The sequence below is a fragment of the Arthrobacter sp. TJ-265 genome, from assembly GCF_058269135.1.
In genome coordinates this window covers 228255-457954 of sequence record NZ_JBZCND010000002.1, presented here as the reverse complement: position 1 = coordinate 457954, position 229700 = coordinate 228255, and the positions used below count along the sequence as shown (strand labels likewise).

Annotated in this window: 207 protein-coding genes, 1 tRNA gene and 2 pseudogenes (2 of these 210 cut by a window edge); 105 read left to right on the top strand and 105 right to left on the bottom strand. The window is 68.8% G+C overall.

Annotated features, from left to right (window positions below; translation table 11 throughout):
* The 7 genes in view from AC4D2E_RS10655 to AC4D2E_RS10625 are tightly spaced (at most 35 nt apart) and all read left to right on the top strand, a layout consistent with a single transcriptional unit that may run on beyond the window.
* On the top strand, positions 1-797 hold the 3' portion of the coding sequence (locus AC4D2E_RS10655) for an ABC transporter permease (RefSeq protein WP_490952594.1). It extends 241 nt beyond the left edge of the window; 797 of the gene's 1038 nt are visible here — the last part of the coding sequence; the start codon falls outside the window, past its left edge; its stop codon occupies positions 795-797.
* Positions 794-1705: an ABC transporter permease gene (locus AC4D2E_RS10650; protein ID WP_490952593.1), complete on the top strand. Its 912-nt coding sequence runs from the start codon at positions 794-796 to the stop codon at positions 1703-1705. The genes AC4D2E_RS10655 and AC4D2E_RS10650 overlap by 4 nt, the downstream gene beginning before the upstream one ends.
* Positions 1705-3465, top strand: coding sequence for a dipeptide ABC transporter ATP-binding protein (locus AC4D2E_RS10645; protein WP_490952592.1), 1761 nt, complete (start codon positions 1705-1707; stop codon positions 3463-3465). Before AC4D2E_RS10650 ends, AC4D2E_RS10645 begins: the two co-directional genes overlap by 1 nt.
* Positions 3462-4379, top strand: a complete 918-nt coding sequence (locus AC4D2E_RS10640) for a S66 peptidase family protein (RefSeq protein WP_490952591.1) — start codon at positions 3462-3464, stop codon at positions 4377-4379. Before AC4D2E_RS10645 ends, AC4D2E_RS10640 begins: the two co-directional genes overlap by 4 nt.
* Positions 4366-5529 (top strand): serine hydrolase domain-containing protein, encoded by a 1164-nt coding sequence (locus tag AC4D2E_RS10635; protein ID WP_490952590.1) that lies wholly within the window; start codon positions 4366-4368, stop codon positions 5527-5529. Before AC4D2E_RS10640 ends, AC4D2E_RS10635 begins: the two co-directional genes overlap by 14 nt.
* 2 nt (positions 5530-5531) lie before the next feature.
* Positions 5532-6398: a serine hydrolase gene (locus tag AC4D2E_RS10630; RefSeq protein WP_490952589.1), complete on the top strand. Its 867-nt coding sequence runs from the start codon at positions 5532-5534 to the stop codon at positions 6396-6398.
* Between the two features lie 35 nt (positions 6399-6433).
* The gene (locus tag AC4D2E_RS10625; RefSeq protein WP_490952588.1) at positions 6434-7243 is read left to right on the top strand and encodes an HAD family hydrolase; all 810 of its coding nucleotides are present in this window, start codon (positions 6434-6436) and stop codon (positions 7241-7243) included.
* Here AC4D2E_RS10625 and AC4D2E_RS10620 read toward each other — a convergent pair.
* From AC4D2E_RS10620 to AC4D2E_RS10590, 7 genes are all read right to left on the bottom strand, one after another.
* Complete coding sequence (locus AC4D2E_RS10620; protein ID WP_490952587.1) at positions 7212-8321, bottom strand: dipeptide epimerase; 1110 nt, start codon at positions 8319-8321, stop codon at positions 7212-7214. The genes AC4D2E_RS10625 and AC4D2E_RS10620 overlap by 32 nt on opposite strands.
* Positions 8318-9349 (bottom strand): N-acetylmuramic acid 6-phosphate etherase, encoded by a 1032-nt coding sequence (gene murQ / locus AC4D2E_RS10615; protein ID WP_490952586.1) that lies wholly within the window; start codon positions 9347-9349, stop codon positions 8318-8320. The genes AC4D2E_RS10620 and murQ overlap by 4 nt, the downstream gene beginning before the upstream one ends.
* A 122-nt stretch (positions 9350-9471) precedes the next feature.
* Positions 9472-10998, bottom strand: a complete 1527-nt coding sequence (locus AC4D2E_RS10610) for a glycoside hydrolase family 3 protein (RefSeq protein WP_490952585.1) — start codon at positions 10996-10998, stop codon at positions 9472-9474.
* An 86-nt stretch (positions 10999-11084) separates the two neighbouring features.
* Complete coding sequence (locus AC4D2E_RS10605; protein WP_490952584.1) at positions 11085-11978, bottom strand: GntR family transcriptional regulator; 894 nt, start codon at positions 11976-11978, stop codon at positions 11085-11087.
* 42 nt (positions 11979-12020) lie between these two features.
* A complete protein-coding gene (pdxA, locus tag AC4D2E_RS10600; protein WP_490952583.1) occupies positions 12021-13046 on the bottom strand; it encodes a 4-hydroxythreonine-4-phosphate dehydrogenase PdxA in 1026 nt (341 codons plus the stop codon).
* Complete coding sequence (locus AC4D2E_RS10595; RefSeq protein WP_490952582.1) at positions 13043-14338, bottom strand: four-carbon acid sugar kinase family protein; 1296 nt, start codon at positions 14336-14338, stop codon at positions 13043-13045. The genes pdxA and AC4D2E_RS10595 overlap by 4 nt, the downstream gene beginning before the upstream one ends.
* Positions 14335-15420 carry a 2-keto-3-deoxygluconate permease gene (locus tag AC4D2E_RS10590; protein WP_490952581.1) on the bottom strand — a complete coding sequence of 362 codons (1086 nt, stop codon included), beginning with the start codon at positions 15418-15420 and terminating at the stop codon, positions 14335-14337. Before AC4D2E_RS10590 ends, AC4D2E_RS10595 begins: the two co-directional genes overlap by 4 nt.
* 159 nt (positions 15421-15579) lie before the next feature.
* On the opposite strand from AC4D2E_RS10590, the pseudogene AC4D2E_RS10585 reads away from it, so the two are divergent.
* The 5 genes and pseudogenes from AC4D2E_RS10585 (at position 15580) to AC4D2E_RS10565 (ending at position 21974) form a co-directional block, all read left to right on the top strand.
* Positions 15580-15982: pseudogene (locus tag AC4D2E_RS10585) on the top strand (D-arabinono-1,4-lactone oxidase).
* A gap of 83 nt (positions 15983-16065) precedes the next feature.
* A complete protein-coding gene (locus tag AC4D2E_RS10580) occupies positions 16066-16908 on the top strand; it encodes a glycosyltransferase family 8 protein (protein WP_490952580.1) in 843 nt (280 codons plus the stop codon).
* Positions 16909-18410: 1502 nt separating this feature from the next.
* The gene (locus AC4D2E_RS10575) at positions 18411-19493 is read left to right on the top strand and encodes a DNA cytosine methyltransferase (RefSeq protein WP_490952579.1); all 1083 of its coding nucleotides are present in this window, start codon (positions 18411-18413) and stop codon (positions 19491-19493) included.
* Entirely contained in the window at positions 19465-21486 is a 2022-nt protein-coding gene (locus tag AC4D2E_RS10570; protein WP_490952578.1) for a BbrUII/HgiDII family restriction enzyme, read from the top strand. The genes AC4D2E_RS10575 and AC4D2E_RS10570 overlap by 29 nt, the downstream gene beginning before the upstream one ends.
* A gap of 284 nt (positions 21487-21770) precedes the next feature.
* Positions 21771-21974, top strand: a complete 204-nt coding sequence (locus AC4D2E_RS10565) for a hypothetical protein (protein ID WP_490952715.1) — start codon at positions 21771-21773, stop codon at positions 21972-21974.
* Between the two features lie 686 nt (positions 21975-22660).
* On the opposite strand, the gene AC4D2E_RS10560 is transcribed toward AC4D2E_RS10565, so the two are convergent.
* The gene (locus tag AC4D2E_RS10560; RefSeq protein ID WP_490952714.1) at positions 22661-24382 is read right to left on the bottom strand and encodes a DUF262 domain-containing protein; all 1722 of its coding nucleotides are present in this window, start codon (positions 24380-24382) and stop codon (positions 22661-22663) included.
* A gap of 1296 nt (positions 24383-25678) precedes the next feature.
* On the opposite strand from AC4D2E_RS10560, the gene AC4D2E_RS10555 reads away from it, so the two are divergent.
* From AC4D2E_RS10555 to AC4D2E_RS10535, 5 genes are all read left to right on the top strand, one after another.
* The gene (locus tag AC4D2E_RS10555; RefSeq protein ID WP_490952577.1) at positions 25679-27547 is read left to right on the top strand and encodes a hypothetical protein; all 1869 of its coding nucleotides are present in this window, start codon (positions 25679-25681) and stop codon (positions 27545-27547) included.
* Positions 27544-28500, top strand: coding sequence for a hypothetical protein (locus AC4D2E_RS10550; RefSeq protein WP_490952576.1), 957 nt, complete (start codon positions 27544-27546; stop codon positions 28498-28500). The genes AC4D2E_RS10555 and AC4D2E_RS10550 overlap by 4 nt, the downstream gene beginning before the upstream one ends.
* A 65-nt stretch (positions 28501-28565) precedes the next feature.
* A complete protein-coding gene (locus AC4D2E_RS10545) occupies positions 28566-29264 on the top strand; it encodes a DUF6339 family protein (protein WP_490952575.1) in 699 nt (232 codons plus the stop codon).
* Positions 29265-29273: 9 nt separating this feature from the next.
* Complete coding sequence (locus tag AC4D2E_RS10540; RefSeq protein ID WP_490952574.1) at positions 29274-30623, top strand: DNA cytosine methyltransferase; 1350 nt, start codon at positions 29274-29276, stop codon at positions 30621-30623.
* Between the two features lie 377 nt (positions 30624-31000).
* Complete coding sequence (locus AC4D2E_RS10535) at positions 31001-31426, top strand: very short patch repair endonuclease (RefSeq protein WP_490952573.1); 426 nt, start codon at positions 31001-31003, stop codon at positions 31424-31426.
* A gap of 32 nt (positions 31427-31458) precedes the next feature.
* On the opposite strand, the gene AC4D2E_RS10530 is transcribed toward AC4D2E_RS10535, so the two are convergent.
* From AC4D2E_RS10530 to AC4D2E_RS10520, 3 genes and pseudogenes are all read right to left on the bottom strand, one after another.
* Complete coding sequence (locus AC4D2E_RS10530; RefSeq protein ID WP_490952572.1) at positions 31459-31671, bottom strand: hypothetical protein; 213 nt, start codon at positions 31669-31671, stop codon at positions 31459-31461.
* A 265-nt stretch (positions 31672-31936) separates the two neighbouring features.
* On the bottom strand, positions 31937-32020 hold the full coding sequence (locus tag AC4D2E_RS10525) for a hypothetical protein (protein WP_490952713.1): 84 nt from the start codon (positions 32018-32020) through the stop codon (positions 31937-31939).
* A gap of 158 nt (positions 32021-32178) precedes the next feature.
* Positions 32179-32283: pseudogene (locus AC4D2E_RS10520) on the bottom strand (hypothetical protein); the annotation flags it as partial.
* 941 nt (positions 32284-33224) lie between these two features.
* Between AC4D2E_RS10520 and AC4D2E_RS10515 the strand changes: the two are divergent.
* Positions 33225-34484, top strand: coding sequence for a restriction endonuclease (locus tag AC4D2E_RS10515; RefSeq protein ID WP_490952571.1), 1260 nt, complete (start codon positions 33225-33227; stop codon positions 34482-34484).
* Positions 34485-34654: 170 nt separating this feature from the next.
* On the top strand, positions 34655-36508 hold the full coding sequence (locus AC4D2E_RS10510) for a hybrid sensor histidine kinase/response regulator transcription factor (RefSeq protein ID WP_490952570.1): 1854 nt from the start codon (positions 34655-34657) through the stop codon (positions 36506-36508).
* 47 nt (positions 36509-36555) lie between these two features.
* On the opposite strand, the gene AC4D2E_RS10505 is transcribed toward AC4D2E_RS10510, so the two are convergent.
* Positions 36556-37347, bottom strand: coding sequence for an alpha/beta fold hydrolase (locus AC4D2E_RS10505; RefSeq protein ID WP_490952569.1), 792 nt, complete (start codon positions 37345-37347; stop codon positions 36556-36558).
* Positions 37348-37432: 85 nt separating this feature from the next.
* Between AC4D2E_RS10505 and AC4D2E_RS10500 the strand changes: the two genes are divergently transcribed.
* Positions 37433-37939, top strand: a complete 507-nt coding sequence (locus AC4D2E_RS10500) for an SRPBCC family protein (RefSeq protein ID WP_490952568.1) — start codon at positions 37433-37435, stop codon at positions 37937-37939.
* 336 nt (positions 37940-38275) lie between these two features.
* Positions 38276-40423, top strand: coding sequence for an RNA-binding domain-containing protein (locus AC4D2E_RS10495; RefSeq protein WP_490952567.1), 2148 nt, complete (start codon positions 38276-38278; stop codon positions 40421-40423).
* A 236-nt stretch (positions 40424-40659) separates the two neighbouring features.
* On the opposite strand, the gene AC4D2E_RS10490 is transcribed toward AC4D2E_RS10495, so the two are convergent.
* On the bottom strand, positions 40660-41097 hold the full coding sequence (locus AC4D2E_RS10490; protein WP_490952566.1) for a GlcG/HbpS family heme-binding protein: 438 nt from the start codon (positions 41095-41097) through the stop codon (positions 40660-40662).
* Positions 41098-41287: 190 nt separating this feature from the next.
* On the opposite strand from AC4D2E_RS10490, the gene AC4D2E_RS10485 reads away from it, so the two are divergent.
* The 5 genes from AC4D2E_RS10485 (at position 41288) to AC4D2E_RS10465 (ending at position 45417) form a co-directional block, all read left to right on the top strand.
* Entirely contained in the window at positions 41288-42151 is an 864-nt protein-coding gene (locus AC4D2E_RS10485) for a class II fructose-bisphosphate aldolase (protein WP_490952565.1), read from the top strand.
* A 2-nt stretch (positions 42152-42153) separates the two neighbouring features.
* A complete protein-coding gene (locus tag AC4D2E_RS10480) occupies positions 42154-42969 on the top strand; it encodes an HAD-IA family hydrolase (RefSeq protein ID WP_490952564.1) in 816 nt (271 codons plus the stop codon).
* On the top strand, positions 42966-43598 hold the full coding sequence (dhaL, locus tag AC4D2E_RS10475) for a dihydroxyacetone kinase subunit DhaL (RefSeq protein ID WP_490952563.1): 633 nt from the start codon (positions 42966-42968) through the stop codon (positions 43596-43598). The genes AC4D2E_RS10480 and dhaL overlap by 4 nt, the downstream gene beginning before the upstream one ends.
* A 47-nt stretch (positions 43599-43645) precedes the next feature.
* Positions 43646-44641, top strand: a complete 996-nt coding sequence (dhaK, locus tag AC4D2E_RS10470) for a dihydroxyacetone kinase subunit DhaK (protein WP_490952562.1) — start codon at positions 43646-43648, stop codon at positions 44639-44641.
* Between the two features lie 194 nt (positions 44642-44835).
* On the top strand, positions 44836-45417 hold the full coding sequence (locus tag AC4D2E_RS10465) for a hypothetical protein (RefSeq protein ID WP_490952561.1): 582 nt from the start codon (positions 44836-44838) through the stop codon (positions 45415-45417).
* A gap of 36 nt (positions 45418-45453) precedes the next feature.
* Here the strand turns inward: AC4D2E_RS10465 and AC4D2E_RS10460 are convergent, their stop codons facing one another.
* The 4 genes from AC4D2E_RS10460 to AC4D2E_RS10445 form a co-directional block, all read right to left on the bottom strand.
* The gene (locus AC4D2E_RS10460) at positions 45454-46200 is read right to left on the bottom strand and encodes a glucose 1-dehydrogenase (protein ID WP_490952560.1); all 747 of its coding nucleotides are present in this window, start codon (positions 46198-46200) and stop codon (positions 45454-45456) included.
* Positions 46176-46952: a phosphoribosyltransferase gene (locus AC4D2E_RS10455; RefSeq protein WP_490952559.1), complete on the bottom strand. Its 777-nt coding sequence runs from the start codon at positions 46950-46952 to the stop codon at positions 46176-46178. The genes AC4D2E_RS10460 and AC4D2E_RS10455 overlap by 25 nt, the downstream gene beginning before the upstream one ends.
* Before the next feature lie 183 nt (positions 46953-47135).
* Positions 47136-47861: a hemerythrin domain-containing protein gene (locus tag AC4D2E_RS10450; protein WP_490952558.1), complete on the bottom strand. Its 726-nt coding sequence runs from the start codon at positions 47859-47861 to the stop codon at positions 47136-47138.
* Positions 47862-48402: 541 nt separating this feature from the next.
* A complete protein-coding gene (locus tag AC4D2E_RS10445; RefSeq protein ID WP_490952557.1) occupies positions 48403-49116 on the bottom strand; it encodes a substrate-binding domain-containing protein in 714 nt (237 codons plus the stop codon).
* A 150-nt stretch (positions 49117-49266) separates the two neighbouring features.
* On the opposite strand from AC4D2E_RS10445, the gene lhgO reads away from it, so the two are divergent.
* Both lhgO and AC4D2E_RS10435 read left to right on the top strand, forming a co-directional pair.
* On the top strand, positions 49267-50457 hold the full coding sequence (gene lhgO, locus AC4D2E_RS10440; protein ID WP_490952556.1) for an L-2-hydroxyglutarate oxidase: 1191 nt from the start codon (positions 49267-49269) through the stop codon (positions 50455-50457).
* Complete coding sequence (locus AC4D2E_RS10435) at positions 50454-51530, top strand: Ldh family oxidoreductase (RefSeq protein ID WP_490952555.1); 1077 nt, start codon at positions 50454-50456, stop codon at positions 51528-51530. Before lhgO ends, AC4D2E_RS10435 begins: the two co-directional genes overlap by 4 nt.
* Positions 51531-51567: 37 nt before the next feature.
* Here the strand turns inward: AC4D2E_RS10435 and AC4D2E_RS10430 are convergent, their stop codons facing one another.
* Both AC4D2E_RS10430 and AC4D2E_RS10425 read right to left on the bottom strand, forming a co-directional pair.
* A complete protein-coding gene (locus AC4D2E_RS10430; protein WP_490952554.1) occupies positions 51568-52260 on the bottom strand; it encodes a GntR family transcriptional regulator in 693 nt (230 codons plus the stop codon).
* Positions 52257-52970, bottom strand: coding sequence for a fumarylacetoacetate hydrolase family protein (locus AC4D2E_RS10425; RefSeq protein ID WP_490952553.1), 714 nt, complete (start codon positions 52968-52970; stop codon positions 52257-52259). Before AC4D2E_RS10425 ends, AC4D2E_RS10430 begins: the two co-directional genes overlap by 4 nt.
* A 58-nt stretch (positions 52971-53028) precedes the next feature.
* On the opposite strand from AC4D2E_RS10425, the gene AC4D2E_RS10420 reads away from it, so the two are divergent.
* Positions 53029-55884, top strand: a complete 2856-nt coding sequence (locus AC4D2E_RS10420) for an FAD-binding and (Fe-S)-binding domain-containing protein (RefSeq protein ID WP_490952552.1) — start codon at positions 53029-53031, stop codon at positions 55882-55884.
* Between the two features lie 10 nt (positions 55885-55894).
* Here AC4D2E_RS10420 and AC4D2E_RS10415 read toward each other — a convergent pair whose 3' ends face one another.
* The 13 genes from AC4D2E_RS10415 to AC4D2E_RS10355 form a co-directional block, all read right to left on the bottom strand.
* Entirely contained in the window at positions 55895-57679 is a 1785-nt protein-coding gene (locus AC4D2E_RS10415; RefSeq protein ID WP_490952551.1) for an IlvD/Edd family dehydratase, read from the bottom strand.
* Between the two features lie 7 nt (positions 57680-57686).
* A complete protein-coding gene (locus tag AC4D2E_RS10410) occupies positions 57687-58847 on the bottom strand; it encodes an acyl-CoA dehydrogenase family protein (RefSeq protein ID WP_490910920.1) in 1161 nt (386 codons plus the stop codon).
* Positions 58848-58852: 5 nt separating this feature from the next.
* The gene (locus tag AC4D2E_RS10405; protein WP_181033688.1) at positions 58853-60070 is read right to left on the bottom strand and encodes a CaiB/BaiF CoA transferase family protein; all 1218 of its coding nucleotides are present in this window, start codon (positions 60068-60070) and stop codon (positions 58853-58855) included.
* A 35-nt stretch (positions 60071-60105) separates the two neighbouring features.
* Positions 60106-61005, bottom strand: coding sequence for a fumarylacetoacetate hydrolase family protein (locus AC4D2E_RS10400; RefSeq protein WP_490952550.1), 900 nt, complete (start codon positions 61003-61005; stop codon positions 60106-60108).
* 32 nt (positions 61006-61037) lie between these two features.
* On the bottom strand, positions 61038-61811 hold the full coding sequence (locus AC4D2E_RS10395) for an SDR family oxidoreductase (RefSeq protein ID WP_104168574.1): 774 nt from the start codon (positions 61809-61811) through the stop codon (positions 61038-61040).
* Positions 61811-62716, bottom strand: coding sequence for a dihydrodipicolinate synthase family protein (locus AC4D2E_RS10390; RefSeq protein WP_490952549.1), 906 nt, complete (start codon positions 62714-62716; stop codon positions 61811-61813). Before AC4D2E_RS10390 ends, AC4D2E_RS10395 begins: the two co-directional genes overlap by 1 nt.
* Complete coding sequence (locus AC4D2E_RS10385; RefSeq protein WP_490952548.1) at positions 62713-63963, bottom strand: MFS transporter; 1251 nt, start codon at positions 63961-63963, stop codon at positions 62713-62715. Before AC4D2E_RS10385 ends, AC4D2E_RS10390 begins: the two co-directional genes overlap by 4 nt.
* On the bottom strand, positions 63960-66158 hold the full coding sequence (locus AC4D2E_RS10380; protein ID WP_490952547.1) for a TRAP transporter permease: 2199 nt from the start codon (positions 66156-66158) through the stop codon (positions 63960-63962). Before AC4D2E_RS10380 ends, AC4D2E_RS10385 begins: the two co-directional genes overlap by 4 nt.
* Positions 66155-66658, bottom strand: coding sequence for a hypothetical protein (locus AC4D2E_RS10375; RefSeq protein WP_104168570.1), 504 nt, complete (start codon positions 66656-66658; stop codon positions 66155-66157). The genes AC4D2E_RS10380 and AC4D2E_RS10375 overlap by 4 nt, the downstream gene beginning before the upstream one ends.
* Positions 66659-66661: 3 nt before the next feature.
* Positions 66662-67669, bottom strand: a complete 1008-nt coding sequence (locus tag AC4D2E_RS10370) for a TAXI family TRAP transporter solute-binding subunit (protein ID WP_104168569.1) — start codon at positions 67667-67669, stop codon at positions 66662-66664.
* 62 nt (positions 67670-67731) lie between these two features.
* Positions 67732-68337 (bottom strand): carboxymuconolactone decarboxylase family protein, encoded by a 606-nt coding sequence (locus tag AC4D2E_RS10365; protein ID WP_490952546.1) that lies wholly within the window; start codon positions 68335-68337, stop codon positions 67732-67734.
* Positions 68330-69076, bottom strand: a complete 747-nt coding sequence (locus tag AC4D2E_RS10360) for an SDR family NAD(P)-dependent oxidoreductase (protein WP_490952545.1) — start codon at positions 69074-69076, stop codon at positions 68330-68332. The genes AC4D2E_RS10365 and AC4D2E_RS10360 overlap by 8 nt, the downstream gene beginning before the upstream one ends.
* 136 nt (positions 69077-69212) lie before the next feature.
* The gene (locus AC4D2E_RS10355) at positions 69213-69902 is read right to left on the bottom strand and encodes a GntR family transcriptional regulator (protein WP_490952544.1); all 690 of its coding nucleotides are present in this window, start codon (positions 69900-69902) and stop codon (positions 69213-69215) included.
* Positions 69903-69985: 83 nt separating this feature from the next.
* Here AC4D2E_RS10355 and AC4D2E_RS10350 point away from each other — a divergent pair, with 83 nt between their 5' ends.
* The gene (locus tag AC4D2E_RS10350) at positions 69986-70468 is read left to right on the top strand and encodes a hypothetical protein (RefSeq protein WP_490952543.1); all 483 of its coding nucleotides are present in this window, start codon (positions 69986-69988) and stop codon (positions 70466-70468) included.
* Here AC4D2E_RS10350 and AC4D2E_RS10345 read toward each other — a convergent pair.
* Positions 70453-71673 (bottom strand): thermonuclease family protein, encoded by a 1221-nt coding sequence (locus AC4D2E_RS10345; protein WP_490952542.1) that lies wholly within the window; start codon positions 71671-71673, stop codon positions 70453-70455. The genes AC4D2E_RS10350 and AC4D2E_RS10345 overlap by 16 nt on opposite strands.
* A gap of 408 nt (positions 71674-72081) precedes the next feature.
* Between AC4D2E_RS10345 and AC4D2E_RS10340 the strand changes: the two genes are divergently transcribed.
* The 3 genes from AC4D2E_RS10340 to AC4D2E_RS10330 all read left to right on the top strand — a co-directional run bounded on the left by AC4D2E_RS10340 (position 72082) and on the right by AC4D2E_RS10330 (position 75145).
* Entirely contained in the window at positions 72082-73410 is a 1329-nt protein-coding gene (locus tag AC4D2E_RS10340) for a GmrSD restriction endonuclease domain-containing protein (RefSeq protein ID WP_490952541.1), read from the top strand.
* Positions 73411-73655: 245 nt separating this feature from the next.
* The gene (locus tag AC4D2E_RS10335; RefSeq protein ID WP_490952540.1) at positions 73656-74807 is read left to right on the top strand and encodes an ATP/GTP-binding protein; all 1152 of its coding nucleotides are present in this window, start codon (positions 73656-73658) and stop codon (positions 74805-74807) included.
* On the top strand, positions 74804-75145 hold the full coding sequence (locus tag AC4D2E_RS10330; protein WP_490952539.1) for a hypothetical protein: 342 nt from the start codon (positions 74804-74806) through the stop codon (positions 75143-75145). The genes AC4D2E_RS10335 and AC4D2E_RS10330 overlap by 4 nt, the downstream gene beginning before the upstream one ends.
* Before the next feature lie 108 nt (positions 75146-75253).
* Here the strand turns inward: AC4D2E_RS10330 and AC4D2E_RS10325 are convergent, their stop codons facing one another.
* Positions 75254-76156: an aldo/keto reductase gene (locus AC4D2E_RS10325; RefSeq protein ID WP_490952538.1), complete on the bottom strand. Its 903-nt coding sequence runs from the start codon at positions 76154-76156 to the stop codon at positions 75254-75256.
* A gap of 162 nt (positions 76157-76318) precedes the next feature.
* The gene (locus AC4D2E_RS10320) at positions 76319-77347 is read right to left on the bottom strand and encodes a LacI family DNA-binding transcriptional regulator (RefSeq protein ID WP_490952537.1); all 1029 of its coding nucleotides are present in this window, start codon (positions 77345-77347) and stop codon (positions 76319-76321) included.
* 205 nt (positions 77348-77552) lie between these two features.
* On the opposite strand from AC4D2E_RS10320, the gene AC4D2E_RS10315 reads away from it, so the two are divergent.
* The 5 genes from AC4D2E_RS10315 to AC4D2E_RS10295 are packed head-to-tail and all read left to right on the top strand — an operon-like array spanning position 77553 to position 83095.
* Positions 77553-78818 carry a M20 family metallo-hydrolase gene (locus AC4D2E_RS10315; RefSeq protein WP_490952536.1) on the top strand — a complete coding sequence of 422 codons (1266 nt, stop codon included), beginning with the start codon at positions 77553-77555 and terminating at the stop codon, positions 78816-78818.
* 42 nt (positions 78819-78860) lie between these two features.
* Positions 78861-79616, top strand: coding sequence for a DUF5058 family protein (locus tag AC4D2E_RS10310; RefSeq protein WP_490952535.1), 756 nt, complete (start codon positions 78861-78863; stop codon positions 79614-79616).
* Positions 79617-79643: 27 nt separating this feature from the next.
* On the top strand, positions 79644-80372 hold the full coding sequence (locus tag AC4D2E_RS10305) for a hypothetical protein (protein ID WP_490910900.1): 729 nt from the start codon (positions 79644-79646) through the stop codon (positions 80370-80372).
* 30 nt (positions 80373-80402) lie between these two features.
* Positions 80403-81650: an amidohydrolase gene (locus tag AC4D2E_RS10300; protein ID WP_490952534.1), complete on the top strand. Its 1248-nt coding sequence runs from the start codon at positions 80403-80405 to the stop codon at positions 81648-81650.
* On the top strand, positions 81647-83095 hold the full coding sequence (locus AC4D2E_RS10295) for an amidase (RefSeq protein WP_490952533.1): 1449 nt from the start codon (positions 81647-81649) through the stop codon (positions 83093-83095). The genes AC4D2E_RS10300 and AC4D2E_RS10295 overlap by 4 nt, the downstream gene beginning before the upstream one ends.
* Here the strand turns inward: AC4D2E_RS10295 and AC4D2E_RS10290 are convergent.
* The 3 genes from AC4D2E_RS10290 to AC4D2E_RS10280 all read right to left on the bottom strand — a co-directional run bounded on the left by AC4D2E_RS10290 (position 83052) and on the right by AC4D2E_RS10280 (position 86172).
* Positions 83052-83918, bottom strand: coding sequence for a pentapeptide repeat-containing protein (locus AC4D2E_RS10290; RefSeq protein ID WP_490952532.1), 867 nt, complete (start codon positions 83916-83918; stop codon positions 83052-83054). The two genes, AC4D2E_RS10295 and AC4D2E_RS10290, sit on opposite strands and share 44 nt — an antisense overlap.
* Positions 83919-84106: 188 nt before the next feature.
* A complete protein-coding gene (locus tag AC4D2E_RS10285) occupies positions 84107-85318 on the bottom strand; it encodes a hypothetical protein (RefSeq protein WP_490952531.1) in 1212 nt (403 codons plus the stop codon).
* A 26-nt stretch (positions 85319-85344) separates the two neighbouring features.
* The gene (locus tag AC4D2E_RS10280; RefSeq protein ID WP_490952530.1) at positions 85345-86172 is read right to left on the bottom strand and encodes a nuclease-related domain-containing protein; all 828 of its coding nucleotides are present in this window, start codon (positions 86170-86172) and stop codon (positions 85345-85347) included.
* Positions 86173-86436: 264 nt separating this feature from the next.
* Between AC4D2E_RS10280 and AC4D2E_RS10275 the strand changes: the two genes are divergently transcribed.
* A complete protein-coding gene (locus AC4D2E_RS10275) occupies positions 86437-87027 on the top strand; it encodes a 3'-5' exonuclease (protein ID WP_490952529.1) in 591 nt (196 codons plus the stop codon).
* Between the two features lie 6 nt (positions 87028-87033).
* On the opposite strand, the gene AC4D2E_RS10270 is transcribed toward AC4D2E_RS10275, so the two are convergent.
* From AC4D2E_RS10270 to AC4D2E_RS10235, 8 genes are all read right to left on the bottom strand, one after another.
* Positions 87034-89568, bottom strand: coding sequence for an AMP-binding protein (locus AC4D2E_RS10270; protein ID WP_490952528.1), 2535 nt, complete (start codon positions 89566-89568; stop codon positions 87034-87036).
* Positions 89565-90710: an ABC transporter ATP-binding protein gene (locus tag AC4D2E_RS10265; RefSeq protein ID WP_258069977.1), complete on the bottom strand. Its 1146-nt coding sequence runs from the start codon at positions 90708-90710 to the stop codon at positions 89565-89567. Before AC4D2E_RS10265 ends, AC4D2E_RS10270 begins: the two co-directional genes overlap by 4 nt.
* Positions 90707-92410 carry an ABC transporter permease gene (locus AC4D2E_RS10260; protein ID WP_490952527.1) on the bottom strand — a complete coding sequence of 568 codons (1704 nt, stop codon included), beginning with the start codon at positions 92408-92410 and terminating at the stop codon, positions 90707-90709. Before AC4D2E_RS10260 ends, AC4D2E_RS10265 begins: the two co-directional genes overlap by 4 nt.
* Positions 92407-93429, bottom strand: a complete 1023-nt coding sequence (locus AC4D2E_RS10255) for an extracellular solute-binding protein (RefSeq protein WP_104168549.1) — start codon at positions 93427-93429, stop codon at positions 92407-92409. The genes AC4D2E_RS10260 and AC4D2E_RS10255 overlap by 4 nt, the downstream gene beginning before the upstream one ends.
* A gap of 101 nt (positions 93430-93530) precedes the next feature.
* The gene (locus tag AC4D2E_RS10250) at positions 93531-94445 is read right to left on the bottom strand and encodes an ABC transporter permease (RefSeq protein ID WP_490952526.1); all 915 of its coding nucleotides are present in this window, start codon (positions 94443-94445) and stop codon (positions 93531-93533) included.
* Positions 94354-95301 (bottom strand): ABC transporter ATP-binding protein, encoded by a 948-nt coding sequence (locus tag AC4D2E_RS10245; RefSeq protein ID WP_490952525.1) that lies wholly within the window; start codon positions 95299-95301, stop codon positions 94354-94356. Before AC4D2E_RS10245 ends, AC4D2E_RS10250 begins: the two co-directional genes overlap by 92 nt.
* A 46-nt stretch (positions 95302-95347) precedes the next feature.
* The gene (locus tag AC4D2E_RS10240) at positions 95348-96541 is read right to left on the bottom strand and encodes a LolA family protein (protein ID WP_490952524.1); all 1194 of its coding nucleotides are present in this window, start codon (positions 96539-96541) and stop codon (positions 95348-95350) included.
* Positions 96542-96707: 166 nt separating this feature from the next.
* On the bottom strand, positions 96708-96968 hold the full coding sequence (locus tag AC4D2E_RS10235) for a GlsB/YeaQ/YmgE family stress response membrane protein (RefSeq protein WP_104168545.1): 261 nt from the start codon (positions 96966-96968) through the stop codon (positions 96708-96710).
* Positions 96969-97235: 267 nt separating this feature from the next.
* Here AC4D2E_RS10235 and AC4D2E_RS10230 point away from each other — a divergent pair, with 267 nt between their 5' ends.
* The 4 genes from AC4D2E_RS10230 (at position 97236) to AC4D2E_RS10215 (ending at position 99451) form a co-directional block, all read left to right on the top strand.
* On the top strand, positions 97236-97694 hold the full coding sequence (locus AC4D2E_RS10230) for a PGPGW domain-containing protein (protein WP_490952712.1): 459 nt from the start codon (positions 97236-97238) through the stop codon (positions 97692-97694).
* A gap of 63 nt (positions 97695-97757) precedes the next feature.
* Complete coding sequence (locus AC4D2E_RS10225) at positions 97758-98165, top strand: four-helix bundle copper-binding protein (protein WP_490952523.1); 408 nt, start codon at positions 97758-97760, stop codon at positions 98163-98165.
* Between the two features lie 9 nt (positions 98166-98174).
* A complete protein-coding gene (locus tag AC4D2E_RS10220) occupies positions 98175-98699 on the top strand; it encodes a DUF421 domain-containing protein (RefSeq protein ID WP_490952522.1) in 525 nt (174 codons plus the stop codon).
* Positions 98696-99451, top strand: coding sequence for a hypothetical protein (locus AC4D2E_RS10215; protein ID WP_490952521.1), 756 nt, complete (start codon positions 98696-98698; stop codon positions 99449-99451). The genes AC4D2E_RS10220 and AC4D2E_RS10215 overlap by 4 nt, the downstream gene beginning before the upstream one ends.
* Before the next feature lie 64 nt (positions 99452-99515).
* On the opposite strand, the gene AC4D2E_RS10210 is transcribed toward AC4D2E_RS10215, so the two are convergent.
* From AC4D2E_RS10210 to AC4D2E_RS10170, 9 genes are all read right to left on the bottom strand, one after another.
* Positions 99516-100694: a ScyD/ScyE family protein gene (locus tag AC4D2E_RS10210; RefSeq protein WP_490952520.1), complete on the bottom strand. Its 1179-nt coding sequence runs from the start codon at positions 100692-100694 to the stop codon at positions 99516-99518.
* A 185-nt stretch (positions 100695-100879) separates the two neighbouring features.
* Positions 100880-102106, bottom strand: a complete 1227-nt coding sequence (locus AC4D2E_RS10205; protein WP_490910880.1) for a helix-turn-helix domain-containing protein — start codon at positions 102104-102106, stop codon at positions 100880-100882.
* 117 nt (positions 102107-102223) lie between these two features.
* Positions 102224-102910 carry a glycosyltransferase gene (locus tag AC4D2E_RS10200; protein WP_490910879.1) on the bottom strand — a complete coding sequence of 229 codons (687 nt, stop codon included), beginning with the start codon at positions 102908-102910 and terminating at the stop codon, positions 102224-102226.
* The gene (locus AC4D2E_RS10195; RefSeq protein ID WP_490910878.1) at positions 102907-104277 is read right to left on the bottom strand and encodes a PIG-L family deacetylase; all 1371 of its coding nucleotides are present in this window, start codon (positions 104275-104277) and stop codon (positions 102907-102909) included. Before AC4D2E_RS10195 ends, AC4D2E_RS10200 begins: the two co-directional genes overlap by 4 nt.
* On the bottom strand, positions 104271-105371 hold the full coding sequence (locus tag AC4D2E_RS10190; RefSeq protein ID WP_490952519.1) for an acyl-CoA dehydrogenase: 1101 nt from the start codon (positions 105369-105371) through the stop codon (positions 104271-104273). The genes AC4D2E_RS10195 and AC4D2E_RS10190 overlap by 7 nt, the downstream gene beginning before the upstream one ends.
* 53 nt (positions 105372-105424) lie before the next feature.
* On the bottom strand, positions 105425-105874 hold the full coding sequence (locus AC4D2E_RS10185) for a hypothetical protein (RefSeq protein ID WP_490910876.1): 450 nt from the start codon (positions 105872-105874) through the stop codon (positions 105425-105427).
* A 61-nt stretch (positions 105875-105935) separates the two neighbouring features.
* Positions 105936-106781: an NAD(P)-dependent oxidoreductase gene (locus AC4D2E_RS10180; RefSeq protein WP_490910875.1), complete on the bottom strand. Its 846-nt coding sequence runs from the start codon at positions 106779-106781 to the stop codon at positions 105936-105938.
* A gap of 43 nt (positions 106782-106824) precedes the next feature.
* On the bottom strand, positions 106825-107490 hold the full coding sequence (locus AC4D2E_RS10175; RefSeq protein ID WP_104168535.1) for an SDR family NAD(P)-dependent oxidoreductase: 666 nt from the start codon (positions 107488-107490) through the stop codon (positions 106825-106827).
* A gap of 54 nt (positions 107491-107544) precedes the next feature.
* Positions 107545-108702 (bottom strand): ROK family protein, encoded by a 1158-nt coding sequence (locus tag AC4D2E_RS10170; protein ID WP_490952518.1) that lies wholly within the window; start codon positions 108700-108702, stop codon positions 107545-107547.
* A gap of 203 nt (positions 108703-108905) precedes the next feature.
* Here AC4D2E_RS10170 and AC4D2E_RS10165 point away from each other — a divergent pair, with 203 nt between their 5' ends.
* Positions 108906-110540, top strand: coding sequence for a glycoside hydrolase family 13 protein (locus AC4D2E_RS10165; protein ID WP_490952711.1), 1635 nt, complete (start codon positions 108906-108908; stop codon positions 110538-110540).
* Positions 110541-110775: 235 nt separating this feature from the next.
* Positions 110776-111309, top strand: coding sequence for a DnaJ family domain-containing protein (locus AC4D2E_RS10160; protein WP_104168532.1), 534 nt, complete (start codon positions 110776-110778; stop codon positions 111307-111309).
* Here the strand turns inward: AC4D2E_RS10160 and AC4D2E_RS10155 are convergent.
* The 4 genes from AC4D2E_RS10155 to AC4D2E_RS10140 form a co-directional block, all read right to left on the bottom strand.
* Positions 111306-113348, bottom strand: a complete 2043-nt coding sequence (locus AC4D2E_RS10155) for a glycosyltransferase (protein ID WP_490952517.1) — start codon at positions 113346-113348, stop codon at positions 111306-111308. The genes AC4D2E_RS10160 and AC4D2E_RS10155 overlap by 4 nt on opposite strands.
* 184 nt (positions 113349-113532) lie before the next feature.
* The gene (locus AC4D2E_RS10150; RefSeq protein ID WP_490952516.1) at positions 113533-114216 is read right to left on the bottom strand and encodes an NADPH-dependent F420 reductase; all 684 of its coding nucleotides are present in this window, start codon (positions 114214-114216) and stop codon (positions 113533-113535) included.
* A gap of 27 nt (positions 114217-114243) precedes the next feature.
* Complete coding sequence (locus tag AC4D2E_RS10145) at positions 114244-115023, bottom strand: response regulator (protein WP_490910871.1); 780 nt, start codon at positions 115021-115023, stop codon at positions 114244-114246.
* Positions 115020-116615: an ATP-binding protein gene (locus AC4D2E_RS10140; protein ID WP_490910870.1), complete on the bottom strand. Its 1596-nt coding sequence runs from the start codon at positions 116613-116615 to the stop codon at positions 115020-115022. Before AC4D2E_RS10140 ends, AC4D2E_RS10145 begins: the two co-directional genes overlap by 4 nt.
* 208 nt (positions 116616-116823) lie before the next feature.
* Between AC4D2E_RS10140 and AC4D2E_RS10135 the strand changes: the two genes are divergently transcribed.
* The 4 genes from AC4D2E_RS10135 to AC4D2E_RS10120 are packed head-to-tail and all read left to right on the top strand — an operon-like array spanning position 116824 to position 120390.
* Complete coding sequence (locus tag AC4D2E_RS10135; protein WP_490952515.1) at positions 116824-117831, top strand: Bug family tripartite tricarboxylate transporter substrate binding protein; 1008 nt, start codon at positions 116824-116826, stop codon at positions 117829-117831.
* Between the two features lie 3 nt (positions 117832-117834).
* Entirely contained in the window at positions 117835-118374 is a 540-nt protein-coding gene (locus AC4D2E_RS10130) for a tripartite tricarboxylate transporter TctB family protein (protein ID WP_104168527.1), read from the top strand.
* Positions 118367-119998: a tripartite tricarboxylate transporter permease gene (locus AC4D2E_RS10125; protein ID WP_104168526.1), complete on the top strand. Its 1632-nt coding sequence runs from the start codon at positions 118367-118369 to the stop codon at positions 119996-119998. Before AC4D2E_RS10130 ends, AC4D2E_RS10125 begins: the two co-directional genes overlap by 8 nt.
* Positions 119995-120390, top strand: coding sequence for a universal stress protein (locus tag AC4D2E_RS10120; protein WP_104168525.1), 396 nt, complete (start codon positions 119995-119997; stop codon positions 120388-120390). The genes AC4D2E_RS10125 and AC4D2E_RS10120 overlap by 4 nt, the downstream gene beginning before the upstream one ends.
* A gap of 51 nt (positions 120391-120441) precedes the next feature.
* Here AC4D2E_RS10120 and AC4D2E_RS10115 read toward each other — a convergent pair whose 3' ends face one another.
* Complete coding sequence (locus tag AC4D2E_RS10115) at positions 120442-121020, bottom strand: DUF2231 domain-containing protein (protein WP_490952514.1); 579 nt, start codon at positions 121018-121020, stop codon at positions 120442-120444.
* 79 nt (positions 121021-121099) lie between these two features.
* Positions 121100-122833 (bottom strand): HNH endonuclease, encoded by a 1734-nt coding sequence (locus AC4D2E_RS10110; RefSeq protein WP_490952513.1) that lies wholly within the window; start codon positions 122831-122833, stop codon positions 121100-121102.
* Between the two features lie 361 nt (positions 122834-123194).
* On the opposite strand from AC4D2E_RS10110, the gene AC4D2E_RS10105 reads away from it, so the two are divergent.
* On the top strand, positions 123195-123728 hold the full coding sequence (locus AC4D2E_RS10105; protein ID WP_490910866.1) for a GAF domain-containing protein: 534 nt from the start codon (positions 123195-123197) through the stop codon (positions 123726-123728).
* Between the two features lie 116 nt (positions 123729-123844).
* On the opposite strand, the gene AC4D2E_RS10100 is transcribed toward AC4D2E_RS10105, so the two are convergent.
* Positions 123845-123973 carry a hypothetical protein gene (locus AC4D2E_RS10100; protein WP_490952512.1) on the bottom strand — a complete coding sequence of 43 codons (129 nt, stop codon included), beginning with the start codon at positions 123971-123973 and terminating at the stop codon, positions 123845-123847.
* Positions 123974-124010: 37 nt separating this feature from the next.
* Entirely contained in the window at positions 124011-124178 is a 168-nt protein-coding gene (locus AC4D2E_RS10095; RefSeq protein WP_490910864.1) for a VOC family protein, read from the bottom strand.
* A gap of 564 nt (positions 124179-124742) precedes the next feature.
* Here AC4D2E_RS10095 and AC4D2E_RS10090 point away from each other — a divergent pair.
* The 9 genes from AC4D2E_RS10090 (at position 124743) to AC4D2E_RS10050 (ending at position 135509) form a co-directional block, all read left to right on the top strand.
* Positions 124743-125909 carry a glycosyltransferase family 2 protein gene (locus AC4D2E_RS10090; protein ID WP_490910863.1) on the top strand — a complete coding sequence of 389 codons (1167 nt, stop codon included), beginning with the start codon at positions 124743-124745 and terminating at the stop codon, positions 125907-125909.
* A gap of 15 nt (positions 125910-125924) precedes the next feature.
* Positions 125925-126080: a hypothetical protein gene (locus AC4D2E_RS10085; RefSeq protein WP_490910862.1), complete on the top strand. Its 156-nt coding sequence runs from the start codon at positions 125925-125927 to the stop codon at positions 126078-126080.
* A 5-nt stretch (positions 126081-126085) separates the two neighbouring features.
* The gene (locus AC4D2E_RS10080) at positions 126086-126862 is read left to right on the top strand and encodes a polysaccharide deacetylase family protein (RefSeq protein WP_490910861.1); all 777 of its coding nucleotides are present in this window, start codon (positions 126086-126088) and stop codon (positions 126860-126862) included.
* Entirely contained in the window at positions 126859-128325 is a 1467-nt protein-coding gene (locus AC4D2E_RS10075) for an ArnT family glycosyltransferase (protein WP_490952511.1), read from the top strand. Before AC4D2E_RS10080 ends, AC4D2E_RS10075 begins: the two co-directional genes overlap by 4 nt.
* Before the next feature lie 27 nt (positions 128326-128352).
* Positions 128353-131088 (top strand): galactose oxidase early set domain-containing protein, encoded by a 2736-nt coding sequence (locus AC4D2E_RS10070; RefSeq protein WP_490952510.1) that lies wholly within the window; start codon positions 128353-128355, stop codon positions 131086-131088.
* A complete protein-coding gene (locus AC4D2E_RS10065; RefSeq protein ID WP_490910858.1) occupies positions 131085-131621 on the top strand; it encodes a hypothetical protein in 537 nt (178 codons plus the stop codon). Before AC4D2E_RS10070 ends, AC4D2E_RS10065 begins: the two co-directional genes overlap by 4 nt.
* Before the next feature lie 214 nt (positions 131622-131835).
* Complete coding sequence (locus tag AC4D2E_RS10060) at positions 131836-133476, top strand: hypothetical protein (RefSeq protein WP_490952509.1); 1641 nt, start codon at positions 131836-131838, stop codon at positions 133474-133476.
* Between the two features lie 68 nt (positions 133477-133544).
* On the top strand, positions 133545-134564 hold the full coding sequence (locus AC4D2E_RS10055) for an LLM class flavin-dependent oxidoreductase (RefSeq protein WP_490952508.1): 1020 nt from the start codon (positions 133545-133547) through the stop codon (positions 134562-134564).
* 105 nt (positions 134565-134669) lie between these two features.
* A complete protein-coding gene (locus AC4D2E_RS10050) occupies positions 134670-135509 on the top strand; it encodes a GAF domain-containing protein (protein WP_490952507.1) in 840 nt (279 codons plus the stop codon).
* A 26-nt stretch (positions 135510-135535) separates the two neighbouring features.
* Here the strand turns inward: AC4D2E_RS10050 and AC4D2E_RS10045 are convergent, their stop codons facing one another.
* Complete coding sequence (locus AC4D2E_RS10045) at positions 135536-136423, bottom strand: hypothetical protein (RefSeq protein ID WP_490952506.1); 888 nt, start codon at positions 136421-136423, stop codon at positions 135536-135538.
* Positions 136424-136435: 12 nt separating this feature from the next.
* Entirely contained in the window at positions 136436-137206 is a 771-nt protein-coding gene (locus AC4D2E_RS10040; protein ID WP_490952505.1) for a DUF429 domain-containing protein, read from the bottom strand.
* A gap of 158 nt (positions 137207-137364) precedes the next feature.
* On the opposite strand from AC4D2E_RS10040, the gene AC4D2E_RS10035 reads away from it, so the two are divergent.
* The gene (locus AC4D2E_RS10035; protein WP_181033684.1) at positions 137365-137520 is read left to right on the top strand and encodes a hypothetical protein; all 156 of its coding nucleotides are present in this window, start codon (positions 137365-137367) and stop codon (positions 137518-137520) included.
* A gap of 10 nt (positions 137521-137530) precedes the next feature.
* Here AC4D2E_RS10035 and AC4D2E_RS10030 read toward each other — a convergent pair whose 3' ends face one another.
* Together AC4D2E_RS10030 and AC4D2E_RS10025 are read right to left on the bottom strand one after the other, a co-directional pair.
* Positions 137531-137758 carry a hypothetical protein gene (locus tag AC4D2E_RS10030; RefSeq protein WP_490910852.1) on the bottom strand — a complete coding sequence of 76 codons (228 nt, stop codon included), beginning with the start codon at positions 137756-137758 and terminating at the stop codon, positions 137531-137533.
* Positions 137759-137862: 104 nt separating this feature from the next.
* Entirely contained in the window at positions 137863-138306 is a 444-nt protein-coding gene (locus AC4D2E_RS10025) for a hypothetical protein (RefSeq protein WP_490952504.1), read from the bottom strand.
* 70 nt (positions 138307-138376) lie between these two features.
* Between AC4D2E_RS10025 and AC4D2E_RS10020 the strand changes: the two genes are divergently transcribed.
* Positions 138377-139189 carry an SDR family oxidoreductase gene (locus AC4D2E_RS10020; protein WP_490910850.1) on the top strand — a complete coding sequence of 271 codons (813 nt, stop codon included), beginning with the start codon at positions 138377-138379 and terminating at the stop codon, positions 139187-139189.
* A 3-nt stretch (positions 139190-139192) separates the two neighbouring features.
* On the opposite strand, the gene AC4D2E_RS10015 is transcribed toward AC4D2E_RS10020, so the two are convergent.
* The 3 genes from AC4D2E_RS10015 to AC4D2E_RS10005 all read right to left on the bottom strand — a co-directional run bounded on the left by AC4D2E_RS10015 (position 139193) and on the right by AC4D2E_RS10005 (position 142738).
* Complete coding sequence (locus AC4D2E_RS10015) at positions 139193-140863, bottom strand: amidohydrolase (RefSeq protein WP_490952503.1); 1671 nt, start codon at positions 140861-140863, stop codon at positions 139193-139195.
* Positions 140864-140894: 31 nt separating this feature from the next.
* The gene (locus AC4D2E_RS10010) at positions 140895-141869 is read right to left on the bottom strand and encodes an aldo/keto reductase (protein ID WP_490952502.1); all 975 of its coding nucleotides are present in this window, start codon (positions 141867-141869) and stop codon (positions 140895-140897) included.
* Positions 141870-142075: 206 nt separating this feature from the next.
* A complete protein-coding gene (locus tag AC4D2E_RS10005) occupies positions 142076-142738 on the bottom strand; it encodes a ScbR family autoregulator-binding transcription factor (RefSeq protein WP_490952501.1) in 663 nt (220 codons plus the stop codon).
* A gap of 45 nt (positions 142739-142783) precedes the next feature.
* Here AC4D2E_RS10005 and AC4D2E_RS10000 point away from each other — a divergent pair, with 45 nt between their 5' ends.
* Both AC4D2E_RS10000 and AC4D2E_RS09995 read left to right on the top strand, forming a co-directional pair.
* On the top strand, positions 142784-144064 hold the full coding sequence (locus AC4D2E_RS10000) for an AI-2E family transporter (protein WP_490952500.1): 1281 nt from the start codon (positions 142784-142786) through the stop codon (positions 144062-144064).
* Positions 144065-144071: 7 nt separating this feature from the next.
* Positions 144072-145043 carry a D-2-hydroxyacid dehydrogenase gene (locus AC4D2E_RS09995; protein ID WP_490952499.1) on the top strand — a complete coding sequence of 324 codons (972 nt, stop codon included), beginning with the start codon at positions 144072-144074 and terminating at the stop codon, positions 145041-145043.
* Positions 145044-145049: 6 nt separating this feature from the next.
* Here AC4D2E_RS09995 and AC4D2E_RS09990 read toward each other — a convergent pair whose 3' ends face one another.
* Positions 145050-145466 carry a VOC family protein gene (locus AC4D2E_RS09990; RefSeq protein ID WP_490952498.1) on the bottom strand — a complete coding sequence of 139 codons (417 nt, stop codon included), beginning with the start codon at positions 145464-145466 and terminating at the stop codon, positions 145050-145052.
* 109 nt (positions 145467-145575) lie between these two features.
* On the opposite strand from AC4D2E_RS09990, the gene AC4D2E_RS09985 reads away from it, so the two are divergent.
* Complete coding sequence (locus AC4D2E_RS09985; protein WP_490952497.1) at positions 145576-146835, top strand: glycosyltransferase 87 family protein; 1260 nt, start codon at positions 145576-145578, stop codon at positions 146833-146835.
* Here AC4D2E_RS09985 and AC4D2E_RS09980 read toward each other — a convergent pair.
* The 4 genes from AC4D2E_RS09980 to AC4D2E_RS09965 form a co-directional block, all read right to left on the bottom strand.
* The gene (locus AC4D2E_RS09980; RefSeq protein WP_490952496.1) at positions 146822-147667 is read right to left on the bottom strand and encodes an SDR family oxidoreductase; all 846 of its coding nucleotides are present in this window, start codon (positions 147665-147667) and stop codon (positions 146822-146824) included. The genes AC4D2E_RS09985 and AC4D2E_RS09980 overlap by 14 nt on opposite strands.
* Before the next feature lie 9 nt (positions 147668-147676).
* Positions 147677-149491, bottom strand: a complete 1815-nt coding sequence (gene glsA / locus AC4D2E_RS09975; protein ID WP_490952495.1) for a glutaminase A — start codon at positions 149489-149491, stop codon at positions 147677-147679.
* 91 nt (positions 149492-149582) lie between these two features.
* Positions 149583-150050 carry a hypothetical protein gene (locus AC4D2E_RS09970; RefSeq protein ID WP_490952494.1) on the bottom strand — a complete coding sequence of 156 codons (468 nt, stop codon included), beginning with the start codon at positions 150048-150050 and terminating at the stop codon, positions 149583-149585.
* Positions 150051-150120: 70 nt separating this feature from the next.
* Positions 150121-151605: an APC family permease gene (locus AC4D2E_RS09965; protein WP_490952493.1), complete on the bottom strand. Its 1485-nt coding sequence runs from the start codon at positions 151603-151605 to the stop codon at positions 150121-150123.
* A gap of 130 nt (positions 151606-151735) precedes the next feature.
* Here AC4D2E_RS09965 and AC4D2E_RS09960 point away from each other — a divergent pair, with 130 nt between their 5' ends.
* Complete coding sequence (locus tag AC4D2E_RS09960) at positions 151736-152407, top strand: pentapeptide repeat-containing protein (RefSeq protein ID WP_490952492.1); 672 nt, start codon at positions 151736-151738, stop codon at positions 152405-152407.
* A gap of 25 nt (positions 152408-152432) precedes the next feature.
* Here AC4D2E_RS09960 and AC4D2E_RS09955 read toward each other — a convergent pair whose 3' ends face one another.
* From AC4D2E_RS09955 to AC4D2E_RS09945, 3 genes are read right to left on the bottom strand one after another with little or no spacing between them, the layout of a single operon-like run.
* Complete coding sequence (locus AC4D2E_RS09955) at positions 152433-153296, bottom strand: NmrA family NAD(P)-binding protein (protein ID WP_490952491.1); 864 nt, start codon at positions 153294-153296, stop codon at positions 152433-152435.
* A 14-nt stretch (positions 153297-153310) separates the two neighbouring features.
* Complete coding sequence (locus AC4D2E_RS09950; RefSeq protein WP_490952490.1) at positions 153311-154306, bottom strand: CPBP family intramembrane glutamic endopeptidase; 996 nt, start codon at positions 154304-154306, stop codon at positions 153311-153313.
* Positions 154307-154310: 4 nt separating this feature from the next.
* Positions 154311-155033 carry a YoaK family protein gene (locus AC4D2E_RS09945; RefSeq protein ID WP_490952489.1) on the bottom strand — a complete coding sequence of 241 codons (723 nt, stop codon included), beginning with the start codon at positions 155031-155033 and terminating at the stop codon, positions 154311-154313.
* Positions 155034-155164: 131 nt separating this feature from the next.
* Between AC4D2E_RS09945 and AC4D2E_RS09940 the strand changes: the two genes are divergently transcribed.
* Positions 155165-156973 carry a gamma-glutamyltransferase family protein gene (locus AC4D2E_RS09940; RefSeq protein ID WP_490952488.1) on the top strand — a complete coding sequence of 603 codons (1809 nt, stop codon included), beginning with the start codon at positions 155165-155167 and terminating at the stop codon, positions 156971-156973.
* A 35-nt stretch (positions 156974-157008) separates the two neighbouring features.
* Complete coding sequence (locus tag AC4D2E_RS09935) at positions 157009-157749, top strand: GntR family transcriptional regulator (protein WP_490952487.1); 741 nt, start codon at positions 157009-157011, stop codon at positions 157747-157749.
* Here the strand turns inward: AC4D2E_RS09935 and AC4D2E_RS09930 are convergent.
* Genes AC4D2E_RS09930 through AC4D2E_RS09915 form a run of 4 tightly spaced genes read right to left on the bottom strand, consistent with a single transcriptional unit; the run spans position 157718 to position 160979 of the window.
* Positions 157718-158974 carry a phospholipase D-like domain-containing protein gene (locus AC4D2E_RS09930; protein ID WP_490952486.1) on the bottom strand — a complete coding sequence of 419 codons (1257 nt, stop codon included), beginning with the start codon at positions 158972-158974 and terminating at the stop codon, positions 157718-157720. The two genes, AC4D2E_RS09935 and AC4D2E_RS09930, sit on opposite strands and share 32 nt — an antisense overlap.
* A 51-nt stretch (positions 158975-159025) precedes the next feature.
* Positions 159026-159769 carry an MBL fold metallo-hydrolase gene (locus tag AC4D2E_RS09925; RefSeq protein ID WP_490952485.1) on the bottom strand — a complete coding sequence of 248 codons (744 nt, stop codon included), beginning with the start codon at positions 159767-159769 and terminating at the stop codon, positions 159026-159028.
* 32 nt (positions 159770-159801) lie between these two features.
* Entirely contained in the window at positions 159802-160536 is a 735-nt protein-coding gene (locus tag AC4D2E_RS09920) for an SOS response-associated peptidase (RefSeq protein WP_104168500.1), read from the bottom strand.
* Between the two features lie 32 nt (positions 160537-160568).
* Positions 160569-160979 (bottom strand): hypothetical protein, encoded by a 411-nt coding sequence (locus AC4D2E_RS09915; RefSeq protein ID WP_104168820.1) that lies wholly within the window; start codon positions 160977-160979, stop codon positions 160569-160571.
* Positions 160980-161259: 280 nt separating this feature from the next.
* On the opposite strand from AC4D2E_RS09915, the gene AC4D2E_RS09910 reads away from it, so the two are divergent.
* On the top strand, positions 161260-162129 hold the full coding sequence (locus AC4D2E_RS09910; RefSeq protein WP_490910831.1) for a phosphodiesterase: 870 nt from the start codon (positions 161260-161262) through the stop codon (positions 162127-162129).
* 28 nt (positions 162130-162157) lie between these two features.
* On the opposite strand, the gene AC4D2E_RS09905 is transcribed toward AC4D2E_RS09910, so the two are convergent.
* The 5 genes from AC4D2E_RS09905 to AC4D2E_RS09885 form a co-directional block, all read right to left on the bottom strand.
* Positions 162158-162973 (bottom strand): MSMEG_6728 family protein, encoded by an 816-nt coding sequence (locus AC4D2E_RS09905; protein ID WP_490952484.1) that lies wholly within the window; start codon positions 162971-162973, stop codon positions 162158-162160.
* Between the two features lie 42 nt (positions 162974-163015).
* The gene (locus AC4D2E_RS09900; protein WP_104168819.1) at positions 163016-164665 is read right to left on the bottom strand and encodes a stealth family protein; all 1650 of its coding nucleotides are present in this window, start codon (positions 164663-164665) and stop codon (positions 163016-163018) included.
* A gap of 63 nt (positions 164666-164728) precedes the next feature.
* The gene (locus AC4D2E_RS09895) at positions 164729-165913 is read right to left on the bottom strand and encodes a glycosyltransferase family 4 protein (protein ID WP_490952483.1); all 1185 of its coding nucleotides are present in this window, start codon (positions 165911-165913) and stop codon (positions 164729-164731) included.
* Between the two features lie 88 nt (positions 165914-166001).
* The gene (locus tag AC4D2E_RS09890; RefSeq protein ID WP_490952482.1) at positions 166002-166778 is read right to left on the bottom strand and encodes a potassium channel family protein; all 777 of its coding nucleotides are present in this window, start codon (positions 166776-166778) and stop codon (positions 166002-166004) included.
* Between the two features lie 95 nt (positions 166779-166873).
* The gene (locus tag AC4D2E_RS09885; RefSeq protein ID WP_490952481.1) at positions 166874-167509 is read right to left on the bottom strand and encodes a DUF1684 domain-containing protein; all 636 of its coding nucleotides are present in this window, start codon (positions 167507-167509) and stop codon (positions 166874-166876) included.
* Positions 167510-167554: 45 nt separating this feature from the next.
* On the opposite strand from AC4D2E_RS09885, the gene AC4D2E_RS09880 reads away from it, so the two are divergent.
* Both AC4D2E_RS09880 and AC4D2E_RS09875 read left to right on the top strand, forming a co-directional pair.
* Positions 167555-168334: a sulfite exporter TauE/SafE family protein gene (locus tag AC4D2E_RS09880; protein ID WP_490952480.1), complete on the top strand. Its 780-nt coding sequence runs from the start codon at positions 167555-167557 to the stop codon at positions 168332-168334.
* An 80-nt stretch (positions 168335-168414) separates the two neighbouring features.
* Positions 168415-169695, top strand: coding sequence for a cell division protein PerM (locus AC4D2E_RS09875; RefSeq protein WP_490952479.1), 1281 nt, complete (start codon positions 168415-168417; stop codon positions 169693-169695).
* Positions 169696-169716: 21 nt separating this feature from the next.
* On the opposite strand, the gene AC4D2E_RS09870 is transcribed toward AC4D2E_RS09875, so the two are convergent.
* Positions 169717-170178 carry a hypothetical protein gene (locus AC4D2E_RS09870; RefSeq protein WP_490910826.1) on the bottom strand — a complete coding sequence of 154 codons (462 nt, stop codon included), beginning with the start codon at positions 170176-170178 and terminating at the stop codon, positions 169717-169719.
* Between the two features lie 39 nt (positions 170179-170217).
* On the opposite strand from AC4D2E_RS09870, the gene purN reads away from it, so the two are divergent.
* Positions 170218-170808, top strand: coding sequence for a phosphoribosylglycinamide formyltransferase (purN, locus tag AC4D2E_RS09865; RefSeq protein WP_490910825.1), 591 nt, complete (start codon positions 170218-170220; stop codon positions 170806-170808).
* A 1-nt stretch (position 170809) separates the two neighbouring features.
* Positions 170810-171826 (top strand): magnesium and cobalt transport protein CorA, encoded by a 1017-nt coding sequence (locus AC4D2E_RS09860; protein ID WP_104168491.1) that lies wholly within the window; start codon positions 170810-170812, stop codon positions 171824-171826.
* Between the two features lie 61 nt (positions 171827-171887).
* Here AC4D2E_RS09860 and AC4D2E_RS09855 read toward each other — a convergent pair whose 3' ends face one another.
* A complete protein-coding gene (locus tag AC4D2E_RS09855) occupies positions 171888-174605 on the bottom strand; it encodes an alpha-amylase family glycosyl hydrolase (protein ID WP_490952478.1) in 2718 nt (905 codons plus the stop codon).
* Positions 174606-174748: 143 nt separating this feature from the next.
* On the bottom strand, positions 174749-176101 hold the full coding sequence (locus AC4D2E_RS09850; RefSeq protein ID WP_104168490.1) for an MFS transporter: 1353 nt from the start codon (positions 176099-176101) through the stop codon (positions 174749-174751).
* 150 nt (positions 176102-176251) lie between these two features.
* Between AC4D2E_RS09850 and purH the strand changes: the two genes are divergently transcribed.
* The 4 genes from purH (at position 176252) to AC4D2E_RS09830 (ending at position 183492) form a co-directional block, all read left to right on the top strand.
* Positions 176252-177853, top strand: coding sequence for a bifunctional phosphoribosylaminoimidazolecarboxamide formyltransferase/IMP cyclohydrolase (gene purH / locus AC4D2E_RS09845; RefSeq protein ID WP_490952477.1), 1602 nt, complete (start codon positions 176252-176254; stop codon positions 177851-177853).
* A 112-nt stretch (positions 177854-177965) separates the two neighbouring features.
* Complete coding sequence (locus AC4D2E_RS09840; protein WP_490952476.1) at positions 177966-180188, top strand: NADP-dependent isocitrate dehydrogenase; 2223 nt, start codon at positions 177966-177968, stop codon at positions 180186-180188.
* Between the two features lie 133 nt (positions 180189-180321).
* The gene (locus AC4D2E_RS09835) at positions 180322-181425 is read left to right on the top strand and encodes a hypothetical protein (protein ID WP_490952475.1); all 1104 of its coding nucleotides are present in this window, start codon (positions 180322-180324) and stop codon (positions 181423-181425) included.
* A 228-nt stretch (positions 181426-181653) separates the two neighbouring features.
* Positions 181654-183492 carry a hypothetical protein gene (locus tag AC4D2E_RS09830; protein ID WP_490952474.1) on the top strand — a complete coding sequence of 613 codons (1839 nt, stop codon included), beginning with the start codon at positions 181654-181656 and terminating at the stop codon, positions 183490-183492.
* A 71-nt stretch (positions 183493-183563) separates the two neighbouring features.
* Here AC4D2E_RS09830 and AC4D2E_RS09825 read toward each other — a convergent pair whose 3' ends face one another.
* The 8 genes from AC4D2E_RS09825 to AC4D2E_RS09790 form a co-directional block, all read right to left on the bottom strand.
* A complete protein-coding gene (locus AC4D2E_RS09825) occupies positions 183564-184643 on the bottom strand; it encodes a Gfo/Idh/MocA family protein (RefSeq protein WP_490910819.1) in 1080 nt (359 codons plus the stop codon).
* Positions 184644-184759: 116 nt separating this feature from the next.
* A complete protein-coding gene (locus AC4D2E_RS09820; RefSeq protein ID WP_490952473.1) occupies positions 184760-185854 on the bottom strand; it encodes a substrate-binding domain-containing protein in 1095 nt (364 codons plus the stop codon).
* Between the two features lie 69 nt (positions 185855-185923).
* Positions 185924-187225: a multiple monosaccharide ABC transporter permease gene (gene mmsB / locus AC4D2E_RS09815; RefSeq protein WP_490910817.1), complete on the bottom strand. Its 1302-nt coding sequence runs from the start codon at positions 187223-187225 to the stop codon at positions 185924-185926.
* Between the two features lie 24 nt (positions 187226-187249).
* A complete protein-coding gene (gene mmsA / locus AC4D2E_RS09810; RefSeq protein ID WP_490910816.1) occupies positions 187250-188788 on the bottom strand; it encodes a multiple monosaccharide ABC transporter ATP-binding protein in 1539 nt (512 codons plus the stop codon).
* A 126-nt stretch (positions 188789-188914) separates the two neighbouring features.
* Positions 188915-190138: an ROK family transcriptional regulator gene (locus AC4D2E_RS09805; protein ID WP_490952472.1), complete on the bottom strand. Its 1224-nt coding sequence runs from the start codon at positions 190136-190138 to the stop codon at positions 188915-188917.
* 31 nt (positions 190139-190169) lie between these two features.
* The gene (locus AC4D2E_RS09800; RefSeq protein WP_104168482.1) at positions 190170-190691 is read right to left on the bottom strand and encodes a gamma carbonic anhydrase family protein; all 522 of its coding nucleotides are present in this window, start codon (positions 190689-190691) and stop codon (positions 190170-190172) included.
* Between the two features lie 41 nt (positions 190692-190732).
* Positions 190733-191593, bottom strand: coding sequence for a formyltetrahydrofolate deformylase (gene purU, locus AC4D2E_RS09795; protein ID WP_104168481.1), 861 nt, complete (start codon positions 191591-191593; stop codon positions 190733-190735).
* Complete coding sequence (locus AC4D2E_RS09790; RefSeq protein ID WP_490910814.1) at positions 191594-192715, bottom strand: FAD-dependent oxidoreductase; 1122 nt, start codon at positions 192713-192715, stop codon at positions 191594-191596.
* 301 nt (positions 192716-193016) lie between these two features.
* Here AC4D2E_RS09790 and glyA point away from each other — a divergent pair, with 301 nt between their 5' ends.
* Genes glyA through AC4D2E_RS09760 form a run of 6 tightly spaced genes read left to right on the top strand, consistent with a single transcriptional unit; the run spans position 193017 to position 198059 of the window.
* Positions 193017-194318 (top strand): serine hydroxymethyltransferase, encoded by a 1302-nt coding sequence (gene glyA / locus AC4D2E_RS09785; protein WP_104168479.1) that lies wholly within the window; start codon positions 193017-193019, stop codon positions 194316-194318.
* Positions 194312-194497 (top strand): hypothetical protein, encoded by a 186-nt coding sequence (locus AC4D2E_RS09780; RefSeq protein ID WP_104168478.1) that lies wholly within the window; start codon positions 194312-194314, stop codon positions 194495-194497. Before glyA ends, AC4D2E_RS09780 begins: the two co-directional genes overlap by 7 nt.
* On the top strand, positions 194472-195365 hold the full coding sequence (locus tag AC4D2E_RS09775; protein ID WP_490910813.1) for a bifunctional methylenetetrahydrofolate dehydrogenase/methenyltetrahydrofolate cyclohydrolase: 894 nt from the start codon (positions 194472-194474) through the stop codon (positions 195363-195365). The genes AC4D2E_RS09780 and AC4D2E_RS09775 overlap by 26 nt, the downstream gene beginning before the upstream one ends.
* 57 nt (positions 195366-195422) lie before the next feature.
* Positions 195423-196364: an ABC transporter ATP-binding protein gene (locus AC4D2E_RS09770; RefSeq protein ID WP_104168476.1), complete on the top strand. Its 942-nt coding sequence runs from the start codon at positions 195423-195425 to the stop codon at positions 196362-196364.
* Positions 196357-197229 carry an ABC transporter permease gene (locus AC4D2E_RS09765; protein WP_490952471.1) on the top strand — a complete coding sequence of 291 codons (873 nt, stop codon included), beginning with the start codon at positions 196357-196359 and terminating at the stop codon, positions 197227-197229. Before AC4D2E_RS09770 ends, AC4D2E_RS09765 begins: the two co-directional genes overlap by 8 nt.
* On the top strand, positions 197226-198059 hold the full coding sequence (locus AC4D2E_RS09760; RefSeq protein WP_490952470.1) for an ABC transporter permease: 834 nt from the start codon (positions 197226-197228) through the stop codon (positions 198057-198059). Before AC4D2E_RS09765 ends, AC4D2E_RS09760 begins: the two co-directional genes overlap by 4 nt.
* Before the next feature lie 3 nt (positions 198060-198062).
* On the opposite strand, the gene AC4D2E_RS09755 is transcribed toward AC4D2E_RS09760, so the two are convergent.
* Together AC4D2E_RS09755 and AC4D2E_RS09750 are read right to left on the bottom strand one after the other, a co-directional pair.
* Positions 198063-198761, bottom strand: coding sequence for a sortase domain-containing protein (locus AC4D2E_RS09755; RefSeq protein WP_181033680.1), 699 nt, complete (start codon positions 198759-198761; stop codon positions 198063-198065).
* 12 nt (positions 198762-198773) lie between these two features.
* The gene (locus tag AC4D2E_RS09750; protein ID WP_104168474.1) at positions 198774-199553 is read right to left on the bottom strand and encodes a CHRD domain-containing protein; all 780 of its coding nucleotides are present in this window, start codon (positions 199551-199553) and stop codon (positions 198774-198776) included.
* A 170-nt stretch (positions 199554-199723) separates the two neighbouring features.
* Between AC4D2E_RS09750 and AC4D2E_RS09745 the strand changes: the two genes are divergently transcribed.
* The 5 genes from AC4D2E_RS09745 to AC4D2E_RS09725 are packed head-to-tail and all read left to right on the top strand — an operon-like array spanning position 199724 to position 203800.
* Positions 199724-200212 (top strand): hypothetical protein, encoded by a 489-nt coding sequence (locus tag AC4D2E_RS09745; RefSeq protein WP_490952469.1) that lies wholly within the window; start codon positions 199724-199726, stop codon positions 200210-200212.
* 43 nt (positions 200213-200255) lie between these two features.
* Positions 200256-201089: an exodeoxyribonuclease III gene (locus AC4D2E_RS09740; RefSeq protein ID WP_490952468.1), complete on the top strand. Its 834-nt coding sequence runs from the start codon at positions 200256-200258 to the stop codon at positions 201087-201089.
* Positions 201090-201105: 16 nt separating this feature from the next.
* The gene (gene trpS / locus AC4D2E_RS09735; protein WP_104168471.1) at positions 201106-202149 is read left to right on the top strand and encodes a tryptophan--tRNA ligase; all 1044 of its coding nucleotides are present in this window, start codon (positions 201106-201108) and stop codon (positions 202147-202149) included.
* A 60-nt stretch (positions 202150-202209) separates the two neighbouring features.
* Entirely contained in the window at positions 202210-202752 is a 543-nt protein-coding gene (locus AC4D2E_RS09730; RefSeq protein WP_490952467.1) for a 2'-5' RNA ligase family protein, read from the top strand.
* Positions 202712-203800: a YihY/virulence factor BrkB family protein gene (locus tag AC4D2E_RS09725; protein ID WP_490952466.1), complete on the top strand. Its 1089-nt coding sequence runs from the start codon at positions 202712-202714 to the stop codon at positions 203798-203800. The genes AC4D2E_RS09730 and AC4D2E_RS09725 overlap by 41 nt, the downstream gene beginning before the upstream one ends.
* Positions 203801-203908: 108 nt before the next feature.
* Here AC4D2E_RS09725 and AC4D2E_RS09720 read toward each other — a convergent pair whose 3' ends face one another.
* From AC4D2E_RS09720 to sdhC, 4 genes are all read right to left on the bottom strand, one after another.
* Positions 203909-204697, bottom strand: coding sequence for a succinate dehydrogenase iron-sulfur subunit (locus AC4D2E_RS09720; protein WP_104168468.1), 789 nt, complete (start codon positions 204695-204697; stop codon positions 203909-203911).
* Positions 204697-206475 carry a succinate dehydrogenase flavoprotein subunit gene (gene sdhA, locus AC4D2E_RS09715; protein ID WP_490952465.1) on the bottom strand — a complete coding sequence of 593 codons (1779 nt, stop codon included), beginning with the start codon at positions 206473-206475 and terminating at the stop codon, positions 204697-204699. The genes AC4D2E_RS09720 and sdhA overlap by 1 nt, the downstream gene beginning before the upstream one ends.
* Positions 206476-206565: 90 nt before the next feature.
* Positions 206566-207033, bottom strand: coding sequence for a succinate dehydrogenase hydrophobic membrane anchor subunit (locus AC4D2E_RS09710; RefSeq protein WP_490910804.1), 468 nt, complete (start codon positions 207031-207033; stop codon positions 206566-206568).
* A 6-nt stretch (positions 207034-207039) separates the two neighbouring features.
* Positions 207040-207423 carry a succinate dehydrogenase, cytochrome b556 subunit gene (sdhC, locus tag AC4D2E_RS09705; RefSeq protein WP_052274151.1) on the bottom strand — a complete coding sequence of 128 codons (384 nt, stop codon included), beginning with the start codon at positions 207421-207423 and terminating at the stop codon, positions 207040-207042.
* A gap of 261 nt (positions 207424-207684) precedes the next feature.
* Between sdhC and AC4D2E_RS09700 the strand changes: the two genes are divergently transcribed.
* The 18 genes from AC4D2E_RS09700 to AC4D2E_RS09615 all read left to right on the top strand — a co-directional run bounded on the left by AC4D2E_RS09700 (position 207685) and on the right by AC4D2E_RS09615 (position 229432).
* The gene (locus AC4D2E_RS09700; RefSeq protein WP_104168465.1) at positions 207685-208839 is read left to right on the top strand and encodes a mannose-1-phosphate guanylyltransferase; all 1155 of its coding nucleotides are present in this window, start codon (positions 207685-207687) and stop codon (positions 208837-208839) included.
* Between the two features lie 78 nt (positions 208840-208917).
* On the top strand, positions 208918-210123 hold the full coding sequence (locus tag AC4D2E_RS09695) for an amidohydrolase (protein WP_490910803.1): 1206 nt from the start codon (positions 208918-208920) through the stop codon (positions 210121-210123).
* Positions 210124-210372: 249 nt separating this feature from the next.
* Positions 210373-211482: a BMP family lipoprotein gene (locus tag AC4D2E_RS09690; protein WP_104168463.1), complete on the top strand. Its 1110-nt coding sequence runs from the start codon at positions 210373-210375 to the stop codon at positions 211480-211482.
* A gap of 172 nt (positions 211483-211654) precedes the next feature.
* Positions 211655-213199, top strand: a complete 1545-nt coding sequence (locus AC4D2E_RS09685) for an ABC transporter ATP-binding protein (RefSeq protein WP_490952464.1) — start codon at positions 211655-211657, stop codon at positions 213197-213199.
* Positions 213196-214593, top strand: coding sequence for an ABC transporter permease (locus AC4D2E_RS09680; RefSeq protein ID WP_490952463.1), 1398 nt, complete (start codon positions 213196-213198; stop codon positions 214591-214593). The genes AC4D2E_RS09685 and AC4D2E_RS09680 overlap by 4 nt, the downstream gene beginning before the upstream one ends.
* Entirely contained in the window at positions 214590-215885 is a 1296-nt protein-coding gene (locus tag AC4D2E_RS09675) for an ABC transporter permease (RefSeq protein ID WP_490952462.1), read from the top strand. Before AC4D2E_RS09680 ends, AC4D2E_RS09675 begins: the two co-directional genes overlap by 4 nt.
* 11 nt (positions 215886-215896) lie before the next feature.
* Positions 215897-216304, top strand: coding sequence for a cytidine deaminase (locus AC4D2E_RS09670; protein WP_490952461.1), 408 nt, complete (start codon positions 215897-215899; stop codon positions 216302-216304).
* A 96-nt stretch (positions 216305-216400) separates the two neighbouring features.
* Positions 216401-217687 carry a thymidine phosphorylase gene (locus AC4D2E_RS09665; RefSeq protein WP_490952460.1) on the top strand — a complete coding sequence of 429 codons (1287 nt, stop codon included), beginning with the start codon at positions 216401-216403 and terminating at the stop codon, positions 217685-217687.
* Positions 217688-217895: 208 nt separating this feature from the next.
* Positions 217896-218594 (top strand): DedA family protein, encoded by a 699-nt coding sequence (locus tag AC4D2E_RS09660; RefSeq protein WP_490952710.1) that lies wholly within the window; start codon positions 217896-217898, stop codon positions 218592-218594.
* Positions 218595-218617: 23 nt separating this feature from the next.
* On the top strand, positions 218618-219775 hold the full coding sequence (locus tag AC4D2E_RS09655) for an adenosine deaminase (protein WP_490910797.1): 1158 nt from the start codon (positions 218618-218620) through the stop codon (positions 219773-219775).
* A gap of 5 nt (positions 219776-219780) precedes the next feature.
* Positions 219781-220512: a MazG nucleotide pyrophosphohydrolase domain-containing protein gene (locus tag AC4D2E_RS09650; RefSeq protein WP_490952459.1), complete on the top strand. Its 732-nt coding sequence runs from the start codon at positions 219781-219783 to the stop codon at positions 220510-220512.
* A gap of 155 nt (positions 220513-220667) precedes the next feature.
* Positions 220668-221948 carry a phosphopyruvate hydratase gene (eno, locus tag AC4D2E_RS09645; RefSeq protein ID WP_490952458.1) on the top strand — a complete coding sequence of 427 codons (1281 nt, stop codon included), beginning with the start codon at positions 220668-220670 and terminating at the stop codon, positions 221946-221948.
* A gap of 96 nt (positions 221949-222044) precedes the next feature.
* A complete protein-coding gene (locus AC4D2E_RS09640) occupies positions 222045-222899 on the top strand; it encodes an FtsB family cell division protein (protein ID WP_490952457.1) in 855 nt (284 codons plus the stop codon).
* Positions 222900-222987: 88 nt separating this feature from the next.
* Complete coding sequence (locus tag AC4D2E_RS09635; RefSeq protein WP_490952456.1) at positions 222988-224646, top strand: DUF501 domain-containing protein; 1659 nt, start codon at positions 222988-222990, stop codon at positions 224644-224646.
* A gap of 4 nt (positions 224647-224650) precedes the next feature.
* Positions 224651-226093: a S8 family serine peptidase gene (locus AC4D2E_RS09630; protein ID WP_490952455.1), complete on the top strand. Its 1443-nt coding sequence runs from the start codon at positions 224651-224653 to the stop codon at positions 226091-226093.
* A 34-nt stretch (positions 226094-226127) separates the two neighbouring features.
* Positions 226128-227567: an NAD(P)/FAD-dependent oxidoreductase gene (locus tag AC4D2E_RS09625; RefSeq protein WP_490910792.1), complete on the top strand. Its 1440-nt coding sequence runs from the start codon at positions 226128-226130 to the stop codon at positions 227565-227567.
* A gap of 132 nt (positions 227568-227699) precedes the next feature.
* Positions 227700-227772, top strand: a tRNA-Leu gene (locus AC4D2E_RS09620).
* A 253-nt stretch (positions 227773-228025) separates the two neighbouring features.
* Complete coding sequence (locus tag AC4D2E_RS09615) at positions 228026-229432, top strand: ABC transporter substrate-binding protein (protein WP_490952454.1); 1407 nt, start codon at positions 228026-228028, stop codon at positions 229430-229432.
* Positions 229433-229559: 127 nt separating this feature from the next.
* On the opposite strand, the gene AC4D2E_RS09610 is transcribed toward AC4D2E_RS09615, so the two are convergent.
* Positions 229560-229700: the final stretch of a hypothetical protein gene (locus AC4D2E_RS09610; RefSeq protein WP_490952453.1), read on the bottom strand. The gene runs 570 nt beyond the window's last position; only the last 141 of its 711 coding nucleotides appear in the window; its start codon lies off the right edge, out of view — the gene reads right to left on this strand; the stop codon is at positions 229560-229562.

Genomic DNA, 229700 nt, shown 5'->3' with positions numbered 1-229700 from the left:
GCTTCAACGACCCCCTGATCGTCCAGTTCTGGGGGTACCTGACAGGTCTCCTCCGCGGCGATCTCGGGTACTCGTACACCTACAACGAGCCGGTGCTGAGCCTCATCGGTTCCCGGATCGGGCCCACCCTGCTGCTGACCGGGACGGCCGCCCTGCTGTCCGTGATCCTCGGGCTCTGGCTGGGGCAGAAGGCTGCCTGGCGGCGCGGCAGCCTGTTCGACAAGGCGCAGACCGGGCTGGCACTGGTGTTCTGGTCGGTGCCGACCTTCTGGCTCGGGCTGATCCTGCTGCTGACCTTCGCCGGCGGCCTGCAGTGGTTCCCGACCGGCGGCTTCGTCACCGCCGGGACCACCGCGACGGGCTTCCCGCTCCTGTGGGATGTCGCGCGGCACATGGTGCTCCCGGTCGTCACGATGGTCGCCGTGGTCTACGCGCAGTACCTCATGGTGATGCGCGCCTCGCTGCTGGAGGAGATGACGTCGGACTACCTCCTGACAGCGCGCGCGAAGGGGCTGACGGAGGACGAGGTCCGGCGCCGCCACGCGGTCCCCAACGCCCTGCTCCCGACCGTGACCCTGATCTTCCTCACCCTCGGCGGCCTGGTGGGCGGGGCAGTGACCGTGGAGACCGTCTTCTCCTGGCCGGGCCTCGGCTATCTCACGTTCCAGGCGCTGTCGGCCCCCGACTTCCCGCTGCTGCAGGGAACGTTCGTCGTCTTCTCCTCGATTGTGATCCTCATGAACTTCTTCGCCGACCTGATCTACCGTGTCCTCGATCCCCGGCTGAGGTCGGCATGAGCGCCGTCGCCGGGCCCCGGCTGCCGCGGACCAACGTCGCCGCCGCACGACGGCGCCAGGCCTTCGCGGAGGGCTGGAAGGAGTTCCGGCGCAACCGGGCCGGCGTCGTGGGGCTCGTCATCCTGCTGTGCGTCATCGCCCTCGCCCTCGTGATCCCGCTCTTCGCCCCGCCGAGCGTGCTCGACGTGACGCAGGTGACGTCCGGACGGAACGAGCCACCGAGCCTCGCCAATCCGCTCGGCACGGACCCCGCCGGGCGGTCGGTCCTCGCCCTGCTGATCTGGGGGTCGCGGATCTCCCTGGTCGTGGGATTCGCCGCCACGCTCGTGTCGATGGTCATCGGGACCGTCATGGGAATGGCCGCCGGGCATTTCACCGGGGCCACCCAGGCCGTCCTGATGCGCGTCATCGATTTCTTCCTCGTGGTCCCCGGACTCGTGCTCGCCATCGTCCTCTCCAGCGTGATCGGCCCGGGCGTGGCCACGATCGTCATCGCGATCGGCGTGACCTCGTGGGCCGGCACGGCCCGGCTGGTCCGCTCCCAGACCCTCTCCGTGGAGTCCCGCCCGTACATCGAACGGGCCTGGGCGCTCGGTGCCGGCGACGGCCACATCATCGGGCGCCACGTCCTGCCGGCCGTGATGCCCCTCGTCCTCGCCAACACCACGCTGACCGTCGGGTCGGCGATCATCGCCGAATCCACACTGTCCTTCCTCGGCCTCGGCGACCCCGGCAGCATCTCCTGGGGCGCCATGCTGAAGTCCGCGCTGGACACCGGGGCGGCGACCGGCGGGTACTGGTGGTACGTCATGCCGCCCGGCCTCGCGATCGTCGTCGTCGTCCTTTGCTTCACGCTCGTGGGCCGCGCCCTCGAATCCGTCATCAACCCCACGCTGCGAGGACGTTAATGGCACGGCTCGAATTCAAGGACCTCCGCATCACCTACACCACCCAGAACGACGGCGGGCGGGGCACCGTCACCGCGGTGGACGGCGTCGACCTCGTGGTCGAGCCCGGCGCCACCGTCGGCATCGCCGGGGAATCCGGCTGCGGGAAGTCGACCCTCGCCGTCTCCGTGCTCCGGTTGCTGCCGGCGAACGCTACGATCGAGGGCCGGATCCTCCTCGGCGAGGAGGACATCTCCACCCTCAGCTGGGGCCGGCTCCGCTCGGTGCGCTGGACCGAGGCGGCCATCGTCTTCCAGGGCGCCATGCACTCGCTCAACCCGGTCCGCAAGGTCCGGGAACAGATCTCCGAGGCGCTGCGCATCCACGCGAAGGGATCCGACGCGAAGTACCGGAGCGAGTCCGCCCGGAACGCGCGGGTCGACGAACTGCTGGAGCAGGTGGGGCTGGCCGCGGCCAAGGGTCAGTCCTACCCGCACGAACTGTCGGGCGGCCAGAAGCAGCGCATCATGATGGCGATGGCCCTGGCCTGCGAGCCGGACCTCCTCATCGCCGACGAGCCCACCACGGCCCTCGACGTCGTGGTCCAGGCCCAGGTCCTGGACCTGCTCACCTCCCTCGTCCGGGACCGCGGCCTGTCGCTGATCATGATCAGCCACGACCTCTCGGTGCTCGCCTCCACCTGCGAGCGGATCGTCGTGATGCAGCACGGGCGGATCGTCGAGCAGGGTCCGTCCCGGGAGGTCATGCACAACCCGCAGCACCCGCACACGGCCGCCCTCGCCTCGGCCTTCCCCACCATCGGCGACCCGGACTCGCGCCTGAGCCTGCCCACGTACACCGCGCCGCATGCGCCGTCGGCGATCGGGGGAGTGCCCGCCCCCTCCGTGCCCGGAGCGGTCCTCGAGGCCCGCAACGTGTCGGTGAACTTCTCCGGCCGGGACGGCGCCACGCGGGCGGTCGACGGCGTCGACCTGACCTGCAACGCGGGCGAGATTGTCGCCCTCGTGGGCCAGTCGGGCTCCGGCAAGACGACGCTCGCCCGGACCCTGCTCGGGCTGCAGAAGCCCACCTCCGGTGAGGTCCTCTTCCGCGGGAAGCCGCTCGAGCATCGCCGGAAGGCCCTCAAGGCGTACCGTCGGGCCGTGCAGTTCGTGCTGCAGGACCCCACCGCGGCCCTGAACCCCAAGCACTCCGTGTACGAGGCCGTCGCCGAAGGGCCCCGCCTGCACCGCATGCCCGGCGACGAACGCGAGCTCGTCGCGGCGGCCCTGGCCAAGGCCGAGCTGAACCCGCCCGGCAAGTACTTCACGGCCATCCCGCAGGAGCTCTCCGGCGGCCAGCGCCAGCGGGTGGTCATCGCCGGCGCCCTCGCGCTCGACCCTGAATTCCTCGTCGCCGACGAACCCGTCGCGAGCCTCGACGCGTCGGTCCGGGCGGGCGTGCTGGCCCTGCTCCTCCGGCTCCGGTGCGAATTCGGCTTGGGCGCTCTCGTCATCACCCACGACCTCGGGCTGGCCTGGAACATTGCCGACCGCGTGGTCGTCATGTACCAGGGCAGGATCGTCGAGGAGGGCCCGGTGGAGGAGGTCCTGCTGAACCCGCAGCACGCGTACACGCGCACGCTCCTGAGCGTCGTCCCCACCCGCGACGGCGGCGTCCTCCGCCGTGTCCCGGGGAACGGGGACCTCCTGGACGGGGAGCCCCTGCCGGATCCGGGGCTGCTGCAGTCGGGACCGGCGACGACGGGCCCGGCGTCGTGACGGTCCGTCCGGGGCCGGGTCTCCTGACGCGGGGCGACCGCGTGGGACTGGTCTCGCCCTCCGGCACACCGACCGAGGAGAACGTGCACCGGGCGGTGCGGCTGCTCGTCGACTGGGGCCTCGAACCCGTGCTCGGTGCCCACGTGCTGGACCGGCATCCCCGGGCCCCCTACCTCGCTGGGACTGACGCGGACCGGGCCGCGGACCTCCAGGATCTGTGGTGCGACGATTCCATCGCCGCCGTCTTCTGCATCCGCGGCGGCTACGGTGCGGTGCGGCTGCTGGACCTGCTCGACGTCGGGAAACTGCGTGCCGCAAGCCCGAAACCCCTCATCGGGTCCTCCGATGTGACGGCACTGCACGAGTACTGGGCGGAGCACCTCGGGCTGGCCACCCTGTTCGCGCCGATGGTCGCCACGGACGCCCTGCTCGACGACGACGCCGCCCGCCGGCACCTCCACGAGGCCCTGTTCTCCCCGCCGGCAGGCCGCGACTACACCAACCCGACGGCCGAGGTGCTCGTTCCGGGTCGGGCCACCGGCATGCTCACCGGGGGCACCCTGAGCCTGATCTCGATGACCCTCGGGGCGCGCGGCAGGCCCCCCGTCAGTGACACTGGCAGGATCGGGCTCCTCGAGGACGTCACCGAGGATGTCTACCGCCTGGACGCGCTGCTGATGTCCCTGCTGCGCGCCGGCTGGTTCGAGGGGATGACGGGGCTGGCGCTCGGGTCGTGGAGCAAGTGCGGGGAACTGCACGAGGTGAAGGCCCTGGTCGAGGAGCTCCTGTGCCCGCTGGGGATACCTCTGGTCTGGGAACTCGGATTCGGCCACGGCCCGGCAGCGCACAGCATCCCGCTCGGGGTCGAAGCCACGCTGATCGCCGAGGGGACACCGCGGCTTGTCCTCGCCTGATCCGCTTGCTGCCCCGGACCCCTCCCGCTTCGAGAGCTCCCTCCAGAACCTGCTCGACGGAGCGGTGGCGGCTGGCGTCGCGCCGTCGGCCGTCGCGGCCGTCGACATCGGCGGGCGGTCGTTCGGGCCGGTCGCCAGCGGATCCGCCGTCGCTTTCGGTCCCGACGGAGCTCCGCTCAGTGCGGAAGACCGGGTGCCCGCGCACGCGGAGACGGTGTACGACCTCGCCTCCGTGACGAAGGTGGCCAGCACCCTCACACTCCTGTCCCTTGCAGGAGAAGGGGTCCTCGACCTCGATGAGCCGGTCGGCGCGCACCTGGCGTCCTTCCGTGCCGGACCACGCGGCAGCATCACCCTGCGTCACTTGCTGACCCACACCTCCGGGCTGCCCGGTACCTGGGATGGCTGGCGGAAGATGCCGGCACGCCCCGGACGCGACGCCCTGCTGGCGGACATTCTCTCGCTTCCCCTAGAGACGCCCCCGGGCACGGCCTTCGCCTACTCCTGTGTGGGCTTCACCGTGGCCATGGCGCTCGCCGAAGCGGCCACAGAGGAGCCCTGGGCCTGGCTGGTATCCGACAGGGTGCTCGAACCCCTGACGGCGCTGGATCCTCGGGCGGCGTCGCTCACCTTCACCCCCGAGCCCTCCGCTTGTGCCGCGACGGAACTGCAGGTAGTCCCGGTGTGCGGGTCGGTGCGCGGCATGGTGCGCGGCGAGGTCCACGACGAGACCGCCTGGGCGCTGGGCGGCGGGGTCGCGAACGCCGGCCTGTTCGGGACGGCGTCGGCGGTCCTGGCGGTCGGCACGGTACTGCGCGACCGCGCGGAGGCCCTCGTGCCCGGGGCGCTCGCCGTCGAGCTCTGGCAGGACCAGCTCCCGCGCATGCTCGGGTCGCACCCCGGGCCGGGGTTCGGCCACGGACTCGGCCTGCGCATCGGGCAGCGGGAGTGGATGGGCGCGCACGGCCACAGCGCTCGTGGACACAACGGCTTCGCCGGGACCTCGCTGCTCATGGACCGCGACCGCGGCGTCGTCGTGGTGCTACTGACCAACCGTGTCCATCCGTCTCGCGAGCACAACGCCATGGCAGGTTTCCGTTCAGCTCTTGCCGACGCGGTCTTCGCCGCGGCACCCGACGAAAGGGCGTGACCATGGGTCTGGAGTCCGACTACAGCGACGGCGTCCCCCATATCTCTTACTGCCTGACCGCGCTCGACGGCACCGTGCTCGCCGAGGACGGCGCCGACTCCGCGGTCTACGCGGCCAGCACGATCAAGCTCGCCGTGCTCGTCGCCGTCCTGCGCGCCGTCGATGCCGGACGGCTCATCCTCGACCAGGAGCTCGTCTCGACCCTTCGTTTCCGGTCGGCGGCTGCGTCCGGGGAGATCTTCGAGTTCGAGCCCGGCGAGATCGACGACGGCATGCCGGCTGCCGGCCGGCCCGTGCCGCTGCGGGATGTCCTCGAGCGGATGATCACCGTCTCCTCGAACGAGGCCACCAACATGGCGGTCGAGCTCGTGGGGCTGCCGGCCGTCGCCGAGGCGGTGGCGCTGTGTGGCGCTCGGTCGTCCTTCATGCAGCGGCTCTTCGGTGACCTCGACGGACTCCGTGAGGGACTCACCCAGCAGACGACGGCGCGCGACCTCTGCGCGATCCTGCGCAGCATCGTCACGGGTTCCGTACTGGCGCCGGCGAGTACGGCGCTGGCGGTCTCCTTCCTGGAGGCGCAGCAGTACGGGATCATCGGTCCGGCGCTGCCGGGAGCCGCCACTTGGGGTTCGAAGTCCGGCTGGGTCACCGCCATCCGCCACGACGTGGCCCTGGTGCAGCCCGCGGCGGCGCAACCCTTCGTCCTCGCCGTCTGCACGCGTGCCTACGGGGAGGACGAGGCGACCGCCGTCATCGCGGCCGTCACGCGGCTCGCCTGGCAGATCGCCGGGGCGATCGCGGGTGCTCCTCCGGCAGCTGAACCGACCGACGGGGCGGAGCTCCTGCAGGCGGACCCGGTACCGGGTTGATGACTGCTGGCCATCCGCACCGAGGAGCGTTCACCGTGAGCTTCGACCTCGACGGGACACTGGTCATCAGCCCCTTCGCGAGTGTCCTGCGCTCCGTTGCAGCCGAGGTCGCCGCCGCAGCCGGCGACCGCCGATTGGTCAGCGCCGCGGAAGTGACGGCCGGGATCCTTGCGGAGCACGAGCGCCGGCTCCTCACCGATCCCTACGCCGCGTACGACTGGGCATCCATCATGGCGACGACGGCCGTCCGCTTCGGCCGCCGGTGGACGGGGTCGCTGGTACCCCGGCTGGAGGACGCACTCGCCGATCCCGGCGTCCGCATCCTCCACGTGAACACCCGGCCGAACCTGGAAGCACTCAGGGCCGCCGGATGCCGCCTGGTCCTCCTGACGAACGGACGTCGTGAGTTCCAGCTCCCGGTCCTGCGCGCGGCCGGCCTCCAGGACGTCTTCGATGCCGTCATCACCTCCGACGCGGTCGGCACGGCGAAACCGGATCCGGAGATGTTTGAGCGTGCGCTCGGCGACCGGGTTCGGCTCGTCCATGTGGGCGACCGGCTGGATCACGACATCGCCGGCGCCAACGGGGTCGGCGCGATGAGCATCCTTCTGCGGCCGGATGCACCGGGGGACGGGATGGTGGCGACCAGCAGCGCGGGCATCCGCCTGACGGACGGCAGCGGAGCAACTGGGCCCGACATCTCCGCCTACCTGCTGGCGCGGCACCGAATCGAGGCACATTCTCCGGGTGAAGCACTGCCGCCCGCCTCGGTGCCCTACGGCGTCGCGCGGAGCCTCGGGGCCACCGTCGCACTTATCCTCGAGATGCAGTCCGCAGCCCCGTGATGCCGAGTCCGGGCCGGTCCGCGATGGCGATGGTGGAGCGGTCGTAGCGGACCCCGCCGTCCACCGCGGGGTCGCGGGGCCAGAGCCCCCCGTCGAGGTCCTGCGCAGGATCGACGGGGACGTCGTCGGCCGGGACGTGCTGGGGACGGACTCCGAGTGCGGATGCAAAGGCCGCCGCAGCACCGATGCCCACGGTGCTCTCCATCATGCACCCCACGATGATCCGCAGGCCAGCCTCGCGGGCAGCGGCGGCGAGGCCGAGGGCGGGGAGCAACCCGCCGGTCTTCGCGAGTTTGATGTTCACCATCGGCGCGGCCTCATGGCGGAGGAGTTGGTGGAGGTCGGCAAGGTTCCAGAGCGACTCGTCGGCCATCACCGGCGTCGCGACGTGTTGGGTGACGTGCGCAAGAGCAACCCAGTCGTGTGCCCGGACGGGTTGCTCCACGAACTCGACGTCCAGGTGCCTGTCCTCCAGGTCCCGGATGAAGCGGACGGCGTCGTCCGCGGAGAAGGCCTGATTGGCATCGACCCGAAGGGTGAGGGCGGGGCCGACGGCCGCCCGGACGGCGGCAATCCCGGCCACCGGATCCCCTGACCCGTCCACCTTCACCTTCAGGCACCCGAACCCGGCCTTGACGTGGTCCCGGGCGGCCACCGACAGGTCAGCAGGGGAGCCGACCGAGAGCGTCATGTCCGTCGTCACGGACAGGGAGGTTCCGCCGAGGTAGCGGACGAGGGACAGCCCGGCCTGCTGCGCCGCGAGGTCGTGGAGGGCACAGTCCACGGCCATCCTCGCGGCGGTGTTGTCGGAGGAGGCGGCGACCCGGCGCACGGCGTCCGTCGGGTTCGAGGAGCGGACGAGGTCCTGCAGGGGCCCATTGACGGATGCGCAGACGCCGTCGCTGGTCGCCCTTGTGACCCGGCTGATCGGAGCTTCCCCCCAGCCGGACCGGCCGTCGTCGTCGCGCGCCTCCACGAGCACCGACTCCAGAACGGTGGCGCTGCGGACGGCCGTGACGAAGGGACGGACCAAGGGCAGGGTGACCCGGTGGGCCGTGAGCGTGACGCCCGGGGTCATGACGGGAGGGCCGTGCCGATGCCGTCGAGGGGTGCGTCGGGTCCTGCAGTTCCGGCAGCCGCGGTTGCCACCGTGAGTGCCGCCCGCAGGTTGCCGTGGTGGCGTGCGAGCCGGTCATCGGCTTCCACCTTCGTCGCGGACGTGAGGAGCATGAGGACCGCGGTCTTGACCGAGCCCCCGCTGCCGGCGAGAGCGCCGACGGCCTCCTCCGCACTGCATCCGGTCACGCGCATGACGGTCCGCTGGGACCTCGCCCGCAGCTTCTCGTTCGTGGCGACGAGGTCGATCATGATGTTGCCGTAGGTCTTGCCGAGCCTGACCATGCTGAGGGTGCTCAGCATGTTGAGCACCAGTTTCTGCGCGGTCCCGGCCTTCAGCCGGGTGGATCCCGCGACGAGTTCCGGCCCCGTCAACACCTCGATCGCGATCTCCGCAGCCGTGGCGAGCGGTGAGCCGGGGTTCGAGGTGATGGCGATGGTCAGCGCTCCCGCTGCGTGGGCAGCATCCACTGCCCCGCACGCGTAGGGAGTGCGTCCGGACGCCGAGATCCCGACGACGACGTCGAGGTGGTCTACACCGTGGGCCGCGAGGTCCGTTGCGCCCTGGGTGCCGTCGTCCTCGACGTTCTCGATGGCCGTGGTCACGGCGGCCGACCCGCCCGCGATGATGCCGAGGACGAGCGAGGGGTCGGTGCCGAAGGTCGGGGGGCACTCGCTGGCGTCGAGGATGCCGAGCCGGCCCGCGGTCCCCGCTCCGATGTAGAGGAGGCGGCCGCCGCGGGCCAGGCGGTCGGCGATGCCGTCCACGGCCGTCGTGATCGCCGGTGCCGCGAGGGCGACGGCCGCGGCGACCCCGGCGTTCTCGGCGTTCATCGCCGCCACGAGGTCGGAGGTGGACCGCAGGTCGAGGTCCGCGTAGCCGGTCGAGACATGCTCCGTCGGAAGGCTGTCCAGCTGCAGCCTGAGGGAGCCGAGGTCCTCCGGCGGGGTGGTCGGCAGGGGACCGGCGTCACGGGAAGCTTGAAGCACGGGTGTGCCTTTCGTTCGACCAATGGAAGGCCCCGGAGAGGTCAGGGCAGCAGAAGGCGCACGTGATCCTCCTCGATGTAAGCACCTTACGACACAATCAACTTGTATGTAAGCGACTTCCGTCAGGGGTTCAGGAGGAGTGCCGCAAGCGCTGCGGCAGCGGGCGCCGAGGCGCCGAAGGTGTGGATGACGCCGAAGGCCGGTGGGTCCACCGGCACCATCCCGGTGTTCACCACGATGACTCCGCCGTCCGCCGCGGCGATGCGGTGGGCAAGGTCCTGCTGGCCCGGTCCGGTCAGGTCGTCACACAGCAGGACGACGACGTCGGCACCTCCGGTCCGCAGGTCGCCGAGCGCGGCCAGAGCCTGCGATGAGTCGGCAGCAGTCCGCCGCTCCGTCCGGATGGACGCGGCGAGGGCGCGCGTGAAGACGTCGGTCCGGGGACCGGTGGCGAGGCTGCCGGCGTGACGCGCATCGATGACGCCGACGCCGGTCGCGGCGCCGGTCCTCGATCCACTTGCTGCCTCCGGGGTGTCCGTCGCCTGGGTGCCGGTAAACCGGAAGGCACGGCGCGCTGCGTCCGTCCAGACGGCATGGTCCGGCGTCGTAGGCGAGGGGGCGTCCGACGGTGACCCGATCCACTCCGTGAAGGCCGAGCGGCGTTCGAGCGATTCCTCGAGGCGCGCAGGGATGAGGGTGCCGTCGTCGAGCGCTGCCAGCAGGGCGGTCTGGACCTCAAGGAACACGTCCTCATCGGAGCGCTGGGCCTGCCCAGGTCCGTGCTGAGCCGGATTGCCTGTGCAGAGCAGGTCGGCGCCGGCGAAAACCGCCTGAACAGCTCCGGCGCCCATGCCGATCGTCGACCGAATGGCCGCCATGTCGAGGGCGTCGGTCACGGCGAGCCCGTCAAAGCCCAGGCTGCGGAGCAGGGACCAGGCTGCCGGGTTGAGGGTGGCCGGCCGGGGACCGAATCCGGGGGCCACCAGGTGGGCGCTCATGACGGCGCGTACGCCGGCGTCCACCGCAGCCTGGAACGGCGGCAGGTGCAGGGACTCGAGCTCGTGGCGCGACAGGTCGAGGACGGGCAGTGAGAGGTGGGAATCCTGCGAGGTATCGCCGTGGCCGGGGAAATGCTTGGCGCACGCTCCCACACCCTGTTCCTGGATGCCCTCGACCATCGCGGCGACGTGTCGTGACACGAGGTCGGTGGAGGCCCCGAAGGACCGCACTCCGATGACGGGATTGCGCGGATTGCTGTTCACATCGGCGACCGGCGCCAGCAGCAGGTCGATGCCGGCGGCCCGGACCATCGCTCCGAGGGCGCGTCCCGCGTCCCGGGTGACGGCCTCGTCGTCGATGCTGCCCAGTGCCGCCGCATCGGGCAACGGTGATCCCGTGGTCGCGTGCAGGCGGGTGACACTGCCGCCCTCCTCGTCGATGCCGATGATCGCCGACCCGTTCCGCTCCCGGAGGGTAGCCGACAGCCGGCCCGGCTGCTGCGGGTCGTCGGGGTCGAGGTTCGAGGCGAAGTACACAGCACCCGCAAGCCCGTCGCGCAGCTCACGGTCCAGCCATGCTGGGACCGTTCGTCCGGTGAACCCCGGCCAGATCAAGCCGTTGACGAGGCGGAGCAGGGACGGATCAGGCATGGGGCGATTCGGAACTGGGTGCAGTCATGCCGCAAGCCTAGGGGCGGCGGGGCTCCTACCCGGTGTCCCCGGATCAGGCCGTGTCTCTACTCGGCGTCCCTCGAAACCTCGCCGGCGAAGCGGAGCAGTTCAGCGCCCAGCCGCCGGGCCCGTTCGGCGACGTCGACCGGCGAGTCGGCCGTTTCTGCGGGGCCGGACAACGGCGTCGGACCACTCGGCGCGGTCGGCGCCGAGGCGTCCCCGTGGATGTCGATGTCGAAGACGACGTGGTCCGGGTGGTGCCAGGTCGAGAAGACCTCCACGGGCCGCCCGTCCTGGTCGAAGCTCGTGCCCTCCAGCAGGAGCACGGGCGACGACGGCTCCAGCTCGAGCAGCCGCAACAGGTCCGTATCACCGGGAACTGCCCGGATCTGCCGCTTCCCGGAGGCAATTTGCACACCGAACTTCTCCCCGAGCACGGCATGGAGGGACGCGTCGTGGAGATCCTCCGCGGTCAGCGTGGAGAATGCCGGGACCGGGAGCCAGGTGTGGATGACGGCGATCGGGACGCCGTCGGCCGTGCGCAACCGCTCGAGCGCGAAAACCTGCTCGGTCCCGAGGATCGCGGTCGACGCATCGGCGTCCCGCACGGTCAGCGAGAGCACCTCCGTGCCGACGCTCGCGCCGGTGCTCCCGAGCTGCGCCGAGAGTCCCGATGTGCGGTGCACGAGCCGGTGGTGCTCCCGCCGGGGGGCCACGGTGCTGCCGCGTCCGCGACCCCGCTCGATCAGCCCTTCATCAGCCAACGCGCCGAGGGCCTGCCGGACGACGGACCGGGAGACGCCGTACCGCACCTGTAGCTGTGCCTCGCTGGGCAGGGAGGTACCCGGCGGCAGGGAGTGGTTCATGATCTGTGCGCGCAGGTGCCCGCGGACCTGGAGGTGCAGCGGTTCGCCGCTGTCGGCGTCGAGCGGGCGTCCCGGGGCCTCAGGCGTCTTCATTCCAGTCATTATGGCCTGTTCCGCCCCGGGTCCCGTCCGTTCCTACTTCTTCTGCGCGGTCTGCCAGACGTGGTCCCAGCCCGGCGCCAGTGCAGCTGCGCGGCGCATGGACAGCACGAGGCTCGTCTCGCGGGCGATGCCCTGGCCGGCGATGTCGAACGCCGTGCCGTGGTCCACCGAGACGCGGACCACGGGCAGACCGACGGTGATGTTCACGCCGTCGTCACCGTAGACCGCCTTGAAGGGTGCGTGGCCCTGGTCGTGATAGCAGGCGATGACCATGTTCCACTTGCCCTTCACCGCAGCGGGGATGAGCGCGTCCGCAGGGATGGGCCCGTGCACGTTGATGCCCTTCTCACGGGCGGCGGCGACGGCGGGCGCGAGGATGTCCTCGTCCTCGTCGCCGAACAGGCGGTTCTCGCCCGCGTGCGGGTTCAGGCCGGCGAGGCCGATCGGCTCGTCCGGGTTACCAAGCGCCTTCGTGAACGCGCTGACGAGCTCGATCACGTTGGTGGTCCGCTGCGGCGTGACGTCCTCGATGGCCCGGCGCAGCGAGACGTGGGTGGTGAGGTGGAAGAAGTAGAGGTCGCCCGCGGAGAGGACGAGGCTGAAGTTCTCCACCCCGAACTCGTGCGCGAGCAGCTCCGTGTGGCCGGGCCACTTGTGCCCACCGGCGTGCATCGCGGCCTTGTTGAGCGGTGCGGTGACGATGCCCTGGACTGCACCCTCGCGGGCGAGGCGGCAGGCCTCGACGACGAAGCGGTAGGAGCCGTCGCCCGCCGCGGGGCTCAGCTCGCCGAGCTTCACGTCCGCCAGGGACGGCCCGGTCTGCAGGAGCTCAATGATGCCGGGCTCGTTCGTGGCGTCCTCGATCGAGTCCAGGACGCGGACCTTGTCCGGATCGCCGCCGACGTTCCTGACGCCCTGGCGCATGGCGGCCTCGTCGCCGATGACTACGGGCACGCACTCCTGCCGGACGTCGTCGTGCCCGAGGAGGGACTTCGCGGTGATCTCCGGCCCGATGCCGGCGACGTCGCCGATGGTGACGGCGAGGGTGGGGATGCTCATGAGTATGCCTCCGTGGGTTGGGCGAGGGTGGTGGTGAGTTCGGTGATGGTGTCGAGCAGGGCATGGACCGGCCCGAAGCCGCCGGCCTTCGTCACGACGATCTTGCCGGCCGCGGTGCCGCCTTCCACGACGCCGACCGGGATGCCTTCCTGGATGGCGCCGGTGATGCGGAGTGCCTGGGCCCGGGACGCGTCGAGGACGGCGCGGGCCCCGTCGCCGCCGACCAGCACGAGGGCGCCGATGTCGGTGGCATTGAGCGTCTGCTGGACCACCGCGGCGAGGCTGCGGGCGATTTCCGCTCCGCTCAGCGTCAGTCCGGCGTCACCGACGGGCTCGGGGGACAGGATGACGACGACGCGCGGCAGCGTGTCGGGTGCCGCCAGTTCCCCGGCGGTCCACTGCGCGAGCCGGTCCGGCTGGCCGAGGAGGGCGGCGTCGGGCTGCAGGACGCGGAGGTCGGCGGGATCCAGCTGCTTACGCAGGTGGTCGGTCTGGGCGCGGGCGGCGTCGTGCAGGGAACTGACGACGACGACGATCCGCTGCCCTTGGGCGGCGGGGGCGGATTCCGAGCGAGCCCGCACAGGTCCGGCAGTCGCCCAGGCTGCAGCCATTGCGGCCGCGAGTCCGGCGGACCCGGTGGGGACCGCCGTGGAGCCGGCGGCGACGAGCGCCGCCGCGAGGGAGCGGAGGTCGTCGTCGGACGTGGCATTCACCACGACCACCCGGCCGTTCGCGGCCTCCCGGAGGTCCAGCGCGTCCTGCTCCGGCGATCCGCTGAGGCTGATGGTCTTGGTCCCGGGGAGGAGCTGCGAGAACTCGCTCGTCGGAACCGGGGTGACCGGGTCGTGGCCAGCGGGGGAGTCCTCGACCGGTCCGCCGTGCACGCGGAGCAGGCCACCGTCGACGGTCCGTCCCATGGCCGGATAGGCGGGACATATGACCGCGAAGCAGTCGGGGTGCCGCTCCTGCCACGCGTCGAGCGCCCCGGCCACCTGCGCCGGGACGCTGCCGCGCATGGTCGAGTCGATCTTCAGGTAGAGGCGGTTCGCTCCGGCGGTGACGAGGTCGGCCACCGCGCCGGCTGTCGCCGTCCGGGCGCTCGCCGTGTCCATCGCCCGGGCATCGGAGTTCATGGCCAGGGCGCTGCCCGGGACTGCCGACGTCGGGATCAGTTCGCCGAGCAGCAGCCGGGAGGACCAGCCTGCCCGGGAGAACTGGACCACGGAGTCGGTGGCGCCGGTGACGTCGTCGGCGGCGATGCCGACGATCGGAGCGTGCTGCGCTGCGGTCACGCTTCGCCGTCCTGTTCGAGTCGACGGGGACGGGTGACGGGAGCGGAGGGATCGCCGGCGGGAGGGAGTTCCGAAGCGGACGTGGGGAGGACATGCGCTGCGTCGTCCGTGTCCAGACCGCCCTGACGCTTGAGCACCCAGGTGGCGAGGAGCGGCGCGAGGACCGCGGTGACCAGGACGGCCGAGGCGACCTGCGCGGTTGCGACCTCCACGAAGGGGGAGAAGGTCGGGTCGGCAGCGGCGACGATGGCCGGCGTGGCGATGGAGTTGCCCGCCGTCGTCGCGGAGGCGATGCCGATGCCGGACTTGATCCCGCGCCGGAGGATGAACCGGTAGCCGAAGTAGACGAGGGTGCCGGTGATCAGGGTGGCGGCGATGCCGACGAAGATGCCGCTGAGGCCGCCGGTGATGACGTTGCGGAGGTCGATGCCGGTGCCGAGGGCGAAGGCGAAGAACGGGATGACGATGTTCGGCACGGGGCGCATGACCTCGGTCCACTTCGCGTCGAGGTTGCCGACGATGAAGCCGAGGGCCAGCGGAATGACGGCGGCGAGGAGGGTGAGGAACGGGATGTTGCCGAGGCCCGAGATGCCGAGGAAGAGGAGCGTGAAGAAGGGGCCGTCGTTGATAGCGGAGGCCATGTAGGCGCCGCGGTCGCGGTAGTCGCCGTAGCGGCCGGTGAAGGCGAGCCAGAGGCCGCCGTTGCTGTTGTCGAAGCTGGCCAGGAGGGCGAGGATCGAGATCCCGAGGATGCCGTCGATGCCGACGACGAGGCCGAGGCCCGCGACGAGGGCGGCGGGGATGATCGTCTTGAACAGCAGGACGACGCCGGTGGTCGCGAGCACGGGGCCTGACGCCTTCGCGGTGATCTGCATACCGGTGGCGAAGATCAGGACGGCGATGAGGGGAAGGGCCGACTCGGCGAACAGGGCGGTGGTGAAGCTGCCCAGTTCGAGGAAGCCGGGGGTGAACGTCCCGACGATCGAGCCGAGGATCAGGGGGATCAGCATGAGGCCGCCGGGAATGCGGTTCATGCCGTCGAAGAGGGGGACGCGGGACTTCGGAAGCGATTCGGCGGACATTGGCGAATCTTCTCTCTGTGCGGGAGGGGTCTGCTGACGGAGGGGTGCGTACAACTAGTACGGACACGATGTACCTACCTTAGGCCGCGTGGGGCACATCACACAAGAAGTGACTGCGGGAAGACCTCATTGTGCGGGCCAGGGCAGAAGACCCGGCGGGTGACATCTACCAGGTGTTCTGCCGGGGGATCGCGCCCCCAGATCAACGTCGAGATCGGCATCCCGCTCGCCCAGGCCGGAGCGGTGATCAGGAAGATCAAGGACTGGCACTTAGAGACGCGCCCCCGGATGCACTACCCGGTGATCCTGCGCTGCACCGGCCCGTCGGACGGATGGCTGAGCCCGTCCCACGGCCAGGACCTGCTACTTCGGCTTCGTGGTCTATTACGCGGCCGACGGTTCGTTGTCCGAGGAGGGAAACAGCTTCCTTCGGGCAGTTGAACGGGCCCTGGCCGAGGAGGGCGGCAGGCCCCACTGGGGCAAGTACTTCGACGAGTCCCTCTACGACTGGCTGACGCTCTACCCCAGTGGGAAGCCTTCCGTCGCATGCGCGAGGCGCTGAACCCCGAGCACCGCTTCGCAAATGCATTCACCGATGCGCTACTCGACTGACCCGATCCCGCCACTAGGACAGGAGCACCACCGATGAACGCCTGGGTGACCTTGCTGACCCAACCCGACTACGTGATCGGGGTCCGGACCCTGCGGGCCTCGCTGGCAGCCTCCGGCAGCACCATCCCCCTCGTGGTCATGGTGACCGAAGGGATCGACGAGCAGGCCCGGCGCCTCCTGCAGGACGACGGCTGCCTCCTGCGCGACGTCGCACCGTTGCGTCCGGCCGGCGGGTCGGCCGACAGCTACGCCAACGCCCGGTTCGCGGAGGTGTGGACCAAGCTGGCCGTGTGGGGTCTCACGGAGTTCGAGCGCGTCGCCTTCCTGGACGCCGACATGCTCGTCACCCGCAACATGGACGAGCTGTTCGCGCTGGACCTGCCCGACGGCGCCATCGCCGCCTGCCACGCATGCCGGTGCAACCCCAACCGGATCGCGAGCTATCCGCCGAGCTGGACACCCGAGACCTGCTTCTACAAGCACTGCCGGGGTGGGGACCACGTCACCGAACCGGGCGCGACGGACAACTACCTGAACGGCGGCTTCCTCGCGCTGTCACCGGACGAGGCCGTCCTCGCCGACATGGTGGCCCGACTGGCCGGCGTGGACGATCTGTCGCACTACCCGTTCGCCGAGCAGGACTTCCTCAACGAGTTCTACCGCGACCGCTGGCGTCCGCTGCCCTACGTGTACAACGCGCTGAAGACCCTGCAGCACCAGCACCCGTCGGTCTGGGATCCGGCGTCGGTGAAGAACATCCACTACATCATCGACAAGCCGTGGGCGAAGCCGCTCGACCTCACCGACCGGTACGTCGAGGTGAACCGGCTCTGGTGGGAAATGGCAGACACCCTGGGCGCACCCGTGGGCTCCTGACCCCGCAGTCGAAGGTGCTCGGTCCCGACCCCGCTTCCGCGTGGCGGGGTTCGCACCTGCCGCGTTCCGCGCCGCCAGCATGTGCGTTCGCATGGCGGTATCCGGGCCTCTTCGTATTGGCGCCGATAGCAGCGCATATGACACGTTTCTACCCTCGGAAGTGCATCAGCTCCTGGAAGCGATCCTGGTTCGAGGATGAATCCGCGATTAGTGTTAGGCGCAGTGGGTCGGCGTAGCTGTAGTAGGCAGCAGGTCATGCGGTGGTTCATCCGCAGGTGGACGGCTGTGAGCTGAATTGCAAAGCTTCACCGCTTATAGATGGATGACCCCTGACCCGGGATCTGTCCTGTGTCGGGGCGGATCTGCGGCGCAAGCTGAGGTTGCCACAGCCGCCTTCAGGTTCCTCAGCGCTGTCTATAGGAGTGATCAAATCCAAGCCTGGGGGCACATGCACCCGATCCTTCGTTTGTGCTGGGCCCAGGCGTGGGTTGAAGCAGTCCGTGAAGACCTGAGCTCTGGCGGGCACAATCCTGAGAGCACAGCTCATGCTCTGGCTTTGAGCACTGCTGGCAGCCACGGACTATGGGACCGTTTCGCTGGTGTGATGCTGCTCGAGATGCTTAAAGCGTTTCCCCTTGATCCTGACCTAGCTGGCATCGGAGCCGATTAGAGGGCCGTAGCGTTGGACACCGAGCTTCTCTACGTCTATCCCGCCACCAATGAGCGGGGTGTGGGAACGCGTCGTGTTCGCCGAAGCCCATCCTCTCGTAATGAAGCTAAAGGAGGGCCGATGGACTGTTCTGAACTGGGGATACGACGCCATCGCGATTCCCGGGTACCTCCGATTCTCGACGGAGCCTCCCTCAGCAACGACTGAGAAGCCACCAAAATGTCACCTCTCCGTGCAGCAGACCCTCCAGACTGGTTCGATGCTTGTCTTGTACTGCGCGATTAGCCCGCCAGGAGCCCAGGGCGGAGGTTCCACCGGTGGGTTATGAGCGGATGTAGTGGAACCGTCACGTTTACCTCGCCGCATACGTGCGCGAGCACGACGGCGCGATGCCGGGACAGTTCAGCATTAGGAGGCAGCGTGGCCTGTACTCGTAGCTGTTGCGCCAGCAGCACCTCCACGACGTAGGCGCCCTGCAAGAAGACCGGCCCGCAGCTCCTAGCTGAATAGAAGAGTGGGAAGGTGGGCGGAACGGGGATCCCGAGGAGCTGTGGGCGCGAAGGCTCGAGGAGCTACAGCAGTTTGGAGCCGACCAGGGTCAATATTCCGTGTACGACTCAGGGAAGGGGCCCGAGGAAGGAGTGATGCCGGTGGGGTTGGCGCGTCAACGCACATTGCAGCGTAAGCGCGCCTTCAGGGCCAGCGACGTCAGCGACTCGATGAGACGTTGCTGGGATGGTTTCCCGGTGATGCGTCGCGATTTGTCGGGGAAGACACGACGCAGGTTGCTCCCGAGGTCGACCTCAAGGATGTTAGTCGGTAGATTTCTCTCATGAACAAATCCTCTCCCAAGATCTCGGCGGTAGACCTGTTCTGTGGGGCCGGTGGACTCTCGCAGGGCTTGAAAGATGCCGGCATCTCCGTCGAGGCGGGCATAGATTTCGATCCGAACTGTGAGTACGCGTACTCGACGAACATCGGAGCTGAATTTCTCCAGAGAGATGTCGCCGATGTCACAGCTGCCGAGTTGAACGAGTTGTGGGACCAGAGTGCGCTTCGGCTTCTAGCAGGGTGTGCCCCGTGTCAGCCGTTTTCAACGCACCGCCGCGGTGCAGATCCGTCCGAAGACGCTCGGTGGTCCCTGCTCGACCACTTTGCTCGATTGATCAGGGAAACCAAGCCGCATTTCGTCACCATGGAGAACGTCCCTGGTCTTGCCCGCACGAAGGTATTCGTGGATTTTGTGAGGGCGTTGACGGAACTCGGTTACGAGGTGGACTACCGGGTGGTTTACTGTCCCGATTACGGCTTGGCGCAGAACCGACGACGACTGGTCCTGATTGCTTCTCTCGTGGGGAGGGTCGTCTTGCCGGAGAGGACGCATCTTCCACGGGATTATAAGTCGGTGAAGGACGTCATAGGAGATTTGCCAGAGGTCGAGCACGGCTCCGCTCATCCTGAGGATCCGCTCCACAAGAGTAGGACCCTGTCCGACTTGAACCTCCGCCGTGTCCGAGCGTCGGTTCCAGGAGGGACGTGGAAGGATTGGCCCGACGACCTCCACTTGGAATGTCACAAGAAGGAGTCTGGAGCGTCGTTCCGGAGTGTGTACGCACGTATGGAGTGGGATAAGCCCTCGCCAACGATCACTACGCAGTCCTACAACTACGGGACGGGGCGGTTCGGGCACCCCTCGCAGGACCGAACACTGACGCTCCGGGAAGCAGCGATGCTGCAGGGCTTCCCACGTTCCTACCGATTTGTACCTGATGGCGCCGAGATATACTTCTCTATCGTCGGTCGTCTCATCGGCAACGCCGTCCCCCCGATTATCGGGCGGATAGTTGGTGCTGCTCTGAACGCGCAACCTAGGACATTGGGGGAGTATGACAACGCTGGATCCGCAAACTTATAAGCTCAAGTTAAATATGTCGGTCCTCGATGCGCTGGGCATCAGGCTTTACAGCAATGCAACAGCGGTGCTGTCCGAAGTCGTTGCGAACGCCTGGGATGCCGACTCGAACCGAGTCGATATCACCTGGGACCACAAGGCTGCTTCAGTCCTAGTTCAGGACGACGGATCCGGCATGACCATCGATGAACTGAACGACCGCTACTTGAATGTCGGCTACCCAAAACGGCAGACCGAAGGCCTCTCATCAACACGCTTCGGTCGACCCTTTATGGGACGTAAGGGCATAGGCAAGTTGTCTATCTTCTCGATCGCTGACGAAGTGAAGCTGTTGTCCCGGAAAGACGGCGAGACAAACGGCTTTATCATCCAGGTTGCAGAGCTTCGTAAAAGGATCGCGGAGAATGCCATCTATCATCCGGTACCGGTCGTAGGAGAGGATCTCGAAGCGGACGGTACCAGGATCGAGCTAAGCAAACTTCGTGTTACGCGGACCAAGCTCACGGCTGCCGCTCTCCGGAAGCGCCTTGCTCGCCGCTTTGATGTGCTGACGCAGTGTGATCCCGAAGACGGGGACTTTGCAATCTGCATCAATGGAGCCCGTCTTACCTATGAGGATCGGGAAGAGTTGAAGCTTCTCGAGTATATTTGGGAGATTGGAGATACTTCCATCCCGGATTCAAATCTTCCGACTGGAATCAAGAGGTTCCGCATTGACGACAACGTCGTGGCAGGAAATGAGGAGTGGCGAGTCAGCGGATGGTTTGGAACGGCTCACAAGCCCAACGACCTCGTCGCGGACGAAGACGCGGGTTCGTTGAAGAACATCATTGTTCTGGCCAGGAATCGTCCGATTCAGGAAGGTATCCTTGAAAAGCTCAACTTTAATCGGTTATTCGTGAGCTATGTGACAGGGCAGATCAGCGCGGACTTTCTCGATCTGGACGGAGAATTCGACGATATTGCAACCAGTGACCGGCAACGGTTGATGGAGGACGATCCCCGCGTCCTTGGTCTCCAAAAGTATTTGCGGGAAAGGTTCCTTCCGGCGTCCGAGCAGTGGGCAGATGCCAGGCCCAAGAAGAAGGCCGTTGAGGTCAAAGCAAAGCTACCCGAGATCAAGAACTGGATCGATGGCCTCGAACCTTGGCAGCGGAACGCCGCCGAAGCGATGATCGGTACCATTGCGTCGTTGGATTTCGACACGGACTCTGGAGGCAGTCAGAAGGCGGATCTGTACCGCTCCGGAATCCTAGCGTTCGAGAGAATCGGCTTGAGAAGAACTGCGACGGATCTCGACGCGCTCAGTGGCCTTGATGCCGCGTCATTGTTGCCGGTTCTCGAAAGGCAGGACACCTATGAGTCCGCCCTGTATGCAGACATCCTCAAGTCGCGCGTGGAAGCAATTAAGACGTTCCAATCGATCACGAGGGCGGACGAGAAGGAGAAAGTCCTCCAGGAGCACCTTTTTACGCACCTTTGGCTTCTGGATTCCTCGTGGGAGCGAGCAGCGGGTAGTGACGAGATGGAGCAGGATCTGCGCAGAATTGATCCAGAGGCCTTCAAGAGCAATCCGGAAGTCGTTGACGAGAACGGCCGCATCGACATTCGCTACAAGAACACGGCCGGCAAGCATGTCATCGTCGAGCTCAAGCGATATGAACGAAAGGTCGATACCGAGGAGCTGTATCTTCAGGGGCGTAAGTACGCGGTGGCGCTCCAGAGCATTCTCAGCCAGCGGCAGGAACCGAATCCGGTTGTCGAAGTGGTCTTCGTCATCGGTGACCACCCCACAGCTAAACTAGTGGGAATCAATGAGTCAGTGGAGCAGCATACAGAGAAACGCTTGTCACAAATCAACGGACGTTACGTAACCTACGATAATCTGATTGATCGAGCGTTGAAGCAATACGCCAAATACCTAGAAGCGAGTAAGAAGGTTACGGAACTCAATACCGTGCTTGAGCGCATCGAGCAGATGCGTCCTCAAACCTGACCGTGCCGGTGCCTTTAAGCGGTTCGGTCGGCGCGAGAATTTCCCGCCAGCGCCGTCGGGATACGGCACCTGAATTGGCGGTGAGGCGCGCACTGCACTGACGCGGGTTGCGTTGCAGGGTTCAGTTGCCGGTGGAGGGCCTACCTCGACAAAGTGTGGATATCGTCTTTACGAAGGTGCGGCTCGCGGTGTTCGTCGACGGATTTTTCTGGCAGGGTTGCCTCGACCACGGATTGTTACCGAGGTCGAATTCTTCCTAGTGGCAGACAAAGCTCAGCAGGAACATCGAGCGAGATGCTGAGACGACGACTTACTTCGAGGGCCGGGGTTGGAACGTCCTCAGGGTTTGGGAGCACGAGCTGCCGGAGGAAGCAGCGGAGCCGTTAGAACTGATAGTGCACGAACTGCGACGCCTACTAAATGTCGACGAAGGTCGCCACCTCGACAAGAATAAACTCTTGCCTGGCTCGGCTGAACGCTCCGGATGACAACCAAAGCGAGCGTTAGTACGGTGACGCCGGGTATGTGAACGACAGCGGAGTCAGGATACGCGTCTCGAGAACGATCCTTTGACTGGATGAGCGGCAGAGCTCGGGCGGGGAGGGCGCGCGCTCCAGTAACTGCGAGGCAGTCGACGTCCGCGTTCCGTCTCAGCAATGTGTCTCACGTCGAGTGTTCTCAGCAAATTAGAATAACGCCTTTGATGAGCGCAATGAGAATTGGGTTGGGAAGTGTCGGATACGCCAGGGTCGGCACTTCGGAGCAGAACGCAAATCTGCAGCATGCAGCGCTCACCGCTGCCCACGGCATGGTCAAGCGAATCTGGGACTTTGAGGCCTAGTGGCTAACAGGTGCCGACCCTGCGAAAATCATCGGAGCCAGCCGCGCCACCGTCTACCGCTACTTGAGCATCGGCAACAGTTGGCCCGCCTAACGAGGGCCAGCGTCAGTGATCACTACACGCTTTGCACGCCAAGCGTCGAACTCAGCCGCCCCCATCTTGGTGAGCGGGCCTCGCCTTAGTTACTAGGCGCCGGTCAGGAGCGATGTGCTCAGAGAGCGGATTAAGTGCCAGCTGTTGGTTGCGGTCGCCTAGGTGAGCAGCGGCATGAGATAGAGCGGGGCTTATGGCCCCGCTCTATAGAGTTCCCGCTGTACTTAAGTAGATCAGCGGCTATCCCTTCTTAAGGTAGTCCTCAAAGGACGGCCAACGATCAATTGCCCAAGAAGCAATGGCTGCGGACCTCGCTTGTATAGTTTCAGCGTTCCAGTCCTCCTGGGTCGCATAGACCTGCTTGGTAGAGGAAAATACGGTCTCCGTTGCCAGCAGTTTACGAGCTTCAGTCCAACTCTTCGCGTTCTTAGCCGAGTTTGCTGGCCCAGATAATGGAACGAGGTTCCCCCAAGTATCTACCAAACTTTCGAACTCACTGTCCCCCATTACCTCTACCCACTCTCCCTTGCGGGATTGAGGCATAAGATGGTCGATGGTGATGTCGGGCAAGGACTTCATTACGTCTACAACCGAAACTTCCCGCTCATATTCTGCCATTGCGTAAGGCAGCACCTTGCGGGAGTACATAGGCCATTCCGTGATGGCTTCCCAAATCTGATCGTCGTTCGGATACACGACAGTTTTAGACACTATCGCCCTGCGCACGGCTGCAGGGTCGGCACCTGCCACGTCCCACATCCCCTTGAAGATGGCATGCAAGCCCGTGGGTTCAATTCCGCGGAATGCTCGTCGCACTAAGAACGATTCGATGATCCTCAAACATTCCTTGACCTGAGGCGCCTCCACCTTCCCCAGGGAATGATTTGTAAGTAATTGCATGATGTACGGGTAAACGGAACTTGGCCGGTTCATTTCATATAGCTTTTGAACATACTCGACAACGTCTTCGTCCAATTGATCTGTTTCTCCACGCGCTATGGCGTTATAGGAGACGACATGACTCTTGAGGCCGTCCATTATTTTTTTTAGCTGTTGCTCAGGAGTTAATCCTGAATCTCTGAACTGAGCGTTCCACTGCTTCGAAAGCATGGCGAAAACTTTTGCTTTCGTGATTTTACTGTCAACCGTAAGCGCGTAGGGGTAGAAGTAGCCATCCAATCCGGCGCTCGAATCACCAAACGCTTTTTCAAAAGGCAGCCACTCCTGGGAATGAAGCTGCAGTGCCTGTTTGGGGTCGTCGCTTAGTCTTTTCAGCACTTCATTACGGACAAGATCAACTATACCGAGACGAACGCCCTCTTTATTCAGGCGATCAAAAACTTCATTAGGATCGTGCTCTTCACCGAGAAGAATCTCCACAAACTCCAATCGGTCGAGAACCGTATCCATAAGACGCAGGATACTCTCACGGACAGAGGCTTCCTTGTCCGTCGCTTCCGGGTCGGCCAGAGTACGGTCTAGGATCTTCTTCCGCAGCAATCCGTAGGACCTCGTCATGGTGCCCTCAAGTGGGCCGACTTCCTTAGATTCATTTATATCTAGTGTAAATAGACTGCCGAAAGTCTGACGCAGAATCTCGTTAAATTGACCCGTATCGATGAGCGTTGGTGCCAACTTCGGCTGATTCTTGGTGTTCGATTTACGACTTACAATGTATTGCTCGAAAAGATCTCGTGCTAGCTCTAGCCCTTCGTCCCCTTGTTCCGCCGCTCGCTCCGCAAGCGCAATTACAGACAGAACGAGCGTAGTCATTCGTTGCTGCCCATCAATAACTAGGTACTTGCCAGCACTTGTTGACGAGGAGTTCTCCTGGTCAGCGAATACTAGTGCACCAAGAAATCGGCGTTCCGCAGTTCCGTCGAGGACTGAGTCTATGTCGTCCCAGAGTTGGTCAATCTCCCTCACTGTCCACACATACTTCCTTTGAAACAACGGGCACATGAGTTGGACGTCGTCTTTGAGACGCTCCTGCAACGTCACTGGATCCGCGGAAAGATTTCGTTCTTTCGCCAAGGTCACCTTCTAGGTTGAACAAACACAGAGCAGCGAAATTTATCGTTGCCTTCGAACTAGATGCCACTTTAGTGCCACTGATCGGTTCCAGTCACCGGTTCCTGAGTAAAGCGGCGGGTGCTGTGTGGAGGAGGTGCCGCATGCACCTTCGCGGAAGGCGGGCGGATTCGAACTATGGAGTCCCTTTCCTCGCTCGTCGCTCCCGGTGGCAAGGCCCCGGTCGTGGGCCTGTCGCCCGAGGACAGCCCGTTGTGCATTGACGCGTTGCTCCTCGCAGAGAGCGAGGAGTCGGCCATCGGATCGAACTACAGGTCCGCCGTTCCCGTCGGGACTTTCCGCGTCGCATGGTGCGGCTCCTTGCGGGATACTAATCGTTATTTGGTTAATTTCCTTTCGCATCGGGCTTGGCGACCTCAACGAGGCCTTCGCCGCCGCGCGGCGTAGGGCGTGGGCGCGCAGCGTCATCGCGTTTCAACCAAACCTCCAGCGCTGCCAGCATCGGAACGGGCTAGAGCGGCGCGGCCGCAGGTATGAGAGGGAAGTGTGGGGCGACCACGAAAGGCAGTTCTGTCGCCGGGCGAAATCCACCGGACGGCACTGGTTGACGAAATCGGGGACTTTACGTTGTCAGGGCTCGCGAACAAGCTGTCGGTCAGTCCGTCGTCCAGCTATCACCAGGTGCGAGGACGGGTCGATATTCTCAACGGCCCCCGGTCCGTCATCGGCTCCGATGCCCTAGCCCCGTGAAACTTCCTGACCGTCAGATCGGTCTGACAGAACAGGGCTAGCATGGGCGCAAAGCTACCGCACGGCGCTGCGCAGGCGATCCGCTGCTGGTCGGCAAGGTCCTGACGAATCACGCCACGCTCGAGATCTACGAGCACGTGGCCGCAGTGTTCGTGAACGCTGCGACCGTTGTCGACTTCTTCATGCTGGGCTCGGCGCTCGACATGGCCGACGGCCGGCCGGAAGGCGGATGCGGATGCTCAGCCCGCGCTACACGGAGCGTTCGCCAGCGCCACGTTGCTGGCGCAGCGGTCCGATTTCGGTTTCGAAGTGGGCGTGGCGGCGATCAGCGCTCGTCTAGAAGGATTACGTGAGCCCAGGTCGGGTGACGCTTCAGAAGGGCGCGCGAGGACTTCAAGCTCAGGTCCTAATAATTCCAACCTTGGTCTGAGAAGGTGTTACTGGCAATGCAATGCGCGGATAGGGAGAGTTAACGACGTGGCAAAGACCGTGAAGTGGCATTGGCCAATGGCGGATCCGAGCGGAGGCGCTGATGGCAGTGCGATGAGCAAGTTGTTCCGAGGCGGCTCGCTGTCCGACACTGCACTTCTAGCGCGAGAGGCCGTGCAGAACTCAAGCGACGCAGCGCAGCGGTTCAAGGAGAAGCACCCGAATGTGCAGTTCCGGGTCAAGTTCCGGTTCGTCTCCCTGCTCGGGGACGAGAAAGCTGCAATGGTGAGCGCACTGGACTTGGAGGGCATGAGGGCCCGTCGGGAGGTGTACAAGAAGATCAGCAAGGATCCCCTTCAGTCCGGCACAGTGCTGGACGTACTGGGCGACCCTAATCAGCCCCTGCGGTTGTTGTACGTTGAGGACTACGGCACGCACGGGTTGTACGGCGACCCGGGAATCTTTAAGCAGAGCCACCTCTTCATGGCTATGTATTACATTGGCGCGTCGAATAAGGCGGCTGACGCAGGCGGGTCCTACGGATTCGGCAAGAGCGCCCTAGAGCGAGCCAGCCGCATTCACTCAGTCATCGCGCACACAATGTTCGAGCAGTTCGAAGACGACCCAACCCGCGCCCGTTTGGTAGGGTTCACCTGGTGGCCTAACTTGCAGGACGGCAAGAAGATGTTCAATGGTCGCGCTGCTTTCTCTGATCACCACGCTGAGGGCGCTGCTCAGCAAAACGTTGCCATCCCGTTCAGTGATGACGATGCTAACCGGGTGGCGGCCAAGCTAGGGTTCCAGCCCCGCAAACCTGACGAGCTTGAGGCGCACGGGTCTTCGTTCCTTGTTGTCGATCCCGCAATTCAGCCTGATGACCTGCTCCGTGAACTGGAGAAGTGGTGGTGGCCGGCGTTGGAAGAGCACAGACTCGACGTGGAGGTGATTCTGCCCTCCGGTGAAGTGAAGGTGCCGAAGCCAGCCAACAATCCATTCGTCGCGCAGTTCCTCCGCGCATTTCGTATCGCCACAAAGCTGGACGAACCCGGAGACGCGAACAACGAGCGCATGGCATCTAAATCTTGGCGGAACAGTTCGGGCGTAGGCGGGCAAGATCTAGGTAACCTGGCGCTGGTAGTGCCTGAGACGCCTGTAGATGAAGAGGGTGAAGAGGCACAGGGCACGCCCCTTGTAGCACTTATGCGTGCGCCTCGCATGATCATCGGCTACCAGTCATATGCCCGCCGACGCGTTCCCCTCCGAGGTGTTTTCGTTTCAAGCGACAAGGTCAACAGCCTACTGAGAGATACAGAACCCTCAAGCCACGACCGTTGGACGCAAAATTCTTCAGGTGATGTGGCAACGGAGGCCACAGAGACGGCACATGCCGTGATGACCAAGATTGCCCGGTCGGTGTCGGACATGGCCAAGGACATCGCGCCGCCGCCGCCGAGGCGAAATCAGTCATTGAGCCACTTCTCCAAGCTGATGACCGGGTTTATGGGAACTAAGCGCGGGCCCGGGACGCCGCCTCCTGCTGGCGGTGAACGCATTGAGCTTCAGTTCCCCGACGGTCGGCCCAGCCCGGAGGTGTTAGACGACGACAATGTGCGGGTTAAGACCAAGTTCACTGTTCGGGTTGCGGACAATGCCACGGGCGTGGGCTGCGAGGCTCGGGTGTCCTGCCAGCTTTTCATCCACGAGGACGAGAACCAGAGTCAGTCGCGGTGGCCAGTTAATGTCCGCCCGAAGGGCAGTGATCACAGCTTCGCCCTGGACGAGGATGGCTCCTGGGTTGGCTTTATCTCTAAGGCGGAGCGGGTCACCTTCGTGGCTGAATCGGATCCGTACCCGAACCTTTGGACGGTCTCTATGCAGCCTGCCGTCACCCGTACCAGCGACTGGAGCAACCAATGACATTGAGCACGCGTTCCGAGAGCGCGCTCATCCGACCCTTTGCCGGGATTGATGCGGCAGACGTCCCTCTTGGCGCCGTTCGGCTGAACATTGGTGACACGGCTTACGAGCCCGGCGCGGTAGTACTGCTACCTGAAGACCTCGCCTCTGCAAAAATGACGATCACGCTTCCGGATTCCAGCGCCCTAAGGACCGCTGTGACGCAGACCGCGGTGCCGGAGGTGGACTGCGGGTTAGTGGTGTTCGCAAGAGGCCGCACGCACCGCACCAGTTACATGCTGTTGCAGTCCTATTTACATAAGCAGGCATACGACACGGAGCTTGTGGTCGATCGGGCAGAGGCGGACATGATCTTCAACGATCGCGCGGGTTTTGTGCTGACCATCGCTGTGGTCTTGCTGCACGACCTGACAGCCGCGCCTCTCCGGCCTCACATGGCTGGAACGTGGCTGGCACGACGCGATTTTCGTATTGGGCCCGAGGAGGACGAAACCAGCTTCAGCCCGGAGCCCATGACTGATGAAATTCGCGACTTCTACGGCCTGCCTCCCGGAACGCTTCGGTATGTCAACGTGGAAGGGGTACTGGATGCGGAGGATCTCTCTGATGCGGTGAACGTCTACGTGGACCCTGAGGTGCTGAACCTCCTGCTGGCGAACGCGACTGATTCTTCCGCCATGCAGATGCAAATCGAGTTGGCCATTCAAGCCACGGAAACCGTGGCGCAAGCTATCAGCAGCGAGCTGGGCACTGGTGGCGACACCAAACTGACTCCGGAGGCGCTTGAGGCGTATCCGGCGCCGTTGCGCTTCTTCCAGAACTTGGCAAAGACCCTCAATACGGACGTGGCACACGCCCTTCTACTTGCCGCACAACCGAATCGGCTCCGAGCATTCCTGGAAGCGGCGTTCAACATGCGCGTAGCATCCGCCACAGCATTGAGGGAGAAGTAATGACGTACCCAGTGGTCCTCCGGTCCGACGTGACGGCGTACATCAACGGGCGAGGTGGCGGACACATGTCCAACCTGGACCTGAAAGTTTCATACCGTAATACCCCAGGTGACGACTGGGTGGAACACGTAAACGAGACGCTTGAATCAGTCATGTCGGACTGGCGAAACGAGGATCTGACCAAATACGTAAGTGACCAGAAGCGCGACGAGCTAGAAGGCCGCTTGTCTGTCAATTTATATAGTGGGCTGGCCGATATGCCCGGCCCAATCCTGACCGATAGGGATTTCTGGCGCTACGCCGCGTGCTACCTGTACGACTTCGTACTGTGGCGTCAGACCACAAAGAAAGTGACTGCCCAGTTGCCCTACTTTGGTGCAGCCTCCAATGGGTTGGGCCGGGAGTGCGTTCCCCACCGCATGTTCAACCGGGCCCACATTGCGCAGGTGGGTGGAACGGCTGCCAATGCGACGGACCCCTTCGAAATGGCTAGGTTCGGTGCTGCGGATGTATGGAAGAGCCACATTCTGCGCGTTGCGAACGGCAACGCGCCGATCGTCGTGCACGAACTGTTGGTAGACGTGAAGGACGGCAAGCTCAAGACCGAACTGGTGCGACCCTTCGTAAAGAACCTCCGCCGAGTCAGATCCAACGTTCTGTTCGAAATTCTCGATCAGCCGCAGGCACGTGACCTCATTGACCGCGAGCGGACCCGCACCGCGGCCAACCTGGCCGCGCTCGACGAGGACAACTCCGCCGACTAGAGTTGGAGCATGACTCTTACACTGGATCGTCTCGACCTGGATCTGGCCGGCGGGGTCTCGATCGACTATGCAACGGGCCCGGCGGGCACAAGCCGGACCGTCACAGTCGGGGAACAGACCACCACACATGAGCGATCAGTGGCGTCGGAACTGACGAACGCGGACCCGTACGCGGCTTGGTGGGGGTCGTTCTTACGCGAACCGCGGCCGAAGCCGGTGCGAGACCTTCCGCGCCTACGATTCCTTGACTTGTTCTCATCCGTGGGTGGACTGTCCATCGGCGCGATGGAGGCAATGGCCGCACTCGGGATGAACGGCCTTCCGCTACTCGCGGCCGATGTCGACAAGCGGGCTCTCCAGGTCTATAAAAACAACATCCGCCCGCGACAGGTCGTGCAGGAGTCGGTGCGCGGAATGGTGGACTTCCGGGTCGCCGGCAACGGTCCCGGTGCCAAGTTCGCGTATGCACCCACCGTCGTGGACGAGCGTCTTGCGGGACTCGTCGGTAACGTCGACGTGATTTTGGCCGGACCCCCGTGCCAAGGGCACTCGTCGTTGAACAACCATTCACGCCACGATGATCCGAAGAACCTGCTCTACCTGACGGTCCCCGCGGTAGCTGCTGCCGTGGGAGCTCGCCACGTCATCATCGAGAACGTTCCGAATGTAGTGGCAGACAAGCAGGGTGTGGTGCAGACCGCAATGGCGCTGCTGCGCAACAGCGGCTACAAAATTTCGTCCGGAGTGCTTGCTGCCGACAAGTTCGGTTGGCCGCAGACACGGAAAAGGTTCTTCCTGGTTGCGTCGCGTGACAGTCAGCCCCTGCAGTTCGGCGTGATCTCCGAGCTGATGACACGTGAGCCCTTACCTGTCTCTTGGTTGCTCCAAGACCTTGAGGCCAAGCCCTTGGACAGTGCAGACGTCATGCAGTCCGTGCCGCAGCTCAGTGCCGAGAACGCGATGAGAATCGGGTATCTGTTCGACAACGATGCGTACGACCTTCCCAACGTGATCCGGCCTGACTGCCATAAGGACGGGACCACATACCAGGCCACCTACGGTCGGATGCATGGAAGTCGTCCGGCGCCGACGATCACAGGCGGGTTCCTCACTCCTGGTCGCGGGCGGTTCATCCACCCGACGCAACGCCGCGTCCTGACACCGCGGGAGGCTGCCCGCGTGCAGGGATTTCCTGACTGGTTCAGCTTCAACGCCAGCGCAGTGGAGCCGCCGTCCCGTTCCGAGATCAGTCGATGGATCGGAAATGCGGTGCCGTCTCTACTGGGATTCGCCGCAACACTTTCCGCGCTGGGAGGCGAGATACAGCAGCGCCAGCGGGCCACCAGCGAAGTGGGGTAACACGATCTCGCAGCTGCGCCTCGCCGGCGTACTCCGCGGTTTTGGGCGAAGTTTCAGCACCCACGCCCAGGCCTTCCCAGGGACACCGGGCCTCGTACTTGATGACTGTCGGATCGTGGTGTTGGTGTACAGCCGTTACTGGCAGAGGCATTACGGCTGTGAGTACGCGCGGATGCCGCGTACGGACATGTTGCTTCGTCTCCGTCGCCTAGCAAACTGTTTTTACTTCGACCAGCAGCTCATGCGCGATGTGGGGGTGTTCGGGTGGCGGGGGTATGTTGCTTGGAAGTGCGAGATGCTCACTGGTAACGACTGCTTGTCCGCTGAGATCATGGGTGTTTTCTCGCCCCGCAGCCTCCTTTCGTCGGGCTGACCCGATGACACGCGAGGGCGAATCGTGGGCATCTAGTGATGCCACCCGGAAATCGATGCGCGGGAACAGGAGACGCGACACCAAGCCCGAGGTGCGGTTGCGGCAAGCGCTGCACGCTCTCGGCTATCGGTTCCGGGTCGACTTTCGAGTGTTGCCGGACCTGAATCGACGAGCCGACATCGCCTTCACCCGGCGACGGGTCGCGGTTATGGTGCACGGGTGCTACTGGCATGGTTGCCCTGAGCACTATTCCCCGCCGCGCGCCAACGCGGAGTACTGGCAGTCGAAGATCGTTCGCAACATCGAACGCGACGCCGACACGGTTGCACGGTTGTCAGCCGCGGGGTGGGTAGTGATCACCATCTGGGAACATCAGCCAGTTGGGGAGGCAGTGGGCATCGTGTCCCAGGTACTCGAAGCACGCGCCTAAGCAGCAACTCGGGTTAGTTTGAGGCCCTTGAGCTAGGTCCGGCCGGTGAAGTCGTACACGGGAAAGCAGTCCGCGTTGCGGCCATTCATCGGGAACGCGTCGGCCGGATTCTCGTCGTCCGAGCGGCTAACGACCAACCGGTTGCCCATCTCAGTTGCATAGCCCCCGATGCCGTGCGGATCGTCGGTGCGCCATGTATTGAGCCAGCGGCCGACTGCGTCGGCGGCCGCCGACGGTGCAGCCAATCATTCGAGGGAGGGGTCGGCACCCGACGCGGCATGCAGGGTGAGCGCGAAAAATTGGTTCTCCGGCGGGCCCTCGAAGGCATCAGCATGCGCCGACCTTAGTGCGAAGTGGCGTGAGGTCAGAGCGGGAGTCGATGATCTTCAGACTTCTACATCGCCACGCGGCTCGCCATCTCGGTGAAGACGGTCGAGAAGCACGTGCGCGCGATGCTCCGGAAGACGGGGCCCGCAATCGCACCATGCTGGTGGGGTTGCAGCGCCAGGGTCAGGCTACGGCGAACTCAAGGTAGGCGGCGTCGGCGGGGGCGACTTCCTGGTCCTGCTCGATGGTGCCGGTGGAGACGCCGATCGCGCCGACGATGCTGTCATCGCGGACCAGCGGGATGCCGCAGGAACATCACGAGGCGTCCACCGTGTGCATCGTTCAGTCCGTACATGGGCCGTCCTGCTGGGTGACGCCTGCAGGTCGCCGGTCTCGCGCTGGAAGGCAATGGCCGTGTAGGCCTTGTTAATCGCGACGATGGTGCTGCCGATGTTCGCGCCGTCCATGCGCAGGTGCGCCTTCAGGTTCCCGCAAGCGTTGACCACGGCTAACCCGAGATAAGGTGCCATTGCTCGGTCTTGCGCAGCGCCCGGTCCAGCGGCCGCCGCGATCTCCGCGTCGTTCCCAACAACCGCCAGCAGGCTGTGCACCCTGGACAGTCCTACATACAGCTGTACTGCGGTCTTGTTCATGTTGCGGAATCCGTTGACGCAGAGGATGATGACCGGGCGCTCAAGCCCCTTAAAATTCAGGACGTACCCGTAGAACTCGGCCTCGTCGCGATGGAACTCGCGCCAGTAGTCGGCGACGATGCCGTTCTCGAAGTGCTCCAGATGAATGGTGTGGCGACGGTGGGTGGTGAGCAGCGCCATCTGGTTGCGGACCAAGCCGTCCTCGATGAACGCGTGGACGCAGTCTCCAGCGACATCTAGCGCGTCTTCTGTTGAACAATGAACGCGCCTGGCGGGCAGGCCCGTCATCCCCGAGGTCCAAAGTAAGCGCCGGCGAAGTCCTTGAAGGCTTCCGCGATCCAGCGGGTGTTGCGGAAGTTGTCGTCGACGTAGATCGGTACGAGGTTGACAAGCGGCGCAGTACCCTCCTCCAGCGTGTGCCTTCCAGGGTCGGTAAACGTCCTGCCGGTCGCCCAAGAAGGCAAGGCTTGGGGCAAAAGAGATCTTCCGCCAGTCGTATCGCGAGCATTTTTAGGAGGTAAGTGAGAGCGCGCCGAAGGTCGAGGCCTATTCGATCAGGCCCGAAGTCCAATGCCAGGCGTACCCGCTGCTAGGCAACCCGCCCTGAGCGGACGGAGGAACATAAGTCAAGATCACGCTAGCGCTGACTGCTCGAAACACGCCCTTCCTGCAACAGGACCAGTCTCTGAAGAATGTAGGGGGGATCGAGGTAGCGGCTGCTTACAAATTCGCCAAAACATCATCCTTGTCGTCTGGAGGGATTGCCGCTGACCAGTCCAAGTACCCATCGCAACGACTACTAGATATATGGTTGGGGGATGGTTGTAAAGTTCGAGATGCTAAACGAGGCAGATCTTGTGGTTGATGAGCAGTACCTGGGTGGGCTGAAGGGGAACGCCGGGGACGATCCGATTAGTAGACTGCTCGCAGTGGGGAACCAAGGCGGATTCCGCTTCAGGGGTCCAAGATCGTCGCGCAATTACGTATGCTTAGTGACAAATTCCAAGGATCCTGACTGGCCGGATGGGTTAGACCCAGAAACAGGAGTATTCACCTACTTTGGGGATAATAAACGCGCAGGACACGAATTGCATTCTAAAAAGGGAAACCTGTTTCTAGCTGATGTATTCAACGAGAATCTAGAGCGAAAGTCGGGGCGGCTGCGAGTGCCGCCAACATTCCTGTTCGAATATACAGGCGAGGGGCGGGCGGTTCGTTTTCTCGGAGTTGCTGTACCTGGCTTGATTGGGCAGCTTCCGCAGGACGCTCTGGCGGCGATATGGAGAACGCGCGATAACCATCGATTTCAAAACTATCGAGCGAAATTCACTGTGCTCGATTGTCGATCAGTGGACCGCCGGTGGATCACCGACTTGACCAATCAAGACCAATCCGTCGACTTCGCCCCCGACGCTTGGAAGCACTGGGTTGCAACCGGTGTCATATCTCCTCTTGTTGCTCCTAAAACTATGAGACATCGCTCAAAAAATGCACAGCTCCCAGCAACCGCTGCCGGTGAGAGGATATTGAAGCGAGTTCATGAATATTTTTCAATCGATCCGTATGCTTTTGAATATTTCGCGGCGCACATTGTGCAGATGAGTTTGCGCACCGTAGTTGATCTTGACGTTACCCGACGGCATCGAGACGGCGGGCGGGATGCTACCGCAAAACTTCGTGTCGGGCATGGTGCTAGTTCTATCTTTGTCGATTTTGCCATCGAAGCAAAATGCTATGGGCCGAGTAACGGTGTCGGGGTTCGTGAGATCGCTCGACTGGTTTCCCGTCTTCGGCATCGACAGTTCGGTGTCATTGTCACGACATCTTATGTGGCTAGTCAGGCTTATCAGGAGTTCCTTGAAGATGGCCATCCGATAGTCGTCATCTCCGGCCGGGACTTGTTAGGAGTTCTTCAAGAAGGCGGACTTGGCACTGAGCCCGCAGTCGTTGCATGGATGCTGCAGGAGTTCCCCCATGCAAAGCAATCGGGTGTGCCCTCAGCGCCGGCAATAAAGGAGTCGGAGCGCGCTGAGGGGCCAGCTCCAACGAATGGTTTTGTCGATATCGCAAATCTCTAAGGTCAATCTCCAGAAGTAAGTGCCGTTCAGCATCAGATGTTGAACTCCTTTGCTGGCTCTTTACCAAACAAGAGGAACCGTCGGTTTCCGTCTGGTTCTCTTCTAGCGGCCCGCTATCCTGAAACCCCGAGCGCAGTGCCGCGCGCGGTCGCAGGAGACAGGTGCCGTCCATGCAGCAGCTTCCCAAGCCCAGCACCACCGAGAACACGCCCAGCATCACCCAGAACCAGCAAAGCCACACCCCGCCGTCCCAGCTCGACCGCATCACCGAACTGGCCGGCGACCTCGCCGGCCAGTTCGAACTCGTCCCGCTGCTCGAACGCGTCCTCGGCCATGCCGCCGCCCTCCTCGGCTGCGAGAGCGGGTCCATCTCGATCGTCCACGAAGCCGAGGGCTACTACCGCAAGGAAGTGGACCAGGGCGTCGGCTGCCGCGAGGGCCAGATCTTCCCCCTGACCGAAGGCCTCACCGGGCAGATCGTGAAGACGCGCGGCACCGTGATCCTCGACCGCTACGCGTCCGTGCCGATGGGCCACATCGACCCGGACGATTCGCGGTGGGGGAGCGCCGTCATCGGCGTCCCCATCACCTGGGCCGGGACCATCATCGGCACGTTCGCGATCTTCAGCGACGGTCCCGGCCGCGTCTTCAGCCCCGCCGACGCGTCCCTCGTCGAACTCTTCGCCAACCACGCGGCCATCGCCATCATGAACTCCCGGCTCCACCAGGCCGCCGCCGCGAAGGAACGCGAGGCCGCCGTCGCCGGAGAACGGGAACGCGCGGTGCAGGAGGTCCACGAAACCATCGGCCGGTCTCTCGGCTCGCTGCTTCTGCACCTCGACCGCGCGGACAAGGCGACGCCCGGCGGCTCACCCTCCATCCAGCACATCGACGCCGCCCGCGTGCTCGCCCATGAAGCGCTCTTCGAGACCCGCCGCACCGTGCTGGGTTTCGGTCCCTCCAGCCTGGCCGGCCGCACGCTCGAGGAAGCGGTCCGTCAGGAAGTCGACCGGATCAACGCGAGCTACCCGATCGACGTGACGTTCCTGGTCACCGGCGAGCCCCACGACCTGGCGCCGGCGGTGGCTCACCAGCTCTTCATGATCATCCAGGAAGCGATCGCCAACGGCGTGGTGCACGCGGACGCGAGAACGTGCCGGGTGGGCATCTTCTACGACACCACCGGTATCGCCGCCGTCATCGAGGACAACGGCCGCGGGTTCGAGGACCCGGAGACGACGAGCCTGAAGGGCAGCCGGCTCGGGCTGCACGGCATGGCCGCCCGCGCCCACTTCCTGCGCGGCGAGCTCCATGTGGACTCGACGCCGGGCTGGGGCACAAGCGTCCGCGCCGAGGTGCCCTACTCCTCGAACGGCGACGCATCACGGGAACGGTGGAAGGTCCTCGTGGCCTGCGCGCAGCCCCTGCTGCGGGCCGGCCTGGTCCGGCTCCTCGAGACGTCCGAACCGTCCGTGCAGGTGCTGGGGGAGGTGGGGACGCTGGAGGACCTCACGGAATCGGTCTCCCTTCTGCAGCCGGACATGCTCGTCCTCGACGAGCACCTGCTCGCCGAGTACGCCCACATCCGGACGCAGGAGAGCGACACCGTGGAGCGGCCGGTGGTCGCCGTCGTCGACCGCCCCACCGACGAGCAGCTGGCGGCTGCGGCGTCGTCAGGCGTGCGCGGTTTTCTCTCCCTCTCCTCCGCACCGGCGGAGGTGGCGCGCGTCGTCGTCGCCGCAGCCCGCGGCGACGCCCTGCTGGACGGGGCGATGTTCACGCGACTCACGGAGACCCGTGCGACGGACACCGGGGAGTCGATCCAACTGACTGCCCGTGAACTCGAGGTCCGGGACCTCCTGGCCGAAGGCCTGGCGGACAAGCAGATCGCCACGCGGCTGGCCATCTCGGTCAAGACCGTCGAGAAGCACGTGAGTGCGATGCTCCGGAAGACCGGGGCCCGCAACCGCACCATGCTGGTGGGGCTGCAGCGCCAGGGTCAGGCGATCGCGAACTCAAGGTAGGCGTCGCGCCGCCGGCACGCTTGCCAGGTGTCCGGCTCAGCGGACAGTTACGAGGACCCAGCGGCGGTGGCGTCGAGGATGAACCGGGCTGTCTCCTGTGGCTGGTCCCAGTGCGGGAAGTGCCCGCAGTCCTCGAAGACGTGCAGGGTGGCGTCCGGATAGAGGGACACGGCAACGGCGGCCTCGCTGAGCGGGGTGACCCTGTCCGCCCGGCCCCAGCCGAACGCCAGCGTGCCTTTGATCGTCCCCTTCGGCGCGCCGGCCTGGCGCGGTCCCTGCGCGAGCGACTTCCGCGCATCATCGAGACTGGGCGAGGTGGCGAATCCGCGGAGCTCAGTGAGCACGAGGTCCGGGTCGAGCTTCCAGGGGGCCGCTGAGAACTGGGCGAGCAGCGCCGTCCGGCCCGCAGCCTGCTGGACGAGTGACGGCAGGACGGACTGGAGGCGCCGTACCAGGGCAATGGACGCGGTGATGCTGCCGTTGAAGATGCGCACCTGGGTGTCGCTCCAGAATCCTCCGGGATCGAGGGCGACGACGCTGCCGGCGTGGCCCCGCCGCGCCAGCTCGACCACAATACGCCCGCCCATCGAGCTTCCGACGAGATCCGCATCGCGCAGGTTCTCCTGCTCGAGGAACTGCGCGACGGCGTCCGTGAGGGTCGCGATGGTCACCTCGCCCGCGAGCGGCTTGCTGCTGCCGAACCCGGGGAGGTCGATGGCGATGACCTCGCGCTGTTCCCGCAGCAGGGAGAGGATGGGGTCCCAGGTGCGGACGCTCGAGCCGAGCCCGTGCACGAGGACGAGTGGCCTCCCGGCGCCGGTTCGTTCGGTGTTCAACATGGAGGGGCCTTTCGTAGCCGGCGCGAGGCCCCAGTCTATGCAGGCACAGAGTGGTCCCCGCCGATCCCCGCGCCGGCGGGGGACCATGCAGGAGCTCTGTGAGAATAGGCGCAAGAGCCAGACCGAGATCCGCCACCACCAGGAGTCCATCACCATCCAGGCGTCAGCCGAGACTGTCTACGAGCTCGTCTCCGACATCACCCGCACCGGCGAGTGGAGTCCGGTCTGCACCCGGTGCTGGTGGGACGACAACGCCGCTGCAGGCCAGGTGGGTTCCTGGTTCACCGGGCACAACGAGCTTCCGCACCGCACCTGGGAGACCCGGTCGCAGGTCGTGGCCGCAGAACGCGGCCGTGAGTTCGCGTGGGTGGTCGGCGGCGACCGGGTTCGCTGGGGCTACACGCTGACGTCGACCGGCACCGGGACCACCGTGACCGAATCCTGGGATTTCCTGCCGGGCGGCATCGCCCTGTTCGAGGAGAAGTTCGGCGATGATGTGCCCGCGCAGATCACCGACCGGACCCAGCAGGCGCTCGACGGCATCCCGAAAACGCTCGCCGCCATCAAGCGGATCGCCGAATCCGGCACGTAGCCGCCCGTCGTCTGCTCTCACAGTAGGCATCTCGGTAGGCGGCGACGCCCGCGCCGGCAATTTACTGCTCCTGCTCGACGGTGCCCGTGGAGACGCCAATGGGCGCCCATTGCGGTGCGGTTCCTTACCGGATCGGGCGTTCTTCGACAAAGCTTTCGTCCTTCACCGCCAACCCCTACTACCCAAGTCCGCTGCCCGAGTCAGGGGCTTTCAGGTTCCGAGAACACGTCTATCTCGTAGGCCTCCAATCAGCCATCTGGAGGTGCTTCCGCCTACTTCGCCATCTAACAGTTACAGGTCGTAAGCTCGACATAACTTCTAAAGAAGAGGACATCCATGTCGCTAAGCAGCATTCGCGAGAGATTTTTCACCCGATTTCCGGCTGCAAGAATGCTGGACAAGGCACTGCAGACGGCAAGTAACCCCAATCCATCGTTCTTCCTGGCGCCAGTGGGTCAGGACGCTGATCTGAAGAGTTCTGGCCTTGTCCTCCTGCGTCTTGGTGACGACCTCGAGCGACGATTCGGGATTAATGGGGAGGTTGCTGCTTACTTCGTCCCATTCAGAGACTTCCAACGCAGATCTTTCAACGCAATCACGCTTCGGACGGGAGATATCGTGCGCTCTCTGCAGCAAGAGGCCGTGCGTTCAGAACGATTTACACCCTCTCGACGGGTGGCATTTCTGATATCCGAAGACCCCCAGATCCACTCTAAGGTTGATGAATGGCAGAACGACTCTTATAGCGAACTTACTATCGTTCCTGTCAGTATAGCGGAGCAAAATGCAACGGACCTACTGGAAGCTCTTGTTATGAACTTGCAGTTGCGATTGGGTGAACGAGATCTTTATCAAACACAAAACCCTGTGAGTGGTATCGATTTTTTTGGGCGAGCAGGACTGCTGCGCAGCTTGACTGCCGCAATAGAAGGAGACCAGAATGTCGCGATTCTGGGACTTCGTCGATCTGGAAAGACGTCGGTGCTCCGAGAGCTGAAGCGAGTACTTTTACCGCGACGAATAATAATGCCGATCGCTGACTTTCAGATGCTGGAAGCACATTCAGCTGAAGAGTTGGCAAGCTCTATTGCTTCGAGCCTAAATGAAGAGTTGAAAGTTGCAAAATCAAAAGGAATCGATGTCTGGGTCGGAAACGAAGCGGACCAGGCTGTAGACGGGTTGAGTCCTGCAACTCTTTCCGACAGAATCAAACGGGTTGCATCGAGAAACCCTAACGTCCGAATTGTCATTGCAGTAGACGAAGTGGAAAGCGCAGCGGCTATTGCCCAAACAAATCCAATGTCGATCAAAGTACTACTAGGTTCTTTACGGTCGGCTGCTCAGGCGCGCGAGAACGTTTCGTTGGTATTCAGTGGCGTGGCGAATCGAATGTTTAGGAGTAGTTCTCTTGGCCCAGATGGAACTATCGATAATCCGATGTTCAATCAAGTGGAGAGCGTCTACCTCACGTCATTCAGTCTCGAAGAAACTGCTGGATTGCTTCGGGAGTTGGGCCGCCCGATGCTTCTCGATTGGAAAGACGATGCAGTAGTGGAGGTGCACCGGCTCACCGGCGGTTTCCCGTATTTCGTTCGTGATCTTGCCTCCACGGTGAGGCGTGCCGTCCGCGATCGCGATCGAGATGGTTCCCTTGCAGTGCTCGAAATTCGAGGCGACGACGTCCTAGTGAAATCGCAGGAGTGGTCCGATCGCGCCGCAGAAGCTTGGGCGGGCATAATAGCAGCTCTCGGAATACATTATCCTTCTGCAGCGGCCCTACTAGACAGCACTATCTCTCCGGATGAGTTGAACGATTGGGTGCTTGGTGATTTGGACGCGCGAGATGCTGCAGATGATCTAATACTGCTAAACCTGCTTAGGCGGGATAGTGATGGAGTGCGCTATAGTTCCACCCTCGCGGCGTTGCAATCATTGAGCGAATCGCTCCGAGCTGGGGCATCTCCGGTAGTTTCTTCGCGAACGGGCGAATCCGATGACCTCGCCGCACTCGTGCGGAAGGGTGAATCTCAAGTAATTGAGTTTAAGGAGACAAGCAGAATAAATCTGTATACCAAGGCCAAGGATTCAAGGATGGAGGATGCAGTAGTGAAGACCGTCGCTGCATTCCTGAACTCTGAGGGCGGCAGCTTACTGGTTGGAATATCTGACGAGGGGATAGCAAAGGGTATTGAGCCCGATCTCAACCTTTTCAAAGGCAGTCTCGACCGGTATGAGCGATGGGTGCGAGGTGATCTCTTGGCGGAACGGATTGATCGTCAGTTAGTCACCGATAATGTACGCACTGATTTTCACGATTTTCGCGGGAAGAGAATCCTGGTCATTACGGTTATGCAGAGTAAAAGTCCTGCGTGGGTGGATGATAAGATCATCTACCGTCGACTTGGAAATCAAACTATTGCACTAGAAAGTGGCAGGGACGTGCAGCAGTTTATCGCGCAGCGATCGTCCGACCTGTCAGGGTGAGCTAGCTTGTCGAAGCGAAGAGTTGCGCGCTGGAAACGTGTGAGCCAAGCTCGCTGACGGCTCGCGAACTTGACACAGGCGATTCTTCGGCCGAGGTCTAGCGGTCGATAGCACTAACGCGCGGTCGTCACCACGACGGAGACGATCGAGAAGTGTGTGAGCGGCACAGTGCGGGTGAATACTGCGGAAGGCCCGACAATCTGACCGCACGATACTGGTGGCTCGCAGCACGAGGGTCAGGCGAGCGCGAACTCCAGGTAGGCGGCGGCGCCGGCGGAGGCCACTTCCTGGTCCTGCTCGATGGTGCCGGTGGAGACACCGATCGCGCCGATGATGCTGCCGTCGCGCACCAGCGGGATGCCGCCGGGGAACACCACGAGGCGTCCGCCATGCGCATCATTCAGTCCGTAGATGGGACCGTCCGGGCGGGTGACGCCCTGCAGGTCTCCGGTCTCGCACTGGAAGGCGATGGCCGTGTAGGCCTTGTTGATCGCGATGGTGATGCTGCCGATGTTCGCGCCGTCCATGCGCACGTGCGCCTTCAGGTTCCCGCCGGCGTCGACCACGGCGATGTCCATGGGCTGGCCGATCTCCGTTGCCTTCGCTGCCGCAGCGTCGATGACGATGCGGGCTTCTTCCGACGTGATGGTCTCGAGTACTGATCCTGGTGTCATGGGTGTCCTTCGTCGTTGAAGCGGGAGGCCGAACGGCCGCGGCCCACTCAACCACCCGCGTCCGCTGCTGGCGAGGTGGTGATTACCCGGGGTGGTGATTCCCCCCAGGCCGGGGGAGGGAGAACCCCCATACCCATGGGAGGGGCGCCCACCTAGCGTGGGGGGAAGCCTGACCAGGAGGAAACATATTGTGGCTGTAGTACCACTGAAGGACATCGTCGACCCGGCATTCCAGGCACGCTACGGCGTGCCCGCCATCAACATCTTCAACGACCTCACCATGGAGGGCGTACTCGCCGGCGCGGTGGAGGCCAACTCCCCGGTAATCCTGCAGACCTCGGTGAAGACCGTGCGTACCATCGGCTCCCGTGTGCTCTTCGACATGTGGCGGTCCATGACGCGCGGCATCGAGGTGCCCGTCACCCTGCACCTGGATCACTGCCCGGACCGCGAGGTCATCACGGACTGCCTGCGGGTCGGCTGGAACTCGGTGCTCTTCGACGCGTCCGAGCTCCCCGTGGAGGAGAACCAGCGCCAGACCATTGAGGTGGTCGCCGAGGCCCGCCGCCACAACGCACAGGTGGAGGGCGAGATCGAGGCGATCACCGGCGTCGAGGACGATCACGGATCCGACGACGTGTCCCGCCAGCAGACCCTCGAGGTGGCCCTCGCGTTCATCGACGCCACCGGGATCGACGTCTTCGCCCCCTCCATCGGCAACGCCCACGGCAGCTACAAGGCCGCCCCGGTGCTCGACGCCGACCGCGTCACGCAGCTCGTCGAGGCCCGCAGCGTCCCGATCGCCCTGCACGGCGGCAGCGGCCTGAGCGCCGAACAGTTCGCAGACCTCATCGCCCGAGGCTGCGCGAAGGTCAACATCTCCACGGCGCTCAAGGAGACGTACATGCAGTCCAGCCTGGCGTTCCTGAAGGAGGCCGAGCAGAAGAACAAGTGGGACCCGCCGTCGCTGTTCAAGCACACGCGGGCCGACGTTATCGCCCTCGTCGCGGACCTGTGCACGCAGTTCGGCAGCGCCGGCAAGGGCGGCCGCTGAGCATGCCCGCCCTCATCTTCGACTGCGACGGCGTGCTCGCCGACACCGAGCAGTACGGCCACCTGCCCGCCTTCAACCGGACCTTCGCCGAGTTCGGCGTGCCCGTGCAGTGGAGCGTCGACGAGTACGCCGAGCGGGTGAAGATCGGCGGCGGCAAGGAGCGGATGCGCAGCATCCTCACCCCCGCGCTGGTCGCCGAGCTCAGCCTGGACGACGACGCCTCCACCGACGCCGCGATCCTCGCCTGGCACAAGCGGAAGACCGAGATCTACAAAGGGCTCGTCGAGAGTGGCGTCATGCCGGCCCGGCCGGGCATCGCCCGCATCGTGAAGGAGGCGCACGACGCCGGGTGGACGCTCGCCGTCGCCTCCACCTCTGCGGAACCCGCGGTCCGCGCCGTCCTGACGCACGCCGTCGGGAAGGACCTCGCCGCGCACTTCGCGGTGTTCGCCGGCGACGTCGTGCCCGCGAAGAAACCCGCGCCCGACATCTACCTGCTGGCGCTGAGGGAGCTCGGGGTCCCGGCCGACGACGCGATCGTCGTCGAGGACAGCGGCAACGGGCTGCGCGCCGCCGTCGACGCCGGCCTGGCCACCGTGGTGACCGTCAGCGGGTTCACCCGCGGGGAGGACTTCACGGGGGCGGCGCTCGTCGTCAGCTCTCTCGGCGACCCGGACGGCGAGCGGGCCGAGGTGCTCGAGGACCCGCACGGCGTCGGCGTCGATGGCGTCGTCACCCTCGCTACCCTGCAGGCCCTGCTTGCCACCTCGTCGACTGCGACTTCCCCTGCACCGTCCACCGGAACGGAGACACCATGAGTACCACCAAGATCGACGACGTCGAGTACGTCGTCCGCTCCCTGGCGCAGACCACCGTCGAGAAGGAGAAGGAGTTCGGCGACCTCGACGCCGTGGTGGGCGACGGCGACCTCGGCTACTCCCTCGCCCGCGGCTTCGAGAAGGTCCTGGCGGACTGGGATTCGCTCAAGCGCGACGACGCCGCCACCTTCCTGCAGCAGATCGCGCTCGCCATCTCCAGCAGGATCGGCGGCACCTCAGGGCCGCTGTGGGGCACGGCGTTCCTCCGGGCGTCCGCCGCCGCGAAGACCACCGACACGATCGACGGGGCCGCCGTCGTCGCCATGCTCCGCGGTGCCACCGACGGCATCAAGAAGCGCGGCAACTCGGACCTCGGCGACAAGACCCTGCTCGATGCCCTCATCCCCGCCACCGACGAGCTGGAACGCCAGCTCGCCGCGGGCGCCTCCCCGGAGGAGTGCCGGGCGGCGTTCGCCGCGAAGGTCCGCGAGTGCGCGGATGCGACGTCGACCATGGAGGCCAGGCGCGGCCGCGCCAGCTACAGCGGGGAGCGCAGCATCGGTTCGCCCGATGCCGGCGCGGTAGCCGTGGCCGTCATCGTCGAGCGCATCGTGGCCGACTGGCCCTGACTCTTCCTTCCCCACCCGTCCAACCCTCACAACGATGTGGAGTCCCCATGAAGAAGTTCGTCAATGATCCGCAGCAGTTCGTCCCCGAGATGCTCGAGGGCCTGGCGCTCGCCAACCCGGACACCCTGAAGTACGTGCCCGAGTACAACCTGATCATGCGCGCCGACGGCCCCGACGAGAGCAAGGTGTCGATCGTGCAGGGCTCCGGCTCCGGGCACGAGCCCGCCCACGTGATGATCGTGGGCAAGGGCATGCTCGACGCCGCGTGCCCCGGCGACGTGTTCGCGGCCCCGCCGTTCGACTACGTGTACGAGACCACCAAGCTCATGGCGTCCCCCAAGGGCGTGCTCCTGCTGGTGAACAACTACACGGGCGACAAGATGGTGTTCGAGATGGCCGAGGAGATGTCCTCGGCGGACGGCATCGAGGTGAAGACGCTGTTCATCAACGACGACGTCTCCGTGGAGGACTCCACCTACACGATCGGGCGCCGCGGGGTGGCGGGCAACTTCTTCGTCATCAAGGCCGTCGCAGCCGCCTCCGAGCGGGGCGCGGACCTCGGCGAGATCGTCCGGATCGGCGAGAAGGTGAACTCGGTGACGCGGACCATGGGCGTCGCGCTCACCGCGTGCACGCCGCCGGCCAAGGGCAGCCCGCTGTTCGAACTCGGCGACGACGAGATCGAGATCGGCGTGGGCATCCACGGCGAGCCGGGCCGCCGTCGGGGGAAGATGATGCCGGCCAATGAGATTGTCGAGGAGATGCTCGCCCCCATCGTGAAGGACCTGCCCTTCAAGGAGGGCGACCGCGTGGCGCTCATGATCAACGGCCTCGGGGGCACCCCGATCAGCGAGCTGTACCTGCTGTACGGGCGGGCGCACAAGCGCCTCGCCGAGCAGGGCATCAGTGTGGGCCGCAGCTATGTGGGGGAGTACTGCACGTCCCTGGACATGGCGGGTGCGTCCATCACGCTGGTCCGGCTCGACGACGAGATCGAGGGGCTGCTCATGGACCCGGCGGAGATCCCCATCCGCGTCTTCTAGATTCCTGCGACCAACGGCGGGCCGCTCACCTTTTGGTGGGCGGCCCGCCGTCGTATGGGGGCGTCACCCTCGGTGTCGCTGCCCGCCACGACCGAGGAGGAGATGTAGCCTGACGGCGAGGTCTCAGAGCTGAAGAGCCGAGGCACGCATCGACTTCATCTCTATGGGGGCATTCCTTGGATCTACTGGGCGGCGTGAGCCTAGACGCACTTCGCATCTTCACGTGGGTTGTCCCCGCCGTCGTCGCGCTGGTGGCCGGCTTCCTGTTGCCACGCATTCTTCATTGGATTGCGCTGGGTGCCGTTCTCCTGTTCGCCGCACTCAACGCGGCCGCTGGGGTCTACGTCCTAAACCACTTCAGTGATCCGCGGTGGTCCCCTGAGGGGATGGCGTCGCTGAGCGCTCCATCGCTCTCCGAGACGCCCCTGGTGGGGGATTACCTGGAACCCCTGGACACCGCGCTGGAAGGAGTCGTGGGCGGGGTCAACGACTTCCGTGCATTCCAGCAGGCCCTCCCCGTCACGCTGGACCTCCTCGCTACGTCCGGGTGGGCTCTGCTGGTGTCGGTCCCGGTGGCCATCGTCGCCGCGTTTGTCAGCTTCAACAATGCTCGACGCCGGAAGGCTGAGTTCAGGAAGTACCTTGCCACTGTCGATTCGCTCAAGGACGAGCTCGAGCAGATCAAGCGTCAGATCGCCGCCCCGTATCCCATAACGGCACCGTCCGGGGCACATGCGGTCGCCGGTGTTGGACCGCGGCTGACACCTGAGGGCTGATCCAGGCGGTAGTCCCCTTCATCCGCCGCAGGCGTTCTAGGTCTCCTCGCGACGGGTCACCGTGCCCGCCGTTTCGCCGCCGTCGATGACGAAGTCGGCTCCGGTAACGAACGACGACTCGTCCGACGCCAGGTACAGGACGAGGTTCGCGACTTCCCCCGGATGGCCTTCGCGGCCGAGTGCCACGTGGCTCATGTCAGCCTGGATGTCGGCCGTCATCGGGGTGGAGATGACTCCGGGATGGACCGAATTGACCCTGATGCGATGGGGTCCCAGGTCCAGGGCAGCGCTCTTGGTGAGTCCCCGCACGCCGAACTTTGACGCCGAGTATCCCGAGATCTGTTCATAGCCGCGCATGCCGGCGATCGAGGAGATGTTGATGATCGACCCGCCTCTTGACTGTTTGAGTGCCGGTATTGCGGCCTTGATCCCGTTGAACGTGCCGGTCAGGTTCACGGCGATGACAGCGTTCCACTGTTCGAGGGTGTAATCCTCGAGGGAGGCGAAGTTCACGATGCCGGCATTGTTCACCAGGATGTTCAGGCCCCCGAACGTCTCGACGGCGGCGTCCACTGCCGTCTGCCAGTCCTGCGGATCGGTCACATCGAGGTGGACGTAGAGAGCGCCGGAGCCCATACGCTCCGCAGTTTCCCGTCCGGCTTCGTCCAGGATGTCGCCGATGATTACCTTTGCCCCTTCGCCATGCAGCCGCAATGCCACAGCAGCGCCGATGCCGCGTGCACCCCCGGTGATCAGCGCTACCTTGTCGATGACTCGTTCCATGTGATGCTCCTTCGGTGTTGTCGGTTCCGCCGGTGGAGTCCCAGGACCCAGGAGCCGCGAGCTGGCCCCTGCTTTCCGGGCGGCTCAGAAGCCCGTCGGTTCGGCTGCGAGCCCAGATCGAGCAGCCTCACCACTTCGTCGTCCTCGGTGGGCGAGAAGTCGTCGTAGTAACAGCCCACCGCCTCGAAGTTCCGCGGCGAAACCAGGCACACGATCCCGTCCGCTTCCGTGAACGAGGCCACCGTGCCGGCCGGCGCGACGGGCACCGCCAGGATCACCCTTGCGGCGCCGAGCTGCCTGGCGACCTGGCACGCCACCCGTGCAGTGGAGCCGGTGGCAATGCCGTCATCCACCACGACGACGGCGCGCGCGTGGACATCTGCCCGGGTCCTTCCCTGCCGGTACCGGGTCAGTCGCCTTTCCAGGAGTTGGCGTTCCGCCCTCTCGACCGTTCTCAGGTCCTCCTCCGTGATACGGGCCCGCGAGAGGACGCGTGGTTCGAGAACCCGGGCGCCGCCCTCGCCGATGGCGCCCATGGCAACTTCCGGCCGGAACGGAACGCCCAGTTTCCGCACCACGATCACGTCCAGCGGCGCATCGAGGGCTTTCGCCACCTCGAAGGCCACCGGGACACCGCCCCGGGGCAGACCCAGCACCACCACGTCCTGACCCCGCAACCCGGCGAGCCGCTGCCCCAACTGCCGGCCGGCGTCGGTCCTGTCCAGGAAGATCTTGGACTGGTTCCTCGGCACGCTCCACTCCTCGGGGTGCTTGGCGGTGCTATCCAGCGACCTGGATGGATAGCGGCGCCATCGCTCTGCGTGACGACGGCACCATCGCGCCTGCGTAGGAGTCGATCTTCAGCCCGGTCCATGCCGCGTGGTCAGAGTCTTTCGTCCCCGTCTCGCCAGTACCGCAGTCCCCTTCGAAGCGGCTCAGAGCGTGTCGGGAATGGCTCGTCCCGGGAAGAGGGTGGCGTACTGCTTCCGGTACAGCCTGCGCCCGAAGAGCCGGTACGCGATCCGGACCGGCAGGGGGATCTCCTTGAAGAGTTCCTCCCTGTCGCCGGGCGGATTCGTTGCGAGCACCATCCCGAGATAGCCGACCAGGAACTTCTTGTCGAACGTGTCGATACCGTGCTCCGCGACCTCGCCTATCTCCTTCTCGGTCAGCACCCTGTCGACAACGGGCATCACCTCCGTGACCTCTCGGCGCAGGTGCACCTGGAGGACTGTCGACAGGTCTTCGTACCGTTCAGCGAGGTCCTTTCCCGTGTCTGCGTCCGCCGTCTCCATCCAGCGCCGGCGAACCGGCTCGATGCTGTCGAGTCGCTGCGTGACCTGCCGATGCTGCTCCAGCATCTGCTCCACATGCAGCGCGCACACGGGTGCTCTGTCCGCCAGGCGCGGGTACATGAGGAGATCCTCGCCTTCGTGATGGACATGGAGCACGTTGTCGAAGTTGCCCAGCACTTCGCCCACATAGGAGGCGCGGGCGGTGTCGCCCGGCTCGACGGACTGCACGAGGCCGGGCGCCTCGCCGTACGCCCACAGGAAGAAGCGGTGGATGCGCCGCATGCCCGCCGACCCGGTGCAGAGGATGGGCCCTGCGGGCACGGGCGGCGCGGCTTCGCCGGGTTTCATGGTGAAGAAGTCGGTCATGGGATGGCCCCCGATGCAGTTGGTCGAGACCAGAATCCGCCCCCGGCAGGGAAATCATAGGTAGCGCCATCACTCCGCACAACGGCCGGAGGGCCCGCCGACACCGAAGGCCTTGAGGAATCCCGATGATGGTGGTCAGCCCTCTCTTGACTGCTACACCCCGCGGAGGATCATCGGAGTTCAAGCATCGGCCAAAAGGACGGAGGACGACATGGCAGCCGACGATGGCGGCAGGAGCGTACCAATCCGAATCGAGTTGGTGGCGGGCTCCTCCGCGGAGGATCCCGCCTCACGGATTCCTGGTGCGATCGCAGCCGCCGCACTGACGCCAGGCGCCGTGGCTACGATGTTTGCGGCCGACGACGGCGAAAGGTCGGTCTACAACGACCCTGCCGTTCTGCGTGCCGGCGACTCAGGGCAGACCTATACAGGCACATCCGGACCCACACCGGAGATCACTTTCTCGGGATCATTGGATGCCGGCGGTGCAGTCGGAGACGGTGAATAGAGCGTTCCCTGAGGTCCCCTGAACACCGTCGAATCAGGGGCTGATGTTCTGCAGTCCGGTCGCCATGTAGGCGTCCCGTGCCGGCCCGCCCGTCAGGTGGTCGACGAGACGTTGTGCTGCGGCCTTGCCCTGTGCGCCGGGGCCCAGGGCAACGGAGAAGTCGGTGTGCTGCTGACATTCTTCCGGCAGGGGAACCACGGTCTCGATGCCATCGATGAACAGCAGTTCGCTGACCTGTTGCAGGGCGAGGTCGGCGCGCCCGTCCATCAGGGCGGTGCCCGTGAAGCCCGATTCGAGGGCAGTCGCCCGTGCGAGCACCTGCTCCGCGATGCCGAGTCGGACGAGGAGCTCCTGGAAGAAGACCCCGCTCTGCCCGGCGCGAGAGAACGCGACGGACCGGGCGCCGAGCAGCGCGTCGACGAGGTCGCTTTCGGTGGCGATCGAAGGAGACTCGGCACCCGGGGCCACGCCGAGGCCGATCGCGGACCTCACGAGGGGCACCGCACGTCCGCCGGCGAGAACGCCCGAGGCCTCGAGGTCCTGCAGCGCTTTCCGGGTCCCGATCAGCACCTCCGGTGCGGCGCCGGCGTCGAGCTTCTCGAGGAGGAGGGTGGTCGGAAGATACTCGGTCCGGACCGAGAGACCGGACGCTCGCCGGAAGGCCGGAAGGACGACGCCGTCCAGGGCCTTGCGGACGACGAGGGAGCTCAGCAGGTCGAGGTCCTGGCGCTTCGGGGGAGTTGGCACGGCACGTCCTTCCGTCGGGTCCTGCGAAGCAAGCCTCCTGACACGGCGACCTTGCCTGGCTCGCAACTCTATATTGTTCAGGCACACCATATAGAGTTGTGGGAGGTTCGCGGTGATCTACGACAACGATGTCAGACGAGGTACACGAGAATGAAGAACTCCGTAGTAGTTGTAGGTGCTGGAATCGTCGGGTTGGCCACCGCCTATGAGCTGGGGCTGCGCGGTTACAGGGTGACCGTCGTCGACAAGGAACCCCGGCTGGCAGACCACCAGACCGGGAACAACTCGGGCGTCATCCACTCCGGGCTGTACTACGCGCCGGGGAGCCTGAAGGCGACCCTTGGTACTGCGGGCGCGCAATCGATGCGACGGTTCGCGGAGGACCACGGGGTGGCAGTGGACATCTGCGGGAAGCTGGTGGTCGCCACCCGGCAGGATCAGGTTCCGGCGCTCGAGGAGCTCCACCGCCGTGGCCTCGCGAACGGGGTGCCCTGCCGGATGATCTCCCCCGAAGATGCCCGCGAGCATGAACCGCATGTTGCCTGCGTGGCAGCACTCCGGGTCGATTCGACGGGAATCGTCGATTACAGGGGGATCTGCGACGTGCTCGGACGGCTGATCATCGAGGCCGGGGGTGAGATCCGGCTGGGAACGGAGGTCGTCGGAATCTCCGCCGACGACCGGTCCGTGACCGTCTCGACCTCCAGCGGGGAGATCTCCGCCGATGAGCTCATCAACTGCGCCGGCCTGCACAGTGACCGCATCGCGCGGCTGGCCGGCCTCACCCCGGAGGTGCGGATCATCCCGTTCCGCGGCGAGTACTTCGAACTCACCCCGGACCAGTCCCATCTGGTGCGCGGCCTGATCTACCCCGTACCGGACCCGAGTCTCCCCTTCCTCGGCGTCCACCTGACGAAGATGATCGGCGGCGGGGTCCATGCAGGGCCCAATGCGGTCTTCGCCCTGGCGCGTGAAGGGTACACCTGGCTCACGATCAATCCGCGGGACGTCCTCGAGAGCGCTGCCTGGCCCGGACTGTGGAAGCTCGGCGCGAAATACTGGAAAGTGGGGCTGTCCGAGGTCTCCCGCTCCCTGTCCCGGAAGAAGTTCCTGGCAAGCCTCCGGGAGCTCGTCCCGGACCTCGGTGACGACAGCCTCGTGCCGACCCACGCGGGGGTCCGCGCGCAGGCGATGCGCAGGAACGGCGACCTCGTCGACGACTTCTACTTCGAGCGGGCGCCCCGCCAGATCCACGTGCTCAATGCGCCATCGCCGGCCGCGACCGCCGCGCTGGAGATCGGCCGGCGCATCGCCGACGAGATGGAGGAGCGGAACCGGTGAGCCAGGAAGAGACGCGCCGCTTCGACGCCGCACAGGTGCACGAGCAGATCGTCGCTATTCTTCGCGCCTGGGGGATGCCGGGTGAATCGGCGGCCGCTACGGCGACGGTGTTGGTGGACACCGATCTCTCAGGCATCGACTCCCATGGCGTCTCGATGCTGATGCTGTACGAGAAGCTCCGGTCCGAGAACCGCGTCAGGCTCGACGCCGTCCCCCGCGTGGTGCGGGACGCTCCGGCCTTCGCCGTCGTCGACGCCGGTGCCGGCCTGGGACACCCGGCGGGTCTCCACGCGTTGGAGCTGGCCATTCGGAAAGCCACTGTCTGCGGGATCGGGGCGGTGGCGGTGGGTAACTCGCACCACCTGGGAGCGCTCGGCTACTACGTCCGGAGCGCCGCACAGCGCGGCCTGGTTGCCCTCATGATGACGACGACGCGGACACCCGTGGTGGCGGCACTGGGAGGCACGACGCCGATTCTCGGGACGAACCCGATTGCCTTCGCCGCACCCCGCGCGGGCGGAGGGGAGCTCGTGGTCGACATGTCCACGAGCGTCGTGGCGATGAACAAGGTGAAGGCCTACGCCCTGAATGGACGGGACCTGCCCTCCGGCTGGGTCAACGATGGACAGGGCAATCCCGTGACCGATGCTGCCCTCGCATACTCCCTGCTGACCACGGGGGAGGGAACGCTCAGTCCGCTCGGGGGCTCCAGCTCGGAGACCGGCGGACACAAGGGCTTCGGCCTCAGCCTGATGGTCACTGTGCTCAGCGCAGCGTTCTCGGGGGCCGCGCTTCCGTTGGAGGACGCCGACAGCGACAATCTCGGACACTTCGTCCTGGTGATCGATCCGGCGAGCGTGGCGGAGGGTGGGGAGACCGCGCGCTACGTCGACGACCTCCTGCGCCTCATGATGCGGGACGAGCCCGGTGTCATCCTTCCCGGCGACCCCGAAACCGCCGCACGCGCGAGCCGCGGCCACAACGGCATCCCGATCCCCGAGAGCCTCCTCGAGCATCTTCGCGGGATCTGTGGCAGGGCCGGAACCGGGATGATTCTTACACCGCTCGGATAAGAAGCCGGCCCGGCAGGGTTCCGTGCAGCTCCCGTCCTCAATCCTCCGAGGCGACCACCTGGCGGTCCTGCAGGGCGCGAACCTTCGCGTTCTCGATATGCGCCCGGATGGCGGAGGAGGCACCCTCCGCATCGCGCCGGGTGAACGCGTCGAGGATTGCACGGTGCTCGGCCGCGGTGGTGGCCGGTGCCGTCGAGTGGGTTCTGGCATACAACCGGAAGCGCTGAGCCTGCCCACCGAAGGACTTCCAGGCGTCCTCGAGGAACGCATTGTCGGCCTGGCGGGCGATCGCCGCGTGGAACTGCTCGTCCGCCCGGAGGAAGCTCGTGACCGGAGGGCTGTCGGGGACGTGCGCGCCGGTCTCGAGGTTGCTGATGGTCTCGGCCAGGCGCTCGAGGAATTCCGGGGTCACCCGCAGGGCTGCCTCATAGGCGAGGGCCGGCTCGAGGACCAGGCGGGCGTCCATGATCTTCCGCAGATCCTCCATGCTGAACAGCGGTGCCACCCGGTACCCCTTGTGGGCCTCGCGAAGCACCAGACCCGTGTGTTCGAGTCTGGCGAGTGCTTCCCGCAGCGGAGTCTGACTGACCCCGAACTCCCTGGCGAGGTACACGAGGTTGAGGACCTCGTCCGGTTTCCGCCGGCCATCGAGGAGCTGCCCGAGCAGTGCGCTGTGGACCTGGTCGGCGAGGGGCTGCCGGGCGGCCGGACGTGGCGGTGTCCGGCTCACTCGACGGTGAAGGAGAGCTCGGCGACGCCGTCGATGCCGGCCGTCACCGTGCTTCCGCGGGTCAGTGCCCCCACACCCGCCGGAGTGCCGGTGAAGATGAGATCGCCGGGACGCAGGGTGACGGACCGGGAGAGGTGCGCGATGATCTCGGGCACGGTCCAGATCTGGTCGCCGAGATCTCCCACCTGCCTGATCGAGCCGTCCACGCTGAGCCAGATCCGGCCCTGCGCGGGATGCTTGACCTCGCTGACCGGTCGAAGCGGTGAACACGGGCCGGAGAAATCGAAGCCCTTCGCGAGATCCCACGGACGCCGGAGGTTCTTCGCCTCGGCCTGCAGATCGCGTCGGGTCAGGTCCACTCCGACGCCGTAGCCCCACACGAGATCGAGGGCGTCCGCCGAATCGAGATCCGTGCCGCCCTGACCGAGCGCGACGACGAGTTCGACCTCGTGGTGGAGATCTGCCGTCTGCGGCGGGTAGGGGACTGCCGGTCGGGCATCGTCCGACGTCGCAGGCCGCTGCGGCGTGAAGACGGCGTCCGCGGGTTTCAGGAAGAAGAACGGGGGCTCCCGGTTCGGATCGGTGCCCATCTCGCGCGCATGGTCGCCGTAATTGCGTCCCACGCAGAACACGCGCCGCACGGGGAAGAGCGTGTCGCCACCGCTGACCGGGAGGCTCGGGAGCGTTGGAACCGGGACGACGTAGGTCATGGAATTCCTTGCAGGGTTGGTGGCCGGGGGAGCACGACAAGTGAATAACATGTTACTTATGGCAATGATGCTTTCGGCACCCCGGTCCCTTGTCTCCGAGCTCCAGGCCCGTGGTGTGAAGGATGCGCGGGATGATGCGACCTCACGGACCGTGTACTCGAGCGATGCGTCGCTGTACCGGGTGCAGCCGGCCGCCGTCGTGTTTCCGCGGCACCTGGACGAGGTCCTCACCACCCTCGAGGTGTGCCGGGAACGCGGAGTCCCGTTCACGTCCCGGGGTGCCGGCACCTCGCTGGCCGGCAACGCGATCGGCCGCGGCGTCGTCGTGGACTTCAGCCGGCACCTGAACCGGGTCCTCGCGTTCGATGCGGAAGCGCGCACCGCCGTCGTCGAGCCCGGGGCGGTCCACGCGACGCTGCAGAAGGTGGCGCTGGCCCAGGGACTGCGGTTCGGCCCCGATCCCTCCACGCACACGCGCTGCACGGTGGGCGGGATGATCGGCAACAACGCGTGCGGTTCACGCGCTCTCGCCTACGGGCGCACCGCGGACAACGTGACGCACCTCGACGTCGTCACCGGGTCCGGCACGCGGCTTCACCTGGGTCCGGACGGCACACCGTCGTCGCCGGAGACCGACGCGCTGCGCTCCCTGGTGGGAGCGGAGCTGGGCACGATCCGCACCGAACTGGGCCGGTTCGGGCGCCAGGTATCCGGCTATTCGCTGGAGCACCTGCTGCCGGAGCGCGGCTTCGACCTGCGACGGGCGCTCGTCGGCAGCGAGGGGACCCTCGCCGTCGTGCTGGAGGCGGGCGTGCGCCTCGTGGCCGATGCGCCGCACAAGACCATGGTGGTGCTGGGTTTCCCCGACATCGGGGCCGCCGGCGACGCCGTTCCCGCGGTGCTGCCGTTCGCGCCCACGGCCTGCGAAGGACTGGATTCCCGGATCGTCCAGGTGGTGCGGACCCGCAAGGGCCCGCAGGCCGTTCCCGAACTGCCGGGGGGTGCGGCCTGGCTGTTCGTCGAGGTGTCCGGCGACGACCCGCTCGAGGTGGCCCACCGCGCCGGGCTCGTCGCCGGGATCGATGCCGCCCGGCATTCGAGGATCATCACCGATGCACGGCAGGCCGCGGCCCTGTGGCGCATCCGCGAGGACGGGGGAGGGCTCGCCGGGCGGTCGCCGGCAGGCGCCCCTGCGCATGCCGGATGGGAGGACTCCGCGGTACCGCCCGAAAGCCTCGGGGACTATCTCCGCGAGTTCGACGAGCTCCTCCTGGCGCACTCCCTCACCGGGTTCCCCTTCGGGCACTTCGGGGACGGCTGCGTCCACATCCGGCTCGACTTCCCGTTCCAGCGCGACGACGGCGCATCGGCGTTCCGCGCGTTCCTGACCGACGCGGCGGCACTGGTCGCCCGCTACGGAGGGTCCCTCTCGGGCGAACACGGGGACGGGCGGGCCCGCAGCGAACTCCTCCCGTACATGTACTCACCCGCGGCCATCGGCCTGTTCGGGAAAGTAAAGGGGATCCTCGACCCGGACGATCTCCTGAACCCCGGCATCCTCGTGGACCCCGAACCACTGGATGCGAACGTGCGCGTGGCCGAGGCAGGACCGCTGCAGACCGGTCTCGGGTTCGGTTACCACCACGATGCGGGTGACTTCAGCCAGGCGGTGCACCGCTGCACGGGAGTGGGCCTGTGCCGTGCGGCGCACGCGGACAACAGCGCCGTGATGTGCCCGTCCTACATCGCCACCCGCGAGGAGAAGGACTCGACCCGCGGCCGCGCCAGGGCGCTCCAGGAGATGATCAACGGGGGCGCAACCAGTGGGAACAAACCCGACTGGCGTGCGACCGAGGTGCATGACGCACTCGACCTGTGCCTCTCCTGCAAGGGCTGCTCCTCGGACTGCCCCACGGGGACCGACATGGCCGCGTACAAGGCCGAAGTGCTCCACCAGAGCTACAAGGGCAGGCTGCGTCCGGCGTCGCACTACTCGCTGGGCTGGTTGCCGCGCTGGGCCGGACTCGCGGCGCGGGCACCCCGGGCCCTGAACTTCCTCATGCGCCTGCCCGGCATCCGCCAGGTGGGCCTCCGGATGGCCGGCGTCGACCAGCGCCGGAGCATTCCGGCGTTCGCACCCCGGACCTTCCACGCCTGGTTCCGGGGGCGTCAGCCGTCCGCCGCGCCCGCCGCGCAGCCCGTCCTGCTGTGGGCGGATTCGTTCACCAACAACTTCTCCCCCGAAGTAGGACAGGCCGCGGTGCGTGTCCTCGAAGCAGCGGGCTATGAGGTGCGTCTTCCCGAGAAGCCGCTGTGCTGCGGGCTGACCTGGATCTCCACGGGACAGCTCGATTCCGCGCGGACGACACTGCGCTCGACCGTGGACGAGCTGAACCGGTCCGTCGCCGAGGGCATCCCGATCGTCGGACTCGAACCGTCCTGCACGGGCGTGTTGCGATCGGACGCCGTGGAACTGCTGGGAACCGAGGCCGCCGGTGCCGTGGCGCGGTCCACACACACCCTCGCCGAATTCCTCGGCACCGTGCCCGGCTACCAGCCACCCCGTCTGGACGGAACCGTGGTGGTGGCGCAACCGCACTGCCACCACCACGCCGTCATGGGCTGGAGTCCCGACGCCGCATTGCTGGAGAAGGCCGGCGCGACCGTCCAGAAGCTGGGCGGATGCTGCGGGCTCGCCGGCAACTTCGGCGTGGAACGGGGGCACTACGAGATCTCCGTCCAAATCGCCGAACAGCAGCTCCTCCCGGCGATTCGATCGACCACGGAGGATGCCGTGGTGCTCGCGGACGGGTACTCGTGCCGCACGCAGATCGAGGATCTGAGTGACCGCCGCGGCATCCACCTGGCGCAGCTGCTCGATCGGGCGGCGCACCGGCCCGGGGGGGTGCCCTAGGCGAGCATTCTCAGCCCGGTTCCTGGATCAGGCTTCGCGGATGGACCACGTCCCGCGGAGCGTCCCGATCCGGGAGTTCCGTGCTCTGCAGGAACCGGAAGTCGCACCCTTCGTCGGCCTGGGTCACCTCCGACACATACAGTTTCCGGTATCCGCGCGCGGCGGCCGGGGGAGAGGGTGGGCCCAGCTCGTCCTCGCGCCGCATCAGCTCCTCGGGGGAGACGTCGAGGTGGATCGCGCGACGGCTGACGCTCAGGGTGATGGTGTCGCCGGTCCGCACGAGCCGCAGTGGCCCGCCGACGGCGGACTCCGGGGTGACGTGGAGGACGACGGCGCCCGCAGCGGTGCCCGACATGCGGCCGTCCGAGATGCGCACCATGTCCTTCACTCCCTGCGCGGCGAGTTTCCGGGGAATGGGGAGGTAGCCGGCCTCGGGCATGCCGGGTGCTCCGACAGGGCCGATGTTCCGCAGGACGAGGACGTCCTCGGCGGTGACGTCGAGGGCGTCGTCGTCGATCCGTGCCGCGAGGTCTGCCGCGTCCTCGAAGACCACTGCACGGCCCGTGTGCTCCAGCAGATGGGTGGACACCGCTGCCTGCTTGATGATGGCGCCCCCCGGGGCGAGGTTGCCGCGCAGGACGGCGAGACCGCCTTCCGGATACACCGGGTCGGTGAGTGGCCGCACGATGTCGGAGGGGAAGCCGGGCCCCGCGGCGTCCAGGTCCTCGCCCAGGGTACGGCCCGTGACCGTCGGCGCGTCGCGGTGGATGAGGTCCCCGAGCGCGCGCAGGACAGCAGGCACGCCGCCGGCACGATGGAAGTCCTCCATGTAGTAGGCGCCCGTCGGTTTCAGGTCCACCAGGACGGGTGTCTCGGCGCTCATCCGGTCGAGGTCCTCGAGGTCGAGACGGATCCCGAGGCGGCCGGCGACGGCGGTCAGGTGGATGATCGCGTTGGTCGATCCGCCGATGGCCAGCAGGACCCGGAGCCCGTTCTCGAAGGCCTGCCGGGTGAGCACGGTACTCATCTCCGTGCCCCGTTCGGCGAGTGCCACCGCCTGCGTCCCGGTCCGTTCGGCGATCCGCACGCGGTCGGCCGTCACGGCCGGGGGGCTCGCGCTGCCGGGGAGGGCGATGCCCATCGCCTCCGTGAGGCAGGCCATGGTGCTGGCGGTGCCCATGACGGAGCACGTGCCGACGCTTCCCACGAGTCGCGAGTTGACGTCGTCGATCTCCTGCCGGTCGATCTCGCCGCTGCGGAACTTCCCCCAGAACGCCCGGCAGTCCGTGCACGCGCCCACGCGCTGCCCGCGGTGCCCGCCCGTCAGCATGGAGCCCGTGACCAGCGTGATCGCTGGGACGCCCGCCGACGCCGCGCCCATCAGCTGCGCCGGGACCGTCTTGTCGCAGCCGCCGATGAGCACGACGGCGTCCATGGGCTGCGCGCGGATCATCTCCTCGGTGTCCATCGACATGAGGTTGCGCAGGAACATGCTGGTGGGCTGCGAGAAGCTCTCGTGGAGCGAGATGGTCGGGAAGTCGATGGGCAGCCCGCCGGCCATCAGCACGCCCCGCTTGACGGCGTCGAGCAGCGCGGGCATGTTGCCGTGGCACGGATTGAAGCCGCTTCCCGTATTGACGATGCCGATGACCGGCTTGTCCAGGGCGTCGTCCGAGTACCCGGCACCCTTGATGAAGGCCTTGCGGAGGAAGAGGGAGAACCCCTCGTCGCCATAGCTGGTGAGGCCCCGCCGGATCCCGGAAACCCGGCCGGCGGGAGCAGCAGATCCCGTCATCGTGCGGCTACCGGAACGCGGGGATACCGGTGATGTGACTGCCGAGGATCAGCGTGTGCACCTCGTCGGTCCCTTCATAGGTGCGCACGCTCTCCAGGTTGTTCGCGTGGCGCAGCGGGGAGTAGTCGAGCGTGACACCGTTCCCCCCGAGCATCGCGCGCGCTTCCCGGCAGATCTCGATGGCCTCGCGGCAGTTGTTGAGCTTTCCCACGGAGATCTGGTGGGGTTGCAGGGTCCCGGCATCCTTGAGGCGTCCCGTCTGCAGGGCCAGCAGCATCCCCTTGTTGATCTCGAGGGCCATGTTGACGAGCTTGAGCTGGGTGAGCTGGTAGCCGGCCAGCGGTCGGCCGAACTGCAGCCGCTCCAGCGAGTAGTCGAGTGCGGCATAGTAGCTGTCGCGTGCGGCTCCCATGGCGCCCCAGATGATCCCGTAGCGGGCCTCGTTGAGGCACTCGAAGGGGCCGCGGAGTCCCTTCGCCTTCGGGAGCAGCGCGGTGCCGGGCAGCCGGATGTCGGTGAGTTCGACGTCGCACTGGATCGACGCCCGCATGGAGAGCTTCTGGACGATCGGGGTGGCCTTGAACCCCGGGCTGTCGGTCGGCACGACGAAGCCGCGGACGCCGTCGTCGGTCATCGCCCAGATGATGGCCACCTGGGCCACCGAGGCGAGGCCGATCCAGCGCTTGCTGCCGTTGAGGATCCAGTCGTCGCCGTCCCGCTTCGCGAAGGTGAGCATGCTGGCGGGATCGGACCCTCCGGTGGGTTCGGTGAGGCCGAAGCAGCCGATCGCCGAGCCGGCGGCCATCTTGGGCAGCCATTCGTTCTTCTGCTCCTCCGACCCGTGCTTCGCGATGGCGCTCATCGCCAGGGAGCCCTGGACGCTGACGAAGGTGCGCAGCCCGGAGTCGCCGGCCTCGAGTTCCATGGCCGCGAGCCCGTATTCGACGGAGCTCCGGCCAGGGCAGCCGTAGCCCTTGATGTGCATGCCGAGCAGCCCGAGTTCCGCCATGCGCGGCACGATCTCGAGGGGGAACTCCCCGCGGTCGTACCAGTCGGCGATGTTCGGCTTGATCGCGGTGTCCACGAATCCGCGGACGCGGTCGCGCAGGGCGCGTTCGTCCTCGGTCAGGAGTGCGTCGATGTCGAGAAGGTCTGAACGGTCGGTCATGGGGTCTACTTTCCGGTAGCGGCGGGCTGGAGGTCGGGTGTGAACGTTGCTCCGTCGTGTTCCCCGAGGAGCGGGGGTACCCGCGTGTAGCTCGCGGGTGTCTCGGAGAGGCGGATCGGGTTGGCCACCTGTTGGCTGGTGCGTCCGGTGGCGGTGTCTGTGATCTCGATGACCGGGGCGAGCCCCAGGTCCTCGGCGAGAGCGAGCGCCTCGGCGATGGAATTCACCTTGCCGGCGGGCACGCCCGCGGAACTGAGGAGATGGGCCCATTCGACGGCGCTCCTGGTGCCGAGTTGTTCCTCGAGCAGGACTTTCAGGGCGTCCCGGTGCGCCACGCGCTGCGAGTTTCCCCGGAAACGGGGGTCGACGGCGAGTTCCGGGACGCCGAGGACCCGGACCAGTGACTCGAACTGCTTGTCCGTCCCGACGGCGATCGCCACAGGGCCGTCCGCTGTCAGCAGGGTCTCGTAGGGGGCGATGCTGGGGTGGGCGTTCCCCATCCGCTGGGGTGCCTCGCCGGTCGCCAGCGTGCTCGACGCCTGATTGACCAGCCCGGAGAGCAGGGACGACAGCAGATTGACCTCCACGCGCTGGCCCCTTCCGGTGGCATCCCTGGAGCGCAGCGCGGCAAGAATCCCCACCACGGCGTTCTGGCCGGTGACCACATCCACGAGCGCCACCCCGACCTTGCTCGGTTCGGAGTCCTGCGAACCGGTGACGCTCATCAGCCCTCCCACCGCCTGCACGAGGAGGTCGTAGCCGGGCAGGTGCGCGCCTCCCGTGCTGCCGAAGCCGGTGATGGAGCAGTACACCAGGTCCGGCCGACGTTCGACGAGGGATGCGTAGTCCAGCCCGAAACGCTGCATGACCCCGGGCCGGAAGTTCTCGATGACGATGTCGGCTTCCAGCGCGATGGCGAGGGCCCTCGCCAGTCCCTCGTCGGTGCGGAGGTCGCAGACCACGGAGCGCTTGTTCCGGTTCACGCTGGAGAAATAGGTGCCCACGCCGTGCTCGTCGACCGGTGGGACCCAGGAACGCGTGTCGTCTCCGGCCGGGCTCTCCACCTTCAGGACGTCCGCCCCGAAATCGGCCAGCATCATGGACGCGAACGGGCCGGCGAGCACCCGCGAGAAGTCGGCGACCTTCAGCCCCTCCAGTGGCCCGGGCGCAGAGTGTCCTGCCGGTGTCGCATCGGCCGGTGGCCTGTCCGTATTCGTGCTCAAGGGGATTCGTCCTCCAGGAGAGTAGGTCTGCAGCCCTAGCTGGACGCAGTGACGGGGTTGCTGAGCACGCCGACGCCGGCAACGCGGCACTCGGCCGTGTCCCCGGGGGTGACGTGGATGGCGCCGGGTGTTCCCGTGGAGATGATGTCCCCCGGATACAGCGGCATCACCTTGCTGTGGAAGCTGATCAGGTAGGCCGGGTCGTAGCGCATGTGGGACACCGTGTTGCTGCGCCTCACCTCGCCGTTGACCACGGTGGCGACCTCCATGTCGGCGAGCGTTCCGTCACCCACGGCTTCGGCCAGCGGTACGATCCGGGGGCCGAAGGAGAAGAACCCGGGGAAGTTCTTGGAGCGGGTGAGGAACCGCGGGTTGCGTTGCAGGATGTCCTCAGCCGTCTGGTCCAGCACGGGCACGACGCCGGCGAGGTAGTCCAGTGCGTCCTCGGGTTCCACGTTACGGCAGTACCTGCCGATGACGACCGCCACCTCGGCTTCGGTGGTGGTGCGCTCGCTCTGCTCGGGGATGGGGATGGCCTCGCCCGGTCCGATGACGGTGTGGTCGCCCTTGATGAACGATGCCGGTTCTTCGGGCACGCCCTCGGAGAGGTCGGAGGCGTGCTCCACATAGTTCAGCCCGATGCCCCACAGCATGCGGGGGTGGCGGTAGGGGGCGCCGTAGACGGCGTCATCGGGACTGCTGAAGACGGCGTCATCGGCGGACTCCGCGGCAGCGTCGAGGTCGCCGAGGAGGCCCCCCGTGAGGACGTCGAGGATGTCACCGGTGAAGCCGGGCAGGAGATCGGACACCCGTGCGAGACCCCGGCGCGGGTGGACGACGGCCGCCGTCTCGGTCCCGGTGGTTCCGGGGCCGGCGGTTCCCGGGTCGTCGGCGGGGGAGGTGATCGAACAGAGGTGCAGGATGCTGGGAGCCATGACGCTGCCCTTTCGAGTCGGAGGCGGGGGTTCTAGTAGGCGCGGACCATGCCGCCGTCGCACCGGATCTGTTCTCCGGTGACATACGACGCCGGCGCACTGGCCAGGAAGGTGACGACGGCGGCGAACTCGGCCGGAGTGCCGTACCGGCGAGCCGGGATGCCGGCCTCGGAGGCGGCACGCGCCTCGGCGGGGGTGGCGCCTGTCCGCTTGGCCGCGGCCGAGTCCAGGGACGCGACGCGCTCGGTGTCGATGCGGCCGGGGAGCACCATGTTGACGGTGACGCCGTCGGCGGCGACCTCGGCGGCCAGGGTCTTGAGGTATCCGGCGAGCCCGGCACGGCCGAGGTTCGACAGTGCGAGGTTGGGCAGCGGCTGCTGGACGCCGCTGGATCCGACGGCCACGATCCGCCCCCAGCCGCGCTCCCTCATACCGGGGAGCACGAGGGAGGTGAGGCGCAGGTGCTGGAGCAGGAGTTGGTTGACGGCGGCGAGGGCCTGCTCGTCGGTGATGTCGGCCGCGCCGCCGGGGGGAGGTCCGCCGCTGTTGAGGACCAGGACGTCGATCGGCCCGAATGCGTTCTCCGCGGCCTCAACGAGGGCGGCCGGGGCGCCGTCGTCGTTCAGGTCCATGGCGATTCCGACGGCGGAGGGCAGGCGGGCCGCCTCGGCCTTCACCACGTCCTCACGGCGCGCGGCGAGGACGACGTTCGCTCCCTCGGCTCCGAGGGCCTGCGCAATGGCAAGGCCGATCCCGGAGCTCGCTCCGGGTACGAGCACGTTCTTTCCCGTCAGTCCGGTGTCCATCAGGCGATCTCCATTCGTACTGCGTCGAGGTGTGCGTCGATCAGGTCCGCGAGTTCACGCGGCAACGACGGTGAGGGCGGCCGGACCGATGCGTCGGCGATGATGCCACGGCGGCGCAGGATCTCCTTGCGCAGGGCAAGGCCCACTCCGGGCTGGCCTTCGAAGTTCGCCAGAGGCAGCCAGGGTGCGAAGGCATCACGGGCAGCAGGGAAACCGCCGTCGGCGAAGGCCGTCAACGCGATCTGCAGGCCTTCGGGGTGGGAGAACCCGGTCATGGCGCCGGCCGCGCCGGCCGCGAGCTCGTCCAGGAGCCCGACTCCGCCCAGCCCGCCGTAGACGGGAACGTTCGTGGAGCGGGTCAGTTTCGCGATCGCGGACGCCGTGGGGGGCGCTTCCGATTTCACGGCGACGATGAAGTCGCACTTCTCGAGGACGCGCAGGATCTGTTCGGCGCTGATCTTCACGCCCGACGCCACCGGGTAGTCCTGCAGCACGATGCCCGCTCCCGTGGCGCGGTGGATGGCCGTCAGGTGGGCGGACAGCATGTCCGGGTCGCCGGTGTTCGCCTGCACCATGAGCGCCGCGAGGTTGCCACCGGCGGCCTCGACGGCGGTGGAGGCCTGCTCGATGGCGACGGCGGTGGTGCGGGCGGACAGGCCGACGACGAGCGGGGTGCTCCCCGCCTCCTCGGCGACCGTGCGGACGATGAGGGACTGCTCGGCAGCGGTCAGCGACGCACCCTCACCGAAGACACCGAGGACCACCATCCCGGTGGCGTGCAGCGCGGTGTACAGCTGGACTTCACGGCGGAGTGAGGCGGTGTCGACGGCGAACTCCGGTCCGCTGAAGGGCGTCGCCAGCACCCCCCAGAGTCCGGGGGAGAGGTGAGGGATCGGTTCGGTCATCGGGACTTTCCTTTCATCGATGGTCCTCCACCGTTGGTGGAAGGAAGGGGAGTGGCGTCCGGCGCGGCAGCCGCCGACCGTGCGGCGCGGATGCTCCGGCGCCCGAGCCGGAACGTCGCTGCGGCAAGCAGTGCGACGACTGCGGCAGTCAGCCAGCCGACCCGGTAGGAGGTCGCGGCCACTAGGAAGCCGAAGAGCAGGGGGCCGGCGGCAGCGCCGAGGGAGAGCCCGGTCTGCAGGACCCCTGTGGCCGAGGCGGCGCCCTGCCGGTTGTCGCGTACCACCGCGAAGTGGACGAGCCCGGGCCAGCTCCAGCCGGCGGCGTAGGTGAGCAGCGCTCCGCAGATGAATGCCGCCGAGGAGCCGAAGGCGAGGAGGAGGTAGCCGCCCACACCGATCGTCAGCAGGTTGGCCACCAGGACGTAGGGGCTGCGGTGCGGGTACCGGTCCATGGCGGCGCCGAGCACGATGCGGATCGAGAGCCCCAGGAGGGCGGCGCCGGCGAAAAGGTAGCCTGCCGCGCTGGGCGACATCCCGGATTCCACCGCCGAATCGACGAGGAAGACCCCCATGGACGTCGCGGCGGCCGCCGCGAGGCCGGCGCCGATGGCGAGCAGCACGAGTCCGCGCCGGGGGGTTCCGCGGTCGGCCGGTGCTGCGGGTCCGGTCGTCGGGCGGTCCGGTCCCTGCGCCGTGAGGCCGGCCCACAGGGCCAGCCCCACGGCCAGGACGACACCCAGCGCGAAGGCGTAGCGCCAGCCCAGGATGAGGGCGATGCCCGGAACAGCGAGGCCGCCGATGAGGCCGGCCGCGGGGATGGAACACTGCTTGATGCCGAACGCCAGCCCCAGTCGGCCCGGGTCGACGGCCCGGGATATTCCGAGGTTCGCCGCCGGCTGGGCCAGACCATTGGCCAGTCCGCCTACCACGAGGGCGGCGATCAGTACGCCGAACGTCGGCGCCAGGCCTGCTCCGGTGAGGGCGATCGCCGCCAGAACGGCCGAGGCCACCATCCCCCTGGATGCCCCGATCCGTTGGACGAGCCGGCCGAGCCGGCGCGCCGCCACCCCTGAGACCGCGAAAAGGGTAGCTGCCGCGATGCCCATCTCGGCGGGACCGATGCCCAGGTCGGCCCGGATCTGCACGGCGAGGGCGCCGACCAGGAAAGCGGGCAGCACGCCCAGGGTGGTGACGGTGACGGCCTGGAGCAGGGTGCCACCCGCACGGGGCGGCTGTTCAGTGGTCACGCCGAGCCGGAAGCGCGCGGAGCCTGGCCGCCGGTATCAGGCGATCCATCGGTGGCGGTGGCGCCTGCTGCCCCGGATCCTTCTGAGCCGGTTTGGCTGGTGGCAGCATCCGTTGAGGGGTCTTTCCTGTGCAGCTTGAGGCCGAGGAGGTGCACGACGATTCCTACGGCGATGATCGCGATCCCGATGCCGATGTACATCGGCTCCATGACGAGCATCGGCAGTGAGCCCAGCCCCAGCAGGATCCGTTCGGGCCAGCGGGCCGGGCCGAACAGCCATGCTCCGGTGGCCACCGCGAGGGCACCAACGGCCAGGAGCGAGACGCTGAACGCCAGGGCGATGGTGCCGATGCCGCCCTGCAGCAGCAGCCCGACGCCCGGGCCGGAGAGCACGAAGATGAACGGCACGAGGAACGCCGAGAGGGTGTAGCGCCAGGTGAGCCACATGGTCTGGATCGGTTTGCCACCCGTGATCGCGGAGGCTGCGAACGGTGAGAGCGCGGTGGGCGGGGAGACCTCGCTGAGTACCGAGTAGTAGAAGATGAACATCGCCGCGGCGTACCCGGGAACTCCCACGTCCTGCAGGGCGGGCCCGATGATGACCCACGAGATGATGAAGCTCGCGGTCACGGGGACCGCCAGTCCCAGCAGGATCACCGAGATCGCCGAGAAGATGGCCGTCAGGAGCAGGCTCCCGCCGGCGAAGTCCACGATGATGTTGGCGAGTTTCAGGCCCAGTCCGGTCAGTGTCATCACGCCGACGATCAGCCCTGCCGCCGCCATGACGGGAATGACGGACAGCGCACCGGTGGCGCCGGAGGCCAGGGCATCGAAGATGCGTCGGGGGGTCATCCATGAGTCACGCTCGAGGAAGCTGAGGGCGAAGGCAAGGAAGGTGGCATAGACCACGGCGCGGAACGGCGTCATGCCCATGGCCATGAAGACGACGATGGCGACGAGGGAGCTGAAGTGGTACCCGAAGCGCAGCAGCAGCTTGCCGACCGGCTTGACGTCGAAGTCCACAGCCTTGGTCTTGAAGCGGCGTGCGTCCATCTCGATGGCCAGGATGATCCCGAAGTAGTAGAGCACGGTGGGAATGGTGGCCCAGATCAGCACCTGGAGGTAGGACACACCGAGGAGCGCTGCGATGATGAAGGCGGCCGCACCCAGGGTGGGAGGGGACATGATCGCGCCGATTCCGGCGGCGGCGAGGATGGCACCACCGTGTTCCTTCGGGTAGCCGGCCTTGCGCAGCAGCGGCCAGGAGATACCGCCGAGGGTCACCGTGGTGGCGACGCCCGAGCCCGAGACCGTGCCCAGGAGGAATCCTGCGAGGGTTACCGTGCGGCCCGGACCGGACTTGGACTGGCCGAAGGCGGAGAAGGAAAGATCGATGAAGAACTTGGTAGCGCCGGATGCCCCGAGCACCGCTCCGTAGATGGTGAACAGGATGATGTAGGTTGCTGCCACGTCGGTGGGGACACCGAAAAGCCCCTGTGTGCCCATGACGTTGTGACCGACGAGGCGTACCCAGTCGAAGGACGACGTGTTGAACGGGGCGGGAACCCACGAGCCGAAGAAGGCGTAGGCGAAAAAGCCCACGACCACCAGTGGCACAAGGATCCCGACGGTCCGGCGTGACGCCTCGAGGGTCACGAGAATGGCTATCACGCCCATGGCCAGATCCAGGTAGGTGGGGGTGATCGCCCGCCGGAAGAAGCCGTCCCAGTCGGAGATGATGTACAGGAACGGCACCAGTGCCACGATCGCCAGAACCCAGTCGGCGATCCCCGGGTTGTCCCCCGGCCTCTTCGCCTTGGAGGATTCCGATCGTCCCCAGCCCCGGTAGACGAGGAAGGTCAGGGACAGGCCGATCCCGAGGAACAGCGGGAGGTAGAACTGGGTGGCCATGGGGTTGAAGACCCAGTAGAGGGCCAGCAGCGAAAGCCCTGCACCGGCGATCTTGATCAGCAGGGCAGGGGTCCCGCTGAGGTGCCGCGCCGGCTTCTCCGCCTCGTACTCGGCGATCAGCGCTTCCTCGTCGATGATGTCCTCTCGCTCCAGAGGGCTGACCGGGTCGTTCTCCTTCTCCCTCGCAAGGTCCGCCTGCTTGCCCGGCGCGGGCGCTTTGTGCGTAGAAGCAGGAGCGGAAGCATGCGCCTTCACGGCGCCGTTGCCGTCTGGTCGCTCGGTCATGGTGTCTCCTCGAGATGTAACTCAACGAACGGGTTGTCGTCTTCGACCAGGCTCCACAGTTCGAGCGGCGGAGCGCCTTGCACGTGCAGCGTGCGCTGTCCCAGGTCGGTCGCGGCGATCGAGAGTTCCTCGAACACCGCGGGCCGCGCCGGGTCCGGCTCCACCACCCATTCCCGGCGATCGGTGTCTCCGGCGGCTGACGGGGCGCCGGGAACTGCGTAGTACTCCTCCAGTACCGCGAGTTGGTCGGCTGCGATCTGGTCGAGCACGAAGGTGCCGTCGGGTCCAAGGGTGTAGCGTTCCTCGGCCCGTGTGCCGTACAGCGAATTGCGGTAGCTCACGGAGAAGCTGGTCCCGGCGAGCGGGACACTCGCCAGCTCGCCGTCGTCGTTGGTGATGCTGATGGACACGTCCGGCTGACCGGACGAATTCACGAACCCCAGGCCCCCGAGCATGCCGAGGCATGCAAGGGGGACGACGACGGCGGCCGGCTTGCGCATGGCCTAGCCTGCGGCCTCGTCGAAGTAGGTCTGAGCGCCTGGGCAGGTCTCGATGTAGGAGATGTCGCCGGCGGTGGCGGCATCGAGCTCTTCGGCGGCGGGGTGGACCTGGATGAGTGCTTCTTCGTTCTCGAAGATCGACCGGGTGATGTCCTCCTGGAGCTGTTCGTCCATCGTGGGGCTGGCCACCAGCAGGTTCGGTGAGGCGATCGCGGGAACGGCTTCGGTCTGGCCCTCATAAGTGTCGGCGGGAATGTCTTCTGCGACGTAGTAATCGCCGAACTCGGACGCCAGTGGCTCCGCGTATTCGCCGATAGGAACCAGCACCATGTCGCCGTCACTCGCGAGGTCGATGAGCGCGCCCGTAGGAAGCCCGCCGGACCAGAATCCGGCGTCGATGGTGCCGTCCCGCAATGCGGCTACGGTTTCTGCGACGCCGAGCTGTCGGCGTTCCACCCCGGTCTCGGGGTCGATGCCGGCGGCTTCGAGGATGCGCAGCGCTGCGACCTCGGTTGCGGAGCCGGGCGCCCCGACGGAAACCACTTTTCCTGCCATGTCCTCGACGGACTGGATGCCGGTTCCGTCGACGCTGACGGCCTGCATGAAGTTGTTGTAGATGTTGCCGAGCGAGCAGATGTCGATGGCGTTGCCTTCGAATTCGCCGACGCCTTCCACCGCGTCGGACACTACGTCGCCCACGGAGAAGGCGAGCTGGGCGGAGCCGTTCTCGATGAGGAGCATATTGTCCACGGAGGCATTGGTTTCCTGCACCGTCGCGTCATAGCCGTCGATGTTGTCGCGGATCACCGTGGCGAAGCCACCGCCCAAGGGGTAGTAGACGCCGCCGGTGCCGCCGGTCGCGATAGAAAGCGACCCTCCTTCCCCGCCCTCGGCCCCGCCTCCTCCACCGCTGGAACTGGGCTCGGGGCTGCCGCAGGCTGAAAGGAAGAGTGCGGGGGCGATCAGTGCTGCTGCGCAAAGACGCTTCCGGCTTCGTTGTTGGGTGCTCAAGGCTTTTCTCCTCTGTCGTTGTTGGTAACTGGCTGGTTAGGGGAACGGGAGTCGTGACGGGATCAGGGTTCGGCGCCGGGCGCGGGGACGTCTCCGGCGGCGAGCAGCCCGGCGAGCATCCGGTAGTAACCGATGAGCAGCGACAACTCGGCCACTCCCGGGTGCCCGAAATGCGTTAGGACTCCGGCATGAACTTGAGCATCGACGGCGGTGCCTCGGAGAAGCACCCGGGTGAAGTCGAGTGCAGCGCGTTCAGCAGCGGAGAGGGTGGGCGGCATGCTGCCGTTCCGGAGGTGTTCCAGCTCGGTTGCATCGATGCCCACCGTCGCTGCTACCCGGCTGTGGGCGTACCACTCGTACGCCGAGTCGAGTTCTGCGGAGATCGCGCAGATGATCAGTTCGCGCAGCCGCCCGTCGAGGGTCCCGCCGAAACGCAGGACCGCACCGAGCGCCTGGACGGCGTCGCCGATCGCGGGGGCGAAGAGCATGGCGTTGAATGGGCCGGCCAGGGCGCCGTCGTCGTAGATCATCGTGAAGACGCCGTTGCCGCGCGGAGGCCCCGCGATGGAGTCGTAGACAGCGCGCTGTTCGTCGGAGAGTTCGGCCGGAGTCAGCAGCGGGAACCGTCCTGCGGCCTGCGGCCGGGCGCTCTCTGTGGCATCAGACAAGAGTCCGTCCCCCGTCCACATAGAGAACGTGCCCGGTGACGAATGCCGCCTGCCGTGATGCGAGGTAGAGCACGGGGCCGGTGAGGTCGTCGACGGTGCCCAGTCGGCCAGCCGGAACCATGCCCGTGTAGTGCTCGCGAACGCCCGGACGGCCAAGATGAGCACTGGTCAAGGCCGTATCGACGTAGCCCGGTGCGATCGCGTTGACCGTCACCCCGCTGGCCGCCCATTCCCGTGCCATGACACGAATGAGTTGGTTCAATCCCCCCTTGCTCGCGGCGTAGGGGCCATGGTCGGGATGCGCGAGCAGGCTCGATACGGAAGAGCAGTAGATCTGCCGACCGTACCGGGCGTCGACCATGACCCGGCCCGCGGCTCGACCGAGGCGGAAAGCACTGGTCAGGTTGACGGCGATGATCGTGTCCCAGTCCTCGTCCGTGGTTTCGAGAATGGGCACACGGTTGTTGATGCCGACCGCGTGGACGAGAATATCGAGGCCACCGAGTTGCGTCTGAGCGGCGTGCACGGCCTGCTCACAGCCATTCGTGGTCGTCAGATCGGCGGTAACGGTGCCAGCAGTACCGGCGAAGTGCGCCAGGCGTTCCGCGCTCTGGTCTGCGACGACCAGGCGCGCACCAGCCTCGAGGAAGGCCTCCGTGCAGGCGGCGCCGATGCCGCCGGCGCCGGCCACCAGCACCCGCTGATCCTTCAAACCAAGCCAGTCAGCCAAAGGAAGCATCTCCGATTCGATGGGCAGAAAGCGAGGACACCTAGGCGGTGCCGAGGTCCTTCGGTGCACCTCTCTGGAGACTGTATACAATTTTGCGGCAGGATGTAACCCACATCACAAAACTTGTTCAGCAGGCTTCCTTCCGTCAGCCCTCTTGCACGGACTCGACTTCCAGGAAGGTCCGCAGGGCCTGCACAGCGTGCTCGCGGTGCTCATCGAGCAGGAGGATGAGCTTCTCGGCGTCCCGTTCCGCGAATGCGTCGATCATCATGGCATGTTCATGCTCCACCCGTGAGCGGTTCGAAGCCGCTCCGTAGTAGACGAACCTGTAAGCGTCAGTGGCGTCCCACAAGATCTTGATGATCCGTTCCAGACGCGGCATGCCGGCCGCCTCGACCAGCACGAAATGGAACCGCCGGTTTGCCTCGGTCATCTTCAGCAGGTCCCCCTCGGCGCTCGCCGTCTCGACATCCCGGGCAGCAACCTTGAGATCATCCAGAACGGTGCCGCTGAGACTCCTCGCCAGCGCGACCCGCGTCGCCTCTCCTTCGAGGAGCTGTCGGATCCGGTACACCTCCAGCAGGTCGGTGAGGGAGAGGGTCGCCACCCGATGGCCGCGGTGGGGTTCGTAGAGGACTTGTCCCTCGGACTCGAGGGTCTTGAGAGCCTCACGGAGGGGGACCCGGCTCACGCCGAATCGTTCCGCGAGTGCGTCCTGGCGGAGCGGCTGCCCCGGGAGGAACTCACCTGCAATGATCGCGCGTCGGAGCTCTGCGAGCACGAAAGCCTGCGCCGTCGGTGGACGTCGGGAACTGCCCGTGGTGTTGCTCGTCATGGAACCAGTCCACCCAGTTCAGTGCTCATCGTCAGAAGTCTAGCCCGGGCGTCATTGGGCCTGGGCGCGGTGAAATCTCCTCGGTGAGGATGAACCTTGCGGTGGGGCGGCCGGCCTTCCTAATGGTCCCGTCCTGGCGTAGCCATCCGGATGCGATCATCACCACGCCTGGTGTCTTCACATTCGTCGGGGCCAAGCGCATCAGGACGAGCTCGTTGCAGCCCGAGCAGCTCGCCAGGGAGTACGTCGCCCGGATGAGTAACGCGGGGGAGCGAATGCCTCTTCTCTTCCTTCTTGGCGTCGAACCGGCGGTGTCGGTGGAGGGGCTCGGCAGGCTGTCGATCTTGGAAGCGATACGAACGCACCTTCCCACTGTCCTGCACCGAGCGGACGATATCGGAATCGGCGCAGCGGAACTCCTGAAGAGGATCGACGACGTCCTCGGCTGGATCTCCTGGGACGGTCTTGCATCAACCGTCTCTTCTCGAATGGCTGCATTCTCCTACGGCGACTCAAGCGCGGATGCGGCAGTCGGGCGGATCACCCGCGCTCAGCAGGGGCGGTAGGTCTTCCCTCCGGGTGCGTAGCAGCGGGGGCCGGTGTAGCCGGGATATGGATCCTGTGCGGCAGGGGGAGCCGGAGGGACGTACGGCGCAGCAGGCGGAATGTAGGGCTCGGGTGCGGGCGGAAGGTTCCTGATTCGCTCCTGCTCAGCTGCTGCTGCTTCGGCGGCCAATCGATCGGCTTCGGCACGAGCGTTAAGTTCTGCCTGGAGCCGCTCGGATTCAATGCGAGCGGCTTCTGCGGCTGCTGCCTGAACACGTTCGGCTTCAACGCGCGCGGCTTCGGCGGCTTCCGCTCGAATACGCTCGGCCTCGATACGGGCAGCTTCGGCTGCCTTGGCTGCCTTGGCTGCTTTTGCTTTTGCGGCTGCAGCTTGGGCTGCCTTCTCTGCTTCCTTGAGGGAGGTAGCCTTCGTGTTGGCGAGGGCCAATGAGCGTTCACTCTTGGTGATCCTGGTATTGAGATCACGCACCAACGCCGCAGTGCGATCGGCTCCGATAGCGAGGACGCGGACCGTGTCCTTACCTGCTTCGAGTGCTTCTCGAACGGCTTTGGCGGTCGTCAGAGCGGCGAGGATACCGGCGGCGGTTGCGGCAGCCGCTGAAGCTGTGTCACCAACGGGAGCCTCCGTTGCTGCCGTCAGTGCTTCCATGGCGCCGGCGAATTCTGCCGGGACCGTGCAGCCCGCGTCGACGTCCACTAATCCGACGTTCTGCGCGGTCGCCTCGTTGTATGCGGCCTGTACCTCGTCGTAGTACTTCTTGTTCGGTTCGATGAGAACGGGGACGCCCAGGCCCACCCGAGCAATTTCCGCGTTGACCAGCGTCTGGTTTTCGATGAACACGGCGGCGAGCACGCGCTCGTACTTGTCGGTCCGCTCGACGTCGAAATCGAGGCCGACGCGCGTGCCGGGTGGGGCCAACGATTCAAGCTTCTCAGTAGCCTCCGGGCCGAGGCACTCGACGGGCTTGTCCGGATGTTTCGTCTCCGGCGTGTCCACGTTCAACAAGCGGACAGTTTGGTCGTCACCGTCGAAGTTGATGACAAGGGTGTCACCGTCGATTACTCGCACCACCGTGCCAGGTTGAAAGTCGACCGCCGGCGCACCGGACGGATCTGAGCCGGTGCATGCGGTCAGTGTCGAGGCGAGAACCGCGACGGTCAAAAGCGTCGCTGGCGCGAGCCGGCGGAAACGAGCATGGTTCATCGATCTTCTTCTGCAGATATGAGTACGGGCGCTCCAGTGAACGGGGGGACGAGATCTACTCATCTGCACCGCTGGTTCGGAGCGTCATCAGATGCGACTGTCATGGGACAGGAAATGGGCATCAAGAATGACAGTCAAGGTTTAGCATGAAAGGTCACGAGGGCTTATCCGAACCGCCAATCCTGAACAGAAGCTGAGCTTGCACGAAGTACCGGGTAAGAAACGATCAGGATTCACCTTGGTTCGGCCGTCAGTGGTTCGCGCGAGTACGCTGCCCAAGACACCGCATCGACTCTGGGGACTTCCATCAATTCATCATTCCGCCCGCCTGCCCAAAACATCTCATCGCCGACGAAGCCCAAGATACGGACCTCGACAGCAATCGTCGCCGGGCTCGCCTTGTTCCTGGTGGTCATCGGCCTCATCGCCGGCGGCGTCAGCGGGGCCCTCATCATGGCCGCCTCGGTCGCGCTCTTCACCGGGCTCTACACGCTCCTGACCAACAGGCCGTCCTGGGCGCGCCTCGGAGGCCGCAAGGCCGGCGCGATCACCGCAGGCGCCGCCGTCGTCGCCATGCTCGCCGGCGGTGCGATCGCCCCGGCTTCGGACACGGTGCCGACTGCTGTCGCCGAGCAGAGCACCGCGTCGGCCGAACCGACGAGCACCAGCGCTCCGACTGCGTCGGCGACGCCATCCGCCAAACCGACACCGTCTGCCAAGCCGACACCCTCCGCCAAACCGACGCCGTCACCCACGCCCAGTCCAACGCCATCGGACGTCGCCCCGGTCGACACTGACACCCCTACCGACGTGACCGGCACGCCCCGCGCGCCGTCGAACCAGCCGGCCTTCAACACCACCGCGCTCGCTGTGCTGGAGACGTTGCCCATCAAGGGCCGCGCACCGAAGACCGGGTACGACCGCGAGGAGTTCGGGCAGGCCTGGGCCGACGTCGACCGCAACGGATGCGACACCCGCAACGACATGCTGAACCGCGACCTGACGGAGATCGCCTATGCCAACTCGGTGCCCTGCAAGGTGCAGTCCGGCGTGCTGGACGACCCGTACACCGGGACCGTAATTCCCTTCCTGCGCGGCCAGGCGACGAGCAGTGACGTGCAGATCGACCACGTCGTCGCGCTCTCGGACGCATGGCAGAAGGGTGCTCAGCAGCTGAGCTTCGGCCAGCGCGTCGCGTTCGCGAACGATCCGCTGAACCTGCAGTCCACGGACGGCCCCACCAACCAGCAGAAAAGCGACGGCGACGCCGCCACCTGGCTACCGCCGAACAAGGGCTACCGCTGCGAATACGTGGCACGGCAGGTCTCGGTCAAGGCGACCTACACCCTGTGGGTCACGCAGGCCGAGCACGACGCCATGGCAAGGATCCTGTCCGACTGCAACGGCATCCTCGCCCCGACCAACCAGATGGCGCCGTCGGTCGCAGCGCCGGCCGAACCGGTCGAGACGCCGGCCCCGGCGCCCGTCGTCCAGCCAGTCGCTCCTGCACCGGCACCGGTCGCTCCAGCACCCGTGGCGCCCGCACCGGTAGCTCCGGCTCCCGCTCCGGTAGCTCCGGCTCCCGCTCCGGTAGCTCCGGCTCCGGCACCAGCGGCTCCGTACTATCAGAACTGCGACGCCGTCCGCGCGGCAGGAGCCGCTCCGATCGCAGCCGGCTCGCCCGGCTTCCAACAGAAGTTCGACCGCGACGGCGACGGATGGGGCTGCGACGGTTAGCAGAATAAATCATCATCGATGCTGGCGGACAAAGATACTGCGCCGCCTTTATCACCTGAACCGCCTTATCACTCCACGACCCAGCGATGCGCGAGGGCGCCACCTCCTAGCCGCCTGTGAAAAGGAGACATGCGGATGCCTGCGAGTGGTCTTGCGTGCTAACCGGACCTAGGCGAGACCGAGCGAATCGACCAGTGTCGGCGCGGTAACCGTCAGCAAGTTGTTGCCTACCGTATGTTCTTCACATGCAAGTAAACAGAGCGCTTGAACAGCACATCGCGGTATTTGGTGAGAGCGGTAGTGGTAAGACCGTCATGATCTCCTCGTTCTACGGAGCAGCCCAAGAGCCCAAGTATCGGCAGAAAAGTCTGTTTCACGTCGTAGCTGACGACTTCGGCCAAGGGACCCGGTTGCACAAGAACTATCTCGGTATGCGGGACAGTGCGAGGGTGCCCGAACCAAACCGTTTTTCAGCCACGTCCTATTCCTTTTCCTTAAAGTTGAAGGATGGCGCAGATGCAAAGGCAGTGAAGGCGGCTCCATTCGACGCTTTGCGGCTCGTGTGGCACGACTACCCCGGAGAATGGTTCGAACAAGACGCGAGCGGGCCAGCAGAAGGCCAGCGCAGAATCGATACCTTCAGGTCACTGCTCGGCTCTGACATTGCCTTTCTCCTAGTGGACGGACAGCGATTGCTGGATAATCTTGGCGAGGAGGAACGGTATCTCAAGTCATTGCTGGCTAATTTCCACAACGGATTGCTGTCACTCAAAGAAGAGCTGCTTGAAGACGGTAAGCCGCTCGTAGAATTCCCGCGTATCTGGATCATGGCGCTTTCGAAGTCGGACTTGTTGCCAAATATGGACGTATTTACTTTCAGGGATCTCCTCATTGAGAAAGCCTCTGACGACATGCAGGCTCTGCGAGAGGTGCTTGCTGGTCTCGTAGTGGGTAGCGATGCGCTTTCTGTAGGTGAGGACTTCGTGCTTCTTTCATCAGCGGAGTTCGGCGGAGAGAAAATTGAGTTGACTAAGCGCGTCGGCTTGGAGTTGATCCTGCCACTCGCAGCTATTCTTCCGTTTGAGCGACATGTCCGGTGGAGCCAGCTGAAGGCGCTCCCCGGGAAAGTGGCTGACAACCTGCTGAGTGGCGCCGGACCGCTAGCCGCTGTGCTAATCGGGGGCAAGGTCTTCCTGCCTAAGCCACTAGGTCAATTGCTAAGCTTCATTGGCCCCAATTTAGTAAATGAAGCAGCTAAATTAGCCGCGGATAAGGTGGGTCAGTTCAACGCGGAAGCGTTGGCAAAGCGGGACTACATGAGAGCGACGCTAACCGGATTCCGGATGGATCTTGATGAAGGGGAAGAGGAAGCAATCCTCCTTAGGAGTCAAAGGTGAACTTCATCTGGGCCACTCGTGGTCGAACCTGGGGCTTCCAGTTTCTTCGGAATGGACAATTTTCGGATCCACTTCCTCAGTACGATAATGCGTTCTCGAGGGTTGGTGATGAGCGAGAAGCATGGCGACGCGTTGGAGACGCGGTTGCGCTGCGCTTCCCGGACCCTCTCGAACGGAAGGATCAGGCTGGCAGGCTCATTCCGCATGAATTCGTCGTCTTCAGGCCGCTGGCCGACGAGATTAACTCGGTTGAGGACGGTCGTCGTTTGATTTGGCCTTTGGTTGCCGACGAGTTCGAGCGCGGTTGGAGCTCACCCAAGCCCGGGTTGCGGGCGTAACTCTCCAGTGACGGGGACGGGCCGCAAATGCAAAATGTTCCACAACGAACGACGGCGGGGCGGCCACCTGGGGTGTCTGCCCCGCCGTTGTTCTGCTTCGGGGTGAAGCTACATGCTCCACAGCTCCGCGTGGATGTCTGTCTCGTCCGACCAGCGCCGGTGCAGGGCGAAGAGTTCGTTTACGATGTCCTGCGGCAGCGGCGTGATGTCCTGGCTGTAGGTGAGCAGTTCGTGCAGGTTCTCCTCGCGGCTCGCCGAACCGACGGTGGACACCACCTGCGGGGTGCTGTGTGCGAAGCGGATGCAGAACTCGGCCCAGCTCTCGATGCCCGAGCGCTCGAAGATGGGCGCCACCTCGATGGCCCGTTCCTGCAGGTACGGCTTCCATGCTGCGCCCGGGACGTCGCGCAGTTCGTGCACAGGAGCACCCGCCACGGTGCGCATCGAAATGATGGCCCTGTCCTGTGCCAGCAGTTCGTCCCACAGTGCGTTCGACGCGAAGCGCTGCAGCGGGTTGAGGTAGAAGATGTAGCCGTCGATCAGCCCGTCAAGGTGCCCGGCCCGCAACGCTTTGAGCGGAGCCTCCGAGGTCCACGGGAAGATCTCGAGGACGAAGCGCCCCACCAGGCCCTCGTCCTTGATGCGCTGCAGGTCGGCAAGGGTAGGCCCGCCCGACGGCATGTCGTCCGCGAACGCGCCAACGCCGGTGAGCTGCCCGATGTCGATGGAACTGATGCCCAGGGGCTCGATGTTCTCGGCGATAGTGGCGCGGACGTCGTCGACCGATCCGCCGCCCAGCTTTACGATGACCGGCGGGACCTTCTTGCGGTCCTCCTCGAAGGCAGTACCGAGCACCTCGAGGGCGTGGTCGTACTGGCGGGACGTGTGGAGCCAGAGGCCGGCGTCGATCGCCGTGCGCGCCATGTGCGCCTGCTGCTCGCGGGGCACGTCGTCGTGCCCGAGCCTCGTGGTGCCGTAGATGAACGGGGGGAGGTCTGCCAAAGGTTTCATTGCCTCAGGCTACCGGCGGGAGGGCTCATCGGTGACGGCGAGTCGACGCCCACGGCAAGGGCATCGTCGTGGACCTCATCGGCGTTCACGAGGCTGCCCGCGCAAAGAGGTCACGGACCTCGGAAGGCCGGCTCCTCCAAGAGCCGTCCTTCTGCGCGCGCCCTACAGCGGGGGAGTGGTGGCCCGCACCACGAGCTCCGGCGGCAGCAGCACGCTCTGGGTGGGTTCACCCCGCATGATTCGGAGCAGGGCCTCCACGCTCTGGGTCCCCATGGCCGCGAGATCCGAACGGACGGACGTGAGCGGGACCGGCAGGGTGCCCGCGAGGTCGAGATCGTTGTAGCCGATGAGCGCCACATCCGCCCCGACCCGCTTCCCGGCGTCCCGAATGGCACCCATGGCGCCGAGGGCGAGAAGATCGTGCACAGCGAAGATGGCCGTGGGTGGCTCGGGGAGCCGCATCAGCTCCGCACCCGCCTCAAGCCCGGACGGCGTGCTGAAGGCTGATGCCACCACGTAGGACTCGGGCAGGGGAAAGCCCGCGGATTCGTACGCCCTGCGGAAGCCGAGGGTGCGCTCGCGGCCCGTGCTGGCCAGCTGGTCCCCGGCGATGACACCGACCCGGCGGTGTCCCAGGGACAGGAGGTGCTCGGCGGCGAGCTGCCCGCCCCGGTAGTCGTCCGTCGTCACCGAGAGGTGGCCCTCCAGGGTGCGCATCACGAGCACATAGGGGACACCGCGCCCCCGCAGTTCGTGCGCCACCGTGTCGCCGCTGTGCGAATCGCCGATGATGACGCCGTCGATCCTCCGCGAGAGCATCGCGTCCAGGCGTGCGCGGCGATGCCCCGGATCGTCGAGCGTGTTGGCGACGACGGTGCCGTATCCCGCAGTGCTCGCCGCCGCGTCGATGCTCTCGTAGATCGAGGCGAGCACGAGGTCGGTGAGGCGCGGCACGAGGACGCCGATCAGGCGGGAGCTGCCGGTCCGCAGCCCTGCTGCGCCGACGTCGCGCCGGTAGCCGAGCGCTGCCGCGAGCTCACGCACCCGGCTCACCGTGTCGGCGCCGATACCCACGGGATCATCGCTCAGCGCACGCGACACCGTCGAGATGTGCACCTGGGCATGACCGGCGATCGTCGCCAGGGTGACAGGACGCGCCCGGGCCGGCTGCGAGCTGGGATCTTCCTTCATCGCCTCGAGTCTAGGCCCGCCGGAGCCCCATGCGCCTTCTCCTGCAACATTGGGCGCAAAGGTTTGCGCTCGTATCGGAAGATTCCAGGTTTCACCGCACTGAAACATTGACGAAACGAGGCGTCCGTAGTGTGATTGGGGCCACACTCCGCAGCTACCCACTCGCTGCACCTCACCGCAAACGTTTGCGCAAAGGACTGATTCCATGCTCCAGCTGTCCTCCCTCGAGACCCTCGACCGTCTCGGCGCCGGCATAGCCGAACTCTCGGCGTTCCACGACGGCGACCGGCCCGGCTGGACCCGCGAGGTGTTCAGTGAGCCGTACCGCGCATCCCGCGACTGGACCGCCACCCGCATGCGCGAGGCCGGACTCCAGGTGCACGTGGACGCCGCCGGCAACATCGTCGGACGGCTGGCGGGGAGCGACCCCTCGGCGCCCGCACTCGTCACCGGCTCCCACACGGACACGGTCGACGGCGGCGGTCGGTTCGACGGCATCGTGGGCGTCCTGGGATCCATCGAGGCAGCCCGCCTGCTGCAGGACTCCGGGACGCGACTGCGGCGGGACCTGCTGGTGGTCGACTTTCTCGGCGAGGAGTCGAACGTCTTCGGGCTCAGCTGCCTCGGCAGCCGCTCCGCGGCCCAGGAACTGACACCGGAGGACCTCGACCGGCGCGACTACCGCGGCGTCACCCTCGGCCAGGCCTACACCGACTACGGTCTCGACCCCTCCCGGCTGCTGGATGTCCCGTGGGCGAAGAAGCCCCTGCACGCGTTCGTCGAACTGCACATCGAGCAGGGACCCACCCTCGAGAAGCGCGGCCTGCCGCTCGGCATCGTCACCGCGATCACCGGCATCGAGCGCTTCATCGCCACCTTTGCGGGAGCTGCGGACCACGCAGGCACGACGTCGATGGAGGACCGCCGGGACGCCATGGCCGCCGCCGCCGAGGCCGTCCTCGCGGTGCGGGCCGAAGGCTGCGGGGCGCCGACCCACGGCGTCGCGACGTCGACGCGGGTCGAGTCGGAGTCCCGCTCACCGAACGTCGTCCCGTCGCTCGTCAGGATGTACAGCGAGGTCCGCAGCGTCGACCCCACCTGGCTGTCCGGCGTCAAGGGGCGCCTGACCGGCGAGATCGCTGCGAAGGCGGCCGACCTCGGCGTCGACGTCGGATTCGAGTGGTCCACCGACAACACGGTGGTGCACGCGGCGTCCGGCGTCCAGGACGTCGCCGGTACCGCCGTCGACGCCCTCGGCCTGCCCTGGATGCCCATCCCGAGCGGCGCGACCCACGACGCGGTACACATGGCCACCCTCGCGCCCATGGGCATGATCTTCATCCCCTCCAAGGGCGGCAAGAGCCACTGCCCCGAGGAATGGAGCAGTACCGAGGACATCGCCACGGGTGTCGAAGCGCTCGTGGGGACCCTCCGCCGCCTCGACACCACCGACAGCCGCCCCACCTCCTGATCCGCGCCTCCTTCTCTCACCCACCCCGCCCCTGGAGTTCCCATGGAAACAGCACTGACTCCCGAAGGACTGTCCACGGACATCCTTGCGATCGCCAACCTGCCCGTCCTCTGGGTCTTGGCCCTCGGTGTCTTCGGCGCCATCATCGTGCAGTCCCTCGTCTACATGAAGGCCGCGAAGAAGGCCGGACCGGCCGCCGACATCTCGCCGGAGGAGCTCAAGACCTCCTTCCGGGCCGGCGCCATCGCGGCCATCGGTCCGTCCCTGGCCGTGGTGCTGGTGAGCATCGCCCTCCTCACCCTCTTCGGAACACCGGCCGTGCTGGTACGCATCGGGCTCGTCGGCTCCGCCGCCACGGAATCGGCGTCGGCCAGCCTCGCCGCAGGCACCATGGGCGCCACCCTGGGCGGCCCGGATTACACGCAGGCGGTGTTCGTGGTGGCCTTCATGGCCATGAGTTTGTCCGGAGCTGGGTGGATGCTCGCGACCCTGATCCTCACGCCGATCCTGCGCCGGGGCGACACCAAGCTCCGCAGGGTCAACCCCGCCCTGATGGCGATCGTGCCGGCCGCCGCCCTCATCGGCGCCTTCGCGAGCCTCGGCATCGCGGAACTGGGAAAGACCCCCGTCCACGTCCTGGCCGTCATCGTCTCCGCCGTCACGATGGGGGTGTGCATCCTCCTCGCGACCAGGACGTCCGCTACGTGGCTGCGGGAATGGGGCCTCGGCATCTCCATCATCGTCGGCCTGATCGCGGCGTACGTCGCCCACACCTCTGGCATGGCCCCCGCCGCCTAGGCAGTACTCCACCCGAAAGGAACCACCATGTCCGCTGCAGAGACTGCCGTCACGCAGGACGCCTCCCTCGCCGAGTTCGACCGCACCACCTCCCGCTGGGGCCAACTGACCATGGGCGTGGCGCTGCTCCTCTCCCTCGCCGCGCCGCTCTACCTCGTGCTGTCCACGGACCTCGGGATCACCGCGAGCATGATCTGGACGGCGTACCTGGCCGTCGCGGCCGCCTTCTTCGTGCTCTGGTTCGTCGAGCCCATCACCTACTACCCGGTGCTCGGCCCTGCCGCGATGTACCAGGCCTTCATGATCGGCAACATCGCCAACAAGCTGCTGCCCTCGGCCCTCGTGGCGCAGGCGGCCATCGGCGCGAAGGCCGGCACCAAGCGGGGTGAGTTCGCCGCCCTCATGGCCATCTGCGGCGCGGCCATGGTCCACGTGCTGTCCATGCTGTTCTTCGTCGGCATCCTCGGGACCTGGCTGGTCAGCGTCATCCCCACGGACATCGTGGATGTCGCCCGCCTGTACATCTTCCCCGCCATCATCGGCGGCGTCCTGGTGCAGCTCATCGTCACCATGAAGCAGCCGCGCGTCACGGTGATCGCCGTCGTCGTCGCGGCCCTCGTGCTCTTCGTCCTGGTCCCGGCCGTTCCGGCCCTCGCGAAGCCGGCCACCGGCGTCGTCGTCCTGATCACCGCGGTGCTCGCCTGGTTCCTGCGCTCGCGCACGGCGACCGCGACGCCCACCACCCTCGTCAACTAAGCTCCGACACAGCCTGCCCGAAAGGACACCATGACCATCGATACGACCATCGACACCGACGTCTTCGAGCTCTCCGACGCCCACACCACTGCCATGCACGAGCTGTACCGGCACCTCCACGCCCACCCCGAGCTCTCCATGCAGGAGACGCACACCGCAGCCTTCATCCTCGAGAAGCTGAACCACCTCGGCCTCGAGGCATTCATGTGCGGCGGCACCGGCGTCGTCGGGATCCTGCGCAACGGCGACGGACCCGTGGTCGGCTACCGCGCCGACACCGACGGCCTGCCCATCGCCGAGGACACGGGGCTGGACTACGCGAGCACGACGACGGGACACCTTGCCGACGGCACCGAGGTCCCCGTGATGCACGGTTGCGGACACGACACCCATGTGACAGTGGGCCTCACCGCCGCGCAGCTCCTGACGGAGAACCGCGACGCCTGGTCCGGCACGGTGGTGTTCGTCTTCCAGCCCGGCGAGGAGACCGGCGAGGGCGCGGAGGCGATGGTGGAGGACGGTCTGTGGGACAAGGCGCCCATGCCGTCGATCATCTACGGCCAGCACGTCTGGCCGGGGCTCGCCGGCACCGTGAACATCAGCAAGGGCACCGCCATGGCCATGGCCGACTCGTGGAAGATCACGGTCCACGGCCGGCAGGCGCACGGCTCGCAGCCGGACCAGTCGATCGACCCGATCGTGCTCGGCGCGCACATGGTCGTCCGGATCCAGACGATCGTGGCCCGCGAGGTGCACCCCATGAAGTCCGCCGTCGTCACGATCGGCACCTTCCACGGCGGCCTCAAGGAGAACATCATCCCGGCGTCGGCGGAGTTCACCGTCAACGTGCGCACGTTCGACGTCGACGTGCGCGAGCGTGTGCTCGGGTCGCTGCGGCGGATCATCAGCGCCGAGGCTGCTGCGTCGGGCGCGCCGGAGCCGGTGATCGAGGAGATCACCAGCTTCCCGCAGTGCTACAACGACCCCTCCTCCACGGAGGACCTCATGGCCGCGCTCGGAGGGGTGCTGGGCGAGGACGCCATCATCGAGTCCCCACCCGTGATGGGCAGCGAGGACTTCGGCCTCCTCGCCGAGGCCATCGGCGTGCCCAGTGTCTACTGGTTCTTCGGTGGGCACCCGCAGGGAGTGCTCGACGGCGACAATCCCGTGCCGAGCAACCACTCGCCGTTCTTCGCGCCGGCCATCGAGCCCACGCTGACCACCGGCGTGCGCGCCGCCATGACGGCCCTGCTCTCGAAGGTGGGGACGACCGCGTGAGCGGTGCGCTGCACGAACTGTCCGCCGTCGAACTGACGACCGCCATCCGCCGTCGCGACGTGTCCGCGCGGGAGGCGCTCGAGGCGCATTTCGACCGGATCGACGCCGTCAACGGCCGCATCAACGCGGTGATCACCGAGGACCGGGACGGCGCCGTCGTGCTGGCCACCGCGGCGGACGAGCTGACGGCGTCGGGCGCGGACCTGCCGCCGCTGCACGGCCTGCCGATGACGCACAAGGACACGCACAACACGAATGGCCTGCGCACGACGCAGGGCTCGACGATCTTCAGGGACTTCGTGCCGACCTTCGACGACCTGATCATCGGGCGTCTGAAGGGTGCCGGCGTGGTCACGACGGGCAAGACGAACGTGCCGGAGTTCGCCGCCGGATCGCACACCTTCAACGAGGTGTTCGGCACCACCGTCAACCCGTACGACACGAGTCGCAGCGCCGGCGGCAGCAGCGGGGGAGTGGCGGCCTCGATCGCGGCCCGGATCCAGCCCCTGGGCGACGGCAGCGACATGGGCGGCTCGCTGCGCGTCCCGGCGTCGTTCTGCAACGTCGTCGGGTACCGCCCGTCGATCGGCGTCGTCCCGTCCGTGCCCACACGCAACGCGTGGGCGTGGCTGAGCCGCAGCGGGCTCATGGCACGCGACGTCGAGGACATCGCCCTGGGCATGACGGCGATCGCCGGTGCCGATCCCGCCGTCCCGTACGCCTACCCCGTGCAGGGTTCGTTCGGCGCCGGGCTCCAGCGGGACCTGACCGGTCTGCGGATCGGCTGGTCGCCCGACTTCGGGCTCGGAGTGCCCGTGGACGCCGAAGTGCTGCGGGTCCTCGAGAACGGGCTGCAGGTCTTCGCGCACCTCGGCGCGATCGTCGAGGAGGCTGCACCGGACCTGCGTGACGCCGATCAGGTGTTCGGGGCCACGCGGGCCTTCGACTTCGTGCTCGGTCTGGGGGATCTCGTCGCGAAGCACGGGGACGCGATCAAGCCCGAGATCCGCTGGAACGTGGAGCAGGGGCAGCGGCTGACGGCGCAGGACCTGGTCGACGCCGCCCTCGCCCGGACCCGCCTCGACACCAGTGTGCGCCGTTACTTCGGGCGGTACGACGTGTTCGTGAGCCCGGCGGCGCAGGTCCTCCCGTTCGACGCCGCCGAGCGGTACCCGACGTCCCTGAACGGCGTCGCGTTCGAGACGTACCTCGACTGGATGCGCTCGGCCTGCCTGGTCTCCGCCACGGGCCTGCCCGCCGTGTCCGTCCCGGCCGGGTTCAGCGCGGACGGCCTGCCGGTGGGACTGCAGATCGTGATGCCGCACGGCAGCGACGTGGAACTGCTGCAGGTGGCATACGCGTTCGAGCAGGCGACGGCCTGGGCGAAGCGGGCGCCGGAGCTCAGTCCTGCCAGTGACTGGGAGCGCTCAGGTCCCGGGGAATGAGCGTGCCCGAGTCACCGTGGGCAGCGTCGAGCTGGGCCTGCGTCAGGTAGAGGGCTTTCGAGAGATCCGCCCCACCGAGACGGGCATCCCTGAGGTCGGCGCCGAGGAGGTCCGCCCCGGAGAGGTCGCACTCCCGCAGATCGGCGGCGATGAGGTAGGCGCCTCGTAGGTCCGCCCCGTGCAGCGGCCGGGACCTGAGTGTCTGGCCCATGAGGTCCGCTCCCGGAACGAGCGCAGCACCCAGGTGGTCGTCGCCGGTTGCGAGGTAGGACGCCCTGACCTCTTCGCTGACGTCCATCAGCACTGACCGCACGCGCGCGTGAAGAGAATCCAGGTCCAGCGCGAGGAGCTGCTGTGCGCCTTCACTCGTCGCGCGCTCGAGGGCCGACCTGAGGTCGTCGACCGTGTGCGAGGTGTCAGGGTCGTACGTCCTGGTGCCGGCCTCGGCCAGATACCAGAGCATCTCGTGGATCTGCCGGACCACCGTGAACGCCGAGAACATCTCCCGTGCCGTTCCTGGCTCCTCTCTCCAGCTGACGCCACGGAAGAGGTTCTGGGAGACGTTCTGGCCGGCACCGAAGCAATCGAAGACGGTGCACCCGCGGAAGCCTCGCGGCCGCAGGCGGTCGTGGATGGTGCAGGAGAAATCGTCGTCCAGATTCTGGCAGGGAGTCCCTGCCGGTTTGTCGACGGCGAAGTCCCTTGAGCGGGAGAACCCGAGAGCCGTGCAGCAGAGTGCGAAGCAGCTGCTGCAGTCCGGGCGCAGGGTCGCCCTGGTCAGTGTCGGGGTGGAGGGTGCGGAGTCGCGTGGTGTGAGGGGCATGGGATCTTCTCTGGGTGGGTTCGGTGAGGGACCGGGTGCCAGGGGAACTCGCCAGGGAGTTCCCTTCGAGGGCACGCGCAATCACCGCTTCCAGGGGAAGCGAGCGGGAGCCGCTGCATGAACTCCGGATCACAGAGAGAAGAAGAATGTCACTGCGTCAAAAATAGCACTGGCGCTTGGTCGGACGTCTACTGCTTGAGCGTCTCGGCCACTCTCACAACTGCCGGTTCGCGCAAATCTTTGACGAGGGGCACTCCTGCTGCCGCGGCCTGGGCATGGCACCATTTGCTCAATCCACCAGGGGCGAGATCGGCCAGCTTCACGCCGCCCGTCAGGTGCTGACCTACGAGTGAGCCGAAGAGGCCGATGTGCACGCCGCTCGACCGTAGTTGGCCATCCTGCAGAGCAGCGAGGAAGGCATCCCGGAGGTGGTTCGAGCTCGGCTCGGAGGCCGGGACGAGGCGCGTCACGTGCCGTTTGAGGTGACCGGAAGCGAGACTCTTGGGAGGCTTTGTGGCTGGACCTGGGGACGGGGATTTCGTCGGCTTCGCGGGGGATTGCGGCAGGGCATTCAATTCTGAAGCAGGATTATTGCGAGACGGCTCGGAGGCCCCCATTGGCGCTGGAGCCGTGATCGGAGGTGGAGACGCAACCGGCACGGGCGCGACCGAAGTTGCCGCCGCCACCGGAGATGGTGCGTGGATCAGCGAGGCCAGTTCGAGATGCAGTGCCGCCAGCTCACGATGAATTGCTGCCATGCGGACAGCAGGATCCGGCTGCACGGGCGGAGGAGGGTCCAGTTTCCGGCGCACCGCCGAGCCGATCGAGCAGCGGAAGAGATCGGTCAACGTCTCCGCCAGTTCACGCCGAGCGCTGCCGCCCGACACCAGCAGGGGAGCGGTAACGGCCCTGCGCTCGACCATGAGGGCCACCTCCTCGAGGGAGCCGTGGACCGCGCCGTAGCGCAACCGCTCCCGCCGGGTCGCTCCGTCGATCTGCGGTGAGTAGACGCTCGGATACAGGTTGAGGGAATGCTGGTCGACGGACGGGAAGTGCTTCCTGCTGACGTCCTGCCGCAGCACCCGACGGACGGACTGCAGTTGCCTGCCTACCTGTTCCACCGGATTCGGGACGGCCGCCCCGTTGACCAGGATCCAGGGCTTTCCCTCGTCCATCACCTGCAGCACCGTGGCCGGGTACCGCTTCCACTCGCTGAGCACGAATGTACCCCTGAGAGAGTTGTAGAAGAGCCAGTCCACCTCGGCGACCGGCAGTCCTGGAGCATCCACCCGACAGTTGCTGAACGCCCAGACGTGGTGGCCAAGAAGCTGGTGCAGGCGGTTCACGTCAAGGGGGTCCGGCCGGTGCGCGGCGGTGTTCTTCGAGGGGAAATGCAGCAAGGAATGACTTTCAGGTCAGGTGAGGGTCAGAACGGCAGGACGCCCGCGGCCGACGCGAGGAACGTCGCCGGCAGCGCGAGCAGCCAGCCCATCCGTCGTCGTCGTGCCTGTTCCACCAGCCGGTGCAGCGCCGCGAAGGATCCGGCGACCTCCACGGGGTCGCGGAGCTCCGACGGCGCACGCCGCCAGGTCGAGGGCTGCGCGGCGGCCGCCGCCAGCAGGGCGACCTGCTGCGGCGTGTGGACGACGGGACGCCCCGTGATCCAGCGCAGGAGCTGGCCCTCGGTGAGTACCGCGACGGACCTGTGCTTCTCCTTCACGGTCACCTGCTGCGCGCCGACGACGACGATCGCAGCCTCCGCGGTCACCGCGTGGCGGACCGCCGCCGAGAGCAGCTTCCCGGCCCGAACAGCCTCATGCTCGGAGTTCCGGAGGTAGGGGTGGCGCGTCCCGGCGACCAGGAAGGTTCCCTTCGCCGTCCAGATCCTCTGACCCGGATGCCGCTTCGTGTTGAGGGTGAAGACGCCCGTGGGGCCGATCACCACGTGGTCGATGTCGGCCGACTTCTCACCGACCGGTACAGCGTGCAGGACCGTCCACTCCGGCCCCAGCGTGGCGAGGATGCGTCCCACCGCGCGCTCGCCGAGTGCACCCCAGTACCAGGGGCGGCTGGCGGCGTCGAGCAGGCGGACGCCGAACGCTCGAGCGATGAGCCCCCTCGTGTCACGGCTGCCACGGACCTCGAGCAGCTGCTCCATCACGGACTGGCCGGGGGTACGCCGTCGCAGGAGGCCGAGACCTTCCGGTTCGGCGAAGCTGACATCGCTCTCCAGCGGCTCGGCGGCAGCACTCATCGCGTCGTCCTCGTGCTCATCTGGGTCCCCGTTCGACTACCGCTTCACTCACGCATGGCGGATCGGGGCGGGCTGAGCCCCGCCCCGATCACCCTGAACCTATCGGCCGCAACCCGACGTCGGTCAGCGTCGAGGCGCCGGGTCGAGGCAGGATTCCGTCAGCATTTCCGCACCTCGGACCAGCTCCGAGGTGGGACAGGGCACTCCGCGAGGCTAGGCTGTCCGGGGCCCCTGAACCGGCGGCCACAGCTACAGGGAGCAACAGTGCACGGTCTCAACTTCACCGCGATCGATTTCGAGACCGCGAACAGCAAGCGTGGCTCGGTGTGTGCGGTCGGTCTGGCGAGGGTGATGAACGGCGTCGTCGTCGAATCCGCGTCCTGGCTGATCAAGCCCCCGCGCTCCGTCAGCGAGTTCTCCTCGATCAACGTCGCCGTTCACGGCATCCGTCCAGCCGACGTCCGCTCGGCCCCGGGATGGCCGGAGAGCCTCCGGCGCATCATGGATTTCACGGGAGACGACCCGTTCGTCGCCCACAACGCGCCCTTCGACCGTTCCGTGCTGCGCGGTGCGTGCGCCGAGTCGGGGCTGGAGGCGCCGGAGAACCCGTTCCACTGTTCGGTCGTCCTCGCCCGCCGGCTCCTGGGCCTCGAGGTGAACAAGCTCCCGCACATCGCGAGGGCCCTCGGCCTCGGCACGTTCCGGCATCACGACGCAGGGAGCGACGCGGAGATGTGTGCGGCCGCCGTCGTGGCGATCGCCCGCAAGCACGCGCTGCACTCCCTGGACGTACTCTGGCCTGCAGCGGGATCGACGTCGACCCGCAGGACGCGGGTCAGCGGGCGTCCGGCCTGACGCGGTTCAGGTGCCGGAGACCTCCGGCGTCACCGGCGACCGCTGCATGGAACGCGTGCGCCACCGGACCACGGCGATCGGCAGCCACCGGCAGAGCGCCCAGTAGCCCACCCCGACGGGAAGGCACCCGACCACGGCGACGACCTGCCCGAAGGGCATCAACATCGGGTAGACGAGCCAGTGCGTCAGGTAGATGTACAGGGACGCGGCGGCGAGCCAGCCCGTCACGCGGCGGAGGACCGACGGCACGGGCAGCGCCGGCACCCACGTGATGAGCAGCAGACCTACCACGATGGTCACCTCGCGCAGCGGGTCGTCGAAGGAGCCCGGCACGGTCAGCGCGGCGAGGACGGACACCAGCAGGCGACGGCGGGTGTCGTCCGCCCGCGCGACCGCCCACCCGAGCATGAAGAGCCAGAACACGGGCAAGGGCTTGGGCAGACCGGGATCCACGAGGTCGTACCGGCTGAGCAGGGTGACCGCGAGCAGACCCAGGGCGAAGGCGAACGGCAGGCGGCGCTCGAGGCGATCGAGCCAGGGGAGGGCGAGCAGGGCCGTCACGGCGACGAGCACGTAGACGAGCATCTCGACGAACCAGAAGTGCCACTCGCTGGTGACCTCCTGCGGCCCCATCATCCCGTTGAGCAGGAAGACGTTGGCCAGGCTGTAGTCGTCCGTGAGGACGTAGGCCACCGCGATGAACGCGACGGACGGGACGACGATCCTCGCGAGGCTCCGGGCATGGCGCCGGAGCCGTGCGGACCGCGTGCCGGTGAGCTGGAACCGCGCGAAGTTGAAGCCGGCGATGACGAAGAGCAGGTGCGCCGTGTGAAAGGTGAACAGCTCGACGTGGGCGGCGACGATGCAGACGGTCGCGACGGCCCGCAGCACGATCGACGGCTCCAGGAAGGACACGAGGCGACGGCGGCGGGGCTTGCTGCGGCCGGCCAGCTCACCGACGGGCAGGAGGTGCCAGTCGGCGGGCAGCGGACCGAGCGCCGCCTCGAGCCGGACCGACAGGGCCACGTAGGAGAGCGAATCGCCGTCGAGTGTGACGAACGTGTCCGCGTCGCGCACATCGGGGCGGTCCAGGCACTCCGCGAAGATGCGCGGGACGTCGGCGGGCCCTTCCCGTCCGGGGCGCTCCTCCGAAGCCGGGATGGTGGCGGGGGCCGCGAGGCGGAGTACGGCGGGGTAGTCGATCTTGCCGGTGCCCAGCCGGGGCAGGCGTTCCACCGTGTGCAGGGCGATGGCGGTGCGGGGCAGCCCGAGATCGACGGCAAGGACCTTGGCCAGCATGCCGCCGTCGTGCTCTCCCTCGACGGCGATCACCAGGCCGTCGTCGTCGGACCCGGCGACGGCGGAGACCGCACCCAGATCGGCGAGGATCCGCTCCACCTGCCCGAGGTCCACCCGCAACCCGGCGATCTTCACGAAGCGGCTGCGACGGCCCACCACCTCGTAGAGCCCGTCGGCGTGCCGGCGGGCGAGGTCGCCGGTCCGCAGCTCGTGCACCTCGCGGCCGAGGGCGAAGTCCCCGGGGCTCTCGGCATAGCCGAGCATGACGTTCGGGCCGGAGTACACCAGTTCCCCGTGCGGCAGGCCGTCGACGGGGTCGATCCGGAAGGAGCCGCCCGGGATCGGCACGCCGATGGTCCCCGGGTGCTCCGCCGCGAGGTCCGGCGGGAGGTAGGCCATCCGCGCGGTGGCCTCCGTGGCCCCGTACATGACGAACAGGTCCCAGCCGCGGCGCTGGCCGGTCTCCGCCCAGGCCCGCACCTTCTCGGGTGCGAGCCGCCCGCCGGCCTGGGTGATGTAGCGCAGGCTCGGCAGATCCATGTCCGCGAAGCCCACGCGGTCCAGCAGGTCGAAGCTGTAGGGGACGGCGGCGAACGAGGTGGCGCGGCGCTGGCGGACGAGGTCCCAGAAGCAGGGGTCGACGACGGAGAGGTCCGTGAGCACGAGACCGGCCCCGCGGGCCAGGTGGCTGTTGATCACGGACAGGCCGTAGCAGTAGGAGAACGGCAGGGTGGTGGCGGCGCGGTCGTCCGGGCCGATGCCGAGGTACCCGGCGATGGACCGCGCGTTCTCCTCGAGGTTCGTCCGGGACAGCCGGACGAGTTTCGGGGAGCCGGTGGAGCCCGAGGTGCTGACCAGCAGCGCGAGCTCGGGGTGGAGCTCGTGCCGGGTGCCGGGCCGGCGCTCGTCGACCTCGAGGGAGCCGCCGGACGTCCGGAGCACCACGTCGGGCTCGTAGGCGGCCACGAGGGACTCCACGGCGGCGGGCTTGTCCGCCGGCACGAGCAGCAGCGGGTGGCCGGCCGTGACCGCCGCGAGGTAGGCCACGAGGGTCTCGAGGTCGTTGCGTGCGGCGAGCAGGACGAGCCGACGCTCCGTGCCGAGGCGCATCACGACGTCGTCGACCCGCGCCGCCAGCTGGCGGTACGAGAGCACGCCGTGGGCGGTGAGGACCGCGGGCCGGTTCCCGTGGCGGGCGAGGTCGGTGAACGTGGCCGCGGAGAGATCCGGGTCGACGCTCACGGGGCCACCGGGGGCCGCGGTGCGTTGCGGGGCGGCGTGGTGACCGCCCGGTCGCCGACGAGGAGCGTGGGATGGGTGCCGGGGGCCACGGTCACGGTGACGGCCGTGCCGACGGGGTGGCGCACGTCGTGGGGCTGCCAGGACCGCAGGGTCCGCCCCGAGGCGAGCGTCACGTGGTGCAGCACGAACGCGCCGTGGTATTCCACGGCCGAGACGTGGGCGGTGGCCTCCGCGTCCGGGCGGAGGGCCACCTCGTGGGGCCGGAGGACGACGTCGACGTCCACATCGCTGTCCGCCCACCCCGGAACCGTCGACACGACGCCGATCTCGCAGGTCAGCAGGGCGCGGTGCACGTGGGCGGGGAGGAAGTCGGCGTCGCCCATGAACGAGGCGACGAAGCGCGTGGCGGGCTGCTCGAAGACCTTCTCGGGGACGTCGGCCTGTTCGATCACGCCGTTGTGCATGACCACCACGCGGGTGCCCACGGACAGCGCCTCCGTCTGGTCGTGCGTGACGAGCACGCCCGTGGTGCCGGTCTCCCGCAGCGCCGCCACGGTGTCACGGCGCACCTGCCCGCGCAGCGACTCGTCGAGGCTGGAGAACGGCTCGTCGAGGAGGACGACGGCGGGGCGCGGCGCCAGCGCCCGCGCGAGGGCCACGCGCTGCTGCTCGCCGCCGGAGAGCTCGTGCGGGTACCGGTCCGCGAGGTGGGGCAGCTGGACGAGGTCGAGGAGGTCGCCGACGCGCTTCCGGCGCTCGCTGCGTGCGAGCCGGTCGAGCCCGAACTCCACGTTCCGGGCGACGGTCAGGTGCGGGAAGAGCGCGTGGTCCTGGAACACGAGCCCCACGCGGCGGTTCTCCGGGTTCACGAAGCGGGTCCTGTCCGCGACGACGTCGCCGGCCACGGTGATCCGCCCGGCGTCGGGCCGCTCCAGGCCCGCCACGAGCCGCAGCGTCGTCGACTTGCCGCACCCCGAGGGGCCGATCAGCGTCACGAGTTCACCCGCGGGGATGGCGAGGTCGAGTGCCTCCACGCCGCGGGCGGACCCGTAGCGCTTGGTCACCCCTTCGAGGGTGAGGGCGGGCGGGGCGCCGGCCGTGGCGGTCTCGGCCGGTGGCGCGCTCTGCATCTGTGCCGTCACTGTCCTTCCCTTCCTGGAGAAGCGGTCCCGTGTGCTTCGCGCCCACGGGTCTGGCGGACGAGCACGAACACGGGGATGATGGCCGCTGCCACGATGACGAGGGCCGGGAGGGAAGCCTTCTCCCAGAAGTTCTCGCGGGCGAGCTCGTAGACCCAGACGGACGCCGTGGTGAAGCCGAAGGGGCGCAGGAGCAGCACGATGGGCAGTTCCTTGATGGCGTCGATCACCACGAGCATCAGGGCGACGGCGACGCCGGGCCGGGCGAGGGGCAGATGCAGCCGCCCGAGGATGCGGCGCGGCCCGGCGCCGAGGCTCAGCGCGGAGGACGTGACGGTCGGGGCGATCTTCTCGAGGCTCGCGCTGACGGACTGGTAGGCCGGGGCGAGGAACCGGATCACGTAGGCGTAGAGGATGCCGACCACGGAGCCGGTGACGATCAGCCCGGTGCCTCCGGGCACGCCGGCACGCTCCAGTGCGGTGTCGAGGGCGGCGAAGGACAGCAGGACACCGATGCCGATGACGGCACCGGGCACCGCGTACCCGAACGTGGTCAGCTGCGCGGCGAAGGAGACGACACGGCCCCCGCCCATCCGGATCGCGTGGCCGACGCCCAGGGAGATGGCGACGCACGCGGCGGCGGTGATCGCCGCCACCAGGAGGCTGTTGGCCAGGTACTCGGCGAAGCGCGGGTCGGCGAGGACGGACGCATCGGAGACGATCTGCCCGGACGCCCAGATCAGCAGTTGCCCCACGGGGATGAGGAACCCGGCGGACAGGGCGGCCACGCAGACCGCCGTCGCGGTCCAGGCGCGTGCGCCCCGCAGCCGTTCCGGCTGGAAGCTCTGCCGGCGTCCGCCCTGCTGGTGGTAGCGCGCCCGCCCCCGCAGGGCCCGCTCGGCGGCCAGCACGGCCACGGCGAACAGGAGGACGAGGACGGCGAGCTGCGTGGCGGCGTGGAAGTTGAAGGTGCCCTTCCAGACGAGGTAGACGCCCACCGAGACGGTCTGCACGTTGAAGTACTGCACCGTGGCGAAGTCGGTGAGCGTCTCCATCATCACCAGGGCCAGCCCTGCGGCCAGGGACGGCCGGGCGAGCGGCAGCACCACGCGTCGCAGGGCCTGCCCGCGCGTGGACCCGAGGGTGCGGGCGGCGTCGTACGTCCCCGAGGACTGCTCGATCAGCGCCGAGCGCGCCATCAGATAGACGTACGGGTACAGGGACAGCGTCATCACGAGGATCGCGGCGGGCAGTGAGCGGACCTCGGGCACCCATACGCCCGTCCCGAAGACGGTCCGCAGCAGCGACTGCACGGGGCCGGCGACGTCGAACACGGAGAGGAAGATGAACCCGAGCACGTAGGCCGGCACGGCCAGCGGCAGGACGAGCAGCCACACCAGCAGGTCACGCAGCGGGAACCGGTAGGCGGTCACGAGCCACGCCAGGCCTCCGCCCACCAGCAGCGCCCCCGCGCCGACGCCCAGCATCAGGGCGATGGTAGTGAGGATCATCGGGACGAGGTCCCGCGGCGGGGCGGTGCTGCCGAGGCTCCCGAGTCCGTCGATGACGACGGCCAGGACGGGGGTGGCGACGACGACGGCGACGGTGACGACCAGCGCCGACCAGGCGGGCCGGCCGACGCCGTAGGTCCGGTAGCGCCGGCGGGGCGGCCGCGGCTCGGCGAGCGCCGCCGTGTCCGTCACTTGTATCCGGCCTCGGCAAGCAGGTCGACGGCGTCGGCGTTGAGCGTCCCGTAGGCCTCGGCGTTGAGCGGCATGCGCGTGAACTCGCCGAAGGCGGCGATGACAGGCTCGGGCTCGACGGTCGGGTTGACGGGGAACTCGTGGTTGGCGTCGACGAAGGCGTTCTGCCCGTCCGTGGCGAGCCACTCGATGAGCTGCTGCGCGTCCTCGGCGCTGTCGGAGCCTTCGACCACGCCCGCGCCGGAGATGTTCACGTGCGTCCCGGCACCCTCCTGGCTCGCCCAGAACAGGTCCACCTTGAGGTCGGGGTTCTCCTCGAGGGTCCGGGCCAGGTAGTAGTGGTTGTTGATGCCGACGTCGCACGTGCCGGCGTCGATGGCCTCGAGCAGCAGGATGTCGTTGCTCATGATCGCGACGTCGTTGGCCACCCAGCCCTCGACGATCTCGAGGGCCCGCTCCCGGCCGTGGAGGTCGATCAGGCTGGCCACGAGGGACTGCGTGTAGGCGGAGGTGGCGTCCCGCATGCACAGGCGGCCCTTCCACTTCGGGTCGGCGAGGCCCGCGTAGGTCTCGGTCGCATCGAACTCGGCGGGGTCCACGGCGTCGGGGTTGTACGTGACGGTCCGTGCGCGCAGGGCGAGCCCGTACCAGCGGCCCTCGGCATCGCGCAGGTCCTCGGGGACGGCCTCGTCGAGCACCGGGGAGTCGGTCGCGGCGAGTTCGCCCTGGCGCGCGCCGTTCCAGAGGTTGCCGGCGTCGACGGTCATGAACACGTCCGCGGGGGTGTCGTCGCCCTCGGCCTTGAGGCGTTCGAGGAGCTCGGCGTCGTCACCGGTGATGAACTCGACGGTGATGCCCGTCTCCTCGGTGAACTGCCCGAACGCGCCCTCGAGGTCGTAGTGCCGCGCCGAGTAGATCTGGAGGTCCGCGGAGTCGCCGCCGATGGCGCTGCAGCCCGTGAGGATGGATGTCAGGGCGGTCAGGCCGACGAGCGTTTTCGTCAGGGGGCGCGGGTGCATCAGGGTCTCATCTCAGGCGGGGGAAGTCGTGGGGAGAGCACGGCCCTCCTAGGCAAGGGTAGCCTAATCTAAGTCGGCGGGGCCATTCGGTGGATCCGTCGTCAGCTCAGGATGTCCTTGGTGCTGAACCGCCCGTAGGCGAGGCTCCCGAACACGGCGATGTAGCCGAACTGCAGCAGGGCGTTGTCGAGGAAGCTGTTCCACACGAGTGGTTGCCGCAGGAAGTCGGCGAAGCCCAGCCAGTAGTTGGTGAACAGCCACGGGTGCAGCCATTCGAGCTGGGGGAGCGCGCCGAGGATCTGCGCGACGGCGGCCAGGGCGGCCGTCGCGGCCATCGCGCCCACCGGGATGGTGGTCAGCGTGGAGATGAACAGCCCGATGGCGCTGAGCCCCATGAGCGATACCGTCACGTACAGCGCGAGCAGCAGCAGCCGGCCGAAGTAGCCGACGATGCCCACGGTGTCCCCCGACAGGAGTGTCACCGGGCCCACGGGGAACAGCAGCGCCCCGATGATCGCGCCGGTGACCACGACCGTCAGGGTGGCCACGAGGCAGAAGAGCGCCGCCCCGGTGTACTTCACGAGCAGCAGCCGGATGCGGCCCGCGGGGGCGACGAGCAGGTACCGGAGGGTACCGAGGTTGGCCTCACCCGCGATCGTGTCTCCGGCGACGACGCCGATGGTCAGCGGCAGGAACAGCGGGATGGCCACGGTCAGCGCCGTGAGCGAGACGAACAGACCGTTCTGGGTGATGCTGTCGAGGAACGCCGGGCCGCGTCCGCTGGCCGAGCCGTCGGAGGAGACCCGGACGACGACGGCGATGAGGATGGGGATCAGCGCCAGTGCGCCGATCATCGCCCACGTGCGGAGTCGCCGGAACAGGACGGTGATCTCCGACAGGACGAGCGAGAGGCCCAGTGACCGTTCAGCCGGCAACGTCGAACCCCTCTCCCGTGAGTGCGACGAAGCGGTCCTCGAGCGAGGCGCCGCTGGCCTCGAAGCCGCGGACCCGCACATCGGCATGGACCAGTGCGGCATTGACGGCCTCGGGCAGGAGCCCGGGGACCGCCAGTTCGGCGGCGACGACGTCGTCGCGCCCGTGGGGTTCGGGGCGGAGGCCGAGGCCGGTGAGGACCCGGCGGGCATCGGACACGTCCGGCGTGGTGACGCGGACCCGGACCGTGCCCCCGTCCCGCAGTTCGTCGAGGGAGCCCTGGGCCACGAGCCTCCCCGCGCTCATGACGGCGATCATCGTGCACATCTGCTCCACCTCGGCGAGCAGGTGGCTGGAGACGAAGATGGTGGTGCCGTCCTCCGACAGGGACCGGATGAGGCTGCGGACCTCGCGGGTGCCCTGCGGGTCGAGGCCGTTGGTGGGTTCGTCGAGGATCAGCAGGTCCCGGGGGGCTAGCAGCGCGTTGGCGATCCCGAGGCGCTGCTTCATGCCGAGCGAGTAGGCGTGCGCCCGCTTGTTCGCCGCATGGCCGAGGCCCACGCGCTCGAGGGCGGCGTCCACGCGTCGGTTGCGAGTGGCGGGGGAGGTGTGGCGGTCGGCGGCGTCGAACCGCTGCAGGTTGGCGCGTCCGGAGAGGAACGGGTAGATGGCGGGACCTTCGACGAGGGCTCCGACGCGGGGCAGGACGGCGCGCGCGTCCTTCGGCATGTCGCCGTCGAGCAGCCGGATCTCGCCGCTGGATGCCGCGGCGAGGCCGAGGAGCACACGGATGGTGGTGGTCTTCCCGGACCCGTTGGGGCCGAGGAAGCCGAACACGGTGCCGCGGGGCACGGCGAGGTCCACGCTGTTCACCGCTTTCTGGCGGCCGAACTCCTTGGTCAGTCCTCGCGTCTCGATCGCGAACCCGTCGGCGCTCACCCGCGGACCCGCACCGGGAGTGCGGGGTCCGCTGGATCCTCGGCGATCACCGCTGGGCTGCGGCGACGAGCTGGTCCACGCCGACGGCGCCCGCGAGGATGCGGCCGTCGTCGGTGACGAGCACCGAGACCAGGGAGGTCTGCAGGGCGCTGCCGCCGTCGACCTCGGTGAGGGCCTGGTCCAGCATCGCCTGCGCTCCGGCGACCTCCTCGGGGTCCATGCCGGGCTTGATGTCCATGATGTCGCCCATCCCGGCTGCCTCGCCGCTGCCCGGGGCGACCCCGAGCTTCGCGGCAGTGCCGGCGGGCAGTTCCACGATGGTGCTCCAGCCTTCGCCGAGGACCACGGGCTCGTCTGTCGCGACGGGCTCGTCCTTCGCCTCCATGCGGGCCCTGGCGTCGTCCACCGTGGGTGCCTCGGTGACGGTGGCGTCGGCGGGCGGGGTGAACTCGAAGATGCCGGCGTCGGGGGTGCTGAAGTCGACGGCGCTGAAGCCGGCCTGGAACGCGGCGTCCTCCTGGCCCTTGGCCTGGACGGTGACGCTGAGCGGGACACCGGTCTCGGAGTCGACGGAGACGGCGATGGAGCCGATCAGGGTCGTGGCGTCCTCGGGGGTGAGCCGCAGTTCGTAGGCGCTGCGACCGGCGGCACGACTCGTGCCGTCGACGGTCACCTCGGTGGCCGGGTCGATCGTCGCGAGGAACACCTCGGCGAGCTCCGCGGGGGTGCGGGGGACGTCCTGCAGTTCGGGGTATTCGGCGGCCTTCGCCTGCAGTTTCGCCTCGAGCTCTGCCTTCGCCGATTCGCGGTCGGGGAGGACGGCGTGCATGGCCTCGTTGGCGCTGGAGTCGTAGAACCAGACGTCGTCCTGGTTGACGACGACGTCGCGCTGGGCCAGCTGGTCGAGCACCTGGACGCGTGCCCGGTCCGGTCCGTCGACGTAGACCTGCGCGGTGTGGTCGGCGGTGAGGAGTTCGAGCGCGGTGGAGGTGGGATCCGAACTGGAGGTGCCGCCCGGAGGGGTGGCCATACTGATGTCGGGCAGGCCGAGGTCCGAGGACTGCTCGACGGTGCCGGAGTAGGCGTCCTCAGCGCTGGTCGCCACGAATTCGAGCAGTTCCTGCGCGGTCTTCGCAGGGAGCTGCGGTTGGGCTTCGGCAACGGCGGACCCGCTGACCGCGGCGGTGACGATGACGACCGGGACGATGCCGGCGGGGAGCCAGCGCCAGTTCTTGTTCATGATTGAGCCTTCCGAACGAATCTGTGCCCCATCTGGCATTAACGCTACACCCGCAAGCTGGACGTTCCGTGGGCACGGGTACTGGGTGAACGAGCGGAAGTGGCGGCACGTGCCGGACACGAAGAAGGGGCGGCCGGGGCCGCCCCTTCGTTCATGCCGGGATGGATCAGCGGGTGACGCGACGGCGACCCGAGAGGCTCTCGGCGACGCCGATCAGGAGTACTGCTGCGATGACCGAGACGATGAAGCCGATCACGTTCAGTTCCATGATCTGTCCGGTGCCGAGGAAGCTCGCGATGGTGCCGCCGATGAGGGATCCGACGATGCCGAGCAGAAGCGTGGCGATCAGGCCGAGGTTCTGCTTGCCGGGCTTGATGAGTCGAGCGAGTGCGCCGATGATGAGGCCGGCGATGATGAATCCGATCATGATGAGTCTCCTTCTGAGGTCCGCGCTGCGCGGGAAGTATGGGGTCCAGCCGGTCGGGACTCCTGCCGGCCATGCTCTGGGCGGTGTGGCAAGCCCGGCATACGCGGCCGTGGTCCTTGCCCCCGGCGTCGATCGGTATCCATCATAGAGGAATGAGAAGCCTGCTGAATAATTCGGATGCATCGACCTAGGCATCGACAAGGCCACCGGAGGAGGTCGAACGGCTCCAGTTCCGCCGGGCGCACCAGGCCCCAGGGTGCCCGTCGCATCCTCGGCCTCGTGGTCGGGTGGCTGCTGGTGCTGATCGGCCTCGCCGCGCTCGTCCTTCCGGGGCCGGGCCTGCTGGCGCTCGTCGCGGGCCTGGCCGTCCTGGCCCAGCAGTACGACTGGGCGCGGCGGTGGCTCCGGCCGGTCAAGGAGAAGGCCTTCGCGGCGGCCGCGCAGGGCGTGAGGACCAGGCGGAACATCGTCCTCAGTTTCTCGGGGGCCCTCGGGCTCGTCCTGCTCGGGGTCCTGTGGGGCATGCAGCCCCCGGCTCCGGGATGGTGGCCCCTGAGCGCGACGTGGTGGATCCCGGGCGGGTGGAGCGTGGGTCCGGGTCTCGCCCTGTCCGGTGTGCTCGCGGCCCTCTTCATCGTGTACAGCATCCGCCGCTTCCGGCCCGGACACCGAAGATCACCGGAGCGTATCGATTCGGATGACCGCTGGAATCTCGCAAACTACTAAGCGTACTGTCGAAAGGGTGTCCGGCCCGGCACGGATCCTGTCGAACAATCCAAGGAGAATCCCATGACGAACGTCGGCGCCATGCTCGACACCTACCCCCGGGGACGCGATGGGTTCGACCGCGACCTGCTGGTCGAATGCATCGAGGCATGCTTCGAATGTGCCCAGACCTGCACGGCATGTGCTGATGCCTGCCTCGCCGAGGACATGGTGGCCGAGCTGCGCAAGTGCATCCGGACGAACCTCGACTGTGCCGACGTCTGCGACAGCACCGGTCGCGTCCTCTCCCGTCACACCGGCTATGACGCGAACCTGAGCCGGACCGTTCTCGAAGCCTGCCGGGCCGCCTGCAAGGCGTGCGGGGACGAATGCGCCAAGCACGCGGAGATGCACGAGCACTGTCGAGTGTGTGCAGAGGCCTGCCGACGGTGCGAGCAGGCGTGTGACGCACTGCTCTCGTCGATGGCGTAGGCGGCGCATATGTGGTTCGACTCCTGGGCGGATGTTCTCCGGGTCCTCATCGTGGGTACCGTCTCCTACGCCACCCTCGTGGGGGTTCTCCGACTCTCGGGCAAGCGGACCCTGGGCCAGCTCAACGCGTTCGACTTCATCATCACCGTGGCCCTCGGATCGACGCTTGCGACGATCCTGCTCAGCTCCGACGTCGCGTACGCCGAGGGCCTGGCTGCCCTGGCGTTGCTCGTGGGCCTCCAATGGGTGGTGGCTTGGGTCTCGGCGCGGTGGCCGAATGCCCGCGGCGTGGTGACGGCGAAGCCCGTCGCGCTGGTCGTGGACGGGGAACTGCAGAGGGACGAGTTGCGCCGGAACCGGCTCACGGAATCGGAAGTGTTCCAGGCGGTGCGCGGCACGGGTTCGGGCGACCTGTCCTCCGTTGCCGCCGTGGTGCTCGAGACGAACGGGAAGCTCAGCGTGATTTCCGGCAGCACGCGGGGTAGCGGTTCGGCCCTGGAGGGGGTCAGCGGCTACCCGGGACGGGCGCGATGAGCGCGACGACGGCGCGCAGTGAACGCGCGGGGCTGGAGCGGGCGGAGGCAGCGGCCGCGAGACTCGACAGGCCGATGGGCGTCCTCGGCGTGATCTTCCTGTTCGTCGTCCTGGGGCAGCTGCTGGCGACGGGCGCCGGCGTGATCACGGCCTTCACCGTGGTGGGATGGATCTTCTGGTCCGTCTTCGTCGCCGAATTCCTCCTGCGCGCCTACATCGCCGGGTTCAGCAGGGCGTTCTGGACGAAGAACTGGTGGCAGGTGGTGTTCCTCCTCGTGCCGTTCCTGCGCTTCTTCCGTGCCCTGCAGGCGCTGCGCTTCGTTCGTCTCGCGCGTTACGCCCGCTTCGGAGGGATCGTCTCCGCGGGCATCCGGGGTTCACGGTCGGCGGGTCGCCTGCTGTCCAGCCGTATCGGCTGGCTCGCGGCCGTAACCGCCGTCGTGGTCCTGGCATCGAGCCAGCTGCTCTACGCGACCGGCACGCACGACTCGTACGCGGACGCCCTGTTCGAGGCCGCGATGGCGACGATCACGGGGACGGGCCTCACCCCGACGACCTCCTTCGCGCGCATCCTGCAGGTCCTGCTCGCGGTGTACTCGGTGGCCGTCTTCGCGACGCTCGCGGGGTCGCTCGGAGCGTACTTCCTGCGCGGGGCCGATCCGGCGCCGAGAGCCGCCGCGTCCGTTCCTGCCCCGGCGGCCGATGGTGCCTTCGTTCGTGCAGGCGAGGTGGGCACCGACCGGGAGGTATGACCCGAGGCGCGCGACGACGCGCCCCGGTGGGACGCGTCGTCGGTGGAGGGACCCGGTGCAGGGGCTACCTCCTGCCGTAGTCCAGGCGGGTCCGCTCGAGGGTGCCCTGCGGCTGGGTCGGGAGAGTTTCGGGTCCGGGGTTGCCCGCTACTGCGTTGGTGGTCGCGTAGAGGTACTTGCCGTCCACCTCGACGTCGGCGGGCCGGGTGACCTCACGGAAGGGCACTGCCTCCTCGGTCCCCGCCGCGATGACCGAGATCCTGTCGGCGAACAGCTCGGCCACGAACAGGTTGCCGCGGCGGTCGAAGGCCAGCCCGGTGGGCGAGGTCAGACCGGAGATGACGAGCTCGACGTCACCCGACCTGGGATCGAAGCTGCGCACCGACCCGAGCGTCGGATCCTCCGGGACCCCGGGCAGCGACGTCAGGTACAGCAGGCTGTCGGGACCGAACTCGATGTCGGTGGGGACGGGTTCGGAGTTGAAGGTCAGGCCGAGGACACAATCGGGAAGCGCGATGCCCTGTCCCTTGAGTGAGGTGAGGAGCTCCTGCGTGACCGGCGTGGCCACCGGTTCGAGGACGGTCGCGTCGACCGTCTCGCGCCGCGTGTCCACGGTCCAGATGACGTTGGCGCCGGCATCGGCGACGTACACGTGACGTCCCGAGTGGGACGCCGCCGTCGCGTAGGGGTGCGAGTAGGCGTCGCCTCCGTGCGGGAGCAGGAAGGGGAGCAGGTCCTGGGGGAGCTGGGCCGCGCACTCCTCGGGGAGGTCCTGGAACCCGTACTCGTTGTCGGCGTCGTAATTGTTCTCGGTCTCGAGCGCGGCGAGGTCCGCGAGCACGCGCGGCTCGCCGTCCTCGAGGACGCTGACCTTGGCGACGACCGGGTCGGGACTGCCCGGGCCGCCGGCGCTCTCGGTGTAGTACACGTCGCCCTTGGTGATGGACACGCTGCCGATCTCGATGCCGGGACGATCGAGCACCGTGGCGACGGTCCTGCTGCGGTCCACGCTGGTGAGTCTGCCCGCGAAGTTCTGCGAGACGTAGGCGGTGTTGTCGCGACCGATGCCCACGCGGAGCGGGCTGACGAGTCCGGTGGCCAGTTCGGTCGTGTCGCCGGCCGTCACCGTCCCGCCGCGGTGCGCGGAGATGGTCACCGTGGGGGACGCCGTGGCGGCGCCGGCAGTGGACAGGAGGGCGACGGCGAGTGCCGCCGCCACGATGGGCGTGTTCTTACCCTGCATGATGGATGTCCTATGGGGTGCGTTTCATCACGAGACGCTGTTACCGGCCCCAGCACCGAGAAGCGGCGGCTGGGCCGCTTTCCGACGGGCGCGGCCCTGGTGCCCAAGGGCATTCGCGCACCTGCCATGGTAGGACCGCACCGGACGGGTGTCGACCGTCCCACGACCCTAAAGAGCGGTGCCGGTCAGTCGGAGAGGGTCCGGATCTGGTCCAGGAGTTCGCGTGCTTTCTCTTCCGCACCGGCCTCGGAGTGCAGGTGCGCCGCAGCGGTCAGGTGGTGGGCGGCCTGCCTGGGGGACCGGCGCGCCGCGTAGTACAGGCCGAGGCTCTCCTCGAGCCCCGTCTCGGACTCGAAGTCGAGCAGATCGCGCTGGTCGATCAGGCGCTTCAGCAGCTCTTCCGCCGTATCGAGGTCCGCCGTCAGGAGAGCGAGCCTGACCTGCGCGAGCTGGAGTTCCAGCCGTTGGGTCTCGGTACCGATGATCCGGAGCCCGAGCTCCGCGTTGGCGAGCGAGGCCCGGACCGAGTCGTCCACGAACCCCAGGACCAGCTTGTAGCCGGCGCTGGCGCAGTGGAACTCGGTCCAGGTCTGCAGGTCCGCCTGCGGCAGCAGCAGCTCGCCCGCGAGCGCGTAGTACTTCTCGCCGACCTCCGGGTCCCCACGGCGGAAGGCGACGTTGCCGATCGCCCAGGCCCCTCGGGCGACGAGGAGTGACGGCACGGTCAGCATTCCGTCGCTGATGTCCAGGCTCGTCGCCACCTCCCATGCCTCGTCCAGTTCCCCTTTGACGGAGAGGGCGGCGATGAGGATGAAGGCCGCCTGCAGGCGGGCCGGTGCATGGTCCGGGAGTCCGGCGGCGAGCTCCATCGAACGGCGCGCGAGCTCGAGGGCTTCGGCGAGCCGTCCCGCGTTCCGCGCGATGGTGGACAGCCGCCCCTGGACGACCGAGCGCAGTTCGGGTGTGGCGACCATCAGCGACGACCGGTCCATGGACAGCAGGACGTTCTCTGCCTCGTCGAGCCGGCGCAGGCCGATCAGCGATTGGGCCTGGAGCATGGACATGTCCCACCAGGCCGGGGCGTTCCGCTGCTCGTGGGCAATGCTCGCGGCGTGTTCCGCCTCGGATGCTGCCAGCGCGTTGTCGTGCATGTCCCGCGCGTAGTTCGCAGCGAACATGGCGCTGGTGAGACCCGGCTGGTCATCGACGGCCGGCTGTTCCACCCACCAGCCCAGGGTCCGGGCGTCCATACCGAGCCGTGCGGCGAGATGCTGCACCATGTCCGGCGTGGGTTGGCGCAGCCCGCGCTCCAGCAGGGAGACGAACTGGGTGGAGTAGACCCCGTCTCCCAGTTCCGCCTGCGTCAGTCCCGCAGCGGTGCGCGCCTGGCGCAGCATGTCTCCGAATCGCATGTTGTTCATCCCCCAAGAACGCGGCCACGGCGGCCCGCCCCATGCAAAGGCCCTGTCCGTGACTCCCCTTGTCTAACAGATGCCGTGGACAATCAGGAAAAGCGCCGACGGGTTCCCTCAGCCGAGCCGACCGAGGTAGGTGGAGAAGCCCGCCGGGACCCGGCCGACGGTGCGCGACGACGTCGAGACGGTCAGTGCCCCGGAGGCGGCCCACCGCGCGCCGGCCGCCTTGGCCCGCTCCACGAGGCGGACGTCCTCGTCTTGCTCCCATGGGCCGAAGCCGCCGAGCTCCAGGTAGGTGCTTCCCCTGATCCCCAGGTTCGCGCCGTGGACGTGGTGATGTCCGTCGATGGGCACGTAGGCGGCGGACCACAGCCGCAGCCGTTCGCCGTTGTCGGGGGTCAGGGTGGGCCGGACCGTTCCGAGGACGAGATCGTGGTCGCTGCCGAGACGGTGGTGCTGGAGGAGCCAGTCCCGCGGCACCGTGGTGTCGGCATCGGTGTTCGCGATCCAGGTGCCGACGGGCAGGCTGCGGGACTTCGCCAGCGCAAACCTGACGCCTGCGTCACGGGCCGCACCGACGGAGCCGAAGCTGCCCGAGATGACGGAGATGCCCGGTACCGTGCGTGCTTCGGCCGCGGACCGGTCCGTGCAGCGGTCGAGGACCACGGTCACGGACACGAGGATCCGCGGGACGGTGCGGAGGAGGTGCAGCCGCGCGGCGTCGAGCGAGGCGAGGCACGCGGCGAGCCGTTCCTCCTCGTTGCGGGCGGGGACGACGACGGCCACCTGGCCCGGGATCACACCAGGCCCTCGCGTCGGGCGACGGAGGCGGCAGGCGCCGGGACGAAGACCTCGAGGAGGAAGTCCTCCTCGGTGTGCAGGGAGAGCGTGGGAAGGCCCGACAGGTCCCGGACGCGCTGGTGGACGGTGTCCCCGTCCAGTTCCCAGCCCTCGATGGGGTGGCGCCAGTGGCAGAGGACCAGCACGCCGTCGTCGTCGAGCGATTCACCGATGAGCCGGATGACGTCGTCGAGCTGGTCCGAGGACAGGAAGTAGCCGGTCTCCGAGAGCACGATCAGGTCGAAGGGCCCGTCCTCGCGCGGCCAGTCCCGCGGGACGGTGGCGAGCCTCGCGCCGGCGGCGGCATGCATGATGACCGCCTCGTTGGTCCGGCGCACCGCCGTCTCGCTGGTGTCGAGCGCCAGCAGGTTGTCCGACACCGCAGCGAGGTCCTTCGTGAGTGCTCCGACGGACGAGCCGATCTCCAGGGTCCGGCAGAACCGGCGCCGCGGCAGGCTGGCGATGGTCAGGGCGCGCTTGCGCTGCTCGTAGAACCGCTCGGCGACCTCCCAGGGATCCGCCCGGTCGCGGTGCAGGCGTTCGAAGGCGGACGGCACGCCGCTGACGAAGAAGGACTCGAAGCTGCGGCTGAAGTGCTCGAGGACGCCGGGCGTCAGCAGGACCTCATCGCCCGGAGCGTCGGACAGGGGCAGGGTCTGGGTGACGTGGGTGGCGAGGGCGGAGCCCTTACGGGTGCGCTCGTCGGCGCCGAGGTGGTGCAGCGACAGGTCGGCGAGCTCCTTCGCGTGCTCTTCGGCCGTTCCCCAGTGCCAGAGCCAGATGGGGTACTCGAGTAGCGCGATGGCGCGGTCGCTGCAGAACTGCGCCGCGCCGGCGCCCGCGGCGTCGTGGTCGGCGTGTCCGTCGTGGCGCCACGGGGCGGCCACCAGGGTGCGGGAGGCCTCGCCGTCGCCGAGCTCGCGGGTCAGGACCGCCGCGACGTCCTCCGGCGTGATCCCGCCGTCGGGCAGGCCCTCGAAGGTCAGCCGGGCGGCCGGCGCCAGGACCTGCAGGGCGTTGGTCACCTCGCCGCGCCGCAGCTCCGCGAGCTGCTGCGGTGAGTGGGTGGGGGAGGACGGGTGGGACGCCTCGCCGTCACTGAGGACGACGACGTCGCACCGCACGCCGTCGCGCGCGAGCCGGGAGAGCAGGCCGCCGGCTCCGAGCGTCTCGTCGTCGGGGTGTGCGGCCAGGAGGATGAACCGGGAGGGCAGCCGCCCGTCGAAGAGCTCCTCGACCTGGAGATCGCCGCCCGGTTCGCGGTCCTGCTCCCAGGTGCGCCAGTGGCTCTCCGGCGTCCCCTCGCCGTCGTGCGTGAAGCTCACCATGCCGCACCGCCCTGCTGCGATCCCTCGAGAACGCGCCGCCCGAGGGAGGCGTCGTCACGCTGTGCATGGTGCTGCCGCAGGTAGAGGTGGAGGTCGGCGACGCGGGTGGCGTGGCGCTCGTCGAAGGCCAGGGGCGCCGGGCCGAGCCCGTGGGCCGCCGCCTCGAGCACCAGTTCCGCGCAGTCGAAGGCCAGGGAGCGCACGCGGGCCGCGAGCAGTGCGCCGTCCTGTCCGCCCGCGCGTCCGTCGTCGACGGCGTCCGCCGCGGCGGCGAGTGCCGTCCGCGTCCCGTGGAGGGCGGCATCCACCCGCCCGAGGTGCATGAGGGCGATCTGGTCGGGGGTGCGGTGCCGGGACGCGGCGAGGAGGGTGCGGGCGATGCCGAGGGCACCCCCGAACCAGCAGGCCGCGACCCCGATCCCGCCCCACGCGAAGCCGTCGCGGTCGAGGTACCAGTCGGCGTTCCCGACCGGCACGGCCGCGGCGGCGTCGAAGCGCACCGAGCAGCTGGTCACCGCGGCCAGGCCATGGCTGACCCAGGCGTCGGCGGGCTCCGGCGTGACGCCGTCGGCGCGAAGATCCACGGCGAAGGCCCGGCGCTTCCCCTCACGCACGTGGGCGGTGACGATCGCGGAGTCGAGGTGGTCGGCGAGGGAGCACCAGGGCTTGACGCCCGTGAGGGTCCAGGTGCCGTCCGGCCCCTCCGACGCCGTGAGTGCGACGCCGGGCCCCTCCGCGGCGAACACGCCCCACGTCCCGGCGCCGTCGGGCAGGCCGGCAGGTCCGGCGGGAGTGCCCATCCCGGCCTGGTCGAGGATCGCCAGGGCGTCGAGGTGGGGTTCGACGACGCGCGCCACCGTGAGATCCGCGGCGGCGAGTGTAGTGAGGAGCTGCCAGGTCAGGGCCGTCCTGCCCGATCCCGGCAGGGGCACCGCGGCGCCCAGTTCTCCGGCGAGCGCCAGCGTGCGCGGGAGGGAGCCCCGTGCAGCATCGACCCGGTCGACGAGGACGTCCAGCGGGTGGTCTCCGGGGTGCTGGCGCTCGGCGCGGTCCGGGGAGGGGAGCGTCGGGGATCGATCGTCGGGGCGCAGCATGTTCGAAGTCTACTGAGATCGCGGCTGCCACTTGCGCACCACCGGGTCGGTGCTCAGGCCTCGGGCGGCAGCGCCTCGTGGTGCTCCTCGCCCTTGGTGCGGCGCTCCTCCTTCATCTCCGCTTCGAAGAGGTGGCGCTTGCCCCCGACGAGGGCGTCACGCGCCTCCTTCTCGAAGGACTTGAACGCGGAGTAGTAGCTGTCGTCGTAGTCCTCCATGATCTGGAAGGTCCACCGGCCCTCGATCACGTTGCGGCCGATGATCTCCGAGGCGAGCGTGTCCGCGAGCCCCGTGTGCCCGGCCTTGCGGAACAGCTCCTCGGCCTCGGACAGGTTGAGGTCCGCCTTGCCGGTGAGCCGGTGGAAGCCGTAGAGGTAGCCGCGGGCGTGTTCCACGACCTCGAGGGCTTCGGAGAGCTTGCCGAGAGCCTCGACGGTGAGGTCGGAGACGCCGTCGGGGCGCTGGTGGTTGGAATCGGGACCGGAAGTGTCAGGGGTAGCCATACCGATCACGGTACCCAGATCGGCGGCTCTCCAGACAGCACTTTCCGGCCGGATGCTGCGGTCAGCCCAGCTCGGGCTTCGCGATCACCGCGATGTCGTCGTCGCCCGCCCCGGCGCGCTGGGCGTCGGTGAGGGACTGCAGGAGTGCCGTCACCGCGGGCAGGGGATCGGTGCTGGAGCGCAGCATGAGCCGGGCGTCCTTGGCGAGGAGATCGGCGGAGAACTGGGTGTCGCCGAACGTGCCCCCGGTGATGACGGGCCCCTTCATCCCGGCGATGACACCCAGACCCGTGCCCTGCAGCAGGTCGAGGACCGCGGCGGCGTCGAGCCCGTTGGTCCTGCCGAGGCGCAGGGCTTCCACGAGTCCCTGGAGCGTGACGCCCAGGGCGAGGTTCGCGAGCAGCTTGCCGGTCGCGGCGTCCGACGGCGTCGCCACGCGGCGCAGGCGCTCGGCATCACCCCACAGCGCGGCGAGGGGCTCGACGACGTCGACATCCCCGGCCGCGCCGCCGAGCAGGACCCCGAGCGTGCCCGCCCGCGCCGGGGCGAGGCTGCCGATCACGGGCCCGTGGACGTAGCGGACACCGGCCGCGGCGGCGTAGTCGGCGAACTCGCGGGCGTCCTCCGGGGAGACGGTGGTGACGTCCAGCCAGACGGCTTCGGCCGGGATCTCGAGCCCGGAGAGCACCACCTCGCGGACCGTGTCCGGTCCGAAGAGCACCGTCATGACGACGTCGGCGTCCTGCGCCGCCTCCTGGGCCGACCCGGCGCGGGCGGCGCCGGCGTCGTGCAGGCGGTCGACGGCGCTCGCCGTGCGGTTCCAGGCCGTGACCTCGTGGCCGGCCCGCAGCAGGTGCACGCCGAGTTCGTGGCCCATGCGTCCTACGCCGAGCAGTGCGATCTTCATGATGGTCCTCCGGTGGCTGTCGGTGTCGTCGGGCGGTCGATGGTCAGTCGGCGCTGATCTGGTGGCGGAAGGTGTCCCGCCGGGCGTGGAGACCCCAGATGACGTCCGCGAGGACGTTCGGGTCCTTCTCCGGGTCGCCCTCGATGATCCGGCCGCCGATGATCAGCTGCGAGACGTGGATGCCTTCCTCGCCGAGCACCTCGTGCAGCAGCTGCGCGTAGGCGGCCTGGCCGGCGAAGGCCACGGACGTGCCGGTCACGGAGCGGCCGGGCTTCACGGCCGAGCCGCCGTTGATGAAGAGGATGGTGCCCCGGTTCCCGCCGAGGAAGCGCATCCCGGGCAGGACCTGGTGCACGGCGGCCACGGGGCCGTAGATGGAGAACTCCACCGGACCCCTGAGGTCCGCCGGGGTGGTCTCGAGGACGGGCCGCATGAAGTCCTTCTGCGGGAGGGGGCTGTACTGCAGGACCTCGATGGGCCCGAGCGTCTCGGTGGCCGCTTCGAGGGCCGCGGCGATCGATTCGGGGTTCCGGACGTCCGCGGCGAAGCCACGGGCCTGGATACCCTCCTTGCCGAGGTCCTCCGCGAGGGCGTCGAGCTTGCCCTGGCTCCGGGAGATGAGGGCCACCGAGAAGCCCTCCGCTCCGAAACGGCGTGCCACTGCGGCTCCGAGGCCGCGTCCTGCTCCGATGATCGCGATAGTAGTCATATCGGGTGCAATTCATCAGCGTGCTGAATAATTCCGGACCGGGCGCGTCCTGCGTCAGCGCAGCGTGCCGAGGATGGTGCGCTGGATGGCGACGGCGGCGGCCCCGCGCGCCCACTGGGCGAAGTCGGTCGGCTGCCGGCTCAGCCGGACGGGGGACGCCTCCGGGTCCCGGTGGGCGTCGATCGCGGCGTGCAGCGACGGCGCCGCGACGTCGGCGAGGGCCATGCCTTCGCCGGAGAGGATGACGAGGTCCACCATCGTGAGGTTCGCGACGGCGGACACCAGCAGGCCGAGGGCGGCGCCGGCGGACTCCACCACGGCGCCCGCCACGGGATGCCCCTGGGCCGCGAGGGCGAGGACCTCCTCGTAGGAGCGCTGGTCACCGGTGGAGGCGGCGAACCGGGAGCGGATGGCCGGGATGGTGAGGACGGCCGACGAGCAGCCGCGGTGGCCGTCCGTGCAGCGCGGTCCGTCGGGTTCGAGCGGAAAGTGCCCCACGAGGCCCAGTCCGGCGTCCGGTGGGGCGATGACGACGTCGTTGATCACGAGCCCGTAGCCCACCCCGGCGCCGACGGTCAGGACGGCGAAGTCCTTCTCGCCGCGTCCGGCGCCGAACCACTGCTCCGCGATGGTGAGGGCGACGACGTCGTTCTCCACGACGACGGGCAGTCCGGTCCGCTGCTGGACGAGGTCGGCGAGGGGGACGTCGCGCCAGCCGAGGAACGGAGCACGCAACACGGAGGAGTCGGCGTTGACCCTGCCGCCGATGCTGATGCCGATGCCGCTGAACCTGTCGATCGCGCCGAGGTCGGCGACGGCGTCCACGATGGCGCCGACCACGTCCTCCACGGCATGGCCCGGCAGCGTGCGTTCGCCGGCCCCGACGACGTCGGCCCTGAAGTTCGTGGCGACCGCCGAGGCGGTGTCGCCGGTGAGCTTGACGCCTGCGAACCGGTGCGCGTCCGGGCTGACCTCGAGGGGGCGGACGGGGCGTCCGATGGAGGCTGCGCCGGCTTCCTCGGATTCGCGGAGCACGCCGGCGTCGAGCAGCGGCCTGCTCAGGCGGGTGAGGCTGGCGACCGACAGACCGAGGCGCGTCGCGAGGTCCCCGCGGGAGATGGGGCCGCGGATCAGGACCTCGCGCGCCAGCGCCCGCGCGGGGCTGGAGGGGGCGAGAGACGAGACCGCGTCCACCACAACACCTCCCCGCATCCGCCGTTCCTTTGACATCCCTTATTTTCTATCGCAAAACTAATCGGGAGTGGAGTACCGACCGACGCATCGCGGTGCCGGCACGTCCGTGCCCACACTTCAGGACCAGAGAGGCACACCCTATGACTTCCACCGTCAATCCCGACGTCGATTCCGCGGTCGACGCCGCCACCGAACCGTCCGCCGCGGCGCTCACGGAGCGCATGCAGGATCCGGACTGGTGGCGCCAGGCCGCCGTCTACCAGATCTATCCCCGGAGCTTCGCCGATTCCAACGGCGACGGCATCGGTGACCTCAGGGGCATCACGTCCCGCATCCCGTACCTGAAGTCGCTCGGCGTGGACGCCGTGTGGCTGAGCCCCTTCTACCCGTCCGCGCTCGCCGACGGCGGGTACGACGTCGACGACTACCGCGACGTCGACCCCAAGCTCGGCACGCTCGAGGACTTCGACGAGATGGTCGCCGCCCTGCACGCGGCGGGCATCAAGCTCGTCGCGGACATCGTCCCCAACCACACCTCCAACCGCCACGCGTGGTTCCAGGAGGCACTGGCGTCACCCAGGGGGTCCGCCGCCCGCGCCCGCTACATCTTCCACGACGGCAAGGGCCCCGACGGCTCGGAGCCGCCGTCGGACTGGGAGTCCGTGTTCGGCGGTCCCGCCTGGGAGCGGACCGAGGACGGCCAGTGGTACATGCACATCTTCGCCCGGGAGCAGCCGGACCTGAACTGGGACAACCGGGAGGTCCGCGACGACTTCCTGACGACCCTTCGCTTCTGGTCCGACCGCGGCGTCGACGGCTTCCGGGTGGACGTGGCCCATGCCCTCACCAAGGACATGACCGAGCCGCTGCCCTCCAAGGCCGAGCTCGGTCCCGAGGGCGGGAACAACCAGGGCAAGCACCCCTTCTGGGACCGCGACGAGGTCCACGAGGTCTTCGCCGAATGGCGCCGGGTGTTCAACGAGTACACGCCGCCGCGCACCGCCGTCGCCGAGGCGTGGGTCCACGCCGACCGCCGCGCCCGCTACGCGAGCCCCGAGGGGCTCGGCCAGGCGTTCAACTTCGACCTCCTCAAGGCCGACTGGAATCCCGGCCAGTTCCGCGACATCATCACCAAGAACCTCGTCGAGGCGACCTCCTCCGGGGCGTCGTCGACCTGGGTCTTCTCCAACCACGACGTCGTCCGGCATGCCACGCGCTACGGCCTGCCGCCCGCCGGCGCCGGCAGCGAGGACGGCCAGGACGGCTCGGCCTGGCTGTTGAGCGGAGGCCAGGAGCCCGCGCTGGACACGGCGCTCGGCGAGCGCCGTGCCCGCGCCGTCTCCCAGCTCATGCTCGCCCTGCCCGGCTCCGCCTACCTGTACCAGGGCGAGGAGCTCGGCCTGCACGAGGTCGCCGACATCCCGGACGAGCACCGGCAGGATCCCACGTTCTTCCGGAACAAGGGCGTCGACGTGGGTCGTGACGGCTGCCGCGTGCCGCTGCCGTGGACGCGGGACGGCGCGTCCTTCGGCTTCGGGTTCGAGGGTGCGCACCTGCCGCAGCCGGCGTGGTTCGGCGAGTACGCCGTCGAGGTGCAGGAGGCGGACCCCGCCTCCCACCTCAGCTTCTACCGCCGTGCGCTCGCGCTGCGCCGCGAGCTGCAGGGCGAGGAGGACTTCGAGTGGGTCGACGAGCCCTCCGCGGACGTCCTCCACTTCACGCGCCCGAACGGCTGGCACTCCGTGACCAACTTCGGGTCGACGCCGGTGGACCTGCCCGCGGGCACGGTGCTGCTGAGCAGCTCGCCGCTCGAGGACGGCAGGCTGCCGGGCGACGCGACGGCCTGGCTCGTCTAGCACGTCCTCCGCGCCGACGGCGGGTCGCCCTCCCGGGGGTGGCCCGCCGTCGTCGTACCCCGCCGCGGCAGGCCGTTCGTCCGCAGGGAAATCGGTTGCGGCAGGATCCGGCGCCTCGGAATACTGGAGGGACGGCATACGGGAGGGCAGCGGCATCGGCAGGTCACAGGAACACGAGGAGAGGCTGCGCAAGGCAGCCCAGTACCGTGCTGCCCAGGGCGACGAGGGCGCCGCCATGGCCGAACTGGAACGCCAGAACGACGACGGCGGGAAGGCGGACGGGGAGATGGCGCCGCTGCGCCGGGGCGAGGACGAGGCCCGGCGGGCGCGCCTCATCGTGGACCGCGCCGTGGCGCGCGGCGACTTCGACAACCTGGCCCTCGCGGGCAAGCCGATCCCCGGGCTGGGGGAGGCCCACGACCCGGACTGGTGGGTCAAGGGCCTGATCCAGCGCGAGAACATCACGGGCCTGGGCCCGCGCGCCATCCTGCTGCGCACCGAGGACGCCGAACTCGACGCCCGGCTCGACCGCCAGTACACGGAGCGCCAGGTCCGCGAGGTCCTGGAGGACTTCAACTACCGGGTGGTCGACGCCCGGCGCCAGCTCCTCGGCGGCCCGCCCGTCGTCACGAAGCTGCGCGACGTCGACGCCGAGGTGCAGCGCTGGCGTGACCGCCGGGCGGCGGCCCGCCGCGCCGCCGACGCGGAGGCCCCGCCGCCCCCGCCGAGGACCTCCTTCTGGCGCCGGCTCTGGCGGGGCAGGAGCTAGCCGGGGATCCCCTTCGCGTCCTGCCGGGCCTTCGCCTTCGCGATGTCCGACTGGTAGTGCTCGTACCCGCGGTAGCGGACGGCCTCGATGATGACGCTGAAGATGACGAGGTCGAAGATCACCCACACGATGTTGACGGACGTCCCGAGGATGTCCGCCTGCCCGAGGACCATGCGGATGATGCCGACGACGGCCGCCCCGGCCAGCAGGCCCATCGCCCAGAGCTGCGGCTTCACGAGGTCCCAGCGCAGCGTGGTGTCCTGTTGAAGGGTCTTCGGCGTCACGGCGAAGTCCAGGTCGCGGCCCAGGTAGACGTTGCCGAACGCCGAGGTGATGGACCGGATCCAGACGGGGAACAGGGCGAGCGAGTACTGCTGCCCGCGCCACGTCTTGACACCCTTGCCGACGACCGCGAACAGGAGCTGGTTGACCACCAGGAACGGGATCAGCCGCACGAAGAACTCGGTGCTGATGGAGTCCACCGGGAGGATGCCGAAGAGGAGGTAGATGATGGGCGCCGCGATGTAGATGATCGCGGCGAACCCGGAGAGGTAGCTCCACATCGTGGCCCCGTACATGAGCTTCTGGGCGAACGTCAGGCCCTTCTGCGCGAACGGGTTCTCGCGGAACATCACCTGGATGGTCCCCTGCGCCCAGCGCAGGCGCTGGGTCAGCATCGAGTTGAGGTCCTCGGGCGCCAGGCCGTCGGCGAGCTTCTCGTGATGGTACGCGGACTCCCAGCCCAGGGAGTGCAGGCGCATGCACGTGGCCATGTCCTCGGTGACGGAGATGGTGGCCATCGGCATGACGGCCTGCGCCTCGCCGGTGCGCTCGGCGTTGACCGACTCGATGAGGACGCGGACGGCGTCGATCGCCGCGAGCGGGGACCAGGAACGCTGGGCCAGCTGGTCGAGGGCGGTGTCGTCGACGACGGCGAGCGCGGGGGTGCGCTCCGACGCGCCCTGCAGGCCGTCCGCCAGGCCCTCGATGCCGAGGTCGCCCAGGGAGGCGAGGTCGTCGTGGAACGCGGCGATGTCCGCGGCGACCAGCTTGCGGGTCACCGCCACGACACGCTGCTGGAACTCGTAGGTCACCTCGGAGATGCCGTGGCCCTTCTGCAGGCGACGGCGGACCCGGCGGAGATCCTTCGCCACGAGGTCCAGCGCCTCGGCCACCCGCTCGTTGTCCGCGCCGAGGTTCTTCTTCGCTCTCGCGATGACCTTGTCCGAGGTCTTGAGGGCCTTGTGCAGGGCGAGCTCGATCTCCGTGACGTAGCGCGTGACCCCGAGCTGCATGAGCGCCTCGCGCCGGATGATCGCGTTCGACCCGCAGAAGAAGGCGGCGTTCCAGCCGTCCTTGCCCTGCTGGATGGGCCCGTAGAAGAGCGGCGCCTGGCTCCCCAGGGGGTCCGAGTCCGGGACGTTGACGAAGACCTGCGGGGTCTGGACCAGGGCCATCTTCTCGTTGGTGAAGTACCCGAGGGTCCTGTCCAGGATGAGGGGGTCGGGGATCTGGTCCGCGTCGAGGATGACGAGGAACTCGCCGTCCGTGGACATGAGCGCGTTGTTCAGGTTGCCGGCCTTGGCGTGGCGCGGCATGTCCTTCCAGTCCGCCGAGCGCGTGATCCACCCGATGCCCTCCGCCTCCGCGGCCGCCCTGACGTCGGCGCGGTTGCCGTCGTCGAGGATCCAGGTCTTGTGGGGGTAGCGGATGGCTTTCGCGGCCCGCGCCGTCGTCAGGACGAGGTCCAGCGGCTCGTTGTACGTGGTGATGAAGACGTCCACGGTGAGGCCCTCGGGAGCCTCCGGAGGCTCGCGTCTCCTGAGCCTCCACACGGTGAAGCCGAACAGCAGGGAGTCGATGAGGGAGTACGTCTCCGCCAGGACCAGCGGTATCGCGATCCACCAGGCGTCCCAGTTGATCGAATAGAGCCACCGCCAGGCGATGTAGTTCACGCCGAGGACCGCCGTCACGAGCACGATGGCCCGGATCAGGAGGGTGCGGCCCCCGAAGGAGTCCTTCGGGCGTGAAGGATCCACGGAGCGATCGGTTGTCACTGTCCCCATGCGGCAGCACGTTCCACTTCTGCTTCCGTGCGCTGACGCACTGACAGTGACTTATGTGCGCCGGGCCGGCCGCACTGAGACGCTCACCGGGTCGCGGGGGACCATGAAGCACTGGGACAAAAATACCCGAGGACCGGCCGGGCCGGGCGTAGGTCCCTCACATGTCGGCGTAGCGCCTGGCCTGGCCCAGTGCCTCCGTCATGCCTGCGGCGTCGAGCACGGCGCCGTAGGCGGGGGTGTCGCGCTGGAAGCGCCAGCCCTCCGCGAGGGGGCCCGCATCCACGGCGTCGAAGCCGAACCCGTCGAGGAGTTCCTCCACCGCCTGCTTGGCGTCGGGGTCGTCCCCGGCGATGGGCAGTGCACGGCGGTCGGGAGTGCCGGTCGGTGTGCCGTCCGTGGTGAGCTGCGCGTAGTAAATGGTGTTGAACACCTTCACCACGGAGGATCCGGGCAGGTGGCGCTGGACGAGCTCGCTCGTCGTCGTGCTCTCGTCCTCGAGGTCGTCGATCCGGCCGTCACGCTGCGGATAGTAGTTGCACGTGTCGATCACCAGCTTGCCGGCGAGGGGCTCCGCGGGGACGGCGTCGAGGCTCCTGAGCGGGACGGTCACGACGACGACGTCGCCGCCCGTCGCCGCGTCCTCGGCGGTGCCGGCGCGCGCCGCGTCACCGAGCTCCTCGACGAGGTCCCGCAGCGTCTCGGGGCCGCGGGAGTTGCTCAGGATCACCCGGTAGCCGCCGGCGACGGCGAGGCGGGCGAGCTGGGAGCCGATGTTGCCACTGCCGATGAAGCCGATCGTGGTGCGGGGGGCGCCTGCCTGGTCTGTCGCGTTGTCGGTCATGCCCTGATCAACCTCCCGGAGTCGGTGTTATTCCTCGGCCGCCGCGCCCCGGCCGCGGGGAGCGCCGTCCGTCCACACGTAGAACTTCTCCGGCCGGCCCGCGGAACCGTACTGCGGGACGATCCGCGCCTGCCCGCGGGAGACGAGGAATTCGAGATAGCGCCGGGCACTCACGCGGGCCATGCCGAGCCGGGCCGCGACCTCGGACGCCGACGTCCCGCGCCCCTGCCCGGCGAGATCCAGGACGACGGCGTCGAGCGTCGGCGCGGAGAGTCCCTTCGGGGGCGCGAGCGCGGTGGTCCCGGTCGTCTCCCTCGGCCCCGACGGCCTGCCGCCCGAGCCCGCCGTCGTGCCGAGGAGCTGGTCGATCCGGTGCTGGTCCAGGGCCGGCGAGCTGTCCCCGGCGTGGGCGTCGAGCTCCCGCCGATACGCCACGTAGTGGTCCAGCCGCTGGTTCAGGACCGCGGCGCCGAAGGGTTTCACGAGGTAGTGCAGCACCCCGCCGGCCACCGCGGCCCGCACGGTGTCGAGTTCGCGGGCGGCCGTGATCGCCATGACGTCGAGGGGCTCGCCCGGCCGGTTCCGCAGCGCCCGGAGCACCTCGATCCCCGACATGTCCGGGAGGTGTATGTCCAGCAGCACGAGCCGGGGCTGCAGCTCCTGCACGAGGTCGAGGGCGCGGGCGCCGGTGTGCGCGGCCCCGACGACGTCGAAGGAGCCATGGGCCAGCAGGAACCCGGTGTGGATGCCGGCGACCTCGCGGTCGTCGTCGACCACGAGGGTGGGGATCGGTGCGGCGGCGCTCATGGCACCTGCAGGGTGGGTCGGGGCACGTCGGCGAGCGACGGCGCGAGCCAGACCGTGAACTCGGCGCCGCCGAGCTCGGCATCGTCGACGACGACGTGCCCGGAGCGCCGACGCGCGATCCTGTCCACGAGTGCGAGGCCGAAGCCGCGCGTGCCGGTCCGGCCGCCGTCCTTCGTCGAGTACCCGGACGAGAAGATGCCCGTCACGTCCTCGGGCGGGACGCCGGGTCCGTCGTCGGAGACCGTGATGCGCACGCCGTCGTCGTTCGTCTCGAGGTGCACGGAGACCCGGCCCGACGCGGCGTCGGCCACGGCCTCCAGCGCGTTGTCGATCAGGATGCCGAGGATGGTGACGACGTCGGTGGTGCCGTCGGACTCCAGCATGGAGGTCTCGTCGATGGACAGCGTGACACCCTTCTCCGCGGCGATGGTGCTCTTGGTCATGAGCAGGCTCGCGGCGTCCGGGTCCCGGATGCCCGGGGCGATTGAACCGGAGACCAGTGACCCGCCGTGCCCGGAACGCTGGATGAAGTCCACGGCCTGTTCCGTGCGGCCGAGCTCCAGCAGGCCGGAGATGGTGTGCATGCGGTTCGCGAACTCGTGTGCCTGCGCGCGGAGGGCCTGCGTGGCGTCGCGCTCGCCGTCGAGGTCGGTGAGCAGCTGGTAGAGCTCGGTGCGGTCACGGAGGATCATGACCCGCCCTACGCGGACGCCGTCCACGAGGGCGTCCGAGGTGCGGGCGAGCAGCACGCGCTCGCCGGAGAGCACCGTCTCGTCGGTGTCCGCGGGGTCGGTGAGGAGCCGGGCGAGGGCGGGTTCCATGACGTCGGCGGCGGTCCGGCCGGTGGCGTCGTCGTCGAGGTCGAGCAGTCGCTTCGCCTCGTCGTTGAGGAGCGCGATCCGGTGGTGGGCGTCGACGGCGACCATGCCCTCGCTGATGCCGTGGATCATGGCGTCGCGTGTCTCGAGGAGGGACGCGATCTGCTCGGGCTCGAGCCGGTAGATGCGCCGCCAGACGAGCCGCGAGATCCAGATGGCGCCGGCCGAGCCGACCAGTGCGGCGACGATCAGCCACGCGAGCAGGCGGGGGAGGTCCTCGTAGAGATCGGCGTCGAGCTCGGATTCGAGGACGCCCACCGACGCCGTGCCGATGATGGCTCCGGTGGTGGTGCCGTCGTCGTACACGGGGACCTTCACGCGCCAGGACTCGCCCAGCGTGCCGGTCTGCGTGCCCACGAAGATCTCACCCGAGAGCGGGACGGAGGGGTCGGTGGAGACCCGTTCGCCGATCAGTTCCGGATTGGGGTGGGAGTACCGGATGCCGTCGGCATCGGTGACGACGACGTAGGTCACCCCCGTGGACTGGCGGATGAGGTCGGCGATCGGCTGGATGGTCGCGCTGGGATCCGCTTCGCCGAACGCCTCGATCACGGAGGGCAGCTGCGCGACGGACTGGGCGACGCCGATCATGCGGTCCTGGTACTGCTCGCGGATCTGCAGCCGCTGCATGGCGACGGCGGTGGACCCGGCGACGGCGACGATGACGAGCACGATGGCCAGCTGCAGCAGGAACAACTGTGATCGAAGCGGCATCGTCCTGATCATCCTCATAGTGTGACACGCGCCGTCGCGTCACAATCGTCCGTTCCGTCGAGCCGCTGTGACCACAAAGACCACTACGAGCACTACGACCGCATGCTTTACCGCCGCTCGGACGGCTTCCTAGCCTGAGATCAGCAGTGGTGACCCGCATCACATCTGGCAGTCCATCCCGCAGTACATCTCAAGGAAGAGAACAACCATGACGATCGATCGCACAACGGCGCGCCGTTCGAGCCTCACCGCCCTCGCCCTCGCCTCCGCGCTCGCCCTCTCGGCCTGCGGCTCCATGACGGAGAGCACCAGCGCCGGGGGGGCGGAAGGAACCATCGAAAAGCTCAACATCGTGGTCCCCGCCGATCCCGGGGGAGGGTGGGACCAGACGGGCCGGGCCATGGAGACCGACCTCAAGGAGAACGATCTCGTGGGCAACGCGTCCGTCGTCAACGTCGGCGGCGCCGGCGGCACCAACGGCCTCGCGAAGCTCGCCACCGAGACGGATCCGAACACCCTCATGGTCATGGGCTACGTGATGGTCGGCGCCGTCGAGACCAACAACGCCGCCAACCGCATCGAGGACACGACGCCGATCGCCCGCCTCACCGAGGAGCCCCTCGTGATCGTGGTGCCCGCCGATTCGCCCTACCAGACCGTGCAGGACCTGCTCGACGACATCGAGGCCAAGGGGCAGGGCGTCTCCATCACGGGCGGCTCGGCCGGCGGCGCGGACCACATCCTCGCCGGTTCCGTCCTGAAGGAAGCAGGCATCGCGCCCGAGAACCTGAACTACATCCCGTACTCGGGTGGCGGCGAGTCACTCGCCGCCCTGCTCGGCAACAAGGTGAACGCCGGCATCTCGGGCGTGGGCGAGTACGCCGAGCAGGTGAACTCGGGCAAGCTGCGCGCCCTCGCGGTGTCCGGCGAGGACGCCGCACCCCAGCTGCCCGACACCCCGACCCTCACGGAGGAGGGCATCGAGCTCGTGCTGACCAACTGGCGCGGCGTCGTCGCCCCCGGCAGCATCGACGACGCCCAGGCGGAAGCCCTCACGCAGCTCGTCACCGACCTGCATGCCACCGACACCTGGAAGGCCACCCTCGAGGAGAACAACTGGGCCGATGCCTTCCTCGCCGGTGAGGAGTTCGAGACCTTCCTCGACGAGGACATCGCGAGCGTCAAGACGACCCTCACCGACATCGGGCTGCTCTAGACCATGAGTACCTCGGTCCAGAACGCGGGGAGCGGTACCGCCGCCGCTCCCGGAAAGCCGGTCGGTGAGCTGATCTTCGCGCTCATCATCGTGAGCATAGGCGTCCTCGGCTTCGTGGCGGGGGCCGGCATCCAGACGCCGCCGTCGGCCAGCGACATCGGGCCTCGGGCCTTCCCGTTCGCCGTCTCCGGACTGCTCCTCGTGGTCGGGGCGGGCCTGGTGTTCCAGGTGCTCCGCGGCCACCGGGGTGCTGCGGACGAGGGCGAGGACGTGGATCTCGACGCGAAGACCGACTGGCTGACCGTCGGGAAGCTCGCAGGGTTCGTGCTGCTGCACGCCTTCCTGATCGTCCCGCTCGGGTGGCCCCTCGCCGCCGCGATCCTGTTCTTCGGCGCCGCCTGGTCCCTCGGCGCCCGCCCGTGGTGGCGCAACCTGGTCACCGCCGTCGTCCTGGCCCTGGTGCTGCAGTTCGTCTTCGCCGGGCTCCTCGGCGTCTCGCTGCCCCCGGGCTTCCTCGAAGGGTTCGGTGTGTTCGGTGGATAACTTCCTGCTGCTGATGGAGGGCTTCGCCACGGCGATGCAGCCCATGTACCTGCTCTTCGCACTCGGCGGTGTGCTCGTCGGCACCGCGGTCGGCGTCCTGCCGGGCATCGGCCCGGCCATGACGGTCGCGCTGCTCATGCCCATCACCTACAGCCTCGAGCCGACGGCGGCGATCATCGTCTTCGCCGGCATCTACTACGGCGGCATGTACGGCGGGTCCACGACCTCGATCCTGCTGAACACCCCCGGGGAGTCGTCCTCGATCGTCACGGCGCTCGAGGGCAACAAGATGGCCAAGGCCGGCAGGGGTGCTGCCGCGCTGGCGACGGCGGCCGTCGGCTCGTTCGTGGCAGGCACCATCGCCACGGTGCTGCTGAGCTTCGTGGCACCGTACGTGGCCGCGTTCGCCGTGCAGATCGGCCCCGTCGAGTACGTGGCCCTCATGATCGTGGCGTTCCTGACGGTCGGCGCGCTCCTCGGATCCTCGGTACTGCGCGGCCTGGCGTCCCTGGGACTCGGCCTGTTCATCGCGCTCGTCGGGTTCGACGCGCTCACCGCCCAGCAGCGCTACACGTTCGGCAGCCCGTTCCTGGCGGACGGGATCGACGTCGTCCTCGTCGCCGTCGCGCTGTTCGCCGTCGGCGAGGCCCTCTACGTGGCGTCCCGACTCCGTCACGGACCCATCAAGGTCATCCCGGTCACCGGGGGCTGGACCAGCTGGCTCCGCAAGGAGGACCTCCGCCGATCCTGGAAGCCATGGCTCCGCGGCACCATGATCGGGTTCCCCGTGGGCACCATCCCCGCAGGCGGCGCGGACGTGGCGACCTTCCTCTCCTACGCCTCCGAGCGCAAGCTCGCGAAGGGCGAGCACAAGAAGCAGTTCGGCAAGGGCGCCATCGAGGGCGTGGCCGGTCCGGAAGCGGCGAACAACGCGGCGGCCGCGGGTGTCCTCGTGCCGCTGCTGACGCTGGGCATCCCGACGACGGCGACGGCCGCCATGATGCTCGTGGCGTTCCAGCGCTACCAGATCCCCGTGGGGCCGCAGCTCTTCGAGTCCAACAGCACGCTCGTGTGGGCGCTCATCGCGAGCCTCTACGTCGGCAACCTGATGCTGCTCGTGCTGAACCTGCCGCTCGTGGGCATCTGGGTCAAGATCCTCCAGATCCCACGGCCCTACCTGTACGCGGGCATCCTGGTGTTCGCGGTGCTGGGTGCGTTCTCGGTGAACTTCACGCCGATCGACGTGATCATCCTGCTCATCGTGGGCATCCTCGGGTTCTTCATGCGCCGCTACGGCTATCCGATCGCGCCGATGGTGGTGGGGCTGATCCTCGGGCCCATCTTCGAGAGTCAGCTGCGGCGCTCGCTCGCGATCTCGCAGGGTGATCCCGTGGCGCTCGTGCAGTCGCCGGTCGCAGCGACGATCTACGTGGTCCTGATCATCATCTTCGCGCTGTCCCTCCTCCTCAAGCGCCGTCAGCGCCAGTTCGAGGCGATGGTGGCCGCCAATGCCGACGCGTCCGACGTCGTGCGGGGAACCGCAACCGTATCCGGGTCCGACGCCGCGGTCGCGACGACCGCGACGCCGGCAGACCCGCCCAACCGAGAGGACACCGGCCGATGAGCACGATCGTGGTGGGCTACGTGCCCAACGCACTGGGGGAGGCCGCCGTCTCCCAAGCCGTCGAGGAGGCCCGGCGCAGGGAGGCCGAGCTCGTGGTCATCAACACCACGCGCGCCGACCGCCTCGTGAACCCGGCCTACGCCGACGCCGACGACGTCTCGAAGCTCGACGCCCTGCTCCGGGCCACCGGCGTGCCGTTCTCGGTCCGCCACAGCATCTCCGAAGCCACGGCGGCCGAGGAGGTCGTGGACACGGCGGAGGAACTGGGTGCCGAGCTGATCGTGATCGGGCTGCGGCACCGAACGCCGGTGGGCAAGCTGATCATGGGCTCGACGGCGCAGACCATCCTGCTGTCGGCCCGCTGCAACGTCCTGGCGGTCAAGCTGCCCTGACGGCTTGATCCGATGACGACGACGGCGGGTCTCCTTGAGGGAGGCCCGCCGTCAGGGTGCTCCGGCCGGGCCTCCGCCCTCCGGCGTGCTACCGTCCGGCGATCCTGTGCGGCGGGCGGTCCCACGGTTGAGCGCGAGATGACCGCCGAGGAATCCGGAGCCCGCCATGACGGCATTGCCGGCAAGGCCGAGCCGTGTGCCCAGGGCGAAGCGGCCGCGACTGCGGGCTATCAGCGACCCGAGGAAGAGGAAGATGGCGATGTCGACGCCGAGTCCGTGCACCGCCGCGATCCGGCGCTCGGCTCCCTCCATGCCTGCCCAGTCGGCGGCACCGGACAGCGCCGTCGGCACGGCGGCCACCACCCCGGTTCCGACCAGCAGCGTGGCACTGCTGCGGGACTGCACTCCGCCGCCCAGGTCGAGGACGGACGCGCTGAGCCAGCACCCGAGCGTCACGTCGGTGAGTGGCGGATGGATCGAATGGCCGAGGACGTCGGTGTGGAAAGGGCTGCGCCGTACCCGGTCGATCAACGGGCCGTACACGATCTCCTGCGCCCTCGCGACCTTCTCCGAGAGGGGGCTCGCCCCCACGGACCGGGCTGCTCGCTGGGGATACGTCAATTCATTCACGATGCAGGACGATAGGCACGTTCGGCGGGGAGGCACAGGGCCAGAGGTCCCTCCGGCGTAGGGAGTAGCCCGTCCACGGCTACGCGGCGGCCGGGTGGAGGACGAGGTCGATCACCGAGTGCACAGGCCGTGGAGTCCTCCGCGGCGGGGACGTTCCGGGGAGGGGCGGTGCGGTGGAGGCATACGTGTGGCCGGTGGGGGTGCGCCGTTCGATCGCGTGCCGTGGTCCGGGCAGCGGTCGTGACGACCAGCCGAGCGCTTCCTTGATGTAGTTGCAGCTCTCGCACAACCCCTGCCCACCATCGGCGCTCGTGGTGCCGGTGAGGCGCCACGGGACGATGTGATCGGCATGCCGGATCGGCGCGTCGCAGTACGGCGTACGGCAGGTCGCGTCCCTTGCGGCGATCAGGTGACGCAGTCCCGGCGGGAAGACCCGGGCCCGGGAGTCCATCGCCACCAGTCGGCCGGTGTCCGGGGCGGTGTAGAGCCGCCGCAACCAGACCCGGGTGGCGGAATCATCGGCGCCGCCACCATCACCGCCACGGACAGGGACCGGGACAGGGACAGGGACGGTGTTGCTGGTGCCACCGTCGATGCTGGACCTCCGGCGGCTCCTGCCGCTGGTCTTGTCATCGGCTTCGGCCACGGTGCCCGGAGTGTCCAACGGGCCCCAGACGCCCCCTGTGTCCCGGGTATCGGCGGTGGTCCCTCGTGAGGTGCCACAGCTGCCGGGGCCACCCCGGAGAAGGTCCCGGGCGTACTGCGCCGGGACGCACCCGTAGCCGGGCAGGTACGCCGGCTCGCTCTCTCCCCGAAGCAGGGTGCGGTCGGTCATGATCAGTTGCACGTCGACTCGTACCGATCCGGCAGGCGTGCCGGTCAGACGCTCGACGAAGGCGTCGGCCATCAGCTGCCCACGTCCGCGCGCGTGGCTCTCCCCAGCGCTGACCTGCGTGTCGGCATGGCGCGAGAGAGCAGAGTAGGCGCTGATGGCCTCGGCGGCGGGAAGCAGGGCGGTCAGATAGGCCATGGTGTCCGGGGCGGGCCGGCAGCTGACATAGCGCTCGCTGACGGCTTTTCGGGCCCTCGCCACAGCGGCCTCGGGCTCGAGCCGCAGGGCGATCTTGCGCGTCCGGTTCTTCAGCCCCTGGGTGCCGACACCTTCGAGTGCGCCGGTATCGGCCGCCAGTTCCCTGTCCACGGCCCGACGGTTCTCGGCGCTCAGGCAGATGGTCTCGCGGACGATCACGGTGGCGCGCCACTCGTTGAGCTGACCGGATTCGAGGGCTGCGAGGGTGTGCGGCATATCGTTGAGCAGTGTCCGGGCCAACCCCAGTAACCGTGAGCCCTGGTGTGGAGATTCGCGCCGTGCCAGGGCGACTTCGGCACCGACGCCCCGGCCGCGCTGGTCGGCCGGCATCCCGGCAGCTGCCTCGGCCCGTCGTCGAGCGGTATCCAGCGCCAGGGCTGCGCGGGCCTGGTCTGCAGCCAGCGCACTCTTCAGGTCTTCAAGCGCTCGCAGGTGGGAGACCAATGACTCCTCGTAGCCCTCGGGGACGGCATCAGGCGTGGCTGCGACGGGCAGCCTGCCGCAGGAGGTACAGGTGACGGCGGAATCACCGTCTGCAGTAGCGGGCGGCGATGAGCCAGCAGGTAGGGAGGAGCCAGTGGGCAGCCACGGGCCAGCGGGCGGCGACGTCCGGGATCTGTTCGAGGATGCAAGGCTCGTGATCCATCCACGGACCACCGAAGTGCCCACGCTCGGCCTGTATGGGTCGAGCGTGAATCCTCCGTCATGAACACTATCGAACATGTGTTCTATTCTACTGCGTTACGAATAGAACACAATAGATAATACTGATCGTCTGGGTTGCGACATGACTCTGTTCGGGGTCCCCGTCGGTGAGGCGCTGATCCACCCTCTGGTGCTTCTGCAGCTTGTAGTGCGTCATCACCACGTCGGGCAGGTCGATGGTTTCCCGGTCCTGGTTGTCCGCCCGACTCACGGGGATGAGCAGCCGTGCCCCGCCGTCGTCCTAGGGGAAAGTTCGCCAAAGATTTCGCTTTGCGCTGCCCTTCCCGGCCGTCGCCTTGAGATTGCTCAGCCACTATGGATATATCCGTTGCCCAGGTGAACGGATGGTCGCCCTACCCCCACCCGAGCGGACTCTTCCTTGCCGATCCTTTCCTCCCTTGTCACACCGGTCCCACCGGACCTCCCGGCGCCGCTCACCGCCCGGGAAGCCGAACGTCAAAGACTGCGTTCCCTTCACCGTTCGAATCTCTTCGACTCGGGCGACGAGGAGCGCTTCGACCGCCTGACGCGTCACGCCCGGAGCCACTTCGCGGTCGCGACCGCGATCATCTCGCTCATCGCCGAGGACCGGCAGTACCTCAAGTCCGTCATGGGGTCCTTCCCCCGCACCCTCCCGAGAGAGGCCGCGTTCTGCAATGTGACCATCGCGGGCGAAGACACCCTGGTGGTGCCCGACCTGTTGGCGGACGAGCGCTTTCGGACCAGCCCCATCGTCGTGGGTCCGCCATTCATCCGTTTCTACGCCGGCGTGCCGTTGCGTGGACCCGGCGGCTGGTTCGTGGGCAGCCTCTGCATCCTCGACACCGAGCCTCGACGTCTGGGCCACCGTGAGCTCCGGCAGCTCCGTCGACTCGCCGACCAGGCCGAGCTCGAGGTGAACGGCTCGAGCTGATCTTCCGCCGGGTCCGGATGGGAGGGAGTGCCGCCCCTACGCCTTCGGTGCGAAGAGCTCGAGCTCGATGCCGTCCGGATCACGGAATTCCAGAATGTAGCCCATGCCGATGTCCTTCACCCCGGCGTGCGGAATCCCGCGGTCGCCAGCTGCCTCCCGGCGTCGTCGGGCACGTTCCTGTCCTGGGCGGTGAAGGAGAGGTGGTCGAGGCCCACGCGGTTCTCGTCGAAGGCGTCATCCGCCACGGATCGCAGCCTCAGGATGTGTCCCCAAACCGGTAGATCACGCCGCCGAACAGGAAGCCGAGCTCCTTACGCGTCGTCTCGTCCGCGCCCTCCGCACCTCGAAGGCGACGGGGAGCCCGAAGAGGGCGTCGTAGAACGCGCGGGAGGCGTCGATGCCGCTGACCGTGAGTCGGACGTGGGCGCAGGCCTTGATGGGGATCGTCATGGTCGCAGTGTTGCAAGCCCGGTCGGCCGACGGGAGCCGGAGTGATCCTTGCGCTCGTGTGGCTCGCTGATTCGACCACGCCCGTGATCCGGGTATGCCTTGGAGTATTCATTGCTTTTGTGCGGTGGTTATTCGGCGTAGAAGAGTGGAGTCAATTTTATCGGGCAAGTAAGTGCTCCAGTATCTCAGGTACTACCTACTCGTGTTCGGACCTGCGTACCGCTCCAAGCTGTGTACACAAGGCAAGTCCAATTACCGATCATCCACTTCCAAGTCGCTAACCAGGTCTCCCGCACTCCGACGTGTAGCTACGCGTAGGAAGCGCCGGCACTGGTACCCACAGCTCGGAGTGGCGGTCGTCAAGAATTCCGTGGTCTTGAATCTCAGTTCGTCGCACCATGCAACCCCGCCGATTCGGTGAATGCGCATACGGGTCTCGGAAAGGGCTTCGAAGTCTTCGGTTTCGAGGAGGTCTCATTGAAGTCCATCATCAGTTCGGCGACTGACCATCCAGCCGCCAGGGCAGGAGCCCACCCTCCGAGCGGGGGCCATCCCCCCACTCCCGTGCTGGCCGGCGTGCAGCCGACGATGCACCCGCCGACCGCCGACGAGATCGAAGCATTGGTCGCCGCGCCCTACCCCGCCGTCCTCGACCTGTCCGGCCTGGACCGGCCCGGTCCTCGCATCGTGTCGCTCATTCCGGCGCACAACGAGGAGGAGGGGATCGTCAAGACGGTCCGCAGCCAGTTCGCCCAGACCATCCAGCCCGCGCTGGTCATCGTCATGGCCGACAACTGCACCGACAACACCGTGAATCTGGCGCGGGAGGCCGGGGCTCAGGTCGTGGAGACCGTGGGCAACAGGGCAAAGAAAGCCGGGGCCCTCAATCAAGGGCTCAGCATGGTCATGCCGCTGCTCAATGACGAAGACTACATCCTGGCCCAGGATGCGGACGGCGAACTCGGCGCCGACTTCATCAAGAACGCTCTGTGGGTTTATGGTGTGAAAGCCGATCTCGGCGGAGTGTCGGGTTGTATCGTCGCTCGGACCCCGACGAATTTCATCGAGCGCGCCCAGGCCATCGAGTACGCCCGGGGCTCCCGCCTCATGGGACGCCAGGGCGGCAAGGTGCACGTTCTGTCCGGCGCGGCATCGTTGTTCCCGGTGCATGTCTTCCGGGCCCTCGCCGATGCACGGGGTAAGACCCTGCCGGGCACCCCCGGCACCGTCTACCTGGAGGACTCTCTCACCGAGGACTACGAGCTGACCCTTGCGATCCGGCATCTGGGCTTCGATTGCTCCAGCACCAAGCGCTGCCCGGTGGTCACCGACGTCATGCCGACCATTCAGGCCCTCGAGGTTCAGCGCCTGCGCTGGTACCGGGGTGCCATGGAGTCGCTATGGCTTTACGGCTGGAACAGGATTACGCGCCGCACCTGGGGCGGGGTGGCATTCACGTTCTTCTCGTCCCTGCTCTTCCCGGCCGCACTGCTCGCGCTGGTCCTGAGCTGGCTGCTCTGGGACATCACCCCCAACCCGTTCTACTGGTTCCTGCTGCCGATTTTCATGGCGGAGAACATCGTCACGGCGTACCGAACGAAGGACCAGGCCTCTATTCGGACGGCCGTCCTCTTCGTTCCGCTCTGGCTCTATGACAACGCCATGTTCATCGTGTACTGGCGTTCCCTGTTCGGAGCCGTGCGCCGCGAGGCGCGCGTCTGGATCACCTGAGAGGAGGAAAGACCAATGTACGGAGCAAACGGAAGTGTCGCTGCGGCCGGTGCGTCGGCTACTACGCTGGCCGCCACCGGCCTGGATGCGTTTTGGATCATCGTCTCCAGTGTGGCGTTCATCATGGCCGGCGTCGTATTGACGCGGTTGCGGCCCAAGGAGGAGTTTTGAGTCGCGTGGCGGTCCCGCAGATCGGGGCCGCCTTCGCGGCGCTCACGCTGGCTCTCGTGGGTTGCGCTGGTCAAGAACCGCTGCCGCCCACCCCGATTCCTCGCGCCGAGACGTCGATCGAGCGCGTGGACATGAATCACCTGCCGGAGCTGACTGCCCCGGCTGCATGCGCGGGCTATGTGGCCCTGACGTTCGATGACGGCCCCACGGGGCTCACCTCGGACTTCCTGGCCCTGCTCGACCACTATGAGGTCCCGGCGACCTTCTTCAACACCGGTACCCAGGAGCGGGCCCGCTCCCGCCTGGTCGAGCATACGGTGGCGGCCGGTCATCAGCTGGGCAATCACACGATGACCCACCCTGACCTGTTGGCTGTGGACCTGAAGGTGGCCCTGGCTGATATCGACGCGGCAACGGTCACGCACCGCGATCTGAGTCACGACGCCCCGACGCTGTTCCGCCCGCCGTTCGGCAGCACAAACGCCGAGCTCAGGAAGGCGGTCGAGAGCCGGGGGATGGTCGAGGTCCTGTGGACCGTCGACTCGAAGGACTATGAGGCCACGACTGCCGAACAGGTGGCCGCGAAGTCCAAGGGGATGACGGACGGTGGGATCCTCCTCCTGCACGACGGCAAACCCCTCACCCTTGAGGCGTTGCCGCTGATCATCGAGCACTACTACGCGCAGGACCTGTGTTTCGGCCGGGTCGTCGCCACAGACACCGAACTACCCACAGACCTCGGCTTAACCCACCGGGCACGAGCAAGCGAGCAGGAGCCATGACCGCTACCACCCTGATGCGTTCCGAGGCGTCACAGATCACCCCGCCCGTTCGCCCGCCCATGAGTCGCGAGAAGAAGCAGTGGCTGCTTCTGGGCCTCGTCCTGGCCTACGGTGTTGCGCTGGCCGTCCGCCTGCGCAACACGGCATTCATCGACGAGGCGCTTTACATCAACGCCGGCAACGCCTACCTCGACCACTGGTTCAACGGTCGTCCGCTCGGCGACGCCGGTGCGTTCTTCTCCGGCATGCCCGCGCTCTACCCCGTGCTCGCAGCTCTGCTGGACGCCGCGGGAGGTCTCTACCTCGTTCGGGCGTTCAGCCTGGTGTGCGTGCTCGGCACTGTCATGGCCCTCTACGGCACGGCGCGCCACCTATGGGGCAGGAGGGCAGGCTTGCTCACTGCGGCCACCTTCGTGCTCTCGGGCCCGGTGCTCTTCACGGGCTGGTTGGGGACGTTCGATGCCCTGGTGAATTTCCTGCTCGCCCTGGGGCTGTGGGTGGGCTTGACGCGCCGGGGCTATCCCTCCGCCGTCCTGCTCGGCGGTCTGTTGGCGCTGGCCGCCCTGACCAAGTACACCGCCGGCATCTTCGTGCCGGTCGTACTCGCAGCGACCCTCGTCATGGGCGTCCTGGGGGTGCGACGGGCACTCGTCGCCGCCGGGGTGGCGTTGGGTCTGCTGACCACTGTCTGGGCGGTCTGGGGAGAGTCGATCGCACGGGACGTCGCGTTCACCACGACCGCCCGCCAGGCATTGTCCCCGACCAGCACGGGGGCGCTACTCGCCTTGGTCGGTGACCACCTGGCCTTCCTGCTGCTGCTCGCAGCGGTGTCGCTGGTGCTGATGTTCCGCGCCGGGGACCGGCGACTGCTGCTCCTGGGTTCGGGCCTGGTGCTCGCCTCGATGGCACTGCCCATCGGCCAGATGATCCTCGGCGAGGCCGTCTCGTTCGAGAAGCACCTGGCCTACTCGGTCATGCTCCTCGCGCTGCCCATCGGGTGGGGTCTGGCGCGCATCTCCCGCTACCCGCTGATGGTCACCCCGGTGGTGATCGCTGTACTGATCATGGCGCTGTTCCCCCTGGTCCGCGCCGACGCCATGTACCGCTGGACCAATGTCCAGAACGTGGTGACGGCGATCGAGTCCGATCCTCAGGGCGGGCTGTACATCAGCTCGGCGACTGACGCGCTCGATTACCACACGCGCGATCTGCCCGGCATCGCCTGGGAGACGACCTTCGAGCTGTACTTCGAGGGCGAGGCCAGCATCCGGGCCGCCGTCGAGGACGAGCGCTACCAGACGGTGATCCTGCGCAGCTCCAGTGTTGGCAACGCGGACCAGGACGCCGCGCAAAGTGTGTTCCTGGACGCGCTGGAGGAGAGCACCGTATATTCCCTGGCCTTCGAGCCATTCCCTGCGTCGCCCACTCCGGGTGACAACTGGCTCATCTACACCCGTGGCTGATCCGTCACGGGGAAAGAAAGGGATCGCATGAAAGCTCTACGGGCGCTACTGGGCCGAAGCCTGGCCGTGCTGACCACTGTGCTGTTGGTCGGTCTGGTCGGGGTCTCCCCCGCCAGCGCTGTGCCGTGTCCCTGGGGGACGCAGTGCATCGCCGTCACCATGTCCGCACCTGCCTCCAGTGCCACACTCAGCGGCACCGTGCCGCTGGAGGCGACCGCTCGGGCCACCCAGCCCTCGCGTGGTGCGATCGTCAAGGTCGAATGGTGGCTCTACCACCCCGACTTCACCCGGCAGGTCCCCGAGAACGGCGAGGGCAAGATCCTGCTCGCCGAGGCGACTGCTCCGGCCGCGGGAACCCGCACGGACGGCACCTGGCGCAGCTCCTGGGCCGTCGCCAACCGGATGACCACCAAGGACGGGGCCTACCAGCTCCCAGGAACTCGCACCTATACCCTGCCGAACACGGCAGGGTATACCGTCGAGGCCCACGTCCTCGACGAGGAGTGGGTGCGCACGTGGGGCGGGCCCCCCGGCCGCAGCCCCGCGGCCAACGTCACCATCAACTTCGGGGGCACCACCCCGCCGCCGCCGACGCCCGCTCCGGCAGCGGACGAAGTGCGGATCGGGACGGCCGTCCGAACACTCAACGGCACGAACATCTACCGCGCGGCCGGGTCGCTCGTGCGCTACACCGGCACCCGCAGCCCTGCCAACCAGTATGGCATCGAGGTCGCCGTCGGCGCCGACAACAAGGTGACGGCGGTGTCGCGCTACCAGCCCGGCATGGCCATCCCGGCCGGGGGCTACGTGTTGTCCGGGCATGAGGCCTCCGCTGTCTGGCTCAGTACAAATGCTCCAGTCGGGGCGACGGTCCAGGTGGGTGGTGGTACGACGTCGCCGACGCCCACCCCGACGCCCACCCCGACGCCCACCCCGACGCCCACCCCGACTCCCACCCCGTCACCGACTACTCCACCGGCCGCCAACGAGATCCAGATCGGGACGGCCAAGCATGTTCTCGATGGCACCAACGTGCCACGCCAGGCCGGCTACCTGGTCCGATACACCGGGACCGCGAGTCCGGCCAACCAGTGGGGGTTCGAGGCCGCCGTCGGCTCGGACGGGCGTGTGTCCGGGCGCAGCGACTTCAAGCCCGGTATGGCCATCCCGGCAGGGGGGTACGTGCTCTCAGGTCATGACGGCGCAGCCACCTGGCTGCGCCAGCACGCCGCGATCGGTGCAACGGTGACCATGCCGGGCAGCACCGCGCCGACGCCGACGCCGACACCGACACCGACACCGACACCGGCCCCCCCGCCGCCGGTGACAGGCTTGGCGGCGACGGGGCGTTGGTCCATCGCGAACTCGCCGCTGCCCGCGCGGGCGATCCATTCGACGCTGCTGCGCGATGGCCGGGTCCTGCTGCTCGCTGGCTCGGGGAATGACACCGGAGACTTCGACGCCGGGACCTTCAAGAGCGCCGTGTGGAACCCCTCCACCGGGGCGTTCAAGGAGATCCGTGTGCCCTACGACATGTTCTGCGCGGGGCACGTCACCCTGCCGGACGGCCGGGTGCTCATCAGCGGTGGCACCGAGGGCTATGCGGGCCACAAGAACGCGGTCGGGTACGTGGGATCGAAGCAGTCCTACATCTTCGACCCGGGCACCGACAGCTACACGAAGGTCAACGACACCATCGAAGGCCACTGGTACCCGACGCTGACCAAGCTCGAGAACGGTAACATCTGGTCCGTCGGCGGTTACGACAACCGCGACGGCGTGGCCAAGGGCTCGACGGCGGTGGAGATGTTCAACGCCACGACCAATCAGTGGCAGTCCCGTGCGGCCACCCCACAGACCAACCGGTACTGGGGTACCTACCCGCACTTCTTCCTCATGGCCAACGGCAACCTGTTCTTCACGGGTGGCTACACGTTCGGCAACTCGCCATCGGCCACGGGGTCGGTCATCCACAACTGGCGCAACGCCACCAGCGGCGACGTCCCCGGCCTGCGCGACCGTCAGTTGCGTGACCAGGCCAGCTCGGTCCTGCTCCCTCCGGCGCAGAACCAGACCTTCATGATCGCGGGCGGCGGCTCGACCGATCGAGGGGGCGCGACCAACAGCGTCGACCTGATCAACCTCAACTCGGCCAACCCTGCCTGGACTCCCGGACCGGCCCTGCCCGGGTCCGAGGGCCGGATGTACGTCAACCTGACGACGCTGCCCGACCGCACCGTCCTGTCCTCCAACGGCAGCACCGGACCCCGCACGGGCAACGTGCTGCGGGCTGCGACCTACAATCCCGCGACCAACGCCTGGACGACGGTCGCGGCGGACCCGGTGGGCCGCAACTACCACTCCTCCTCGCTGGTCCTGATGGACGGCCGAGTCGCTGTCTTCGGTTCCAACCCGGCGGACGGTTCGTTCGAGATGCGCGTCTCGGTCTACGAGCCGAGCTACCTGTTCAAGGGCACGCGCCCGACCATCACGGCAGCTCCCGCGACGACCGGCTACGGTGCGGGCTTCGACCTCGGCATCACCGGGGACGTGGTCAGCGCCTCGCTCACTGCCGTGGGTTCGGCCACACACCAGACGGACACCAACGCCCGCCTGGTGGACCTGCCCATCACCGGCACCGGTGCGACCCGTCGCGCCACCGTGCCGTCCAACCCCGCGCTGCTGCCGCCCGGGCCGTACATGCTCACGGTCCTGGACGCCGGCGGCGTTCCCTCCGTCGCCAGGATGGTGAATGTCCGATGAAAGCACGACTCATGGCCGCCGCCGCAGCAGGACTGCTGCTACTCAGCGGGTGTGCTATCGACTCCGCCGTGGGGGCGCCGGGCGCGGAGGCGCCCGTGGTGTCGCCTCCGGTGGAGGCCCCGGACGCCCGTCCGGACGCGCAGATCCCCGAGGCCGACGTCCCGATCGCCGACGTCGCCCCCGAGGCCGAGGGTGTCAACGAGCCCGCGCCCGAGCAGGCCCAGGGCATCAAGATGACACCCGACGAGTACAAGGGTCTGGATGCCGGTGACGTATCCGATGCGGCACTGGCGGGCGGTTGCGTCCCGGGCTACGGCACCGACGGGGCGTGCCTGCCTCCGGTTCCGCCCCGGCTCGCGGCCGAGCACGCAGGCCACGCAGGGATGGACGGGCCGGAGATGGCCGCCTTCTACCTCTGTGAGGACGTCCGGGCGCTGATTCCCGACGGACTCGGGGTCCAGGACGAGGACTATCTCGGCCTGGACTCAAACGAGGACGGGATCGCGTGCGGCAAGGGCGACGAGGCCAGATAGACAGGACACACGGACGAGCGGCGGGAGGCAGGACATGATCACCCGCCGCTCGTTCATCCTTGGAGCAGCCTGGTTGGCCGTCCCCCCTCCTCCGGCCGTGAGGTCGGGCGATGATGGCAATGGGGTAGTCCGGCGCCAGGCCGATCTCCCACAGGAGCCCGTGCCCGAGGGCTACCCCTACGACAAACCCATCCCGGGGCTGAGGAGCAGAATCATGGCACCACTTCCGAGCGGCGTGGTCGCGGGCTATTGGACATCCTGGGGTTCACCGATCCGGTTGAAGGACATCCCCCCGCAGTACAACACCGTCTTCCTGTTCTCCGCCTCCCCGGTCGGCGGGGCGCCCGGCACCACCGGTGCCGTGCAATGGAACAGCCCCGGCGACGGACGCGGGGCGGCAACCCACTTCACGGCGGATCTGGCCGAATTCCGCAGGACGCGCACTGCGATCCTCACCGTCGGTGGCGCGCGAGCGAATGTCGACCTCTCCACCCGCGCGCGTGCTCAGGTCTTCCTGGACAGCATCAAGCGCATCTACAGTGAGCTGGGCGGCTTCGACGGGCTCGATTGGAACACCTACGAGGGCGAGCAGCAGCCCAGCACCGACCAGATGATCTGGGTCTCCCAGCAACTCAAATCCTTCTACGGCCAGAGCTTCGCGATCACTACTCCGCCCGCCCCCTGGCGTCCGATAGACGTGGCGCACTGCAGGCGGATGGTCGACGCGGGGGTCCTGGACATGGTCAGCCCGCAGTACTACGACGGCCCCGACCTGGCCACCGAGAAGTACATCGTCGAGTCCGTCGACGAGTGGGTGGCGCGCATGGGCGACGCCAGCCGGGTGGGCGTCGGCTTCGGCCTGAGCAACGCTGTCGACTATTCCACCCTCGCCGCCGTCAAGGGTGCGTGGAAGACCGTGAGTGCCACCCACCCCACGCTTCGGGGCGCGTACAACTGGGATATGTCCACCGACGAGGGGATGGGCTGGCCGTTCGCCAATGAGGTCGGCCCCCTCGTGATGATGGGGACTGCCAGGGCCACGTTGCCCACGAACGTGCCACCCATCATCCCGATGCCCGTGCCCGGTCTCGGCCGCACCCACACCGCAGCCGCGGGGGATACGCTGGCGGGCCTCGCCGCGCGCGGCGGCATCGTCGACCGGCAGGAGATCGCCGCCGTCGACGGCACCCGCGCGCCCGAGTCCGGGCGGGAGGGCCAGTTCCTGCGGCAGCCCGACGCTCCGACGTCGCGGCTCGCGACGGACCCCGGGGTGCGGCTGCCGGATCGCCTCATCGGCACCTCCTGGTCCTCCGGCTCGGGGCTTCGGCTGGACTCCGTGCACCCCGCCTGCACCGTGGTCTGGATCACTGTCGCCGAGACGGCGGGTGGGGGCGGCGTGGAGTCCGCTCGGGACGCCCGCTCCGACAGGGCCGCGCTAGAGGCCGACGTGGCGGAGCTGCGCGGGCGGACGGCCCCACCCAGGATCATCCTGTCCAGCTTCGGCCCGATCGACGGTACCGGCGCGACCATGGGCGCGGACGGATTCGCGGCCGACATCATCCGGATCTGCAAGGACTACGGCTTCGACGGGTTCAACTGGGACACGGAGCGGGAGCCGGCGTTCACCGCAGCCGACCTCGAGCGGGCAAGCCGTGCAATCGTCACCGAGATGCGCAGCATCAACCCTGCGTTCCTCCTCACGCTGACGTCCCGTCCGGGGCAGGGTGGGGTCGGCGCGGAAGCCGGGGCCTACGCCGATTTCGCCCGCCGCTGCCAGGACATCCTCGACCTCGTCCAGCCGCAGTGCGACAACCCCGACGACCGCGTCCCGGACGGGACGACGACCAGGGGTTAGATCCGCGGTCGCCGCAGCATCACGCCGTCCGCGGGAATGCGCACGGACCCGGCGGCGCTGCACCCGGCATGACAAAGATCGGGTTCCTGTCCTTCGGCCACCACCAGGATGTGCGGGGCTCGCTCGTTCCCACGGCGCAGGAGGCCCTCGTCCAGGCCGTCGAGCTCACGGTGGCGGCCGAGGAGCTCGGTGTGGACGGCGCCTACGTGCGCGTGCACCACTTCGCCCCGCAGTATTCGGCGCCCTTCCCGCTGCTCGCCGCGATGGCCGCCCGGACGAAGACCATCGAACTGGGGACCGGCGTGATCGACATGCGCTACGAGAACCCGCTGTACATGGCGGAGGAGGCTGCGGTCACGGACCTCGTCAGCAATCGACGCCTGCAGCTCGGCATCAGCCGCGGCTCACCCGAGACCGCCCTCGATGGTTGGCGGACGTTCGGCTACGCCCCCACGGAAGGCTCGGACGACGCCCACATGGCGCGAGACAAGGCGTCGCTCTTCCGTCAGGCGATCGCGGGCTCGGGGATCGCCGCTCCCGACCCGCGGATGTCCGGCAGCACCGGCAGGCTCGCGATCGAGCCGCTCTCGCCGGGACTGTCCGAGCGCATCTGGTGGGGATCGGGCACCAGGGCGACGGCGCGATGGGCGGGGGAGCAGGGGATGAACCTCATGAGCTCGACCCTTCTCACCGAGGACACGGGCGTCCCGTTCGACGAACTGCAGGCGGAGCAGATCGCCATCTTCCGCAAGGCCTGGGCAGAAGCCGGGCACAGCCGGACGCCGAGGGTGTCGGTCAGTCGCAGCATCCTCCCGATCGTCAGCGAGACCGATGAGTACTACTTCGGCATCCGTGCCCAGCGGGAATCGCGGGACCAGGTGGGAGTCCTCGACGGCGCCCGGTCCCGTTTCGGCCGCAGCTACATCGGGGCACCCGACGTCATCGCCGCAGAGCTTGCCGCCGATGCCGCTGTGCAGGCGGCCGACACGCTGCTGGTCACGATCCCGAACCAGCTCGGCGTGGACTTCAATGCGGCGCTCCTCGGAAACATCCTGCAGCTGGTGGCCCCGGACGCCGGATTGCGCTGACCGCGGGTCGGCGCTACCCCTCGGCCCGATCGTCCGCTACCGTAGAACCATAAGCATGCTGATCTTCTTGGGGGACAGCATGATCCAGTACCTCGAGGAGAAGCCGTGCACCAGGTCCAACTGGAGCTGATGCTCACCGCGTTGTCGGCGGGCGGCTTCTCCCTCGAGAAGGTATGGCTGCGCTACTGCGCGATGGGCGGACGGTCGACCGAGGCGCAGCTGGAGCGCTTCCTGCAGGCCGGACCGGGCAGGCCCGAGCCGAGCCCCTCGGACCCGGGCATGAGCGATCTCGACCGGGACATCCTCGCGCATACCCTCAACGAGATGTTCTGGGACCGGCACCTGCCCAGCTGCGTGCCCTACGTCCTGGACTCGATGGGTGGGGCCCGGACCGACGACGGCCCGCGTATGAGCGCCGCAGCGGCATGGTTGCTCACCGACGAGGAAGCCGAGGCCGAGCGCCTGCGATCCCTGACCGCGAGCGGCCTGCTGGCCTCCGGCCCGGCCCCGGCGCTCGATGCCCTCGTCGTCGAGGCCCGCGACGCGTTCGCTGTGAGCTCGGCCAGCGTCTCGCTGATCGGCGCGGACCACCGATTCCTCAAGGCGGCAGCCGGGCCCCTGCGCCAGCTCCTGCCCAGGCGGGAGACCTTCTGCGACGAGGTCATCCGAACGTCCGCCCCCCTCGTGCTTCCCGACACGCTGGGCGACGACCGCTTCCGCCACCACCCGCTGGTGGTCAGGGAGCCCTCCCTGAGGTTCTATGCGGCGTATCCGCTGCGCGGCCCCGGCGGGTGGAGCATCGGGACCTTCTGCATCCTGGATCAGCGCCCCCACCGTTTCTCCGCCGGTGACCGCCGCATCCTCCACCGGTTCGTCAACCGTGCCCAGCGGGAAGTCAGGCAGCACCCGCACGACGGCGCCGCGCCACGCGTCGACGGCCTCTGATCCGACGACCGGCCCGGCCGGCATCGTCAGTCCTCCAGGAGCGTCCGGGCCGCTTCCTCCGCCGCTTCCGCTTCCTCCACCGCGCGTGCAGCCGCCTCCGTCTCGCGCACCAGTGCAGAGCGTTCCCCGTCGAGGTCGGCCAGCTCCCGGCGCAGGGCACCGAGCCGTTCCTCGAGGTCCTCGACCGAGGCTGTCAGTCCGTCCCGCCGCACGCCGATCCGCTCCGATGCCCTGGCTGCCGCCGCCAGCCGGTCCCGTGCGTCGGCGAGGGCCTCACGCGCTGCGGCGAGCCCTGCCTCGGCTTCCTTGCGCTGACGTGCGGAGGCCTTCCGGGGCTGGGCTGCGCCGCCGCCGTCCCCGCCGGCTCCCTCCGTTCCCGCCGCCGGACCGGACGCCGTCGCGGGTGGCGTGAAGGGGCCCGCGACGGCGCCGTCGAGATCCACAGGATCCCAGCCGCTCGCCTCGAGGGGGCGCACGAGCCGCCCGGTCAGGACGGCTGCTGCCGCCGCGGGGTCGGCGAGGGCGGCGCGCAGGGTCTGCTCGACGCCGGGCAGTGCGGCGGGACCGACGTCGTGCCCCACCTCGGCGGCGGCGTCCAGCGCCTGACGTGCGACGGCGGAGAGGAGGCTCTGCCGCTGCTGGCCCAGCGCATGCAGCCGTGCACGATCGGGGCTCGCCTGCGCTTCCCTGAGGGACGCGGCGAGGTCCAGTACCTGCTCCACCTCGCCGCGACGACGGTCGACGAGCACGTTGACGAGCCACGCGGCCGACGACGGCTTGGGGAGTGAGCGGAGCGCAGCGGCGAGGTCCCTGTCGCCGTCCTTCGCGGCCTCCTTCGCGGCGGCGTTGCGCGCGGCCGTGAAGCGGTCGAGCGGCAGGACGTACAGGGCGCCGGCCCGTTCGGTCAGGTCCATGGCAACGGCCTCCTACTCCTGGTCGCTCCGCCGCGCACCCTCCGGTGCGAGCTCCTCCAACCGTCCCACGGGCAGGGCTATCCAGCCCTCCCGGCGCGCCTGCTCCCGGCACTCGGGTGGCACCGGATGCGTCCGGCCGAGGGCGTGCGCCCGGGCGGCGAGGGCTGCGATCACGGCATCGAACGCGTCGTCCGAGGAGATCATGAGGTGCCGGTCGGCGCTCCGGAGGCCCAGCCACGGCGCCTGCGCGAGGAGCCGGGACAGCAGGGCCTCACGCACGCCGCCGTCGTTCTTGTACCCGCGCGTGTCGAAGCCCCAGCCCCGCAGCGTGGCCGCGGGATACACCTCGACGGCGGTCCCGCCGCCCGAGCGGTCCACGGGTGTGCCGAGGGCATCGCCGATCGCGTCCAGCAGCACGGCGCAGTGCATCGCCGTGAGGCCGAGCCGGTCCGTGGCGACACTCAGCGGCCATCGGCCCGTGATCTCCCGGGTCACGCGGTCCGTCGCGCGGTAGGACAGGCGGCGCCGCCAGGCCAGGCCCTCCTCGGTGCCCCCGTCGACGCGTCGACCCGCGGCGTGGCGCGTGATGAAGGTGACGAAGTCGTCGGGCCACCCGAAGGCGCAGTCGATCCCGAGGCGGTCGACGTCGGGGGCCACCCGGGCGATCCCGGCATCCGTGACCCCGAGGTGCACGTCCACCGTGACCGTGGGCCGGGACCAGTCGATCACCGCCAGGGCGGTGCCCTTCGATTCTGCTGCGAGATCCACGCCGGCTGTGAGCACGCCCGATTATAGGCACCCGCGCCGACGCCCTCCAGCGATGATCGCTCCTGTCCCGTGCCGCGGTCTGCGAGTAGAGATGGAGGGACCACGACCGCGACAGGTACCGGAACGCACCTCGAACGGCTCCCAGTGAAGCCCGATGGAAAGGAGAGACCCTGATGGATGCACGATGCCCCAGCTGCGGTTCCGCGCTCGTCGAACTCGGTGAGGACCAGTGGCCCGCAGGCGGGCCGGTCCCGCCCGGTACGGTCGCCGTCTTCCAGTGCGAGCAGGACCACAGGATCACCGTGGGGAGCACCCAGGTGCAGGCCTAGTCCCGCCGCGTCAGGCGCCCGCGGCGTCGTCGATGATCCGGGTGAGTTCGTCCCGCAGGGCCGCGGCCTCGTCCAGGGTGAGCTCGAGCCGCTCGCCCTGCTCCACCCAGCCGACGCCGACCACCGGCCGGCCCTCGCCGTCCGCCGAGGAGGCCAGGCCGACCGCGAGGGCCCGGCCGCCCGTGTGCGTGACGTCTCCGACGATCAGCTCGCCGCCGTCATCCCCTGCAACCGCCATGGCTCCTCCGTCGTCGTCCGTTCATGGTGCTCCCATGCTAGGCACGGCCGGGACAGGGGTGTCCACCACTTCCTGCCGGGCAGGCCCGCTCCCGGGCGCGCGGACTATCCTGCGTCGGCCGGGCGGATCGCGAGGTTGGGGTGCAGCAGTCCGAAGCCGTCGTCCGTGAGGGCGTCGCGGTCGATGTCGTCCGGCAGCAGCACCACCGTGGCCCTGCTGTCGCGCATCACCGGACCGGCTGTCCCGCGCTCGAGCGGTGCGCATTCCAGGCCCACCCCGATGCCCTCCTCCGCGAGCAGGCAGACGGTGTCCTCGCTCGCACTGCCGGCGGTCGGCCGGGCCGCGAAGTACTCGACGCCGTCCTGTTCGGCGAGGAACCGCGTGGTCGCGAGGTCGATGCCGTCGAGATCCGTCTGGATGGTCAGGACGTCCTGCTCCGCCTGATCCTGCTCCAGCACATCGAGCACGGGCCCGCCCGTGCACCCGGACAGGCCGAGGACCGCCCCCGCACCCGCAGCCAAGACGCGGGTCCTCGTGGTCGGACGCATGGATCTCCTCGGCGCGGGACGGTCGGTGGTGCCTCCAGCCTAGCGAAGCGGGCGCACCTAGGCTGGGGCCATGGACTCCACCTCCGCCCTGTCGGGGCGCACGTTCGTGGTCACCGGGGTGAGCCGGCGCAAGGGCATCGGCTACGCCGTCGCCTCCCGCCTCGCCGCGATGGGCGCCAGCCTGTTCCTGCACCACTTCGCACCGCACGACGACGAGCAGCCCTGGGGTGCCGACAGCATCGACGACGTCGTCGCGGGCATCCGTGGTCGGCTGCGGGACGGCGCGGACCTCGCGCATGCGGGGATCGACCTCGCCGAGCCCGACGGCGGTGAACGGCTCATCGCGGCGGCGACGGGTTCCCTCGGCCACCTGGACGGCCTCGTCTGCAACCACGCGAGGAGCGGGGGTGACGGGCGGCTCGGGGAGATCTCGTGGCAGGACCTGGACGCGCACTGGCAGGTCAACACGCGGTCCACCCTCCTGGCGACGAAGCACTTCGCCGACCAGCACGACGGACGGGAGGGCGGCCGCGTCATCTGGATGACCTCCGGCCAGGTGGCCGGCCCCATGCCCGGGGAGATCGCCTACGCGGCGTCGAAGGCCGCGCTCGCCGGGCTGACGGCGTCGGTCGCCGACGACCTCGTGGACCGGCGCATCCTGCTGAACACCGTCAACCCGGGACCGGTGAACACCGGGTACCTGGACGACGACACCGCGGACCGTCCGTCGGAGGTCCTGCAGGACGTCCTCGCCCACTGCCCGTCCGGGCGCTTCGGCGAGCCGGACGACCCGGCGCGGCTCATCGCGTGGCTGCTGAGCGACGACGGCCGCTGGATGGTGGGCCAGGTGCTCAGCACCGAGGGCGGGTTCCGCCGCTGGTGACCGCTACCGCTCGAAGACCACGCGCCCTCCCGCGATCGTCAGGTCGACGGCCACCGCGTGCAGGTCGGCGGCCTCGACGTCGAACGGATCGACGGCCAGGACCGCCAGGTCCGCGGGGAGGCCTGCGCGGACCATGCCCGCCGTCGACCGGGTGACGCGGGCCGAGCCTGCCGTGTAGGCGGACAGGGCGGCCTCGAGGGTCAGGGCCTCCTCCGGCACCAGGGGCGGGATGCCCGGGTGGTCGGGGTGCGTCCGGTTGACCGCCACGTGGATCGCCTGCCACGGATCGGCGTCGGAGACGGACCAGTCGGAGCCCAGGGCGAGGGGCGCCCCGCCGGACACCATCGACGCGAACGGGTACTGCCACTGCGCCCGGTCCTCGCCGATCAGGGGCACCGTGAGGGACCGCATCTGCTCGTCGCTGCAGGCCCAGAGCGCCTGCGCGTTGACGGTCACCCCGAGGGATCCGAAGCGCGGGACGTCGTCGGGGTGCACCAGCTGCACGTGGGCCATGGTGTGCCGCGGCTGCCAGGAGCCGTCGGACGGCACCACCGCCCGGGCGTGCGCCACGGCGTCGAGGCCCGTCCGGACGGCGCGGTCGCCGATGGCGTGCAGGTGGAGGTCGAACCGCGCGGCCTGCAGCGCGGCGACGACGGCGTCGAGCACGTCCGGCGGCAGGTAGGTGGGGCCGCGGTCGGCGTCGGACGCGGAAGGACCGACGCAGTCGCAGCCGGCGGGCTCGTAGGGGTCCAGGAGGGCCGCGGTCCGGTTCTCGGGCACGCCGTCGACCATGATCTTCGCGCTCGACGTCGGGAAGCCCGCCTCCGCGTTCACGCGTCGGCGCTCCCGGAAGTCCTTGACCAGATCCGGGACGTCCTCCACGGTGAGACCCCGGGGGACCCAGAGGGCGCCGGTCGCCCGACCCGTCAGCCGCCCCGCGGCCGCGAGCGAGCGGTAGGCGGGGGCGGCGTCGGGGTAGCCGGCGTAGTCGCCGATGATCGCTTCCTGCCAGCCCGTCACGCCGAGGGCGTGGAGGTGGCGCTGGCCGTACAGGATGCCGGCCTCGACGGTCGCCTGGGTGATCGGCGGCAGCAGCCGGGCGACGAGGGACATGGCGCCCTCGTGCAGGATGCCGCTCGGCGATCCGTCGGCCCTGCGGCCGATCCACCCGTCCGGCGGGTCGGGGGTGCGCCCGTCGATGCCGGCCCGCCCGAGGGCCGCCGTGTTGACCCAGGCGCTGTGGTGGTCCCGGTTGATGAGGTAGACCGGCCGGCGCGGCACGACGGCGTCGAGCACGCGGGCGTCCGGGAACCCCCCGTCGTAGTCGCCCTTGTACCAGCCGGCCCCGGTGATCCAGCCCTGCCCGCCCGTCGCGTCGGCATGGGCGGCCACGGCACGCTGCACCCCGCCGGCCCCCCGGTGTTCCGCGAGGTTGCACGCGAGGGCTTCGATGCCGCCCATGAAGGTGTGCGCGTGGGCGTCCGTGAAGCCGGGCGTGAGGAGGCGTCCGCGCAGGTCGACGACGTCGGTGCGCGGGCCGGCCGCGGCCAGCGCCTCGGCGTCCGTCCCGACGAGGGAGAGGGCCCCGCCCGTGACGGCGACCGCCGTCGCGGTGGGGTGGAGGGACAGGCCGTCGAAGACACGGCCGCTGTGGAGGACGAGGTCGGCGGACATGCGGGTCAGCCGCCGCCGGGGAGGACCGGCATCAGAACCCGACGAGGGGGTGCGGCACGTAGTGCTCCTCCAGTGCGAGGACCTCCGCGTCCGTCAGGTCGAGGTCGAGGGAGGCGAGGGCGTCCTCGAGGTGCCGGGGCTTGCCGACCCCGACGATCGGCGCGGACACCACCGGATTGCGGGACACCCAGGCGAGGGCCACCTGGGCGCGGGGAACGCCGCGGGCCTCCGCCATCGTCCCGACGGCATCGGAGACGCGGCGGTCGGCGTCGAGGGTGCCGTAGAGCGTCCTGCCGAACTGGTCCGATTCCGAGCGCGCCGTCGTCTCGTCCCACGGGCGGGTGAGCTTCCCGCGCGCGAGCGGGCTCCACGGCAGGACGCCGATGCCCTGGTCCGCGCACAGTCCGTACATCTCGCGCTCCTCCTCGCGGTTGATCAGGTTGTAGTGGTCCTGCATGGTGACGAACCGGCTCCAGCCGTTGATGCGCTGCAGGTAGAGGGCCTTCGAGAACTGCCAGGCGTACATCGAGGACGCCCCGAGGTAGCGCACCTTGCCCGCCTTCACGACGTCGTGCAGCACCTCGAGGGTCTCCTCCAGGGGAGTCGCCGGGTCGAACCGGTGGATCTGGTAGAGGTCCACGTAGTCGGTCCCGAGGCGGCGCAGGCTGTTGTCCAGCTCCGCCAGGATCGCCTTGCGCGACAGCCCGGCGCCGTTGGGTCCCTCGTGCATGCGGCCGTGCACCTTCGTGGCGATCACGGTGTCCTCGCGGCGTGTGAAATCGGCCAGCGCGCGGCCCACGATCTCCTCACTGGAGCCGTCCGAGTACACGTTGGCGGTGTCGAAGAAGTTGATGCCCGCCTCCACGGCGGCGCGGATCAGGGGGCGGCTCTCCTCTTCCGGCAGGGTCCAGGCGTGGTTGCCGCGGTCGGGGGAGCCGTAGCTCATGCAGCCGAGGGCGAGCGGGGAGATGTCGAGGCCGGTCGAACCGAGTTTCACGTAGCGCATACGTCACCTTTGCTGGCGTGGGGGATGTCCGGCCAGCCTAGTTCGGGCAGCCCGCGGTTGCGAAGAGCAGCCGCGGGCCGCCCGGGGCACGATCCCTCGGGACCGGGCAGGGTGCTTCCCCCACCGAGACCCTGCAGTGCCAGCAGCAACACTAGCGGCGATCGGCCCCGAAACAAACCGTTCGACCGGTTTATTCCGTCGGTCCGTCACGGACCGTCACGAAAGAGCGCGACGAGCTGCGGGACCCGCTCGTGCCGGTCCGGCCCGACGACGCCCGGCAACAGCATCTGCCACAGGTCGGCGAGCCGCTCGATCACGTCCGCCCGGCCCGTGAGGACGTTGGACACCATCTGCACGCCGGTGTAGGAACCGACGACCACCCGCGCGAAGGCATCGGCGTCCAGGTCCTGGCGCAGGTCGCCGTCCTGCTGGGCCGTCCGGGCCAGCTCACCGAAACGCGACACCCAGTCGAGGTAGGGCCGGCGGACGTCGTGCCCGAAGGCCGACGCCTCGAAGGTCAGGCGGATCCCGGCGCGCATGACGGAATGCTCGATCAGCTGGAGGGCGAATCCTCGGCAGATCAGCACCATCGTCTCCAGCGCCGACCGACACAGGGCGTGGACGCGGGCTCCGTCCGCCGACGCGAGCGCGTGCTGCTCCTCGATCACCGCCACCGCGAGGGCGTCCTTCGACGCGAAGTGGAAATACAGGGCCCCCTTGGTGACCCCTGCCGCGGAGGCGACGGCGGCCAGGGAGGTGTTGCCGTACCCGTACTCCTCGAAGACGCCGGCCGCTGCGAGGATGATCGCCGAGCGGGTGGACCGTGCGCGCGCCTGCTGCCGGGCCGGGGGGAGTGTCGCTTGCCTCATGACGCAATTCTCCAGCACGGCCGGGTGGTAGGGCAGGATGGCTACGTGACACGCGAGAACCCCGAGAGCCAGAGCGGCCAGAGCGACACCCCCACTCCCTCCGCCACCGGACCATCCGGGGTCGCAGGCAGCGGGGGAGCGGAACCGCACGGGTCCACCGTGGCCCGTCGTTTCCGCCCCCGTGCGCTCGCGGACGGGTTGCGGGTCAGCGCGGTCTGGACCGCCCGGGCGCTGATCGTCCTCGCAGGCCTCGTGGTCCTCTGGTACGTCACCGGGGCGCTGTGGTCGATCGTGCTGCCCACGCTCTTCGCGCTGCTCCTCGCCTCGGTCCTCTGGCCCGTCAACCGGTTCCTGCGCAAGGGCCTGCCGAAGGTCCTGGCCGCCCTCCTGACGCTGCTCGGTTTCCTCGGGGTCGTCGTCGGCATCGGGGCGGCGACCATCCCCGCGATCGCGAGCGGCGTCACCGAACTCTCCAGCCTGGCCCGCGACAACGTCACCGATCTCGTGGACTTCGTCGGCAGGCCACCGCTGAACTTCGACGCGGCCAGCCTCGACGACGTCGTCGACACCGCCCTGACCCAGCTCCAGGCGAACGTCGGGAACGTGGTCACCGGGATCACGGCGGGGCTGAGCGAGCTGACGTCCCTGACCGTCGTCGTGCTGCTGGCTCTCGTCTTCACGTTCTTCTGCCTGAAGGACGGCGACCGCTTCATGCCGTGGGCGTCCCGCTGGACGAACTCCGCCGCCTTCGGCCACGCCTCGACGATCGCCAGCGGGACCTGGAAGACGCTGTCCTCCTACATCTTCGCCCAGGCCACCGTCGCGCTCGTCGATGCCCTCTTCATCGGGCTCGGCCTCGTGCTGCTGGACATCCCGCTCGCCATCCCGCTGGCCGTGCTCGTGTTCTTCTCCGCCTTCATCCCCGTGGTCGGGGCGATCGTGTCCGGCCTCGTGGCGACCCTCGTCGCCTTCCTCGCGTACGGCTGGGTGAGCGCCCTGGTGGTGCTCGGACTCGTGGTGCTGGTCCAGCAGCTCGAGAGCAACTTCATCCAGCCGCTGCTGGTGGGCCGCACGCTCGAGATCCACCCCGCCGTCGTCCTCGCCTCCGTGACCGTGGGCGGCACCCTGTTCGGGCTCATCGGTGCGTTCCTCGCGGTCCCGACGACGGCGGTCGCGATCGTGGTGCTCCGCTACCTCCGTGACCTGTCCACCGAGTACAAGCCGGAACGGGGTGCCGGGGCCGGGGACGGACCGCCGCAGGGCCCGGCGGTGACGACGACGGAAGCCGGGCCCCTCGGGCACAGCCCCGAGCAGCCCGGTGCGTAGCCGACCGGTGCCCAGCCGACCGGTGGTGGCCGTGCTCGAGGGGTCGCGGCCCGTGCGGGGGCTCGAGCGCGTCGCCGGGCTCGCCGAGGTGAGGGTGGCGCAGGCCGCCGACCTCGACCGCGCGCTCGACGGCGCCGAGGTGCTCTACCTGTGGGACTACTTCTCCGGGGCGCTGCCCGCTGCCTGGCATGCCGCCGGATCGCTACGCTGGCTGCACGTCGCCGCGGCCGGCGTGGACAAGCTCCTGTTCCCCGGGCTCGTGGCCTCCGACGTCGTCGTCACGAACGCGCACGGCGTCTTCGACCAGCCGATGGCCGAGTACGTGCTCGGCGCCATGCTCCACTCCGCGAAGGGCTTCGGTCCGCTGCGCGATCAGCAGCGGGCCGGGCAGTGGGCGTGGCGCGAGGGCCGGAACATCGCCGGGACCCGTGCGCTCGTCGTGGGCACGGGCAGCATCGGCCGCCACACGGCACGGCTCCTCCGGGCGGTCGGGGTGCGCGTCGAGGGGGCGGGCCGCACCGCCGTCGGGCACGACGACGACTTCGGCCGTATCCATGCCTCCGCCGACCTGGCGGGTGTGGTGGGCGACGTCGACTGGCTCGTCCTCGTGGCGCCCTTGACGCCGGCCACCGAGAACCTCGTGAGCGCGGAGGTCATCGGGGCGCTTCCGGCGTCGGCGGTGGTGATCAACGTGGGCCGGGGCCGGCTCGTGGACGAGGAGGCGCTCGTCCGCTCCCTCGCGGGCGGGATGATCGCGGGCGCCGTGCTGGACACCGTCGCCGTCGAGCCGCTCCCGCCGGACCATCCGCTGTGGTCCCTGCCGACGGTCCTCGTCACGCCGCACATGGCCAGCAACGCCGATTCCTGGCTGGACGACCTCGCCGCGCAGTTCGAGCGGAACTTCCTGCTGTGGCTGGAGGGCCGGCCGCTGCCCGGCGTCGTCGACAAGGCGCTCGGCTACGTGCCCTCGACCGGGTAGTCCCGGTCAGGTTGGCCGGCCTTCCGGGCGCGCCTCCGCAGGCGCCTGGATGACCAGCAGCATGGTGCCCTCCGGGTCGCGGACGTAGGCCACCGTCTCACCCCACGGCATGGGCGTCGGAGGCAGCGGAACCCGCGCCTCCGCCTCGCGCGCGGCGTCGACGACGGCCGCGAGGTCCTCCACGTAGAGGCAGACGTCGACCGCGTGGCCGGTGGCCGGCAGGGGCGTGGCGCCGTACAGGGCCGGCGACGTGCCGACCCCCAGGGCGAGCTGCCCGTCCCCGATGCGCAGCGTGACGTAGACCGGTTCACTCTCCTCGGGGAACCGGTAGATCGGGAGGGCCGCGAACACGCGTTCGTAGAACGCGTACGTGGAGGCCAGGTCGCTGCAGTTGATGATCGGGAACACCTCGCGCCGTGTCATCGCCCAAGGGTATGCCCCCGCGGTCCCGAAGGCGCCGGGTAGATTGGCGCGTGCCACGCGGCGGGTGAGACGATGGCCGCTGCCGCCACCCGCCGATCAGGAGCCATCCGTGCGCATCCGCCCGCCCCGTCCGGAGACCCGCAACAGCGCCCGCTCGGTCTGGCTGTTCTTCGCCCTCGTCCACGCCGGTTTTCTCGCGCGGCTGCTGCCCTTCATCCTCGGCGGGGGAGTGCTCAGCGACGTGCGTTTCTACCGGGAGTGGGCGTACCAGGCGCTGGGCGACGGCGTGTGGCAGGGCATCGACACGGCGTGGGTCTACCCGGCCGGCGCGCTCGCCCCGATGCTCGTGGCCGCGGTGTTCGGACCCCACCTGTACCAGTTCGCCTGGTTCGTGCTCTTCGCGGGCCTCAACGCCGTCGGTGTCGCCGCGCTGATCCGGCGGGGCACGCCGTCGTCGTTCACGGCCGCCTACTGGTGGCTCACCGTCACCGCGCTCCTCGGGCCGGTGGCCGTGGGCAGGATCGACGGGCTGACCGCGCCGCTGGTCATCACGGCGCTGCTGATCGTCGCCACGCGTCCGGTCGCCGCGTCACTCCTGCTCAGCGCCGCCACCTGGATGAAGGTGTGGCCGGCCGCCGTGGTGCTCGCCGCGCTCGTCGTCGTCCGTGAGGGCCGGCTCCGGATCCTCGCGGCGGGCGCCGCGCTCACCGCGGGCATTGCCGTCGTGGTGGCGGTGTTCGGCGACGTCCGCAACCTCACCGGCTTCCTGAGCGCGCAGGGCGCGCGCGGCATGCAGCTCGAGGCCCCGCTCAGCACGCCGGGAGTGTGGCAGGCGATCACGGGGACCTCCGGCGCCTACTTCTTCGAGGACGAGGTCATCAACACCATGGAGGTCCGGGGGGCCCTGAGCGGACTGGTGGGGGACCTGATGTCCCCGCTGCTCGCCCTCACGGTGCTCCTGGTCGCCGTGTTCCTCGCGATCGCCCTGCACCGCGGCGCCGAGCCGGGGGCGCTGCTCGCCACCGGATCGCTGGCCCTCGTCAGCACCCTGGTGGTGTTCAACAAGGTGGGCTCGCCGCAGTTCATGCTCTGGATCACGGCGACGATCGCCGCGGGCCTCGTGCTGGACCGGGCGGCGGAGTGGCGCTACCCGGCGATCGCGATGGTCGCGACGGCTGCACTGACCACGCTCGTCTACCCCGTGTTCTACGACGCCCTGCGCTACGACCTGAACCCCGCCGTCGCCGTCCTCCTGACGCTGCGGAACCTGCTCGTGGTGAGCATCTTCGTGTGGTCGCTCGTGCGGCTGGGGCGCCTCACGGCACGGGCGCGTTCGGCTGCGGTGGCCGCCTCGCCTAGGGGTGCCTGACGCCCTGTCCGGCGAGCACCGCCCGGTAGCCCTCGCGGTAGGTCGGGTATCCGAAGGTGAAGCCGGTCGCGCGGAGCAGGCTGCTGTCCACGCGGCGGGCGCCGCCCCGGCCCGACGTCGGCTCACCCGCCGGGGGTTCCGGCAGGTCCAGCTCGGCGGCGAGGAACCTCAGCACCTCGCCGAGATCCACCGGCAGCTCGTCGCTGCCGAGGTAGATCGGCGCGGGGGACGCGACCCTGGTGACCAGGTGCACGATCGCGGCCGCGGCGTCGTCGCGGTGGATCCGGTTGGTCCACTGCGGCTCGGAGGGCAGCACCGCGCTCCCGTTCCGCACCTTGTCGATCAGGCGGGTGCGGCCGGGGCCGTAGATGCCCGAGAGCCGGAGGACCGTCCCGTTGGCCGAGCCCCCGAGGAGGACCTGCTCGGCCTCCCGGACCAGCCGGGCCGTGGGGGCCGTGCTCTCCGCCGGTGATTCCTCGGTGACGAGAGCGCCGTCGAAGTCCCCGTACACCGCCGTGGAGGAGACGAAGATGATCCGCCGGGGCGTGACGCCGTCGCGCCGGAGTGCGGCCAGGACGTTGCGGGTCGCGTCGACGTAGGCACTGCGGTAGGCGGCCTCGGTGCGGTCCCCGGCGGCGGTGGCGATGACCACCACGTCGGTGTCCGCCGGGACGGGCGGCAGGTCCCCCGTCAGGTCGGCGGCCACGCCCTCGATCGCGGCGGGGAGGCGTCCGGCCGATCGGCGCCAGCCGACCACGCGCTCGCCCCGGGCGGCCAGGCGCAGCCCCACCTCGGTCCCGAGATCCCCGCAGCCTGCAATCAGTACCGTCATCGCGCGCCCCTAGTCCCGGATCCGCACTGCGGTCTCGCGCAGGTACAGGTCCACGCGCGTGTAGGCGTCCCGGGTCAGCGCCTTCCAGAGCTCGACGGCGAGGTTCGGGTCCTCCTTCTCGATGGCCCGGATGGCCTGGGCCGTGAGTACCCTCACGTGCACGTCCTCCAGTGCCTTGACGGTGGTCTCCTGGCGGTCGTCGCTGCCGAGCGCCAGCTCGCCGAACGTCATGCCGGCGCTCAGGGTGGTCAGCTTGAGGCGCTCGCCGGAGGGGCCGGGCACCGAGGTGACGATCTTGCCGGAGAGGATGAAGTAGACGCCGCCGAAGGACTGCCCCACGCGCCGCACCACGTGGCCCTTCTCGTAGGTGCGGTCCTCCATCCGGAGGGTCAGGGCCTCGACGTCCTCGGCGGTGAGCGGACTCAGGGCCGGGCACTGGGACACCTCCACCGTCGAGGGGAGCAGGAGGTCCCCGCCGTACCGCGTGATGAGCTCGTTCTCGCACCACTCGACGGCGGCGGTGCGTGTGTCGAAGGTGGGGACGGGCCGGTCCACGTCCTTGAAGGTCTCCGCGAGGGTGCCCTCGCCGTCGATCAGCACGAGGTCGCACCCCATGGCCGTGAGGTTCTCCCGCACCTCGCCGAGCAGGCGCAGCGAGACGTCGGCGACCTCGTCGACGCGGCGCAGGTCGAGGATCACGAAGTCGACGTCGTCGTCGAGCCCGCTCAGTTCGCGCACCATGGACTCCGTGCCCGCGAAGAGCAGGTCGCCGTTGAGTTCGATCACCTGGGCCCGGTGCCCGTGCTCGCGGAGGACGTCCATCGCCTCGTCGGTCCGCCGGATGCCGGACGGCGCGGCCAGGATGTCGTAGGTGGCACGGATGGCGGACTTCCCGGCCCGCGCGGCACGGACGAAGTGCAGTTCCATGTCACGGGACAGGCGCTGGCTCGTGGCCATGCCGCGGACGCTGCTGCCGTGCTCGTCGAGGGGCGGCGAGTAGATGGCGAGGCCCACCTGGCCGGGCAGGACGGCGATGGTGCCGCCGGCCACGCCGCTCTTGGCGGGCATGCCCACCGTGCTGATCCAGGACCCGGCGTCGTCGTACATGCCGCACGTGGTCATAACGGACAGGACGCGCTCGACGGCGAGCAGGTCCATCACCTCCACGCCCGTGAGCGGATTGCGCCCCGAGTTCGCGAGCGTGGCCGCCATGACCGAGAGGTCCATGCAGTTGACCATCACCGAGCACTGCCGGAAGTAGTCCTCGATCACCGGCGTCGGATCCGACTCGATGATGTCGAAGGACCGCAGCAGGTAGGCGAGCGCGCGGTTGCGGTGGCCGTGCTCGACCTCCGAGCGGAAGATCTCCTCGTCGACGCCCAGCTGTCGGCCCGCGAACTGCGAGTAGGTGCTGAGGATCCGCTTGAAGCGCGTGTTGCCGCCCCGCGACCGGACGAGGGACGTGGCGGTGAGTGCGCCCGCGTTGATCATCGCGTTCGACGGGCGGCCGCTCCCGGGTGCGAGGGAGATCTCGTTGAACGTGTCCCCGGACGGCTCGACGTCGACCTTCGCGTCCACGGCCTCCATGCCGAGGTCGGCCAGCGCCAGCCCGTACGTGAAGGGCTTCGAGATGGACTGGATGGTGAACTCCTCGCGGGTGTCACCGATCTCGTACATGTAGCCGTCCACCGTCGTCAGGCAGATGCCGAAGTTGTCGGGGTCGACGTTCGCCATCGCGGGGATGGTGCTGTAGGGCTTGCCGTCCCTGAGATCGGAGATCTCCCGGTGAATGGTCTTCAGGTAGCTCTCGATCGGGGATTCCATGCTCCCCACACTACGGGGGCGGCGCCCTGACCCTGATCGGCGAACGCTCGGCGGCCCATCACCATTCGATCAGCAGTCGATCAGCACCCGGTCAGCGTGCAGTCAGCGTGTGGCGGATCGAGAGGACGAAGAGCTGGACGACGGCCGTCGCGACGCCGAGCATCAGCAGGATCGGTGCGGCCATGCTCACGTAGCTGAACCAGGGTGCGGTGTAGGGGCCCATCTGCCCGGCGGGGAACGCCTCCGCGTACTGCTGTGCGTGGATGATCGGTGCCGCGAGGAGGTAGGCACCGAGTGCCACGAGGACTCCGGCGACGCCCCAGATCCAGGGGTCGTACGGATTGCGCGGGGACGCCGCACCGGCTGCCGGGCCGTCCGCCTCCGGCGCCACCTCGCGGATCACGGAGGTCACGGGGCCGTGCGGTTCGGCGACCGGCGGCAGGGCGGGAGCGCCGGGGGCCGGTGAGCCTCTCCTCGCTGCCGGAGCGGAGGCACCACCACGCTGGTAGATGCCCTCGTAGCGTGGATCGTGCACGGACCGCGAGCCGTCACCGGTCATCGGTTGCCCTCCCCCTGGATCGACGAATGACCCCAGTAAAGCACGCGTCCTGCCGCCGCCGGCCGTAAGGTCAGCGGGCCTGTCCCGCGCGGTCGGCGAGCCGGTCGAGGAGCCGTTCCTCGGCGTCGTGCCCTGGTGCTATGCCACGGGGGATCCGCAGGAGGAAGACGGCGCCCAGGACCCACCACAGCCCGAAGAGGATCCACGGCGGCGGCGTCAGGGCCGCGGGCATGCCGGGCAGGTACAGGCTGAGCAGGGCGACGCAGAGGACGACGGCGATCCAGCCGATCACGGTGCCGCCGTTGCCCGCACCGCCGATGCGCAGCGGCCGCTCCATCCCCGGTTCGCGGCGGCGCAGGATCACGAAGACGAGCGACACCAGGATGTACGCGAGGACGATGCTGGGGGCACCGGAGTCGACGAGCCAGCCGAGCATCTGCGTGCCGAAGAACGGTGCAGCGAAGGACAGCGCCCCGATGAAGAGCAGGGCGTTCACCGGAGTCCGGTAGCGCGGGTGCAGCACCCCGAACCAGCGGGGCAGCATGCCGGAGCGGGCCATGGAGTACATGAGGCGGGACGCCCCCAGGAGCAGCGAGTTCCAGGAGGTGAGGATGCCCGCGATGCCGCCGGCGATGAGCACGTTGGCCATGAGGTCCGAGCCGAACATCGCGCCCATCGCGTCGGCCGTCGCGATGTCCGTGGTGGCGAGCTCGCTCGCGGGCATGGCGGACGACGTGGTCAGGATGGTCATCACGTACCAGATGGTCGCGAGGATCACGGCGACGACGACGAGGCGGCCGATCTGCCGGGCGGGGATGTCCACCTCCTCCGCGGACTGCGGGATGACGTCGAAGCCGACGAACAGGAACGGCACCACGACGAGGACGGCGAAGAACCCGGCCGAGCCTCCCGTGAAGAAGGGCTCCATGTTGGCCACCGATCCGCCGGTGACGCTGCCGAAGACCAGGATCAGTCCGATGACGAGGAGGAAGACCACCACGAAGGTCTGCGCGGCCCCCGCGATCTTCACGCCGCGGATGTTGATGAGGGTGACGACGACGGCGGCGATCGCGCCGACGAGAGCCCACGTCAGGTGCACCTGGTCACCGGCGACCGTCCAGAGGGGGATGCGGCTGAGGCCGGGGAAGATGTACTCGGCGGTCCGTGGAAGGGCCACCGCCTCGAAGGCGACGATCGTGACGTAGCCGCCGGTGATGGCCCAGGACCCCACGAAGGACCAGCGGGGGCCCATGCCGCGCAGGAGGAAGTTGTGCTCGCCGCCCGCCTTGGGCATGGCGGCGGTCAGCTCGGCGTAGGTGAGGCCGACGACGCCCATGATGACGCCGCCCGTCACCATCGCGAGGACCGCTCCGCCCGTGCCGGCCGACGCGATCCAGCCGCCGGTCAGCACCACCCAGCCGAAGCCGATCATCGCCCCGAACCCCAGGGCGAGGGCGTCCCAGTTGCCGAGGACCTTCAGGAGGGAGGCGTCCTCGGTCCCTGTCCCGGACGTGCTGTCCGGTGCTCTGTCAGGCGTGCTGTCGGGTGTCGGCATGTCGGCTCCATCCTCGGTCGGGTGACCCACTGTATGAGATGGCTGGTTTCGGGAGAAGTGTTGCGTCGGTGGTTGGATGGAGGCCCGGCCCGGCCGGGCCGAAGCGACGAGACGACGAACGGATCCAGCGATGCCACCGCGCCCCACGCGCAGCACCACGAATGCGCCCCGCCTGACCCTGCAGCCGCCGAGGGGCCTCGTCCGCGTCGACGCGCCGGACCTGCTCGACGGCGATCACCGGGAGGGTGAGCACTACGAGAGGCTGGTGCTCGACGGCGAGGACCTGGCCGGGATCACCCTGCAGGAGTGCATGCTCGAGGCGGTGTCCCTGAACGAAGCGGAACTGCGCGGCGCCCGCGTCATCGGGTGCTCCTTCGAGGACCTCTTCGCCCCGGTCCTCCGGGCGCCGCGCAGCACCTGGCGCGAGACCTCGCTGCGCGGCACCCGGTGGGGATCGGCGGAGCTGTACGACAGCAGGCTCGACGGCGTCCACCTCGACGGCGGGAAGCTCGACTACGTGAACCTGCGCAGCGCCCGGCTGACGGACGTCCTCCTGAGCGGGTGCATCATCGGCGAGCTGGACCTCACCGGCGCCCTGGCCACGCGCCTGGCCCTGCGGGACTGCACCGTCGGTACCCTCACGCTCGACGGCGCCCGGCTGACGGACGTGGACCTCCGTACCAGCAGCTTCCGCGGCATCGACGGCCTCGACGGTCTGCGGGGCGCCACGATCGACGAGCACCAGCTGCTGGTACTGGCCCCCTTCCTCGCCGAGGGCATGGGGTTGCGGGTCGAGGCCTGAGGCGGGGTGCTGCGCCGGGGGAGCGCTAGGCGCCGGGCCGATCCCAGGCTGCCCGCTCGCGGTCGACGAAGGACCGGAAGGACAGCGGTTCCCGGCCCGTGACACGCCGCACGTCGTCCGTCAGGTGCTTCGCGACGCCGAGCCGGGCCGATGCGTGGATGACCGTGGTGGTGGCGGCCATGGCCGTCTCCATCCCGAGATCCGTGCGGGCGTGCCGCAAGTATCCGAGGACGCCCGGGTCGCGGTAGGTCACGGATCGGCCGAGCACCTCGGAGATGGTCCGGGCCACCTCCGACCAGGTGAGGGCCTCCCTGCCCGTCGGGGACCAGGAGCGCCCGCGGTGGAGGCCGGGTTCCCGGAGTACCGCGGCGGCGACGGACGCGACGTCGACGGCATCCACGAACGCCGTCCGGCCTGCTCCTGCGGGGACGAGGATGCGGTCGTGGTCGCGGATGTCGGCCGCGAACACGGTGCTGAGGTTCTGGTCGAAGTACGACGGGCGCAGGAAGGTCCAGGCCATGCCCGAGGCCCGGAGCCACCGCTCCAGCCGGGCGTGGGGGAGGACCGGCACGCGGTCGGCGCCCTGGACGGAGAGCAGGACGACGTGCCGGACGCCGCGGCGGCGTGCCTCCACGAGGGACGGCACCATGTCCCGTGCGACGTTCGCCAGGTGCGGCGGCCGGACGAGGAACAGGGTGGTCACGCCGTCGAAGGCCGCCGGCCAGGTCTCCGGAACGCCGAAGTCGAAGGCGGCCCCGTCGGGGTCCGTCCCGCGCCGGCTCGCGGGGCGTACGGGGACTCCCATGGCACGCAGGGACGCCACGAGGGGGCGGCCCACGTTGCCGGTGGCCCCGGTGACGAGGACGGGGGACGACACATCGGCGAGCATGGGTCCTCGAGCGGTCAGGCGTCGGCGGTCGGTGACCGGCGGTCGGCCGCCGGGGGGAGGGGCCGGCCCGGGACCGGGGTCCTCGGCTCCAGCGCCGGCCACCGGGTGACGGTCCGCGTCCGGGCGACGCCGCGGCGGTCCGCCAGGCGGACGATGATGACGGCCGTGATGGCCATGGTCGCGGCGGACAGGACGAGTCCGCTCAGCGACCCCTCGGTGGAGTTCACATCCACGAGGCCGAAGGCCCCGAGGACGAAGATGGTCATGTTGTTGACCGCGTGCACCGCGATCGCCGCCTCCAGCCCGCCCGTCCGCCAGGTGATCCAGCCCGCGAAGATCGCGAAGATCGCCACGTCGGCCTGTCCGAGCGGATCGTAGCCGTGGCCGAGGACGAAGAGCGGCACGGGGAGCAGGATCGCGAAGGCGGGGTGGCGGAGCCAGCTGCCGATGGTCTGCATCAGGAACCCGCGGAACACGTACTCCTCCGCGGCGGCCTGGAACGGGACGGCGAGGACGGACAGGGTCAGGAGGATCAGCAGGGTGGACGTCTCGGGCGGGAGGGGCGCCGGTTCCGCCTCCGCGGGGAAGAGCGCGCCGACCCCGAAGGAGACCGCGAGGTTGACGAGGAACACACCGACGGAGACGCCCGCGCAGACCGCGAGCCAGCGCCACCGGATCCGGCCTGCCACGGACGAGAGCAGGCCGATCGGCCGGGGGCCCATGATCAGGGCGGCCAGGGCGAGCGCGGGGATCATCAGGATCAGGGAGACGAGGGTGAACGCGAACATCACCGGGTTGCTGAGGTCCAGCACCGACAGCGCGTCGAAGTAGGGCCCGACGCCGGTGGGTGTGAGGCTGGCGAGCGCGAGCCCCGTGACCAGGACCAGGAGGATGAGGACGACGTAGAACACGCCGCCGAGCAGGGCGGTGAGGAGCGGCCTCCACCAGCGGTGCTGCGGCCACGACCGTGCGAGCCGGTGGAATGCGAACTGCTCCTCGACCTGTTCCATGCTCCTACCGTAGTGCGGCTTCCCCGGCATTCTCCGTGTGCCCGGCCTTCACGTCCTGCCGGTGGCGGAGATGCCCGAGGAGGGTGACCACGGCGGAGAGGAGCGCCGACACCGCGATGCCGAGCCAGAGGTCGACCCTCAGGGTCAGGGCGCCGGCGACCGCGCCGGCCATGATCAGGGCGATCGCGGAGGCGCGGCGGGCCCAGAAGGGGCTCTTCCCCCCGGCGAGGCGGGAGTCCGAGGCGAGGCCCGTGATGGTGGAGGTCACGACGACGGTGGTGATCTCGGCGACCTTGAGGCGCTTGGCCGTGGCGGCCTGGACGCCCATCACGGTGGCGAGCACCGACGTCGTGATGCTGCCCAGGACCTCCTCGGCGGTGACGTCGACCAGCGCGACGAACACCGCGAGCGCGGTCAGGCCCACGGTCACCGTGAGGAATGTGCTCGACGTGCGGCCGGACCACCCTTCGGGCCCTTTCCGCAGGACCCGGCCGGCGAGTGCGGCGCCCACCATGAAGAAGACGAGGGCGAGAGCCGGCCGCAGGATCGGCAGATCGGCGCCCCCCGCGAAGGCCATGCCGAGGAGCACCACGTTGCCGGTCATGTTGCCCGTGAAGACGCGATCGAGGCCCAGGTAGCCGACGGCGTCGATCACCCCGGTGGAGAACGTCAGGATGAGCATGAGCCACAGGTGGAGGCGGTCCGTGACCACCCGGTTCTTCGTCACGATGATGTCCTTCAGTAACAACTTGGGGCGAATGTATACGAAGCTTATCCTTGGAGCGTCGATTGTATTCAATGCGGACGAGCCCGCGCCTACTGTCGCGCACCGTCGATTCCCCTGCCGAAAGTGATCCGATGACGTACACGCCCCCTCCCACCTTCACCACCCGTCCCACCCTGCAGGGCACGTTCGGGATGAGCGCGTCGACGCACTGGCTGGCCACCGCCTCCGCGCAGGCAGTCCTCGAGCGCGGCGGCAACGCCTTCGACGCCGCCGTGGCCGGGGCGTTCGTCCTGCACGTCGTCGAGCCCCACCTCAACGGGCCCGGCGGTGACATGACGGGCGTCTTCGCCACGGCGGAGGAGCCCGGACGGCCGGTCGTCCTCATGGGCCAGGGGCCGGCACCGGCTGCGGCCACCCGCGAGCACTACCTCGCCGAGGGCCTGGAACTCGTCCCCGGCGCGGGCGCCCTCGCCGCCGCGGTGCCCGCCGCCGTCGACGCCTGGCTGATCCTGCTCCGCGACCACGGCACGTGGGAACTCGAGGACGTCCTGGCCTTCGCCCTCGGGTACGCCCGCGACGGCCACCCGGTCCTCGGCCGCGTCGGGGCGACGATCGCCGCCGTGGCGGAGCTCTTCACCGAGCACTGGCCCACGTCCGCCGCACTGTGGATGCCCGAGGGCAGGCCGCCGCGGGAGGGCGAGGTGATCCGCAATGAGGCGTACGCCCGCGTGCTCGGATCCCTCATCGACGCCGGGACCGACGCCGCGACGAGGACCGGGCGTATCGACGCCGCGCGCCTCGAGTGGCGTACCGGGCTCGTGGCGCAGGCCGCCGTCGAGTTCGGCCGGACACCGCACCGGCACTCCTCGGGCCTCGACCACGCCGGCGTCCTGACCCTCGAGGACTTCGCGGGCTTCGAGGCGGGCTACGAGGAGGCCACCACCCTCGAGTTCCGCGGCTACACCATCGCGAAGACCGGGCCGTGGGGCCAGGGCCCGGCCCTGCTGCAGACCCTCGCCATCCTCGACGGGTTCGACGACGATCGGCTCGACCCGTCCACGGGAGCAGGCGCGCACACCATCCTCGAGGCGCAGAAGCTCGCCATCGCCGACCGCGAGGCCTACTACGGGGACGCCGAGGTCCCGATGGAGTACCTGCTGTCGGAGGAGTACGCCGCCGAACGGCGCGCGCTCATCGGCGACGAGGCGTCCCGCGAGTTCCGGCCCGGCACCGTTCCCGGCCGCACCCCCTTCACCCCGCCGCTGCGCACCGACTACACGCCTCCCGCCCTCGCCGGGGGCAGCGGATTCGCAGGGGTCGGTGAACCCACGGTGTCCCGCAGCGGGGAGACGCGCGGCGACACGTGCCACATCGACGTCGTCGACGCCGCCGGGAACATGGTCTCCGCCACACCCAGCGGGGGATGGCTGCAGTCCTCGCCGACGATCCCCGAGCTCGGGTTCTGCCTCGGGTCGCGGCTACAGATGACGTGGCTCGAGGAGGGCGGACCGTCCACGCTGGAGCCGGGCAGGCGGCCGCGCACCACGCTCACCCCGACGCTCATCCTCAAGGACGGCACGCCGGTCGTGGCCCTCGGATCGCCCGGCGGCGACCAGCAGGACCAGTGGCAGCTGCTCTACATCCTGCGCACCATCGTGGGCGGCTACACGCCGCAGCAGGCCATCGACGCACCGTCCCTCCACACCACGTCGATCCCGGGATCGTTCTGGCCGCGCACCTGGGAGCCGGGTGGGGCCGTGGTCGAGGACCGGCTGGGCGAGGAGCTCATCGCGGACCTCGAACGCCGCGGCCACGTCATCACGCGGGCAGGGGACTGGGCCCTCGGCCGGCTCTCCGCCGTCACCCGGGACCCGGGGACGGGCGTGCTGTCCGCCGCCGCCAACCCGCGAGGGGCGCAGGGCTATGCGGCCGGGCGCTGAGCTCCTGCCCGACCGCACGCGGCCGGGCGGGTCCGTTGCGGTCTGACCAGGATGCCGGGGCGCCGCAGCGCGTCCTCGACGCCGTCCGCCACGACATCATCCTCGGGGTCCTGGCGCCCGGCACCCGGGTGACCGAGGCGGCGCTCGCGGCGAAGTACGGTGTGTCGCGCGTGCCCGTGCGGGAGGCGCTGCGGTCACTCGAGGCGGAGGGGTTCGTCGAGTCCCGCCCCTACGCCGGCTCCACCGTGGCCGCGATCCCGCTCGACGACGCGGAGGACCTGTTCGCCGTGCGCGGGGTCATCGAGGCCACGATCGCGCGGCGCGCGGCCCGCCGGGCCTCCGCCCAGTTCGGCGCCGACGCGCCGGACACCGCGTGGTGGACGGCGCGGCGGGCGCTCACGGACATCCTCGACGACGGCGACCGCGCCGTGGCGGCCGACGCCCTCGCGGAACTGCCGGAGCTGAACATCCGCTTCCACCTCGGGGTCGCGGAGCTCAGCGGCAGCGCCTCGCTGGCCGCCCTGCTCCGGCAGATCTCCGGCAAGATCGAGTGGCTGTACGCGGCCGACGTCGACCGGCGCGGGAGGCAGTCCTGGGGCGAGCACCGCCTCGTCATCGCGGCGATCGATGCCGGCAACGACGCCGAGGCCGGGCGCCTGATGGCCGGGCACGTGGGCTCCTCGCAGCGCGGCTACATGGAGCGCTTCGCCGGGCCCGGGCAGGCACCCGGAGCGCCGTCCGCGGTCACAGGAACGGACGCAGCGGAGCGAGGATGATCTCGCTGGCGCGGGCCACCAGGTGGCGGCTGTCCCATTCCTCCCGGGTCAGCTCGCGGCTGTTGGAGGAGTCCACGGCGAAGATCCTCTCCATCGTCGCCGCGAGGTCGCGGTCGAAGATCTCGAGGTTGATCTCGTAGTTGCCGGTGAGGCTGAGGCGGTCGATGTTGGCCGTGCCGACCGTGCTCCACTCGCCGTCCACCGTGGCCGTCTTCGCGTGGATCATGGAGTTCTGGTAGAGCAGGATCCGCACGCCGGCGCTGATGAGGGAGGAGTAGAATCCCCGGGACAGCCAGTCGGAGACCACGTGGTTGGAATCCTCGGGGAGGATCACGCGGACGTCCACGCCGCGGCGGCTCGCGCGCAGCAGGGCGTCGAGGATCTGCCGGTCGGGGATGAAGTACGCGGTGGTGATGAAGATGTGCTTGTGGGCGCGGTTGATCGCGTCCAGGTAGACGCCGCGGATGGGGAACACCAGCAGGGCCGGGATGTTGTTGACCGCACGGATCCGCGGCTCCCAGTAGGTGGCACTGAGGTCCGGCAGTTCGGGGCGCCTGGGGATGGCCCGGATGTTCCAGACGCTGACGAACGCCTCGCGGAGCTCCCAGACGGACGGTCCGCGGATCTCCAGGTGCGTGTCACGCCATTTCGTCGCGTACAGCGTCCCGATGTTGTAGCCGCCCACGAACCCCACCTCGTCGTCGACCACGAGGACCTTGCGGTGGTCGAGGCCCGTGCCCCGGATGTTCGTGAAGATGATCGCGGGACGGATGACCGGGAAGCGGTAGGTGTTGACGGCAGGGTGGAAGTCGTAGAAGAACGGGTTGACCACGAGATTGGCGAAGCCGTCGTAGATGACGAAGACGTCCACGCCGCGATCCGCCGCCCGGTTCACGGCGTCCCGGAAGCGCCTCCCGACCTCGTCGCCCTTCCAGATGTAGGTCTCGAGCAGGACCTGGTCCTTGGCGTTGTCGATCGCGGCGATCATCGCGTCGAAGAGATCCTCGCCGTAGGTGAACACGGTGGTTTCGGTGTCGGCGATCGTGGTGTGGAACGTGCCCGGCTGCGGGAAGCCCGGTCGCTTGGTGCGCCGGCTCCTCTGGTACACGTCCACGGCGACGACCCCCGCGATGACCACCGCCTGCGCCGTGACCATGGTGAGCACCCCGCGCTTCACCGTGCCGCGGGCGATGCCCACCATCGTCTGACGCCTCAACCAGCCCATGCGGCCAGCGTATCGCGTTGCCCGGGCGGTCGACGGCGACCCGGCAGGGACTCAGTGCCCGCCGACCTCGATCGCCTGCGCGACCGCCGACTCCACGCCCGCACTCCACGGGAACCCGTGGCCCGGCAGTACGGTCCGCGCAGCCGTGGCGCGCAGCGCCTGGAGGGAGCGCAGGGCCATGTCCATGTCCGCGGTGGCGGCGCGGGCGACGACCTGCGGGCCGGGGTGTCCCGTGTAAGGGTCGAGCGTGACGAGGGCATCGCCGCTGATGACCGCGTCGCGGTCCGGGAAGTGCAGCGCGCAATGGCCCTTCGTGTGACCCGGTGTCGGGACCAGGAGGGCTGAGCCGGGCAGCGCCGCGGCCGCCTCGGGGGTGAGCGGCAGGGTGTCCTGCACGCCCCTGACCGCGACGGCGCCCGCGACGGTCATGCGCAGCAGCCCGGGCACGGCGCGGGGATAGCGCAGCGGGTACAGGAAAGGACTCCGTTCCCGGTCGTAGCTGTAGGGGTGCGCGGCGATCCGGGCGTCGTCGGGGTGGCAGTAGACCGGGATGCCGTACCTGGAGCGCAGGTGCTCGGCGGTCCCCACATGGTCGAAGTGCCCGTGGGTGAGCACGATGCCCCGGATGTCCTGCACCGAGCGGCCGATCCGGGTCAGTGCCGCCAGGAGGAGCCCCTTCGAGCGGGGCAGCCCCGTGTCGACCAGGAGGAGGCCGTCGTCGTCCTCCACGAGGTAGACGTTGGTCCTGGCATGCTCGAGGTAGTGGATCCCCGGGGCGATGTCCGTCCTGATCATGCGTCTGTTCCGCTGGTCGTCATCCTCCGACCCTAGGCTTCCGACGCCGGCTCGGGAAGGGGCTCGATGAGGTCGGGGCCGTCGTTGCGCACCGACCCCACACGCTTCCCGACCAGGCGTGGCACCAGGTGGGGGTCCGGGATGGCGTCCAGCAGTTCCTGCACCGCCGGCCGCGAGTCGTTGCGTGGATCCAGCCAGTCGCCACGCAGGTCCGGGGGCAGGATCACCGGCGTGCGGTCGTGGATCTCGCCGAGGGCGTCGCTCGCCGGCCGGGTGATGATGGTGCAGCTGACCACCCATTCCCCCTGCGGGTGCTCCGGGGACGTGGTCGCGGGGTCCCGCCAGAACTCGTAGAGCCCGGCGAAGCCCAGGAGGGACCCGTCCGGGCCGTGCAGGTAGATCGGGGTCTTGGAGCCGTCGTCGTTCTTCCGCCACTCGTAGTACCCGTCCGCCGGGACGATCGCCCGCCGTTTGAGCGCGGCGGCCCGGAAGGAGGGCTTCTCCAGCAGGGTCTCGCTGCGGGCGTTGATCATCCGTGATCCCACGGACGCCGATTTCGCCCAGGAGGGGATGAGGCCCCAGCGCGCCGGTTCCAGCCGGCGCGTCAGCTCGCCCGTGTGCGGGTCCAACCGCTCGACGACGAGCCGCACGGTGTCGGTCGGCGCGACGTTCCAGGAGGGCCGCAGCTCGTCCTCGACGGCCTCGTCCACCTCGAAGGCGTCGATGAGGTCGGCCCTGTTGCCCGCGATGACGAAGCGTCCGCACATGCCGGGGTCTCCTGTCCTCGTGCCCCGCCGGCCTACTTCTTCCGGCGGTCCAGGATGAGGGCCAGGGCGATGCCCGTCAGCCAGCTGTCCTTCGCGAGGGCCACGCCCTCCGGGCTCGGGCGGACGCCGTCCTCCATCGTCATCTCGGGGGTCGTGAAGTACATGGTCAGCATCCCGGCCGAGAAGGCCAGCAGCGCGAGCCCGGCCAGCCTGCTGGGGATGAACGGCGCGAGGAGCGCCGAGCCGATCGTGATCTCCGATGCGGCCAGGAACGTCGCGAACTGCTGCGCCTCGAACTGGCTGACCTGGGGGAACGCCCTGGACGCCGCGGACTGCAGGTAGGCGGCGGTGCCGTCGTCCAGCGCGGTCTTCCCGAGTCCCGAGTTGAGGATGTAGGCGCCCGTCGCGAGGCGGAGGGGGATGTGGGTGATGCGGAATCCCATGGTGGTGCCCTTCTGCGCGGATGATCGGTCGCCTGTGAGCCTACGGCCCGCGGTGCCGCCCCGCCAGTCTCCTCGGGCGGCACCGGAGTCCACGCGGCAGGTCCGGGGAGGCGACGCATGTTTCCTGGATGTTTCGCGCCGTGCCGTCGGGAGTTCACTGACAGGGACAGGGCCTTCTGGTTGGATGGCAGACAAGCCAGCAGGCCCACCAGCTATCGGAGAAGGTCCCATGGTCCCCCGGACAGCAGAACATCCCCGGCCCCAGCACTTCGTCCTCCACATGAGCGACACCCACCTGCTCGGCGGGGACGCCCCGCTGTACGGTGCCGTGGACAGTGAGCAGAGGCTGCAGGAGGTGTTCGACGACCTCGAGGCGTCCGGCGCACGGCCGGACGCGATCGTCTTCACCGGTGATCTCGCGGACAAGGGGGAACCGGGCGCGTACGCGAAGCTCCGTGCCATCGTGGATCCCGCGGCGGAACGGCTCGGGGCCCGGGTCATCTGGGCGATGGGCAACCACGACGACCGCGCGGCCTTCCGGGCGGGACTCCTCGACGGGACACCGGCCGGACGGCAGGACGCCCCGGTGGACGCCGTGCACTTCGTCGACGGCCTGCGCATCATCACCCTGGACTCCACGGTGCCGGGGCGCCACCACGGCGAGCTCGACGACGAGCAGCTGCGCTGGCTGGCCGCGCAACTGGAGGTACCCGCGCCGCACGGGACGATCCTCGCCCTGCACCACCCGCCCGTCCCCAGCGTCCAGGACCTCGCGGTCCTCGTGGAACTGCGCGACCAGCGCTCGCTCGCCGGCGTCGTCCGCGGCTCGGACGTCCGCACGATCCTCGCCGGGCACCTGCACTACTCGACGACGGCGATGTTCGCCGGCGTCCCGGTCTCGGTGGCGAGTGCCACCTGCTACACCCAGGACCTGATGTTCGACGGCGGGGGCACGCGCGGCCGGGACGGCGCGCAGTCCTACAACCTCGTCCACGTCTACGAGGAGACGATCGTCCACTCGGTGGTACCCGCGGGACGGCACACCACGGTGGGGGAGGTGGTCCCCCGCGAGGAGACACGGCGCCGGCTCGAGGCGCACGGCGTGACCATCCCCGAGGTCGGCCGCGCCCGGCACCTCACCTCGGCCTGAACCGTCACCCGACCCCGGCCCGTCGGGATCAGGCGCGCAGCGCGTCGGGCACGCCGACGGCGAAGAGCGTCCGCGGGTCCTGCAGCAGGGCCGGCGGATCGAAGTCCGAACGCTGCAGCCAGCCGTCCAGCCGCGCAGGACGCACCAGCCCGTCCTCGTGCATGAAGACCCGGCCCACGTGCCCCGTCCGGAAACGCCGGCCCTCCGGGTCGGGGATCGCGACGGCGTCGCCCTCCTCCACGGACTCCTCGAACGCGTGCAGCTGCCGCTCCCACTTCGGGGCGGCGTGCCCTCCCGGCGGGACGGGCGGCATGAGCAGCATCGCGTCGTCGTCGTCGGCGTCCCGGGCGGCGGGCAGCCCATCGGCGCGCCAGACCCACAGGCGCCGTCCGGCGGGTTCGACGGGCAGGCGCTCGCGTTCCGGTGCGGGCCACACGTAGGGGAGGTCCTCGGGGACGCCGGGGAACCGGTCCCGGTAGATTTCCGGTGCCTTCTGGATCAGATTGGACTGGTGGCTCACGTGCAGCGCCGGGTCCCCGAACCACGGCGGCATCGGCACATCCGGCTGCTCCAGCACGTCCGGGGCGAACTCGAGGATCTGCCGGTGCGTCGAATCGGCATGGCCGCGCGAGACCCACTCGGCCACCATGGCCAGGCCGTAGACGGTCAGCGCCGGGACGTAGCCCATCCACATGCGGATGGCCGGGTGCTGCCGCCACCCGTAGTCGGGGATCACGAGGGCACGCAGCGCCTGCAGGGTCTCGACGCGCTGCTTGCCCAGCCTTGCCTGGTCGAGCACCCGGGCGCTGGCCGCGACATCGGGATACGGCAGGAAGGTCTGCATCGCGCCAGTCTTGCACGCATCCCCGTCACCCCGGCGCGGGCCCTAGATCTCCCAGGGGGCCTTGACCGGGAAGTACTTCTCGAGGAAGTCCGTCACGAGGTGGGCCCGCTCGTCGGCCGCGACCTCCGGGAAGCTGCCGTCGTTGAGGCAGAAGAAGTCCTGGTTGCGTTTGTCCAGCATCTTGTTCAGGCTCTTCAGCCCGGACCGCAGCGTGGTGTCCACGTACTTCACCTTCGCCATCTCCTGCGTGACGGCCCGGCCGGTCAGCAGTGCGTAGTAGTGGTACAGCGAGTTGGTGACGGAGATGTTGTCCTTGGCGCGGAAGCGCGAGGCTGCCGTCGCGGCGAACTCCGCGGCGAACTCCGCCTCCATCTCCAGCAGCACGCTCTTCCGCAGGGGAGCGGCGGTGTGTTCGAGGTGCCGCGTGGTGATGCGCCCGAACCGCTCGTGCAAGAGGCGCCGGTTCACACGGGCGGCGTTCTCGAAGCCGCTGCGCTCGGCGTCGTTGTCGCCCAGGCCGATGCGCGTGTCCGCCTCGATGAACTTCGTGACGCCCCCGGGGGAGAAGAACATGTCCGGGGCGACGGGACGGCCGAAGAACATGTCGTCGTTGGAGTAGAGGAAGTACTCGGAGAGGCCCGGGATGTGCTGGAGCTGCGCCTCGACGGCCTGCGAGTTGTGCGTGGGGAGGACGGACGGGTCCCTGAAGTGCTCTTCGGAGCGGACGAGCGTGACCGACGGGTGGTCGGCGAGCCAGGCGGGGCGCTCCGAGTCGGTCGCGATGAAGATCCGGCGGACCCACGGCGCGAACATGTAGACGGAGCGCAGCGCGTACTTCAGCTCGTCGATCTGCCGGAAGCGCGCCTCGTGGTCGTCGCCCTCACCGACCACCACGCCCTCCATGCGGGCCGCGCGCGCCGCCCGGTACTCGGGGCTGCTGCCGTCCACCCAGGAGAAGACGAGGTCGATGTCGAAGTCGATGTCCGTGGCGTGATCGGCGAACATGTTGTCGATCGTCGGCCAGGAGAGGCCGTGGCGTTCCACTTCGCCGCGCACCACTTCGGCGGCGGGGAGGGTGCGGCGGGTGAGGGAGTTCTCCACCGGTAGTTCGATGGCGCTGCCGCCGAGCGCCCACAGTTCGATCTGCACGCCGGCGGACGGCCCGTAGGCGAGCCCGCCGAGGGGTTCGATGCGTGGCCGGAACAGGCGGAAGATGCGGGCCTTGCCGCTGCTCGAGAGCTGGCCGTCACTCACCAGCAGGGTGGTGCGGCGCTTCGTGTCCACGGTGCGGGAGTAGAACGGCTCGTCCCGGCACGCCTCGACGAGCGCGGCGCGCAGCTTCTCACGGTGGTCGAGGTCCACGGCGATCACGGGCCGCTCGTCGTTGCCGCGCACCAGCAGGAACCCGATGCCGGCGTCGTCGAGTGCCCGGCGGATGAACAGCAGGTCCTCGACCATCGCCTGGTGCGGAGTGCGGTCCTGGTTGACCAGGGTGAAGCGCCGCTTGACGGTCGTGATGTCCGTGCGGCCCTCGAGTCGGGCCACCGCCGCACTGGACGCCGACTCGAGGATCTCGGCTTCGTTCTCCGGTTCGGGCGCGCCGAAGTAGATGTCGTGTTGGGCGGCCGTGTCTGTAATCGGAACCTCCGGAGAGTGGGTGGGTTGCTCCCATGATAGAGCCTGCGCGGGCATCGCCACTGCGACCGCGCACCTTACCCCCTCGGGCGGGCGGCGTCCAGCCCTCCGGGGCACGGATCAGTCGGACCGGGACGCCCTCCGCCCCCTGTCGGCCAGGGTGTGGGCGAGATGGACCCGGCGTCGCTGGACCGTGACGGCCTTGTCGTAGTAGGTCACGAGCTGCTCACAGAGCACGGGCCACGTGCGCCCCTGGACCGAGGCGTGCGCTGCCCGGCCGAACGCGCGCCGCTTGGCGTCGTCGCCGATGAGGTCGACGACGGCGGTCCGCAGCCCCTGCAGGTCACCCGGGGTGTACGTCCAGCCCGTGCGGGACGGATCCACGAGGTCCAGCGGGCCGCCCCGGCCCACCGCGACGACCGGGACGCCGCACGCCATGGCCTCCTGGATGGTCTGGCAGAACGTCTCGGACTCGCCGGGGTGGACGAAGAGATCGAAGGACGCGACCATGCGGGCCAGGTCCGTCCCCGTCCGGAACCCGGCGAAGTGCGCCCGCGGCAGCCGGGCCCGGAGGCTCTCCTGCTGCGGGCCGGCACCGACGATCACGAGCCGCGTCCCCGGCAGCGGGTCCAGCACGGCGAGATCCTCGACCTGCTTCTCCGCCGCGAGCCGGCCCACGTAGCCGATGATGCGCTCGTGCGGCTGCGCGACCGTCGCCCGCCACGCGGCGTCGTACCGGGTGGGGGAGAACCGCTCGGTGTCGACGCCGCGCCGCCACAGGTTGAGCCGCTGCACACCGCGGGATCGCAGCTGGTCCAGTGCGAACGTGGACGGCACGAGGGTGAGGGTGGAGGCGTCGTGGATGTTCTCGACGCGCTGCCACAGCAGCGGCTCGAGCCAGGGTACGCCGTACCGGGCGGCGTAGGCGGGCACCTCGGTCTGGTAGACGGACACCGTGGGGATGCCGAGCTGCTCGCACGCCTGCACGGCACGCCAGCCGAGGACGAACGGCGAGGCGACGTGGACGACGTCGGGCCCGAACGCGGCGAGGATGCGGCGTACGCGGGCGACCGTCCCGGCGGCCAGCCGGACGTCCGCGTACCCCGACAGGGCGAGGGACGGGAGGAGGTGGACGGGGAAGCCCTCCACCCGGGACGGCGCGGGCTCGTCGAGCCAGGACGAGGCCGGCGCGATCACCAGCACGTCGTCGCCGCGGCCCCGCAGGTGGGCGAGCACCTTGAGCAGCGAGTGGGTGACCCCGTTCATGTGGGGCAGGAACGATTCTGCGACGATGGCTATCCTCACACCTCAACGTTCGCCCGCGCACGCGGAGGGCGGGCCGCCGCAGGGTGGCGCCGGGGTGAACGTCGGAGGAAATGAACCCGCCGCCGGGCTACTCCGGTCCGGTGCGCTCCCGGTGGGCGCCGTGGGCGAGCTGCCGGGTCAGGGTGTCGATCTGGAGGCTGACGCTCGCGAGCTGGTCCTGGACCTGGGTGTCCACCGCCGCGGGCTGCGCGCCGCGGGTGGTCGCCTCGCGGGCCGTTGCCACGTTCTCCACGAGCCAGGAGGCGAACGCCGCCGTGACCGCGCTGAGCACCCCGATGCCGCCGATCATCAGGCCCGCCGCTACCACCCGCCCGGCCCCCGTGACGGGGTAGTAATCGCCGTAGCCCACCGACGTGACGGTGGTCAGTGCCCACCAGAGCGCATCGGGAAGGGTCACGATCGTCGCGCCCGGGACGTCCTGCTCGACGTCGAGCACCGCGAGCGCCCCCGCATAGCCGAGCACCGTCATGGCGGTGATGACGTAGAGGACGATATGCCCGCGCAGGGCGTCCCCGCCGGACCGGTTGAGGATGCGCAGCAGGGGGATGAGCCGGAGCAGGCGCAGCGGACGCAGCATGGGCAGGAGCAGCACCACGAGTTCATGCAGGTGGCGGACGAACCATCGGCCCCGTGAGGGCGCCAGAAGGAGGGTCACGAGGTAGTCGGCAAGGAAGAGGCCCCACACGCCCCAGATGACGGTCTCGAGAAGCAGGGTCTCGGCCGGGTCCGGGTCTCCCACGACCTGGAACGAGTACGCCACGAGGTAGAGGGTCGCGGCGAGGATCATGGGGATCTCGGATCGACGGCGCCATTGCGCCTGCCTCGTCGGCTGGTTCCCGCTCATCGTTCCGTGCTCCTCCGTAGGCTGCCGTGTCCCGGCCCGGCCGGAATCCCTAAGCCTACGTACTGTCGTGGGTCCGTGGGGGCGGGTGCAGGGCGTCAGTACTCCCGGTAGAGCTCGCCCACCGGGACGTCGTCCGCGAGCCGGTTGTCCGGACCGGGCAGGGGGCAGGCCCATGCCTCGTCGTAGGCGCAGGACGGGTTGTAGGCGAAGTTGAGGTCCACCACGATGCGCCCGGGGTCGCGCCCCTCGCCGAGGTGGGCACCCTTGACGGTGTCCAGGACGTAGCGCCCGCCGCCGTACGCGCCGCCGGCCCTGCCCGAGGTGCCGTCGCGCAGGGGCAGGAACAGCCCGCCGCCGTAGGAGCCGAGCTTCCACAGGGCGAGCTTCCCCAGCCCGGGCAGCAGCACGCTGCCGAGGCGGCGGAACGGGACGACGCCGTCCGTGCCGGTCGCGACGTCCATCACCTGACCCGCGCCGTCGTCGTCCACTTCCGCCTCGAACCGGAAGGTCGGGTCGTAGGGCGCTACCGCGAGCCCGGCGAAGGACTCCCTCGCGCCGCGCCCGAGGGCCGACGCCGGGTGGGTGCGGAACAGCTCGTCACGGCCCTCCCGCCACACGGCGTGGGCGGCCTCGGGCGATGCGGAGGCGGCGCGCTCGCGGACGTCGTCGTAGAGGCGGAAGACGCGCCGGCGCCAGTCCGCGGTGGCCAGTGCGGTGGTGAGGGCCGTCATGGGCCCAGCGTACCGCCGTGGTGCTCGGTAACGGAGGAGGGCCTGATGGTTGCCTGGGCGTACTGTGGCTGGGTGACCCTCGGCATCTTCTGCATCGTGCTGGCCTCCATCCTCGTGGGGGCCATCGCGCAGCGTATCGCCGGCCTGGGCTTCGCGCTGCTGATCGCCCCGTTCCTCGTGATCATCCTCGGACCGCACGAGGGCGTCCTCCTCGTGAACCTCTGCGGCGTGGTGTCCTCGGCCATCATCGTGGGCCGGGTCTGGAAGGACATCGACTGGAGCATGTTCCGCTGGCTCGTCGTCCCGTCCCTGCTCGGCTCCATCCCGGGCTCGTTCCTCGCGGTCTCCCTCCCGTCCGCACCGCTGTCGGTCACGGTCGGCGCCGTGGTCCTCGTGGCGCTGACCGTCTCCCTGGTGCTCCAGCGGTCCGACGTCGTCGTGCGCGGCAATACGCCGAAGGCGGTCGCGGGCTTCGCCGCCGGCGTCACCAACTCGATGGCAGGGGTCGGCGGCCCGGCCGTCAGTGCGTACGCCCTCCTCGCACGCTGGCCGCAGCGCCCCTTCGCGGCGACGCTTCAGCCCTTCTTCGTCTGCATCGGCTCGGTGACGCTCGTCACCAAACTGCTCCTCGACCCGGCCCAGGCACCCGTCCTCGCGCCGTGGATGTGGATCGCGATCGGGCTGGCCATCGTGACCGGCATCTTCGTTGGGGAGAAGCTCGGGCGCTTCGTCCGTGATTCCCAGGCCCGCGCGTTCGTCATCGTCATCGCGTTCATCGGCGCAGGCCTCGCCGTCGTCAAGGGCCTCCTCGACATCTTCGGGTGACAGCGGCACGCCGTCCCCGTGCCCTGTCCATCCCGCGTCGATGGGTGGCGCGGGCCCCTGCCGGTGGCACCATGGGAGGGATGAAAATCCCCACCAAGCCCCGCGCCCTTCCCATGCCCCTGTGGCTCCAGGGGGTGCTCGAACTCGGACAGGCCGCCGTGATCTCGGCCCTGCTCGTGGTGCTCCCGGTCGCCGCCGTATGGTTCACCGGGGGATTCGCGGACCGGACGGCGGAGTCCGCCGCCCGCCTGGCGGGCCAGGGCTGGCTGGTCATGCACGGGGTGCCCCTCGTGCTGCACTTCCCTCCGAGCCTGGCCGGGGGCGAGGCGGTGTCGGGGCTGCTGCACGTCGTCCCGCTCGGGCTCGTCCTCGTGCCGCTGTTCCTCGCCTGGCGTGCGGGGCGCCGACTCGCCCGGGCGTCGTACACCGACCAGCTCTGGCAGGCGCTGCTCGGTGCCCTCCTCACCTACGCGGCGATCGGCGCGGGCATCGCGTATGTGTCGGGCACCCCCGACGCGTCCGTGTCACTCGTGGCGGGCGCCCTGATCCCTCCCGTGTCCGCCGGGATCGGACTCATCACCGGCGCCTACCGTGAGGCCGGCGCCTGGAGCCGCCTGGTGGGCGTGGACTTCGCGGCCTGGGTGGGCCGTGCGAGCCAGCACTCCCGCTGGGCCGGGTCCTACGCCTGGTCGATCGTCCGGTCGGGATTCATCGCCGTCCTCGTCGCCGCGTCCCTCTCGGCCGCCCTGCTCGCCGTAGCGATCGGGCTGAACTGGGCGGGCATCGCCGCGATCTACGAGCGCATCGACGGCGGGATCGCCGGGGCGTCCGTCATCACCCTGCTCCAGCTGGGGCTCCTGCCCAACCTCGCCCTCTGGACGATGTCCTGGTCCACGGGTGCCGGGTTCGCCCTCGGCACGGGCAGCTCCCTCACGCCGCTGGCCAGCACCGTGGGCCCCCTGCCCGCCCTGCCCATCCTCGGCGCGCTCCCCGCGGGCACGCTCGACTACGGGTACGCGGCGCTGGCCATCCCGGTCCTCGCCGGGCTCCTCGCCGGCTGGTGGTTCTTCCGGGAGGGCGAGAACCACTTCGACGAGTGGCTCGTGCTGCACAGCAGCAGGCGGTGGCTCACCTCGACGGCGTCCACCCTCGCGCTCGCCGGACTCATCGGCATCACGGCCGGACTGTGCGGGGCCGCCGTCGCCCTGCTCTCGCGCGCCTCGCTCGGCCTGGGCCGCTTCACCGACCTGGGCCCCGACCCGCTGGCGGTCGGTCTGTGGCTCGCGCTGGAGGTGGCCGTCGGCGCCCTGCTCGGGCATGCCCTCGGGCCCCTGCTGGAGCGGGAGCCGCGGCGGCGCTGAGCCGCGTGCCCACGCGGGACCCTAGGAGCCGCCGAACCCGTCGAGGCTCCTCAGGCCGTCCTCGCAGTCGCCCTGCGCCTGCAGGGTCAGGGCGCGGGACATGCAGTCCTCGTACGTCTGCGTGATGGGCCAGAGGAGTATCGACGCAGCGGTGCCCGCCGTGAGGAACAGCGCGGCGGCCAGGCCCAGGGACGTCGCGAGGACCACGAACCGGGGGAATTTCGCGCCGATGGCCTTGACGAGCCCGACGACGCCGGCGGCGAGGGCGAACAGCGCCAGGACGAGCGCGAGCACCTTCCACGGCAGCACCAGGCCGCTGGTCAGCGACGCGCCGAGGAGTGCCCCGAAGAACAGGCGCAGCCAGAACCTGGCGGACGAGGCGCGCGCGGTGGCGGGGTCGTCCGGTGCCTTGGGCGCCGTCCCGGGACCCTGCGGTCCGGCCTGGTCGGTGTCCTGCTGCCTGGTGGTTCCTCGCCTCGCCATGGTTCAACCCTAGGCGAGGGGAGACCCTAAGGTTGGTTCATGCGCATCGTAGTCCTCGTCTCCGGCTCCGGGTCCAACCTCCAGGCCGTGATCGACGCCGTCGCCGAGGGCCGTCTCCCCGTGACCATCGCCGCCGTGGGGGCCGACCGGCCGGGCACGGGCGGCGTCCGACGGGCGGCCGCGGCAGGGATCCCGACGTTCGAGGTGGACTTCCGGCAGTACGCGGAGCGGGCGGACTGGAACCGCGCCCTCACCGGGGCCGTGGCCGCGCACGAGCCGGACTACGTGGTGTCCTCGGGCTTCATGCGGATCGTCGACCAGCACTTCCTCGACACCTTCCCCGACCGCTATCTCAACACCCACCCGGCGCTCCTGCCGAGCTTCCCGGGCGCCCACGGCGTCCGCGACGCCCTGGCGTACGGCGTGAAGGTGACGGGCTGCACCGTCATGGTCGCCGACGCGGGCGTGGACACGGGCCCCATCCTCGCCCAGGCCGCCGTCGCCGTCCTGCCCGGCGACACCGAGGAGACGCTCCACGAGCGGATCAAGGTCGAGGAGCGCAGGCTCCTCATCGAGACCCTCGCCGGGCTGGCCGGCGCTGCCGCGGTCTCCGGTCGGGCCGGGGCCTGAGGTGCCGCTGGTCGCGAACGCCGTCTACGTCGGCGGGAAGAAGCGCATCCACCCCGAGACCCTGGACCAGACGTTCGAGCTCATGCGGGACAGCGGCGGCATGGGCTGGATCGGCCTCTACCGCCCCGAGCGGGAGGAGATCCAGGCGGTCGAGGCCGAATTCGGGCTGCACAACCTCGCCGTCGAGGACGCCACCAACGGGCACCAGCGCGCCAAGCTCGAGCGCTACGGCGACACCCTGTTCGTGGTGCTGCGGCCCGCCCGCTACCTCGATGTGGAGGAGAAGGTGGAGTTCGGCGAGCTGCACATCTTCATCGGTCACGACTTCGTGGTGACCGTCCGGCACGCCGAATCGCCGGACCTCGGGATCGTGCGGCGGAGGCTCGAGGAGGACCCGGAGCTGCTCGGTACGGGACCGCAGGCGGTCCTGTACGCGATGCTCGACCAGGTGGTGGACGAGTACGGGCCCGTGGTGCAGGGACTCGAGAACGACATCGACGAGATCGAGAACGAGCTGTTCGGGGGAGCACCGGACGTCTCACGGAGGATCTACGAGCTGCACCGCGAGGTCATCGAGTTCCAGCGTGCCGCCCAGCCACTGGAGGCCATGATGGACGACCTGCTCAGGGGCTCGGAGAAGTACCGGATGGACGACGAGCTCGCGCGGAACCTCCGGGACGTGCAGGACCACGTGATCCGCATCGTCGAGCGCATCAACACGTTCCGCACGCTGTTGCAGAACGCCCTGACGGTCCATTCCACCCTCGTGGCCCAGCGGCAGAACGAGGAGATGACGCGCATGACGGAGACGTCGCTGCGGCAGGGCGAGGAGGTCAAGCGCATCTCGTCCTGGGCGGCGATCCTCTTCGCGCCGACGCTGATCGCCTCGATCTACGGCATGAACTTCGATGTCATCCCCGAGTTGCACTGGGGCCTCGGCTACCCGTTCGCGCTCCTGCTCATGGTCGCGATGGGCGGCGGCCTGTACTGGGCCTTCAAGCGCAACGACTGGCTCTGACCCGGACGTGACGGCGGCCGGGACCAGGAGGTCCCGGCCGCCGTCACGCGTGGCACGCCGGCTAGCGCGTGCCGATCACGTGCGTGCGGTGGTCGTACACGAAGGTCACCGGACCGCCCGCGTGCTGGAGTGCGATGTTGCTGCCGTCGCGGCCGCCGCCGGCGCCGTAGTTCTCGGTCCAGCTGCGGTTGAGCGCCGCCTTGTACTCGTAGCTGCCGGCGGGCAGGTCGGCGACCTCGAGGATCCAGGTCTGCGAGGCGGCATCGAAGGTCATCTGCGCCTGGTCGCACGCCGGATCCCAGTCCCCGCCGCAGCCCAGCTCGGAATCGAGGCTGCCGGCCACGGCCACGGAACCGGGCTGGTCGACGACCGAGCCGACCCTCACGGTCCTGATGTCGCTCACCGAGGTCCCGAGCACGGCACGGTACCGGACCTGGGTGCCTTCGGCGAGGTCGAGGGCCGCGAGATCGTCGACGGCGGTGTAGGTCGGCGACGAGTCGTCCGAACCGATCGCCGTCCACGCCCCTCCGGCGATGCTGCGCTCGAGGGTCACGGCGTACTCGGAGTTCTCCGGGCTCGCGGTGGCGGTCACCTCGACCTCGCCCTGGACCTGCGTGCCCTCGGCCGGAAGGCCCATGGTCAGCTGCGGCTGCGGGACGGTGGCCGACGCCACCGCGGAGGTCCGTGTGTGGCGCGCGTTGTCGAGGACCACGGCGCGGTACTCCACCGCCGTCCCGGCGGGGAGTGCGCCGGTGTCGTGGTAGACGCTGTACGGCGCGTTGTCGTCCGTGCCGATGCTCGTCCACGGGGAGCCCGGGGTGCGGGCCTCGAAGGTGACCTCGTAGAACGACGAGCCGGCGACGTCGGCAGCGACCCTCATGCGGCCGTTGTCCTCGGCGGCGGGTGCCGGCTGCTGGAGGCTGATCGCCGGTGCGGCCTTGGAGTGCGGGATCTTCCCCGACAGCTCGTAGACCACCGTGGACAGTGCGGGGACGGTGACGGTGAGGGTGCCGTCGGCCGCGGACTTCGCGTGCTGGGGCGCGTCGCCGTGGACGAGGCCGAAGGTTCGCTTGCCGGCGTAGGTGGGGATGGCGGCGGTCCTCGGCCCGGTGCTGTTGTTCAGTGCCACCACGTACTCGCGCTGGTCCTTTGCGTCGGTCCGGGAGAACGCGTAGATGCCCGGGCCGTCCGAGGCGTACCGGTGCTGGTGGGCGCCGTTGCGCAGGGCCGGGTGCTCCGCGGTGACGTCGGCGAGGGTCGCGATGCCCTGGTACAGGGGGTGGGTCGCGTCGAAGTTGTCGGTGGCGTGGGTCGCGTCGGTGCCCAGCAGGTCGTCGTCGAGGTACTCGGGGACCTGGCTGGCGAACAGCGTCTGCCGCGAGTCCTGGTCGCCGCCGGGGCCCGTGAATCCCTGCTCGTCGCCGTAGTAGATCACCGGGTTGCCGCGTGAGAAGTACATGAGTTCGTGTGCGAGGGTGTCCCTCGCCAGCAGCTCGTCGTCGGCCGCGCCGGGGTTGTCGCTCGCGATGAAGCTGCCGATCCGGCCCATGTCGTGGTTCCCGAGGAAGGTCGGCAGGCTGTAGGCGTTGGAGTCCGCGTCCGTGTACCAGTCGTCGCCGGCGAAGAAGCGCTCGAGATCCGTTGCGGGCGCGCCCTGCGAGGCGTAGCCGCGGGCGGCGGCCTGGAACGGGAAGTCGAGGACCGACTGCATGCGGTTGCGCGTGGTGAACTGCGAGGTGAAGGACTTCGTGGTGTCGAAGACCTCGCCGAACATGAAGAACTCGTCCTTGCCCTGCTGCTGCGCGTAGGAGAGGACCTCGGGGCCGAACTCCTGCCAGAACTCGTCGTTCACGTGCTTCATGGTGTCGATCCGGAAGCCGTCCACGCCGAAGTCGGCGATCCACGTCTTGTAGATGTCGATCATGCCGTCCACCACCACGGGGTGCTCGGTGGACAGATCGTCGAGGCCGAAGAAGTCACCGTAGTAGGCGTCCTCGCCCGCGAAGGTCGTGTCGCCGCGGTTGTGGTAGAGCGTGGGATCGTTCAGCCACTCGGGGACCTTCAGGTCCTTGTCGGCCTCCGGTACCACGGGGATGTACGGGAAGGAGGTCGCGGCGTCGAGCTCGGGGAAGGTGCCCGTGCCCGCGTAGTCGCGGTCGTCGAACGCGGTGCCGTCGGCGTCGCGGTACGGCTCCTCGTCCTTGGAGACGTAGGGGGCGCGCTCGCCGGCGTCGTAGCCGATCACATCCGCGGTGTGGTTGGTGATGATGTCGAAGTAGACCTTCATGCCTCGCGCGTGTGCGGCATCGATGAGGGTCCTGAGGTCCTCGTTGGTACCGAGGTGTGGATCGATCTGCGTGAAGTCGGTGATCCAGTAGCCGTGGTAGCCGGCCGAGTTGTCCTCCGGCTGCACGGCGCGGTTCTTGAAGCTCGGGGTGAGCCAGATGGAGGTGGTGCCCAGGCCCTGGATGTAGTCGAGCTCCTCGAGCAGGCCCTGGAGGTCGCCGCCGCTGTAGTAGCCCTTCCGGGTGGGGTCGAAGCCGGACACCGACGGATCGGGGCCGAGCCCGCCGTCGTCGTTGGCCGTGCTGCCGTTCTGGAAGCGGTCGGCCATGACGAAGTACAAGTTCTCGTCCGTGACCGCGGTGCGCAGCGAGTGCCGGGCCGACGCGGCGGAGGAGTCTGCGGGGTTCTTCGGGGCGGCGAAAGCGGGGGGTGCGGCGACGGAACCGGCAACAAGGGCGGTCAGCACGACGACGGTGGCGTGGCGCGGTTTCACGGGGTCTCCTTCGGGGGTCAGGCACCAGCGTGTCCGACGTCACACGACGAGTCAATCCTCCGCGCGCAATTTACGCGAAAACTATTTCGGACTCCTGGTCCCCGTCGATCCGGACGTGTCCACCGGGCTCCGCCCGGGGCCGGTCAGCGCAGCCGGGCGGCCTTCGTCTCGGGCGCGTTGAACGCCATGAACAGGACGGCGAGGACCACGAGACCGCCGATGAGCGCGAAGGTGAGCGGCAGGCCGAGCAAGGGCCACAGGAGCGTGCCGAAGATCAGCGGAACGAGGCCCGCCCCGATGCGGGAGATGGTCGACGCCCAGCCGAACCCGCTGCCCCGCAGCTCGGTGGGGTAGAGCTCGGAGACGTAGGTGTACAGCACGGGGATCGCCACCTGCACCACGAAGCCGAAGGCCAGCAGCCACGCCGTGGCGACTGCCGGCAGGTCCAGGGTCAGCGCGAAGGCCACGAGGAGCGCTGCCGAGCCCGGGCCGGTGATCGCCAGCAGCCACTTGCGGCCCACGCGCTCCACCAGCAGGGCCGCGGCGATCACGCCGAGGAAGCCGACGCCGGTCATGAACGTGGTGGTGATGAACGCGACGGACTGCGCGTAGCCGGAGGCGATGAGGATGCGCGGCATCCACGTGAGGGCCCCGTAGTAGACGAGCAGGATGGTCAGGAACAGGCTCCACGCCGTCAGGGTGATGCGCCAGTCGAAGCGCCAGAGGCCCGTGAGCTGTCCGGAGATGCTGCCGAGCGAGAGCCGGGGCGTGTCCTCGGGCTCCGGCAGGCGCCACGGGCGCTCCTCGGCGCCGGTCCTCGCCACGAGGTCGTCGATGACGGCCCGGGCCTCGTCGCGCCGGCCGCGCTGCACGAGGTACAGCGGGGACTCGGGCACGCTGCGGCGCACCCAGAACACGAGGAGGGCCGGCAGCACCATGACGAGCATGGTGTACCGCCAGTCACCGGTCTGCGCGACGATCGCCGTCGTCACCACGCCGCAGAGGAAGGCGCCGATCGGCCACCACGCGTCCATGGCCGTCAGGACCCGGCCGCGCTGGCGCCGCGGCGTGAACTCGCCGACGAGCGCGTAGTCCACGGGGATGCAGCCGCCGAGGCCGAAGCCGGCCAGGAACCGGAACACGCAGAACCAGACGATGTCCGGTGAGAACGCCCCGAGGACCGTGAAGAGGGCGAAGACGAGCAGGGTGAGGGTGAACGCCTTCTTGCGGCCGATGATGTCCGCGACGGATCCCCACGCGAACGCGCCGACGGCCATGCCGATCAGGTTCGACGTCGCGATCCACGCCGCCTGGCCCGAGGTGATCCCCCAGTCGCCGATCAGCAGCGGGATCAGGTAGGCGTTCAGGGTCACGTCCCAGGCGTCGAACATGAAGCCGAGGCCGCCGATGAGGAAGATCTTCCCCTGGACCTTCCAGCGCCAGGGGAGGTCCTGCACCACCTGATCGCCGGTGGGGAGTTGCGTATTGATGCTCATGGTGCCTTCGGGGAGGGGAGCGGGTACTGGAAAACTGTACGCCAGGCGCCTTCCCTGCCCCCTCGGGCACCATGCGTCATCCGGGGGTGCCGGCCGGGGCACCCCTATAGACTGGACGGCGACCCAGCGAAGCGACCTACGGAGATCTGCGTGAGCCTGCCCCACCTCGACCGTGTCCCCATCCGCCGAGCACTCATCTCGGTGTTCGACAAGACCGGGCTGGAGGAGCTGGCGCAGGGCCTGCACCGCGCGGGCGTCGTCATCGTCTCCACCGGCTCGACGGCGCAGCGCATCGCCGCCGCGGGTGTCCCCGTCACCGAGGTCTCCGAGGTGACAGGCTTCCAGGAGACCCTCGACGGCCGCGTGAAGACCCTCCACCCCAAGGTCCATGCCGGTATCCTCGCCGACCGCCGCCGCCAGGAGCACATCGACCAGCTCGCCGAGCTCGATATCGAGGCGTTCGACCTCGTGGTCGTGAACCTCTACCCCTTCGTGGAGACCGTGCGCTCGGGGGCGGAGCCCGACGACGTCGTCGAGCAGATCGACATCGGCGGGCCGGCGATGGTGCGGTCCGCGGCGAAGAACCACCCGTCGGTCGCCGTCGTCGTCGATCCTGCGCGCTACGGCGATGTGGTCACCGCCGCCGCGGAAGGTGGCTTCGACCTCCGGGCACGACGCGGGCTGGCCGCGCTCGCCTTCGCGCACACCGCCGCGTACGACACCGCCGTCGCCTCCTGGACCGCTGAGCAGTTCGAGATCGACGACGACGCCGGCTGGCCCGGCTACGCGGGCCTCGCCCTCGAGCGGTCCGAGGTGCTCCGCTACGGCGAGAACCCGCACCAGCAGGCCGCGCTGTACGTCGAGAAGGGTGCCACGCCGGGCATCGCGCAGGCGGACCAGCTGCACGGCAAAGCCATGAGCTACAACAACTTCGTCGACGCGGACGCCGCCCTGCGCGCGGCCTTCGACTTCGACGAGCCCGCCGTCGCGATCATCAAGCACGCCAATCCGTGCGGCGTCGCCGTTGGATCCGCCGCGGCGGAGGACCCCATCGCCGACGCGCACGCGAAGGCCCACGCCTGCGACCCGGTCTCCGCGTTCGGCGGCGTCATCGCCGCGAACCGCGAGGTCACCGCGGGTATGGCGCGGACCGTGAAGGAGATCTTCACGGAGGTCGTGATCGCGCCGTCGTTCTCGGCCGAGGCCGTCGACATCCTCTCCCGGAAGAAGAACATCCGGCTCCTGACCCTGCCGGACGGCTACGGGCGGAACCCGGTGGAGTTCCGCCAGGTCTCCGGCGGAGTGCTGATGCAGGTGGCCGACGCCCTCGACGCGGACGGCGACGACCCCGCGGGGTGGACCCTCGCCGCCGGTGAGGCCGCCGACGAGGCGACGCTCGCCGACCTCGCCTTCGCCTGGAAGGCGTGCCGCGCCGCCAAGTCGAACGCGATCCTGCTCGCGAACGACGGCGCCTCCGTCGGCGTCGGCATGGGCCAGGTCAACCGCGTCGATTCGTGCCGGCTCGCCGTCGAACGCGCCAACACCCTGGGCGGTACCGAACGCGCCCGCGGTTCGGTGGCGGCGTCGGATGCCTTCTTCCCCTTCGCCGACGGCCTCCAGATCCTGCTCGACGCCGGGGTCCGCGCGGTCGTGCAGCCGGGCGGATCGGTGCGCGACCAGGAAGTGATCGACGCCGCGAACGCCGCCGGCGTCACGCTCTACCTGACAGGTGCGCGCCACTTCTTCCACTGACACCGCCTCACATCCGCCGTGAGGCGAAGCCCGAAAAAGCTCGGTAGGTTAGAGCCGATGGGCAACCCCCAACCACCCGTACACCGCATGAGCACCAGGGAGACGCCAACCCATGGCCAGAATCATCTACACCCATACCGACGAAGCGCCGATGCTCGCCACCTACTCGTTCCTGCCGATCGTCGAGGCGTTCGCCTCCACGGCCGGCGTCGAGGTGGAGACCCGGGACATCTCGCTGTCGGGGCGCATCATCGCCCTCTTCGGTGACCACCTCACCGAGGACCAGCGACAAGCGGATGCCCTCGCCGAGCTCGGCGCGCTGGCGAAGACGCCGGAAGCGAACATCATCAAGCTGCCGAACATCAGCGCGTCCGTCCCCCAGCTCAAGACGGTCATCGCCGAACTCCAGGGCCAGGGCTACGCCCTGCCGGACTACCCGGACCACCCGTCGACGGACGAGGAGAAGGACGTCCGCGCGCGGTACGACAAGGTCAAGGGCAGCGCCGTGAACCCCGTCCTGCGCGAGGGCAACTCGGACCGCCGCGCCCCGGCGTCCGTCAAGAACTACGCCCGGCAGAACCCGCACAGCATGGGGGCCTGGACGCCGGAGTCCAGGACCAACGTGGCACACATGACGAGCGACGACTTCCGCTCCAACGAGAAGTCCGTGGTGATCCCCGCCGACGGCACCGTCTCGATCCAGCACGTCGCGGCCGACGGCACCGTCAGCGTGCTCAAGGCCCCGTTCCCCGTGCTCGCCGGCGAGGTCGTGGACGGCACCGTCATGCGCGCCGCCGCACTCAACGAGTTCCTGAAGGCGCAGGTCGCCCGGGCGAAGCAGGAGGGCGTGCTCTTCTCGGCGCACCTCAAGGCCACCATGATGAAGGTCTCCGACCCCATCATCTTCGGCCACGTGGTCCGCGCCTTCCTGCCCGAGCTCTTCGAGAAGTACGGCGCCCAGCTCACCGCCGCCGGCCTCAGCCCGAACAACGGCCTCGCCTCCATCCTCAGCGGTCTCGACAAGCTCCCGGAGGACGTCCGCGAGGGCGTCCGGCAGGCCATCGCCCGCGGCATGGAGGACGGGCCGGCGATCGCCATGGTGGACTCGGACAAGGGCATTACCAACCTGCACGTGCCGAGCGACGTGATCGTGGACGCGTCCATGCCGGCCATGATCAGGAGCTCCGGCCACATGTGGGGACCGGACGGCAAGGAAGCCGACACGCTCGCCGTCCTCCCGGACAGCAGCTACGCCGGCATCTACCAGGTCGTCCTCGACGACTGCCGCGCCCACGGCGCGTTCGACCCGACCACCATGGGTACCGTCCCGAACGTCGGCCTCATGGCGCAGGCCGCCGAGGAGTACGGCAGCCACGACAAGACCTTCGAGATCCAGGCCGCGGGCACGGTGCAGCTGGTCGACGGCGAGGGCACGGTGCTGATCGAGCACGACGTCGAGCCCGGCGACATCTGGCGCGCCTGCCAGACCAAGGACGCCGCGATCCTCGACTGGGTGAAGCTCGCCGTGACCCGCGCGCGGGCCTCGGCGACGCCGGCCGTGTTCTGGCTCGACGAGAGCCGCGCCCACGACGCCCATCTCATCGCGAAGGTCAGGGAGTACCTGGCCGAGCACGGGACGGACGACGTCACCCTCGAGATCATGACGCCGGTCGACGCCACGGCGTTCACGCTCAAGCGCATCCGCCAGGGCCAGGACACCATCTCCGTCACGGGCAACGTGCTCCGCGACTACCTGACGGACCTGTTCCCGATCCTCGAACTCGGCACCAGCGCCAAGATGCTCTCCGTGGTCCCCCTCATGAACGGCGGCGGGCTCTTCGAGACCGGCGCCGGCGGATCGGCTCCCAAGCACGTGCAGCAGCTCGTGAAGGAGAACCACCTCCGCTGGGACAGCCTCGGCGAATTCCTGGCCCTGGCCGTCAGCTTCGAACACCTGGCGACGACGACGGGGAACGCCCGCGCGCAGATCCTCGCCGACACGCTCGACCGGGCGACGGGCACCTTCCTGCTCGAGAACAAGTCGCCCAGCCGCCGCGTCGGCGAGATCGACAACCGCGGGAGCCACTACTTCCTCGCCCGTTACTGGGCCGAGGAACTGGCCGAGCAGGAGCAGGATGCCGAGCTCGCGGAGAGCTTCGCCCGGGTGGCCGAGGCGCTGACGGGCAACGAGGACACGATCGTGTCCGAGCTGCTCGCCGTCCAGGGGTCACCCGCGGACATCGGCGGGTACTACCACCCCGACGTCGCGAAGGTGACAGAGGTGATGCGTCCTTCGGCGAAGCTGTCGGAGGTCCTGGCGATCCTCGCGAAGTAGGCCCCCACCCCCGCACACCGGCCGGTGTACCGCCTCCGCGGTACACCGGCCTCTGCGTATCCGGACTGTTTACAGGAGAACCTCAGTAGGTTTAGGGTTTCTCCTAGGTCTCAGCCTGGGGGGTGGAAGTGCGATGAACGCCTATGAGCGTCGGTCTCTTTCCTCCAGCGCGCGCACCTTTCTCCTTGCGGCAGCCGGGGCCCTCGGCCTGATGGCCCTCGGCGCCTCCGCCGCCTCCGCTGCCGAAGCGTCTGCCGGTCCTGGTCTGCTCACCGGGGCCCTCGATGCGACGGGAACGGCTGCTGCCGGGGCGCTGTCCCCGGTCACCGATCCGCTGCAGTCCGTCGCGGCTCGCGCTGTGCCGGCGTCGAACTCGCCATCATTGCTCCAGGATGTCCCGGTTCTGCCCGATCTCGTAGCACGCGTCCCCGAACTCGCGGCCGCGCCGTCGACCAGTGTCCTCACACCCGTGACGACACTGGTCGACGGCGTCGTGGCCGAGGTGCCGATCGTCCAGGCGCTGGTGCCCGCCGGTACGGTCACCGGAGTGACGGCTCCCGTCGTCGGGACCGTCGACGGAGCCGTCGGCGGGGTCACCGGACCGGTGCTCGAGGTGGCCGCGCCTGTCGCGCAGATCATCGACCCGGTTGTGGACGTCATTGTGCCCCTGCCCGGACTGGCGACCCCGCCTCCGGTGGTACCGGTTCCGGTAGCGCCCATTCCCGTTGGGCCTGCTCCGGTGCTGATCCCGGCCGGGCCGACGGCTCCGGCCGAGGAGGTCCTTCCCGAGGTCGTTCAGGAGCCGGATGTGCCGGGGACGGTGACACCCGGCGGGAGCGCCGGAGCGGCCGCGGAGACTCGCCCGGTCGCGGGTGCGGAGTCGGGTTCCTCGAGCGAGACGGTCGCGACGCTCGGGTTGTCCTCGTCGGCAGGAGTTGCTGCCGCCTATCTTCCCGTGGCTGCCTCGCAGAGGGATCTTCTTGCGACTGTCGCCCTGCCTGCCATCGTCCAGATGGCACAGGCCGTCCAGGAAATCCCGGCCCTGCCCGCGACTCCTCCCTCATTGTCCGCAGGTGTCACAGCATCCATGACGGGTAGCGGCGTCACGGCGCCGCTTGCCGTCCTCGGCGGTTCCGCCTTCCTGATCCTTCTGGTCCTGAGCCGGACCGGACGACGCGCGGCGTCGTCAAGCCTACCCGAGGGCCCCACTTTCGATCCCGGTTCATCTCCTGATTAGTGGTGGCCTCGCCGCGCTTCATTGCACGGCCGACGGCCCACGGCGCCAAGGGCGCTTCAACACCACTTCGATCTACAGGAGAACATCATGCGTACATGCGTTCAGCGAGGGCTTTACGGGGTCCTTCTAGCCGGGGGCGTCGTCGTCCTCGGAGCAGGAGCCGCGACAGCTGCGGAGCTGTCGGCACCAGCAAGCCAGGCTAACGGGGCAACCCTTGGCGCCGTCGTCATGACACCGCTTCCACACGGGACGACGAACCTCCCGGTCATCGAGGGGACCGCCGCACTGGTCGAGGGCTCGCTCGAACTCGGCGTGGACCTCGGCTCTGCAGGTGGCGGACTGCTCGGCGGTGGGATCGCCAACGGAAACCGGATCGCGCCGGAGGTCGCGGTTCCCGTGAACGTGTCCGGCAACTCGGTATCAGTGATCGGTGATTCGTCGACAGTCGGGACGTCGGGTTCGACCGGTTCCACCGGGGAAACCTCGGGCGGCTCGACGGGCGGCTCTACCGGCGGTCTGCTGGCCGGCGGGATCCTCAACGGGAATGTCGTTTCCCCGGAGGTCGCGGTCCCGGTGAACGCGTCGGGCAACTCGGTATCGGTGATCGGTGATTCGTCGACAGTCGGGACGCCGGGTTCGACCGGTTCCACCGGGGAAATCTCCGGTGGCTCGACGGGCGGCACGGGTATGACGGACAGCTCGACCGGCGGGATTCTGGTTGGGAATGTGGTGGCGCCCGAGGTCGTCGTGCCGGTGAATGTCGGCTGCAATGGTGTGTCCGTGATCGGTGACAGTGCCTCGGACTGCACCACGGGTTCGACCGGTTCCACCGGGGAAATCTCCGGTGACTCGACCGGCACCACGGGTGGCACCACGGGTATGACGGACGGCTCGACCGGCGGTCTGCTGCCCGGCGGGATTCTGGTTGGGAATGTGGTCGCGCCCGAGGTCGTCGTGCCGGTGAATGTCGGCTGCAATGGTGTGTCCGTGATCGGTGACCGTGCCTCGGACTGCACCACGGGTTGGACCGGTTCCACCGGGGAGACCTCCGGTGACTCGACCGGCACCACGGGTGGCACCACCGGTATGACGGACGGCTCGACCGGCGGTCTGCTGCCCGGCGGGATTCTGGTTGGGAATGTGGTCGCGCCTGAGGTCGTCGTGCCGGTGAATGTCGGCTGCAATGGTGTGTCCGTGATCGGTGACCGTGCCTCGGACTGCACCACGGGTTCGACCGGTTCCACCGGGGAGACCTCCGGCGGCACCACGGACGGGATCCTCAACGGAAACGTGGTCGCGCCTGAGGTCGTCGTGCCGGTGAATGTCGGCTGCAACGGTGTGTCCGTGATCGGTGACCGTGCCTCGGACTGCACCACGGGTGCAACCGGTTCCACCGGGGAGACCTCCGGTGACTCGACCGGCGCTACGGGTGAGACCACCGGTGGCACCACGGGTACGACGGACGGCTCGACCGGCGGTCTGCTGCCCGGCGGGATCCTCAACGGGAATGTGATCGCGCCCGAGGTCATCGTGCCGGTGAACGTCGGCTGCAACGGTGTGTCGGTGATCGGTGACAGCAGCACCGAGTGCGGTACCGCGGTCGAAACCCCGGGCACGCCCGGGACCCCTGTGAACCCGGTGACGCCGGCAACTCCAGACACGCCGACCACGCCGGGTACCCCGGGCACACCGGCTACCCCGGGCACCCCGGTGGCGACCACGCCAGGCACCCCGGTGACGCCAGTGATGCCCGGCATGCCAGACGTGCCCACCGCTACGGTTCCCGGAGCCCAGGACGCGGTGCGTGATGGCGCTGGCGGCTCGGACACGATGCCCGCTACCCTCACCGGAGTCGTCACGGGCGGGAACGCAACTACGTCCCGCACGCTGACAACCGCGTCCACAGGGATTGCACCCGCTGCGATGCCGTCGGACGCGACCAACAGTCCGGAGGTTCTCGCCTCCACGGGCTTCGGGGACGGGCAGGCCCTGCTGCTCGGCGCGTTACTCCTGCTCAGCGGCGCCGGCGGCGTCCTGGCAGCGCGGCGACTGGGGACGATCGCCTAGGCCTCATCGCTCCAGCAAAGGGACGGGGCCCGCAGCGTACGCTGCGGGCCCCGTCCCCATTGCGTGTCCGGTCAGGCCGCGTCGTTCGCGTAGCGTAGGCCGATCTGGGCGCGCACGCCGTCGAGCAGACGCATCGTCTTCACCGTGTCGCCGATCGGCATCGTCGGGCTCTCCGTCAGGCCCTCCTGGATGCAGCGGGTCACCTCGCGCAGCTCATAGGTGTAGCCGGCGCCGGCCTGCTCGAAGTGCTCCACGCGGGCCTCCTCCTGACCGGCCTTGATCGTCAGTTCCGTCGGGTTGTGCAGGTTCCCGCCGCCGGTCTTCAGCCAGCCCTTCGACCCGCACACCGTCGCCTGGCCGGGGCAGGAGGCGATGAACGACGACGACAGCTGGGCATACGCGCCGCTCCCGTACCCGAGGGTCACAGCGTTCTGGAGGTCGACGCCGTCACTGTTGAGCGTCCCGACGGCGGACACGGAATCCGGGAAGCCGAGGGACCCCAGCGCCCACGTGAGCGGATAGACCGTCAGGTCCAGCAGCGCGCCACCGCCGGCCGCCGGGTCCCAGAGCCTGCTGGTCGGGTCCTCCGGAGCGGTGAACCCGAGGTCCGCCTGCACCCACCGGATGTCGCCCAGCTCGCCGGAGTGGATGATCTCCCAGGCGCGGTTCACGCTGGGCAGGAAGCGCGTCCAGACCGCTTCCATGAGGAAGAGCCCACCGTCGGCGGCGATCGCGGCGAGTTCCTCCGCCTCGGCCGCGTTGATGGTGAAGGGCTTCTCGCACAGGACGTGCTTGCCCGCCGTGAGGGCGGCCTTCGCGACGTCGTAGTGCTGGCCGTGCGGTGTGGTGATGTAGACGACGTCGACCTCCGGGTCGTCCACGAGGCGCTGGTAGCCGGCCATGCCGCCGTCGTTGCCGTAGCTGGTGGCGAACCCGAAGCGGTCGGCGAACGCGGCGGCACTGTCCGCGCTGCGGGAGCTGACCGCATGGAGCACGGCGTCCTCGAGCAGGGCGATGTCCTGCGTCACCTTGGACGCGATACCGCCGGTGGCGATCACGCCCCACTTCAGCGGCCTGCCGGTGGCGACGACCGGGCTGGGGGCTCCTGCTTCCGCGCAGGGGGGAACGATCATGCGGTGCTGTGGGTTCATGGACCCATCCTCGCCGCTGGTCGGAGCTGCGTCCATCCCCGGCGCCGACACGACGAAGCGCCCCGGCCGGAGCCGGGGCGCTTCAGGTCCTGCTGCCGGAGGATTCCGGACGGGTGCTACTGGGTGAGCGGGGCCAGCTCCTCGTTGTCGGCGTACGCCTCCGCTGCGTTCTCCTGGGTGACGATCTGCGGCTCGAGGAGGTACGCGGGGACCGTCTTGACGCCGTTCTCGTAGGAATCGGGGTCGTTGATCTCGAGTTCGTTCCCGGCCTGCAGGTCGTTGACCATCACGATCGCATGTTCCACGAGGGCACGGGTGTCCTTGTTGATCGTGGAGTACTGCTCGCCCGCCATGATCGACTTCACGGATTCGACCTCGGAGTCCTGGCCGGTGACGACGGGGATGGGCTTGCCGGCACCCTTGACCGAGGTCAGGATCGCACGGGCGAGCGTGTCATTGGGGGAGAGGACGCCGTCGAGGTCCTCGGAGCTGTAGCTGCCGGAGAGCAGGGTGTCCATGCGCCTCTGGGCGTTCTCCGCCTCCCAGCCCTGGGTCACGACCTGGTCGAAGGTCTCCTGGCCGGACACGACGACGAGGTTGCCGTTGTCGATCTCGGGCTGGAGGATGCTCATGGCGCCGTCGAAGAAGACCTTCGCGTTGGCGTCGTCCGGCGAACCGGCGAACAGCTCGATGTTGTAGGGCCCTTCGGGCTTCGCGGCCTTCATGCCGTCGAGCAGGGCCTGGCCCTGGAGTTCGCCGACCTGGAAGTTGTCGTAGGCCACGTAGTAGTCCACGTTCTCCGTGTTGGTCAGGAGGCGGTCGTAGGCGATGACGGAGATGCCGGCATCCTTGGCCTGCTGGAGCTGGGTGCCGAGCTGGGCGCCGTCGATGGCACCGACGACCAGGACCTCCACACCGTTGGTGATCATGGAGCTGATCTGGTTCTGCTGCTCGGAGACGCCGCCGTTGGCGAACTGCACGTCGGGGTCGTAGCCGGCCTCGGTCAGTCCCTCATTGAAGAGCTCCTCGGCGAGGACCCAGTTCTCCGAGGTCTTCTGCGGGAGTGCGACGCCGATGGCCGATCCTTCTTCGAAGCCTGCAGCGGCGGTCTCGCCGTCGGCAGAGGGCGCCGCTTCTTCGCGGCCGCACCCGGTCAGCGTCAGCGCTGATACTGCAGCGATCGCTGCGAGGGATTTTGCGAAAGTACGCATTCTCATTCTCTTTCTCTTGCTCGTGTGGACGGGGAAAGCTGTGGTTCCGGGAACCGGGGATGCCGGGCCCTAGACGTCGTGCGAGATGACCTGCTTCGTTCCGACGGCCTGCTCGGTCGGGGAGGGAGTGGGGACCTCGGTGTCGACCTTCTTGCCGCCGTCGCCTCCGCCGAACCGCCTGGTGATCAGCCCGATGATGGACGGCTTGCCCTGGCTCTTGCTGTAGACGTCGAAGGCGACGGCGATGAGCAGGACGAGGCCCTTGATGATCTGGGTGTCGTCGGCGCCGGCTCCGAGGAGCTGCAGTCCGTTGTTCAGGACGGCCATGACGAGGCCTCCGATGATGGATCCCACCACGGTCCCGACGCCACCGGTGACGGCTGCGCCGCCGATGAACACGGCCGCGATCGCATCGAGCTCCCAGCCGACGCCGTCCGACGGGCCGGAGGCGGTCGAGCGGCCGACGAAGATCATGCCCGCGAGGGCCGCGAGGATCGACATGTTCATCATGACCATGAAGTTCACGCGCTTGCCCTGCACACCGGACAGCTCGGCTGCGTGGCGGTTGCCACCGACGGCGTACACATGGCGGCCGGCGATGGTCTTGTTGGAGATGAACGCGTAGATGATGACGAGGACGCCGAGGATCAGGCCGGGGACCGGGAAGGACGTCCCGGGACGCCCGGTCGCGAAGAGGTAGGTCGCGTAGAGGATGACCGCGGAGAGCAGGACCACCTTGGTGACGGGGACCCACATGGGGGGCACCTCGGCGTTGATCTTCTCCAGCTTGCGGCGTCCCCGGATCTCGTTGTAGATCACGAAGGCCACGAGGGCGAAGCCCATCAGCAGGGTCAGGTTGTTGTAGCCGATGTTGGGACCGACCTCGGGCAGGTAGCCCGCGCCGAGCTCACGGAAGCCCTCGGGGACCGGGACGGTGAGGGAGTTGCCGACGGACTGGTTGGCGCCGCGGAAGATGAGCATCCCGGCGAGGGTGACGATGAACGCGGGTATGCCGACATAGGCCACCCAGAAGCCCTGCCACACCCCGATGAGCGCACCGAGCGCCAGACCGAGCACCACCCCGAGGTACCAGGGGATGCCCCAGTCGCGCATCGCGATCGCGACGACGATGCCGACGAACGCGGCGACGGAGCCGACGGAGAGGTCGATGTGCCCGGCGATGATGACCAGCACCATCCCGATCGCGAGGATGAGGATGTACGAGTTGCCGTTGAACAGGTTCATCATGTTGACGGACGTGAGCATCTTGCCGCCCGTGCGCCACTGGAAGAACAGGACGAGCGCGACCAGGGCGAAGATCATCCCGAACTGGCGGGTGTTCCCGCCGAAGATTTGCTTGAGGGAATTCATGGTGTCTTTCCTTGGGTCAACGGGTCAGGCGGATTTCCTGCTGGCGGTCATGAGTTTCATCAGGGATTCCTGGTTCGCGTTCTCGCGTTCCACTTCACCGGTGATGGCGCCCTCGAAGATCGTGTAGATCCGGTCCGAGAGGCCGAGCAGTTCGGGCAGTTCGGAGGAGATGACGATGACGCCCTTCCCCTGGTCGGCGAGTTTCTGGATGATGCCGTAGATCTCGTACTTGGCTCCCACATCGATGCCGCGGGTGGGCTCGTCGAGGATCAGCAGTTCGGGATCGGTGAACATCCACTTCGCGAGGACGACCTTCTGCTGGTTGCCGCCCGAGAGCTTCGCGACGCCCTCGTTGACGCTCGGCGTCTTGGTGCGCAGCGACTTCCGGTACTCCTCGGAGATCCTGAACTCCTCGTCCCTGTCGACGACGAGACCGCGCGTGATCTTCTGCAGGTTCGCGGACACCGTGGTGGTCTTGATGTCGTCCAGCAGGTTGAGGCCGAGCGACTTGCGGTCCTCGGTGACGTAGGCGAGGCCGGCGTCGATCGCCTGGGGCACCGAGCGGAGCGTGATCTCCTTGCCGTCCATGACGATCTGGCCGGACTTGAAGGTGCCGTAGGAGCGGCCGAAGACCGAACGCGCGAGCTCCGTACGCCCGGCGCCCATCAGCCCCGCGAACCCGACGATCTCGCCGCGCCGCACCTTGAAGCTCGAGTTCTTGCACACCAGGCGGTCCGGCACGGTGGGGTGTCCGACGGTCCAGTTCCGTACCTCGAAGAAGGTCTCACCGATCGTCGGGGTGTGGTCCGGGAAGCGGGACTCGAGCGAACGGCCCACCATCCCGCGGATGATGCGGTCCTCGTCGACGCCGTCCTCCTTGACGTGCAGGGTCTCGATGGACCTGCCGTCGCGGATGATGGTGATCGAGTCGGCGATCTGCTCGATCTCGTTGAGCTTGTGGGAGATCATGATGCAGCTGATGCCCTTGGACCGCAGGCCGGCCATCAGGTCCAGGAGGTGCTGCGAGTCGGACTCGTTCAGCGCCGCGGTGGGCTCGTCGAGGATGAGCAGCTTCACCGACTTGCTGAGTGCCTTGGCGATCTCGACGAGCTGCTGCTTGCCGACGCCGATGTCCTTGATCTTGGTGGTCGGGTCCTCGCTCAGGCCCACGCGGGCCATGAGCTCCAGGGTGGTCCGGTTGACATGGTCCCAGTCGATGACGCCGAAGCGGGCGGGCTCGTTGCCCAGGAAGATGTTCTCCGCGATCGAGAGCTCCGGGATCAGCGCGAGTTCCTGGTGGATGATGACGATCCCCGCGGCCTCGCTGGAGCGGATGTCCTTGAACCGGACCTCTTCGCCCTGGAAGATGATGTCGCCCGAGTAGTCGCCGTACGGGTAGAGGCCCGAGAGGACCTTCATGAGTGTCGACTTCCCGGCGCCGTTCTCACCGCAGATCGCGTGGATCTCGCCTGCACGCACCTCGATCGAGACGTCCGCGAGGGCCTTGACGCCCGGGAACTCCTTCGTGATGGAGCGCATCTCGAGGATGATGTGGTTCTTCATGGATTCTCCCGCAGTGACGGCGTTGTCTTGATGCAGGCCGAATCACGACCTGAGAAGAATTGAACATCCCCGAGCCCTTTGCAGTCAACTGTTGAACGCATGGCTCCGCGAAAACAGAGGAAATCTTTAGGTGGAGCCCACGAGAGCGGGCGAGAGTCCTGCCTGGGCGAGGACGACGGCGGCGCCACCGAGGGCCTCGGCGCGGTCGCCGAGCGAGGACATGCAGACGGCCGTCGTCTCGCCGATGATCGGCACGGCATGGCGGGACAGGCCACGCCGGATCGGCCCGAGGAGGATCTCGCCGAGATCGGTGAGCGGACCGCCGACGACGATCGTCTCGGGGTTGATCAGGTTGGCCATGTGGGCGAGCGCCCGCCCGATGGCGACGCCGGCGTCGTCGATGACGCGCAGGGTCGCGGTGTCGCCGGTGAGGGCCCGGTCCACGATGCGCCGGGTGTCCACGGGCTCGCTGCCGCCACGGCTGAGCAGCTCGATCATGGTGGAGGTCGAGGCGACGGTCTCGAGGCAGCCGCGGTTGCCGCACCGGCAGATGAGGCCGTGCTCATTGATGGTGGTGTGCCCCAGCTCCCCGGTGATCCCGACATTGCCGTAGAACAGCGCACCGTTGAGGACGAGCCCGGAGCCGATGCCGGACCCCACCTTGACGAACATGAGGTTGTCCACGGCACTGTGCGGGCCCCAGGTCACCTGCGCCAGGGCACCGAGATTGGCGTCGTTGTCGATGAAGACGGGCACGCCGAGCCGTTCACTGAATGTCTCGTGGATGTTGATGCCCACCCACTCGGGCAGGATGGCGCCCTGCACCACCGTCCCGCTCCGACGGTCGATGGGACCGGGGATCCCGATGCCCGCGCCGAGGAGCGCGCCCCGGGAGATGGCGCCGTTCTCGAGCAGGGTGTCCAGGAGGTCCGACGCGGCAGCCAGCCCGTCGTGGGCGCTGTGGCCGAGGGGGAGGGGGACGGAGGCTTCCTGCAGGACCCGGTAGTTGGGGCTCGCGAGGACCACGCGGAGGTGTCGGCGTCCGATGTCGATGCCCGCCGCGACCTGCCCGTTGTCGTTGAGGACGACGGACAGGGCCCGGCGCCCCGAGCTGGTGGTCGGCACGGTGCTCACGATCCCGGTCGTGGCCATGAACTTCACGATGTTGGACACCGTCGCCGTGGAGAGGCCCGTCTGCCGGGCGAGTTCCGCCTGGGTCCGGGGCCCGCCGCTCATGAGGGCCGCGATGACGCGCTGCTGGTTCCGCTCGCGCAGGGCGGACTGCGAACCCGGTCTCGGAGGCGGGCCGCTCGAGCTCGTCCTCGCCGTCGAGGGGGATTCTGCGGGCATGGCATAAGGCTGCCGCACCTGATGCCTGTCGTCAAGAAGTGAACGCTTGGCGGTGCTCCTGGGCGAGAGTCTTGTAGCGGTCGGCGTTCGCCCGCACGGCCCCGACCTCGTCGTCGTCCAGTTCCCGGCGCACCTTGGCCGGGACGCCGGCGACGAGCGACCGCGGCGGGACGACCGTGCCCTCCAGCACGACGGCGCCGGCGGCGACGAGCGACCCGGCGCCGATGACAGCGCCGTTCATGACCGTGGCGCTCATCCCGATGAGGCAGTCGTCCTCGATCGTGCACCCGTGCACCACGGCACTGTGCCCCACGCTGACGCGAGCCCCGATCGTGGCCGGGTAGCCCGGATCCGCGTGGACCACCACGTTGTCCTGCAGGTTGGACCCCTCGCCGATCGAGATCGCGGCCGTGTCCGCCCGGACACTGGCACCGTAGAAGACGCTGGCGGATTCGCCGAGCGTCACCTCTCCGATGAGGGACGCGGTCGGTGCCGTGAAGGCCGAATCGCTGATGACGGGGGTCCTGCCGCGGAAGGGGATGAGGTGTGCCATGGCGTCAGCCTAGGCGACGCCCTGCCGTCGCGGGAGGGGTGTCAGTTGAAGACGATCGTGCGGCGACCGTCGAGGAGCACGCGCCGCTCGGCGTGCCACTGCACCGCCTGCACCAGCGCGCGTCCCTCGAGCTCCCGGCCGATCGAGGTCAGCTGCTCGGCCGTGCGCGCATGATCCACGCGGATGACCTCCTGCTCGATGATCGGCCCCTCGTCGAGGGCCCCGGTGACGTAGTGGGCGGTGGCGCCGATCAGCTTCACGCCGCGCGCATGGGCCTGGTGGTACGGGCGGGCGCCCTTGAAGGACGGCAGGAACGAGTGGTGGATGTTGATGGCCCGGCCCAGCAGGTCCTCGCAGAGCCGGTCGCTGAGGATCTGCATGTACCGCGCGAGGACCACGAGTTCGATCCCGTGCTCGTCCATCAGCGCGCGCAGCCTGTCCTCGGCGTCGTCCTTGGTCTCGGGCGTCACCGGGATGTGGTGGAACTCGACGCCGTAGAACGCGGCGAGTCCCTCGAGGTCGCGATGGTTGGACACGATCACGGGGATGTCGATGGCGAGCGTGCCCGAGCGGTGCTGGAAGAGGAGGTCGTTGAGGCAGTGCGCGGCCTTGGACACCATGATGAGCGTCCGCGTACGGCGTGCGGACGGGGCCACCGACCAGTCCATGCCGAACTCCCCGGCCACGGGCCCGAGGGCCGAGCGGAGGTCCTCCTCGGACGCATCGGTGTCGAGTGCCACGCGCATGAAGAAGGTCCCCGTGTCCGGGCTGCCGTACTGCTGCGACTCGGTGATATTGGCCCCCACGCCGACCAGGGCACCCGAGACACCGTGGACGATCCCGGGCCGGTCGGGGCAGGACAGCGTCAGGGAGAAGGAGCGCGGGGCGTCGGGGGAGGTCACCTACGCCAGATTACCGGGGGGCCCCGATTGTGACGCGATCCCGCGCAGCCGGGCCGCGGCTGCCGTCGCCGCCGCCCGCCCCGCGCGTGACGCGCCGAGCGTCGACGCCGATGCGCCGTAGCCGACGAGCAGGAGGCGCGGCTCCTTCAGCACGTGCACCCCGTCCATGGCGATGCCGCCGCCGGGCTCCCGGAGGCGCAGCGGTGCGAGGTGGTCCAGGGCGGCCCGGAAGCCGGTGGCCCAGAGCACGACGTCGACGGGCTCCTCGGTCCCGTCCGTGAACACCGCCGACCGCTCGCGCAGCCCGGCCAGGGGGCCGCGCGAGACGAGGATCCCGGCGTCGACGCCCGCCCGGTACTCGGCCGTGAGCGGAAGGCCCGTCACCGACACCACACTGGCCGGCGGGAGGCCCTCCCTCGTCCGCGCATCGACCGCGGCCTCGACCTCCCGGCCCCACTCGGCGTCGAACGGCCGGCGGGTGAATGACGGCGGCCGGCGGGTCGACCAGAGGGGCGTCGCCCCGGCCGCGTGGAGCTGGAGGACGAACTGCACGGCCGAGGTCCCGCCGCCCACCACGAGGACGCGCCGGCCCGCGAACTCGCCGGCCGAGCGGTAGTCGTGCGTGTGCAGCTGACGCCCGGCGAACACGTCGCGGCCACGGTAGTGGGGCCAGTAGGGGCGGTCCCAGGTGCCGGTCGCACTGACGACGACGTCGGCCAGCCAGGTGCCGTCCGGCGTGGACACCCGGAGCGGGCCGTCGTCGTCGGACTCCACCCCGGTCACCCGGACCGGCCGGAGCACGGGCAGGGCGAAGGCCCGCTCGTAGTCCCCGTAGTACCGGCCGACCACCCGGGAGGCGGGTTCCTCCGGGTCCGGCGTGCCGAGGCGCAGGCCCGGGAGGTCGTGCAGGGCGTGGGCGGCGTCGAAGGTGAGGGCGGGCCAGCGGTGCAGCCAGGCACCGCCCGGGGCGGGGTTGGCGTCGAGGACCACGAAGTCCCGGTGCGGGCGGAGGCCCCGGCGCGCCAGATGGTACGCGCTGCTGAGCCCCGCCTGGCCGGCGCCGATCACGATGACGCGGACACGCCGTTCCGTTCCGCCCTCTTCCCGTGCCGGACCGTGCATGGCGACGCCCTTCCCGGTGCAGCGCCGCCCGTCGGCCGCCGCTCCACTGATGCGGAACCTGTCCCGCCGTCGTCGTATTCCGGCTAGCATGGGAGCGTCGCGACTGGCGTAGGGTGGGCAACCACCAGGAAGCGGCGGGAGGCCGGGATCCCCTGCGGGGCGCCCGCGCTTCCAGTGCAGACCACGGATCGCACGCCTGGGCCGCGGGTCACGTTAGAGCGGCCGGGGCGCGGACTGCGGTTCCGACCCCCGCCCGCGATTCACGCTGACCCCCTTGCGAGACCCAGAGAAGGATCGACCGATGACCACTTCGCCCATGGCTCCCTCCCACGCCGACTCCGTCACCAACGCCCCCCTGTCCGAGGTGGATCCGGAGATCGCCGCCGTCCTCCGGGACGAGCTCGCACGGCAGCGGGACACCCTCGAGATGATCGCCTCGGAGAACTTCGCGCCGCGCGCCGTCCTCGAGGCCCAGGGCAGCGTGCTCACCAACAAGTACGCGGAGGGCTACCCGGGGCGCCGCTACTACGGCGGCTGCGAGCACGTCGACGTCGCCGAGAACCTCGCGATCGAGCGGGTCAAGGCACTGTTCGGTGCCGAGTTCGCGAACGTCCAGCCGCACTCCGGCGCGCAGGCCAACGCAGCGGCGCTCTCGGCCATGATCAAGCCCGGCGAGAAGATCATGGGGCTCTCCCTCGCGCACGGCGGCCACCTCACGCACGGCATGAAGCTCAACTTCTCGGGCAAGCTCTACGAGGTCGCGGCCTACGGCGTCGAGGAGGACACCCACCGCCTGGACATGGAGCGCGTCCGTGAGCAGGCGCTCGCCGCGAAGCCCCAGGTCATCATCGCCGGCTGGTCGGCCTACCCCCGCCAGCTCGACTTCGCGGCGTTCCGCTCGATCGCCGACGAGGTCGGCGCCCTGCTGTGGACCGACATGGCCCACTTCGCAGGCCTCGTCGCCGCCGGCGTCCACCCCAGCCCCGTCCCGCACTCCGACGTCGTCACCTCCACGGTCCACAAGACCCTCGCGGGTCCCCGCTCGGGCGTGATCCTCGCCAAGCAGGAATGGGCCAAGAAGCTCAACTCGGCCGTCTTCCCGGGCCAGCAGGGCGGCCCGCTCATGCACGTCATCGCGGGCAAGGCCACGGCCTTCAAAATCGCCGGCTCGGCCGAGTTCAGGGAGCGCCAGGAGCGCGTCCTCGAGGGTGCGCGCATCATCGCCGAACGACTCACGGCCTCCGATGTCACCGAGCACGGCGTCTCGGTGCTCACGGGTGGCACGGACGTCCACCTCGTCCTCGTGGACCTGCGGAACTCGTCGCTCGACGGCCAGCAGGCCGAGGACGTGCTGCACTCGGTGGGGATCACCGTCAACCGCAACGCCGTACCGTTCGATCCCCGTCCGCCCATGGTCACCTCGGGCCTCCGGATCGGCACCCCCGCGCTCGCGACCCGCGGTTTCGGCGCCACCGAGTTCACGGAGGTGGGCGAGATCATCGCTGCGGCGCTCAAGCCCTCACCCGACGTCGAGGCCCTCCGCGCCCGCGTGTCCGCGCTCGCCGCCGACTTCCCGCTGTACCCGGGCCAGGAGGAGTGGTAGACGCGGTCCCGCCCGGGGCCCTCGCCTCCGAGGCCGCCGCATCGACCCGCTACGACATCCCCGCCGAGGAATGCTGCTTCACCGGCTGCTGCGACCGCGGCAAGGCATTCCTGCTCGAACAACTGGACAAGCCCTCCCGGAAGGACGATCCGCATGACGACGACAGCACGCATCCTTGACGGCAAGGCGACCGCCGCCCGGATCAAGGAGGAACTCGCCGAGCGTGTGGCCGTCCTCCGCGAGCGCGGGGTGACACCGGGCCTCGGCACGGTACTCGTGGGCGACGACCCCGGCAGCCACTCCTACGTGGCGGGCAAGCACCGCGACTGCGCCCAGGTGGGCATCACCTCCGTGCGCCGGGACCTCCCGGCCACCATCACCCAGGAGGAACTCGAGGCGGTCCTCGACGAGCTGAACGACGACGACGCCACGACCGGCTACATCGTGCAGCTCCCGCTGCCCCCGCACATCGACACCAACGCGATCCTCGCACGCATCGACCCGGCGAAGGACGCCGACGGCCTGCACCCGATGAACCTCGGCAGGCTCGTCCTCAACGTCAATGCCGAGATGGACTCGCCCCTGCCGTGCACCCCGCACGGGATCGTCGAGCTCCTCCTCCGGCACGACGTCGCCCTCCAGGGCCTGAACGTGCTGGTCGTCGGGCGCGGCGTCACCGTGGGCCGGCCGCTCGGACTGCTCCTGACGCGCAAGCAGATCAATGCGACCGTCACCCTGGCCCACACCGGGACCGTCGACCTCGCCGACCACCTCGGCCGCGCCGACGTGGTCGTGGCGGCCGCCGGTATCCCGCACATGATCACGGCGGACCGGCTCAAGCCCGGCGCGATCGTCCTCGACGTCGGCGTGAGCCGCGTCGAGGACCCGGAGACCGGGAAGGCGAAGCTCACCGGCGACGTCGACCCCGCAGCGGCGTCCGTCGCCGGCTGGCTGTCGCCGAACCCCGGTGGCGTGGGGCCCATGACCCGGGCGATGCTCCTCACGAATGTCGTCGAGGCCGCGGAGCGCCGGGCCGCGCAGGCGTAGACACGCGAGCGCCCTCCTCGGCTCCTGCCCCGGGGGGTCATCGCCTAGGCTGGGCGGGTGCTCACCCACCCCGCCGGACCACCGGTCATCTCCGCGCAGCAGCTCAGCAAGCACTACGGCGACGTCAAGGCGGTCGACGGCATCTCCTTCGAGGTGCCGGCGGGGGAGTCCTTCGGCCTGCTCGGTCCGAACGGCGCGGGGAAGTCGACCACCATGCGCATGATCGGCGGGGTCTCGCAGCGGACCTCCGGCCGGCTCACCATCATGGGCCTCGACCCGGAGGACCACGGGCCGGAGGTGCGCGCCCACCTCGGGGTCGTCCCCCAGCAGGACAACCTCGACGAGGAACTGAAGGTGCGCGACAACCTCATCGTCTACGGCCGCTACTTCGGGCTCCCGATGAGCTACCTCAGGCCGAAGGCCGACGAACTGCTGGAATTCGCCCAGCTCACGGACAAGGCCGGGGCGAAGGTCGATGCGCTGTCGGGTGGCATGAAGCGGCGCCTGACCATCGCGCGCTCGCTCATCAACGAACCGAAGATCCTCCTGCTGGACGAACCCACCACGGGCCTGGACCCGCAGGCGCGGCACATCCTCTGGGACCGGCTGTTCCGGCTCAAGGAGTCCGGGGTGACCCTCATCCTCACCACGCACTACATGGACGAGGCGGAACAGCTCTGTGACCGGCTCGTCGTCGTGGACGAGGGCCGGATCATGGCCGAGGGGTCGCCCGCGCAGCTCATCCGGGAGCACTCCACCCGCGAGGTGCTCGAACTGCGGTTCGGCTCGGCACGCAACACCACGGTGGCGGACGAACTGCAGGGCATCGGCGAGCGGCTCGAGCCGCTGCCGGACCGCGTGCTCATCTACGCCCGGGACGGCGAGGCGGCCCTCGAGCAGGTCACCTCGCGGGGGCTGAAGCCCATCACGTCCCTCGTGCGGCGGTCCTCCCTCGAGGACGTGTTCCTGCGCCTGACCGGGAGGAGTCTCGTTGAGTGAGAACGGGCACTCCGTCCGGGAGGCCACCACCGGCCCGCCGTACCGCCTCCACGCCCACGCGCCGGAGGTCTCCGCGCGCCGCGCCCGGTCGTTCGGATCCTGGTACTACGCCGAGCACGTGCTCCGCTCCATGCAGGGCTACCGCTGGACGCTGCTCGCCTCCAGCGTCGGCACCCCGGTCATGTACCTCTTCGCGATGGGCGTGGGCCTGGCCACGCTCGTGGACCGGAACGCCGGGTCGGCCTTCGGAGGCGTCAGCTACCTGGCCTTCATCGCCCCGGCCCTGCTGGCGTCCGCGACCATCATGACGGCGGCCACCGAGTTCACCTACCCCGTCATGGACGGGTTCAAGTGGCGGCGGGTGTACTACGGTCCGCATGCCTCGCCGCTCGGCACCGGCCAGATCGTCAACGGGCACGTGCTCGCGATCACCGCCCGGCTGACCGCGACCACGATCATCTACTTCCTCATCGTCGCCGCATTCGGTGCGTCGCCGTCCGCCACGGGGGCGGCCGTCATCCCGGTCGCCGTGCTCAGCGGACTGGCGTTCGGCCTTCCGCTGATGGCCTACTCGGCGAGTGTCGAGGAGGACAAGGGCCAGTTCGCGCTCGTCATGCGCTTCATCGTGACCCCGATGTTCCTGTTCTCCGGCACGTTCTTCCCGCTCGACACCCTGCCGGTCTTCCTGCAGTGGATCGGGTGGATCTCGCCGCTGTGGCACGGCACGGAACTCGGTCGCCTCCTCACCTACGGGCAGGCCATCCCGCCCTGGCTCACCGTGGTGCACGTGCTGTACCTCGTGGTCCTCGCCGTCGTCGGCCTGCGCCTGGCACGCACCGTCTACGCGAGGAGGCTCGGCCGATGAGCGCCCAGCTGACCCGGCAGGACTACGCGCTGGACGGCTCGGAACGGCCCCTGGCCGCGCTGTACTCGCGCAACGCGAAGGCCGTCGTCGCGCGCGGGCTCCTGGCGACCCGCAGCAGCAACTGGCTCATCATGGTGTCCGGTTTCTTCGAACCGGTGCTCTACCTGGTCTCCATGGGCGTGGGCCTCGGCGCCCTCGTCGGGACGGTCGAGGGGCCCGACGGCCGGCCGATCAGTTACGCCGCCTACATCGCGCCGGCCCTGCTGGCGGTCTCGGCCATGAACGGCGCCGTCTACGACAGCACCTGGAACGTCTTCTTCAAGATGAACTTCGCGAAGCTGTACCAGGGGATGCTGTACACCTCGCTGGGGCCGCTGGACGTCGCGATCGGGGAGATCTTCCTGGCCCTCCTGCGCGGGGCCGTGTACGCGACCGGCTTCACCGCGGTGATGGCGCTCATGGGGCTCATCACGACGCCCGTGGCGCTGCTCATGGTCCCCGCGTCCGTGGTGATCGCGTTCGGGTTCGCGTCCTTCGGCATGGGGATCACCAGCTTCATGAAGACCTTCCAGCAGATGGAATGGATCAACTTCGTGATGCTGCCGATGTTCCTGTTCTCGGCGACCTTCTACCCGCTCAGCGTGTACCCGCAGGGCATCCAGTGGTTGATCCAGGCCCTGCCGCTCTGGCACGGGGTGGAACTGCTGCGCCAGATCAGCGTCGCCTCGTTCACGCCGGCGACGGTCCTCCACGTCGGCTACTTCCTCGTGATGATCGCCGTGGGCATGCTGCTGACGACCCTGCGGCTGCGGAAGCTCTTCCTGCGGTAGCTGCTAGAGGACGAGCGTCGCGTAGACGACGTAGTTGTCGTCGAACTCGCCCGTGTCGGGGTTGTAGCCGTCGCACGTGATGAGGCGCAGTTCCGATCCGGCGGTGTTCCCGTACACCTCGAGGGTGGGGAACTCGTCCTTCCCGTAGGCCTCGCCGCGCTGGAACTCGAAGACCGCCGTCGTGCCGTCCTCACGGGTGACGCTCATGCGGTCGCCGGCCTCGAGTGCGCGGAGGTCCGCGAAGACGCCCTTGCCGCCGTCGGTGGCGTTCACGTGGCCGAGCAGGACGGCCGGGCCGCGATCGCCGGGCGTCGGGGACTGGTCGTACCAGCTCGCGGGGGCCCCCGGGCCGTCGGGCGGGACCTCCAGGCTCCGGTTCTCGCGCAGGCCGAGCTTCAGCAGGTCGGTCCGGACGCCGATCGATGCGATCTCCAGCGTGACGGGCGCGGAGGCCGGGAGCACGGCGGGCAGGGGAGGGGCCGTCGCGGGGGCGGTCGACGACGGCGCGGTCGACGACGGGGAAGGGGAGGCGGAGGGAGCCGACGCGTCGGCGCTCGCATCTGCGCTCGGGGAGGCAGTGGGGGAGACGGTGGGGGCCGGCGTGGTCGCGGGGTCCGCAGCACCACAGCCGGCGAGGAGGAAAAGTGCGGCCACCGCCGGGGCGGTGAAGCCCCAGCGGCGGCCGGTCACTCTATCGATCATCGACGATCAGGACTATGCGTTGTCGGCCGAACGGCGACGGACCACGTAGGTGCCGCCGGCTGCTGCGGCGAGGACCAGGCCACCACCGAGGGCGACCATGCCCGCGGTGTTGGAGGACTCGGTGGCAACGCCCGTGTCGGCTCCGCCGTAAGGCATCTCGCCCATCTGGGTCTTCACGAGGGTGCCGCAGAGTGCGGGCGACGTGGCGCCGAGGGGGAGATCGGGGTTGAGCTCGGAGGGGCTGCCGAAGACCTCTGCGGGGACGCCGGCGGTCGCGGGATCGAGACCGTGCACGACGACGACGGCGGTGCCGGCGGCGAGTGCCTTCTGGGTGGCATCATCGATGGTGATGGTGCGCTGGACGGAGTAGGTTCCGCCCTGTCCGCCGAGCGCCAGGTTCAGGCCCTCGGCCGGGGTGGTGGCACCCGAGGTGGTGAGGGTGGTGACGATGTCGCCGTATCCGGGGGCGCCCTCCGCCACGTTGACGATGCCGTTACCGTCAGCGTCGTCCGCGGGGGTGGGGCAGACGCCCTTGGCTCCACCGTGGATGTGCTGGACGTGGGGGTACGGCGCGTCCATGAAGGTCTCGGCGAGGCCGGACACCTGGAGGTTGACCGTGGCCTGGTCACCGGCGACGTCGAGGGTGATGGAGCCGGTGCCCGTGGTGCCGTTGAGCTGGCCGAGGGTGGACGAGTAGGCGCCGTCATGGGCGGCCATCGCGGGGGAGGCAGCGAGAGCAACAGCGCTGATCGCCAGTGCCGGTACTGCCAGGAGACGCATCTTCTTGTTCATGGGTGTTCCTCCATAGTACGAGTGAAGCGCACCGAGGGGGCGCGCACGAGGGTACTTCGGGGTGACTGCCGTCACGGATGGGGAAACTTGCAGGAAACTTATCAAAGTCTGACAGTTCGCCAGCGGTGGAAGCACCGGGGGGCGGGCTGCCGATGCTGGAGAATGGTGGGATGCAGTCACTAGGGAGTAATGGGAGGCCTGCGGGCCGGGGTCCGAGCATGCGGATGGGCAGTGCCGGGATGGCCGTCATGCTGATCGTGTTCCTGGTCGCCGTGGTCTTCGCGGCGAACCAGAACGACGTCGTCGGCTGGCTGGTGGTGATCGTCTCCCTCGGCTGGCTCCTCGTCTTCAGCTATGTGGTCTTCAGCCTCCGGGGAGCGGCTCGGAAGGCGACGGCGCGCCTGGAGGCCCAGGGCGTGTTCGGGGCAGGTCCCTCGGGACAGGTCCAGCCTGCCGCCGCGGACAGGGCCCGTGACCTGAAGCTCGATCACAGCTTCAAGATCGTCCAGGTGCAGGTCGGTATGGTCAGGGAGTACCTCGGCAAGGACGAGGGCATGGTGGAGCGAGCCCTCGAGACGATCGAGATCACGTCGCACAATGCCCGCTCCATGATGAAGGGCTCCACCGACGGGCCCGTCGAGGGCACCATTGTCGACTGAGGGGCCCACCCGCCGGACGAAGCGGGATACCCTGCCGGGTACAGTGGATCGAGTGAGTCCGGCCTCGAATCCCCCCCAGGAATCCCTGCGTATCGCCTCGGTCAACGTCAACGGAATCCGCGCCGCCTACAAGCGCGGGATGCAGGAATGGCTGGACGGCCGGGACGTCGACATCCTCTGCCTGCAGGAGGTCCGGGCCCCCGACGCCGTCGTCCGGGACCTGCTGAACGAGGACTGGCACATCCTCCACACCGAGGCCGAGGCCAAGGGGCGCGCCGGGGTCGCCGTCGCCTCGCGGCGGGAGCCGACGGCGACACGCACCACGATCGGCGACTCCTACTTCGACACCTCCGGCCGCTGGGTGGAGGCCGACTTCGACGTGGACGGCGCCCACCTCACCGTGGTGAGCGCGTACGTCCACTCCGGTGAGGTCGGCACACAGAAGCAGGACGACAAGTACCGGTTCCTCGATGCGATGGCCGCCCGTCTGCCGCAGCTGCGCGACGGCGCCGACCACGCCGTGGTCATGGGGGACCTCAACGTGGGCCACACCCGGCTGGACATCAGGAACTGGAAGGGCAACGTCAAGAAGGCGGGCTTCCTGCCCGAGGAACGGGCGTACTTCGACCGTTTCCTCTCGGACGAGTCCGGCTTCGTGGACGTGGCACGTCTCCTCGCGGGCGATGTCGACGGCCCCTACACGTGGTGGTCCTGGCGCGGCCAGGCGTTCGACAACGACACGGGCTGGCGGATCGACTACCAGCTGGCCACCCAGGCCCTCGCCAAGAGCGCTGTGAGCGCCGACGTCGACAGGGCGCCGAGCTGGGACACGAGGTTCTCGGACCACGCGCCGCTCGTCGTCGACTACCAGATCTAGATACAGGACAGCCCCCATGACACAGCCCACGCCCGTCGCGCACCCGGAACGGCGGCAGCGCATCCTCTCGGGGATGCAGCCCTCGGCGGGTTCGCTGCACCTCGGCAACTACCTCGGCGCGCTCGTGCAGTGGGTCCGCCTGCAGGAGACCTACGACGCCGTCTTCTTCATCCCCGACCTGCATGCGATCACCGTGCCGCAGGACCCGAAGGAACTGGCGCACCGCACCCGGATCACCGCCGCGCAGTACATCGCCGGCGGCGTCGACCCGGACCGGGCGACGCTCTTCGTGCAGTCGCAGGTCCCGGAACACACCCAGCTCGCCTGGGTGCTGAACTGCATCACCGGGTTCGGTGAGGCCTCGCGCATGACGCAGTTCAAGGACAAGGCGTCGAAGCAGGGGACCGATGCCGCGAGCGTGGGCCTGTTCACCTACCCGGTCCTCCAGGCCGCGGACATCCTCCTCTACCAGCCCGACGGCGTCCCGGTGGGGGAGGACCAGCGCCAGCACGTGGAGCTCAGCCGTGACCTCGCGCAGCGCTTCAACACGCGGTTCGGCGAGACCTTCGTGGTGCCGGAACCGTTCATCCGGAAGGACTCCGCGAAGATCTACGACCTGCAGAACCCGACGGCGAAGATGTCCAAATCCGCGTCGTCCCCCGCCGGCCTGATCAACCTCCTCGACGACCCGAAGGTCACCGCCAAGCGCATCCGGTCCGCCGTCACCGACGCCGGGACGGAGATCCGCTTCGACAGGACCGACAAGCCCGGGATCTCCAACCTCCTGACGATCTATGCCGGTCTGTCCGGGCGGACCGTCGCGGAGCTCGAGGCCGAGTACGAGGGGCGCATGTACGGCCACCTGAAGGTGGATCTCGCGGAGGTGGTGGTGGAGGCCCTCACGCCCGTCCGCAGCCGGGCGGAGGAACTGCTCTCCGACCCCGCGGAACTCGATCGACTCCTCGCCAAGGGCGCCGCGAAGGCACGTGCCCTGGCCGCCCCCACGCTCGCCGAGGTCTATGCGCGCGTCGGTTTCCTCCCGGCCGCGGGGTCACTCTGACCGATGTGCGCCTCGATCATCCAACCTCGCGGAGCGGCGGCAGCCACGTCCCCCTCGAGCGTGGCCGGTAGCTCCGTAGGCGTCACCATCCCGATCCCCGAGCCGCTCGCCGGCACCCTCGAGCTGTGGCGGGCGTCCTTCGGCGACCCGATGGCGGCAGTCGTACCGCCGCACATCACCCTGATCACGACGACGCCGGCCACGGACTGGGACGAGACCATCGACCACGTCCGCGCGGTGGCCCGCGACCAGGCCCCGTTCACCGTGCGGCTCCGCGGCACCGGCTCCTTCCGGCCGATCTCACCCGTGGTCTTCCTCAGGCTCGTGGAGGGCTTCGACGAGTGCGTGGACCTTCATGCCAGGCTGCAGGCCGGGCCGCTCGAGCGTGAGCTCGCTTTCCCCTTCCACCCGCACGTCACCGTGGCGCACGACGTGTCGGACGCAGCGATGGACGCCGCCGTCGGGGAGCTGCAGACCTTCGAGGCATCGTTCGAGGTGCGTTCCATGGGACTCTATGAGCACGTGCCGTCGGGGCTCTGGAAGCTGAGGGAGGAGCTGCACTTTGGTCAAGGCACTGACGGCTCCCAAGCCGTCGCAGGGTGATCAGCCCTCGCCGGCCGACCTGCCCGGGCTGCACCGCAAGGTCGCCGAGGCGCGGATCCGGCTCGGCCGACTGACCCGCTCCGGCAACGGCGGCGTGGAACTCCTGGTCGCGCGGGTGGATCTCGCCCTGTCCCGCATCAATACCGTCCGCGCGGTGCGGGTCTTCCAGCTGTATCTCCGCAGGCGCGGCCCCCTCATGGCCGCAGGTCTCGCCTACCGCCTCTTCTTCGCCATCGCGGCGCTGCTCGTGATCGTGTTCGCCGCCCTGGGCATCGTCATCGCCGGGAACGAGGACCTGCAGGACATCGCCGTGGACCTGCTCGACCAGGCCGTCCCGGGCCTGATCGACCAGGGAGAGGGGCAGCCCGGACTCGTGACCCCCGATGCCCTGTTCGAGGCCACGAGTGGTCTCGGCTGGACCATCGTCATCTCCGCGGGCGTCATGGTGGTGACCTCCCTGGGGTGGATCGGGGGGATGCGCCAGGCGATGCGGGGGATCTTCGGCCTGCCCCCCGTGGTCACGATCCCGCTCGTGCTCTGGGCCAAGGACCTCGTCACCCTCGCCCTGCTCGGCGTCGTGATGGTCGTGACCACGGCGCTCGGCGTGGTGGCCACCAACACCCTGGGAGCGCTGCTCTCCTTCCTCGACCTCGGCGCGGCCACCCAGGGGCTGACCCAGGCCGCGGGGTTCGCGATCATGATCCTCCTGGACACCTTCGTCGTCGTGGTCCTGCTCCGATCCTCCTCCGCGATCACGATGCCGAAGCCGATCCTCCTGCAGGGAGCGCTCATCGCGGGCCTCGGGACCTCGGTGCTCAGGTTCTTCTCGACGCAGATCGTCGGACTCTTCGGCAACAGTGTGATCCTGCTGTCGGTCGCGGTGGTCGTCGCCCTGTTCGTCTGGTTCTACCTGCTGAGCCAGGTGTACCTGCTCGCGACGGCCTGGTGCGCCGTGGGCACGGCGGATGCGGCCGCCGAGTCCGCCCGCCTGCACCACGCCAAGGCCGGATCGCTGCGGCAACGGAGTCGGCGGAAGACCCGTACCTAGTCCGACGCCGTCGATGCGGAGTCGAGGGTGCCCGGACGAGGGAAAGGGCGGTCCGTCGAGACGGACCGCCCTTTCCCCGGGTACTGCTGCCTGCCCGGCGGTGCCGGATCAGATCTTGCGGGTGAGGATCGCCTGCTTGACCTCGGAGATGGCCTTCGTCACCTGGATGCCGCGGGGGCACGCCTCGGAGCAGTTGAAGGTGGTCCGGCAGCGCCAGACGCCCTCCTTGTCGTTGAGGATCTCCAGGCGCATGTCCCCGGCGTCGTCCCGCGAGTCGAAGATGAACCGGTGGGCGTTGACGATCGCGGCCGGCCCGAAGTACTGGCCGTCGGTCCAGAACACGGGGCACGACGACGTGCACGCGGCGCACAGGATGCACTTGGTGGTGTCGTCGTAGCGCTCGCGCTCCTCGGCGGACTGCAGGCGTTCCTTGCTGGGCTCGTGGCCCTTGCTCACCAGGAACGGCATGATCTCCCGGTAGGACTGGAAGAACGGTTCCATGTCCACGATCAGGTCCTTCTCCACGGGGAGCCCCTTGATGGGTTCCACGAGGATGGGCTTGGACGTGTCGAGGTCCTTCAGCAGCGTCTTGCAGGCGAGCCGGTTGCGGCCGTTGATTCGCATCGCGTCCGAGCCGCACACGCCGTGGGCGCACGAGCGGCGGAAGGACACGGAGCCGTCGTGCTCCCACTTGACCTTGTGCAGGGCGTCCAGCACGCGGTCGGTGCCGTACATGGTGAGCTGCCACTCGTCCCAGTGCGCCTCGTCGGACACCTCGGGATTGTAGCGGCGCACCTTCAGGGTGATGTCGAACGTGGGGATCTCTCCTCCGCCGCCGACACCGGGTGCGAGCTCGACCTTGGAGGCCGGCTCCTTCTCGATCGTTTCGGTACTCATCAGTACTTACGCTCCATGGGCTGGTATCGGGTGAAGATCACCGGTTTGGTCTCAAGGCGGACACCACTGGTCTCGATGGCGCTGGGATCCTTGTAGGCCATGGAATGGGTCATGAAGTTCTCGTCGTCGCGCTCCGGGTAGTCCTCCCGGAAGTGGCCGCCGCGGGACTCCTTGCGGTGCAGGGCCGCGGCGGTCATGACCTTCGCCATGTCCAGGAGGAACCCGAGCTCCACGGCTTCCAGCAGGTCCAGGTTGAAACGCTTCCCCTTGTCCTGCACGGTGATGCGCGTGTACCGCTCCTCCAGTGTATCGATCACGCGCAAGGCCTCGAGGAGGGTCTGTTCGGTGCGGAACACCTGGACGTTGGCGTCCATGATGTCCTGCAGCTCCTTGCGGATCAGCGCGACGCGCTCCCCGCCCTCGGAGCTGCGCGCCCGGTTCAGGAGTTCCTCGGTCTCGGCCGTGGGGTTCTCCGGGATGTCGACGAAGTCGGCGGTGAGGGCGTACTCGGCGGCGGCCAGGCCTGCCCGCTTCCCGAACACGTTGATGTCGAGCAGCGAGTTGGTGCCGAGGCGGTTCGAGCCGTGGACGGAGACGCAGGCGACCTCGCCGGCGGCGTACAGGCCGGGCACCACGGTGTCGTTGTCCGCGAGGACCTCGGCCTTGACGTTCGTCGGGATGCCGCCCATGGCGTAGTGCGCCGTCGGGAAGACCGGCACCGGCTCCGTGTAGGGCTCCACGCCGAGGTAGGTGCGGGCGAACTCGGTGATGTCGGGCAGCTTCGCGTCGATGTGCGCGGGCTCCAGGTGCGTCAGGTCGAGGAGGACGTAGTCCTTGTTCGGGCCGGCGCCGCGACCCTCGCGGACCTCGTTCGCCATCGACCGCGCGACGATGTCGCGCGGTGCGAGGTCCTTGATGGTCGGCGCGTAGCGCTCCATGAAGCGCTCGCCCTCCGAGTTGCGGAGGATGGCACCCTCACCGCGGGCGGCCTCCGAGAGGAGGATGCCCAAGCCTGCGAGGCCGGTCGGGTGGAACTGGAAGAACTCCATGTCCTCGAGGGGGATGCCGCGGCGGAACGCGATGCCCATGCCGTCACCGGTCAGGGTGTGGGCGTTCGAGGTGGTCTTGTAGACCTTGCCCACGCCCCCAGAGGCGAAGACGACGGACTTCGCCTGGAAGATGTGCAGCTCTCCCGAGGCGAGATCGTAGGACACGACGCCCGCGACGCGCTTCTCGATGCGCGTCACGCCGTCCACCGTGACTTCCTGGTCCACCATCAGGAGGTCCAGGACGTAGTACTCGTTGTAGAACTCGACGTTGTGCTTGACGCAGTTCTGGTAGAGCGTCTGGAGGATCATGTGCCCGGTGCGGTCGGCGGCGTAGCAGGAGCGCCGGACGGGCGCCTTGCCGTGGTCGCGCGTGTGGCCGCCGAAGCGCCTCTGGTCGATGCGTCCTTCGGGCGTCCGGTTGAACGGCAGGCCCATCTTCTCGAGGTCCAGGACGGCCTCGATGGCTTCCTTCGCCATGACCTCGGCGGCGTCCTGGTCGACGAGGTAGTCGCCGCCCTTGACGGTGTCGAAGGTGTGCCACTCCCAGTTGTCCTCTTCGACGTTGGCGAGTGCAGCACACATGCCGCCCTGCGCGGCTCCGGTGTGCGAGCGGGTGGGGTAGAGCTTCGTCAGGACGGCGGTGCGGGCGCGCTGGCCCGATTCGATGGCCGCGCGCATTCCTGCGCCGCCCGCGCCGACGATGACGACGTCGTACTTGTGGACCTGCATGCTGGTCGCTCTTTCTGTTGAAACCGTTGAGGCTGCATGAGTGCGGCCCGGAGGGCCCGTCATGCGGGAGTTGCCGGCCTGCGGCAGGTGTTACGGGGCGGGGCAGTAGTCCGCGACGTGGGCCACCCCGTCGATGACGGGGCAGGGATCGAAGGTGAAGATCACGAGCGTGCCGAGGACCACGATCACGACGGTCGACGTGTACAGGACGCCCTTCAGCCACATGCGCGTGCTGTTCTTCTCCGCGTAGTCGTTGATGATCACCCGGATGCCGTTGGTGCCGTGCAGCATGGCCAGCCACAGCATGGTCAGGTCCCAGATCTGCCAGATGGGGCTCGCCCACTTCCCGGCGACGAACCCGAAGTCGATGCCGGTGATGCCGTCACCCGCGACGAGGTTCACGTAGAGGTGCACGAAGATCAGCACCACCAGGATGGCCCCCGAGATGCGCATGAACAGCCAGGCGATCATCTCGAAGTTGCCGCGCGAGCCCGGGGTACGGGAGTAGCCAGGGGACACCCGGCCGGAGCGGGGGGTTTCAATGGTTGGCGTAGCCATGGGGTCCTAACCTCCGAAGACGTGCGAGAGATGGCGGATCGAGAAGGCGATCATGACGACCGCCCAGAGGCCGACGACGCTCCAGAGCATCTGGCGGTGGTACTTGGGGCCCTTCTTCCAGAAGTCCACGAGGATGACGCGGATGCCGTTGAAGGCGTGGAAGACGATCGCGGCCACGAGGCCGAGTTCTCCGAGACCCATGATCGGGTTCTTGTAGGAGGCGATGACGGCGTCGTACGCCTCCGGGGAGACGCGCACGAGCGAGGTGTCCAGGACATGGACGAGGAGGAAGAAGAAAATCACGACCCCGGTGATGCGGTGGGCCACCCAGGACCATTGGCCTTCCCGGCCACGGTAGAGGGTGCCCGTTGGTGACAGTGTCTTCGGCATTGAATTGACCTCCCTGCATCGCGAGGGCGTTAGCGCGATATACGCAGGGATTACGCCGGTGCGACAGCACTCTTCAGATAAGAATAATCTAGGCCGGTGACACTCCCCGTTCAATTTAGGGGCGCCTCACCTGTGACCTTGTTAACACCGGGGTCGACACCGAGCCCGGCACCGTGCCCGGCACCCACCGGGGGGGGGGGGGGGGGGGTGGCCCCGGCGGGAGGGAGCCCGCCCCGGCATGCGTCGGTTACCGTGGAACGGATGAGTACCGAGAGGGCGGCTGCCCACACCCCAGACACCGAGCTCGTAGACGATGCGCTCGCGCGCTTCCACGGCGTGATCCCCGCGGGAGGCACCGGCACGCGGCTGTGGCCGCTCTCACGGGCGGCCGCGCCCAAGTTCCTGCACGACCTCACCGGTTCCGGCAGCACCCTGATCCGTGCCACCTACGACCGCCTCCGCCCCCTCTGCGACGGGCGGATCATGGTCGTCACCGGCATCGTCCACCGACGCGCGGTGCTCGCGCAGCTCCCGGAGATCGAGGACCTGAATCTCGTCCTCGAGTCGGAGCCGAAGGATTCCGGGGCCGCGATCGGGCTCGCCGCCGCGATCCTGCACCGGAGGGACCCGCGCATCATCATGGGGTCGTTCGCAGCCGACCAGGTGATCGCGCCGGTCGACGTCTTCCAGGACGCGGTCCGTGAGGCCATCCAGACGGCCGCCCGCGGCTTCATCGTCACCATCGGCATCAAGCCGACCCACGCGTCGACCGGCTTCGGGTACATCAGGGCCGGCGAGCCCCTCGCCGTGGACGGGGCGCCGAGCGCGCACGCCGTCATCGAATTCGTGGAGAAGCCCTCGCAGGAGGTCGCCGACGGCTACATCGAGAGCGGCAACTACTCCTGGAACGCCGGCATGTTCGTGGCCCCGGTGGACCTCATGCTCAAGCACCTGTCCGCCAACGAGCCCGAGCTCTACGCCGGCCTCGCCGAGATCGCGGAGGCCTGGGACACCCCCCGCCGGGTCGAGGTGGCCCGCCGCGTCTGGCCGACGCTGCCGAAGATCGCCATCGACTACGCCGTGGCGGAGCCCGCCGCGGCCGCGGGCGACGTCGCCATGATCCCCGGCGAGTTCAGCTGGGACGACGTCGGCGACTTCGCGGCCATCGGACGGCTGAACCCGGCCGAGGAGAACAGCGAGCTCACGGTGATGGGGGAGGGTGCGCGCGTCTTCTCCGAGAACGCCTCGGGCATCGTCGTCTCGGACACCAAGCGGGTGATCGCGCTCATCGGGATCGACGACGTCGTCATCGTGGACACCCCCGACGCCCTGCTCGTCACTACCAAGGAACACGCCCAGGAGGTCAAGAAGGCCGTCGAGAGGCTCCGCGCCAGCGGCGACACCGACGTGCTCTAGGAGGGCAAGGAATCGGACGGCGGAGGCGCGGGAGCAATGAAGTGCCGCCCGCGGGCCGCCGGTCGGTAGGCTGAGGGCGTGGAAACGTTCAGCGCCCAGAGCCCCCCTGCCTCACGGGTCGGTGCATCCCTCGACACGCTGCTCGACGAGCTGACCGGCATCCGGCGTGACATCCATCGGCATCCCGAGCTGTCCTTCAAGGAGCACCGCACCTCGGACCTGCTCGTCGCACGGCTCCGGCAGGCGGGTCTCGTCCCGCAGCGGCTGCTGGGCACCGGCGTCTTCGTGGACGTGGGCCAGGGTCCGCTTCGCCTCGGTCTGAGGGCGGACATCGACGCCCTGCCGATCGTCGAGGAGACGGGCCTCGCCTACGCGTCGGCCTCGACCGGCGTGACGCACGCCTGCGGCCACGACATCCACACGACGGTGATGCTCGGCGTCGCCCTCGTCCTCGCCGACCTGGACCGCGAGCAGCCCCTGCCCGGCACGGTGCGGATCATCTTCCAGCCCGCCGAGGAGATGATGCCCGGCGGCGCCCTGGACGTCATCGACCAGGGCGTGCTCACCGGCCTGCCGCGGATCCTCGCCCTGCACTGCGACCCGCGGATCGACGTCGGCCTGGTCGGCACGCGCATCGGCGCCATCACATCGGCGTCGGACACCATCCGCGTCGAGCTCAGCGGTCGCGGCGGCCACACCTCGCGCCCGCACCTGACCGAGGACCTCGTGTTCGCGCTGGCGTCCATCGCCGTGAACGTCCCGGCCGTGCTCTCCCGCCGGATCGACGTGCGCAGCGCCGTCTCCCTCGTGTGGGGACAGATCCACGCCGGGTCGGCCCCCAACGCGATCCCGGCGCACGGCTACATGTCGGGCACGCTGCGCTGCCTCGACGCCGATGCGTGGAAGTCCGCCGGCGAGCTGCTCGACCGCGCCGTCCGCGAGGTCGCGGCGCCGTTCGGCGTGACCGTGAAGCTGGAGCACACCCGCGGTGTGCCCCCCGTGGTGAACCAGGAGGCGGAGACCGGCCTGCTCGAGGCCGCCGCCCGCGCCGAACTCGGCCCGGGCGCCGTCGTCCTGACGCCGCAGTCCATGGGAGGCGAGGACTTCGCCTGGATGACCCAGGAGGTGCCCGGCGCCATGATGCGGCTGGGGACCCGCACGCCCGGCGGGGAGACCTACGACCTGCACCGCGGCGACTACCGGCCGGACGAGAGGGCCATCGGCTACGGCATCCGCGTCATGACCGCCGCCGCCCTCCGGGCCGTCCTCGGCGCCGACGCGTAGCCGGGCGTCCGGCACCGCCGGACAGGTGCTCAGCAACCTGTGCATAACGAAACTCGAACGATCGGCGCCCTCGGTGTGCCCGTGTAGTGTTCCCCGTCACTTGGCCCTTAGGATGTTCGCATACGTGCTGCACCGACGGTGTCGCGGCGCCACGGTCTTCCAGTGACAACAGAGCCTCGGACCAATCGTGTCCGGGATGGACACTCGCTGGCATTCCTTCCCGTGGCGCATATCTCTCCTGGAGGCATTTTGAAGAACTCACTGCGCAAAATTTCGCGCGGCACCGGCCTGTCCGCGGCCGTTCTCGGCGTATCGGCCCTCGTCCTCTCCGGCTGCGGGGCACCGCCGGCCGAAGAGGCGTCAGGCGGCTCGAGCGCCGAAGCGAATTCCGACTACCTCGGCTGCATCGTCTCCGACTCGGGTGGATTCGACGACCGCTCGTTCAACCAGTCCAGCTACGAGGGCCTGAAGAAGGCCGAAGCGGACCTCGGCATCGAGATCAACCAGGCCGAGTCGCAGGCCGAGACCGACTTCGGGCCCAACGTGGACAGCATGGTCCAGGGCGGCTGCAACCTCACCGTCACCGTGGGCTTCCTGCTCGCCGACACCACGAAGGCCGCCGCCGAGCAGAACACCGAGGCGAAATTCGCGATCGTGGACGACAACTCGATCGACCTGCCGAACGTCAAGCCGATCATCTACGACACGGCGCAGGCGGCGTTCCTGGCCGGTTACGCGGCGGCCGCCACGAGCGAGACCGGCAAGGTGGCCACCTTCGGCGGCATCAACATCCCGACCGTGACCATCTTCATGGACGGCTTCGCCGACGGCGTCACCTACTTCAACGAGGAGACCGGCGGCGACGTCCAGCTCCTCGGCTGGGACAAGGAGAGCCAGAACGGCACCTTCGTGGGCAACTTCGAGGACCAGGCAGCAGGCAAGACCAACACCCAGAACTTCATCAACGAGGGCGCCGACATCATCATGCCCGTCGCCGGTCCGGTCGGTTCGGGTACGCTCGACGCCGTCATCGAGGCCAATGCGGGCGGCAAGGACGTCAAGGCCATCTGGGTCGACTCCGACGGCTACGAGACCGCGGGCAAGGGCGAGGAGTTCATCCTGACCTCGGTCATGAAGCTCATGGGCGATGCCGTCGAGGACGTCATCAGCACCGACGTCGAGGGCAACTTCGACAACACCCCGTACGTGGGCACCCTCGAGAACGGCGGCGTGGCACTGGCGCCGTTCCACGACCAGGAGGCCAACGTCCCCGCCGATCTGCAGGCGACGCTCGACGGCCTGAAGGACCAGATCGTCTCGGGCGAGATCACGGTCGAATCGGCGGCCAGCCCGAAGTAGCACGGCAGCGCACCAGGACCGCCCTCCTCCCGCGGGGTCACCCCGGGAGGAGGGCGGTTTGCATTCGAGGCCGGTCGGTGCACCGATGCGCCGCCCGGTATCCTTCACGTGGCTTCCGCTCGATCCAGCGACGAGTCAGGACACGACAAGAACAGAACAGGTTGGATGAGTTGTGAAACTCGAACTGATCGGCATCACGAAGCGATTCGGATCGCTCGTCGCCAACGACTCCATCGATCTCGTCGTCGAACCGGGACAGGTACACAGCCTGCTCGGTGAGAACGGGGCCGGGAAGTCGACGCTCATGAACGTGCTGTACGGGCTGTACGACCCGACGGAGGGCGAGATCCTCGTCGACGACAAGCCGGTGACCTTCAAGGGACCCGGGGACGCCATGGCCGCCGGGATCGGCATGGTGCACCAGCACTTCATGCTCGTGCCGGTGTTCACCGTGGCGGAGAACGTGGCCCTCGGCAACGAGGCGACGAAGGCGGGCGGCATGCTCGACCTGCAGAAGACGCGCACGCGTATCCGGCAGATCTCCGACCAGTACGGGTTCGACGTCGATCCCGACGCCGTGGTCGAGGACCTGCCCGTCGGCGTGCAGCAGCGCGTCGAGATCATCAAGGCCCTCGTGCGCGACGCCGAGGTGCTGATCCTGGACGAGCCCACCGCCGTGCTGACACCCAAGGAGACCGACGAGCTGCTCGGCATCATGGGCCAGCTCAAGGCCGACGGGAAGTCGATCGTCTTCATCTCGCACAAGCTCCGCGAGGTCAAGGCCGTCTCCGACGTCATCACCGTCATCCGCCGCGGCAAGGTGGTCGGCACCGCGGACCCGGACGCGTCGACCACCGAGCTCGCGTCCCTCATGGTGGGGCGCTCGGTCAGCCTCACGCTCGACAAGAAGCCCGCGACCCCCGGCGAGGTGACCTTCAGGGTCCGCGACCTCACGGTCCAGGCCGCCAACGGCCAGCGCGTCGTGGACGGCCTCAGCTTCGAGGTGGCGCAGGGGGAGATCCTCGCCATCGCCGGCGTCCAGGGCAACGGGCAGACCGAACTCACGGAAGCCATCATGGGGCTCCAGGACCACGTCACGGGCTCGATCACGCTCGGCGGCGAGGAGCTCCTGGGCCGCAGCGTCAAGGACGTCATCCGCGCCGGCGTCGGGTTCGTCCCCGAGGACCGCAGCGTGGACGGGCTCGTCGGCACGTTCTCGGTCGCCGAGAACCTCGTCCTCAACCGCTACGACGACGACCCCTTCGCCCGGGGCCTGTCCATGTCACCCGCGGTCATCGAGCAGAACGCCGAGGAGAAGATCGCGGAGTACGACATCCGGACGCAGTCCGCGTCCGCGGCGGCGGGGACGCTGTCCGGCGGGAACCAGCAGAAGGTCGTCATGGCCCGCGAGTTCTCCCGGCCGCTCGAACTGTTCATCGCCTCGCAGCCCACCCGCGGCGTCGACGTCGGATCCATCGAGTTCCTGCACCGGCGCATCGTCGCGGAGCGCGACGGCGGCACACCCGTCATCATCGTCTCCACCGAGCTCGACGAGGTCCTGGAACTCGCCGACCGGATCGCCGTGCTGTACCGCGGGCGCCTCATGGGCATCGTGCCCGGCACGGCGTCGCGCGATGTCCTCGGCCTGATGATGGCCGGCATGGCCGGCGACGAAGCACTGGCCCAGGTACACGACGTTCAAGGAGGAAACCTGTGAGCCCGCAGGACGACAGACCGGCCAGCCCGGCGACCGACGGCGACGCTCCGCTGAGCCGTCGGGAAGCGAAGGAGGCCGCGCGCCAGGACGAGGTGCGGCGCGAGAACGCGGCGGAGACGGCGGGAGGGGAACTGCCCCCTCCCGCGGTGCCACCCACCGCGGCCGGTCTCGGCGGCGGAACCTCGCCCGAGTCGACGCTCCTGCAGCGCATCATGACCGGGAACGCGCTCGTCGCCTTCCTCTCCGTGATCCTCTCGCTGGTCCTCGGCGGCCTGCTCATCGCCGTCACCGACGAGGACGTGGCACGGGCGTCGTCGTACTTCTTCAGCCGGCCGCAGGACACCCTGGCGGCGGCCTGGGCCGCGGCGTCGAGCGCGTACATCGCCCTCTTCCAGGGCTCGGTGTTCAACTTCCAGGGGGAGACCTTCGCCCGGATGATCTACCCGCTGACGCAGACGCTGACGGTCGCCACGCCGCTCATCTGCGCCGGCCTGGGTGTGGCGCTCGCGTTCCGCGCGGGCCTGTTCAACATCGGCGCGCAGGGCCAGATCCTCATCGGTGCGACCTTCGCGGGCTGGGTCGGCTTCACGCTCCACCTCCCGGCCGGCATCCACCTGCTCCTGGTGATCCTCGCCGGCATGGTCGGCGGTGCGATCTGGGCCGGGATCGTCGGGCTCCTCAAGGCACGCACGGGCGCCCACGAGGTCATCCTGACCATCATGTTCAACTACATCGCCGTCAACCTGGTCCTCTACTTCCTGAGCACACCGGCCTTCCAGCGGCCGGGGTCCACGAACCCCATCAGCCCCCAGCTCGACGCGACGGCGCTCTACCCGCCGCTGCTCGGCGCGGGGTTCCGCCTGCACTGGGGCTTCGTCGTCGCCGTGCTGGCGACGTTCTTCGTGGCATGGCTGCTCAACCGCTCGACGGTCGGCTTCGAGCTGCGCGCCATCGGCGCCAACTCGAGCGCGGCCCGCACCGCCGGCATCAACGTCAGCAAGGGCTACATCCTGGCGATGGCCATCGCCGGTGCCCTCGCGGGACTCGCGGGCGTGGCACAGGTGTCCGGCACCGAGAAGGTGCTGACCTCGGGGGTCGCTGCGAGCTTCGGCTTCGACGCGATCACCGTCGCCCTGCTCGGGCGTTCCACCCCGTGGGGCACCTTCGCGGCGGGCATCCTGTTCGGCGCGTTCCGCGCCGGCGGGGTGACCATGCAGGCGTCGACCGGCACCAGCATCGACATCGTCCTCGTGGTGCAGTCGCTCATCGTCCTCTTCATCGCAGCGCCGCCGCTCGTCCGCGCGCTGTTCCGCCTCCCCGCACCCGGCGCCTCCCGTGCCGGCAAGGGCGGCTCCACGACCCGTACGCCAGCCTCGACCGGAGCAGCAGCATGAGCACAGCAACCACCGAAGCGCCCGCGCACGGCGCCCGCGACGGCGGCGACGCCCGCGTGCGCAGCTGGAAGACCCCGATCATCCTCGCCGTCGTCGCGCTCTTCTCCCTCCTGGTCTTCGCGATCGGGGCCCCGGCCAACGACGTCACGTTCCGCCTCTCGGAGGACGGCGACGCGATCGTCCTGCCCCCGCTCGTGGTGTCGGCGCCCGTCGTCGGCTGGATCGCCGCCCTCGGGATGATCGCCCTCGCGGTCATCGCGTTCCTGCGGACGCGCTCCGGCCGGAAGGTGCCCACCTGGGTGCCGGCCGTGTTCGCCGTCCTGTTCCTCATCGCCTTCCTGACCTGGGTGGTGGGCAGTGCCCGCACCCCGAACGTGGCCCTCTACGGGCTCCTTGCCGGGTCGGTGACCCTCGCGGTCCCGCTGATCTTCGGTTCGCTCTCGGGCATCCTGTGCGAGCGCTCCGGCGTCGTCAACATCGCCATCGAGGGGCAGCTGCTGTTCGGCGCCTTCGCCGCGGCCGTCGCCGGGTCGCTGTCCGGCAACGCGTTCGTCGGCCTCCTCGCCGCGGCCGTCGCCGGCGTCCTCGTGTCGCTGGTCCTCGCCGTCTTCAGCATCCGCTACGTCGTCAACCAGGTGATCGTCGGCGTCGTGCTCAACGTGCTGGTCTCGGGGCTCACCGGCTTCCTGTTCTCCGCCGTCCTCACCGAGGACCCGGAGCGGTGGAACTCGCCGCCGCGCCTGCCCATCATCGAGATCCCGCTGCTCTCGGACCTCCCCGTGATCGGGCCGATCCTCTTCGAGCAGACCATCGTCGGCTACCTGATGTACGTGGCGGTCGCCGTCATCTACGTGGAGCTCTTCCATTCCCGCTGGGGCCTGCGGACCCGCGCGGTCGGGGAGCACCCGAAGGCCGCCGACACTCTGGGCGTCAACGTCAACCGGGTGCGCTTCACGAACGTGCTCCTGGCCGGTGTCGTCGCGGGCATCGGCGGGTCCTTCTTCACGCTCGTCGCCGTCTCGGGCTTCGGGCGCGACATGACGGCGGGCGCGGGCTACATCGCGTTGGCGGCCATGATCTTCGGCCGGTGGAATCCGATCGGCGCGTTCTTCGCTGCCCTGCTGTTCGGCTTCGCCACGAACCTGTCCAACGTGCTCAGCCTGCTCGGCACCCCGGTGCCGGACCAGTTCCTGCGCATGCTGCCCTACGTGGTGACGGTCTTCGCCGTCGCGGGCCTCGTGGGCCGCTCGAGGGCGCCGGGAGCCAGCGGCATCCCGTACATCAAGGGCTAGGAGCACCCCTCATGAACGAGACCACCACCCCGGCCGGGATCCCCTGGGACACCCTCACCGCCGCCGCGACGGAGGCGATGAGGAACGCCTACGTCCCTTATTCGAAGTTCCCCGTCGGAGCGGCGGCACTCCTCGACGACGGCCGGATCGTCTCCGGCTGCAACGTGGAGAACGCGTCCTACGGGCTGACGCTGTGTGCCGAGTGCGCGCTCGTCAGTGCGCTGGCCATGAGCGGCGGCGGGCGCATCAGGGCCTTCAGCTGCGTGGACGGCGAGGGCAACACCCTCATGCCGTGCGGGCGCTGCCGCCAGCTGCTGTACGAGTTCCGGGCCCCGGACATGGTCCTCCTGACCGTCAGCGGCATCCGCACCATGGACGAGGTCCTGCCGGACGCCTTCGGACCCCAGCACCTCGCCTGAGCACCCGGCCCACGGGGCGCGGCCCGACCGGCCGCGCCCCGCGCCGCCCTTCCCGTCGTCCACACCCACCCCGCCGAACAGATCCGAGGATCCCCCATGACCGAAGCCTTCGACGCCGTCGACATCATCCGCATCAAGCGCGACCACGGCATCCTCTCGCCCGAGCAGATCGACTGGACCATCGACGCCTACACGCGCGGCGCCATCGCCGACGAGCAGATGGCCGCCCTCAACATGGCCATCCTCCTCAACGGCATGGACCGCGCCGAGATCTCCCGCTGGACGGCCGCGATGATCGCCTCGGGCGAGCGGATGGACTTCTCCTCGCTCGGCCGCCCCACGAGCGACAAGCACTCCACCGGCGGGGTGGGGGACAAGATCACCCTGCCGCTGGCCCCCCTGGTCGCCGTGTTCGGCGTCGCGGTGCCGCAGCTCTCCGGCCGGGGCCTCGGCCACACCGGCGGGACCCTGGACAAGCTCGAATCCATCCCCGGCTGGCAGGCGCACCTCAGCAACGAGGACATGCTCCGCCAGCTCGCCGAGGTGGGCGCGGTCATCTGCGCGGCCGGCACGGGCCTGGCGCCCGCCGACAAGAAGCTGTACGCGCTCCGCGACGTCACCGGCACCGTCGAGGCCATCCCCCTCATCGCGTCCTCGATCATGAGCAAGAAGATCGCGGAGGGCACCGGCTCGCTCGTCCTCGACGTCAAGGTGGGCAGCGGCGCGTTCATGAAGGACGAGGCCCGTGCCCGTGAGCTGGCCGAGACCATGGTGGCGCTCGGCAAGGACGCCGGCGTGAACACCGTCGCGCTCCTCACGGACATGAGCACCCCGCTCGGGCTCACCGCCGGCAACGCGATCGAGGTCGAGGAGTCCGTCGAGGTCCTCGCGGGCGGGGGCCCGTCCGACGTCGTCGAACTCACCGTCCGCCTCGCCGAGGAGATGCTCGCCTGTGCCGGCGTGCACGACGCCGATCCCGCGGCCGCCCTGAAGGACGGTCGCGCCATGGACGTGTGGAACAGGATGATCGAGGCGCAGGGCGGCGACCCGCGCGCGGCCCTGCCGGTCGCGAAGGAGTCCGAGATCGTCCTCGCCCCGGCGGACGGCGTCCTCGTGGGCCTGGACGCGCTCGCGGTGGGTGTCGCCGCGTGGCGCCTCGGTGCCGGCCGTGCCCGCAAGGAGGACCGGGTGCAGGCGGGCGCCGGCGTGCGGATGCACGCGAAGCCCGGGGCCACGGTGCGCGCGGGGGAGCCGCTGATGACGCTGCTCACCGACACCCCCGAGAGGTTCGAGCGTGCACGCGAGGCGCTGGCGGACGCCGTCGTGATCGCGCCCGAGGGATCGCGCCCGGCGCAGCGGCTCATCATCGACCGCATCGCCTAGTCCTCCCACGCGGGCGCCCGGCAGGGTGAACCCCTAGGGGCTTGCGCGGCCGGTCTCATCCCTCGGGGTGAGACCGGCCCCTGCGCAGGTCGCCCGGAAGGCCGACGACCCGGCCCCGGGTGCGCCGGTAGCGTCGGAGCCGGACGCCCGTCACGGAGGTACGGGGCGACGACGGCAGGAGCCCACGATGGATGCGATCACCACTGCCCTGGACGGCATCGGCGCCGGCGTCCTCGCAGCGGCGGGAGAGCCCTGGGTGTACCTCCTGGTCCTCGCCTGCTGCGTCGTCGACGGCTTCTTCCCGCCCGTGCCCAGCGAATCCGTCGTCGTCGGGCTGGCGTCCCTCATCCTCACGCAGGGGGTGCCCGACCCGTGGCTGCTGGTCCTGGTCGCGGCGCTCGGAGCCTTCCTCGGCGACAACATCGCCTTCCTCCTCGGCCGATGGATCGGCACCGAACGGTTCCGGTGGATGCGGCGGCCCCGGATGCAGCGCTCCTTCACCTGGGCGGGCAGGGAGCTCACCAGGCGCGCGGCCTCGCTCATCCTGGTGGCGCGCTTCATCCCGATCGGCCGGGTCGCGGTGAACCTCACCGCGGGCGCGACCGGCTACTCCCGGCGCCGCTTCGTGGCCCTCACGGCCCTGTCCGGGGTGGTGTGGGCCGGCTACTCCGTCGGGATCGGCGCCGTCGCGGGCACGTGGTTCCAGCACAACCACCTGCTCGGGGTCGCCGTGGCCGTCGGGATCGCCGTCGTGATCGGTCTCGTGACGGACCGCGTGATCGCCCTCGTCCGCGGCTCGACCCCGCTGCAGGCCACGCGCGATGAGTCCGACGGGGAGCCCACCGGGGGGTCCGCCGGCGAGGCCCGGGGCCGGCCCGAACCGGCCCACGGGGCGGGCCCGCGCTGACGCGCATCGCGTAGGCTGGCAGCGTGACCCAGACCCAGAACGACGCCGTCCCCGACGCTGCCATCGACATCCGGACCCTCCCGAAGGTCTCTCTCCACGACCACCTCGACGGCGGGCTGCGGCCGGCCACCATCCTCGAGCTCGCCGCCGCGATCGGCCACGAGCTGCCGGCCTCCGACGCCGAGTCCCTCGGTGCCTGGTTCCGCGAATCCGCGGACTCGGGCTCCCTCGAGCGGTACCTCGAGACGTTCGACCACACGATCGCCGTCATGCAGACACGGGACGGGCTCATCCGCGTGGCGCGGGAGTTCGTCGAGGACCTCGCGCTCGACGGCGTGGTCTACGGCGAGGTCCGCTGGGCCCCCGAACAGCACACCCGGCAGGGCCTGAGCCTCGACGAGGCCGTCGAAGCCGTGCAGGAGGGGCTCGAGGCGGGCGCCGCCGCGGCGATCGCCGCCGGCCGCGTCATCCAGGTGGGCCAGCTCGTCACCGCGATGCGGCACGCCGACCGCGGCCAGGAGATCGCCGAACTCGCCCTCCGCCACCGCGACCGCGGGGCCGTCGGCTTCGACATCGCCGGTGCGGAGAACGGCTTCCCGGCGTCCCGCTTCGCCGACGCCTTCACCTTCCTCGCCTCCGAGCAGTTCCCCGTGACCGTCCACGCGGGAGAGGCCGCCGGCCTGGACAGCATCCGGGACGCGCTCGTCGCCGGGCGTGCGCTGCGCCTCGGCCACGGCGTCCGCATCGCCGAGGACATCGAGATCGAGGAAGCCGCGGACGAGCAGGCCGCCGACGGCGAAGAGGTGGGCATCGCGAACCTCGGCCTGGTCGCGTCGTGGGTGCGGGACCGGGGGATCGCGCTCGAGCTGTGCCCGTCCTCGAACCTGCAGACCGGGGCCATCGAGGCCTTCGGCACCACGATCGACGCCCACCCGTTCGACCTGCTCTACCAGCTGGGCTTCAAGGTCACCGTCAACACCGACAACCGCCTCATGAGCGGGGTCACGCTGACCGGTGAGTTCGAGCTGCTCGTCGAGACCTTCGGCTACGACCTCGGCGACCTCCTGGCCCTCACCCTGAACGCCGTCGACGCCGCGTTCCTGCCGCTCGAGGACCGCGAGGCCCTGGCCGAGTACGTCGCCCAGCGGTTCGACGCCGCCGCCGGGCTGGCCTCCGCCTGAGCTCCGTGGAGGACGCGGCAGGGGCGCGCGACGCCACGCCCGGGAACCCTCCGGGCGCGGCGGTGGAGCGCCTCGTCGAGGTGGTCGCCCTGCTGCGCCGCCACTGCCCGTGGACGGCCGCCCTGGACCACGCGGCGCTGCTCGGGTACCTCGTGGAGGAGACGTACGAGCTCTACGAGGCGGTCGACGACGTCTCGCGCGCCGGGACGCCGGAGCGGTCCCTCCTCGACGAGCTCCGGGGCGAGCTCGGCGACGTCCTGTTCCAGGTGGTCCTGCACGCACACCTCCGGGCCGAGGCCGGGTCCTTCGGGCTCGCCGAGGTGGCGGAGGGGCTCACCGACAAGCTGGTGCGCCGGAACCCGCACGTGTTCGCGACGGACGGGAGCCTGCGGGCCGCGACGCCCGGGCGTGACACGCCGTCGGTCGACGGCATCGTCGCCGCGTGGCAGGCCGTGAAGGCGCAGGAGCGGCCCGCCCGCACCTCACCGTTCGACGGCATCCCGCACCACCTCCCCGCGCTGGCCTTCGCCGCGAAGACCCTCGGGCGGGCGGGGGAGAGCAGCGCGGGGGAGGACCGGCCGGAGCAGCCGCAGGGCGTCGTGGCCGGGAGCGAGGCCGACCTCGGCCTGGAACTGCTGGCCCTGGTCCGCCGGGCGCTCGGCGCGGGCATCGACCCGGAGCGTGCCCTGCGCCGTGCCGTGCTGGACTACCAGCGGGATGTCCGCGACGGGGCCTGAGCCCGGGGACGGCCGGCCCGCCCGCGTCACAACCGCGTGACCCACGGCACCGCCGGGACGCAGGTGAACTAGGCTGGGAGCAACACCTCCGTTGCCCTGACAAAGACGTCCCAACAAGATGTTGACCCTACACTCCAACGAAGAGGAGCTATTCCATGGCCATTATCGATGCCATCCACGCGAGGGAGATCCTCGACTCCCGCGGAAACCCCACGGTCGAGGTCGAGGTACTGCTCGACGACGACACCTTCGGCCGCGCCGCCGTCCCCTCCGGTGCGTCCACCGGTGCGTTCGAAGCGAACGAACGCCGTGACGGCGAGAAGGACCGCTACCTCGGGAAGGGCGTCCTGCAGGCCGTCGAAGCCGTGATCGAGCAGATCCAGCCGGCCCTCCTCGGATTCGACGCCGCCGACCAGCGCGCGATCGACCAGGCGATGATCGACCTGGACGGCACCGAGAACAAGTCCAACCTGGGCGCCAACGCGATGCTCGGCGTCTCGCTCGCCATCGCCCGCGCCGCCGCGGAGTCCTCGACCCTCCCGCTGTACCGCTACCTCGGCGGACCGAACGCGCACGTGCTGCCCGTCCCCCTCATGAACATCCTCAACGGCGGATCCCACGCGGACTCCGACGTCGACATCCAGGAGTTCATGATCGTGCCGCTCGGCGCACAGACCTACTCCGAGGGCCTCCGCTGGGGCGTCGAGGTGTACCACGAGCTCAAGTCCGTGCTGAAGGAGAAGGGCCTGGCCACCGGCCTCGGCGACGAGGGCGGCTTCGCCCCCAACCTGCCGTCCAACCGCGACGCCCTGGACCTCATCACCACCGCGATCGAGCGCGCCGGGTACACGCCGGGCACCGACATCGCGTTCGCGCTCGACGTCGCCGCCTCCGAGTTCTACAAGGACGGCGCGTACCAGTTCGAGGGCAAGTCCCTCAGCACCCAGGAGATGAGCGCCTACTACGAGGAGCTCGTCCGCGACTACCCGCTCGTCTCCATCGAGGATCCGCTCGACGAGGACGACTGGGAAGGCTGGAAGCTCCTCACCGACTCGCTGGGCGACAGGGTGCAGATCGTCGGCGACGATCTCTTCGTCACGAACCCCACGCGCCTCGCCAAGGGCATCTCCACCCGGACGGCGAACTCGCTGCTGGTCAAGGTCAACCAGATCGGCACCCTGACCGAGACGCTCGACGCCATCTCGATGGCGCAGCGCGCCGGCTACACGACGATCACCTCGCACCGCTCCGGCGAGACCGAGGACACCACGATCGCGGACATCTGCGTGGCCACCAATGCGGGCCAGATCAAGACCGGCGCACCCGCCCGGAGCGAGCGCGTCGCCAAGTACAACCAGCTGCTGCGCATCGAGGAGGAGCTCGACGACGCCGCACGCTACGCCGGCCGCAGCGCCTTCCCGCGTTTCACGGCCTAGGTGATCCGCAGTTGATCGACAGGGCGGTTACCCTCGTTAGACGGGTTCCGTGAGGCACCCACGCGACCACACGCGACAGCATCGACGAGGAGCTCCATGACCGTCCGCCGCCCTAACGTGCCGCGAGCCGGCCGCCCGACGCCTGCGGCGGAGGAGCGGCCGGTCCCGGGGACGTCCAAGGGCCAGCCCCCTGCCCACGGCTCCCGGGCCGTCGGGCCTTCCACGCAGCCCGGACCCGGTACGGGCCCCCGGGGTACCGGCCACGCGCCGGCGACCTCCAGGGCCGCCGGGTCCCCGCGGAAACCGGCCACCCCGCGCGCCCCGGGCCCTTCGGCGACGAAGGATCCACGGCCCGCACCGGGCTCCGGCGGCACCTCTGCGTCGCGCGCCGGCGCGGGACCGGCCGGGACGACCCCGGCCCGTCCGCGGCCGGACGCCGCCGGGACCCCCGCGGCGTCGGCCTCCGCGGCCAGGGCGGCGGAACGGTCCCAGCTGGCCGGCAGCATCCGGCGCGGGCGGCTCGGGTCCAGGCGGGCGGAGTCGGTCATCGAGCCGGCCGAGGAAGCCACACCCATCCCGGCGAAGGCCTTCTCGGGACGCCTGCTGGCCCTCGCCGTCGTGCTCGTCGCGGTGATCGTGCTGCTGGCGCCGTCGGTGAGCCGTTACCTGCAGCAGCAGACCGAACTCGACGCCCTCCGGGCGGACATCGCCCGGCAGCAGCAGCAACAGGCCGACTACACCTCGGAGCTCGCGCGCTGGGACGATCCCGCCTTCGTGAAGCAGCAGGCCCGCGAGCGGATCTTCCTCGTGATGCCGGGCGAGACCCGCTACCTCGTCAAGGGCGGCGACGGCATCGAGGAGAGCACGGGGGAGGGCTCGGCCGCCGAGCCCGCCGACCTGCCCTGGGTGGACTCCCTGTGGACCTCGGTCGCCCGCGCGGCGACGGACTGAGCGACGGCACGCCGCCCCCGGGGCGGGCCCCGTCGGATCGGGTGCTGCGCCGGAGCGCATGCCCGCCGCGTACCAAGGAAGGAACAGCGTGACCCAGCACCGCCAGCACGACGCCCTCGAGGATCGACCGGCGACCGACAGCAGGACCCCGAGCGGGCGCGACCTCGACGTCCTCAGCCGGCAGTTGGGGCGTCCCGTCCGCGACGTCGTCGAGATCGGTGCCCGGTGCGTCTGCGGGAACCCGCTCGTCGCCACCACGGCCCCGCGCCTGTCCAACGGCATCCCGTTCCCCACCACGTACTACCTGGCGCACCCCGTCATCACCGCGGCGGTCTCCCGTCTCGAGGCCGACGGCGTGATGACCGGGATGAGCGACCGCCTCACCGAGGACTCCGGTCTCGCCGATCACTACCGGGCGGCGCACCTCGCGTACCTGGCGGCGCGCGACGCCGTCGGGGAACGCGCCGGCACGGGCCCGGTCCCGGAGATCGACGGCGTTTCCGCCGGCGGCATGCCGACACGGGTCAAATGCCTGCACGTGCTGGTGGGCCATGCCCTCGCGGCGGGTCCCGGCGTGAACCCGCTCGGCGACGAGGCGATCAGCCGCGTCGCCCCCTGGTGGACGCCGGAGCGCTGCTACTGCGACGGGGCATGGGACACCACGGGCCAGGCGCCCCACGCCGACCTCAGCAGACACACCAGGACCCAGGGGCTGAGCCCCGAGGAGCTCGAGGCGAAACGGGCGGCACGCCGCCGCGGCGCCGCCGACGCGGCCACGACCGCACCCCCGCGAGGAGAAGCCATGCGCACCGCTGCCATCGACTGCGGCACCAACTCGATCCGCCTGCTGATCGCCGACGTCCAGGACGGCGTGCTGACCGACGTCGTGCGCCTCATGCGCGTGGTGCGCCTCGGCGAGGGGGTCGACGCGACCGGGCGCCTGTCCGAGGCCGCCCTGGAGCGCACCTTCGCCGCGGCCGAGGAGTACGCGGCGCTGATCGCGCAGCACGGGAACCCGCCCGTGCGGTTCGTGGCGACGTCGGCATCGCGGGACGCCGAGAACCGGCAGGACTTCGTGGACGGCATCCGGGCACGCCTCGGCGTCGAGCCCGAGGTCGTCTCCGGGGACGAGGAGGCGCGACTCTCCTTCGACGGCGCCGTCAGCGTCCTGGCGACGGCCGCGGACGAGACCGTCCTCGTCATCGACCTGGGCGGTGGCAGCACGGAATTCGTGGCGGGCACGGCCGGGGGGCTGATCGGAGCCCTGAGCACCGACATGGGCTGCGTGCGCTTCACGGAGCGTTTCCTCCGGGACGACCCGCCCTCCGAGGAACAGATCGCGGCGATGGAAGCCGAGGTCCGGCACCTCGTCGACCAGGCCGCCGACGAGGTGCCGCTGCATGAGGTCACCAAGATCGTCGGCGTGGCGGGCAGCGTCACCACGGTGACCGCGCACGCCCTCGACCTGCCCGCTTACCAGCCCGACCGCATCCATGGGGCAGAGCTGCCCATCGCGGCGATCTCCGCGGCGGCCTCCGACCTCCTCCACCGGCCGCGTGCATCGCGCGCGTCGCTGCCCTACATGCATCCGGGCCGGGTGGATGTCATCGGTGCCGGCGCCCTCATCTGGCGGACGATCCTCGATCGCGTGGCGGTCCTGACCGGTGGGCGCGTCACCACCGCCGTCGCGAGCGAGCACGACATCCTCGACGGCATCGCGCTGAGCGTCGCCCGGCAGGGCACGTGAGCTGATGCCCACGCCAGCCCGCGCGGCCGTCCGGACGGGGACGGCCGTCGTCGTCGCCCTCACCGTCCTCCTGCAGGCAGCCCTGCCCGCCGCCGCCGACGAGGTGCGCGCCAAGGAGTACTGGCTCGAGGACTACGGCATCGCCGAGGCATGGACGACCACGGAGGGCGAGGGCGTCACGGTCGCCGTGATCGACAGCGGCGTGGATGCGACCCACCCGGACCTCGCCGGAGCCGTGGTCGGCGGGACGGACGCCTCCGGCGCCGGGGACCCGGGCGGACTGCGCGGCATCGGCGAGGTGCCGAGCCATGGAACCCTGGTCAGCACCCTCGTGGCGGGCCGCGGACACACCGACGCGGAGGCGCCGCCCGCCCCCGAGCCCTCCGACAGGGGCACCGCCCCGGCGGAACCCACGGTGGAGGCGGAGCCGTACTCCCAGTACGGGGAGGGTCCGGACGGCATCGTCGGCGTAGCACCGAAGGCCGACCTCCTCGCGGTGTCCGTCTGGATCGAGGGGCCCAACGGCGGCCCCAACCCGGCCGGCATCTCCGTCGACGAGCAGGTGCCCGACGCCGTCCGCTGGGCCGTGGACAACGGCGCGGACGTCATCAACATGTCGCTCGGCAGCACCAGCACGGCATGGCCCGAGAGCTGGGACGACGCCTTCCTCCACGCCGAGCAGAACGACGTCGTGATCGTTGCTGCGGCCGGCAACCGGGCCGGTGGACTGACCCAGGTCGGTGCCCCCGCGACGATCCCCGGTGTCCTCGCCGTGGCCGGCCTCGACCGGTCCGGCATGGCCAGCGACGAGGCCTCGAGTGAAGGCATCAGCATCGCGGTGGCGGCACCCTCCGAGAACCTCGTGGGAGGGCTCCCCGGCGGGTTCTACGCCGACTGGTCCGGGACCTCCGGCGCGGCGCCCCTCGTCTCCGGCGTGGCGGCCCTGATCCGGTCGCGGTACCCGGAGCTCACGGCCGCGGAGGTCGTCAACCGCATCATCGGTACGGCGAAGGACGCCGGGGCCCCGGGCTTCGACACCCTCTACGGCTACGGTGTCCTGGACGTGGCCGCGGCTGTGGGCAGCGACATCTCCGTGCCCGACCAGAACCGACTGGGCAGCATGGCCGAGTGGATCGAGCTGTACCGGCGGGGCGGCCAGAGCCCGGCGCCGGCTCCCGTGCCACCCAGCCGACCGGCCCCGGAGATCATCCCCGCCCCACCCGCCCCGCAGGCGGAGGATCCACTCGAGTCGGTCCACACCATCCCGGGCGTCGTGGTGGTCGGCTTCGCGGGCCTGATGTTCGCCGTGCTCGCGGGGGGAGCCCTGCACGTGGCTCACGTCCGGCGGCGCGAGGCGGCGGCCGGAGAACACAGGAGCGACGGCGGGCGGAGCGCCGAGGACGACGATCGGGGCCCGAGAGTGCTGCCGGGCCACCCACCGAGCTAGTGAAGATTTTCACAAAGTCCGGTAGCATCGAGGGATGGCATCGAACCCACACTTCTCTGATCGCCCGCGCATCCTCGTCGTCGGCGGCGGCTACGTCGGCCTGTACGTCGCGCACCGGCTCCAGAAAAAGGTCAAGGACCACGGCGGCATCGTGACGCTGGTGGATCCCCTGCCCTACATGACCTACCAGCCGTTCCTCCCCGAGGTCGCCGCCGGGAACATCGAACCGCGCCACGCCATCGTGTCCCACCGCAAGCACCTGAGGAAGACGGAGCTCATCTCCGGCAAGGTCACGTCGATCGACCACGCGGGCCGCACCGCGACGATCGCACCCTCGGGCGGCGGGGAGTCCTTCGAGCTCGGCTACACGGACGTCGTCGTCGCCGCAGGCTCCATCACGCGTACCTTCCCGATCGACGGCCTGAAGGACCAGGGCATCGGCCTGAAGACGATCGAGGAGGCCGTCGCCCTGCGCGACCGCATGCTCGAGCGCATCGAGACCGGCTCGGTCCTCCCCGAAGGCCCCGAGCGGGACCGCGCCCTCACCTTCGTGGTCGTCGGCGGCGGCTTCGCCGGCATCGAGACCATCACGGAGATGGAGGACGCAGCCCGTGACGCCGTGAAGGCCAACCCGCGCCTCAGCCGCAGCGACCTGCGCTTCGTCCTGGTCGAGGCCATGGGGCGCATTATGCCCGAGGTCACGGCCGAGCAGGCCGAGTGGGTCGTCGAGCACCTCCGGTCACGCCAGATCGAGGTCCTGCTGAACACCTCGCTCTCCAGCGCGGTGGAGGGCACGCTCAAGCTCATCAACATGCCGGACAAGACCCCGGCCGACGAGTTCGGCACCGACACCCTCATCTGGACGGCCGGTGTGCAGGCGAACCCCGTGGTCCGCTCCACGGACTTCCCCGTGGACGAGCGCGGCCGCGTCCGTGCCTCCCCGGAACTCCGCATCACCGGCGACGACGGACCCATCGAGCACGCCTGGACCGCCGGCGACGTCGCGGCCGTCCCCGACCTCACGGGCGGGGGAGTGGGAGGCTTCTGCGTCCCGAACGCCCAGCACGCCGTCCGCCAGGCCAAGCTGCTGGCCGCCAACATCCTCGCTGCGAACTACGGTGTGGACGAGGTCAAGGAATACCGCCACACCAACCTCGGTGCCGTCGCCGGCTTCGGCCAGTTCAAGGGTGTCGCGAACATCATGGGCTTCGGCATGAAGGGTTTCCCGGCGTGGCTGGCGCACCGCGGCTACCACGGCTTCGCGATGCCCATGTACGAGCGCAAGGCACGCGTCATCGTCAACTGGAGCCTGAGCTTCCTGTTCGGTCGGGACCTCGCTCCGCTCTCCGACCTGCAGACCCCCCAGCGCCAGTTCCGCGAAGCGGCCACCCCGGCGCCGAAGAAGGACACCGCGCTGCAGAGCCAGCCGCCCACCCCGGCGGGCAAGGCGGCCTCCGCGAAGGCGACGGCCTGAGCACCGCGCACCACCCGTGAGGAGAACGACGGCGGCCCGCCCCGGGCCGCCGTCGTTCTGCTTCGCCCCGCCGGATCTGCCGCCGCCGAGGGACCGAGCCTGCCCTCCGCGGTAGGCTGGAGCGTCCGGCCGGCCCCAGTAGCCCAATGGCAGAGGCAGCAGACTTAAAATCTGTTCAGTCAGGGTTCGAGTCCCTGCTGGGGCACTTCTCCCGCGCGAGTGGCCACCGGATCGGTCCGCTGAATGGCCGCGGAAGTGTCCGGCCGCCATCGATCGACGGGATACTGATCAGTGCCCGCTGTCAAGAGTGGGATCTGTCGGCTGTGACGAGCGTTACAAGGATGTAACCGGATTCCCTTATCTCGGACACGAAATTGGATTAGCTTTTCCATAAGCCAGGAACACCTGGCAACACGCATCAAAGGCAGCAAGAGCCTTTCGGTCGAGGAGACTAATTCATGACTGCAACACGCAACTCCGCGCGTTTCGGCATTGGGGAGAACGCCCCGCGCGCGGCGAAGATCGCTGCCCTGAGCCTGGGCGTCGCGCTCTTCGCCTCCGGCTGCGGTGGCGGCGGGACCACGGGTTCCGAGGGCGACGGCGGCGACAGCGGCAGCACGGAGACCACGGCGGCCGCGGGCGCATCCGCGCTGGCGTGTCCCGAGAGCGAGGGTGGGACCGGCGAGGAGCAGGGCGAGAAGGGTGATCCTGCGGCCGTACCCGCCAGCGAGACCACGAGCCCCCAGCCGCTGAAGCTCGGATCCATCCTGCCGACCACCGGGACGCTCGCGTTCCTCGGCCCGCCGGAGATCGCGGGCGTCAACCTCGCCGTCGAGGAGGTCAACGCGGCCGGCGGTGTGCTGGGCCAGGACATCTCGATCACGCATCGCGATTCCGGCGACACCACGACCGACATCGCCACGCAGTCCGTGACCGACCTGCTGTCCCAGGACGTCAGCGCCATCATCGGCGCCGCGTCCTCGGGTGTGTCGAAGACCGTCATCAACCAGATCACGGGTGCCGGCGTCGTGCAGTTCTCGCCCGCCAACACCTCGCCGGAGTTCACCACCTGGGACGACAAGGGCCTGTACTTCCGTACCGCTCCCTCGGACGTGCTCCAGGGACGCACGCTCGGCAACTACATCATGGAGTGCGGCGCGCAGACCGTCGGCATGATCACGCTCAACGACTCCTACGGCACCGGCCTGCAGAGCAACATCCAGGAGGTCATCGAAGGGGCAGGCGGGCAGGTCGTCGGCAACGAGATGTTCAACACCGGCGACTCCCAGTTCTCCAGCCAGGTGGACGCCATCGCTGCGGCGAATCCCGACGCGATCGTCCTCATCAGCTTCGACGAGGCCAAGAGCATCGTGCCGCTGCTGGTCGCCAAGGGTATCGACGCCAGCTCGATCTTCATGGTCGACGGCAACACCTCCGACTACAGTGCCGACCTCGATCCCGGCACCCTCGAAGGAGCCCAGGGCACCATCCCCGGCCCCTTCACCGGGACCGGATTCCAGGAAGCACTGGCCACGGTCGATCCGAACCTGAACAGCTATGCCTATGCGGGCGAGAGCTACGACGCCGTGAACCTCATCGCGCTCGCCTCCGAGGCGGCGGGGAGCGTCGAGGGCACGGCCATCTCCGAGCAGCTCGCAGCTGTATCGAAGGACGGCACCAAGTGCTTCGACTTCGCGGGCTGCGTCACGCTGCTCCGTGAGGGCGAGGACATCGACTACGACGGCATCTCCGGTCCTGTCTCCTTCGACGAGAACGGTGATCCCACCGAGGCCGCCATCGGTATCTACAAGTACGACGCCGACAACAAGCCCCAGCCGAGCCGTTCCGAGGTCGGCAAGCTCTAGGGACTGTCCGGTGTGTCACCCCGACCGGTGACAGAGGCGACACGGCCCCGGCCGCCCTTCCCCGGAAGGCGCGACCGGGGCCTTGTGCTGCCCGGACACACGCCGTCGGGCCCTGCCGTCCCCGCGATCAGTCGACGCCCGGCGGACGCCTGGAGAGGGCGTAGGAGGGCTCGCGGACGCGGCGTGCCCACTCGTACGTCGCGGCGCCGGAGAGGGGATGGAGGATGGCGTCGAAGCGGAGATCCCTCTCCTCCGCCTCCGGGGCCAG

Bases quoted from the DNA above. Each gene is read 5' to 3' on its own strand.
- AC4D2E_RS10650 (WP_490952593.1), top strand. From the start codon at position 794: ATGAGCGCCGTCGCCGGGCCCCGGCTGCCGCGGACCAACGTCGCCGCC.
- AC4D2E_RS10645 (WP_490952592.1), top strand. From the start codon at position 1,705: ATGGCACGGCTCGAATTCAAGGACCTCCGCATCACCTACACCACCCAG.
- AC4D2E_RS10630 (WP_490952589.1), top strand. From the start codon at position 5,532: ATGGGTCTGGAGTCCGACTACAGCGACGGCGTCCCCCATATCTCTTAC.
- AC4D2E_RS10620 (WP_490952587.1), bottom strand. From the start codon at position 8,321: ATGACCCCGGGCGTCACGCTCACGGCCCACCGGGTCACCCTGCCCTTG.
- AC4D2E_RS10610 (WP_490952585.1), bottom strand. From the start codon at position 10,998: ATGCCTGATCCGTCCCTGCTCCGCCTCGTCAACGGCTTGATCTGGCCG.
- AC4D2E_RS10605 (WP_490952584.1), bottom strand. From the start codon at position 11,978: ATGAAGACGCCTGAGGCCCCGGGACGCCCGCTCGACGCCGACAGCGGC.
- pdxA (WP_490952583.1), bottom strand. From the start codon at position 13,046: ATGAGCATCCCCACCCTCGCCGTCACCATCGGCGACGTCGCCGGCATC.
- AC4D2E_RS10590 (WP_490952581.1), bottom strand. From the start codon at position 15,420: ATGTCCGCCGAATCGCTTCCGAAGTCCCGCGTCCCCCTCTTCGACGGC.
- AC4D2E_RS10580 (WP_490952580.1), top strand. From the start codon at position 16,066: ATGAACGCCTGGGTGACCTTGCTGACCCAACCCGACTACGTGATCGGG.
- AC4D2E_RS10575 (WP_490952579.1), top strand. From the start codon at position 18,411: ATGAACAAATCCTCTCCCAAGATCTCGGCGGTAGACCTGTTCTGTGGG.
- AC4D2E_RS10570 (WP_490952578.1), top strand. From the start codon at position 19,465: ATGACAACGCTGGATCCGCAAACTTATAAGCTCAAGTTAAATATGTCG.
- AC4D2E_RS10560 (WP_490952714.1), bottom strand. From the start codon at position 24,382: ATGTGCCCGTTGTTTCAAAGGAAGTATGTGTGGACAGTGAGGGAGATT.
- AC4D2E_RS10550 (WP_490952576.1), top strand. From the start codon at position 27,544: ATGACATTGAGCACGCGTTCCGAGAGCGCGCTCATCCGACCCTTTGCC.
- AC4D2E_RS10545 (WP_490952575.1), top strand. From the start codon at position 28,566: ATGTCCAACCTGGACCTGAAAGTTTCATACCGTAATACCCCAGGTGAC.
- AC4D2E_RS10540 (WP_490952574.1), top strand. From the start codon at position 29,274: ATGACTCTTACACTGGATCGTCTCGACCTGGATCTGGCCGGCGGGGTC.
- AC4D2E_RS10535 (WP_490952573.1), top strand. From the start codon at position 31,001: ATGACACGCGAGGGCGAATCGTGGGCATCTAGTGATGCCACCCGGAAA.
- AC4D2E_RS10515 (WP_490952571.1), top strand. From the start codon at position 33,225: ATGGTTGTAAAGTTCGAGATGCTAAACGAGGCAGATCTTGTGGTTGAT.
- AC4D2E_RS10510 (WP_490952570.1), top strand. From the start codon at position 34,655: ATGCAGCAGCTTCCCAAGCCCAGCACCACCGAGAACACGCCCAGCATC.
- AC4D2E_RS10505 (WP_490952569.1), bottom strand. From the start codon at position 37,347: ATGTTGAACACCGAACGAACCGGCGCCGGGAGGCCACTCGTCCTCGTG.
- AC4D2E_RS10500 (WP_490952568.1), top strand. From the start codon at position 37,433: ATGCAGGAGCTCTGTGAGAATAGGCGCAAGAGCCAGACCGAGATCCGC.
- AC4D2E_RS10495 (WP_490952567.1), top strand. From the start codon at position 38,276: ATGTCGCTAAGCAGCATTCGCGAGAGATTTTTCACCCGATTTCCGGCT.
- AC4D2E_RS10490 (WP_490952566.1), bottom strand. From the start codon at position 41,097: ATGACACCAGGATCAGTACTCGAGACCATCACGTCGGAAGAAGCCCGC.
- AC4D2E_RS10480 (WP_490952564.1), top strand. From the start codon at position 42,154: ATGCCCGCCCTCATCTTCGACTGCGACGGCGTGCTCGCCGACACCGAG.
- dhaL (WP_490952563.1), top strand. From the start codon at position 42,966: ATGAGTACCACCAAGATCGACGACGTCGAGTACGTCGTCCGCTCCCTG.
- dhaK (WP_490952562.1), top strand. From the start codon at position 43,646: ATGAAGAAGTTCGTCAATGATCCGCAGCAGTTCGTCCCCGAGATGCTC.
- AC4D2E_RS10460 (WP_490952560.1), bottom strand. From the start codon at position 46,200: ATGGAACGAGTCATCGACAAGGTAGCGCTGATCACCGGGGGTGCACGC.
- AC4D2E_RS10450 (WP_490952558.1), bottom strand. From the start codon at position 47,861: ATGACCGACTTCTTCACCATGAAACCCGGCGAAGCCGCGCCGCCCGTG.
- lhgO (WP_490952556.1), top strand. From the start codon at position 49,267: ATGAAGAACTCCGTAGTAGTTGTAGGTGCTGGAATCGTCGGGTTGGCC.
- AC4D2E_RS10425 (WP_490952553.1), bottom strand. From the start codon at position 52,970: ATGACCTACGTCGTCCCGGTTCCAACGCTCCCGAGCCTCCCGGTCAGC.
- AC4D2E_RS10420 (WP_490952552.1), top strand. From the start codon at position 53,029: ATGGCAATGATGCTTTCGGCACCCCGGTCCCTTGTCTCCGAGCTCCAG.
- AC4D2E_RS10415 (WP_490952551.1), bottom strand. From the start codon at position 57,679: ATGACGGGATCTGCTGCTCCCGCCGGCCGGGTTTCCGGGATCCGGCGG.
- AC4D2E_RS10410 (WP_490910920.1), bottom strand. From the start codon at position 58,847: ATGACCGACCGTTCAGACCTTCTCGACATCGACGCACTCCTGACCGAG.
- AC4D2E_RS10400 (WP_490952550.1), bottom strand. From the start codon at position 61,005: ATGGCTCCCAGCATCCTGCACCTCTGTTCGATCACCTCCCCCGCCGAC.
- AC4D2E_RS10395 (WP_104168574.1), bottom strand. From the start codon at position 61,811: ATGGACACCGGACTGACGGGAAAGAACGTGCTCGTACCCGGAGCGAGC.
- AC4D2E_RS10390 (WP_490952549.1), bottom strand. From the start codon at position 62,716: ATGACCGAACCGATCCCTCACCTCTCCCCCGGACTCTGGGGGGTGCTG.
- AC4D2E_RS10380 (WP_490952547.1), bottom strand. From the start codon at position 66,158: ATGACCGAGCGACCAGACGGCAACGGCGCCGTGAAGGCGCATGCTTCC.
- AC4D2E_RS10375 (WP_104168570.1), bottom strand. From the start codon at position 66,658: ATGCGCAAGCCGGCCGCCGTCGTCGTCCCCCTTGCATGCCTCGGCATG.
- AC4D2E_RS10360 (WP_490952545.1), bottom strand. From the start codon at position 69,076: ATGCTTCCTTTGGCTGACTGGCTTGGTTTGAAGGATCAGCGGGTGCTG.
- AC4D2E_RS10355 (WP_490952544.1), bottom strand. From the start codon at position 69,902: ATGACGAGCAACACCACGGGCAGTTCCCGACGTCCACCGACGGCGCAG.
- AC4D2E_RS10345 (WP_490952542.1), bottom strand. From the start codon at position 71,673: ATGAACCATGCTCGTTTCCGCCGGCTCGCGCCAGCGACGCTTTTGACC.
- AC4D2E_RS10335 (WP_490952540.1), top strand. From the start codon at position 73,656: ATGCAAGTAAACAGAGCGCTTGAACAGCACATCGCGGTATTTGGTGAG.
- AC4D2E_RS10325 (WP_490952538.1), bottom strand. From the start codon at position 76,156: ATGAAACCTTTGGCAGACCTCCCCCCGTTCATCTACGGCACCACGAGG.
- AC4D2E_RS10320 (WP_490952537.1), bottom strand. From the start codon at position 77,347: ATGAAGGAAGATCCCAGCTCGCAGCCGGCCCGGGCGCGTCCTGTCACC.
- AC4D2E_RS10315 (WP_490952536.1), top strand. From the start codon at position 77,553: ATGCTCCAGCTGTCCTCCCTCGAGACCCTCGACCGTCTCGGCGCCGGC.
- AC4D2E_RS10310 (WP_490952535.1), top strand. From the start codon at position 78,861: ATGGAAACAGCACTGACTCCCGAAGGACTGTCCACGGACATCCTTGCG.
- AC4D2E_RS10305 (WP_490910900.1), top strand. From the start codon at position 79,644: ATGTCCGCTGCAGAGACTGCCGTCACGCAGGACGCCTCCCTCGCCGAG.
- AC4D2E_RS10300 (WP_490952534.1), top strand. From the start codon at position 80,403: ATGACCATCGATACGACCATCGACACCGACGTCTTCGAGCTCTCCGAC.
- AC4D2E_RS10290 (WP_490952532.1), bottom strand. From the start codon at position 83,918: ATGCCCCTCACACCACGCGACTCCGCACCCTCCACCCCGACACTGACC.
- AC4D2E_RS10280 (WP_490952530.1), bottom strand. From the start codon at position 86,172: ATGAGTGCTGCCGCCGAGCCGCTGGAGAGCGATGTCAGCTTCGCCGAA.
- AC4D2E_RS10255 (WP_104168549.1), bottom strand. From the start codon at position 93,429: ATGCACCCGCGCCCCCTGACGAAAACGCTCGTCGGCCTGACCGCCCTG.
- AC4D2E_RS10250 (WP_490952526.1), bottom strand. From the start codon at position 94,445: ATGTGCGGGTCCGCGGCTTCGAGGCCAGCGGCGCCTCGCTCGAGGACC.
- AC4D2E_RS10240 (WP_490952524.1), bottom strand. From the start codon at position 96,541: ATGAACAAGAACTGGCGCTGGCTCCCCGCCGGCATCGTCCCGGTCGTC.
- AC4D2E_RS10235 (WP_104168545.1), bottom strand. From the start codon at position 96,968: ATGATCGGATTCATCATCGCCGGCCTCATCATCGGCGCACTCGCTCGA.
- AC4D2E_RS10225 (WP_490952523.1), top strand. From the start codon at position 97,758: ATGACGAACGTCGGCGCCATGCTCGACACCTACCCCCGGGGACGCGAT.
- AC4D2E_RS10220 (WP_490952522.1), top strand. From the start codon at position 98,175: ATGTGGTTCGACTCCTGGGCGGATGTTCTCCGGGTCCTCATCGTGGGT.
- AC4D2E_RS10215 (WP_490952521.1), top strand. From the start codon at position 98,696: ATGAGCGCGACGACGGCGCGCAGTGAACGCGCGGGGCTGGAGCGGGCG.
- AC4D2E_RS10210 (WP_490952520.1), bottom strand. From the start codon at position 100,694: ATGCAGGGTAAGAACACGCCCATCGTGGCGGCGGCACTCGCCGTCGCC.
- AC4D2E_RS10205 (WP_490910880.1), bottom strand. From the start codon at position 102,106: ATGCGATTCGGAGACATGCTGCGCCAGGCGCGCACCGCTGCGGGACTG.
- AC4D2E_RS10195 (WP_490910878.1), bottom strand. From the start codon at position 104,277: ATGGTGAGCTTCACGCACGACGGCGAGGGGACGCCGGAGAGCCACTGG.
- AC4D2E_RS10190 (WP_490952519.1), bottom strand. From the start codon at position 105,371: ATGCTGCGCCCCGACGATCGATCCCCGACGCTCCCCTCCCCGGACCGC.
- AC4D2E_RS10185 (WP_490910876.1), bottom strand. From the start codon at position 105,874: ATGGCTACCCCTGACACTTCCGGTCCCGATTCCAACCACCAGCGCCCC.
- AC4D2E_RS10180 (WP_490910875.1), bottom strand. From the start codon at position 106,781: ATGAAGATCGCACTGCTCGGCGTAGGACGCATGGGCCACGAACTCGGC.
- AC4D2E_RS10175 (WP_104168535.1), bottom strand. From the start codon at position 107,490: ATGACTACTATCGCGATCATCGGAGCAGGACGCGGCCTCGGAGCCGCA.
- AC4D2E_RS10170 (WP_490952518.1), bottom strand. From the start codon at position 108,702: ATGCGGGGAGGTGTTGTGGTGGACGCGGTCTCGTCTCTCGCCCCCTCC.
- AC4D2E_RS10165 (WP_490952711.1), top strand. From the start codon at position 108,906: ATGCAGGATCCGGACTGGTGGCGCCAGGCCGCCGTCTACCAGATCTAT.
- AC4D2E_RS10160 (WP_104168532.1), top strand. From the start codon at position 110,776: ATGGCCGAACTGGAACGCCAGAACGACGACGGCGGGAAGGCGGACGGG.
- AC4D2E_RS10150 (WP_490952516.1), bottom strand. From the start codon at position 114,216: ATGACCGACAACGCGACAGACCAGGCAGGCGCCCCCCGCACCACGATC.
- AC4D2E_RS10145 (WP_490910871.1), bottom strand. From the start codon at position 115,023: ATGAGCGCCGCCGCACCGATCCCCACCCTCGTGGTCGACGACGACCGC.
- AC4D2E_RS10140 (WP_490910870.1), bottom strand. From the start codon at position 116,615: ATGCCGCTTCGATCACAGTTGTTCCTGCTGCAGCTGGCCATCGTGCTC.
- AC4D2E_RS10135 (WP_490952515.1), top strand. From the start codon at position 116,824: ATGACGATCGATCGCACAACGGCGCGCCGTTCGAGCCTCACCGCCCTC.
- AC4D2E_RS10130 (WP_104168527.1), top strand. From the start codon at position 117,835: ATGAGTACCTCGGTCCAGAACGCGGGGAGCGGTACCGCCGCCGCTCCC.
- AC4D2E_RS10120 (WP_104168525.1), top strand. From the start codon at position 119,995: ATGAGCACGATCGTGGTGGGCTACGTGCCCAACGCACTGGGGGAGGCC.
- AC4D2E_RS10110 (WP_490952513.1), bottom strand. From the start codon at position 122,833: ATGTTCGATAGTGTTCATGACGGAGGATTCACGCTCGACCCATACAGG.
- AC4D2E_RS10095 (WP_490910864.1), bottom strand. From the start codon at position 124,178: ATGACGATCCCCATCAAGGCCTGCGCCCACGTCCGACTCACGGTCAGC.
- AC4D2E_RS10085 (WP_490910862.1), top strand. From the start codon at position 125,925: ATGTACGGAGCAAACGGAAGTGTCGCTGCGGCCGGTGCGTCGGCTACT.
- AC4D2E_RS10075 (WP_490952511.1), top strand. From the start codon at position 126,859: ATGACCGCTACCACCCTGATGCGTTCCGAGGCGTCACAGATCACCCCG.
- AC4D2E_RS10070 (WP_490952510.1), top strand. From the start codon at position 128,353: ATGAAAGCTCTACGGGCGCTACTGGGCCGAAGCCTGGCCGTGCTGACC.
- AC4D2E_RS10065 (WP_490910858.1), top strand. From the start codon at position 131,085: ATGAAAGCACGACTCATGGCCGCCGCCGCAGCAGGACTGCTGCTACTC.
- AC4D2E_RS10060 (WP_490952509.1), top strand. From the start codon at position 131,836: ATGGCACCACTTCCGAGCGGCGTGGTCGCGGGCTATTGGACATCCTGG.
- AC4D2E_RS10055 (WP_490952508.1), top strand. From the start codon at position 133,545: ATGACAAAGATCGGGTTCCTGTCCTTCGGCCACCACCAGGATGTGCGG.
- AC4D2E_RS10045 (WP_490952506.1), bottom strand. From the start codon at position 136,423: ATGGACCTGACCGAACGGGCCGGCGCCCTGTACGTCCTGCCGCTCGAC.
- AC4D2E_RS10035 (WP_181033684.1), top strand. From the start codon at position 137,365: ATGGATGCACGATGCCCCAGCTGCGGTTCCGCGCTCGTCGAACTCGGT.
- AC4D2E_RS10030 (WP_490910852.1), bottom strand. From the start codon at position 137,758: ATGGCGGTTGCAGGGGATGACGGCGGCGAGCTGATCGTCGGAGACGTC.
- AC4D2E_RS10025 (WP_490952504.1), bottom strand. From the start codon at position 138,306: ATGCGTCCGACCACGAGGACCCGCGTCTTGGCTGCGGGTGCGGGGGCG.
- AC4D2E_RS10020 (WP_490910850.1), top strand. From the start codon at position 138,377: ATGGACTCCACCTCCGCCCTGTCGGGGCGCACGTTCGTGGTCACCGGG.
- AC4D2E_RS10015 (WP_490952503.1), bottom strand. From the start codon at position 140,863: ATGTCCGCCGACCTCGTCCTCCACAGCGGCCGTGTCTTCGACGGCCTG.
- AC4D2E_RS10010 (WP_490952502.1), bottom strand. From the start codon at position 141,869: ATGCGCTACGTGAAACTCGGTTCGACCGGCCTCGACATCTCCCCGCTC.
- AC4D2E_RS10005 (WP_490952501.1), bottom strand. From the start codon at position 142,738: ATGAGGCAAGCGACACTCCCCCCGGCCCGGCAGCAGGCGCGCGCACGG.
- AC4D2E_RS09990 (WP_490952498.1), bottom strand. From the start codon at position 145,466: ATGACACGGCGCGAGGTGTTCCCGATCATCAACTGCAGCGACCTGGCC.
- AC4D2E_RS09980 (WP_490952496.1), bottom strand. From the start codon at position 147,667: ATGACGGTACTGATTGCAGGCTGCGGGGATCTCGGGACCGAGGTGGGG.
- glsA (WP_490952495.1), bottom strand. From the start codon at position 149,491: ATGGAATCCCCGATCGAGAGCTACCTGAAGACCATTCACCGGGAGATC.
- AC4D2E_RS09970 (WP_490952494.1), bottom strand. From the start codon at position 150,050: ATGACCGGTGACGGCTCGCGGTCCGTGCACGATCCACGCTACGAGGGC.
- AC4D2E_RS09965 (WP_490952493.1), bottom strand. From the start codon at position 151,605: ATGCCGACACCCGACAGCACGCCTGACAGAGCACCGGACAGCACGTCC.
- AC4D2E_RS09960 (WP_490952492.1), top strand. From the start codon at position 151,736: ATGCCACCGCGCCCCACGCGCAGCACCACGAATGCGCCCCGCCTGACC.
- AC4D2E_RS09955 (WP_490952491.1), bottom strand. From the start codon at position 153,296: ATGCTCGCCGATGTGTCGTCCCCCGTCCTCGTCACCGGGGCCACCGGC.
- AC4D2E_RS09950 (WP_490952490.1), bottom strand. From the start codon at position 154,306: ATGGAACAGGTCGAGGAGCAGTTCGCATTCCACCGGCTCGCACGGTCG.
- AC4D2E_RS09940 (WP_490952488.1), top strand. From the start codon at position 155,165: ATGACGTACACGCCCCCTCCCACCTTCACCACCCGTCCCACCCTGCAG.
- AC4D2E_RS09930 (WP_490952486.1), bottom strand. From the start codon at position 158,974: ATGGGCTGGTTGAGGCGTCAGACGATGGTGGGCATCGCCCGCGGCACG.
- AC4D2E_RS09925 (WP_490952485.1), bottom strand. From the start codon at position 159,769: ATGATCAGGACGGACATCGCCCCGGGGATCCACTACCTCGAGCATGCC.
- AC4D2E_RS09920 (WP_104168500.1), bottom strand. From the start codon at position 160,536: ATGTGCGGACGCTTCGTCATCGCGGGCAACAGGGCCGACCTCATCGAC.
- AC4D2E_RS09915 (WP_104168820.1), bottom strand. From the start codon at position 160,979: ATGGGATTCCGCATCACCCACATCCCCCTCCGCCTCGCGACGGGCGCC.
- AC4D2E_RS09910 (WP_490910831.1), top strand. From the start codon at position 161,260: ATGAGCGACACCCACCTGCTCGGCGGGGACGCCCCGCTGTACGGTGCC.
- AC4D2E_RS09905 (WP_490952484.1), bottom strand. From the start codon at position 162,973: ATGCAGACCTTCCTGCCGTATCCCGATGTCGCGGCCAGCGCCCGGGTG.
- AC4D2E_RS09900 (WP_104168819.1), bottom strand. From the start codon at position 164,665: ATGCCCGCGCAGGCTCTATCATGGGAGCAACCCACCCACTCTCCGGAG.
- AC4D2E_RS09890 (WP_490952482.1), bottom strand. From the start codon at position 166,778: ATGAGCGGGAACCAGCCGACGAGGCAGGCGCAATGGCGCCGTCGATCC.
- AC4D2E_RS09885 (WP_490952481.1), bottom strand. From the start codon at position 167,509: ATGACGGCCCTCACCACCGCACTGGCCACCGCGGACTGGCGCCGGCGC.
- AC4D2E_RS09880 (WP_490952480.1), top strand. From the start codon at position 167,555: ATGGTTGCCTGGGCGTACTGTGGCTGGGTGACCCTCGGCATCTTCTGC.
- AC4D2E_RS09875 (WP_490952479.1), top strand. From the start codon at position 168,415: ATGAAAATCCCCACCAAGCCCCGCGCCCTTCCCATGCCCCTGTGGCTC.
- AC4D2E_RS09870 (WP_490910826.1), bottom strand. From the start codon at position 170,178: ATGGCGAGGCGAGGAACCACCAGGCAGCAGGACACCGACCAGGCCGGA.
- purN (WP_490910825.1), top strand. From the start codon at position 170,218: ATGCGCATCGTAGTCCTCGTCTCCGGCTCCGGGTCCAACCTCCAGGCC.
- AC4D2E_RS09850 (WP_104168490.1), bottom strand. From the start codon at position 176,101: ATGAGCATCAATACGCAACTCCCCACCGGCGATCAGGTGGTGCAGGAC.
- AC4D2E_RS09840 (WP_490952476.1), top strand. From the start codon at position 177,966: ATGGCCAGAATCATCTACACCCATACCGACGAAGCGCCGATGCTCGCC.
- AC4D2E_RS09835 (WP_490952475.1), top strand. From the start codon at position 180,322: ATGAACGCCTATGAGCGTCGGTCTCTTTCCTCCAGCGCGCGCACCTTT.
- AC4D2E_RS09830 (WP_490952474.1), top strand. From the start codon at position 181,654: ATGACACCGCTTCCACACGGGACGACGAACCTCCCGGTCATCGAGGGG.
- AC4D2E_RS09825 (WP_490910819.1), bottom strand. From the start codon at position 184,643: ATGAACCCACAGCACCGCATGATCGTTCCCCCCTGCGCGGAAGCAGGA.
- AC4D2E_RS09820 (WP_490952473.1), bottom strand. From the start codon at position 185,854: ATGCGTACTTTCGCAAAATCCCTCGCAGCGATCGCTGCAGTATCAGCG.
- mmsB (WP_490910817.1), bottom strand. From the start codon at position 187,225: ATGAATTCCCTCAAGCAAATCTTCGGCGGGAACACCCGCCAGTTCGGG.
- mmsA (WP_490910816.1), bottom strand. From the start codon at position 188,788: ATGAAGAACCACATCATCCTCGAGATGCGCTCCATCACGAAGGAGTTC.
- AC4D2E_RS09805 (WP_490952472.1), bottom strand. From the start codon at position 190,138: ATGCCCGCAGAATCCCCCTCGACGGCGAGGACGAGCTCGAGCGGCCCG.
- AC4D2E_RS09800 (WP_104168482.1), bottom strand. From the start codon at position 190,691: ATGGCACACCTCATCCCCTTCCGCGGCAGGACCCCCGTCATCAGCGAT.
- AC4D2E_RS09790 (WP_490910814.1), bottom strand. From the start codon at position 192,715: ATGCACGGTCCGGCACGGGAAGAGGGCGGAACGGAACGGCGTGTCCGC.
- glyA (WP_104168479.1), top strand. From the start codon at position 193,017: ATGACCACTTCGCCCATGGCTCCCTCCCACGCCGACTCCGTCACCAAC.
- AC4D2E_RS09775 (WP_490910813.1), top strand. From the start codon at position 194,472: ATGACGACGACAGCACGCATCCTTGACGGCAAGGCGACCGCCGCCCGG.
- AC4D2E_RS09760 (WP_490952470.1), top strand. From the start codon at position 197,226: ATGAGCGCCCAGCTGACCCGGCAGGACTACGCGCTGGACGGCTCGGAA.
- AC4D2E_RS09755 (WP_181033680.1), bottom strand. From the start codon at position 198,761: ATGATCGATAGAGTGACCGGCCGCCGCTGGGGCTTCACCGCCCCGGCG.
- AC4D2E_RS09750 (WP_104168474.1), bottom strand. From the start codon at position 199,553: ATGAACAAGAAGATGCGTCTCCTGGCAGTACCGGCACTGGCGATCAGC.
- AC4D2E_RS09745 (WP_490952469.1), top strand. From the start codon at position 199,724: ATGCAGTCACTAGGGAGTAATGGGAGGCCTGCGGGCCGGGGTCCGAGC.
- trpS (WP_104168471.1), top strand. From the start codon at position 201,106: ATGACACAGCCCACGCCCGTCGCGCACCCGGAACGGCGGCAGCGCATC.
- AC4D2E_RS09720 (WP_104168468.1), bottom strand. From the start codon at position 204,697: ATGAGTACCGAAACGATCGAGAAGGAGCCGGCCTCCAAGGTCGAGCTC.
- sdhA (WP_490952465.1), bottom strand. From the start codon at position 206,475: ATGCAGGTCCACAAGTACGACGTCGTCATCGTCGGCGCGGGCGGCGCA.
- AC4D2E_RS09710 (WP_490910804.1), bottom strand. From the start codon at position 207,033: ATGGCTACGCCAACCATTGAAACCCCCCGCTCCGGCCGGGTGTCCCCT.
- sdhC (WP_052274151.1), bottom strand. From the start codon at position 207,423: ATGCCGAAGACACTGTCACCAACGGGCACCCTCTACCGTGGCCGGGAA.
- AC4D2E_RS09700 (WP_104168465.1), top strand. From the start codon at position 207,685: ATGAGTACCGAGAGGGCGGCTGCCCACACCCCAGACACCGAGCTCGTA.
- AC4D2E_RS09675 (WP_490952462.1), top strand. From the start codon at position 214,590: ATGAGCACAGCAACCACCGAAGCGCCCGCGCACGGCGCCCGCGACGGC.
- AC4D2E_RS09670 (WP_490952461.1), top strand. From the start codon at position 215,897: ATGAACGAGACCACCACCCCGGCCGGGATCCCCTGGGACACCCTCACC.
- AC4D2E_RS09665 (WP_490952460.1), top strand. From the start codon at position 216,401: ATGACCGAAGCCTTCGACGCCGTCGACATCATCCGCATCAAGCGCGAC.
- eno (WP_490952458.1), top strand. From the start codon at position 220,668: ATGGCCATTATCGATGCCATCCACGCGAGGGAGATCCTCGACTCCCGC.
- AC4D2E_RS09640 (WP_490952457.1), top strand. From the start codon at position 222,045: ATGACCGTCCGCCGCCCTAACGTGCCGCGAGCCGGCCGCCCGACGCCT.
- AC4D2E_RS09630 (WP_490952455.1), top strand. From the start codon at position 224,651: ATGCCCACGCCAGCCCGCGCGGCCGTCCGGACGGGGACGGCCGTCGTC.
- AC4D2E_RS09625 (WP_490910792.1), top strand. From the start codon at position 226,128: ATGGCATCGAACCCACACTTCTCTGATCGCCCGCGCATCCTCGTCGTC.
- AC4D2E_RS09615 (WP_490952454.1), top strand. From the start codon at position 228,026: ATGACTGCAACACGCAACTCCGCGCGTTTCGGCATTGGGGAGAACGCC.